The 229,407-nt window shown below is 63.6% G+C and carries 212 protein-coding genes and 1 pseudogene (2 of these 213 cut by a window edge); 116 read left to right on the forward strand and 97 right to left on the reverse strand.

From position 1 onward, the window contains the following. On the reverse strand, positions 1-844 hold the 5' portion of the coding sequence (locus F455_RS20735; protein ID WP_018973601.1) for a zinc-binding metallopeptidase. Its footprint begins 224 nt before the window's first position; 844 of the gene's 1,068 nt are visible here — the first part of the coding sequence; it begins with the start codon at positions 842-844; its stop codon lies beyond the left edge, outside the window. An 84-nt stretch (positions 845-928) separates the two neighbouring features. On the opposite strand from F455_RS20735, the gene F455_RS0112330 reads away from it, so the two are divergent. Beyond that, complete coding sequence (locus F455_RS0112330) at positions 929-1,423, forward strand: hypothetical protein (RefSeq protein ID WP_018973602.1); 495 nt, start codon at positions 929-931, stop codon at positions 1,421-1,423. A 90-nt stretch (positions 1,424-1,513) separates the two neighbouring features. Here the strand turns inward: F455_RS0112330 and F455_RS21600 are convergent, their stop codons facing one another. From F455_RS21600 to F455_RS0112355, 5 genes are all read right to left on the reverse strand, one after another. Beyond that, entirely contained in the window at positions 1,514-2,320 is an 807-nt protein-coding gene (locus F455_RS21600; protein ID WP_245539988.1) for a hypothetical protein, read from the reverse strand. A 41-nt stretch (positions 2,321-2,361) separates the two neighbouring features. After that, positions 2,362-2,898: a hypothetical protein gene (locus tag F455_RS23480; RefSeq protein ID WP_245539989.1), complete on the reverse strand. Its 537-nt coding sequence runs from the start codon at positions 2,896-2,898 to the stop codon at positions 2,362-2,364. Between the two features lie 517 nt (positions 2,899-3,415). After that, positions 3,416-4,408 carry a cyanophycinase gene (locus tag F455_RS20745; RefSeq protein WP_018973604.1) on the reverse strand — a complete coding sequence of 331 codons (993 nt, stop codon included), beginning with the start codon at positions 4,406-4,408 and terminating at the stop codon, positions 3,416-3,418. Positions 4,409-4,580: 172 nt separating this feature from the next. Then, on the reverse strand, positions 4,581-5,252 hold the full coding sequence (locus F455_RS0112350) for a CPBP family intramembrane glutamic endopeptidase (RefSeq protein ID WP_018973605.1): 672 nt from the start codon (positions 5,250-5,252) through the stop codon (positions 4,581-4,583). Further along, positions 5,249-5,893, reverse strand: a complete 645-nt coding sequence (locus tag F455_RS0112355; RefSeq protein ID WP_157578749.1) for a TetR/AcrR family transcriptional regulator — start codon at positions 5,891-5,893, stop codon at positions 5,249-5,251. The genes F455_RS0112350 and F455_RS0112355 overlap by 4 nt, the downstream gene beginning before the upstream one ends. A 177-nt stretch (positions 5,894-6,070) precedes the next feature. Between F455_RS0112355 and F455_RS23360 the strand changes: the two genes are divergently transcribed. Further along, positions 6,071-6,430 carry a hypothetical protein gene (locus F455_RS23360; RefSeq protein ID WP_018973607.1) on the forward strand — a complete coding sequence of 120 codons (360 nt, stop codon included), beginning with the start codon at positions 6,071-6,073 and terminating at the stop codon, positions 6,428-6,430. 102 nt (positions 6,431-6,532) lie between these two features. Here F455_RS23360 and F455_RS0112365 read toward each other — a convergent pair whose 3' ends face one another. After that, positions 6,533-7,333: a DoxX family membrane protein gene (locus tag F455_RS0112365; RefSeq protein WP_018973608.1), complete on the reverse strand. Its 801-nt coding sequence runs from the start codon at positions 7,331-7,333 to the stop codon at positions 6,533-6,535. A gap of 361 nt (positions 7,334-7,694) precedes the next feature. Here F455_RS0112365 and F455_RS0112370 point away from each other — a divergent pair, with 361 nt between their 5' ends. After that, positions 7,695-8,036: a YciI family protein gene (locus F455_RS0112370; RefSeq protein WP_018973609.1), complete on the forward strand. Its 342-nt coding sequence runs from the start codon at positions 7,695-7,697 to the stop codon at positions 8,034-8,036. A 35-nt stretch (positions 8,037-8,071) separates the two neighbouring features. Here the strand turns inward: F455_RS0112370 and F455_RS20755 are convergent, their stop codons facing one another. The 6 genes and pseudogenes from F455_RS20755 to F455_RS0112400 form a co-directional block, all read right to left on the reverse strand. After that, the gene (locus tag F455_RS20755) at positions 8,072-9,814 is read right to left on the reverse strand and encodes a tetratricopeptide repeat protein (protein WP_018973610.1); all 1,743 of its coding nucleotides are present in this window, start codon (positions 9,812-9,814) and stop codon (positions 8,072-8,074) included. Positions 9,815-9,922: 108 nt separating this feature from the next. Further along, entirely contained in the window at positions 9,923-10,969 is a 1,047-nt protein-coding gene (locus F455_RS0112380) for a hypothetical protein (protein ID WP_018973611.1), read from the reverse strand. 247 nt (positions 10,970-11,216) lie between these two features. Further along, positions 11,217-11,840 carry a hypothetical protein gene (locus F455_RS0112385; protein WP_018973612.1) on the reverse strand — a complete coding sequence of 208 codons (624 nt, stop codon included), beginning with the start codon at positions 11,838-11,840 and terminating at the stop codon, positions 11,217-11,219. Between the two features lie 63 nt (positions 11,841-11,903). After that, positions 11,904-12,068, reverse strand: a pseudogene (locus F455_RS20760) (Rid family hydrolase); the annotation flags it as partial. 75 nt (positions 12,069-12,143) lie between these two features. Further along, on the reverse strand, positions 12,144-12,530 hold the full coding sequence (locus tag F455_RS0112395; RefSeq protein WP_018973614.1) for a hypothetical protein: 387 nt from the start codon (positions 12,528-12,530) through the stop codon (positions 12,144-12,146). Between the two features lie 185 nt (positions 12,531-12,715). Further along, complete coding sequence (locus tag F455_RS0112400; protein ID WP_018973615.1) at positions 12,716-13,303, reverse strand: Calx-beta domain-containing protein; 588 nt, start codon at positions 13,301-13,303, stop codon at positions 12,716-12,718. Positions 13,304-13,822: 519 nt separating this feature from the next. Between F455_RS0112400 and F455_RS0112405 the strand changes: the two genes are divergently transcribed. From F455_RS0112405 to F455_RS22955, 3 genes are all read left to right on the forward strand, one after another. Continuing rightward, on the forward strand, positions 13,823-15,889 hold the full coding sequence (locus tag F455_RS0112405; RefSeq protein WP_018973616.1) for an alkaline phosphatase D family protein: 2,067 nt from the start codon (positions 13,823-13,825) through the stop codon (positions 15,887-15,889). A gap of 209 nt (positions 15,890-16,098) precedes the next feature. Further along, entirely contained in the window at positions 16,099-17,814 is a 1,716-nt protein-coding gene (locus F455_RS0112410; protein ID WP_157578751.1) for a hypothetical protein, read from the forward strand. 287 nt (positions 17,815-18,101) lie between these two features. Continuing rightward, positions 18,102-19,598, forward strand: coding sequence for a PKD domain-containing protein (locus F455_RS22955; RefSeq protein ID WP_018973618.1), 1,497 nt, complete (start codon positions 18,102-18,104; stop codon positions 19,596-19,598). A gap of 19 nt (positions 19,599-19,617) precedes the next feature. On the opposite strand, the gene F455_RS0112420 is transcribed toward F455_RS22955, so the two are convergent. Both F455_RS0112420 and F455_RS0112425 read right to left on the reverse strand, forming a co-directional pair. After that, a complete protein-coding gene (locus F455_RS0112420; protein WP_018973619.1) occupies positions 19,618-19,962 on the reverse strand; it encodes a RidA family protein in 345 nt (114 codons plus the stop codon). 56 nt (positions 19,963-20,018) lie between these two features. After that, positions 20,019-21,206, reverse strand: a complete 1,188-nt coding sequence (locus F455_RS0112425; RefSeq protein WP_018973620.1) for a serine hydrolase domain-containing protein — start codon at positions 21,204-21,206, stop codon at positions 20,019-20,021. A 213-nt stretch (positions 21,207-21,419) separates the two neighbouring features. On the opposite strand from F455_RS0112425, the gene F455_RS0112430 reads away from it, so the two are divergent. Further along, positions 21,420-21,902 carry a MarR family winged helix-turn-helix transcriptional regulator gene (locus F455_RS0112430; protein ID WP_026293336.1) on the forward strand — a complete coding sequence of 161 codons (483 nt, stop codon included), beginning with the start codon at positions 21,420-21,422 and terminating at the stop codon, positions 21,900-21,902. Between the two features lie 206 nt (positions 21,903-22,108). After that, entirely contained in the window at positions 22,109-23,668 is a 1,560-nt protein-coding gene (locus F455_RS0112435) for an alpha-N-arabinofuranosidase (RefSeq protein ID WP_018973622.1), read from the forward strand. A 10-nt stretch (positions 23,669-23,678) separates the two neighbouring features. On the opposite strand, the gene F455_RS0112440 is transcribed toward F455_RS0112435, so the two are convergent. After that, positions 23,679-24,107 (reverse strand): YybH family protein, encoded by a 429-nt coding sequence (locus tag F455_RS0112440; RefSeq protein ID WP_169337335.1) that lies wholly within the window; start codon positions 24,105-24,107, stop codon positions 23,679-23,681. Positions 24,108-24,403: 296 nt separating this feature from the next. Between F455_RS0112440 and F455_RS0112445 the strand changes: the two genes are divergently transcribed. Beyond that, the gene (locus F455_RS0112445; RefSeq protein WP_169337336.1) at positions 24,404-27,115 is read left to right on the forward strand and encodes a putative Ig domain-containing protein; all 2,712 of its coding nucleotides are present in this window, start codon (positions 24,404-24,406) and stop codon (positions 27,113-27,115) included. Between the two features lie 109 nt (positions 27,116-27,224). Here F455_RS0112445 and F455_RS0112450 read toward each other — a convergent pair whose 3' ends face one another. The 7 genes from F455_RS0112450 to F455_RS22500 all read right to left on the reverse strand — a co-directional run bounded on the left by F455_RS0112450 (position 27,225) and on the right by F455_RS22500 (position 31,882). After that, positions 27,225-27,581 carry a YciI family protein gene (locus F455_RS0112450; protein ID WP_018973625.1) on the reverse strand — a complete coding sequence of 119 codons (357 nt, stop codon included), beginning with the start codon at positions 27,579-27,581 and terminating at the stop codon, positions 27,225-27,227. A 297-nt stretch (positions 27,582-27,878) separates the two neighbouring features. Next, positions 27,879-28,211, reverse strand: coding sequence for a Hint domain-containing protein (locus F455_RS0112455; RefSeq protein WP_018973626.1), 333 nt, complete (start codon positions 28,209-28,211; stop codon positions 27,879-27,881). Between the two features lie 160 nt (positions 28,212-28,371). Then, positions 28,372-28,662, reverse strand: coding sequence for a HigA family addiction module antitoxin (locus F455_RS0112460; protein WP_018973627.1), 291 nt, complete (start codon positions 28,660-28,662; stop codon positions 28,372-28,374). 1 nt (position 28,663) lies between these two features. Beyond that, positions 28,664-28,945 carry a type II toxin-antitoxin system RelE/ParE family toxin gene (locus F455_RS0112465; protein WP_020684083.1) on the reverse strand — a complete coding sequence of 94 codons (282 nt, stop codon included), beginning with the start codon at positions 28,943-28,945 and terminating at the stop codon, positions 28,664-28,666. A 231-nt stretch (positions 28,946-29,176) separates the two neighbouring features. Further along, complete coding sequence (locus tag F455_RS0112470) at positions 29,177-29,707, reverse strand: hypothetical protein (RefSeq protein WP_018973629.1); 531 nt, start codon at positions 29,705-29,707, stop codon at positions 29,177-29,179. Positions 29,708-29,956: 249 nt separating this feature from the next. Next, positions 29,957-30,757, reverse strand: a complete 801-nt coding sequence (locus F455_RS0112475) for a hypothetical protein (protein WP_157578757.1) — start codon at positions 30,755-30,757, stop codon at positions 29,957-29,959. 393 nt (positions 30,758-31,150) lie between these two features. Beyond that, complete coding sequence (locus tag F455_RS22500) at positions 31,151-31,882, reverse strand: G1 family glutamic endopeptidase (protein ID WP_083918936.1); 732 nt, start codon at positions 31,880-31,882, stop codon at positions 31,151-31,153. Positions 31,883-32,053: 171 nt separating this feature from the next. On the opposite strand from F455_RS22500, the gene F455_RS22505 reads away from it, so the two are divergent. Then, positions 32,054-32,725, forward strand: coding sequence for a transposase (locus tag F455_RS22505; protein ID WP_169337337.1), 672 nt, complete (start codon positions 32,054-32,056; stop codon positions 32,723-32,725). A 68-nt stretch (positions 32,726-32,793) separates the two neighbouring features. Further along, positions 32,794-33,516 carry an rRNA pseudouridine synthase gene (locus F455_RS0112485; RefSeq protein WP_018973632.1) on the forward strand — a complete coding sequence of 241 codons (723 nt, stop codon included), beginning with the start codon at positions 32,794-32,796 and terminating at the stop codon, positions 33,514-33,516. A gap of 40 nt (positions 33,517-33,556) precedes the next feature. Here F455_RS0112485 and F455_RS0112490 read toward each other — a convergent pair whose 3' ends face one another. The 3 genes from F455_RS0112490 to F455_RS0112495 all read right to left on the reverse strand — a co-directional run bounded on the left by F455_RS0112490 (position 33,557) and on the right by F455_RS0112495 (position 36,680). Further along, positions 33,557-34,027 (reverse strand): YehS family protein, encoded by a 471-nt coding sequence (locus F455_RS0112490; RefSeq protein ID WP_018973633.1) that lies wholly within the window; start codon positions 34,025-34,027, stop codon positions 33,557-33,559. 238 nt (positions 34,028-34,265) lie between these two features. Next, on the reverse strand, positions 34,266-35,924 hold the full coding sequence (locus F455_RS22510) for a DUF262 domain-containing protein (RefSeq protein ID WP_083918938.1): 1,659 nt from the start codon (positions 35,922-35,924) through the stop codon (positions 34,266-34,268). A gap of 45 nt (positions 35,925-35,969) precedes the next feature. Beyond that, the gene (locus F455_RS0112495) at positions 35,970-36,680 is read right to left on the reverse strand and encodes a hypothetical protein (protein WP_157578759.1); all 711 of its coding nucleotides are present in this window, start codon (positions 36,678-36,680) and stop codon (positions 35,970-35,972) included. 330 nt (positions 36,681-37,010) lie between these two features. On the opposite strand from F455_RS0112495, the gene F455_RS22960 reads away from it, so the two are divergent. Further along, positions 37,011-37,247 (forward strand): hypothetical protein, encoded by a 237-nt coding sequence (locus F455_RS22960; protein WP_157578761.1) that lies wholly within the window; start codon positions 37,011-37,013, stop codon positions 37,245-37,247. 269 nt (positions 37,248-37,516) lie between these two features. On the opposite strand, the gene F455_RS22515 is transcribed toward F455_RS22960, so the two are convergent. The 6 genes from F455_RS22515 to F455_RS0112520 form a co-directional block, all read right to left on the reverse strand. Then, positions 37,517-38,140 (reverse strand): DUF4276 family protein, encoded by a 624-nt coding sequence (locus F455_RS22515; RefSeq protein ID WP_083918939.1) that lies wholly within the window; start codon positions 38,138-38,140, stop codon positions 37,517-37,519. Between the two features lie 2 nt (positions 38,141-38,142). Beyond that, positions 38,143-39,450, reverse strand: coding sequence for an AAA family ATPase (locus F455_RS22520; RefSeq protein WP_083918940.1), 1,308 nt, complete (start codon positions 39,448-39,450; stop codon positions 38,143-38,145). Between the two features lie 35 nt (positions 39,451-39,485). Continuing rightward, positions 39,486-43,085 (reverse strand): methylmalonyl-CoA mutase family protein, encoded by a 3,600-nt coding sequence (locus F455_RS0112505; protein ID WP_018973637.1) that lies wholly within the window; start codon positions 43,083-43,085, stop codon positions 39,486-39,488. A 60-nt stretch (positions 43,086-43,145) separates the two neighbouring features. Then, positions 43,146-44,477, reverse strand: coding sequence for an aminotransferase class V-fold PLP-dependent enzyme (locus F455_RS0112510; protein WP_018973638.1), 1,332 nt, complete (start codon positions 44,475-44,477; stop codon positions 43,146-43,148). Between the two features lie 105 nt (positions 44,478-44,582). Continuing rightward, complete coding sequence (locus tag F455_RS0112515) at positions 44,583-45,515, reverse strand: alpha/beta hydrolase (protein WP_026293337.1); 933 nt, start codon at positions 45,513-45,515, stop codon at positions 44,583-44,585. An 18-nt stretch (positions 45,516-45,533) separates the two neighbouring features. Beyond that, complete coding sequence (locus tag F455_RS0112520; protein WP_033410024.1) at positions 45,534-46,136, reverse strand: TetR/AcrR family transcriptional regulator; 603 nt, start codon at positions 46,134-46,136, stop codon at positions 45,534-45,536. A gap of 118 nt (positions 46,137-46,254) precedes the next feature. On the opposite strand from F455_RS0112520, the gene F455_RS0112525 reads away from it, so the two are divergent. The 8 genes from F455_RS0112525 to F455_RS0112560 all read left to right on the forward strand — a co-directional run bounded on the left by F455_RS0112525 (position 46,255) and on the right by F455_RS0112560 (position 53,779). After that, on the forward strand, positions 46,255-47,709 hold the full coding sequence (locus tag F455_RS0112525) for an amidohydrolase family protein (protein WP_018973641.1): 1,455 nt from the start codon (positions 46,255-46,257) through the stop codon (positions 47,707-47,709). A gap of 202 nt (positions 47,710-47,911) precedes the next feature. Further along, a complete protein-coding gene (locus tag F455_RS0112530) occupies positions 47,912-49,069 on the forward strand; it encodes an isovaleryl-CoA dehydrogenase (protein ID WP_018973642.1) in 1,158 nt (385 codons plus the stop codon). A 59-nt stretch (positions 49,070-49,128) separates the two neighbouring features. Beyond that, a complete protein-coding gene (locus F455_RS0112535; RefSeq protein ID WP_157578763.1) occupies positions 49,129-49,491 on the forward strand; it encodes a hypothetical protein in 363 nt (120 codons plus the stop codon). A gap of 96 nt (positions 49,492-49,587) precedes the next feature. Then, complete coding sequence (locus tag F455_RS22965; RefSeq protein ID WP_157578765.1) at positions 49,588-49,818, forward strand: hypothetical protein; 231 nt, start codon at positions 49,588-49,590, stop codon at positions 49,816-49,818. Between the two features lie 72 nt (positions 49,819-49,890). Then, on the forward strand, positions 49,891-51,063 hold the full coding sequence (locus tag F455_RS0112545; RefSeq protein ID WP_018973645.1) for a thiolase family protein: 1,173 nt from the start codon (positions 49,891-49,893) through the stop codon (positions 51,061-51,063). A gap of 85 nt (positions 51,064-51,148) precedes the next feature. Further along, positions 51,149-51,490, forward strand: coding sequence for a hypothetical protein (locus F455_RS0112550; RefSeq protein WP_018973646.1), 342 nt, complete (start codon positions 51,149-51,151; stop codon positions 51,488-51,490). A gap of 242 nt (positions 51,491-51,732) precedes the next feature. Continuing rightward, positions 51,733-53,340: a carboxyl transferase domain-containing protein gene (locus tag F455_RS0112555; RefSeq protein WP_018973647.1), complete on the forward strand. Its 1,608-nt coding sequence runs from the start codon at positions 51,733-51,735 to the stop codon at positions 53,338-53,340. A gap of 52 nt (positions 53,341-53,392) precedes the next feature. Continuing rightward, entirely contained in the window at positions 53,393-53,779 is a 387-nt protein-coding gene (locus F455_RS0112560) for a hypothetical protein (RefSeq protein WP_018973648.1), read from the forward strand. Between the two features lie 91 nt (positions 53,780-53,870). Here F455_RS0112560 and F455_RS0112565 read toward each other — a convergent pair whose 3' ends face one another. Both F455_RS0112565 and F455_RS0112570 read right to left on the reverse strand, forming a co-directional pair. Beyond that, a complete protein-coding gene (locus F455_RS0112565) occupies positions 53,871-54,302 on the reverse strand; it encodes a hypothetical protein (RefSeq protein ID WP_026293338.1) in 432 nt (143 codons plus the stop codon). A 133-nt stretch (positions 54,303-54,435) separates the two neighbouring features. Continuing rightward, complete coding sequence (locus tag F455_RS0112570) at positions 54,436-56,208, reverse strand: glucan ABC transporter ATP-binding protein/ permease (RefSeq protein WP_018973650.1); 1,773 nt, start codon at positions 56,206-56,208, stop codon at positions 54,436-54,438. A gap of 369 nt (positions 56,209-56,577) precedes the next feature. Between F455_RS0112570 and F455_RS22085 the strand changes: the two genes are divergently transcribed. The 8 genes from F455_RS22085 (at position 56,578) to F455_RS0112610 (ending at position 64,530) form a co-directional block, all read left to right on the forward strand. After that, on the forward strand, positions 56,578-57,795 hold the full coding sequence (locus tag F455_RS22085) for a hypothetical protein (RefSeq protein WP_157578767.1): 1,218 nt from the start codon (positions 56,578-56,580) through the stop codon (positions 57,793-57,795). Between the two features lie 442 nt (positions 57,796-58,237). After that, complete coding sequence (locus F455_RS0112580; RefSeq protein ID WP_157578769.1) at positions 58,238-59,176, forward strand: hypothetical protein; 939 nt, start codon at positions 58,238-58,240, stop codon at positions 59,174-59,176. A 165-nt stretch (positions 59,177-59,341) separates the two neighbouring features. Next, positions 59,342-60,136, forward strand: a complete 795-nt coding sequence (locus F455_RS0112585) for an enoyl-CoA hydratase-related protein (RefSeq protein ID WP_018973653.1) — start codon at positions 59,342-59,344, stop codon at positions 60,134-60,136. A 4-nt stretch (positions 60,137-60,140) separates the two neighbouring features. Continuing rightward, complete coding sequence (locus F455_RS0112590) at positions 60,141-60,545, forward strand: VOC family protein (RefSeq protein ID WP_018973654.1); 405 nt, start codon at positions 60,141-60,143, stop codon at positions 60,543-60,545. A gap of 41 nt (positions 60,546-60,586) precedes the next feature. Further along, positions 60,587-60,958, forward strand: coding sequence for a GxxExxY protein (locus F455_RS0112595; protein ID WP_211212321.1), 372 nt, complete (start codon positions 60,587-60,589; stop codon positions 60,956-60,958). Positions 60,959-60,986: 28 nt separating this feature from the next. Continuing rightward, positions 60,987-62,996, forward strand: a complete 2,010-nt coding sequence (locus tag F455_RS0112600) for an acetyl/propionyl/methylcrotonyl-CoA carboxylase subunit alpha (RefSeq protein ID WP_018973656.1) — start codon at positions 60,987-60,989, stop codon at positions 62,994-62,996. Further along, positions 62,993-63,643, forward strand: coding sequence for a hypothetical protein (locus F455_RS0112605; protein ID WP_157578771.1), 651 nt, complete (start codon positions 62,993-62,995; stop codon positions 63,641-63,643). Before F455_RS0112600 ends, F455_RS0112605 begins: the two co-directional genes overlap by 4 nt. After that, complete coding sequence (locus F455_RS0112610; protein ID WP_018973658.1) at positions 63,640-64,530, forward strand: hydroxymethylglutaryl-CoA lyase; 891 nt, start codon at positions 63,640-63,642, stop codon at positions 64,528-64,530. Before F455_RS0112605 ends, F455_RS0112610 begins: the two co-directional genes overlap by 4 nt. A gap of 13 nt (positions 64,531-64,543) precedes the next feature. Here the strand turns inward: F455_RS0112610 and F455_RS0112615 are convergent, their stop codons facing one another. Together F455_RS0112615 and F455_RS0112620 are read right to left on the reverse strand one after the other, a co-directional pair. Beyond that, positions 64,544-65,335: an SEL1-like repeat protein gene (locus tag F455_RS0112615; protein WP_157578773.1), complete on the reverse strand. Its 792-nt coding sequence runs from the start codon at positions 65,333-65,335 to the stop codon at positions 64,544-64,546. Between the two features lie 98 nt (positions 65,336-65,433). Beyond that, positions 65,434-66,138 (reverse strand): AraC family transcriptional regulator, encoded by a 705-nt coding sequence (locus F455_RS0112620; protein WP_018973660.1) that lies wholly within the window; start codon positions 66,136-66,138, stop codon positions 65,434-65,436. An 80-nt stretch (positions 66,139-66,218) separates the two neighbouring features. Here F455_RS0112620 and F455_RS0112625 point away from each other — a divergent pair, with 80 nt between their 5' ends. The 14 genes from F455_RS0112625 (at position 66,219) to F455_RS22090 (ending at position 82,048) form a co-directional block, all read left to right on the forward strand. After that, complete coding sequence (locus tag F455_RS0112625; RefSeq protein ID WP_018973661.1) at positions 66,219-67,172, forward strand: 4-hydroxyproline epimerase; 954 nt, start codon at positions 66,219-66,221, stop codon at positions 67,170-67,172. Beyond that, entirely contained in the window at positions 67,169-68,266 is a 1,098-nt protein-coding gene (locus tag F455_RS0112630) for an NAD(P)/FAD-dependent oxidoreductase (RefSeq protein WP_018973662.1), read from the forward strand. The genes F455_RS0112625 and F455_RS0112630 overlap by 4 nt, the downstream gene beginning before the upstream one ends. After that, positions 68,263-68,532, forward strand: coding sequence for a (2Fe-2S)-binding protein (locus F455_RS0112635; protein ID WP_018973663.1), 270 nt, complete (start codon positions 68,263-68,265; stop codon positions 68,530-68,532). The genes F455_RS0112630 and F455_RS0112635 overlap by 4 nt, the downstream gene beginning before the upstream one ends. Further along, entirely contained in the window at positions 68,525-69,805 is a 1,281-nt protein-coding gene (locus tag F455_RS0112640; protein WP_018973664.1) for an NAD(P)/FAD-dependent oxidoreductase, read from the forward strand. The genes F455_RS0112635 and F455_RS0112640 overlap by 8 nt, the downstream gene beginning before the upstream one ends. 31 nt (positions 69,806-69,836) lie before the next feature. Next, positions 69,837-70,742, forward strand: a complete 906-nt coding sequence (locus tag F455_RS0112645) for a dihydrodipicolinate synthase family protein (RefSeq protein ID WP_018973665.1) — start codon at positions 69,837-69,839, stop codon at positions 70,740-70,742. Position 70,743: 1 nt separating this feature from the next. After that, positions 70,744-72,348, forward strand: a complete 1,605-nt coding sequence (locus tag F455_RS0112650; protein WP_018973666.1) for an aldehyde dehydrogenase family protein — start codon at positions 70,744-70,746, stop codon at positions 72,346-72,348. Further along, positions 72,345-73,550, forward strand: a complete 1,206-nt coding sequence (locus F455_RS0112655) for a M24 family metallopeptidase (protein ID WP_018973667.1) — start codon at positions 72,345-72,347, stop codon at positions 73,548-73,550. The genes F455_RS0112650 and F455_RS0112655 overlap by 4 nt, the downstream gene beginning before the upstream one ends. A 175-nt stretch (positions 73,551-73,725) precedes the next feature. Then, positions 73,726-75,144, forward strand: coding sequence for an amino acid permease (locus F455_RS0112660; RefSeq protein ID WP_018973668.1), 1,419 nt, complete (start codon positions 73,726-73,728; stop codon positions 75,142-75,144). Between the two features lie 80 nt (positions 75,145-75,224). Beyond that, on the forward strand, positions 75,225-76,037 hold the full coding sequence (locus F455_RS0112665) for a cyanophycinase (protein WP_018973669.1): 813 nt from the start codon (positions 75,225-75,227) through the stop codon (positions 76,035-76,037). 5 nt (positions 76,038-76,042) lie between these two features. After that, complete coding sequence (locus F455_RS0112670; protein ID WP_033410026.1) at positions 76,043-77,353, forward strand: metal-dependent hydrolase family protein; 1,311 nt, start codon at positions 76,043-76,045, stop codon at positions 77,351-77,353. Next, entirely contained in the window at positions 77,350-77,931 is a 582-nt protein-coding gene (locus F455_RS0112675; protein WP_018973671.1) for an arsinothricin resistance N-acetyltransferase ArsN1 family B, read from the forward strand. Before F455_RS0112670 ends, F455_RS0112675 begins: the two co-directional genes overlap by 4 nt. 103 nt (positions 77,932-78,034) lie before the next feature. After that, positions 78,035-79,834, forward strand: a complete 1,800-nt coding sequence (locus tag F455_RS20780; protein ID WP_018973672.1) for a DUF1800 domain-containing protein — start codon at positions 78,035-78,037, stop codon at positions 79,832-79,834. 7 nt (positions 79,835-79,841) lie between these two features. After that, positions 79,842-81,275, forward strand: coding sequence for a DUF1501 domain-containing protein (locus F455_RS0112685; RefSeq protein WP_018973673.1), 1,434 nt, complete (start codon positions 79,842-79,844; stop codon positions 81,273-81,275). Continuing rightward, positions 81,272-82,048: a cupredoxin domain-containing protein gene (locus F455_RS22090; RefSeq protein WP_018973674.1), complete on the forward strand. Its 777-nt coding sequence runs from the start codon at positions 81,272-81,274 to the stop codon at positions 82,046-82,048. The genes F455_RS0112685 and F455_RS22090 overlap by 4 nt, the downstream gene beginning before the upstream one ends. Positions 82,049-82,120: 72 nt before the next feature. Here F455_RS22090 and F455_RS0112695 read toward each other — a convergent pair whose 3' ends face one another. Both F455_RS0112695 and F455_RS0112700 read right to left on the reverse strand, forming a co-directional pair. Then, positions 82,121-82,597, reverse strand: a complete 477-nt coding sequence (locus F455_RS0112695) for a c-type cytochrome (RefSeq protein ID WP_018973675.1) — start codon at positions 82,595-82,597, stop codon at positions 82,121-82,123. A gap of 185 nt (positions 82,598-82,782) precedes the next feature. Next, a complete protein-coding gene (locus F455_RS0112700) occupies positions 82,783-83,700 on the reverse strand; it encodes a sigma-70 family RNA polymerase sigma factor (RefSeq protein WP_018973676.1) in 918 nt (305 codons plus the stop codon). 216 nt (positions 83,701-83,916) lie between these two features. Here F455_RS0112700 and F455_RS0112705 point away from each other — a divergent pair, with 216 nt between their 5' ends. From F455_RS0112705 to F455_RS0112720, 4 genes are all read left to right on the forward strand, one after another. After that, positions 83,917-84,735, forward strand: a complete 819-nt coding sequence (locus F455_RS0112705; RefSeq protein WP_051084206.1) for an SDR family NAD(P)-dependent oxidoreductase — start codon at positions 83,917-83,919, stop codon at positions 84,733-84,735. 197 nt (positions 84,736-84,932) lie between these two features. After that, the gene (locus F455_RS0112710) at positions 84,933-85,700 is read left to right on the forward strand and encodes an SDR family NAD(P)-dependent oxidoreductase (RefSeq protein WP_018973678.1); all 768 of its coding nucleotides are present in this window, start codon (positions 84,933-84,935) and stop codon (positions 85,698-85,700) included. Between the two features lie 53 nt (positions 85,701-85,753). After that, positions 85,754-86,317 carry an elongation factor P-like protein EfpL gene (gene efpL / locus F455_RS0112715; protein WP_018973679.1) on the forward strand — a complete coding sequence of 188 codons (564 nt, stop codon included), beginning with the start codon at positions 85,754-85,756 and terminating at the stop codon, positions 86,315-86,317. Continuing rightward, complete coding sequence (locus F455_RS0112720) at positions 86,314-86,838, forward strand: GNAT family N-acetyltransferase (RefSeq protein WP_018973680.1); 525 nt, start codon at positions 86,314-86,316, stop codon at positions 86,836-86,838. The genes efpL and F455_RS0112720 overlap by 4 nt, the downstream gene beginning before the upstream one ends. Here the strand turns inward: F455_RS0112720 and F455_RS0112725 are convergent. Continuing rightward, the gene (locus tag F455_RS0112725; protein WP_342662054.1) at positions 86,827-87,291 is read right to left on the reverse strand and encodes an NUDIX hydrolase; all 465 of its coding nucleotides are present in this window, start codon (positions 87,289-87,291) and stop codon (positions 86,827-86,829) included. The genes F455_RS0112720 and F455_RS0112725 overlap by 12 nt on opposite strands. Before the next feature lie 248 nt (positions 87,292-87,539). On the opposite strand from F455_RS0112725, the gene F455_RS0112730 reads away from it, so the two are divergent. The 3 genes from F455_RS0112730 (at position 87,540) to F455_RS0112740 (ending at position 91,008) form a co-directional block, all read left to right on the forward strand. After that, the gene (locus tag F455_RS0112730) at positions 87,540-89,015 is read left to right on the forward strand and encodes an amino acid permease (protein ID WP_018973682.1); all 1,476 of its coding nucleotides are present in this window, start codon (positions 87,540-87,542) and stop codon (positions 89,013-89,015) included. A 105-nt stretch (positions 89,016-89,120) separates the two neighbouring features. After that, positions 89,121-90,578, forward strand: a complete 1,458-nt coding sequence (locus F455_RS0112735; protein ID WP_018973683.1) for an amino acid permease — start codon at positions 89,121-89,123, stop codon at positions 90,576-90,578. A 16-nt stretch (positions 90,579-90,594) separates the two neighbouring features. Then, a complete protein-coding gene (locus F455_RS0112740) occupies positions 90,595-91,008 on the forward strand; it encodes a hypothetical protein (protein WP_018973684.1) in 414 nt (137 codons plus the stop codon). A 36-nt stretch (positions 91,009-91,044) separates the two neighbouring features. Here F455_RS0112740 and F455_RS0112745 read toward each other — a convergent pair whose 3' ends face one another. The 4 genes from F455_RS0112745 to F455_RS22095 form a co-directional block, all read right to left on the reverse strand. Further along, complete coding sequence (locus F455_RS0112745) at positions 91,045-92,529, reverse strand: DNA recombination protein RmuC (protein WP_026293343.1); 1,485 nt, start codon at positions 92,527-92,529, stop codon at positions 91,045-91,047. A 100-nt stretch (positions 92,530-92,629) separates the two neighbouring features. After that, positions 92,630-93,961, reverse strand: coding sequence for a porin (locus F455_RS0112750; protein WP_018973686.1), 1,332 nt, complete (start codon positions 93,959-93,961; stop codon positions 92,630-92,632). 60 nt (positions 93,962-94,021) lie between these two features. Further along, entirely contained in the window at positions 94,022-95,350 is a 1,329-nt protein-coding gene (locus F455_RS0112755) for an MFS transporter (RefSeq protein ID WP_018973687.1), read from the reverse strand. 106 nt (positions 95,351-95,456) lie between these two features. Then, entirely contained in the window at positions 95,457-95,816 is a 360-nt protein-coding gene (locus F455_RS22095; RefSeq protein ID WP_018973688.1) for a hypothetical protein, read from the reverse strand. A 133-nt stretch (positions 95,817-95,949) separates the two neighbouring features. Here F455_RS22095 and F455_RS0112765 point away from each other — a divergent pair, with 133 nt between their 5' ends. The 5 genes from F455_RS0112765 to F455_RS0112785 all read left to right on the forward strand — a co-directional run bounded on the left by F455_RS0112765 (position 95,950) and on the right by F455_RS0112785 (position 99,404). Continuing rightward, positions 95,950-96,579: a methylthioribulose 1-phosphate dehydratase gene (locus tag F455_RS0112765; RefSeq protein WP_018973689.1), complete on the forward strand. Its 630-nt coding sequence runs from the start codon at positions 95,950-95,952 to the stop codon at positions 96,577-96,579. Continuing rightward, the gene (locus F455_RS0112770) at positions 96,576-97,136 is read left to right on the forward strand and encodes a 1,2-dihydroxy-3-keto-5-methylthiopentene dioxygenase (RefSeq protein ID WP_018973690.1); all 561 of its coding nucleotides are present in this window, start codon (positions 96,576-96,578) and stop codon (positions 97,134-97,136) included. The genes F455_RS0112765 and F455_RS0112770 overlap by 4 nt, the downstream gene beginning before the upstream one ends. After that, positions 97,133-97,564: a PH domain-containing protein gene (locus F455_RS22100; protein ID WP_018973691.1), complete on the forward strand. Its 432-nt coding sequence runs from the start codon at positions 97,133-97,135 to the stop codon at positions 97,562-97,564. The genes F455_RS0112770 and F455_RS22100 overlap by 4 nt, the downstream gene beginning before the upstream one ends. Then, positions 97,561-98,241 (forward strand): acireductone synthase, encoded by a 681-nt coding sequence (mtnC, locus tag F455_RS0112780; RefSeq protein WP_018973692.1) that lies wholly within the window; start codon positions 97,561-97,563, stop codon positions 98,239-98,241. Before F455_RS22100 ends, mtnC begins: the two co-directional genes overlap by 4 nt. A 137-nt stretch (positions 98,242-98,378) precedes the next feature. Then, positions 98,379-99,404 carry a C13 family peptidase gene (locus tag F455_RS0112785; protein ID WP_018973693.1) on the forward strand — a complete coding sequence of 342 codons (1,026 nt, stop codon included), beginning with the start codon at positions 98,379-98,381 and terminating at the stop codon, positions 99,402-99,404. Between the two features lie 51 nt (positions 99,405-99,455). Here the strand turns inward: F455_RS0112785 and F455_RS0112790 are convergent, their stop codons facing one another. The 10 genes from F455_RS0112790 to F455_RS20800 all read right to left on the reverse strand — a co-directional run bounded on the left by F455_RS0112790 (position 99,456) and on the right by F455_RS20800 (position 108,469). Continuing rightward, positions 99,456-100,883, reverse strand: coding sequence for a M20/M25/M40 family metallo-hydrolase (locus F455_RS0112790; RefSeq protein WP_211212322.1), 1,428 nt, complete (start codon positions 100,881-100,883; stop codon positions 99,456-99,458). Positions 100,884-100,932: 49 nt separating this feature from the next. Further along, positions 100,933-101,544: a bifunctional phosphoribosyl-AMP cyclohydrolase/phosphoribosyl-ATP diphosphatase HisIE gene (gene hisIE / locus F455_RS0112795; protein WP_018973695.1), complete on the reverse strand. Its 612-nt coding sequence runs from the start codon at positions 101,542-101,544 to the stop codon at positions 100,933-100,935. Next, entirely contained in the window at positions 101,541-102,311 is a 771-nt protein-coding gene (hisF, locus tag F455_RS0112800; RefSeq protein WP_018973696.1) for an imidazole glycerol phosphate synthase subunit HisF, read from the reverse strand. The genes hisIE and hisF overlap by 4 nt, the downstream gene beginning before the upstream one ends. Continuing rightward, positions 102,305-103,030: a 1-(5-phosphoribosyl)-5-[(5-phosphoribosylamino)methylideneamino]imidazole-4-carboxamide isomerase gene (gene hisA / locus F455_RS0112805; protein ID WP_018973697.1), complete on the reverse strand. Its 726-nt coding sequence runs from the start codon at positions 103,028-103,030 to the stop codon at positions 102,305-102,307. The genes hisF and hisA overlap by 7 nt, the downstream gene beginning before the upstream one ends. Positions 103,031-103,032: 2 nt before the next feature. Then, a complete protein-coding gene (gene hisH / locus F455_RS0112810) occupies positions 103,033-103,626 on the reverse strand; it encodes an imidazole glycerol phosphate synthase subunit HisH (protein WP_018973698.1) in 594 nt (197 codons plus the stop codon). After that, on the reverse strand, positions 103,626-104,732 hold the full coding sequence (hisB, locus tag F455_RS0112815; protein ID WP_018973699.1) for a bifunctional histidinol-phosphatase/imidazoleglycerol-phosphate dehydratase HisB: 1,107 nt from the start codon (positions 104,730-104,732) through the stop codon (positions 103,626-103,628). The genes hisH and hisB overlap by 1 nt, the downstream gene beginning before the upstream one ends. Next, complete coding sequence (hisC, locus tag F455_RS0112820; RefSeq protein ID WP_018973700.1) at positions 104,729-105,814, reverse strand: histidinol-phosphate transaminase; 1,086 nt, start codon at positions 105,812-105,814, stop codon at positions 104,729-104,731. Before hisC ends, hisB begins: the two co-directional genes overlap by 4 nt. Beyond that, positions 105,811-107,145, reverse strand: a complete 1,335-nt coding sequence (gene hisD, locus F455_RS0112825) for a histidinol dehydrogenase (protein ID WP_018973701.1) — start codon at positions 107,143-107,145, stop codon at positions 105,811-105,813. The genes hisC and hisD overlap by 4 nt, the downstream gene beginning before the upstream one ends. After that, the gene (gene hisG, locus F455_RS0112830; RefSeq protein WP_018973702.1) at positions 107,142-108,050 is read right to left on the reverse strand and encodes an ATP phosphoribosyltransferase; all 909 of its coding nucleotides are present in this window, start codon (positions 108,048-108,050) and stop codon (positions 107,142-107,144) included. The genes hisD and hisG overlap by 4 nt, the downstream gene beginning before the upstream one ends. A gap of 62 nt (positions 108,051-108,112) precedes the next feature. Then, positions 108,113-108,469: a YerC/YecD family TrpR-related protein gene (locus F455_RS20800; RefSeq protein WP_018973703.1), complete on the reverse strand. Its 357-nt coding sequence runs from the start codon at positions 108,467-108,469 to the stop codon at positions 108,113-108,115. A 239-nt stretch (positions 108,470-108,708) separates the two neighbouring features. On the opposite strand from F455_RS20800, the gene F455_RS0112840 reads away from it, so the two are divergent. Next, on the forward strand, positions 108,709-109,152 hold the full coding sequence (locus tag F455_RS0112840) for a nuclear transport factor 2 family protein (protein ID WP_245539990.1): 444 nt from the start codon (positions 108,709-108,711) through the stop codon (positions 109,150-109,152). Positions 109,153-109,186: 34 nt separating this feature from the next. Here the strand turns inward: F455_RS0112840 and htpX are convergent, their stop codons facing one another. Beyond that, entirely contained in the window at positions 109,187-110,068 is an 882-nt protein-coding gene (gene htpX / locus F455_RS0112845; protein WP_018973705.1) for a protease HtpX, read from the reverse strand. 115 nt (positions 110,069-110,183) lie between these two features. On the opposite strand from htpX, the gene gluQRS reads away from it, so the two are divergent. The 5 genes from gluQRS (at position 110,184) to F455_RS0112870 (ending at position 115,608) form a co-directional block, all read left to right on the forward strand. Continuing rightward, entirely contained in the window at positions 110,184-111,053 is an 870-nt protein-coding gene (gluQRS, locus tag F455_RS20805; RefSeq protein ID WP_018973706.1) for a tRNA glutamyl-Q(34) synthetase GluQRS, read from the forward strand. Positions 111,054-111,129: 76 nt separating this feature from the next. Beyond that, positions 111,130-111,870 (forward strand): acetoacetyl-CoA reductase, encoded by a 741-nt coding sequence (gene phbB, locus F455_RS0112855; protein ID WP_018973707.1) that lies wholly within the window; start codon positions 111,130-111,132, stop codon positions 111,868-111,870. A gap of 256 nt (positions 111,871-112,126) precedes the next feature. Beyond that, complete coding sequence (phaR, locus tag F455_RS0112860) at positions 112,127-112,621, forward strand: polyhydroxyalkanoate synthesis repressor PhaR (RefSeq protein ID WP_033410047.1); 495 nt, start codon at positions 112,127-112,129, stop codon at positions 112,619-112,621. Positions 112,622-112,720: 99 nt separating this feature from the next. Continuing rightward, positions 112,721-113,467: an acetoacetyl-CoA reductase gene (gene phbB, locus F455_RS0112865; RefSeq protein WP_018973709.1), complete on the forward strand. Its 747-nt coding sequence runs from the start codon at positions 112,721-112,723 to the stop codon at positions 113,465-113,467. A gap of 152 nt (positions 113,468-113,619) precedes the next feature. After that, positions 113,620-115,608, forward strand: a complete 1,989-nt coding sequence (locus F455_RS0112870; protein ID WP_157578775.1) for a beta strand repeat-containing protein — start codon at positions 113,620-113,622, stop codon at positions 115,606-115,608. Positions 115,609-115,630: 22 nt separating this feature from the next. Here F455_RS0112870 and F455_RS0112875 read toward each other — a convergent pair whose 3' ends face one another. The 4 genes from F455_RS0112875 to bamJ form a co-directional block, all read right to left on the reverse strand. Then, complete coding sequence (locus F455_RS0112875; RefSeq protein WP_018973711.1) at positions 115,631-116,206, reverse strand: DUF2058 family protein; 576 nt, start codon at positions 116,204-116,206, stop codon at positions 115,631-115,633. 98 nt (positions 116,207-116,304) lie between these two features. Then, entirely contained in the window at positions 116,305-116,535 is a 231-nt protein-coding gene (locus F455_RS0112880; protein WP_018973712.1) for a SlyX family protein, read from the reverse strand. Positions 116,536-116,537: 2 nt separating this feature from the next. Next, positions 116,538-117,896, reverse strand: a complete 1,359-nt coding sequence (locus F455_RS0112885; protein ID WP_018973713.1) for a UDP-glucose dehydrogenase family protein — start codon at positions 117,894-117,896, stop codon at positions 116,538-116,540. A gap of 175 nt (positions 117,897-118,071) precedes the next feature. Next, a complete protein-coding gene (gene bamJ, locus F455_RS0112890; RefSeq protein WP_018973714.1) occupies positions 118,072-118,881 on the reverse strand; it encodes a BamJ family beta-barrel-assembly machinery protein in 810 nt (269 codons plus the stop codon). Positions 118,882-119,261: 380 nt separating this feature from the next. Between bamJ and F455_RS0112895 the strand changes: the two genes are divergently transcribed. From F455_RS0112895 to F455_RS0112915, 5 genes are all read left to right on the forward strand, one after another. Further along, positions 119,262-121,205, forward strand: a complete 1,944-nt coding sequence (locus F455_RS0112895) for an ATP-binding cassette domain-containing protein (protein ID WP_018973715.1) — start codon at positions 119,262-119,264, stop codon at positions 121,203-121,205. A 218-nt stretch (positions 121,206-121,423) separates the two neighbouring features. Further along, positions 121,424-121,897 carry a hypothetical protein gene (locus F455_RS0112900; RefSeq protein ID WP_157578777.1) on the forward strand — a complete coding sequence of 158 codons (474 nt, stop codon included), beginning with the start codon at positions 121,424-121,426 and terminating at the stop codon, positions 121,895-121,897. A 16-nt stretch (positions 121,898-121,913) separates the two neighbouring features. Next, entirely contained in the window at positions 121,914-122,291 is a 378-nt protein-coding gene (locus tag F455_RS0112905; RefSeq protein WP_018973717.1) for a GntR family transcriptional regulator, read from the forward strand. Further along, on the forward strand, positions 122,284-123,162 hold the full coding sequence (locus tag F455_RS0112910; RefSeq protein ID WP_018973718.1) for an ABC transporter ATP-binding protein: 879 nt from the start codon (positions 122,284-122,286) through the stop codon (positions 123,160-123,162). Before F455_RS0112905 ends, F455_RS0112910 begins: the two co-directional genes overlap by 8 nt. Next, complete coding sequence (locus tag F455_RS0112915; RefSeq protein WP_211212323.1) at positions 123,159-124,211, forward strand: hypothetical protein; 1,053 nt, start codon at positions 123,159-123,161, stop codon at positions 124,209-124,211. The genes F455_RS0112910 and F455_RS0112915 overlap by 4 nt, the downstream gene beginning before the upstream one ends. Positions 124,212-124,272: 61 nt before the next feature. On the opposite strand, the gene F455_RS22105 is transcribed toward F455_RS0112915, so the two are convergent. Both F455_RS22105 and F455_RS0112925 read right to left on the reverse strand, forming a co-directional pair. Then, a complete protein-coding gene (locus F455_RS22105) occupies positions 124,273-125,502 on the reverse strand; it encodes a hypothetical protein (RefSeq protein WP_018973720.1) in 1,230 nt (409 codons plus the stop codon). A gap of 135 nt (positions 125,503-125,637) precedes the next feature. Further along, positions 125,638-127,032, reverse strand: coding sequence for a class II fumarate hydratase (locus tag F455_RS0112925; RefSeq protein ID WP_018973721.1), 1,395 nt, complete (start codon positions 127,030-127,032; stop codon positions 125,638-125,640). 143 nt (positions 127,033-127,175) lie between these two features. Here F455_RS0112925 and purB point away from each other — a divergent pair, with 143 nt between their 5' ends. Beyond that, complete coding sequence (gene purB, locus F455_RS0112930) at positions 127,176-128,543, forward strand: adenylosuccinate lyase (protein WP_018973722.1); 1,368 nt, start codon at positions 127,176-127,178, stop codon at positions 128,541-128,543. Between the two features lie 49 nt (positions 128,544-128,592). On the opposite strand, the gene gstA is transcribed toward purB, so the two are convergent. Next, a complete protein-coding gene (gene gstA / locus F455_RS0112935) occupies positions 128,593-129,216 on the reverse strand; it encodes a glutathione transferase GstA (protein WP_026293348.1) in 624 nt (207 codons plus the stop codon). A 169-nt stretch (positions 129,217-129,385) separates the two neighbouring features. Between gstA and F455_RS20815 the strand changes: the two genes are divergently transcribed. The 3 genes from F455_RS20815 to F455_RS0112950 are packed head-to-tail and all read left to right on the forward strand — an operon-like array spanning position 129,386 to position 131,546. After that, positions 129,386-129,793, forward strand: a complete 408-nt coding sequence (locus F455_RS20815) for a winged helix-turn-helix transcriptional regulator (RefSeq protein ID WP_018973724.1) — start codon at positions 129,386-129,388, stop codon at positions 129,791-129,793. Next, entirely contained in the window at positions 129,790-131,004 is a 1,215-nt protein-coding gene (locus tag F455_RS0112945; RefSeq protein WP_018973725.1) for a cupin domain-containing protein, read from the forward strand. Before F455_RS20815 ends, F455_RS0112945 begins: the two co-directional genes overlap by 4 nt. Next, positions 131,001-131,546, forward strand: a complete 546-nt coding sequence (locus F455_RS0112950; RefSeq protein ID WP_018973726.1) for a Smr/MutS family protein — start codon at positions 131,001-131,003, stop codon at positions 131,544-131,546. The genes F455_RS0112945 and F455_RS0112950 overlap by 4 nt, the downstream gene beginning before the upstream one ends. Here the strand turns inward: F455_RS0112950 and F455_RS22970 are convergent. From F455_RS22970 to F455_RS0113000, 10 genes are all read right to left on the reverse strand, one after another. Beyond that, the gene (locus F455_RS22970) at positions 131,539-131,763 is read right to left on the reverse strand and encodes a hypothetical protein (protein WP_157578779.1); all 225 of its coding nucleotides are present in this window, start codon (positions 131,761-131,763) and stop codon (positions 131,539-131,541) included. The genes F455_RS0112950 and F455_RS22970 overlap by 8 nt on opposite strands. Before the next feature lie 117 nt (positions 131,764-131,880). After that, complete coding sequence (gene truD / locus F455_RS0112960; RefSeq protein ID WP_018973728.1) at positions 131,881-132,945, reverse strand: tRNA pseudouridine(13) synthase TruD; 1,065 nt, start codon at positions 132,943-132,945, stop codon at positions 131,881-131,883. Positions 132,946-132,955: 10 nt separating this feature from the next. Continuing rightward, a complete protein-coding gene (gene ispF, locus F455_RS0112965) occupies positions 132,956-133,429 on the reverse strand; it encodes a 2-C-methyl-D-erythritol 2,4-cyclodiphosphate synthase (protein ID WP_018973729.1) in 474 nt (157 codons plus the stop codon). Further along, complete coding sequence (gene ispD, locus F455_RS0112970) at positions 133,429-134,130, reverse strand: 2-C-methyl-D-erythritol 4-phosphate cytidylyltransferase (RefSeq protein WP_033409812.1); 702 nt, start codon at positions 134,128-134,130, stop codon at positions 133,429-133,431. The genes ispF and ispD overlap by 1 nt, the downstream gene beginning before the upstream one ends. Beyond that, positions 134,117-134,458, reverse strand: coding sequence for a cell division protein FtsB (gene ftsB / locus F455_RS0112975; RefSeq protein WP_018973731.1), 342 nt, complete (start codon positions 134,456-134,458; stop codon positions 134,117-134,119). The genes ispD and ftsB overlap by 14 nt, the downstream gene beginning before the upstream one ends. A gap of 12 nt (positions 134,459-134,470) precedes the next feature. Further along, positions 134,471-135,775 carry a phosphopyruvate hydratase gene (gene eno / locus F455_RS0112980; protein ID WP_018973732.1) on the reverse strand — a complete coding sequence of 435 codons (1,305 nt, stop codon included), beginning with the start codon at positions 135,773-135,775 and terminating at the stop codon, positions 134,471-134,473. Between the two features lie 24 nt (positions 135,776-135,799). Next, entirely contained in the window at positions 135,800-136,438 is a 639-nt protein-coding gene (locus F455_RS0112985; protein ID WP_018973733.1) for a LysE family translocator, read from the reverse strand. 4 nt (positions 136,439-136,442) lie between these two features. Then, complete coding sequence (kdsA, locus tag F455_RS0112990; RefSeq protein WP_018973734.1) at positions 136,443-137,273, reverse strand: 3-deoxy-8-phosphooctulonate synthase; 831 nt, start codon at positions 137,271-137,273, stop codon at positions 136,443-136,445. Positions 137,274-137,282: 9 nt separating this feature from the next. Continuing rightward, positions 137,283-137,663 (reverse strand): VOC family protein, encoded by a 381-nt coding sequence (locus tag F455_RS0112995; protein ID WP_018973735.1) that lies wholly within the window; start codon positions 137,661-137,663, stop codon positions 137,283-137,285. Positions 137,664-137,722: 59 nt separating this feature from the next. Next, on the reverse strand, positions 137,723-139,390 hold the full coding sequence (locus F455_RS0113000) for a CTP synthase (RefSeq protein WP_018973736.1): 1,668 nt from the start codon (positions 139,388-139,390) through the stop codon (positions 137,723-137,725). A gap of 237 nt (positions 139,391-139,627) precedes the next feature. Between F455_RS0113000 and wecB the strand changes: the two genes are divergently transcribed. From wecB to F455_RS22110, 4 genes are read left to right on the forward strand one after another with little or no spacing between them, the layout of a single operon-like run. Further along, a complete protein-coding gene (gene wecB / locus F455_RS20820; protein ID WP_169337338.1) occupies positions 139,628-140,752 on the forward strand; it encodes a non-hydrolyzing UDP-N-acetylglucosamine 2-epimerase in 1,125 nt (374 codons plus the stop codon). Positions 140,753-140,755: 3 nt separating this feature from the next. Then, a complete protein-coding gene (locus F455_RS0113010; RefSeq protein WP_018973738.1) occupies positions 140,756-141,874 on the forward strand; it encodes a hypothetical protein in 1,119 nt (372 codons plus the stop codon). An 8-nt stretch (positions 141,875-141,882) separates the two neighbouring features. Beyond that, the gene (locus F455_RS0113015) at positions 141,883-144,090 is read left to right on the forward strand and encodes a glycosyltransferase (RefSeq protein WP_157578781.1); all 2,208 of its coding nucleotides are present in this window, start codon (positions 141,883-141,885) and stop codon (positions 144,088-144,090) included. Next, the gene (locus tag F455_RS22110; RefSeq protein WP_018973740.1) at positions 144,087-144,860 is read left to right on the forward strand and encodes a class I SAM-dependent methyltransferase; all 774 of its coding nucleotides are present in this window, start codon (positions 144,087-144,089) and stop codon (positions 144,858-144,860) included. The genes F455_RS0113015 and F455_RS22110 overlap by 4 nt, the downstream gene beginning before the upstream one ends. Positions 144,861-144,909: 49 nt before the next feature. On the opposite strand, the gene F455_RS22115 is transcribed toward F455_RS22110, so the two are convergent. Continuing rightward, the gene (locus F455_RS22115; RefSeq protein WP_157578783.1) at positions 144,910-145,317 is read right to left on the reverse strand and encodes a hypothetical protein; all 408 of its coding nucleotides are present in this window, start codon (positions 145,315-145,317) and stop codon (positions 144,910-144,912) included. A gap of 164 nt (positions 145,318-145,481) precedes the next feature. Beyond that, the gene (locus F455_RS0113030) at positions 145,482-146,432 is read right to left on the reverse strand and encodes a sulfotransferase family protein (RefSeq protein ID WP_083918942.1); all 951 of its coding nucleotides are present in this window, start codon (positions 146,430-146,432) and stop codon (positions 145,482-145,484) included. A gap of 336 nt (positions 146,433-146,768) precedes the next feature. On the opposite strand from F455_RS0113030, the gene parE reads away from it, so the two are divergent. Next, positions 146,769-148,685: a DNA topoisomerase IV subunit B gene (gene parE / locus F455_RS0113035; RefSeq protein WP_018973743.1), complete on the forward strand. Its 1,917-nt coding sequence runs from the start codon at positions 146,769-146,771 to the stop codon at positions 148,683-148,685. Then, complete coding sequence (locus F455_RS22975; RefSeq protein ID WP_157578785.1) at positions 148,686-149,000, forward strand: hypothetical protein; 315 nt, start codon at positions 148,686-148,688, stop codon at positions 148,998-149,000. It abuts the gene before it with no gap. A gap of 83 nt (positions 149,001-149,083) precedes the next feature. Here F455_RS22975 and hutG read toward each other — a convergent pair whose 3' ends face one another. From hutG to F455_RS0113065, 5 genes are all read right to left on the reverse strand, one after another. Beyond that, on the reverse strand, positions 149,084-149,875 hold the full coding sequence (hutG, locus tag F455_RS0113045) for an N-formylglutamate deformylase (RefSeq protein ID WP_018973745.1): 792 nt from the start codon (positions 149,873-149,875) through the stop codon (positions 149,084-149,086). Then, the gene (locus tag F455_RS22120) at positions 149,872-151,998 is read right to left on the reverse strand and encodes a tetratricopeptide repeat protein (RefSeq protein ID WP_157578787.1); all 2,127 of its coding nucleotides are present in this window, start codon (positions 151,996-151,998) and stop codon (positions 149,872-149,874) included. The genes hutG and F455_RS22120 overlap by 4 nt, the downstream gene beginning before the upstream one ends. Positions 151,999-152,019: 21 nt before the next feature. After that, entirely contained in the window at positions 152,020-153,276 is a 1,257-nt protein-coding gene (locus F455_RS0113055; protein WP_018973747.1) for an NAD(P)/FAD-dependent oxidoreductase, read from the reverse strand. A 31-nt stretch (positions 153,277-153,307) separates the two neighbouring features. Continuing rightward, positions 153,308-155,026, reverse strand: a complete 1,719-nt coding sequence (locus tag F455_RS0113060) for an N-acyl-D-amino-acid deacylase family protein (protein ID WP_018973748.1) — start codon at positions 155,024-155,026, stop codon at positions 153,308-153,310. A 161-nt stretch (positions 155,027-155,187) separates the two neighbouring features. Further along, the gene (locus tag F455_RS0113065) at positions 155,188-155,676 is read right to left on the reverse strand and encodes an FKBP-type peptidyl-prolyl cis-trans isomerase (protein WP_018973749.1); all 489 of its coding nucleotides are present in this window, start codon (positions 155,674-155,676) and stop codon (positions 155,188-155,190) included. A 125-nt stretch (positions 155,677-155,801) separates the two neighbouring features. Between F455_RS0113065 and F455_RS0113070 the strand changes: the two genes are divergently transcribed. After that, positions 155,802-156,299 (forward strand): C40 family peptidase, encoded by a 498-nt coding sequence (locus F455_RS0113070; RefSeq protein WP_018973750.1) that lies wholly within the window; start codon positions 155,802-155,804, stop codon positions 156,297-156,299. Positions 156,300-156,314: 15 nt separating this feature from the next. Here the strand turns inward: F455_RS0113070 and F455_RS0113075 are convergent, their stop codons facing one another. After that, positions 156,315-156,827 (reverse strand): YkvA family protein, encoded by a 513-nt coding sequence (locus F455_RS0113075; protein ID WP_018973751.1) that lies wholly within the window; start codon positions 156,825-156,827, stop codon positions 156,315-156,317. A gap of 126 nt (positions 156,828-156,953) precedes the next feature. Here F455_RS0113075 and F455_RS0113080 point away from each other — a divergent pair, with 126 nt between their 5' ends. From F455_RS0113080 to F455_RS0113090, 3 genes are all read left to right on the forward strand, one after another. Continuing rightward, positions 156,954-157,532 carry a hypothetical protein gene (locus tag F455_RS0113080; RefSeq protein ID WP_033409817.1) on the forward strand — a complete coding sequence of 193 codons (579 nt, stop codon included), beginning with the start codon at positions 156,954-156,956 and terminating at the stop codon, positions 157,530-157,532. A gap of 243 nt (positions 157,533-157,775) precedes the next feature. Then, positions 157,776-159,095: a DEAD/DEAH box helicase gene (locus F455_RS0113085; protein WP_018973753.1), complete on the forward strand. Its 1,320-nt coding sequence runs from the start codon at positions 157,776-157,778 to the stop codon at positions 159,093-159,095. A gap of 204 nt (positions 159,096-159,299) precedes the next feature. Then, positions 159,300-159,833, forward strand: coding sequence for a DUF4124 domain-containing protein (locus F455_RS0113090; protein ID WP_169337339.1), 534 nt, complete (start codon positions 159,300-159,302; stop codon positions 159,831-159,833). A gap of 29 nt (positions 159,834-159,862) precedes the next feature. On the opposite strand, the gene F455_RS0113095 is transcribed toward F455_RS0113090, so the two are convergent. Next, on the reverse strand, positions 159,863-160,471 hold the full coding sequence (locus F455_RS0113095; protein WP_018973755.1) for a class I SAM-dependent DNA methyltransferase: 609 nt from the start codon (positions 160,469-160,471) through the stop codon (positions 159,863-159,865). A gap of 74 nt (positions 160,472-160,545) precedes the next feature. Between F455_RS0113095 and F455_RS20840 the strand changes: the two genes are divergently transcribed. Beyond that, complete coding sequence (locus F455_RS20840) at positions 160,546-160,779, forward strand: hypothetical protein (protein WP_018973756.1); 234 nt, start codon at positions 160,546-160,548, stop codon at positions 160,777-160,779. On the opposite strand, the gene F455_RS0113105 is transcribed toward F455_RS20840, so the two are convergent. The 3 genes from F455_RS0113105 to F455_RS0113115 are packed head-to-tail and all read right to left on the reverse strand — an operon-like array spanning position 160,776 to position 165,510. Then, positions 160,776-161,831, reverse strand: a complete 1,056-nt coding sequence (locus F455_RS0113105) for a 2-oxoacid:ferredoxin oxidoreductase subunit beta (protein WP_018973757.1) — start codon at positions 161,829-161,831, stop codon at positions 160,776-160,778. The genes F455_RS20840 and F455_RS0113105 overlap by 4 nt on opposite strands. Beyond that, positions 161,828-163,681 (reverse strand): 2-oxoacid:acceptor oxidoreductase subunit alpha, encoded by a 1,854-nt coding sequence (locus F455_RS0113110; RefSeq protein ID WP_033410070.1) that lies wholly within the window; start codon positions 163,679-163,681, stop codon positions 161,828-161,830. Before F455_RS0113110 ends, F455_RS0113105 begins: the two co-directional genes overlap by 4 nt. Further along, a complete protein-coding gene (locus F455_RS0113115; RefSeq protein WP_026293350.1) occupies positions 163,678-165,510 on the reverse strand; it encodes an FAD-dependent oxidoreductase in 1,833 nt (610 codons plus the stop codon). Before F455_RS0113115 ends, F455_RS0113110 begins: the two co-directional genes overlap by 4 nt. A gap of 231 nt (positions 165,511-165,741) precedes the next feature. Between F455_RS0113115 and F455_RS0113120 the strand changes: the two genes are divergently transcribed. From F455_RS0113120 to F455_RS0113140, 5 genes are all read left to right on the forward strand, one after another. Next, the gene (locus F455_RS0113120) at positions 165,742-166,992 is read left to right on the forward strand and encodes a polyhydroxyalkanoate depolymerase (RefSeq protein ID WP_018973760.1); all 1,251 of its coding nucleotides are present in this window, start codon (positions 165,742-165,744) and stop codon (positions 166,990-166,992) included. Between the two features lie 284 nt (positions 166,993-167,276). Continuing rightward, on the forward strand, positions 167,277-168,146 hold the full coding sequence (gene tesB / locus F455_RS0113125) for an acyl-CoA thioesterase II (RefSeq protein ID WP_018973761.1): 870 nt from the start codon (positions 167,277-167,279) through the stop codon (positions 168,144-168,146). Between the two features lie 87 nt (positions 168,147-168,233). Beyond that, complete coding sequence (locus F455_RS0113130; protein ID WP_018973762.1) at positions 168,234-168,629, forward strand: putative signal transducing protein; 396 nt, start codon at positions 168,234-168,236, stop codon at positions 168,627-168,629. A 100-nt stretch (positions 168,630-168,729) separates the two neighbouring features. Continuing rightward, positions 168,730-169,407, forward strand: coding sequence for an HAD family hydrolase (locus tag F455_RS0113135; protein ID WP_018973763.1), 678 nt, complete (start codon positions 168,730-168,732; stop codon positions 169,405-169,407). A 134-nt stretch (positions 169,408-169,541) separates the two neighbouring features. Continuing rightward, positions 169,542-170,249, forward strand: coding sequence for an arginyltransferase (locus F455_RS0113140; protein ID WP_018973764.1), 708 nt, complete (start codon positions 169,542-169,544; stop codon positions 170,247-170,249). 1 nt (position 170,250) lies between these two features. Here F455_RS0113140 and F455_RS0113145 read toward each other — a convergent pair whose 3' ends face one another. Then, positions 170,251-170,565: a hypothetical protein gene (locus F455_RS0113145; RefSeq protein ID WP_018973765.1), complete on the reverse strand. Its 315-nt coding sequence runs from the start codon at positions 170,563-170,565 to the stop codon at positions 170,251-170,253. 97 nt (positions 170,566-170,662) lie between these two features. On the opposite strand from F455_RS0113145, the gene F455_RS0113150 reads away from it, so the two are divergent. The 5 genes from F455_RS0113150 to F455_RS20845 all read left to right on the forward strand — a co-directional run bounded on the left by F455_RS0113150 (position 170,663) and on the right by F455_RS20845 (position 174,166). Then, entirely contained in the window at positions 170,663-172,105 is a 1,443-nt protein-coding gene (locus F455_RS0113150) for a transglutaminase-like domain-containing protein (RefSeq protein WP_018973766.1), read from the forward strand. A gap of 150 nt (positions 172,106-172,255) precedes the next feature. Further along, positions 172,256-173,122: an SPFH domain-containing protein gene (locus F455_RS0113155; protein WP_018973767.1), complete on the forward strand. Its 867-nt coding sequence runs from the start codon at positions 172,256-172,258 to the stop codon at positions 173,120-173,122. A gap of 17 nt (positions 173,123-173,139) precedes the next feature. Next, complete coding sequence (locus tag F455_RS0113160; protein ID WP_018973768.1) at positions 173,140-173,391, forward strand: hypothetical protein; 252 nt, start codon at positions 173,140-173,142, stop codon at positions 173,389-173,391. Positions 173,392-173,445: 54 nt separating this feature from the next. After that, positions 173,446-173,643: a type II toxin-antitoxin system antitoxin gene (locus F455_RS0113165; RefSeq protein ID WP_018973769.1), complete on the forward strand. Its 198-nt coding sequence runs from the start codon at positions 173,446-173,448 to the stop codon at positions 173,641-173,643. A gap of 4 nt (positions 173,644-173,647) precedes the next feature. Continuing rightward, positions 173,648-174,166, forward strand: a complete 519-nt coding sequence (locus F455_RS20845; protein ID WP_018973770.1) for a M15 family metallopeptidase — start codon at positions 173,648-173,650, stop codon at positions 174,164-174,166. 54 nt (positions 174,167-174,220) lie between these two features. Here the strand turns inward: F455_RS20845 and F455_RS20850 are convergent, their stop codons facing one another. From F455_RS20850 to F455_RS0113215, 9 genes are all read right to left on the reverse strand, one after another. Next, entirely contained in the window at positions 174,221-177,088 is a 2,868-nt protein-coding gene (locus F455_RS20850) for a penicillin acylase family protein (protein ID WP_083918944.1), read from the reverse strand. A 137-nt stretch (positions 177,089-177,225) separates the two neighbouring features. Further along, positions 177,226-177,597: a DUF423 domain-containing protein gene (locus F455_RS0113180; protein ID WP_018973772.1), complete on the reverse strand. Its 372-nt coding sequence runs from the start codon at positions 177,595-177,597 to the stop codon at positions 177,226-177,228. An 8-nt stretch (positions 177,598-177,605) separates the two neighbouring features. Further along, positions 177,606-178,889, reverse strand: a complete 1,284-nt coding sequence (locus F455_RS0113185; protein ID WP_018973773.1) for a DUF4340 domain-containing protein — start codon at positions 178,887-178,889, stop codon at positions 177,606-177,608. A 180-nt stretch (positions 178,890-179,069) separates the two neighbouring features. Continuing rightward, positions 179,070-180,944 carry a GldG family protein gene (locus F455_RS0113190; protein WP_018973774.1) on the reverse strand — a complete coding sequence of 625 codons (1,875 nt, stop codon included), beginning with the start codon at positions 180,942-180,944 and terminating at the stop codon, positions 179,070-179,072. Between the two features lie 13 nt (positions 180,945-180,957). Continuing rightward, positions 180,958-181,692, reverse strand: coding sequence for an ABC transporter permease subunit (locus F455_RS0113195; RefSeq protein ID WP_018973775.1), 735 nt, complete (start codon positions 181,690-181,692; stop codon positions 180,958-180,960). Next, positions 181,689-182,642, reverse strand: a complete 954-nt coding sequence (locus F455_RS0113200; RefSeq protein WP_018973776.1) for an ABC transporter ATP-binding protein — start codon at positions 182,640-182,642, stop codon at positions 181,689-181,691. Before F455_RS0113200 ends, F455_RS0113195 begins: the two co-directional genes overlap by 4 nt. Positions 182,643-182,877: 235 nt before the next feature. Then, entirely contained in the window at positions 182,878-183,939 is a 1,062-nt protein-coding gene (locus tag F455_RS0113205) for an SRPBCC family protein (protein ID WP_018973777.1), read from the reverse strand. Between the two features lie 248 nt (positions 183,940-184,187). Continuing rightward, positions 184,188-184,838, reverse strand: coding sequence for a response regulator (locus F455_RS0113210; protein ID WP_033410075.1), 651 nt, complete (start codon positions 184,836-184,838; stop codon positions 184,188-184,190). Positions 184,839-184,852: 14 nt separating this feature from the next. Beyond that, entirely contained in the window at positions 184,853-186,013 is a 1,161-nt protein-coding gene (locus F455_RS0113215; RefSeq protein WP_169337340.1) for a sensor histidine kinase, read from the reverse strand. A 229-nt stretch (positions 186,014-186,242) separates the two neighbouring features. Between F455_RS0113215 and F455_RS0113220 the strand changes: the two genes are divergently transcribed. The 8 genes from F455_RS0113220 (at position 186,243) to F455_RS20860 (ending at position 191,611) form a co-directional block, all read left to right on the forward strand. After that, positions 186,243-186,842, forward strand: a complete 600-nt coding sequence (locus F455_RS0113220) for a GNAT family N-acetyltransferase (protein WP_018973780.1) — start codon at positions 186,243-186,245, stop codon at positions 186,840-186,842. Between the two features lie 22 nt (positions 186,843-186,864). After that, entirely contained in the window at positions 186,865-187,650 is a 786-nt protein-coding gene (gene minC / locus F455_RS0113225; RefSeq protein WP_018973781.1) for a septum site-determining protein MinC, read from the forward strand. Between the two features lie 65 nt (positions 187,651-187,715). After that, positions 187,716-188,528 carry a septum site-determining protein MinD gene (gene minD / locus F455_RS0113230; RefSeq protein WP_018973782.1) on the forward strand — a complete coding sequence of 271 codons (813 nt, stop codon included), beginning with the start codon at positions 187,716-187,718 and terminating at the stop codon, positions 188,526-188,528. Positions 188,529-188,530: 2 nt separating this feature from the next. Next, on the forward strand, positions 188,531-188,809 hold the full coding sequence (gene minE, locus F455_RS0113235) for a cell division topological specificity factor MinE (RefSeq protein ID WP_018973783.1): 279 nt from the start codon (positions 188,531-188,533) through the stop codon (positions 188,807-188,809). Further along, the gene (locus F455_RS0113240; protein ID WP_026293353.1) at positions 188,806-189,318 is read left to right on the forward strand and encodes a hypothetical protein; all 513 of its coding nucleotides are present in this window, start codon (positions 188,806-188,808) and stop codon (positions 189,316-189,318) included. The genes minE and F455_RS0113240 overlap by 4 nt, the downstream gene beginning before the upstream one ends. A gap of 97 nt (positions 189,319-189,415) precedes the next feature. Beyond that, on the forward strand, positions 189,416-189,901 hold the full coding sequence (locus tag F455_RS22125; protein ID WP_018973785.1) for a Spy/CpxP family protein refolding chaperone: 486 nt from the start codon (positions 189,416-189,418) through the stop codon (positions 189,899-189,901). Positions 189,902-189,947: 46 nt separating this feature from the next. Further along, on the forward strand, positions 189,948-190,637 hold the full coding sequence (locus F455_RS0113250; protein ID WP_018973786.1) for a response regulator: 690 nt from the start codon (positions 189,948-189,950) through the stop codon (positions 190,635-190,637). 2 nt (positions 190,638-190,639) lie between these two features. After that, positions 190,640-191,611: a sensor histidine kinase gene (locus F455_RS20860; RefSeq protein WP_051084189.1), complete on the forward strand. Its 972-nt coding sequence runs from the start codon at positions 190,640-190,642 to the stop codon at positions 191,609-191,611. Positions 191,612-191,728: 117 nt separating this feature from the next. On the opposite strand, the gene F455_RS0113260 is transcribed toward F455_RS20860, so the two are convergent. Continuing rightward, entirely contained in the window at positions 191,729-192,193 is a 465-nt protein-coding gene (locus F455_RS0113260) for a hypothetical protein (RefSeq protein ID WP_018973787.1), read from the reverse strand. A gap of 141 nt (positions 192,194-192,334) precedes the next feature. On the opposite strand from F455_RS0113260, the gene F455_RS0113265 reads away from it, so the two are divergent. Continuing rightward, positions 192,335-193,288 carry an AraC-like ligand-binding domain-containing protein gene (locus F455_RS0113265; RefSeq protein ID WP_033409823.1) on the forward strand — a complete coding sequence of 318 codons (954 nt, stop codon included), beginning with the start codon at positions 192,335-192,337 and terminating at the stop codon, positions 193,286-193,288. Positions 193,289-193,380: 92 nt separating this feature from the next. Next, a complete protein-coding gene (locus tag F455_RS0113270) occupies positions 193,381-194,007 on the forward strand; it encodes a YbhB/YbcL family Raf kinase inhibitor-like protein (protein ID WP_018973789.1) in 627 nt (208 codons plus the stop codon). A gap of 10 nt (positions 194,008-194,017) precedes the next feature. Here F455_RS0113270 and F455_RS20865 read toward each other — a convergent pair whose 3' ends face one another. Further along, positions 194,018-195,316: a multidrug effflux MFS transporter gene (locus tag F455_RS20865; RefSeq protein ID WP_051084190.1), complete on the reverse strand. Its 1,299-nt coding sequence runs from the start codon at positions 195,314-195,316 to the stop codon at positions 194,018-194,020. A 147-nt stretch (positions 195,317-195,463) separates the two neighbouring features. Beyond that, positions 195,464-209,011, reverse strand: coding sequence for a DUF11 domain-containing protein (locus F455_RS22980; protein WP_157578791.1), 13,548 nt, complete (start codon positions 209,009-209,011; stop codon positions 195,464-195,466). A gap of 1,058 nt (positions 209,012-210,069) precedes the next feature. Here F455_RS22980 and F455_RS0113290 point away from each other — a divergent pair. The 5 genes from F455_RS0113290 to F455_RS20870 all read left to right on the forward strand — a co-directional run bounded on the left by F455_RS0113290 (position 210,070) and on the right by F455_RS20870 (position 214,741). Then, a complete protein-coding gene (locus F455_RS0113290) occupies positions 210,070-210,768 on the forward strand; it encodes a response regulator transcription factor (RefSeq protein WP_083918947.1) in 699 nt (232 codons plus the stop codon). 157 nt (positions 210,769-210,925) lie between these two features. Next, entirely contained in the window at positions 210,926-212,458 is a 1,533-nt protein-coding gene (ppx, locus tag F455_RS0113295) for an exopolyphosphatase (RefSeq protein ID WP_018973794.1), read from the forward strand. A gap of 74 nt (positions 212,459-212,532) precedes the next feature. Continuing rightward, positions 212,533-213,216: a peptidylprolyl isomerase gene (locus tag F455_RS0113300; protein ID WP_018973795.1), complete on the forward strand. Its 684-nt coding sequence runs from the start codon at positions 212,533-212,535 to the stop codon at positions 213,214-213,216. A gap of 77 nt (positions 213,217-213,293) precedes the next feature. After that, a complete protein-coding gene (locus tag F455_RS0113305; RefSeq protein WP_018973796.1) occupies positions 213,294-213,983 on the forward strand; it encodes a UDP-2,3-diacylglucosamine diphosphatase in 690 nt (229 codons plus the stop codon). 95 nt (positions 213,984-214,078) lie between these two features. Next, a complete protein-coding gene (locus tag F455_RS20870; RefSeq protein ID WP_018973797.1) occupies positions 214,079-214,741 on the forward strand; it encodes an SH3 domain-containing protein in 663 nt (220 codons plus the stop codon). Between the two features lie 57 nt (positions 214,742-214,798). Here F455_RS20870 and F455_RS0113315 read toward each other — a convergent pair whose 3' ends face one another. Then, the gene (locus F455_RS0113315; protein ID WP_018973798.1) at positions 214,799-217,501 is read right to left on the reverse strand and encodes a DUF1631 family protein; all 2,703 of its coding nucleotides are present in this window, start codon (positions 217,499-217,501) and stop codon (positions 214,799-214,801) included. A gap of 534 nt (positions 217,502-218,035) precedes the next feature. Between F455_RS0113315 and F455_RS22585 the strand changes: the two genes are divergently transcribed. From F455_RS22585 to F455_RS0113380, 11 genes are all read left to right on the forward strand, one after another. Beyond that, entirely contained in the window at positions 218,036-218,128 is a 93-nt protein-coding gene (locus tag F455_RS22585) for a potassium-transporting ATPase subunit F (protein ID WP_018973800.1), read from the forward strand. Next, positions 218,125-219,930: a potassium-transporting ATPase subunit KdpA gene (kdpA, locus tag F455_RS0113335; RefSeq protein WP_018973801.1), complete on the forward strand. Its 1,806-nt coding sequence runs from the start codon at positions 218,125-218,127 to the stop codon at positions 219,928-219,930. The genes F455_RS22585 and kdpA overlap by 4 nt, the downstream gene beginning before the upstream one ends. Positions 219,931-219,974: 44 nt before the next feature. Then, on the forward strand, positions 219,975-222,041 hold the full coding sequence (gene kdpB / locus F455_RS0113340) for a potassium-transporting ATPase subunit KdpB (protein WP_018973802.1): 2,067 nt from the start codon (positions 219,975-219,977) through the stop codon (positions 222,039-222,041). Between the two features lie 41 nt (positions 222,042-222,082). Continuing rightward, positions 222,083-222,898 (forward strand): TorF family putative porin, encoded by an 816-nt coding sequence (locus F455_RS0113345; protein ID WP_018973803.1) that lies wholly within the window; start codon positions 222,083-222,085, stop codon positions 222,896-222,898. Positions 222,899-223,021: 123 nt separating this feature from the next. After that, positions 223,022-223,594, forward strand: a complete 573-nt coding sequence (gene kdpC, locus F455_RS0113350) for a potassium-transporting ATPase subunit KdpC (protein WP_018973804.1) — start codon at positions 223,022-223,024, stop codon at positions 223,592-223,594. Between the two features lie 13 nt (positions 223,595-223,607). Then, the gene (locus tag F455_RS20875; protein ID WP_018973805.1) at positions 223,608-223,889 is read left to right on the forward strand and encodes a hypothetical protein; all 282 of its coding nucleotides are present in this window, start codon (positions 223,608-223,610) and stop codon (positions 223,887-223,889) included. Further along, positions 223,886-224,023, forward strand: coding sequence for a KUP/HAK/KT family potassium transporter (locus F455_RS23365; protein ID WP_018973806.1), 138 nt, complete (start codon positions 223,886-223,888; stop codon positions 224,021-224,023). The genes F455_RS20875 and F455_RS23365 overlap by 4 nt, the downstream gene beginning before the upstream one ends. A 161-nt stretch (positions 224,024-224,184) precedes the next feature. Then, positions 224,185-224,934, forward strand: coding sequence for a hypothetical protein (locus F455_RS0113365; protein ID WP_169337343.1), 750 nt, complete (start codon positions 224,185-224,187; stop codon positions 224,932-224,934). 49 nt (positions 224,935-224,983) lie between these two features. Then, positions 224,984-226,045, forward strand: coding sequence for a glycosyltransferase family 2 protein (locus tag F455_RS0113370; RefSeq protein ID WP_018973808.1), 1,062 nt, complete (start codon positions 224,984-224,986; stop codon positions 226,043-226,045). A 41-nt stretch (positions 226,046-226,086) separates the two neighbouring features. Beyond that, positions 226,087-228,825: a sensor histidine kinase gene (locus F455_RS0113375; protein ID WP_018973809.1), complete on the forward strand. Its 2,739-nt coding sequence runs from the start codon at positions 226,087-226,089 to the stop codon at positions 228,823-228,825. Further along, positions 228,822-229,407: the 5' portion of a response regulator gene (locus tag F455_RS0113380; protein WP_018973810.1), read on the forward strand. 119 nt of this gene lie beyond the right edge of the window; the window shows 586 of its 705 coding nt (coding positions 1-586); its start codon is at positions 228,822-228,824; its stop codon lies beyond the right edge, outside the window. Before F455_RS0113375 ends, F455_RS0113380 begins: the two co-directional genes overlap by 4 nt.

A 229,407-nucleotide genomic window follows, 5' to 3' on the forward strand; every position in this document is an offset into this window, starting at 1 on the left:
GTTTGGCGACCGGTCGCCGCGTTTCGCCCTGCGCCTTGCCCTCGGCGAACAGGCGGCGCAGGTTGTCGTCGTGGAACTCCGGAAAATCCTCGGCTTCGGCTTGCCGGCGTTTCTTGTAATAGCGATCGAGCGTGCTGCGGATCGCCGATACCTTCCATAACAGTTTGCCGCTCGCGCGCAGCGGCGGCTTGCCGGCGATATCGGCCATCAGCTTGTCGACGAACAGCAGCTTGTCGAGCGCCTTCCATCCCGCATATTTCCTGCGCCAGTCCAGATCGGGCGTCAGCCAGACCGCGAACGTCTCGACGAAATCCTCGTCCGGGTGGTACTGCGCGTAGTAGTAGTCGAGATGGCGCACGTAGCTCTTGCTGTACGGGCGGAAGCGATAGGTATCACCGTACTCTTCGGACGAGTGTCCGAACACGCGCTGCCAGCTACGCTTGCGGTTGAGGTCATAGGCATAGCTCAGCGCATGGCCGCATTCGTGGCGCAGCAGCTTCATGCACGCCGCGTCGGTGTCGCCCTCGGCTTCGAGCATCATCTTGCGCTGCAGCTCGATCAGGCGCGGATGCGCGAGATAGAACGGAATGCCGATGACCGGCTCGCCTTCCGGCGTCAGCCATTCGTCGGCGAGATAGCAGCGTGGCTTGAACGGGATGTTTCTTGCCTCAAGCTCGCGATAGAGCTGCGCAATGCGCGCCTCGAGCCATGTGCCCTCGATGCGCAACGGCAACTCGCACATGCGCAACGCGAGCAGCGCGTCTTCGGGAATCGTCGCAAGGTCGATCTGCGGCTTCGCAACCGCATCGACCCGCACCTTGGCGACGTCCTTAGAGGTGGGCATGAAGAAAGTGTACTCTTACCTGCGTTTTGCTGCGCACCGCGACGGAATCGTGTTGCACCGCTCGCTCAGTCACCGGAGGCCGATTTGAAAACACTGTTCGCCATCCTTCTTGCCGCCGGCGCGATGCAGAGTGCGCCTGCTCTCGCGGAATCTTCCAGGGCAAAGGCGCCGGCGCCTTCTCCCCTGCTCGGCAGTTGGGCCGTCGATATCTCGCGCCTGCCGATGCCGCAGGAAGCACGACCGCAGAGCGTCACGATCACGTTCGCGGATGCGGGCGGCGCGAAATGGAAGGTCAACGTCGACATCGTCGATGCCGGTGGAACGAAGATCAACGCCTACGGGACCTATGCCCTCGACGGCACCGCCGCTCCGGGCCAAGGCAGCACGATCGAGGCCGACACCGGCGCGATCAAGATGCCCGCGCCCAACGTGCTGGTCATGGGGCTTGGCAAAGGCGGCATGCCAGCCTCGACGCGCGTCTACACCGTCGCCGCGGACGGCAGAAGCATGATCGAGACCGCCGTGAGCTTCGACAACGTTCCGGTAATGCGAACCTTCTACTTCACCCGCGTCCGCTGACGGGAGACAGAACGAGCGAACCCGCTTCCGTCTTCTGCCGGCCGCCCGGCGTGCATTGCACCGGCATCGAAGCGGCGCAACGCGCCTCTTTTATAGTGCAGTCCACGCGTAGACGAAAAGGGTGTTGTTGTCGGATGCTCTCCGGTCGTTGCCATCGATGCTGCGGACCGCACCGGCAAAGCGCGTATAAAAAGTGTACTGAACCCCGAGCCTCAAATTGGCAAACGGTTTCGCCCACGAATCGGTCTTGCCGAATGGATTCCAATTGAACTCTGCGATACCCCCATTGGTGGTCGGCCGACCGGTGACCGGATAAAGCAACGCATCGCGACTGCCGTTGTTTGCGAAGCCGCCGAGCGTCACACCCCACGTGTTCTTGTACCAATAGCTCGCGTCGAGATTGAGGGATCGCAGCGTGCTGTGGAGCCGCTCGGCGGAACCTGCTGCGAAGGATGCATCGAGGCGTTCTTGCTCGTGCACGTAGAGGGCCTTGACCGTCACGATATGATCGCCGCTGCCGATATATTGATAACTTGCATCCACTCCGATGTGCTCGAAGCGATCGGCGGGTCCGGGCAGCGACTCCGAATCGCCTGCCGTGTTGGTGCCGACAAGTCCTCGGCGCATCTTGAGGACGACCCCTCCAATCTCGAAGTTGCCGTTTGACACATTCCTCGTGTACGCAATTCGCGCATAAGGGGCGACGCCGGTAACGCGCCCTGAGAAATCCGTATTGATCGTTCTGAGGAAGGCCGGAGAGAGCGAACGGTATCCTCCGGCTTCCGCGTACCAAGCGTCATCCAGTTGCGCATAAGCGCTGGCCCCGATGACCTGACCTGCCATGGCACCGAAAAGAACCGGCGTGGCCGGCGCCGAAGGTGCAAGATCGGGGGACATATACGGGTACTGCCACGCAGGGATGGTGTTGTATACGTCACTCACTCCGGGATTGTTGTTGAGTGATATTCCCCAAACCACTGCATGCGAGCCGATCTGGTTCGAACGCGCATAACGGAGTTCGACGTTGTCCCATCCCACCTTTCCACCGTTCTCGGAATAGGTGGCCTCCCAAGGTGGTCGCTGATGCGTCCGGCCAGAAATGCGGAAGCCTGCTCCAGCTCGACATTGTCATTCCTGTTGAAGCCACTGCCGGGCGATTCGGCTTGCGCCTTCTGCGTATGAGTAAACGTCTCGACCAACATCATCGACAGCGGGATCTTGCGATCGTCACCTGCTTCGAGCGTATAGCCCTGGAGTTTGAACTGCCGCCCGAAAGGAGTCAGCTGAGGACCAAACGCGCCGATATGGCAGGCCACGCACGGCTGATGTGTCTGTCGGGCAAATGCCGGAACGGCATGCGCGGCGGAACAATACAAAGTCAGCCAGACCAAAGCCAGGCAATACAGGGCGAGGTTTGCAGCACTGCGACTACAATTGAGGGGCAATAGAATGCCCGTGGTACGCGCGGTAGCCATACCAGTCTCCTAACTGAGGAGGATTGTTGCTTTCTTGTCGAAGGAGGTCTTGTCGCGTCGTGACTCGAGCGCGATTGCCTTGCGTACTGAAGCGTTCTCCGCAATGGCCGCGGGATAATCCCGGCTCATGCCGTGACGAATTCTGATGCTCAAGACGTCAGTGCGGCATCCTCTTTCGAAAGACACGTTTGTTCTTGGATGTCTATGAATGCCGTCGTCGCGGATGGAGGTTCATTCGCGCCCTGAATTTCCATGCGCCTTCGATCACAAATCGAAGCAAGCAACGCCGGCATGAATGTCGTCACACAACTCCACGTTTCTTGGGAAACGATGCCGCTTGGTATATTTTTCGATCCGCGCGCATTGCCAATTTTGGGTTGGTCGATGCAGCAGGAGGCAGCAACTCCGATCGTCAACCTGCTCATTCGCCAGCACGCCTCGCGCGCGAGCCAAACCATGCAGAGGAAAAGGGATGAAATCCACCCCTTCCCCCTTTGCCCATTTCCGCAAGCCCCGTTTAGTACGCCGACCCACCCGGCTGCGTGGAACTCAGCACTCCGGCCTCGGCGGTCACCGAGTAAGCCGTTCCGCCCACGGCAGCCCAGGTAGCGAGATTGAAGCCGTCGCCGGCAGCAAGGCGCGCGACGTTGATGCCGCGGTAGGTCAGCGGCTGTTTTGCGGCGCATACCTGCGGCAGTCCCGGCGCCTGCAGGAAATAGACATGGCCCGTGCCTACCACGCTCGCGTTGCCGGTAGCAGGCACGAGCAGCGCGGTCATTTCGTCGATGGCGATGCCACGCGGCGTGGTGCTCCAACCGTTGGCGGCCACGCGGCAGAGGAAGGCGATGTCGCGGCCCATGCGGTCGCGCACGCCAAAGTGGGCGTCGCCGATGATGCCTTGCAGCGCGGGCAGCAGGGCGAAATCGCGATCGAAGCTCATGTAGCGATTGAACGGATCGGCCAGGGCCTGGCTGCTGGTCACGCCTTGGCTGGCCTGCGCGGTGTAAACGAACTGGGTGAGCACGTTGAGCCCGGCGCTGGTGCCACCCACCGGCACGCCGTGGGCAATGCGCGCGTTGAGCGCGGCTTGCACCGGCGTGCCCTTCCAGAAATTGATGTAGTCGGACTGGTCGCCGCCGGCAATCCAGATGACTTCCGCCTGATTGATGATCGCCGCGACCGCTGCAAGGTTGGCCGACGCGGCATTGGGGATGATCAGCGTAGCGACGGAATTCGTGTTTGGGCACAGCGCCTGCACATACGGGTTGTAGGCATCGGTACCGGTGGCGCGGATGATCAGGAAATCGCCGTTGCCGCCCATGCTGCACAGCCATTGAAAGGCCTGGTCGACATCCGTACCGCCACCCATCAGCACCGTGCCGGAGGTCGTCGCGGGTGCAACGTCGGCGGCATTGCCGACGCGCGTGTAGGTGTAGGACGGCGCCTTGCCTGCCAGCGCGGGCGAGGACAGGACGAAAGCGGACAAAAACATCAGCAGAGTACGCAGCATGCAGCACCTCATGGTCGGATGTCGGTCATGCCGCAAACGAGCTCGGTGACGCATGGCGACGTCAGCTGCATTGCGGCCAGGAAAGGGCCGGCGTTTCGCCGCCCGAGACCCTAGACGTGCAACTGCCCTTCCGGAGGAAATCGCTCTGCCATCCGCGATCCGAAACGAGCGATCACGCCGAGAACAACGCAACACCATCCACAACTATGTGCGCCACGATGTTCACCCAGAGATTGCGCTTGCAGAAATAGAGCCAGGTGAGCATGGCTCCGCCGAACCCGGCGACGATGAGGTGCGCCCAGCCCCAAGAGCCGACGTGCGCCAGCGCGAACAGCGCAAGCGGCAACAACGCCGCAACGCCCCGGCTGCCGGTCAGCGACAGCAGGCGCTCGATCGGATAGCCGCGGAACAACACCTCCTCCGAGACTCCCGCGCGGACGACGGAAATCGCCAGCCACCACACGGGCGCCGCGGTCAGAGCGCCGACCGCCTGATCTTCGCCGAGATGCAACGCGGGCAAGACGAGCAGATAAAGCACGGCCAGTCCGGCAATGATCGCGGCGGCGAAAGCCGAGCCGAGGAGCAAGTCACGAAAGGGAGGCAGGCGAAAACCGATCGAGGACAGAGCGCGTTTCTCGACGAACACGACGTAGCCTAGTGTCGCGCCAACCAACGCCCAATAGATCGCTTCGTTGCCAAGCATATGCGCCACGTCCTTGGGCTCGTTGTCCCAGGCCGGAAAAGGCAGGCTGCCGACGCCGAGCGTGAGCACAAGTCCGAGGATGCTGGACAACATCGGCTTCGGAATGACTTCGTTTCCTTGCGCCACAGATTGAGCGTTCATGCTTTTCTCTTCTTGTATGTGCGTTCCTCGATGCGCGCAACGCGCGTCCTCGCCTCGTGCTCGCGCCGCAGCAGCGTGATGAAATCGTCGAGTGCGCGCGTCGTACGACGCAAATCTCCCGTGCTCAGCAACTCCATGATCAGACCGTCGAAAACCGCCCCGCATAGCGTCGCCATCGCTGCGCTGCTGATCGATTCGGGCAAACGCGACGCGATGAACTCGATCCAATTCAGCGACGATCGATTCAGATAGCGCTCGTAGGTGCCGGGTACCCGAACCGCAATGAAATGCGCCTCGTACAGAAGACGAAGGTAGGGCAAGTTGCGTTTATCGCTCGCCCAACGCCAACAACGCTTCATCGGCGCCTCGCCCGCGACAAGCGCCTTGGCCGAAGCAACCGTGGCGAGTGATATCCGCAGGCGCTCCTGAACTTCGCCGAGCACCTCCTCGATCAATCCTTCCTTCGAGCCGAAGTGGAAGACCAGCAAGCGCGCGCTGGTCCCGATTCCGGCGGCCAGCGGGCGCAACGACAGGCCGGCAAGCCCGTTCTTCAGCAGATAGTCAATGGCGCGGTCAATCAGTTGGTCTTTGCGATCACTCATGTAACGATCGTTACATGGAACAGTCGTTACAGTCAACACGAGCCGCGAACTTCGCCCGCGCGTTCAGATAAACGCCTCGTCGCTGAACGCGAATCGCGTCGCATCAAATCGGATTGAACCGCGCTCCGACTCAAGGCGATCTACAAGTGTGTAGGCAGCGCGCCTCCGTGCACGCAGCAACGCCGATCACACACATCGTTTTGAGAGGATCAGACTATGAAAAGCTCAACCACAGCCATCGTTTCGGCCTGCCTGCTGGCGGCTACAGGCGCGTTTTCGCTCGCCACTGCGGGTGGAGGCGTGCACAGCATGCCGACGAACGGAACGCGAACGCATCAGACGCCGACCACCACCACGTCGTCCACGGTACGTGGACCGGCCATGACCGGTCAGCCCAAGCAGTCGTGCGGAAGCGCGACGGCACCGAACACGCCAGGCAACGCTGCATCGGCGCCGGGCTCGGCCTTCAATCCGAACGGCAATGCCGGCACCCACTATGCGGGCCAGCAGGCGCAAAACTCAGGCAATACGGCGAGCGTCTCCCAGTACGACGCTGCCTGCTCTCACCAGCCGTAACCTCGGAGCAAGCAAATGGGGTCAGGAGCGGTTTTTCTGGCAGTGGGGTTGATGCCGTTTGATTGCAGTGTTCGGGGGACGGAGATAGTCGACCGCGGTTGATTAGCTCCGCCCCTTTTTTCTTTTTGCCAGCGAGTCCGCAACCACCCAGGCGGCGCCGGTCAGGGCGACGTTGACCGCATTCTCATTCCAGAACCAGTGGTTCGAAGGATCGCCGATCAACATCGGCAGGTGCACCAGCGGCGTGAACGCGGCGAACATCACGGTAAGCAGGATCGCGGCCAGGCGAGCCTGCACTCCCACGAGGATCGCGACACCTGCGGCGATGTGGCACAGCCCGGTCGCATAGCCCCAAAACTCCTGCGTCGGCGGCAGCCATTTCGGCACCAGCGGAGCGGTCAGATCCATGTAGACGAAATGCGCAACGCCGAACACCAGACAGCAAACTCCGAACGCGACCTGGCCCCATCGCGTCAGGCGCGACGCAAGGCCGGCATCGATGTCGGCGCAGTCCGCGTAGACGATCAGTCCGCCCGCCGCGATGGCAAGCTGTATGGCGAGGCTCTCATAAGGTCCGAACTGCGCGTAATGGGCGAGCAGGACGCGGCCGTTCATCACCAGGACGACAACGAGCGCGAAGTACGCGGTGAGCGCCGCGGCGGCCCGAGCCGTGGTCCGTCGCCACTCGACGGCCACTCCCGCGATCAACATGAAGGCCGCAGCGGCATAAGCCAGAGCGGTGCGTTCCGGGAAATCCTTCGGCACCGGCTGGCCCGGATGGAAGTCTCCGAACGCCAGGCACACCGCGCCCAACGCGATCATCCCCAAGCCATAGACGCGCCAGCCGAAAGCGGCTGTCGTGTTTTCCGCGATCAGATTTTTCGACTCGACTCGAATGCTCATCCGTTGCTCCTCTAAACGCGACGCTCGGGAGGCGCAGGCCTGTGAGCATACGGCCCGGATTGGTGCCGCGAGCCGCATGGTAGCTGCGGCTTGCGGCGCAAAAGTTGCATCCCCTGCGCGCTCGCATACCCAACCGAGGTCACTCGACTATGCCGACTGCTACGCGCTTCTCGCCTAGCGCGCATGACACTCTTACCCCAACTGACGCATGCCCAGACTGCAGGCGGGAATTCGAGCGGGACTTCGGATCAGCATGCTTTCGACCGACAATGGCAGCTTCACCGGTTCTCGGTAACTGTCGAACCCAGACCCGCTCGCTCGTCGGAAGAAACGAATGCCTACCTCGCCCAAGGATCCTGCGATGAAAAAATATCTGCTCAGCGTTTGCTATCCCGCCGGCAGCAAGCAGCCCGCACCCGCGGCGCTGCAGAAAATCATGCGCGACGTCGGCGCCGTGCAGCAGGAGATGCAGGCGGCTAGCGCCTGGGTGTTCGGTGGCGGACTCGACGTCCCTAGCACGGCCAAGGTATTGCGCTACAAGGGCGACAAACTCGCGATGACCGACGGACCCTTCATCGAAACCAAGGAGCTGATCGGCGGGATCACGATCGTTCAGGCCCCCGATCTCGATGCCGCGCTTGAATGGGGTCGCAAACTCGCGCTGGCGACGACGACTCCGATCGAAGTGCGCGCTTTTTTCTAGCGGACAAACTGAATCGGCAGCCCAAACTTCGTAACTCAATGCGTGGCGAACGTCGTCGAAGAATCGCCGCGAGCGCGGTCGAGGCGCGCGACGCCAGCCGACGAATGCGCGCGCAGATAGTCCCGGGCATGCGTCACTTCGGCCCGCGATCCATCGGCCGCGGCGGTCTGCTTGACGAGCTGCGTGAAGTAGCCGCTCGCACGCGCGTCGTCGCCGGCGCGTTCTGCCGACAGTCCGGCGCCGTAAAGGCTGCGGAAGCGCGCAGGATAAATCTTCAGTACAGCCTCGTAGGCCGCCAACGCATCGCGCGGGCGTTTCAACTCGAGTAGCAACGCGCCGAGCTGTTCGCGCAGCGGCATCAACGCGCCGGGCGAGACCGGATGCTTGCCGAGCGCGTCCTCGGCGTCCGCGCCCGAAGTGAGCAACGCAACTGCTTGCGCGTCGTGGCCTTCCGCATGCGCCAGCCACGCGTCGGCCGCTTGCGTCTGCACGTCGAGATGGCGGCGGAAGTAGTCGAACTTGATGTCCGTGGTCGCATCGCGCAATGCATGCATGCGCGCGATCGCGATGCGCGCGCCCGCGAGGTCGCCGGTGTGCAGGCGCCCGAGCGCATGGCCGTACTCGAACATCGCCTCGGCGAACGGATACTTCGCCCACTGCACTCGCGCTGGAACGGGTGCATTCGCCGCTTCCTGCCATGCTTCGCGCTCCAACGCATAGCGCGCAGGCACGGCAGCGAGCGAGTACGCAGCGGCAAATTCGAGCGGCGGAAAGGTCTCCTTCACGCTTGTCGCGCGATCGAACACCGCACGCGCCTCGGCGTCGCGGCCTTCCTGCAGGTAGGAGTAGATCAGATAGTCGAGCGCGTGCAGCTCTTCGCTCTCGGTCGCTGTGCGGCCGCGCAGCTTGGCATAGGCGCGCGACGCCTCGGCGGAGGCTGAGTTGCTCGCGGCCGCTTCGTCCCACATGCCCAGCCGGGTGAAAATGTGCGAAGGCATATGCAACGCATGCGGCACCCACGGCGCAATGGCGGCATACGCCTTGGCTGCGGCAAGCGCGCGTTGCGCCTGCGACGGATAATCGTAACTGTGGATGATGTAGTGCGCGATGCCGGGATGTTTCGGGTAGTGCTTCCACAGCCGCTCCAACAATTCGCCGGCTTCCTTCTGGTGCGCGAGCGTCGCATCCGTCGGCGTCGCGTAGCCCACTGCCAGCATCGCGAGGGCGTGGAACACCTGCACCTCGACATCGGTCGGATAATGCTCGCGCAGCGCGCGCATCGATGCTTCGTATGCGACCACGCGCGCAGCCGTGCCGACGGGCCCATGGCACGACTGCCCAACCGGCACGGCAGACGTCGTGTCCGGCGTCGCATAGTAGGTACGGATGGCCTCGATGAAACCCCGCTCGCGCGGCGTCGCTTTCAGGCTGGACGCCTGCTCGGCGGCCGCCTTGCCGGCGGCGAATTCGTCGGGCAACGGCGGCGTCCAGATCGGATGCCACCAGGTCTGCGCGATGCCCCATTGCGCCATCGCGCAGGTCGGATCGCGCTCGGCGATCGCGGTGAAAATGCGCCGCGCTTCCTCGTAGAAAAACGAATGCAGCAGCGCGACGGCGCGATTGAAGTCCGCTTGCACTGATGCGTTGCAGGATATCGGGAACGTGACGGCACCGGCGGAGCGCAAGTCGCCCGGCGCGGGCGCGTCCGCGGCCGCCGGCGATTGCGGCAGGAGCCAACCAACGCAAATCAGCAAGACCAGCCAATGACACCGCGACATGGCGCTACTCCCCATCACGCAATGATTCCCCGGCGCTAGGATACTGGAAAGCAAGAGAGCGATGACGGTTGCGCCAACGGGTTCGCAAAAGCGTCGAACCGCAACCGATCAGGAATCCATCAATCTCTCGATGTGGCTAAGCCTCAACCGTTGCATTTTGTCGAACGAGCGCTCGTCACGGTAGAAACCCACGCCCCTGTCGTAGGCGTCCAGCATTTCTCTCGGCGCAAGCGCCCTGACTTTGTCCGCTAGCGCACTCATGTCCCAGTCATCGTCGGAAACATTGATGATCCACGGCTTGCCAATGAATTCCTTTTTTGGCGACGCCAAAGTCAAGGCTCCGGCCGTCAGCCCTTCCAAGGCGGAAATGTCGGATTTGCACTCGTTGCCATTGATGTCATGCATCGGCTTCAAGAAACACAGCGCACCCGCGGTCCGTATGAACTTCATGTACTGAGTCAACTCGAGCCCGCGCACATTTCTGATGTTGTTTCCAGTCAGCCCGCTATCCACGCCGAGGCAGGTGAAATTGACCTTGGCGAAATTCCGCATCATGTCGAAGCTGCGTTTGTGGGTGGCATCCCCGCGCCAAAGAAAATGGGGCTTCTCTTCCTTGATCTTTTTCTCAAAATAGTCCGCCGTCAAGGCAGGAAAGCTTTGAAATCCGGGAACCATGGTGTTGTGCACGACGTGGATTTTGCTTTCGAATCGCGCGTCGTAGTTGCCACCCAAGGCATTCTGGATCGCCCTCAGGAAAGTCGCGCGCAAATGATCCGTGCTTACCGTTATCAGATCGGCGCCAACGAGCTGATCGATCAGGCTCTGCCGTACTGAAGTCAGGACGGCGTAGTACGGATCATCCTTCTCCACGAAGAAAAAATCATCGTCGTAGTCGACCCAGATTTTTTTGCCGTTGGCCTTCGCTTGCGCCAGAAAATTGGTCGTTTGCGGATCGGCCGCCCGTGCAGAAAAAATTACATCGGTATCCAGAACGTCCCCGGGGGCCAGGGCACTTATCGTTGAAAATCGCGATGTACCGCTTGCTGCGCCACTGTTGTAGGAAACCTTGACCTCTGGCAGAAGGCGCAGAGGCAACAGACCTCTATAGAATGTCGAGGCATTACTGATATTGCCGATGTAGTATACTTTTACCATTGCAACCGATTTCCTCGCCTGATTGGCGCGAACTCCCAGCTAATCAAATTTTCATCGCGCGCGCAGCCTGCCGCACACGGCGCGCAAAGCATCATCGCTTGCACGAAGTGCGGCAGCAACCAGTGGCGCGTCGAGAGATGGCGATCTGATCGGTCACGGGTCGAAATACGATCGGGGCGGCACACCCGCCAGCGGCGTCGGCGCCGTCGTCCTCGATGTCACCGTCACCAGCCCGCTTTACCCGAAGTCATTCCGACTTCGTGACCGCAACGTCTTCGTGTTTGGCCGTTTCGGCACGGCTCTTTGAAAACGGAGCCAACGAACGCCACCGTTCGCGTGAGTCGAGCTCAACGATGCGGCCACCGAAACCGGTTTCGTAGCGTGCAAGATTGAGTCCGGCCAGGTATGCAAGGTAGGCAACGACAAACCAGACAACCGGGCTACGTCCCTTGTCCGGCCACCAGGCGAACCAGGTCGCCGCATCGACCAGCGTGGTTACTTGGCCGGCGATCTTTTGCTTGATGAGCTCGCCGATGCCCTTGTGCAACATGTCCAGCACCACCGAAGGGTGCATAAGGGTAGTGACGAAGCCGCTCACTTCGATGTAGATCAGTGTCCACGCCGCGGCGACACCATAGAAACCACCGCCGAACTTCATCCATTTCGCGTGCATCACGCTGTCCGAATGTTCTTTGGATTCCTTCTCCGCTTTTCGGATCGTCTTGAGACTTGCGTCTATCGATTTTTGGTCCGCGTTTCGCGCGAGCTCGCCGCGGCTGTACAGCCGATAAAACAGCAACCAGCTCAACGCCGCCACGGGCAAGCCAAGCTCGAGGGTGGCATATAGAAGCTCGGACAACATCGGCGACATGCGAGTCCTGTGAGATGAAGCGGCTCGTGAGTCTACTCTGTCTTTTCAAGCGTGCTGACGCCTCACGCGCGAACGCGTGATCCGCATCTTGTCGCTGCCCGCCTGCGCGAGCAAGGCATCGATTGCAGCCAGCACTTCGCGTGTCTGCCCTTCGATGTCGAGACTCGTGTCCTCCGGCACCTGCCCGGCCAGATAGACGATGCCGTTGTGGACGCTGGCCTCGGACATGCGCGGGCTTCCATGCAATGGATCATGGGGTTCTGTGATTGCTGTGCGCAACGACTACGCGCCGACACCCGCGCTTCAGTCGAGGCGCAACCAGCTCAGGAACAGGTGTTGCTCGCGGTCTTCGGTCCGATGACCCTCGCGCCCATCGATCACCTTGCCCCATGCGATACGCCTGCCGTCGCCGCGCGCGCTGTCCACTCCGACATGTTCCCCTTGCGGGATGGCAAAGTCGGTGACAAGCACCATGGTGCCGTCATCCTTCACAACTACCAGTGCGGGCTTGGAGACGGTGTTGTTCGTCGCCCAGCCCGAGCTGATGTGAACCTGCACTTCCTGCGGCGGCAGGCTGCTGCGATTGTCCAACCGCCAGTCGGCGGTTTTCTCGAGCAACGACCTCAGGTGCGGATCGCTCCAGTCGACAGGACCGACCGGCGTGTCCGAGCGTGCCTTGTAGTGGCTCATACTCCCTCCTCGTTGGACGGAACGCGAACGCACGTGTGCACTGTCATGGACCGACCGCTAGCGGCTACGGTAACCATCCAAGTGCATATTGTGTGATGAAGATAACAGAAATCCCGCCTAGTGGCGGGATTTTGTGATCCATGACACCAAACTGAGGTCAGGGTCCAAACCGGGTTGGAGCCGATTTAGGAACGTCTACTCGGGCCTCGGTTTGAAGCCCTCGCCGTCAGTGCAAGCAAAGCTGCAAGCAACACGCTCGCGATGCCACCCAGCGTGGGCGCAGTCACGGCTGCGGCCGGCGGCGCGGCGTCGTTGTCGGTAATGACGACCGCTTCGCTCGGCAGGATCCCCAAGGCCAGTCCTTGCGGATTGCTCAGCGCAACATAGAAAGACTCATCGCCCTCGTGAATCGCGTCGTCAATAATGGGAACCGTGATCGTTCGCGGCGTGAGGTCTCCGTCGCCCCAGGACAAGGTGCCGGCAGTTGTGGTGTAGTCGCCCGGCGCCATCGCGGTGAAGTTGGAGGTCGAATAGTCGACCGATGCGATGCCGCCACCGACTCCCTGCCTCAGTACGGTCAGATTCACCGTCCCGGCAGACTCGTTCACCGTCACCGAGGTTGCGCTGAAATTGGCTGCATCGCCCGGAGTGGCAACTACCAACGGCGAATTCGCCAAGCCGGCAACGAGGAAAACTGCGCTCCACGCAGCGCCGCGAGCGCCGGCAAAGTCACGACTCGGATTCACGAGGGTGGTAAAACGGATGGCGGTCATGTTCTCCTCTGCGGTATCCCGACTTTGTCAAAGCGACGAGCGTTGAATACTACCCCGAACTCGTCGAAAAACGAGATGCCTCACCGGTAGTAGTCTTGTGTGAAATCGTTCGCACTGCGGTATCGAAAGGTGAACGGCCAGAGTGGATTGCCGCTCGTGGTTCGATGCGCGAAGCGTACCTGTGCTGGGCCTGCCGAAGCAGCGCCACGAACGGAAAAATTCGAACGAAACCATCACGAAAACGAGTTACTTCGTGATCTGGCGATGGTCCGGGCACAGGCGACCACATCACAACGTCGGGTTGCGAACGATTTCCCAATGCGCATCCGCCGTCTGTCTCCACACGGTCAGGAAACGTCCCGGCGTTGATTGAAGCTTTCCCTCGGCAGTCTTCCATAACCATCTTTCATGACCGCCCCGCGCAGGCAGTCATCCATGACTCTTGCCACGGGCAACTCGACAAAATTTTCCTCACGCTATGGTTTGGGCTTATCCCATCGTTCAAGCCGGAGTGCGAACATGACGCAACTCTCTCGTCGTCGCTTTCTCGCCAGCGCCGCGGCGCTCGGCACCATCGCCGTCTGGAGCCGCGCGATCGCCGCGCCTTCGCGAACGAAATGGCGCGAGCATCGCGAGTCGTTTCGCGAAGGAGTCGCCTCGGGCGATCCGACCTTCGACAGCGTGATGCTGTGGACGCGCTACACGACGAACGCCGCCCAGCCCGCTTCGCTCGATCTCGAAGTGGCCGAAGACGCCGATTTCACCCACGTCGTCGCGGTCAAAAAAACCACCGTCGCAGCCGACGCGGACTGGACCTGCCGCGTGCTCGTCGGCGGCCTCAAACCCGCGCGCGAGTACTGGTATCGCTTCACCGATGCCAGCGGTAACGGCAGCCGCATCGGCCGCACGCTGACCGCGCCCGCGCTGGATGATGCGCGCCCCGTGCGCTTCGCGTTCGTTTCGTGCCAGAACGCGAATCTCGGCCCGCAGACGGCCTACCGGCGCATGATCTACGACGACCAGCATGCGGCACCCGACGAGCGCCTGGGTTTCGTCCTGCATCTCGGCGACTTCATTTACGAACTCGTCTGGTATCCGGAAGACCGGCCGCAAGGCTATTACGATCGCCGCATTCGTGAGCTCGTACGCTACGAGCACGGCGAAAAACATGCCGACTTCCATATTCCGACGACGGTCGACGACTATCGCGCGGTCTATCGCGCGTACCTCGCCGATCCCGATCTGCAGGATGCACGCGCCTACTTTCCGTTCGTGGCCATGTGGGACAACCACGAGTTCAGCTGGCTCGGCTGGCAGAGCCTGCAAATATTCGACGGCAAGACGCTGCCACGGCAAACGCGCAAAGTCGCCGCGATGCAGGCGTGGTTCGAATACCAGCCCGCACGCGTGAAGAAGCCGAACCCGTCGCTCGAACGTTTCGCCGCGCCGCACGTCGTCGATGCGCCGATCAATCGCTTCGACGAAAACGGCATGGGCCAGGAGCCGAACAATCTCGCAGCGCTCGCCAGCCTCACCGGCTATCGCGCGCTGCGCTGGGGCCGTCATGTCGACCTCATCGTCACCGACCAGCGCAGCTATCGTTCGGAGGATCCGACCGGCGACGATCGCGCGGATGTTTTCTCGAGCAAGGATTTTCCGAATCTGCTGCCGCAGGAAATGCAGGAAATTCTCGATGCCGGCCGCACGGCTAACGGCGGCAAGCCGCCCGCGACAATTCGCTTCGGCGACAAGGATGTCGCGAACTATCGCAAAGACAAACCCGCACAAACGATCCTCGGCGCCACGCAGAAAAAATGGTTCCTCGATCGACTCAAGACATCGAACGCGACGTGGAAAATCTGGGGCAACACGACCGGCACGCTCGACTGGCGCGCCGATCCGCAGAACCTCCCGGCAGGCCTCACCAAGCCCTGGCCCGGCGCAGGCTACGCCGGTTTCGGCGGCGGCGATCACGGCAGTGCGTATGTCGAGCGAGCGCAGATCTACGACTTCGTCGCGCGTGAGGGCATCACCGGATTCGCCACGGTCGCGGGCGATCGCCACAGTTTCTGGGCCGGACTTGCCGCCAAGGCGTTGCCGCCGCAGAAATTCGAACCGGTGGGCATCGCGTTCGTCACGGGATCGATCTCGGCGCCCGGACTCGTCGAATCTCTGGAGCACAAGTTTCCGAAAGACCACCCGCTGCGCCCGCTATTCGTTGCCGATCGCGGCGGCCCCAAACCGGAGCCCGCGGTCAACATGCTGCTGCGGCACGGCGTGCGCAGTTGCCTTGAATATTCGAAAAGCGGCGATATCGGCAAAGCGCGCGCGCTATCGAATCCGGACAATGCTCCGCATCTGCGCTTCATCGACATGGGCGGGCATGGCTACACCGTCGTGCGCGCGAGCGCAGACGCATTCGAGACCGAATTCGTCTGCATCCAGCGACCTGTCGAAAGCAGCACTGCAGCAGATGGCGGTGCGCTCGTCTATCGCGTCAAACACCACGCACCGCTGTGGAAAAAAGGCAAAGCGCCGCAACTGGAGCAGCACATCATCGAAGGCGATCCGAAACTTTCGATCTGAAACCAAGGAAGGGGGCACTACGCTGACCCCGGTTTCGGTCCCGCGCATTGTGCGCAGTACGTCACAGTTTAAGTGAGCAGGTCGCAGTAGCTTTGCCCAGAGTTGCGGCGCACGCAACACGGGGGGCAGCATTCGCGCAAAGCCAATAACTTCACTCGCGACACGGTGACGTGCCGCGAGCGTCGGGTTGTGCATGGCGGACGCACCATTTGCTGTCCCGCGATCGCAAATCCATCAGGGGAAACTACATGAACCCGAAAATGCCATCGAGGGATAACAGCTACCATCCGTCCTCGAATGTCGAAGATAGCTCCAATAGTCCGTTCCCACTCGGGGCTGCACCGGGTATCGATATACTTAGAAAAATCGGCAACGCCTTTGGGTTCCTTGGCCTTGCGGCCTGGGCCCTGCTCCTCGCGCAACCTGCCGTCGCGCAGCGAGTTGTCGTGCAGCAGGCGACGGCGAATAACCCTCAGTCGCTGCAGGCTGCACAGTCGTTCCGCGACAATTTTTCCGCCCTGCTCGACAACTATAACGCTGTGTTCAAGCTACAGGGCAATACACTGCGCCAGGAACAGGTCGCGCAAGCCCAGGCAGCCATGCAGAAGGTGTCCCCGGCAGATCTTGCCTACGTGTTCTCCCGAGGCTCTCTGCCCGACCTCGCGCCGGCGGTATCCGCCATGCAGCGGGTTGCTGCAGCACAACTCGCGGCGAATAACACAGCCCACACCAGTTCGACGACGCTTTCACTTGCGCCGGGGGCGCAACCCGGCACAAAGAGCGTTTCTTCGGTGCCGTTCCCGGACCCTTCGACATCGGTCATCGACGACTGCAGCGAATCCAATACGCCGCACGGCGCTCAGCTTACCTACGACGCACTAATCTCCGCGCAGGAGACCTCCAGCATCCTGGCGGCGGCGGCGTGGGTGTGCAACGAAGATATCCTGGGTGAGAACGGGTCGGCCGTGTGCATCCCGTTTGCTATCGCTAACGACATCGCGCAATCGTTGTTCGCGGCGCGCAATTTCTGCTCCGGTCTTGACCAATCCGCAATGGTCGCCGGCAACTCCAGCCGTCTGGACCATATCCATACCGACCTCAGCAACGACCTGACGACTCTCCAAGGCAATATCACCACGGCAACCACGACGATCACGACCAACGACAACAGCAACAAGACGGCGATCGTCACAAACGACAACACCAATACGACTTCGATCATCGCGAGCATCGGAGCTGGCTCGACGACAGTGGTGAACAATGCCAACGCAAACACCACGCAGATCATCAAGAACGACAACGCCAACACCACGACGATCACGACCAACAACAACAACAACAAGACGGCGATCGTCGCAAACGACAACGCCAACACCACGAAGATCACGACCAACGACAACAACAACAAGACGGCGATCGTCACAAACGACAACGCCAACACCGCGACGATCACGACCAACGATAACAACAACAAGACGGCGATCGTCACAAACGACAACACCAATACGACTTCGATCATCGCGAGCATCGGAGCGGGCACGACGACAGTGGTGAACAATGCCAACGCAAACACCACGCAGATCATCAACAACGACAACGCCAACACCGCGACGATCGCGGCCAAGGTCGACGCCGACATGAGCAACCTGCGCGACCTCACGTTGCGGACGTGGATCGAACTCGCGCTCGCGGCCAACCAGGGCTACGACGTGGTCTCGCTCCAGGTACCGCAGGCGTTCGGCGGGCATCTGGAACTCGTTCGGACCATCACCACACAGGTCATCGCGAGCGTCCAGGCGTCCGGCGGCAAGATAGGCAATGCGCAGTCACAATTGGCGGCAGGAGACGCAGCCCTGGCCGCGCACCAGTATCAGACCGCCTTCAAGAACTACAAGCATGCCTATCGCTCGGTAAGCGGCAACTAGTAGTTGGACATTTGGCCCCTCCTGCGCGGGGGGCCTGGTGTCGGGCGGTCAGCACGGCTTGCGTGGCTCGCAACAACACCCGCGAACGCAATGCTTGCACGCCTGACAACGCATCAGGTCTCCTGCAATCTTTGTTCTTGTTTGTGAGAACGTGGGCAAACCTCAGACTCTGACCCGGGTTGCACTGGTTTCGCACCCGCGAAAAGGCGGTTGAATTTCCTATACCATTGTGGCGTTCGTCGCTGTCGGTTGCCGTCATCCGAACCAGCAATGAGGGGACACACGCCATGCGCAAGTTGTTCGTCCTGATTGTGCTTACCCTCCTCAGCCTCGCCTTCGCGACCTCGGGCTGGGGCGCCGCCTTCACCTTCAGTACGGGGCTTCCGGACGGGCGCATGGCGACCGGCTCGCAACCGAGCGGGGTAAGCGTTGTGGAGAGCGAGTCGGCCGACGACTTTGTCCTCACATCGCAAACGACGATCACCCAGGCGAGCTTTTACGGCCTGCTGCCGACGACACCCACGGTGTCGTACGTTGGCGTCGAAATCTATCGCGTCTTTCCGCAGGACTCGACGAACCCGCCGTCGGGGAACGTGCCGACCCGTGCCAACTCGCCTTCGGACGTCGCGTTCGATAGCCGTGACAGCACGACCGGGAATCTCACGTTCTCCACCTCAGCGCTGGGGGCGTTTACGGTCGCGAACACCGTCGTGGCCGGCGGCATCCACAAGGTGCCGAACCAGACCACCGGCGGCAGCGGCGGCGCATCCGGCAACGAATACCGCTTCGACGTCACCTTCACGACGCCGATTGTGCTGCCAGCCGGGCACTACTTCTTCGTGCCGCAGGTTGCGTTGAGCAGCGGCAGCTTCCTGTGGCTCTCCTCGCCCAAGCCGATCCCCGTATCAGCCACACCGTTCAGCAACGATCTGCAAAGCTGGACGCGCGACGCCAATCTTGCCCCCGACTGGCTTCGCGTCGGCACCGACATCGTCGGCGGCACGACGCCACCGACATTCAACGCCGCCTTTTCGCTCAGCGGCACGTCGGTCACGTTGATCGCCGTGACGCCTGCGAACATCACGGCGCAGGAAGGCGTCAGCTTCAACGGTCCGGTCGCGAGCTTCACCGACAGCGACTCATCCCAAAGTAGCGTTGCGAATTTTTCCGCGACGATCGCATGGGGCGATGGCACGACGAGCGCGGGCACGATCACATCGGGCGCGACCTTCGGCGTGACCGGAACGCATACTTATGCCGACGAGGGCAACTTCACCGTCACCATCACGGTGACGGACTCCGCAAACCAGACCGGAAGCGCGACCGGCAGCGCGACCGGCAGCGCGACTGTCGGCGAAACCGACGCGCTCAGCGGCACGCCGCTCACGATCAACACGACCCAGTTCGCTCCTTTCTCGGGCGCGGTCGCGAACTTTTCCGATACGAACACGGGCAACCCGGCGAGCGACTTCGTCGCGACGATCAATTGGGGGGATGGCAACACGACGGCGGGAACGGTCAGCGGCAGCGGCGGTGCGTTCGTCGTCAGCGGCAGCCACACGTATGTCAGCGCCGGTACTTTCCCGGTAACGGTAACCCTGAGCGATGATGCGCCCGGCACGGCGACGGCCACGGTGATGAGCACCGCGACGGTTGCGAGCGCGCCACTGCGCGAGGCTCCGATGCTTCGCGGGTTCGAACTGCTCGCCCTGACCATCGCGCTCGGTGCGTGGGGATCGCTGCTGTTACGGAGCCGCCTCGTGATCCGGAAATCGCGGAGCTGACGATCCCGTCACCGCAGGTTTAGATCGCCGCAGTGACGACGATCTCGACCTTCCATTCCGGCCTCGCAAGTCTTGCTTCGACTGTCGCGCGCGCGGGCGCGTTGCCGGGCACGACCCACGCATCCCAAGCGCGGTTCATGCCGGCGAAATCCGCGATGTCGGCGAGAAAAATCTGCGCACGCAGAATGCGCGTCTTATCGCTGCCTGCCTGCGCGAGCAAGGCATCGATCGCGGCCAGCACTTCGCGCGTCTGCCCTTCGATGTCGAGACTCGTATCCTCCGGCACCTGCCCGGCCAGATAGACGATACCGTTGTGGATGCTGGCCTCGGACATGCGCGGACCGGCGTCGATGCGTTGGATCATGGGATTCCTGTCGTTCGTTGCGTTGAGTGGACTGCACTGACCAAGTATTTGAAAGTCTACCCTGACCCCGGTTTCGTACTCCCCAGCAATCGACTGGCGATGTTCTTTATCACGGCCTTGCTTTCCGGGGTTACCGATGCGTTGGTAAAGACCACAGCGGCGCTGCGTTTCTCGGGGTTCATATAGACCGCCGTGAACACGCCAGGGTCTCCGCCCCAATGCTCCGGTCGCGTGATGCCATCCAATTTCGCGGCCATCCAGCCGAGACCTTGTCCGGTCAACCAATCAGGCAATCCTTTCGGCGTGTGCATTTCCAGCATCTGACGTTGCGTGGTTTCATCGAGGATGCGGTGGCCAGCGGCCGAACCGCCATTGGCGCAGGCCGCAACGAACTGGGTGAAGTCCGCTACGGAGGATCGCAGCATGCCTACCGACCAATCCGGAAAACCGACCGGCGGAACCGGTTGGAGCTTGCCGTCCACCATGTCGTAAGGCGTGGCGCGCAGCGCTTCGGGAGTATCGCGGATCGTCCAACTCGTGTGCCTCATGCGCAACGGCGCAAATATCTGCTTGCGCGTCTGCTCGCGCATATCCTCGCCGCCGATCCGGCTCGCCAGATAGCCGAGCAGCGCGTAGCTCAGATTGCTGTAGCTCCAGGTCGTGCCTGGCGATTCGCTCGAAAAGCACGCCCGGGAGGTACAGTATTGCTGGCCGGGAAGCAGAAAACTCTTCAGGAAATCACCGATAGGTTGCGTCGCATCGGTTCCGCTCTGGCGAGAATCGTGCTTGTAGTACTCCTCGTCCGAAATGCTCGAAACGTGCATCAACAGGTGGCGGAATGTGATTGGAACGTCCGCATGGCTGGGATTCGCCAGTGTGAAATCCAAGTGCGGCGCGACCGGATCATCCAACCGAATCCGTTGCTGTTCGACCAATCGCATCACCATCGTCGCCGTCACGATCTTCGTCAGTGAAGCGATATGGAACATCGTATCGGTCGAGACCGGGCGGCGTGTCTGCACATCCGCGAACCCGTAGCCTCGTACCCAGCGTGCAACGCCGTTTTCGGCGAAACCTGCGGCCAACCCTGGGATGTTGGCTTTTTTCATTTCTCGCAGAATGAAGCTGTCCATGCTTTCTATCTGGGGTGCGCGGCCAAAGCACGCGCCCGCTGCCGTGGCGGCGAGGCCAGCAATCAGAAACTTGCGTCGTTGCGGATTCACATCCCACTCGCTGGTGCGCATTATTTTTGTCATGCCCGGATAGAAGAAAGCTTGAGTCTGTTAGAATAATATGTAGGCACCTACATATATGCAATAGGACAGAAGTCACCCTTGCCCTGAAAGCCACGTCGGGGAAAATTCTCCTGAGAATCGGCCGAGACCTACAATGCGCAAGATCCAAGATCCACTCAGTCACGGCCTTGCATGCAGGCACGCGGAGGGAAGTCGTTTTCCATGAAAGACCACGTGCGAAAATATGGACCGGCCGCGATTGGCGGGCGCTTGCGCCGATTGTCTGAAAGCATCGATGAAGATGCCCGTCGGATTTACGCCGAGTTCGGTGTGTCTTTCGAGCAGCGCTGGGTAGGAGTGTTGTACGAACTGGTGCAAGACGGCCCTTTGAGCGTCGGCGAGCTAGCGGCGCGATTGGGGATCACTCATGTCTCGGTCAGCCAGACGCGCCAGTCCCTGGAGCGCGCGGGCATCATCACCGCCGAAGTCGATTCGTCCGACGCCCGGCGACGCCAATTGAAGCTGACAGTCAGCGGAGCCAAGCTCGTTCGCCAACTCAAGCCGCTGTGGCAAGCGCTTGATCGAGCCGCCGTCGAGCTGAACAACGAAGCGCAGGATGTCATCTCCGCCTTGGACCGCCTCGACGACGCTCTGGCTCGTCGATCTCAATTCGATCGCATCCGCGACCAGCTCAAGCAGACGTAAACCGCGAGGTCAGAGTCGACTCTACCGAAAATTCCTGCGCACGGCTGCGCTTGGCAAATATCGGACACATCTGCGATTCGAGATACTTCGTGCCGTTTCCTGCAATCGCGGACAGAGGCTATGGCACTCTGATTCCATTTAATATGATTAATCCTATGATATAAAAACGCTCCACAGACCTCCGATTCCGGGACTCTACTGGCGCCATGAAAAACTTTGTTCGGTTTGCCGCGGTTCTGTTTTGGGCACTGGCGGTTGGCGCCGCGAAAACCGCATTCGCGGCCGGTGCCACCGAAGCGCAAATGGTGGTGCATGTCGATCAGCCGGGGCCGGTGATCCACCGCGAAGTCTATGGCCAGTTTGCCGAACAGCTCGGCCGCGGCATCGACGAAGGCATCTGGGTCGGCGTCGACTCGCCGATCCCGAATATTCGCGGCTACCGCAAAGATGTCGTCGAGGCGCTCAAAGCGATCCACGTGCCGGTCGTTCGCTGGCCCGGCGGATGCTATGCCGACGAATATCACTGGCGCGACGGTATCGGACCGCGCGCTCAGCGGCCGGTACGACCGAATCAGTCCTGGGGCGGCGAAGACCGCAACGTGTTCGGCACGCACGAGTTCATGGATTTCGCCGAGCTGATCGGCGCAGAAACCTACATCGGCATGAACGTCGGCAGCGGGTCAGCGCGCGAAATGGCCGACTGGCTCGAATACGTGACCGCGAACGGAAAATCGAGTCTGGCGCTCGAACGCAAAGCGAACGGTCGCGACAAGCCGTGGAAGCTCGACTATGTCGGCGTCGGCAACGAGGCCTGGGGATGCGGCGGGCACATGCGTCCCACCTACTACGCCGATCTCTATCGCCAGTTCGCGACTTTCGTTCGATCGTCCTCGGGCACTGCCCTCTCCCGGGTCGCCAGCGGCGCCAACGCGGACGATGTCGCCTGGACGGAAGGCGTGTTGTCGGTGGCTGCGGAGCTCATCGACGTGTACAGCGTGCACTACTACACGCTGCCGAGCGGCGAATGGAAGCACAAGGGTTCGGCCACGGCATTCGGCGAAGCCGACTGGATCGCGACGCTGCGCAACGCCCTGCGCATGGACGCGATCATCAACATGCACGCCGCGATACTGGACAAATACGATCCGGCCAAGCGCATCGTGCTCGCCGTCGACGAATGGGGCACCTGGTACGACAGCGAACCGGGCCAGTCGCCGCTGTATCAGCAGAACAGCCTGCGCGACGCATTGACCGCGGCCGTCACCCTGAACATCTTCCACGCCCATGCCGATCGCGTGCGCCTGGCCAACATCGCGCAAATGGTCAACGTTCTGCAGTCGATGATACTGACCGAGCGCGAGAAGATGATGCTGACTCCCACCTATCACGTGTTCGACTTGTACAAGGTTTTCCAGGATGCCGCCTCGTTGCCGTTCGAGCTGCAGGCGCCCGACTACGCGCTCGGCGCGGTGAAAGTGCCGGGGTTGCATGCCTCCGCGGCACGCGACGCGAGCGGCGGCGTGCAGATCGCCCTCGTCAATCTCAATCCCAATCAGGCCGCGGAGCTCAAGCTGCAACTGAAGGGATTCGCGCCGAAGCAGGTCAGCGGCCGGCTGCTGACCGCGGCCGAGATCACCTCGGTGAATACCTTCGACAAAGGCGGCACGGTGCGCCCTTCGACGTACTCGGGTGCCTCCCTGCAAAGTCAGGGAACTGTGCGCGCGACCCTGCCCGCAAAATCGGTCGTCGTGCTCGATCTCAAGTGAGACTGGTCGATCACAAGGTCAGGTTGCGAATGATTTCCCAATGCGCATCCGAGGTCTGTCTCCACACGGTCAGGAAATGTCCCGAGGTTGATTGAAGTTTTCCGTCGGCGGTCTTCCACTTCAGCGCGCTGTGGCCCCACTCGTAGATCAGGGCACCGGCCAGCTGCAAGCCGTCGTCGTCGAGTGAGCCGTCCACCAACGTCGTCCCGCGGGCCATTTTCTCGGCAGCGAATTTTTCGATTTCCTCGCGGCCCGTGAGCACGCGTCCGTCGCGGGCGACAAAGATGGCATCGCGTGCATAGGCCATGGTCGCTCGATGCGCATCGCCGGCGCGCATTGCGACAACCCAATCTGCATTGACCGACAGGATGGTGTGCCTAGCGCCGGCGAGAACCGCGTCCTCGTTCGACATCTGTGCATGGCCATCGATCGAAGCCATCAGCAGCGATGCAGCAAGGAATACGACCGCGCATCGCGCGAGGCGAGGAAAACTATGGATTGCGGCGGTCATCATTTCGGAACCTTCTCACAATAAGCGCAAATGCGTTTTGCATTCATTGTGGAGATTGCCTCAGGCCGGTCGATCAAGGATTTCGTACTCTGACCAAGGTTTCGAGCGATTGCCACGCATCGCGGATAGAGCGGGAAAGAGGCGGTTGAATTTCCTGTGCCCGGATGCAGTGACCTGTTATGGTGCAGCGCAAGCCCGTCCAGACGGCGGCACAGGGGATCACGATGAATATTCGCGCAACGCGGCTTGCCCGCGCGGCCTGGCTCGGCTGTTTGCTTGCACTGCTGGTGTTGTTGCCGCTGGCGGCATTCGCGCAGAGCGTGGGCAGCGCAATCCCCTCAGCGGAAGGCGGCAGCCGGGTGATGGCGGTGGCGGCGGGCTTGCGCCACAGCTGCGCCGTGAAGGCGAACGGCAGCGTGGCGTGCTGGGGCCGGACCATTGAGGGTCAGGCTCCGCAAACCCAGGACGATGCGAATTACGGATTACTGGCGGGCCCCTATATCTCAATCGCGGCGGGCGATGCTCATACTTGCGCGCTGAGGACGGACGGCGACCTGGTGTGCTGGGGGAAGGGTGCCCCGCACGCGGGACAGACGATCGCGGGCCCCTTCGTATCGGTCTCGGCGAGCGGATACCATATTGCCGCGCTGAGGGCGGACGGCAGCGTGGCAGTCTGGGGGGATTCACCCCCCCAAGCGGTGCTTGCTGGCCCCTATGTCTCGGTCTCGGCGGGCTCGCTCCACACCTGCGCGCTGAAGGCGGACGGCGACCTGATGTGCTGGGGGCGAGGTGCTGACGCGGGACCGCCGATCGCGGGCCCCTTTGTATCGGTCTCGGCGGGCTTGCACCACACCTGCGCGCTGAAGGCGGATGGCCGCATGGTGTGCTGGGGCGCCTACTCCAATTGGTTCGACGAGGCTCCGCAGTATCCGGGAGAAAAGAACTACGAACTTCTTGCTGGCCCCTATGTCTCGATCGCGACGGGCGCGGATGCCACCTGCGGTCTGAAGGCGGACGGCAGTGCGTGGTGTTTTGGCCGCGGCCACATGATCGCCCACGCTTACCGGTTTCCCCCAACTACGGCATCTGCCGGCCCCTTTGTCTCGATCGCGATAGGCTTCTACCACACCTGCCTGGCGAGGGCGAATGGCAGCGTCGCCTGCTGGGGAGCAGGCGCGCATGATGACCTCTATTTTTATGACGTCCGCCAATCCAGACCGCCGGAGGAGCTAAATGGAACAGTGGGCGTGCTGGGTTTCGGCCAAATCGCTGCCGGCAATGCGCATGCCTGCCAGGTCAGACCGGACGGCACGCTGGGCTGCTGGGGGCAGAACAACTACGGTGACGGTGCCTTGTTTGGCGCCGCCACGCCGCCCGGCGGCGGCACCTTCACTTCAGTGGTGGCGGGCGACAGCCACAGTTGCGCACTGGATACGAACAGCAAGGTCACCTGCTGGGGCCGCAACGGCATGGAGAACACGGCGCTTCCGATGATCGCAAACGAACGGTTCCGGCAACTGGCGCCCGGCCCGGACGGGGCGATCTGCGCCCTGTCTATCAGTACCTCCCTTGACTTCTGTGCCAGGAGAACGGTCGGCTACGTCCACACCAACCTTCAATTCCAGAACATCACACATACAAAGGACATCGCTGGCTCCCCGGAGCTCTGCGGAGTCTCGCTTAGCCATTTCGGTTATGGGTATTGCAACAGTGGATTTATTGTCGGCCATTGGCAGCGCCTGGAATCCGGTCTGAACCACCAGTGCGGCTTGCGCGACAACGGCACCATCGAATGCTGGGGCGACAACGCCTTCGGCCAGATCAACGCGGCCAGCGGCACCTTCCGCGCCTTCAGCGTGGGCTGGAACCACGCCTGCGCGATCCGCGGCAACGGCACGCTGGCCTGTTGGGGCAGCAACGTGGACGGCCAGACCGAATCGCCCAGCGGCGCCTTCGTCCAGGTCAGCGCCGGCAATACCTTCACCTGCGCGATCCGCGACAACGGCACCCGCACGTGCTGGGGCAGCGATGCGCAGGGCCAAGCCCCACGCCTGGTACTGAGCCCCGGCACGCTGCCTTCGGGGGTGACCGGCAGCGCGTATGCCGGCGCGCAGTTCAGTGTGGCCGATGGCACTGGCCCGTATGTACCCGTGGCCCCAACGGGTTACGCGCTGGTCGCAGGCGCACTGCCTTCGGGCCTGAGCCTGAGCGCGGCCGGTGTCCTCAGCGGCACGCCGACCGCCGCCGGCACCCACACCTTCAGCGTGGAAGCCAAAGACGGCAACGGCTTCACCGCCAGCCGCGAGTACAGCATCACCGTCGCCGACGATACCGGCCCGGTGATCAACTACACCCTCACCAGCGTTCCTCCGGGCAACAATGGTTGGTATCGAGGCGACGTGACCATCGAGTGGAGCGTCGTCGACGTCGACAGCGCGATCACCAGCCGCACCGGCTGCAGCCCCATCACGTTGAACAGCGATACCGCAGGCGCGACCTTTACCTGCACCGCCGCCAGCGCCGGCGGCACCAGCAGCATGACCACGACGACTCTCAAGCGCGATGCGACCGCGCCGACCTTTACCCCGAGCGTGCACGCGCCGCTGTTGCGTGGCCACAGCTACCACGCCAGCCCGAACGCCAGCGATGCCACCTCCGGCATCGCCAACGCGAGCTGCGACCCGTTGGACACCAGCACCCTCGGCACCAAGAGCACCACGTGCAGCGCAAGCGACAACGCCGGCAACAGCAAGACCCTGCCGCTGAGCTACACGGTGACTACGACGTGCGTCAACGACGGTTACAGCGGCAACCAGCTGACTTGGTGTCGGAACATCTGCGAGATGGGTTACACCGGTGACACGCTCAATAAGTGGCTGCATCGCTGGACCGAGCACTACCACAACCTGCCGTATTGCCGGCTGGAAATGCCCTGACAGCGGATCGCGACGTTGATGCGTATGAAGCACCGCAACTGGAGCAGCACGTCGTCGAAGGCGATCCGAAACTTTCGATCTGAAATAATCCGAAGAAAGGCAGGCAGCCTTATTCTGCCGGCTGTGGTTTGAACCGGCGCACTTCCTGCGGCCAACCGCAGGCCACGGCGAGCTTGCCGGCCCACATCCGGGCCGCCTGCTCGTCGACCACGTCGATCACCGTGAATCCGCCCAGGTACTGCGGCGTGTCGACATACCGCCCCTCGGTGAACGTCAGCGTGCCGCTGGTGGCATCGGCGCTGAAGGCGGCATCGACGTCCTCCTCCAGCCCGCCGGCAAACACGTAAACGCCCGTCGCTTTCATCTCGCGCACGACCGCCATCGCCAACGGTCCACGCGAGCGGAACCACGCTTCGGAATGATCGCCGACCCATTGCTGGTTGAAGTAGATCAGGTACTCGCTCATGCCATTGCCTCGTCTGCGCAGCCCCATGGCCGCCATCATCTCCCGACGAACGAACACGAGGTGGTTCGACACGGCAAACAAACGGTGTCGGCGAACCGACACGAACACGAAATGAGGTCAGGTCACACGAAACGGCGAAACGCGGTCAGGTTCGCATGCCGGCCTGCCGGAGTCGGCGGCATCCACGGGCCGGTTGGCTGAATCTGCGGTGTCGACAACCTGGTTGGCGGTTCCGAGGATTGCTATCGCACGGAAACCCGGGTCAAGGACGGCGCTCTCTACTCTACCTTGCGCACATCAACCCGCCGGCTTGATGATCCAGCAAGCCTTGGTGACTTCGGACGATCCCGGCTCGCTGAAGTCCGCCATGATCCGGTACGAAGCGCCGCCACCGACGCGGCTCAACACGCGGCTCCAGCCCTTCTTGCCCACGACCTCGTTGTATGACCAAACGCGATCGTCGACCTGCAGCTGACCGATGGTGACGTTGCCGCGAGATTCGGTGGAGACCACGGTGTTGTCCGCGAAGCCCGACTTGCAGACGCCGTAGCCCTCACCGTTGTTCGCATGAGCCGACGCCGCTGCAACGCTGAATGCGGCCAGCACGGCCACGAATTTTTCCGTGCGCATCCTGGGTTCCCTTTTTGCCCACGGTGGAACCGCGAGGCACTACCGATGAACGGCGGAAAATAGCCGACAACCGGTAGTGATGCAAGGGAGTGATGGATTGTCAGGGTCGGCGTTATCGATTTTGTTCGATCAGAAAAGTCGACGCTGACCCCGGTTTTCGTTAGGCCGCTAAGCGATCGATATTCTCGATTTTTCGCCCAATCGCGCGTCTCGCCTCTTCCAAATCATAGTCCGTTTGCAGCCCCAGCCAAAACCGCTCGCTGGTACCGAAAACGCGGGCAATGCGTACGGCGGTATCCGCGCTGATGCCACGCTTGCCGAGCACGATTTCGTTGATGCGGCGCGGCGGCACGCCGGCCGCGCGGGCAAGTGCGTTCTGGCTGATTTCCATCGGAAGAAGGAATTCCTCCAGCAGCACCTCGCCGGGATGAATATTGGGCAGTGTTTTCATGTCAGTGATAGTCCAGAATTTCGACACCATGCGCGTCGCCGTCTTGCCAACGAAAGCAAATGCGCCACTGGTCATTGATGCGTATGCTGTGCTGACCTTTGCGGTCGCCTTTGAGCGCCTCCAGACGATTCGCCGGCGGAATCCTGAGATCGTCGAGACTGGATGCGTTGTTGAGCATACGCAGCTTGCGACGCGCAACCTTCTGAATGTCGCCTGGAAGGCGCCGGGAGGGTGTGCCCTCCCAAATCTTTTCGGCTTCCTTGTCGGCGAAGTCTCGAATCACGAGCCGACTATAACGGAACTCGTTATATAACGCAACCCGTTATACGATCGGGTGGCGTTTCCAAGCATCGTGTATCCGCTGACCATAACAGCAGTAGCCAGGAAACCAGGGGCCGCGAAACGCGTTCTGGAAAAATCGACTCTGACCGGCGGAGGCAAGTACAAACAAACAATTACTCGGCCATCTTTCTTCGCGAGAATTGATCTGCCGTTTGCATTTTTTGGGATGATCTCAGTGCCACCCTCGGCGGCCGTTGAAATTCCCCTGACCCACATTGATGGACAGGCCCAGGCCGCCGGTGGGGTGATCGCAACTGCCGAGATTTTTCGAGAGCCGGACACTGCCGGTCTGGTAGTTGCCGCTAACGTGGTTGCCGGCAACGACGCCCATGCCGACGCTGCCATGGACCTGCGGCTGCGCGTAGGTCGCGTCGTCGCATGCCGGCTTGCCTGAGTCCGCGACATCCACGGGCCGGTTGGCGGAATCTGCGGCGTCGACAATCTGGTTGGCGGTTGCATCGTAGTGCGTGTCCGGCGGTGCCGAGTTTGCAGACGACGGCTGGACCGTCGCTGCTGCCGGTGCCGGGACAGCGGCCGTCGAAGTCGCCTTGGCGCTGCGCGCGGGCGCGGTGGTTGCGTCCGTTTGCGACGATACGCTGTCGCGCGGCAGAGTCAGGTTCAGCGGTTGCGGTGCCGATTGCGCCCACGCCGACGTCGCCAAGACGCTGGCGACGAGAAGGATGAAGTTGCTTTTGCGTGGCATGTCGCCTCCGGAATACGTTAACCGCACACGTTGCTTGGCCGACTCTACCGGATCGAGAGTTAACCAGCGCCAAAGGTAGCCGGGTCACTTCAGAGCTGGCCAACTGACCTTGAAGCCGTGAACACGGCCGCCGAAGAACCGGACGGTTTTTCGGAATTCCCGATTCGTTGCGATGGTCGAGGCTGTTCTGACCAACTATTGGAAAGGCTACTCTGACCCAGATTCGAGGCCACCTTTCCCGCGGCTTCCCTACTCTGCCCCCTGTTTCATCGCCGCTCGGCGCCACGCGATATCACGTTGCTCTGCACTGACGGTCTCTTCCCGATTGGACTTGAGAAACGCGATCCAAGATGCGCCGAGAACGCGCTGGCCGGTGAGCGCAAAGCGCGCGGTAAACACTTGGGAAAGTATGAGCGCCTTGCCGGCGTAGTAGGCCGCCGGGTACAGCAGCACGCCGATTGCGAAAGCAGAACCCACTCGACGCACCAACCACTCAGGCACGTTCGAGCCAGGCACGAAATAGAGCGCGAGGCCGAAGAGCACGGCGATTGCGCAAGGGATGGTCAGGAACGCAAGAAAGAACCACGTTCCGGCGTCGCTCGCCATCGCGTTCAGCCGCGCCGCCTGGATGCGTACGTCGCCGCGGAAGAAGTGCAAGTCGGCCGCGTTCTGAATGACGAGGGCTGCGACGGGGATTAGCACCACCGCGCGGAACGACGATCCGGACACCACGGCGATCGTTTTCTCCAGGCCAAGCCCAGCGATTGCCAATACGATCATGATGGCGGCAAAAATCGCTATGAGAAGCCATGCTCGCGCAGCGAACAACTTCACCGCCTGCGTGGGATCGTCATTTTCCCCGAACACACGGGCCAAGCTGCTCAGCACCAGCAAACGCACCAACTCGAGCGGCCCGAGCATGACGAAACACCAAGCCCATTCGTCGATCTTGGCCCAAGGTATCCACACCAGCCAAGCGACAAATGGAACCTGCAAGGCCAACGACAACAACAGGCCTGGCCAGTCGGTGCGAATAGGTCCTTGCTGCATCACGCCCCCTGGTCACAGCGGTGTACGCCGATGGAGGATGCCTCGCCGTCCAATATGGGTAAAGTCGACTCTGACTCCGGTTTGCAGAGTCAGGGATCTTCTCCAACTGGGAAAGTTTACTCTGACCCCGGTTTCCGCCCCATTTCCATAATCTGACACCGCTGCGCCGCTCGACACCGAAGCCAGCGGCCTGATAGTGCTGACCCAGGATGACCGCGTGTGGCGCCGGCTTACAAGACGGCGATGAGATCGAGCAGGAATTCGTGGAGCGGCGACATTGCGCCTTACGGTCTGCGCAAACTCAACCGAAAGAAAAGGGGTCAAGCTCATTTAAGGACTATGCGAAATGAACCTGACCCTTTTTTCTGTTTTTTTTGGTCGACCCTTTTTTGGTCACCGCTGAATGTGGGGCTGATAATAATAGTCCGTAAAACTATCGCCACTGATCGGCCCCGGGGACGCAATCGTTTGGTATCCCCCAAGAACGTATACCCAGTCGTAAACTAAAGTCGCGCCTGTCGTCGAACCACAATTTATGGGAGTGTTTAAGGACGACGCCCAGCACATGTTCTCAAAGGTCACAGACCCGAAGTTAGGCAGAGCGCCGCTTGATTGAGATTCGACTATCCATTCTGCGGATGCACTTGGCGCTGGTACACCGTTAAGAACAATTGCGGGTGGGAATTCTCCTGTAGTGTAGTTGAATGCGCCAAATTGGACCTGGCCGTTGGAAAATGTCACCACTGCAGCAACAAAGTCCCCAGGATGAACGGAGATCGGAATTTGGGTTTCGGCGACACCTGAGTAACCAGAAACGCTTGAGAAAATTTCATACCAAAAGTAGTACGACGCGATTCCAGTAGATGAAACCTTCTGCGCCGTACCGGCTTGAATGAGTGTACCCGTACCAGTGCCGCCGAGGCCAACCCATGTGGAAGATGCGTATCCCGTGGTTGAATATCCAGGCGTTGGGGTCCTAACCGATGGCACCGTCCATCCTGCCTGAACGAACTGCGCTGCACTGTTTACAATGTAGCCGGACCAGGCAGGGTCGGAAATTTGAGCAAAGGCTGAGCTACTGAAAATAGCAATCAAATAAGAAAAATTGCGAATGATGACTCTCATATCAAGATCCTTTCATTAGGCAAGAGAGGAGAATTCAACTTTGGGAGCGCAGCACTAACCATGCTGAAGTAATTCGATGTGATGCCGTTAGCCGTTGCACCGCCACCAACTAAAGCTATCCTTAGTCTTGCAATCTAATTATTTGTAACTATTTGTATGCGGGCAGTACGGATGACCGTATCAGGTTTAGGCAGTGCGTATTGTGATAAGCGCCAAAATTGTGGTCCGCCAAAAAAACCAGATTCGATTTTCGGCAATGTCCTACGTAGGCAAGCGCCACGGTCCGACATCAGCGCCGAAATAGGCAACGCATGCTATGCGCAGCCTTCCACAAGCGCGCACAGATGGCCGCCTCCCCGCATCGACTTACCGGACATCGCACGGCATATCGTTCAGCGCGGCAACGACAGCCAAGCTTGTTTCGCGCAGGACAATGACTATGGCGCTTATCTACTGGAACTCGGCGAAGCCGCACTCAAGCACAGTTGCGAAATACACGCCGACGTGCAGATGATCCATCACGCGCATCTGCTGGCTACGCCTGCCGAGCGAGGCGCACTGTCGCGCATGACGCAGGCGATCAGTCGCCGTTATGTCGGACGCTCCAATGCGCGCCATCGCAGCACCGGCGCCTCGTGCGAAGGCCTATACAAGGCTTCGCTGGTCGGCGACGTACGTTACGCGTCGGCCTGCTACCGTTACATCGAACTCAATCCAGCGCGCGCGTCGATGGCCGCACTGCTTTCCGACTACCGCTGGTCCAGCCATGCCCCAATGCACAGGGCATACGAAAAGCTCCAAGAATCGCTATATCCGCTCGACCCTCAGGAAAGTCTACTCTGACCCCGGTTTCCGACCCCCGTCTCCCGGACCGGTACACTGGCTGCCCAGGACCCACGTAGCGCCGACCGATGACCAAACCGATTCGACTGTCCAAACACCTCGCCGACCTGGTCCATTGCTCACGCAGCGAGGCCGAGCAGTACATCAAAGGCGGCTGGGTTTCGGTCGACGGGCGCGTGGTCGAGGACCCGGCGCATCCGGTGTCGGGCGAAACGGTCACGCTCGATGCCGCCGCACGGCTCGAGGCCGTCGAGCCGGCCACGTTCCTGCTGCACAAGCCTGCCGGCTTCGACGCGTTCCACGGCCCCAGGCCCGCGGCAGAACTGATCCAGGCCGCCACGCGCTGGCCTGACGATCCTTCCGGCGTGCGCCTGCTCCAGCGCCATTTCCATAATCTGACACCGCTGGTGCCGCTCGACACCGAAGCCAGCGGCCTGATGGTGCTGACCCAGGATGGCCGCGTGTGGCGCCGGCTTACCGAAGACGGCGATGAGATCGAGCACGAATACGTGGTCGAGGTGAGCGGCGAGATTGCGCCTTATGGTCTGCGCAAACTCAACCACGGGCTGCATTACGGCGGCCGTGCACTGGCGCCGTGCAAGGTCAGCTGGCAGAACGAGGTCCGCCTGCGCTTCGCGATCAAGGGTGCGCAAGGCGGCCAACTGCGCGACATGTGCGCGCAGGTTGGCCTCGACGTGGTGGCGATCCGGCGCATCCGCATCGGCAGGATCGCGCTGGCCAAGATGCCCGTCGGCAGCTGGCGCTGCCTGCCCGTCGGCGAACGCTTCTGAGGCGCGCGTCAGCTAAGCGCGCGACTGACATCGGCCGGATCTACCCGCCACGCACGCGCAGCGTCAGTCCCTTGAGGAAATTGCGCAGCATCTGGTCGCCGCATTGGCGGAAGTTCTTTTGGCCGACTTGTCGAAACAGCGCCGACAGCTCCGGCTTGGACACAGGAAATCCCGCATCCACGAACACCTGGTGCATGTCCACGTCCTTGAGCTCGAACGCCACCCGCAGCTTCTTCAGCACCACATTGTTGCTGATGCGCTTTTCCACCGGTCGCGGCGGCAGGCTGTCATCGCGTCCGCGAAGGTGGACGATCAGTCCGTCGAGAAAATGCGCCAGCACCGCGTCGCTACAGGCGAGGTAACCGGGCTCATCTTCCTTGCGCAGGAAACCACGCACATCGTCGCGTTCGACGACGAACGACGAATCGGCCAGACGCGCGATCTCGACCACTTTGGGCTCGCTCAGGTCGAGCATGTAACGGATGCTGCGCAGGACGTCGTTGTTGATCATCGATCCAACATGCGGTCAGGGAATGTTGCGAGTTTAACGCACCGAGAAAGGGCCGGCAGAAACACGGAGCCGGTGGCCATCTACGCCCATGAGTTCCGCCGTGATTGGAAAGGGCACTCTGACCTCTGTTTTGAACTGGCCTTAAAGACCGCGAATACGACAGCGGAGAGTCCCCCTCGCCGACGATCGCGGAGAATGAAGCCGGCCCTTTTTTTCGCAATCAAAAGGATACAAGAAGCTATCCGATAAGTGACTGTCCATCACAAAGCTTTAAGACAACCCCTAATGTAGCTTCTGCTCTGGCTTTGAGGAACTTGTCATAGTCATCCGAGACCAGCGAGTTGTAAGGAATTAGATGACTCTCAATTCTGCGCACGATTTCTGCCTCTCCAAGCGAGCTAGCTGCCGATCTCTCCTGAATATATTTTGAAGGAGCTTTTGCAGCCATCGTCCGATTTGTGCGCCAAGTAACCAAGGCACAATTCAACGCACGGTAGATTTTTGAACTTTGCACACCAATATTGCTTAACCATGCATCCGGATAAAGATGGTGGTACTCGCGATTCGCTAGCCTCAGCCTATCAACGGGGTGGCCATCAGCAAAATCAATACCTCCCGTCCTCAATGACACCGCGAGAACAGCCCTTGCTAAACGCTCCTTCGTCTTCGGCCAGCCAGCTTCAACCAGCTGTTCAGCGGTTGGCAATCGAAATTCAGAATCATCAAAAATTCTGGGCTCCACATCCTTACCAGCAAGCAATTCGCTGATCTCCCGATAGTCCACCAATGCCCTGGTAGCCGACGTGCGCTCATAACGCTCGGTAAAGAAAGCCCGCCACAAATATTTTCGAAGAATCGTCCTCGCTTCACCTTCCTCATCGAGGCCACTGGGCGCGTTCGCCCATAGAGCCGCTAGCGGGTACAGTACAACTTCAGTCGGCAGACGCGTACCGTCGAAGACTTTTTCATCCTCAAGAAATTGGAGCGCTCGCGCTATTCCTCGCTTCACCGATGGCCATTTTTCAATGAATCCCGAAATGAATTCTCGCTTTCGAAAGCTGCTTTCTGTTGGGGTCCAGCCAGACAACAGGGCACTCACCGAAAGCACTAGTCTTTCAGGCGCTATGTAGTTCCTGACGGTAGGTGCTTCCGCCTCCAACTCGGATACCAAGTCGTGCAGCGATAGCTTACTGGCAGATTCAATCTGCGCGACTGCTATATCGAAGACCGTGAGCGGAGTCGCAGACGTATTCATCCGCACAAATACATCCAACGCGGTATCTGGATCAGTATCAATTGGAAGGTGGAGATAGGGAATGTTGTATGTCTGAAACTTCAACCGCAGCGCGTTGATTGCACTTTGAAGTTTCATGGCTGCTTGGAAATCCTGATCGCAGACTTCCAAAATCCAATTCTGCGCTTGGTGTTCAGCATCTGGCCGCATCAATCGCAACGGAATTAACCGCTTTTCCCAAACCTTGTTAGCACTGTCGGGCCACAAAGGATGGCGCTTTCCTTCCTTTTCCCATCTTCCCCAACTTACGATGCTATTTCCCACATCACTATCATCGAAACTGACAAAATATGAACGATCAGGGTAGTTATCGTGTAAAGCACGCCACAAAGCAGTTAGTCGCTGCTGACCATCAAGCAGATGCTCATTGATATTTTCTCCGTCTTCTGGAGCCGACGCGACTGGACGCCACTCAAAAGGCTGATCCTTGCCGACTTCAAGAACTAGAACAGCGCCAGCTGGAAGCCCTCTCAATACGCTGTTCAGCAAGGACTCCACCTGAGACCATCCCCAAGCTTCGAATCGCTGGAATCTTGGTAACACCACCTGCCTCGATCTAACGCGAGTGAACCAGTCAGGCAGCGATCGGTTTCGTGCTTCCATTGAAATTGCCCCTGTCAAATTTTGCCAAATGAACGCGTAGTTCTGTTAATTGTCCGGCTCTTTGGCGAGAGGCATAGCGGCCACCTTCAGCTTCTCCAAAAATCCGTATGCGGACGCATCTAACGCTCGCAGCGCGGCGCTATAAGCGTTAAGCGCATCCACTTGGTTCCGACGCTCGCCTTCAACCCCTTCGCCTGTTGCAGTTCCGTCCCGTCGCATAATGAGCCACGACGCTGCCAGCGCGATCTTTCCGATACTCTTGATGCAATCGCCGTATTCTTTTTCCAGCTTTTCAATGGATGCAGAAAATTCGTTTTGAAAATGAATTTGCAGAGAAGCACAGCCCTGCGAAAGCGCTCCTAGCACTTGACCAGGGAATTTCCCTTCATCTGCCTGCACCCTCAAAATACGAAGCTCATTCATCGCAGCAGGTATTGAAGCGGCTGCTCTTTCGAGCGCATCTAGTTTCCTTTGCGTTACCTCTTTTCGGATCGATTCGGTCCGTTCAAACGAATTCCTTTGCCTAGCCAACTCCAAAGTTCTCTGGGCAGCAACGCGTTCGCGCTTCCTAGAAAAATAGTCCGTCACCACTACTACCAATAGGGCGATCACCACGCCAGGCAACGACGTAATCGCGGTTGTCCAAAACTGACCCCACAGGCCGGCGTTTTGCCCATCCTTACCTGTAATGTACACGTAAGTCGGCGCCATAACAGCGGACGCGCCAGTTCTTGTATCTTGAATCTTCTCTTCCACGGTGCTCCACCAAAAGAAACGTCTACTAGACTATCCAACCAGATGATTCAATCCCATGCCTCTTTTTTGGTCATCGTTAAGGGAGAGTCTGATCTGGCGCCAGGGAAGCGAAGCTTTCGATCGAAAGACCATCCAAGAAAGGAGTCAGACTGCCCGAGGACTATCCGCTTTTCGGCGCAAACCGTCGCAGATCGAAAAAGTCCACTCTGCCCTGGTTTCCTCGATCCGGTCTCGTTTTTGGTTTGAATTACTCCGACCCCAGTTTTGCCGCCGGCAGACCCCGGTTTCGGAAAAGTCTACTCTGACCCCGGTTTCCAAATTGGCGGGAAAATGAACCTGATCACTTTTTCGAAAAATCTGGCCCAAAAAAAAGCCGACCAGTTGGTCGGCTTTTCTTCATGCTGGGCGCATTGTCTCGCTGGCGTGTTTGATTACGATCTTGCCAATTTTCGACTTCAATCTAGTTACACGTTCTGCCGCGACATTGAAAATGTAATTGCACTGCTTCATAAAGATGTCTCCTTTCATGTATTTACTAGCGATTTCTGCAGCGAAAAAGGACTCTAAGTCGTTCAGTCCGAATTTCGCGCAGGCTAAAAATACGCCGAAACGAGCAACTACACCCGCGCCTTCCCATAGGAAGAAGTTAACGCAATATTAACATACGGATGAGCCGAAATCAATACCTGAATCGAGAATGTGCTGGACTAGACAGGTTATCCCTCTGTGCCCTTCCGCCGAAATCCAAAGCATTCTGACCCCGTTTCTCCATGTGTTTTCGTTGACTAACTCGGTTAAGTAAACTTGCCCTCTTTCCTCGAAGGGCCAGAGGCCTACTAGACCCCGGTTTTCCGCCCCGGCCCCGGTTTCAGGTTTTGTGGCTTCATTTCAATAACTTTCAATAGTCGTCTGAAGGAACGCGAGTTAGCTGCAACAACAGAGGGATTTACAACTTTGCATATTTCAATCGCATCTTTCCGCTTACTGTACTCATCTTTCACGCAGTTATTGAGCAAATTCCTAGCATTAACATTATCTGCCCCACTCGCTTTAACTCGTTCGATCAGTCGATCAGCAATCTTATAGCGCTTCCCATGCTTCTCTCTGAGAGAGCCAAGATCTGCCACTAGCCAATTCTCAAAAGCACGATTCTTTACAACAACTGTGACGTTTGAGTAGCCGTTCGTTGAGAACGTCTCTTCAATAGTTTTAGCCCAGACGCCTGGGCAGCCGTTTCGATCTTCGTAATCAAGTAAAACTATTCGCCTTTCACAACCGCGCTGCTCACAAATTGACAACCGACTCTTCGCTGCTTGAAATATTTGTCCGGGTGGTGCGTAGGGCTGCATATCAGCGTACAGAATACTAGAGAACTGTATACCCGCAATATCAATCCTACTTAACAGCTCTCTTAAAGCGACGACCTCAGCCTGGCCGTCGGCGATGATTCCGATCTTCATGCTCAACCTGCGCCTGTGGGAACAGCCTCAGGAACGACACCCGACTCCAGGTAGTCAAAGAGGCGGAACTTTCCAGCTTCCCAGTCCGCCTCCAACATGGGGTCAAAACTGACCAATGGAAGAATCGCCGTTTCTCCAGATTTTTTGTACACAACCCAAACTTCGTTTGGGTTGGCGATATTCACCACTATCGGAGAATGTGTAGTGACAATTACGAGCTTGTCGAAAGAAAGCTTGCGGAGCTGCTTAACAACCTCGCGAATAATCCAAGGGTGCAATGAATTCTCAGGCTCTTCTAACACCAAAGCTGATATTCGAGGATCGAAGCACGCCACAAGCATAGCAAGTGCGCGGATGGTTCCGTCCGACACTTCCTCCGCACTCCAAGGACGCCCTACCCCAGATTCTTTGAAAAATAAGCCCAGCGTTCGGGTATGAAGGTAACTGACCGTCACATCACTAAGTTCAGGGACTATCTCTTTCATTGCCCGGAGAATCGATCGCCATTCTTTCGGGCATTTCGACTGAAGCCAATCCACGACAGCTGGTAAATTCTCACCTCGCGTCGAAAGCGTCGGATTGGGTGTTGGAACACCTGCGTGACGTGAAGCATCCGGTGAAACTTGAAAAATAGAAAGTCTATTTAACCACGCCGTGAATCTTCGAATGACTTTAGGCCGTATGAGGGGAAATGTGAACAGCAATTCTGTTTGCGATAAAACGAAATCTGCTGATTGCTCTTTGCTCCAGGCTTGGGCGTTGTAAAAAACCGAACTAGCCAGGATTGAATTTAGATCACCCCTTAACGCTACCCGCCCCTCCACATCCCTCTCGATGTTCAACCACTCATAGCTCGCCGACTCCAAAAGCTCCTGCTGCAACGGCTGCTTTATGAGCTCCAGCTTTTCGTTGACAATTTTGAAATCGCTGCGAATTCCTTCTCCAGCTGTTTTTATGCTAAATTCGTGTCTAAAAAGAACGACAAACTTTCTCTCCGGCCGATTACGTCGCACATTAACTGAGGCATAGATTAAATCTGACTCATCGAATTCCGCAGATAGCTCGATTCTCATCGAAATTGCAGACTTAGATCGTCGTTGCTTTATGTGTGCGATATTTTCATAGCCGCCTTTCCGCGTTACCGCGTGCTCTAACCCATGAGAATAGGCAATTGCAATAAAATCCAATGCATCTGCAAAGTTTGATTTTCCCGACCCATTCCGACCAACAAAAATCGAAAACGAGCTCGGCGCAAGATCGATATCTCGCAAAGATTTATAATTTTTTATTGAGATCCGCTGCAAATGCATTATAGATACCTCGAGCAGAGAGTAGATTAGCTCCGTTACATATTCCGCCGATACTCCCCACCCACATCGTACAGGGCATGACTGATCTGCCCCTCTGAGTTGTACTTCACCGCCTCCATCAACTGCGCAAACACATTCTCGCGATCCCGCGCGGCCTGCTGTAGGCGTTTCAAGCTTTCCGGCGCGAGCGCATTGCGGTTCGCGCGATAAGCTTCGACGTTGGCAATCTGCTGCCCCTTCTCTTCTTCGGTCGAGCGGATCAGCTCGATCGTCGTGGTGATGTCGCCGCCGTGCTCCTTCGGCAGGAAGGTGTTCACGCCGATCAGCGGCAGGCTGCCGTCGTGCTTCTTGTGCTCGTAGTACATCGACTCTTCCTGGATCTTGCCGCGCTGATACATGGTGTCCATCGCGCCGAGCACGCCGCCGCGTTCGCTGATCGCTTCGAACTCCTTGTAGACGGCTTCTTCGACGATGTCGGTGAGCTTGTCGATGATGAAGCTGCCCTGCCACGGGTTCTCGCAGAAGTTCAGGCCCAGCTCGCGGTTGATGATGAGCTGGATGGCGACGGCGCGGCGCACGGATTCCTCGGTCGGCGTGGTGATCGCTTCGTCGTAGGCGTTGGTGTGCAGGCTGTTGCAGTTGTCGAACAGCGCGTACAGCGCTTGCAGCGTGGTGCGGATGTCGTTGAACTGGATTTCCTGCGCGTGCAGCGAGCGGCCGGAGGTCTGGATGTGGTACTTCATCATCTGGCTGCGCTCGTTGGCGCCGTAGCGCTCGCGCATGGCGCGCGCCCAGATGCGCCGCGCCACGCGGCCGATGACGCTGTATTCCGGGTCCATGCCGTTGGAGAAGAAGAACGACAGGTTCGGCGCGAAGTCGTCGATGCGCATACCGCGCGCGAGGTAATACTCGACGATGGTGAAACCGTTCGACAGCGTGAAAGCGAGCTGCGAGATCGGGTTCGCGCCGGCCTCGGCGATGTGGTAGCCCGAGATCGACACCGAGTAGAAGTTGCGCACCTTGTGGTCGACGAAGTACTGCTGGATGTCGCCCATCATGCGCAGGGCGAATTCGGTCGAGAAGATGCAGGTGTTCTGCGCCTGGTCTTCTTTCAAGATGTCGGCCTGCACGGTGCCGCGCACGGCGGCCACGGTTTCCGCCTTGAGGCGCGCGTAGGTCTCGGCGTCGACGAGTTGGTCGCCGGTGACGCCTAGCAAACCCAAACCCAGGCCGTTGTTTCCGGCAGGCAGATCACCCGAATAGACCGGACGTTTCCTGCCTGCGTAGAGTTTGTCGATTTTTGCCTGCGCTTCCTTCCAGCGCAGCTCGTCGGCCTTGAGGTATTTCTCCACGGCCTGATCGATCGCGGTGTTCATGAACATCGCGAGGATGATCGGCGCCGGGCCGTTGATCGTCATCGACACCGACGTGCTCGGCGCGGACAGGTCGAAGCCGGAGTACAGCTTCTTCATGTCGTCGAGCGTGGGGATGTTGACGCCCGAGTTGCCGATCTTGCCGTAGATGTCGGGGCGCGGATGCGGGTCTTCGCCGTAGAGCGTGACCGAGTCGAACGCGGTGGAGAGGCGCGTCGCCTTCTGCCCCTGCGAGAGATAGTGGAAGCGGCGATTGGTGCGTTCGGGCGTGCCCTCGCCCGCAAACATGCGCAGCGGGTCTTCGCCGGTGCGCCGGTACGGATAGATGCCGCCCGTGTACGGATACGCGCCCGGCAGGTTTTCCTTCATCAGGAAGGTGACGAGTTCGCCCCAGCTCTTGTAGGTGGGCGCGGCGATCTTCGGCACCTTCTGGTGCGAGAGCGACTCGATGTAGTTGTTGCCGTCGACCGGCTTGCCGCGCACGAGGTAGGTGTAGTGCTCGTCGGTGATCGACTTCAGCCGCGCCGGCCATTCGCGCAGCAGGTTGAGCGCGTCGTTGCTGAGTTGCTTGACCGCGTCGTTGTAGTGCTGGCGCAGCGGCAGCAGCACCTCATCGGCGCGCGTGCCCTTCTCGCCGTGCGCAATCGGCGCCGGTGAGAGCGGCTCCGGCGCATGCGCTGTCGCCATGTTCTTGGCCAGCGGAAAGCTGAGGCCGTCGTCGTCGAATCCTGCTGACGCGACGCGCAGCAGCGAGTCGTCGTACAGCTCCAGCGCCTTCGGCAGGCGCTGGTCGCCGAGTTCGCGCAGCGCGATCCACAGCGCCTGCGCGCGGTCGACGATTTCCGCCTGGCGGCCGATCTGTGCATTGATGCCGCGGCCGCCTTCGGCGATTTCGGCGAGGTAACGCACGCGTGCGCCGGGAATCAGCACGGTGGCGCGCGGTTCCTTGATCGTCGTGTCGAGTTGCGGATCGAAGTCGCTGTGCTTGGAGGCGATGCCCGGCAGCTTCTCGCGCAGCAGGCGGCACAGGTTGACGAACATCCAGGTCACGCCCGGGTCGTTGAACTGGCTGGCGATGGTCGGATAGACCGGCACCTGTTCGTCCTTGAGCGTGAACGCGGTACGGTTGCGCTTCCACTGCTTGCGCACGTCGCGCAGCGCGTCTTCGGCGCCGCGCTTGTCGTATTTGTTGAGCACGACGAGTTCGGCGAAGTCGAGCATGTCGATCTTCTCGAGCTGGCTCGCAGCGCCGTAGTCGCTGGTCATCACGTAGATCGGAAAATCGACGAGATCGACGATCTCCGAATCGGACTGGCCGATGCCCGCGGTCTCGACGATGACAAGGTCGTAGCCCTGCCCTTTCAGAAACGCGACGCTGTCCTTGAGCACGGCGCTCGTCGCCGCGTGCTGGCGGCGCGTGGCCATCGAGCGCATGAACACGCGCTTGGAGCGCAGCGAGTTCATGCGGATGCGATCGCCGAGCAACGCGCCGCCCGAGCGGCGCCGCGTCGGATCGACCGCGAGCACGGCGATGCGCATTTCGGGGAACGCGTGCAGGAAACGCAGCACGAGTTCGTCGACCGCGCTCGACTTGCCGGCGCCACCGGTGCCGGTGATGCCGATGACCGGCGTCTTGCCGCCGGCGAGCTGCCATTCCTTGCGCAGGCGCGCGAGTTCGGCTTCGTCGTGGCGGCCTTCCTCGATCGCGGTCATCGCGTGGCCGACGGCGATCTCGTCGTCGATCGCAACCTTGGCCTGCACGGCCGCATGCTTCTGCTCCTCGGCGCCGAGGCGCGCGTCCGCGGCCTTGCGCGCGCGCGCGACGACATCCTCGATCATCTGCACGAGGCCCAAATGCATGCCGTCGTTCGGATGGTAGATGCGCTCGACGCCGTAGGCCTGCAGCTCGGCGATTTCCTCGGGCGTGATCGTGCCGCCGCCGCCGCCGAACACGCGGATATGCGCGGCGCCCTTCTCGCGCAGCATGTCGACCATGTACTTGAAGTATTCGACGTGGCCGCCTTGGTAACTCGACAGCGCGATCGCGTCGGCGTCTTCCTGCAGTGCCGCACGCACGACGTCTTCGACGCTGCGGTTGTGGCCAAGGTGGATGACTTCCGCGCCCTGCGCCTGGATCAGGCGGCGCATGATGTTGATCGCGGCATCGTGGCCGTCGAACAGGCTCGCGGCGGTGACGAAGCGCAGCGGCGCCGCATCCGTCGAGGCAACGCGAGCGGGAATGGACTGGGCAGTAGTGCTCATGGCGTCACGCTGGATAAACGGGACGCCAATTGTACGCCGAGCCGCAGCGGCAGATAGCGGCTAACCGGCGATGGCACGCACCGCGGCGACGGCTTGGTCGACTTGTTCCGGAGTGTTCATGAGCCCGGCCGAGAGACGTGCATAACTCTTGGCATACGGACTTTCGCTGGCAATGATCTTGCGCTCGAGCAGGCGTTTGACGGTCTCGCCCGGCTTTTGTCCGGCGACCTCGAAGCAGTTGATTCCGGCGGACAGCGATGCATCGCGCGGCGTGATCAAGCGCACCTTCTTGATGCTCGACAGCCCGTCCTTGCAACGGCCATTGAGCTCGGCGACACGTTGTGCGATGCGCGCGCGGCCGATCTGCTGATGCATGCGGAATGCCGTGCCCATCGCCCATTGGTGCTCGTAGGCAAGGAACCCTCCCGGCGACACGCGCGCGGCAACGGTCGGACCGCGCACCGGCCGCTGCTCGGTCCAGGCTTCATAGACCTCCAGGTCCGAAAACGAAGGGATCAGCGGACGCAGCCGCGCCCAGTTCTGCGCGCGCGCCCAGACGATGCCGGTACCGCGTGGCGCGAACATCCACTTGTGCGTGCCGGCGCAGAAAAAATCGGCACCGAGATCGGCGATCGTCGCATCGACAGCGCCGATGCCATGCACACCGTCTACCACCAAAACCATGCGCTCCTTCTCATCGCGCTTGCTGTTGATTTCGCCGACCGCGTCGGCAATCTGGCGTACGGGCAGGCGAATGCCGGTCGCCGAATGCACCCAGGTGATACCGAGCACGCGCGTTTTCGGGCCGATGCCCTCGCGTACGCGCGAAACGATCGCCTCCGCGCTGGCTCTCGCCGCGTCGTCGAACAGCGTGATCTTGCGCACCGAAGCGCCGTTGCGCTCGGTCGACAAGCGAATCGCTTCATGGTGCACCACGTGATCGTGGGTAGTCACGAGCACTTCGTCGCCGGATTTCAACGGCAGACCGTGGTAGACCAGAGCAAGACCGGTGGTCGTATTCGGCGTCAGCGCAATCTCGTCGGGCTTGCCGCCGAGGTAGGCGGCGATGTCGACGCGCACTTTTTCCTGCAGATTCTGCGCTTCGGATTCGAACATGCCGTGCTCGACGGTCAGAAACGGATTCGCGTCGAGCGCATTGCGGAAGCTTTCGATCGCCTCGCGCACCACCTGCGGATGCGAGGCGATGTAGAAGCCGGAGAAATGCAGATACTCCGGCGTCAGGCGAAACTGGCGGCGAATCTGGTTCCAGTCTTTGAGCGCCGGCATCGGCGCGGAACGCGCCTCGACTTCGGCGAGCAGGCTGCGAGGCAAAACGGCAGCGCCCAGCAGGGCACCGTTTGCGGCGATGAATTCCCGGCGTGACAACGTCATGCGACTCCCCCGAGGCGATGCGATGTGGCGACCAGCTTACACCCGCGGAGCGGCGCGCGGCGAGTTCCGCTCCGCCGTGCGCCGGCAACACCTTCAGCAATGCGGTCAGACGACGCCGTACGGCAGATTCGGCGACGACACCACGCGTTCGCCGACCGTTTCGCCGCGCGCGAAACGCAGCGCCGCCTCGATCACTTCGGCGTCGTCGACGATACGGTTATGGCCGAGTCCGTTCGTGGTCAGCATGCGCGCGCCGGGCCAGTGGCGCGCGTAGCACTCGCCTTCTTCCCACGGCACTTCGCGATCGCCGAGATCGTGCACGATCAAAGCGGGCTGGCCGAGCGCGGCGAGATGGCGGAACGCCTGCATGTCGCGCGGATGTACACCGGTGCGCTGCTCGCACCATTCGTAGAACGGCTCGCGCAGGCCGGAACCAAGGTGCATGAAGCGGAAGAAGCGATCGGCCGCGGCGATCATGTCGGCCGGCGGCGCGATCAGCACGAGGCGATCGGCATGCCAGGTTTCGTCGAGCGCCATGCACACGGCCGCGCCGCCGAACGAATGCGCGACCGCGAGCGCCGCGTTGCCGAAATGGCGGCCGACGGCCTGCACCGTGTCGGCGAATTCGGGCAGCGTGCTCAGGTCGCCACTGCTGTTGCCGTGGCCGGGTTGGTCGAACGTGATGACCGCGTAGCCGAGCGCGCGCAAGTGCGAAACCCAGGGCTGGAAGCGCAGGCCGAAGCTCGACCAGCCGTGCACGAGCAGCGCATACGGCTGCGTCGCCGGATCGCCCCAGACGTAGGTCGCGATCGTGCGGCCGCCGCTGCGCAACGACATGCGTTGCATCTCCGCATCGAATTGCGCGGCGCGCGCGCGACTGCGGCTGCTCGCGAACGGCGTGGCGAACAGGCGTGCCGCACGTCTAGCGGTACGCCGCGGTGCGATCACGCCGCCGATCGCAAAGCCGGCGCGCAACGCGCCCAAAGTCAGAATATTACGAACGATCGTGCTATTTTTTGACGAAGCTGCGGTTGCCATGGTTGACCTCCAAGGATCTCAGCGGGAATAGGCGGTAATCAGGCGCTCGAGCGCGCGATCGGCTTGCGCGCGCGCCTGTTTCGGATCGAACAGGCGCGTGTCCTGATGCAGGGCGAGCGTGATGCCGAGTATTTCGAACGCGAACTGGCGCGTGTCCGTGTCCGCACGCAGTTCGCGCATGTCGACGGCGAGTGAGATCGCCCGTGCGGTCACGCTGCGCCATTGATCCATGAACGCGACGACGCGGTCGCGCTGCGGTCCGGGGCGTGCGTCGTATTCGTTGACCGAAGCCAGCAGCGGGCAGCCGTAGCGGTTTTCGCGTACCCAGTCGAACCAGCCGTGCGCGATCGCGCGTAGCCGCGGCAGACCGCGCTTCTTGCGCAGTGCCGGCATGAACACGCGCTCGCCGAAGCGCTGCGCGCCGAAATCGAGCACGGCGAGTTGCAACTCCTCGCGTGAACCGAAGTGCGCGAACACGCCGCTCTTGGACATCTTCGCCGCCGTGGCGAGTTCACCGATCGACAGGCCTTCGAGGCCTTTGCGCGAAGCGATGGCATAGGCGCGATCGAGGATCATCTCGCGCGTCGCGTTGCCCTTGTCGGTGGTGGCGGCTACTACCATGACCAGAAAATAGCACGATCGTTCGTTCTTTTCAAGGACCATGGCGATCCGCTTCGCTTGAAATGCACACGCCTGCCGCGCGACAGTGCCCGCGCAAAGACCTGACGAGAACCGATCGATGAGCAAGCCCTTCCGCATCGCCGCCGCCGCGTTGTTCGCGCTGGCTTCGCCCGCGTTCGCCGCGAACCCGCAGGCCGACGTGATCGTTCGCCATGCGACTGTCGTCGACGTCGAGCATGCGCGCACCGTCGCCGACCAGGCCGTGGTCCTGCGCGGCGGCGACATCGCCGCGGTCGGTGGCGACGCCGAGATCGCGCGCAACTGGCAAGCTGCGAACACGATCGATGCGAAGAACCGCTATCTGATCCCGGGACTATGGGACATGCACGTACATTTCGGCGGCGGCCCCGAGCTCATCGAAGAAAACAAGGCACTGCTGCCGCTGTACATCGCCCACGGCATCACCACGATCCGCGACTGCTCGGGCGACCTGCCCGAGCAAGTGCTCGCCTGGCGCGACGAGATCGCCAAGGGCAGTCTGTTCGGCCCGCACCTGTTCACCTCGGGCGCGAAAATCGAAGGCATCAAGCCGGTTTGGAAGGGCACGATCGAAGTCGGCAGCGAGAAAGAGGTCGATGCGGCGCTTGCGCGCCTGCGCGACAAGGACCATGTCGACTTCGTCAAGATCACCGACAGCACGCTCGACCCGAAGCTGTTCCTCTACGCCGTGGCAAAAGCCAAGCGCCTGGGCCTACGCACCTCGGGCCACATCCCGATGGCGGACACGGTCGCGCAGGCGGTCGATGCAGGCTTGAGCTCGATCGAGCATATCGACTACGCCTACAAGGCCGGCGTCAAGAACGAGGCCGCGATCGCGGCCGATTTCGGCGCGGGCCGTATCGATCGCGCCGAAGCGAACCGCCGCCTCGACGCCGGCTTCGATGAAGCGACCGCGATGGCTGCCTATCGCACGTTCGCGGCGAAAAACGTGTACGTCACGCCGACCCTCAACGGCGGCCGCATCCTCGCCTTCCTCGATGAGGACACGCACGCCAACGATCCTTACCTCGCCTACATCGGTCCGAAGCTGCGCAAGACTTACGACTGGCGCATCGAACGCGCAGCCAAGGCGGATGCCGCGGGCATCGCCGCGCGCCACGCACATTACGAGCGCGAAGCGGCGGTGCTGCCGATGCTGCAGAAGGCCGGCGTGACGATCATGGCCGGCACCGACGCCGGCTTCCTCAACTCGTTCAACTATCCGGGCATCGGCCTGCACGACGAATTGTCGCTTTACGTCAAGAACGGCATGACCCCCGCGCAGGCACTGGCCTCGGCCACGCGCGCCGGCCCCGCCTGGTTCGGCAAACTCGATCGTTTCGGCGGCGTAGCCAAGGGCGAGGCGGCCGATCTCGTGCTGCTCGAACGCAACCCGCTGCAGGACATCGACGCGACGCGCAGCATCGATACGGTGATCCTCGGCGGCCGCGTCTATGATCGCAAGGCGCTCGACGGCATCCTCGACGAGACGCGCAAAAAAGTCGCCGACTGGAACGCCACAACAGCGCACTGAAAGCGGAGAGTGATCAAGTTTGAATTTTCTTTTCCGTTCGTGGTGAGGTATCGAACGGTAATCTGCGCGGGCCGTTCACCCTTCGATACCTCAGGGCGAACGGATTCTGATTTCAACTTGGACCACTACCCAGCAACGCGCCGTGCCCCGGCCCGAGCCGCTGCGTTATCATTGCAGGCCCGATCGCTGAAGGATCACGTCCATGCGCCCGTTCCCGCTCGGAGAAGAGCTCGACCTGCTGCGCGACACCGTCGCAGCGTTCGCGGACAAGGAAATCGCGCCGCGCGCCAACGCGATCGATCACGACAACGTGTTCCCGCCCGACCTGTGGAAGAAGCTCGGCGAGATGGGCCTGCTCGGCATCACCGTGCCGACCGAGTACGGCGGCTCGGGCATGGGCTATCTCGCCCACCTCGTCGCGATGGAGGAAATCTCGCGCGCCTCGGGTTCGATCGGCCTGTCCTACGGCGCGCATTCGAACCTCTGCGTCAACAACATCCTGCACAACGCGAGCGAAGCGCAGAAGCAGAAATACCTGCCCAAGCTGTGCAGCGGCGAGTTCGTCGGCGCACTGGCGATGAGCGAACCGGGCGCGGGCTCGGACGTGGTCGGCTCGATGACCTGCCGTGCCGAGCAGAAGGGCGACGTGTGGATCGCGAATGGTTCCAAGATGTGGATCACCAACGGCCCCGACGCCGATGTGCTGCTGGTCTATATGCGCACCGCGCACCGCCCGGCCGGCTCGCGCTGCATGACCGCCTTCCTCGTCGAGAAAGGCATGAAGGGGTTCTCCACCGCGCAGAAGCTCGACAAGCTCGGCATGCGCGGCTCGAACACCTGCGAACTCGTGTTCGACAACTGCGAGATTCCCGATGCGAACCGCGTCGGCGAGATCAACGAAGGCGTGCGCGTGCTCATGAGCGGCCTCGATACTGAGCGCCTCGTGCTCTCGGGCGGCCCGATCGGATTGATGCAGGCCGCGCTCGACATCGCCCTGCCCTACGTGCGCGAGCGCAAGCAGTTCAACGCGCCGATCGGCACGTTCGGCATCATGCAGGCGAAGATCGCCGACATGTATACCTTGCTGCAGTCGTCGCGCGCGTATGCCTACCTGGTCGCGCAGGAGTTCGACGCCAACCGCAAGTCGCGCATCGATCCGGCCTCGTGCCTGCTCAACGCCTCGCAGAACGCGGTCAAGGTCGCGCTCGAAGCGATCCAGGCGCTCGGCGGCAACGGTTACATCAACGAATACCCGACCGGCCGCATCCTGCGCGACGCCAAGCTCTACGAGATCGGCGCGGGCACGAACGAGATCCGGCGCATGCTGATCGGGCGCGAGCTGTTCCACGGCAAGTCATGACTGACGCAGGCCGCGGCGAATCGAGACTGTTCGCGCAGCTACGCGAACTGCATGCCGCGATGGACCTGGCCAAAGTGTCATACATGTTGATTGGCGGATTCGCCGTCAATATCCACGGCTATGTCCGGGCAACGCACGATCTGGACATCATGGTGCTCGCTGGGGACTCCGATCTTTTGCACGACACGTTGTGCAGGCTCGGATATTCCGCCATCGACCGACGCGCGGACCTTGCCTGCTACTTCCGCGGCAACGACAGGCTCGACATCTTGTATGCGCGCCGCCCGGTCAGCCAGCGCCTGCTCACGCAGGCGGCATATGCGGACTTGAATGGACTGAGCGTACCCACCATCTCGGCTGAGGCCTGCTCGGCCTCAAGATTCAGGCGTTCTCCGACGATCCACGCCGCATTCGCGATCTGACCGACATGATGGAATTGGTGAAGGTCAATCGTGCGACACTGGATCTCGATGAGGTTCGCGACTACTTCCGGCTTTTCGACAGCGAGTCCATACTCGATGACATCCTCAAATCCACTGACTGAACTGGCGCTGCGCTGCCTGCGCAAAGCGCCAGTTCGCGACACCACCACACTGGATGCGGCGGCACGTCATGATCTTGGGCGAGTTCGCGCCATGTCTGCTGCGCAAAGGGCCGCGCAGCTCAATGAAATAATGCTCATGGCGGAAATCTGTGGTCTTCCTGCCCAAACCCGCACTCTGGCGTCGGGCAATGACTTCCGACTTTAGTTCCAATTGCCGCACTGCGGCAATGAGCCGATAATTGCGCCATCCACCCTTTCTGCAAACAAGGAAATCGCCATGTCAGACATCGTCATCGTCGGTGCCAAGCGCACCGCCATCGGCTCCATGCTCGGCCAGTTCACGGGCGTGCCGACACCCACGCTCGGCGCGACGGCGATCAAGGCCGCGCTCGACGAGTCCGGCGTGCCGGCGGCCGACATCTCCGAAGTCATCATGGGCTGCGTGCTGCCGGCCAACCTCGGCCAGGCGCCCGCGCGCCAGGCTTCGCTCGCCGCGGGCCTGCCGAAATCGGCCGGCTGCACGACGATCAACAAGGTCTGCGGCTCGGGCATGAAGGCGATCATGCTCGCCAACGACCTGATCAAGGCCGGCTCGGCGACGGTCGTCGTCGCCGGTGGCATGGAATCGATGACCAACGCGCCGCACATGGTCGCCGCGCGCACCGGTCTGCGCTACGGCGATGCCAAGCTCGTCGACCACATGGCCTGGGACGGATTGACCAATCCCTACGACGGCAAGTCGATGGGCGTGTTCGCCGAGGCCACCGCGGCCAAGTACGGCTTCACGCGCGAAGCGCAGGACGCGTACACGATCGAATCGGTCAAGCGCGCGCAGGCCGCGATCGCTTCGGGCGCGTTCAAGGACGAAATCGTGCCGGTCAAGGTCGCGACGAAGAAGGGCGAGGTCGAGTTCGCCGTCGACGAGCAGCCGGGCAAGTCCGACGTCAGCAAGATCCCGACCCTCAAGGGCGCGTTCGCGAAGGACGGCACGGTAACCGCGGCGAGCTCGTCGAGCATTTCCGACGGCGCCGCCGCGACCGTGCTGATGAGCGCGGACGAGGCGAAAAAGCGCGGGGTCAAGCCGATCGCGCGCATCGCCGCCCACGCGACCAATGCGCACGAGCCGGAATGGTTCACCACCGCGCCGGTCGGTGCGATCCAGAAGGTGCTCGACAAGGCCGGCTGGAAGGTCGGTGATGTCGACCTGTTCGAGGTCAACGAGGCGTTCGCGGTCGTCGCGATGGCACCGATGAAGGACCTCGGCGTGGCGCACGAGAAGCTCAACGTCAACGGCGGTGCCTGCGCGCTCGGCCACCCGATCGGCGCCTCGGGCGCGCGCCTTGTCGTCACCCTGCTGCATGCACTCAAGGCACGCGGCGGCAAGAAGGGCGTCGCCGCGCTGTGCATCGGCGGCGGCGAAGCGACCGCAATCGCGGTCGAACTGGTTTAAGCTAGGGGAAATACCGCCCGGCTGTCGCTCGCACGGCAGCCGGGCACTTCGTTGCACGTCCAACCAACCACATGGGAGAGGGAGCATGAAGATCAAAGCCATCATTGCAGTTCTGGCGCTTGCCGTTACGTTGACCGCTTGCGATGACTCCAAGCAGAAAGCCGAGCAGGCCGCCGCGCAGGCCAAGGCTGCTGCCGACAAGGCGGCTGCGGATGCCAAGGCCGCCGCCGACAAGGCAGCTGCGGAAGCCAAGGCTGCCGCCGACAAGGTCGCCGCCGATGCCAAGGCCGCCGCCGACGCCACCGCGGCTCAGGTGTCCAGCGCTGCGGCTGCGACGAGCCAGGCCGCAGGCCAGGCCGCCGACGCTGCCAAGGACGCTGCCGCCAAGGCCAAGGAAGCCGCCGAGAAGAAGACCAACGGACACTGAGTTCCGGTCCCATCGACGCAAAACCGGCCGCCTCAGTGCGGCCGGTTTTGTTTAAGCTACAACCTATCTCAAAACTACTGCGCTCGACCCGATTCAAACCAAAATCGGGCGCGCCGGCGGTGCTCGGAATCCTCATTTACTATTTGTAAACTCCGGTTCCTGCGCTCCGGCGACGAACGAACTGCCTTCGCTCGCTACGTTTTGAGATAGGTTCTAGACCTAATTGTCCGCAGAGCACCTCCATGCCCGTCATCGAATCGCAGATCGACCCGCGCAGCGAAGAATTCCAGACCAACGCCAAGCAGCTGCGCGGTCTCGTCGACGATCTGAAAACGCAGCTCGCGCAGGCCGCACTCGGCGGCGGCGAGAAGGCGCGCACCAAGCACACCGAGCGCGGCAAGCTGCTTGCGCGCGAACGCATCCGCGCGCTGCTCGACCCGGGTTCGCCGTTCCTCGAATTCTCGCCGCTCGCCGCGCACGGCATGTACGACGGCGCGGCGCCGTGCGCGGGCGTGATTGCCGGCATCGGCCGCGTGCACGGCAACGAGGTCGTCGTCGTCGCCAACGACGCGACGGTCAAGGGCGGCACGTATTTCCCGATGACGGTGAAAAAACATCTGCGTGCGCAGGAAATTGCGCTCGAGAATCGCCTGCCCTGCATCTACCTCGTCGATTCGGGCGGCGCGTTCCTGCCGATGCAGGACGAGGTGTTTCCCGACAAGGAGCACTTCGGCCGCATCTTCTACAACCAGGCCCGGCTGAGCGCACTCAATATTCCGCAGATCGCGGTCGTCATGGGCTCGTGCACCGCCGGCGGCGCCTACGTGCCGGCGATGAGCGACGAGACCATCATCGTCAAGGAACAAGGCACGATCTTCCTCGGCGGTCCGCCACTCGTGAAAGCCGCGACCGGCGAAGTCGTCGACGCCGAATCGCTCGGCGGCGCCGATGTGCACACCTCGATTTCCGGCGTCGCCGATCATTTTGCCGAGAACGACCAGCACGCGCTCGCGATCGCGCGCGACATCGTCGCCAACCTGAATCGGACGAAGAAACTGCCGGTCGCGATCCAGGCGCCGGCCGAACCGAAATACGCGACCGAGGAAATCTACGGTTGCGTGCCGACCGATACGCGCAAGCCGTTCGACATCCGCGAGATCATCGCGCGCATCGTCGACGGCTCGGAATTCCACGAATTCAAGGCGCGTTACGGCAAGACCCTGGTTTGCGGATTTGGCCACCTATACGGCTATCCGGTCGGCATCGTCGCCAACAACGGCATCCTGTTTCCGGAGTCCGCGCTCAAGGGCGCGCACTTCATCGAGCTGTGCAACCAGCGCGATATTCCGCTCGTGTTCCTGCAGAACATCACCGGCTTCATGGTCGGCAAGAAATACGAGCAGGCCGGCATCGCCAAGGACGGCGCAAAGATGGTCACCGCGGTCGCCTGCTCGCACGTGCCGAAGTTCACCGTCATCATCGGCGGCAGTTTCGGCGCTGGCAACTACGCGATGTGCGGTCGCGGCTACCAGCCGCGATTCCTGTGGATGTGGCCGAACGCACGCATCAGCGTGATGGGCGGCGAGCAGGCAGCCAGCGTGCTCGCGACCGTGCGCCGCGACGGCATCGAAGCAAACGGCAAGACCTGGGCGAAAGAAGACGAAGACGCATTCAAGGCACCGATCCGCGAGCAGTACGAACGCCAAGGTCATCCCTACTACGCCTCGGCGCGTCTCTGGGACGACGGCGTGATCGACCCGGCCGACACGCGCCGCGTACTCGGCCTGGCGATTTCCGCAAGCTTCAACGCGCCGATCGAGAAACAGCGCTTCGGTGTGTTCCGGATGTAGCGTATCGTTCGCCAGCTGTATCGTGCATCGCAACGTCCAAACGAGGGGACATATGAGTTTCGATCGCAAATATCTGATCTGCGCGCTCGGTTACGTCGTGCTGGGAATGGGTGTCGGCGTTTACATGGGCGCGTCGGGGAATCATGGGCAACTCATCGCTCACGCGCATATCCTGCTGGTCGGTTTCGTCGTGTCATTCATCTACGCGATCATTCACAAGCTGTGGCTCGAACGGCCCGGCAAAGCGATCGCGCAGACGCAGTTCGTGCTGCATCAGGTCGCGGCCGTCGTCATGTTCACGGGACTGCTGCTGCTTTACGGCAGGGTCGTCGCGGAGACCACGATCGGCCCGATTCTCGGCGCGTCTTCGATCGGCGTCCTGGCGGCAGCCGTGCTGATGATCTACATGGTGCTGAAGTCAGGCGCGCTGAAGTCCTGAGCCTCCGGCGCGCGGCGCTGGTGTCGACATGTTTCGCGGTGCCGGCGTGCAATGCGCCGGCGTCCAGAGGCAGCGCGAACTGCCTGAATAGTCAGTGCGCGGGCGGCTTGTCGATTTCCGCAACGCGGCTGTCGCGGTCGAACACGACGCGACCGCCGGATTCGTCCGGGTAGTACCAGACCTCGCCGAACACGCCGGTGGTCGTGCGTCCTGGCGCGCCGAGCAGGCGGCGCACTTCGCTCCAGCTCATGCCCTGCTTGATCTGCGCCCACTTGGTCGGATCGCCCCAGATCGGCGGCGGCGTGGGTGCACCCGGCTGGGCCACGTGCGGCACGACGGATACTGCCGGCGCCGCGGGCGGCTTTGCGGCGAGCGCATTGAGTTTCGCCTCGAGCTCGGCGACATGCTGCTCGAGCGCTTTGACACGTGCATCGAGCGCCGCCTCGCTGGCCTTGTCGGCCAGGGCGAAACTGGGGGCAACCATCAGGGCAAGCGATGCGATCAAGGCGAGACGGGAAGGCATACGGATACCGGCATGGGAACTGGGCAATAACCTACCACGCGCGCTGCCGTTTCGTTGTACTCCTTTGGTCCGAGGCTAGACGTGTGTCATCCGCTTCACACCCCGATGCCGGCTGATCGCTCCGAGGAATTCCTCAGCCGGTCAGCTCGATATCCGCCTCCTCCAACACCGCGTCAGGCACGAACTCGCCGCCGCGGTCGAGTTCGGCGAACAGGCCGCCGAGGCGCACGAGTTCGTCGTACTTGCCCCTCTCGACCAGCTCGCCGTTCTTGAGTACGAGAATGACGTCGGCGTTGCGTACGGTGGTCAGGCGATGGGCGATGACGAAGGTCGTGCGGCCCTGGGTCAGCGCGCCGAGCGCACGCTGGATGCGCGCCTCGGTGGCGTTGTCGAGCGCGCTCGTCGCCTCGTCGAGGATCAGGATCGGCGAATCCTTGAGCATCGCGCGCGCGATCGACAGGCGCTGGCGCTCGCCGCCGGATAGCGAGCGACCGCGCTCGGCGACGAGGGTCGAATAGCCCTCCGGCTTGACGATGACGAAATGATGCGCTTCGGCCGCGATCGCGGCCGCCTCGATTTCCGCCTCGGTCGCATCGGGCTTACCGATGCGCAGGTTGTCGGCGATCGAACGGTAGAACAGGCCCGGGTCCTGGAACACGACGGCGATGTGCTCGCGCAAGCTGTGCAGGCTGACCTCGCGGATGTCGATGCCGTCGATCGTGATGCGGCCCGCGCTCGGATCGTAGGCGCGGTAGAGCAGGCTCAGCGCCGTGGTCTTGCCCGCACCGGTGGGACCGACGATGGCCGCAGTTGCGCCCGCGGGCACCCTGAAATTCAGATGCTTGAGCGCCGGATGCGACACCTCGTAGCCGAACGAGACGTCGTGGAACTCGACTTCGCCGCGCACGTCCTGCGGCAGGTCGGGCGCGCCCGGCTTTTCGTGCAGCACCTCCTGCGTATCGAGCACGGCGAAGAAATCGCGCAGCGAGTGGGTCTGGAAGAACAGGCTGGAAATGAAGCCGGCGAACTGCTCGAGACGGCCGATCAACTGCATCGAGAAACCGACGAAGGTGACGATCGCGCCGACCGTGACCTCACCCTTGCCGTTGAGCTGCGCGCCGAGCGCGAACATGGCGACGATCGTGATCGTGCTCATCGCGCGATTGGCAACCGACAGCCAGGCCCAGCCGCGCAACACGGGATACTGCGCGGTCAGCACCTTCTTCACCATGCTCTTGATCTCGGCGACCTCGGCCGAGATGCGCGAGAAGCTCTGCACGACCATGACGTTGCCGAACACGTCGCCGACGCGCTCGGAGATCTCGTGGTGCAGTTCCTCGACCTCGCCCTGCGCCTTGTGCGTGCGCCGTACCGCGATCGCGTTGAACACGGCGAAGCTCGTCATCAGGCCGATCATGAGCAACGCAAGCTTCCAGTTCATTTTGATCGCGAGCGGGATCATGACGAAGATCGACAGCAGCGTGGTCAGATGATCGCGGAAGAAATTGAGCCAGATCTGGAACAGGTTGCTCGAGCCCGAATGCATGATGCGCAACAGACGCCCGGTGTGGTGCTGGCCATGGAACGACAACGGCAGCGCGATCGAATGCTCGAAAAACTGGGTGATGACGGCCAGGCGCCGACGGTGTGCGAGGCGGTCTGAATGGAGCGAAACGAGCACGCTGGCGACGACGCCGGCGAAACCGACGCCGGCCCAGGCGCCGATGAATTGCCACGCGTCGCGATGATCCTTCGCGGTCAGCGCATCGACCACACGGCCGAATAGCCAGGGCTCGAGGAAGAACACGCCCGCGAGGGCAAGGTTGGCGACGGCCAGCGTGATCGCCAGCCATTTTTCCGGCGCGAGCAGCGCGAGCACGCGCAGGTAAATTCGAAGGATGGACATCTTGCTCCAGCTGAATAAAACGAACGGTAACGCTCCGGCCTACCCTGGGGTGCCGCAGCCGCGTCGGGCTAGCTTACCTATCGAGAGCAGTGGTTGCAGCCGCGAATTGAATCCGAAGGCAGCTCCGGCCTCTACGTTCCACTTCGTAGCAACAACATCCCGTAAATACGTGATGTGATTCAGATTTTTTGGAATATTTAACATATGTACGTGTATTTCGACCGTACCACTTGACGGCAGGGGCTCCGCCTTGAGGGGTCCGGGTCGAACCGAATCATGACCGCGGGCGCGGGGAATCAAGCAGCAGATGAAGCAAACGCGGACATGGGGAGATGTCCATATGACTTTCACATCCTTTTGGAGCGAGGCATGAAGAAGGCAACACTAGTTACGGCGTGCATTGTGGGCGTTGCGATGATGGGACTGACCGCGCAGGCGTTCGCGGCGCAGGCCAATCAAACTCATTTCGTTGTACACCAGACCGAAGGCAGTCTGCTGCAATTGGGCGATGCGTTGGTCGCCAACGGCCAAGGTCAGGCGGAGCTATATCGCGGCGGTGAAAAGATTGCCACCATCCAGGATCCGAACGACATCATCGCCGAGGCGTCCTCGCCTTCACGTCCGCTATACGTGACCGACCAGGACGGCGCAATTGTCCGCGGTGATCTGCGCGACTTCGAGGGTGCTCTCTATCTGAGCCACAGCGCTCCGATCGTGCCCTTCTATCGCAGCGACAAGCCGCGGGTTCCGCTCGCCGGCGCCGGCAACGATCATTCCGTCGGCACGGATTCGCAAGAGCCCATCGATCCGTCGAGCCCCCATTTCAACCAATGCAATCCTAGCCGCCCAACGGTGCGCGCTTGCTACGGCTACGGCGGCCCGCTGACCCTCAAGGGCGGCAATGTGATGGTCACCCCGACCATCCAGGCGGTGTTCTGGGGCAATTGGTCGCAAACCGATCCGATCATCACCGGCATGGACTCGTTCTTCAACGGCTGGAGCGGAAGCGGCATCGCCAATGCGTCAAACGAGTACAACGGCGCCACCAACGGCTACGTGACCGGCAATTCCACCTACGTCGGCCACACCTTCGATACGTCCTCGACCGGCAACTCGACGCCGAGCAGCTCGACGATGGTTTCGAAAGCCTGCAGCCTGACCGGCAACAATCCGAACTCGAACGCGATCTACACCTACATCACCTCCAACTGGCCGGGCGGCCAGGCCTGCGGCTTCCACACCTGGGGCACGTGCAGCAACGGTGCGCAAGTCCAGGTCGCCTGGATCGGCAATTTCACCGGCACCACGGGCTGCGGTCCGGGAGCCAGCTCCGGCAACGCGCAAGGACTGGCGGATATCGCATCGGTGGTCTCGCACGAAGTCTCCGAAGCCACGACCGATCCGCGCGGCACGGGCTGGACCGACAACGGCGGTTACGAAAACGGCGACAAGTGCGAATGGGTCTACGCACCGATGACTCTTGCCAACGGCGCCAACTTCAGCCTGCAGCGCGAATGGTCCAACGCGTTGTATGCCGCCGGCACGGGATATGCCAATTACTTCGGCCAGAAAGGCTGCAAGCAGTAATCTTCCCGGCTCTGCCAACCTCAAGTCCCCGGCCAGTCCGGGGACGTCGGTGAACCAATGCAACATTTTTGAAAGACTTAACCCGGTAACCGTTACGAATTCACTACCGCACGAAGTTCGAGGGAGATTTTGGTCAGGCGCATGCGCGGTGTATCGGGCCGAGGTGGGGACCTCGCGCGCTTTATTCGGCATTCGACGAATTTCGGGAAAATCTTCGCATAGCGAGGTTTATCCGCGAGCTGGGAGTAGCTCGCCTGCAGCGGCGCCGATCGGCGTTCGATGAAGCGGAATCGGTAAAAACTGGCCCTGAACTAACGGCGGCACGAACAACCCTGACGGGGTTGTGCTGACTCTTTCCACTACTTTTGGAGTATGTATGCAAGCAAAGAAGAAACTGGGCGTGCGTCCCGCGGTTCTCGCTGCGTCCATGATCAGCCTTTTGATGTCCCCGGTGATATCGACCGTTGCTGCCCCGAGTGCGACTGCCGAACAATTGCATGCTTGGCACGATTCTCTGAAGAATTTCCCACCGGTCTCCGAAGGTTGTTTCCAGGCGGATTATCCGAGCCTGGCCTGGCAGCAAGTGGCGTGCGGCGAAACGCCGACTTATCGCTCCAATCCGAAGTATCGCGGTGCGGACACGGTCGGCAACGGCTATGACTACTCCGCAACGACCTCTCATCTCACCCAGTCGGCCACCGGCAGCTTCCCGAGCGAAGCCGGCGGCGGCTCGGGCGGCTACACGCTGCAGCTCAACACCAATTTCGGCAATGGACCGACGGCGTTCTGTTCGGCCTTGGGATATTCGAGCTGCCAGACCTGGGAGCAGTTCATCTACTCGTCGAACTATCCGGGCAATGCCGGCACCGGCGTCAGCGGTCCGCAGGCGTTTATCCAGAACTGGATGTTCATTCCTGCCCACAAGCGTTGCCCGTCGGGTTGGAACGGCTACAAGACCAGTTCCTATAACGGCTGCTACAAGAACAGCAAGGGCATCGCTGCGCCTGCAGTCGGACTGTCCGGCTTGTCGGGTGGTTCTCTGTCTGGCTCGGCCTCGACGAGCGGTCTCGACACGGTGACCTTCACCTACGGCGGCACGGCCTACGCCGTCAGCCAGAGCGGCAGCACGCTCGACATCGGCGCGACCTGGAACAACTCCGAGTTCAACGTCGTCGGCAACGGCGGCGGCTCGGCTGCCACGTTCAATTCGGGATCCTCGCTCACGGTGAAAGTGGCGACCAACGACGGCACCACGAACGCGCCGACGTGCACCGGCCCGACCAACGGCGGCACGACCGGCGAGACCAACAACCTGAACCTCGGCGCCTGCGTCGCGGCAGGTGGAACTTCGCCGTACATCCAGTTCACCGAATCGAACTGATTCACGCTTGAGCTGAAAAAAGCTGCGCCGATCGCGGAAACGCGGTCGGCGCTTTTTTTTTGCCCATTCGCCATAGCCGGCCGACGCGGAGCGGACGACCGCGACAGCCCTCCGGGCGACCCGCTATCATGCGCATCCCGCTTTCGCTGACGGTGTGTCGCGCGCATGTCCGGATCGTTACAGATTTCGATCGAGGGGCGCACCGCGCGCATCACGCTCGATCGCCCACAGACGCACAACGCCTTCGACGACGAGCTGATCGGCGAACTCACCGCCGAACTCGAAAAGCTCGCAAGCGATAACTCACTGCGCGCGCTCGTGCTTACCGGTGCCGGCGCCTCGTTCTCGGCCGGCGCCAATGCGAACTGGATGAAGCGCATGGCGACGGCGAGCGAAGCGGAAAATCGCGCCGACTCCGAGCGTCTCGCCGCGCTGATGCGTACATTGAATTTCTTCCCGAAGCCGACCGTCGCCCGCGTCAACGGCGCAGCGATGGGTGGCGGCGTCGGCCTGGTCGCCTGTTGCGACATCGCGATCGCCGCCGACATGGCGAAGTTCGCACTGAGCGAGGTCAAGCTCGGCCTCGTGCCGGCGGTGATCTCGCCGTATGTCATCGCCGCGATCGGCGCGCGCCAGGCGCGACGCCTGTTCGTCAGTGCGGAAGTGATCGACGCGCATGAAGCATTGCGCATCGATCTCGTGCATCGCGTCGTCGCGGCGGACAAGCTCGACGAAGCGATCGCACGCGAACTCGACCTGCTTGCCAAGGGCGCACCAAACGCACAACGCGAAGCGAAGCAGCTCGCATTGCGCATGGCTGGCGCGACGCCCGAACACGCGACGCAGATCGATAAGGACAATGCCGCGCTGATCGCGCGCCTGCGCATAGGCGCGGAAGGTCAAGCCGGCCTCGGTGCATTTCTCGACAAGCAAACGCCTCCGTGGCTCAAGCAGGAGTAGCCTCGTGTCCCTTCGCAACCGTTTCGACCATATCGGCTTCACCGTTTCCGATATCGCACGCAGCAAGGCGTTCTACGCCGGCGCGCTCGCGCCACTCGGCATCGGCCTGGTCATGGAGGTCACGCCGGAAATGACCGGCGGCCACGCGCACGTAGGCTACGGCCACGACGGCAACCCGTACTTCTGGATCGGCAACGGCGACGGCGCGTTGCGCGGCAAGCTGCATGTCGCCTTCGCCGCAGCGAACCGCGCGACGGTCGACGCGTTCTACGCGGCGGCCATCGCCGCCGGCGGCATCGACAACGGCGCGCCAGGCCTGCGCCCGCACTATCACGCCAACTACTACGGCGCGTTCGTGCTCGACCCCGACGGCCACAACATCGAAGCGTGTTGCCATCTGTCGGAGTGACGATTCTTAACGCGGATAAGAGCGGATTGATCGAGGCAGACTTGACCGAACAGGTTATTGGAGTGTTTTACTCCGTCTACAACGAGCTCCAGCACGGGTTCGTCGAAGGCGTCTATGAAAACGCATTGGCGTTTGCGTTGCGCGAAGAAGGGCTATATGTGGAGCAGCAGGCGCCCCTGTCCGTTTCGTTTCGCGGTCGCATCGTCGGCGAGTTTCGAGCGGATCTTGTCGTGGAAAAACGTTTGCTGATCGAACTGAAAGTGGCCTCGAAGATCAACGATGCGCATGAAGCGCAACTGTTGAACTATCTCAAGACGACGGGGCTTCATGTGGGCCTGTTGTTGAACTTTGGCCCCACAGCTCAAGTAAGGCGCCGAATCTTCGACTCAAAAAATCCGCTCTTATCCGAGTAAATCCGCTCTTATCCGCGTTAAGTAAATTATGTTCAACAAAATCCTCATAGCCAACCGCGGCGAGATCGCATGCCGCATCATCCGCACCGCGCGGCGCCTCGGCATTCAGACCGTCGCGGTGTACTCGGAAGCCGACGCGACCGCGCAGCATGTTCGCCAGGCCGACTTCGCCTACCCTATCGGCGGCCCGCGGCCGGCGGATTCGTATCTGCGCGGCGATGCGATCATCGAGGTCGCGAAGAAATCGGGCGCGCAGGCAATCCATCCCGGCTACGGCTTCCTGTCCGAGAATGCCGACTTCGCCGAGGCCTGTGAACAAGCCGGCATCGTGTTCATCGGTCCTTCCGCCGGTTCGATGCGCAAGATGGGCTCGAAGGCCGGCGCCAAAGAGTTGATGTCGGGACACGGCGTGCCCGTGGTGCCGGGCTACACCGGCGAAGACCAGGATGCTGTGCTGCTCGCGCGCGAAGCGCAGCGCATCGGTTTTCCGTTGATGATCAAAGCCGCCTACGGCGGCGGCGGCAAAGGCATGCGCATCGTGCGCGCGGCCGACGAATTCGCCGCGAATCTCGAATCCTGCCAGCGCGAAGCGAAGAGCGCGTTCGGCCGCGACCGCGTGTTGCTCGAACGCTACGTCGAAACGCCGCGCCATATCGAATTCCAGATCTTCGGCGATACGCACGGCAACGCGATCCATTTGAACGAGCGCGAATGCTCGGCGCAGCGCCGCTACCAGAAAGTGCTCGAGGAAACGCCCTCTCCGTTCCTCACCCCCGAGCTGCGCGCGAAGATGGGCGACGCCGCGATCAAAGCCGCGCGCGCGCTCGACTACGTCAACGCCGGCACGGTCGAATTCATCGTCGGTCCGCAGGGCGATTTCTATTTCATGGAGATCAACACGCGCCTGCAGGTCGAGCATCCGGTCACCGAGATGGTGCTGCATCTCGACCTTGTCGAACTGCAATTGCGCGTCGCCGCGGGCGAGGCATTGCCGGCTTCGCTTCTGCGCAACAAATCGGTGCCGCAGGATGGCCACGCGATCGAGCTGCGCCTCTACGCCGAAGATCCTGCGCGGGGATTTTTGCCCGGCTCGGGCAGGCTGCAGCGGCTGCAACTGCCCGCTCCGAATGCGCATGTGCGCATCGACTCGGGCGTGATCGAAGGTGACACGGTGACGATCTTCTACGACCCGATGATCGCCAAGCTGATCGTCTGGGACCGCGATCGCCCGTCGGCGTTGCAGCGCATGCGCGAGGCGATCGCCCAATGCGCGGTGACCGGACCGAAGTCGAACATCGATTTCCTCGAGCGCCTCGTGCGCCATCCCGCGGTGATCGAAGGCCGCATCGACACGGGCTACCTCGACCGCCACCTCGCCGAATTCCTGCCGGCCGACGCCGCGCCCGATCAGGCGATGCTGTTTGCCGCGGCGACCGCGGTGTTGCTGGCCGAGGAAGCGTCCACACCGCAACTTGCACGCGCCAGCGGCGATCCGTACTCGCCCTGGGCACGCGCCGACGCCTGGCGCATCGGCCACTCGGGCAAGCGCATCGTCTGCTTCGCGCACGACGGCGAGCGCATCGAAGTCGACGCGCACGGCGCAAACGGCAGCTACGAATTGAACATCGGCGAGACACGCTGCAAGGTCGCCAATGCGCGTTTCGCCGACGGCTTCCTCAACGCCGAGCTCGACGGCGAAGCGCGCCGCTGGCGCAGCGAGGTCGACGCCGACGGCGTGCTGCTGCATGACGGCGAACGCCGCGCCTGGCTCACCCGCGTCGCCGCATTCGCCTATGCGAAATCGGCGCAGACCAGCGGCGACCGCATCGTCGCGCCGATGCCCGGCCGCATCGTGTTGGTCAAGACCAAGAAAGGTGACCGTGTTACTGAAGGCCAGGAATTGATCGTGATGGAAGCGATGAAGATGGAAATCACGCTCAAGGCGCCACGCGCGGTGAAGATCGCGATCGTGAGTGCGAAAGTCGGTGAGTTCGTCGAGGCCGACGCGGTGCTCGCGCACTTCGAGGCGGAAGAATGAGGCTCGCGGCGGCAATGTTATGCCTTGCTGCCGTGAGTGGTTGCGTCGATACCGTGTTCGAATCACTGCCCGGCAAGCACATCAGCCCGTGCGATCCGCGCTTTGTCGGCACATGGCGACTGCTGAACCAGGAAAAAGACCGCAAGGCTGATGAGAATTTGTTTCTCGTGGTCGACCCCGGCTGCAAGACCTTGCATTTGTTCGAGAACGGCAAGGACGATACTGACACCGACGCCAAGACTCATCTGGCGTTTGCATCGGTCGGCGCGAAATCCATCCTCACGGTCAAGTTTGACGACGAACAATCGCATACCGACGGCGTGGACTGGTCGAATGGCTATCACTATTTTCTCTACGACATGCGCAACGGCGAGATCCGTCTGCGTCCGACTGACGACGCTGCAGTCGCGCATTTCATCATCGATGGCAAACTTCAGGGCCGCACGGAGAAGATTTCGAAGATGCCGGGCGGGCGACGCTCCGGCGATGGCATGATGCTGCACAGTTACGTTGCCGGCGATTCCGAAGCCATGGCCAAAGCCGTCGAGCTTCGCGGTGTGTTCGCCGCTACCCCCTACTTCACCTTGAAACCCGCCAGCGATGCCGAAATATCGGCATCAGCCAAACCCCTGCCAACATCGAAATGACCACGCCCAGCCAAGTCCGCATCGTCGAAGTCGGCCCGCGCGACGGCTTGCAGAACGAGAAAGCCATTGTGCCGACGCCGACGAAGATCGAACTGATCGACCGGCTTTCGGCGACCGGCCTGCAAACGATCGAAGCGACGAGTTTCGTCAGCCCGAAATGGGTGCCGCAGCTGGCCGACGCGGCCGAGGTCTACACCGGCATTCAGAAGAAGCCCGGCCTGCGCTACCCGGTACTCGTGCCGAACCTGCAGGGCTATGCACGCGCCCGCGAAGTCGGGGTCGACGAAATCGCCGTGTTCACCGCGGCGAGCGAAGCGTTCAATCGCAAAAACATCAACGCCTCGATCGCCGAATCGCTCGAGCGCTTCGCGCCCGTGATCGAGCGTGCGAAAGCCGACGCCGTCGCTGTGCGCGGCTACGTCTCGACCGTGCTCGGCTGCCCTTACCAGGGCGAAGTGCCGTTGGCCGACGTCGTGCGCGTGGCCAAGGCGCTGCATGCGATGGGCTGCTACGAGATCTCGCTCGGCGACACGATCGGCATCGGCACGCCGGCGAAGGCGCGCGCGATGCTCGCCGCGGTCTCTGCCGAAGTGCCGATGTCCGCGCTCGCAATCCATTTCCACGACACGCGCGGACAGGCGCTCGCCAACATCCTCGCCTGCCTCGAACTCGGCGTCGGCGTGATCGACTCGGCCGTCTCCGGCGTCGGCGGCTGTCCCTACGCGCGCGGTGCGAGCGGCAATGTCGCCAGCGAAGACGTGGTCTACATGCTGCACGGCATGGGCATCGCCACGGGCATCGATCTCGACAAGCTCATCGAGACCGGACGATGGCTCAGCGCGCAGCTCGCGCGCGACAACGGCAGCAAGGTCGGCAAAGCCGCCTGAGAGACGGCTGCCTCTACGGTTTCTTTTCCGCCGTCGGTGCGGGCTGGCTGCCGTTGGAGACGCCTACCGGCTGGCCAACGTCCACCGCGCCGAATTGTGTGTGGACGAAATCGCTGAACTGATCCTTCACCGCACTGATGAATTTCGCCGCGTTGACCGTGCGCGTGACGCCCTCGGTGCGCCCGCCTTGCAGCGCGCCGGTGTTCGCGTCGAAAACCGGGTTCGCCATCTGATCGCCGCCGCCCCCGCCGAAACTGCCGTAGGTGATCGTCGTGTACTCGGGCGGCCCGTTAAGCGAGCCCTTGTCGCGGATGAGCTGATCATTGAATTTCTTGCCCGCGCGGTCGAGCGTGACTTTGTCGTCATAGTCGACCTTGAGTTGCTTCCAAATCTCTCCGGCGGCGGCACGCTGCTCGGCGTTCAGGCTGGCATAGGCTTCGCCGACCGCCTTGTCGACGTCGGGCGTATGCGTTTGCGCGGCGATACCGAGCCACGCGGTGCCCCGAATCTTGTCGGCCGGCACGCCTTCGGCGCCGTGCAGATAAAGCATGCCGACATCGAACTGGGCGATCTTGTTACCCCAGTAGCTCGCCTTCTCGTACATCTCGAGCGCTTGGCGGAAATTCTTTCGCTTCACCGCATCCTGCGCGCGTTGTTCGTAGTACTTGCCCGGCAGATATTTGATCGTGATCGAGGGATCGCTGGCGAACGAATTCTCGGCGGATTCGGCGGCGCGCACAGGTGCGGCAAGAAGAGCAGATGCGAGTAGCGCTGCGCCAGCGAGGCGGGAAGCAGAATGAAGCACGTCGATCTCTCCTCGAACGGGGCCGATTCAAAAGACAATACCGGCGCGGGTTCGTTCCCTGCCGCACGCATGCATCGGGTTCGCGATTCCAATGATCGCTACGCGCGCGCCAGCTTGCGATACGCACGCGGTGTCATGCCGACCGTCGCCTTGAACTGACGCGCGAACGCGCTCTGGTCGGCAAAGCCGCAGGCGTGACCGATTTCGGCGATGCCGTCCGCGCCGGAGAGCAGGCGCATCGCCGCCTCGATGCGCATGCGCGTCAGCGCCTGCTGCGGCGTGATCTGGAACACATTGCGGAAATGCCGTTCGAGCTGGGCCAGCGACACGCCGGCCAATTCGGCCAACTTCGCCATGCGCACATTGTCCGCATAGTGGCACTGCAGATGATCGATCACGCGGCGCAGGCGGTCGTAGGTCGGATGACGGCCGTCCGGCTGGCCGAGGTCGCGCGAGATGCCGACCAGGCCGCGCACCTTGCCTCGCACACGCAACGGATGCTTGCGCGTCAGGCACCAGCCCGGCGCACGATTCGGGAAGATGTGCACTTCGAGCTGATCCTCGATCGTCTCGCCGGCGAGCACGCGCCGATCCTGCGCCGCGTAGGAGCCCCCCATGTGCGTGGGAAACAAGTCTGCCACGCCGCGCCCGATCACCTGCGCGCGATTCTTCAGGCCGAGCCGGCGCACGAGGGTCAGGTTCGCGTGCGTGTAGCGCCCGGCCGCGTCCTTGACGAAGAACACGACGTCGGGGAGTGCGTCGAACAGGCTTTCCAACTCGGTGGCGGGAATGGCAATCGTCACGTGAAAATTGTGCCGAATTCCGCATCGAAACGCAGCAAGTCTTTCTAGACTGCGCAACGAGGCGCAGCGAAGATGCCGACATGCATAAGATAGAGATCATCGATTCGCACACCGGCGGCGAACCTACGCGAGTTGTCGTTGCCGGCTTTCCCGATCTTGGCAGCGGTCCGTTGGCCGAACGCCGCGAGCGCTTCCGCCGCGAATTCGACCGCTGGCGCAGCGCGATCGCCTGCGAGCCGCGCGGCTCCGACACGATGGTCGGTGCGCTGTTGTTGCCGGCCGTCGACCCGAAGGCCTGCACCGGCGTGATCTTCTTCAACAACGTCGGCACTCTCGGCATGTGCGGGCACGGCAGCATCGGCGTGATCCGCACCCTCGCCCACCTCGGTCGCATTGCGCCGGGCCTGCATAGGCTGGAAACGCCGGTCGGCATGGTCGGCGCGGAGCTGCACGCCGACGGCCGCGTATCGATAGCCAACGTCGAAAGCTATCGCCTCGCGACGAACGTGCGCGTCGATGTCCCCGGTTTCGGCGCGGTGACCGGCGACATCGCCTGGGGCGGCAACTGGTTCTTCATCACCAAGGATTCGCCGGTGCCTTTGGACTTCGCGCGTGTGCGCGAACTGACTGCGTATACCGAGAACGTGCGCCTCGCGCTGCAAGCAAACCACATCACCGGCGCGGACGGCGCCGAGATCGACCACATCGAGATCAACGCCGTCTCGCTCACACCCGGCGTCGATGCGCGCAACTTCGTGCTCTGCCCGGGCCTCGCCTACGACCGCAGTCCCTGCGGCACCGGCACGAGCGCGAAGATCGCCTGCCTCGCCGCCGACGGCAAGCTCGCCCCCGGTGCGACGTGGCGACAGGAAAGCATCCTCGGCAGCGTGTTCGATGCAACGTATGCCCTCGGCGCGCGAGGTGTGCTGCCGCGCATCACCGGCAGCGCGCACGTGACGTCGCAGGGCGCGCTGTTCATCGATCCCGCCGACCCGTTCGCCTGGGGCATCGGCGCCGAAGCCGGGCGCGCGTGAACACGTTCGACCTGATCGTCGTCGGCGCCGGCATCGTCGGCGCGGCCTGCGCGGACCTCGCCGCGGCGGAGGGCCTGCGCGTCGCAATCGTCGAACCCGGCCCCGTCGGCGGCGGCGCCACCGCGGCGTCGATGGGCCATCTCGTCGTAATGGACGACGACCCGGCCGAACTCGCACTGTCGCGCCATTCGCAGCAGATGTGGGAAGCCTATGCGCAACTGCCCGAAGCCGAATTCAGCCGCTGCGGCACGCTGTGGGTCGCGCGCGACGAACGAGAGTACGCGGGCATCGCGGCGAAGATCGCACGCCTCGCGCAGGCTGGCGTCGTTGCCGAAGCGGTCGATGCGAAGGCACTGTATGAACTCGAACCCGAACTCGCCCGCGGCCTCGCCGGCGGCATGCTCGTCGCCGCGGAAGCCGTGGTCTATCCGCCGCGCGTCGCCGAGTTTCTCGTCAAGCGCGCGACCACGCGCAACACTCAGCTGCATCTCGGTCGCCGCGTACACGCGCTGAGCGGCGACGGCGTCGTGCTGGATGGCGGCACGCGCCTGAGCGGCCCCGTGCTCGTCGCCACGGGCTGCGCCCTGCCCGAGTTGCTGCCGATGCTGCCGCTGCGCGCGCGCAAAGGCCATCTCGTCATCACCGATCGCTATCCGGCATTCGTGCGCCATCAACTGCTCGAACTCGGTTACGCCGACAGTGCGCACGGCAACGCGCCCACCTCGGTCGCGTTCAATGTGCAGCCGCGTCCGACCGGGCAAGTGCTGATCGGCTCGTCGCGCGAATTCGACTCTTCGAGCGAGGTCTCGATGACCATCGTGCGGCGCATGCTCGAGCGCGCGTTCGCCTTCCTACCGCGCCTGTGCGATCTGCAGGCCTTGCGCATCTGGACCGGCTTGCGCCCGACCACGCCGGACGGCCGCCCCTACCTCGGCGCGGTGCCCGGGCTGCGCGATGTCTGGGTTGCCGCGGGCCACGAAGGACTCGGCATAACGACGGCGCTTGCCAGCGCACACCTTGTCATCGATCAGCTGCTCGGGCGTCGCAGTGCGATCGATCCGGCTCCCTACCTGCCGTCGCGAGTGCGCGCATGAATACAACGGCGAAGCCCGTGTGTCTGCACGTCGACGGCGTGGCGGTCGAAGCACCGGTCGGCGCCAGCGTCGCTGCGGCGATCGCCCAGGTCACGCTGCGCTTCGGTCGCCGACCCGGCGGCGGTGCGCGTGCGCCGCTGTGCGGCATGGGTGTGTGCTTTGAATGTCGCGTGCGCATCGACGGCATCGATCATCAGCGCGCCTGCATGACGATCGTACGCGAAGGCATGCGCGTGGAAACCGCGATGGAGCCGGCGCATGGCTGAGCACTACGATGTGCTCGTCGTCGGCGCAGGTCCGGCCGGACTCGCCGCTGCAGACGCGGCTGCAGGCCACGGCGCACGCGTCGGTCTGCTCGATGCGCAGGCGACGCTGGGCGGCCAGGTCTGGCGCCGCGATGTGCGCGCCGAGGCACCGCGCATGGCCCGACACGCATTCCATGCCGTCGAGCGCCGCACGAATATTGCGCGCTTCACGCAGACGCAGATCGTTGCCGCGACGGACAAAGAACTTCTGGTCGAACAAGCGGCACAGGCGCGCACCCTGCGTTACGACAAGCTCGTGCTTGCCTGCGGCGCACGCGAACTGCTGCTGCCGTTTCCGGGCTGGACTCTGCCCGGCGTGTTCGGCGCCGGCGGCGCGCAGGCGCTGATCAAGCAAGGCTGGCCGATTGCCGGCAAGCGCGTCGTCATCGCCGGTTCCGGGCCTCTACTGCTCGCGGTCGCGGCGACGCTGCGCAAGCACGGCGCCAGCATCGCCGCGATCTGCGAACAGGCGTCCGCGAAACAACTGGCCGCGTTCGCCGGCGCGCTCTGGCGCTGGCCGCAGAAAGCCGCGCAAGCGCTCGTCTTGCGTGCCACGCTTACCGGCGTGCCCTACCACGCGGCTGCGTTCGTGCGCGCGGCGCACGGTGATGCGCGGTTGCGCAGCGTGGAAGTGCAGATCGGGGAAAATTTAGTACGCATCGAATGCGACCATCTCGCCGTCGGCTACGGCCTCGTGCCGAACGTCGAACTCGCGCAACTGCTCGGGTGCGCGCTGACCCGCAACGGCTCGCATCCGCACGTCGAAGTCGACGACGATCAGCGCACGAGCATCGCCAACGTCTACGCCGCCGGCGAAGTCTGCGGCATCGGTGGGCGCGACAGCGCGCGCATCGAAGGCGCGATCGCGGGACATGCCGCGGTCGGCGCGACGCAGGCCGCGCAGGCATTACGGTCCGCGCAGCGCCACGCGCGCCGCTTTTCCGCATTGCTCGAAACCCGTTTCACACTCGACGCGCGCATCCGCGAGCTGGCGACGGACGACACGATTGTCTGCCGCTGCGAAGATGTCACCTGGTCCGCGCTGCGCGATTTCGGCGACGCACGTGCGGCCAAGCTGCAGACCCGCTGCGGCATGGGCGCCTGCCAGGGCCGCATCTGCGGCACGGCGCTGGCCGAGCTCGGCCGCTTCCCACGCGGCGGTCCGCGCCCGCCGATCTTTCCCGCACGGCTGGCAACGCTGGCCGAGGCCGATTTCGCTTCAACCCCGAACTAATTCTTTTACGATTCGACTAGGAGACCTTCGCATGAGCAACCCTTCGATCTGGCGCGGTGTGATCACCGCAATCACCACGCCATTCACCGCCGACGGCCAAGTCGACCACGCCTTCATCGCCGAACACGCGCGTTGGCTGATCGATTCCGGCTGCACCGGCATCGTTCCTCTCGGCTCGCTCGGCGAAGCGGCGACGCTGGGGTTCGATGAGAAGCTCGCGATCCTGCGCACGCTGGTCGCGGCGCTCGGCGAGCGCGCGCCGGTGATTCCGGGCATCGCCGCGCTGTCCACCGCCGAAGCCGTGCGCCTCGCGCGCGAGGCGAAAGCGATCGGCTGTCGCGGTCTCATGGTGCTGCCGCCCTATGTCTATTCGACCGACTGGTGCGAGATGGGCGCGCATCTGCGCGCGGTGATCGAAGCGACCGACTTGCCGTGCATGATCTACAACAACCCGATCGCCTACAAAACCGATTTCTCGCCCGCGCAGATCGCCGAGCTCGCGCAGCAATATCCGAACGTGCAGGCGGTGAAGGAATCCTCGGGCGACGTGCGCCGCTTCGCCGCGATCAAGAGTCTGCTCGGCGATCGACTCGAACTTCTGGTCGGCATGGACGATGCGATCGTCGAAGGCATCGCGATGGGCGCCACCGGCTGGATCGCCGGCCTGGTCAATGCCTATCCGCGCGAATCGGTGAAACTGTTCGAGCTCGCGCGCGACGGTGGATCGAAAGCTGCAGCCGAGCTCTACGCGTGGTTCTTGCCGCTGCTGCGCCTCGACACCGTGCCGAAGTTCGTGCAACTGATCAAGCTCGTGCAGGAGAAGGTCGGCAGGGGCAATGAGCGCGTACGCGCTCCGCGACTCGTGCTCGAAGGCGCCGAGCGCAGCGCAGCACTCGCGGTGATCGACCACGCCATCGCGACTCGACCACAGTTGTGACATGAACGCCTTCGAATCCGTGCTGATCGGCGGAACCTGGCGCGCTTCGCAGGACGCGCGCGCGAGCTTTCGCGCCTTCGACCCGACCTCGGGCGAGGAGATCGGCCCCCAGTTCCCGCTCAGCGGCGCCGCCGACATCGAGGCCGCGCTCGCTGCGGCGAGCGAAGCCGCCATCGCGCTCGCGGCTTGCGCGCCGGAGCGTATCGCCGGGTTTCTCGACGCCTACGCCGCGGCGATCGAAGCCGACGCGGAAACGCTGGTCAACCTCGCCCACGCGGAAACCGCGCTGCCGCGTGAGCCGCGCCTGGCCAAGGTCGAGCTGCCGCGCACGACGAACCAGTTGCGTCAGGCCGCACAGGCCGTGCGCACGAGCTCGTGGACGCAGCCGACGATCGACACGCACGCCGGTCTGCGCTCGCATTTTGCGCCGCTGACGAAACCCGTGGTCGTGTTCGGGCCGAACAACTTTCCGTTCGCGTTCAACGCCGTTGCCGGCAGCGATTTCGCCAGCGCGATCGCCGCGCAAAATCCGGTGATCGCGAAAGCCCATCCCGCGCATCCGGCGACGAGCAGACGCCTGGCCTACCTGGCTCATCTCGCCGTACTTGACGCCGGATTGCCCGCGGCGAGCGTGCAGATGCTGTACGACTTCGATTACACGCTCGGCGCCGGGATCGCCGGCGACGCACGCGTCGGCGCGATCGGGTTCACCGGCAGCCGCGCGGGTGGACTCGCGCTCAAGGCCGCAGCCGATGCAGCCGGCGTACCGATCTATGCGGAGATGTCGAGCGTCAACCCGGTGTTCCTGCTGCCCGGCGCGCTAGCCGAGCGTGGCGCCGAGCTGGCCCAGGAATTCTTCGCCTCGTGCACGCTCGGCAGCGGCCAGTTCTGCACCAACCCGGGCGTCATGGTCGTTCCGCAGGGTGCGCACGGCGACGCCTTCGTCGCCGCAGCGAGCCGGCTGTTCACCGATGCGCCCGCGAGCGTGCTGTTCTCGCAGCACGTGCGCAACCAGTTCCGCCGCGGACTGGCGGCACTCGTGGATGCGGGCGCTCAAGTGCTCGCGCACGGCAGGGACAGCGCCGAAGCGGGGTATCGCCAGGCTCCGGCCCTGCTCGGCGTCGATGCGCGCCAATTTCTCGCCGCCACACAGGCGTTGATGACCGAGGTGTTCGGCCCAGCCAGCCTGATCGTGCGCGCAAGCGGCATTGCGGAGATGGTCGCGATCGCGCGTGCCCTCGACGGCAACCTCACCGGCACATTGTATACAAGTAAACAAGATCGCATCGACGACGACGCGGCGACGGAAATCGCCCGTGCGCTGCGCCCGCGCATCGGCCGCCTGATCGGCAACAAGATGCCGACCGGCGTCGCGGTTAGCGCGGCGATGAACCACGGTGGCCCCTATCCGGCGACGAGCCATTCCGGTTTCACCGCAGTCGGCATGCCGACCGCGATCCGCCGCTTCGCGGCGTTGCACAGTTACGATCAGGTACCGCCCCGGTTGCTGCCGGAAGATCTGCGCGATGCGAATCCGCGCGGCTTTCAGCGCCTGGTCGACGGCGTCTGGACGACTGCCAACGTCGCCGCGGGGGAAACCTCGTGAGCGCACAGATCGGACATCTGACCGACGCCGATGCCGAAACCCGGCTCGCGCCATGGGCGCGGCTGGCCACGCCGATCGCGCGCACCGAGTACGAGGCACGCATCGAGCAAGCGCGTGCGCTGCTGCGCGAGCATGGCAGCGATGCGCTGCTGATCACCGCCGGCGCGTCGCTGCGCTACTTCTGCGGTGTGGCCTGGGGAGCAAGCGAGCGCCTTGTCGCGCTGTTGATCACGCCGGCCGGCGAGCCGATCGCGATCTGCCCCGGCTTCGAGGTGGCGACGCTGCAGCACGTGCTTGCGATTCCGGCGCAGCTGCGGCTCTGGGAGGAGCACGAGAATCCCTACACTCTCGTCGCAGCAGCAATGACCGAGCGCGGTGCGCGCTCGCTCGCGCTCGATCCGGCAGCGCCATTCTTCGCCTATGCCGGCCTGCGCGGCGTGCTCGGCACCGGCGCGATCGTCGATGCGCAGGCGATCGTCGACGGCTGCCGCGCGCGCAAGTCGCCGGCCGAGCTCGCGTTGATGCAGCAGGCCTGCGACATGACCCTGCAGGTGCACCGACTCGCCGCCGGCATCGTGTACGAGGGCATCACCACCACACAGCTGAAATACTTCATCGACCGCGCCCATCGCCGCCTCGGCGCGGACAACGGCTCGACCTTCTGCATCGTGCAATTCGGCGAAGCAACCGCGCATCCGCACGGCATCCCCGGCGAGCAGCGCCTGGGCGAGAACGAACTCGTGTTGATCGACACCGGTTGCAGCGTGCAGGGCTACAACTCCGACATCACGCGTACCTACATCTATGGCAGGCCTTCAGCGGAACACGCGCGCATCTGGGAACTCGAACGCGCCGCGCAAGCCGCGGCATTCGCCGCCGTGCGCCCCGGCGTTTCGGGCGAGGCGGTTGACGCCACCGCACGCAGCGTGCTCGCCGGCAGCGGACTCGGACCCGACTATCGCCTGCCCGGCATGCCGCACCGCACCGGCCACGGCTGCGGGCTGTCGGTGCACGAAGCGCCCTACGTCGTGCGCGGCAACACCACGCCGCTGGCACAGGGCAACTGCTGCAGCAATGAGCCGATGATCGTCGTACCAGGCAAATTCGGCGTGCGCCTCGAGGACCACTTCCACGTGACCGAAGACGGCGCCGCGTGGTTCACTCCACCGTCGCCCGCTATAGACCAACCGTTCGCCGACTGATTCGGCGCACCTCGAAAAACCTACTACGCTCGATAATTTGCGCGCCGGCGGTGCTCGGAATCCTCATGTACTCGACTGTACACTCCGGTTCCTGCGCTCCGGCGACGCGCAAATTCTCTTCGCTCGCTACGGTTTTTCGAGGCGCGCCAATCCATAGACTGAGGAGCGCAGCCGCATGACGATTCTCGCCGCACTGTTCCGCCGCAAATCGGTCGCCATGCTCCAGGCCGAAGCCGCACAGCGTGGCGAACTGCGTCGCGTGCTCGGCCTGTGGCAGCTCACCGCGATCGGCCTCGGCGGCATCATCGGCGTCGGCATCTTCGTGCTGACCGGCACGGTCGCGGCGACGCAGGCCGGGCCGGCCGTGGTGCTGTCGTTCCTGATCGCCGGCATCGCCAGCGCCGCTGCGGCGCTGTGCTACGCGGAGTTCGCCGGGCTGATTCCTGTTTCCGGCAGCGCCTACACTTACGGCTACGCCGTGCTTGGCGAATTCGCCGGCTGGATCATCGGCTGGGATCTGCTGCTCGAATACGCATTGATCGCCGCGGTCGTCGCCGTCGGCTGGTCGGGCTACGTGCAAGCGCTGCTCGAGACATTCCATGTGCCGTTGCCGGTGTGGGCGCAGGGCGCCTGGGGCAGCGCGCCGGGGCGACTGTTCAACCTGCCCGCCGTGCTGATCTCGCTCGCGATCACCGCCCTGCTCGCCGCGCGCATGGAATGGGGCGCGCGCTTCAACACGCTGATCGTCGCGATCAAGATCGGCGCGGCCGCGCTGATCGTGATCGCCGGCGCCGCCTTTGTTGATCCGGCGCGCTGGCATCCGTTCATGCCGTTCGGCATGCATGGCGTCGTCACCGGCGCGGCGATCGTGTTCTTCGCCGTGTTCGGCTACGACATGCTTACGACCGCAGCCGAGGAAGCGAAGAACCCGCAGCGCGACCTGCCACGCGCGGTAGTGTTGTCTCTGGCGATCGCGATGACGCTGTATTTCGCGATCTGCCTCGTGCTCACCGGCATCGTGCCTTACACGAGCTTGAACAACGACGCGCCGGTCGCGCATGCGTTCACTGCGATCGGGCTGCCGCAGGTGATGATCGCGATCTCGCTCGCCTCGATCTGCGGCATCACCAGCGTGATCTTCGCCAACCTGCTCGCCGGCGCGCGCATCTGGTTCGCGTTGTCGCGCGACGGACTCCTGCCCGGCTGGTTCGCCGCCGTGCATCCGCGCTGGCGCACGCCGCATCGCACGACAATATTGCTCGGCCTGGTCACGGCAGTCGCGGCCGGCCTGTTCCCGCTCGACGAGCTGGCCAAGCTCGTCAATATCGGCGTGCTCGGCGCGTTCATCGTGATCTGCAGCGCGGTCGCCGTACTGCGCTGGCGCCAGCCCAACCTGCAGCGTCCATTCCGTACGCCATTCGTGCCGCTCGTGCCGATCATCGGCATCGGCTTCTCGTGCTGGCTGATCTGGGGCCTGCCGTACACGACCTACCTGCGTTTTCTCGCCTGGCTCGTACTCGGATGCGTCGTGTACTTCGGTTATGGCCTGCGCCACAGCCGACTCGCCGCGGCAGATGAAGATGCCCGGCACTAGCGACACGAAAGAGCGCCTGCGACCAACTTGTCTTTTCTTCGCGGCTATAATCGAATCCTTACCAGCGCGAAGGAAACGCCTTGCCCGCTCGCCTCGCTCCAGACCAGTCCCGCGGTTATCTGATTCCGATCGGCACGCAGGCGCGGCCTGACGGCTATACCGAAATCTTCCGGCGCATGCTCGCCATGTTCAGCCAGCGGCCGCAGATCGTCGTCATCAGTGCGCAGACTGCGGGCGACGCGGCTGCGGACGACATCGAGGCCGCGCTGCTCACGCTCGGCGCGGGGCAGGTGCACCGGCTCGCGCTGACCAACCGCAGCGACAGTGACCATCCGGCCGCCTTGGTGCTGCTCGAACGCGCCGACCTTGTCGTGCTCAGCGCCGATAATCCATTGCGCCTGTCGACCCTGCTCGGCGGCACCCAGCTCGCGCGCATGCTGCGCCGGCGCAATGCGGACGGCGTCGCCGTCGCCGGCATCGGCCCGGGCGCGGCGATCCTCGCCGAGCACATGCTCGCCGGCGGCGCGCACGGACCGACGCCGCGCATGGGCAGCGTCACGCTGGCGCCGGGGCTCGGCCTGTCGAACCGCCTCGTCATCGACCAGGGCGGCGCTGGCGCGGACCGGCTTGGCCGCCTGCTCGCCGCACTCGCGCTCAATCCGTTCGCGCTCGGCATCGGCATCGATCCGGACACGGCCGCGTTCATCGGCCCCGACAACGTGGTCGACATCGTCGGCCACGGCGGCATCACCGTCGTCGATCCGTCCGATGTCGGCCATTCCAACGTCGCCGAGGCGGGACCTGCCGGGCCGATCAGCATCACCAACCTGCGCGTGCATGTGCTCGTGCACGGCTCGCGCTACGATCTGGACTTCCGCCGCTCGATCAGTTGAACGCGATGCGTACCCTGCTTGCCGTTTGTGCTCTGCTCTGTGCCTGCGCGTCGGCGCAAGCTGCGACCACACTGCTGCGCCCCGCCCGCGTCTGGACCGGCAACGCCAGCGAGGCCGCGCATTCCGGTTGGGTCGTGCTCGTCGACGGCGAGCGCATCGTCGCCGCCGGACCGGCCGAGTCGATCAAGGCGCCGGCCGAGGCGAAGATCGTCGACCTACCCGACACGACGCTGCTGCCGGGCCTGATCGATCTGCATGCGCACCTGTTCCTGCATCCGTACAACGAGGTGAACTGGAACGATCAGGTGCTCAAGGAGCCGCCCGCGTATCGCACCCTGCTCGCCGCGCAGCACGCGCGCGACACGCTGCTCGCGGGCTTCACCACGCTGCGCGATCTCGGTACCGAGGGTGCGGGCTACGCCGACGTCTCGCTGCAACGCGCGATCGACGAGGGATTGATTCCCGGCCCGCGTTACTTCGTCGCCACGCGCGCGATCGTCGCGACCGCATCGTATGGCCCGGGACCGCGCGGCTTCCGCCCCGACATCGACCTGCCGACCGGCGCGCAGGAAATCAGCGGCATCGACGCCGGCATTGCCGCGGTGCGCGAACAGGCCGGTCACGGCGCCGACTGGATCAAGATCTACGCCGACTACCGCATCGGCCCCGGCGGCGAGGCGCGGCCTGCGTTCACCGAGGCGGAACTCAAGGCAATGATCGATGCCGCGCACCTGTCCGGCCGGCCGGTCGCGGTACATGCGACCAGCGATGCGGGCGTGCGCATGGCCGTGCTCGCCGGCGTCGACACGATCGAGCACGGCGACGAGGCGAGCGCCGACACGTTCAAGTTGATGCAGCAGCGCGGCGTCGCTTATCTACCGACGCTGACCGCGGTCGAGGCGATCGCGCAGTATGCGTCCGCCTCGGACGCATACAATCAAGCACGGATTGAAAAGTATGAGGCGGGCAAGACGCCGCCGTCGAAGCGCATGCAGGAATCGGCCAACGCATTCCGCACCGCATTGAAGGTCGGCGTGAAGATCGGCTGCGGCAGCGATGTCGGCGTGTTCGCCCACGGCACGAACTGGCGCGAGCTCGAATGGATGGTCAAGCTCGGCATGACCCCAACGCAGGCCCTGCTCGCCGCAACGAGCGTCGATGCGGCGATCCTGCGCAAGCAGAACGAATTCGGCCGCATCACGCCCGGACTGCGTGCCGATCTCGTCGCCGTGGCGGGCGATCCGACGCAAGCAATCGAAGCAGTCAGGCACGTGACCTTCGTGATGAAGGACGGCAAGGTTTACCGCGCGCCATGAACACCGGAGTGACGCTGCGCGTGGCCAGCGCGGCCGATGCCGCTGCGATCCGCGACATCTACGCGCCGCACGTCGAACACGCGGCCGTTTCGTTCGAGACCGAAGTGCCGAGTGTCGCGGCGATGGCCGCGCGCATCGCGAAACTGTTGCCGACGCATCCGTGGCTCGTCGCCGTGGTCGACGATCGCGTGGCAGGCTACGCGTACGCCGGCCCGCATCGCGAGCGCGCCGCGTATCGCTGGTCGGTTGAAGTCACCGCCTACGTGCATGCGCAGTTTCACGGGCGCGGCATCGGCAAGCGTCTCTACGCCGCGCTACGTGCCGTGCTGCAAGCGCAGAACTATGTCAACGCATACGGCATCATCACGCTGCCGAACGCGGCCAGCATCGCGCTGCACGAAGCCTGCGGCTTTCACCGTTGCGCGCTGTTCCGCCACGCCGGCTACAAGTTCGGGGCCTGGCACGATGTCGTTTGGTGGCAGTCGCAGATCGGCGAGCCAGCGTCCGTTCCGGCCGAACCGATCGCCTTCGCCCAACTCGACGGCGAGACCATCGCACAGGCGCTGATCGCAGGCTGAGTTGATCGCTGCGCGAACCGTGTCAACCATCATCGTGCGGCAGCGTTGCTTGGGTTAAGCTCGGCTCGGGGGATCCGGTGCAAACTTCTTTGGGGAGTTGTCCATGCAGCCGTCTTCGCCTCGCAGATTTTCGTTCCGGTGCGGAATAATCGGCGCCTCCGGCCTGGGCAAACCTATTGTTGCCGCCGCCGCGCTGCTCTGCGCCGGCATTGCGCAAGCCGCGAACACGCCGCCGCGATTTCCGCTGCCCCGGCAGACGCGCGATCCGATCCGCCTCGCTCCGCCGCTGGTTCAAGACGTGCCGGCAGACGACGCACAGGCCGCCCGCTTCCTGACCATGGCCACGTTCGGCCCGACGCCCGCCGCGATTGCCGAACTGCGCCAGCTCGGCTACCACGCCTGGATCGTCAAACAGTTCGCCATGCCGGCCACGCCGATGCGGCCCTACGTCGAATCGCTGGACAAGGCGGTGCAGAATCCGGGCCAGAACGACCGCATGGAAGCATGGTTCAACAATGCGATCACCGCGCCGGACCAGTTGCGCCAGCGCGTCGCCTGGGCGCTGTCGCAGATCATGGTCGTCTCCGACCAGTTCGCCGGGTTGAACCAGGACCCGATCGCGCTGGCCGAGTACGACGACATGCTCGCGCGCGACGTCGGCGGCTGGACCGATGCCAACGGCATCTCGCACGCAGCGACGTTCTCCAACCTGATTTACGACGTGACGCTGAGCCCGGCGATGTCGAAGATGCTCACCTACCTGCGCAACCAGAAAGGCGACAGCAGCAAGGGCACCTCGCCTGACGAGAACTACGCGCGCGAGGTGATGCAGTTGTTCACGATCGGCCTGATCCTGCTCAACCCGGACGGCTCGCAGAAGCTCGACGCCAACGGTCAGCCGATCCCGACCTACCCGCAGGCAGCGGTCTCGGCCTACGCGCGCATCTTCACCGGCTGGAGCTACTCGACCGGTTTCAACTCCAACCCGCTGAACTACCAGAACTGGTCGGTGGCCGAGTATCAGCCACTGGTCTGCTACGACGCCTATCACGACTTCGGCGCGAAGACGCTGATCAGTTATAGCGGCAACTACGGCACGAATTCCGACGCGCTCGGCGTCCCCGCGAACAATTCCTGTGCTGCCGACCTGCAGCAGGGTCTGGCGATTCTGGTCAATCATCCGAACACCGCGCCGTTCATCTCGAAACAGCTGATCCAGCGCCTGGTCACGAGCAATCCGACACCCGCCTACGTCAGCCGCGTCAGCGCGGTGTTCGGCAGCAGCGGCGGCGACCTGAGCAAGGTCGTCACGGCGATCCTCACCGACAGCGAGGCGCTCAGCGGAACGTTGCCCGCGCAGTACGCGGCGAGCTACACCTTCGGCAAGGCGCGCGAGCCTTTGCTCAAGCTGACCGCGTTGTGGCGCTACTATCACGCCGCAGCGTCGGTCGGCCTGTACACCTTCAACAATCCGCAGAGCGGCTACGCCGAGCGACCGCTCGGGGCTTCGTCGGTATTCAATTTTTATTCGCCGTTCTACGCGCCACCGGGCGAGATCGCCGACAGCGGCCTGGTCGCTCCGGAGTTCCAGATCATCAACGAGTCGACGGTCGCATCGAGCGCCAATGACCTCACCGCGCGCAGCAATGCCTACGTCGGCAACAGCGGCAACAAGCCGGAGACGATCGCGATCGACCTGTCCTCACTGACCGCGATCGCCAACGACGCGAACGCGATGGCCGAGCAGATCAATCACGACCTGCTGTACGGCCGCATGAGCGCGGCGATGAAGGCCAGCCTGGTCAAGATGATCAACGCGATTCCCGCAACGAGCGCGGTCACGCGCGCACAGGCGGCGCTGCAGCTGACCCTGATCTCCCCCGAATTCGCGATCCAGAAGTGAGCGCGCCATGAGCTATTCATTCAATCCCTCGCGCCGCCTGTTCCTGCGCGATGCCGTCTGCTCGAGCCTCGCCGCGGCCACGAGCGGCGCATTGATGACCCAGTTCGGCCTGGTCAATTCCGCGCTCGCGGCACCGTTCTGCGGCAGCTACGGCGACGTCAACGACTACAAGGCGCTGATCTGCCTGTTCCTGCTCGGCGGCAACGACTCATGGAACATGCTGATCCCGAGCGATGCGACGCGCTACGCGACCTACAGCGTCTCGCGCAGCGGCGCCGCACCGACCGGCATGGCGATCGCGCAGAACACGCTGCTGCCGATCAACGTGCTCAACGCGGGCGCCGGCGAGAGCTACGGCCTGCATCCGAATCTGCCGGAGCTGCAACGCGTGTTCAACAACAGCAACGGCGCGTTCGTCGTCAACGTCGGCACCGCCGTGCAACCGATCGTCAAGACGCAGTACCTGAAACCGGGCTACCCGCTGCCACCGCAGTTGTTCTCGCACGCCGACCAGCAGGCACAGTGGCAGTACGGCCAGCCCAAACAGAACGGCACGACCGGCTGGGGCGGCCTCGTCGCCGACCGCCTGCACGTGCTCAACGCCGGCGCGACGATTCCGATGTCGATCTCGCTGAGCGGCCAGAACCGATTCCAAGCCGGCGCATCGGTGCAGCCGTACTCGATCTCGTCGAACGGCCCGACCAGCCTCGCCGGCTACACCGGCAGCACGGGTCCGGCGCGGATCACTGCGCTTGCGGAGATGCTTGCCGAAACCTATGCCGACCCCTTGTCGCGCGCGTACACGGGCAAGGTCGGCAATGCGCTCGACTACTACAACACGATGACCGCCGCGCTCGCGCAGGCGCCCGCGCTGACGACGGTGTTTCCGGCGAACAACCCGATCGCCGCGGCGCTCGCCGAAGTGGCCAAGGTCATCTCGATGCGCGGCATGCTCAACGCGAAGCGGCAGATTTTCTTCATCGGCTACGGCAGCTTCGACACGCATGCGAACCAGCTCAACGACCAGCCCAAACTGCTGACCACCGTCTCGCAGGCGCTCGGTGCGTTCTACGATTGCACGGTCAACGACCTGAAGATTCCGCAGTCGATCACGACGTTCACGCTGTCGGAATTCGCGCGCACGCTCAATTCGAACGGCGACGGCACCGATCACGCCTGGGCCGGCAATCAGTTCGTGATGGGCGGCGCGGTGAAAGGACAGAAGCTCTACGGCGCGAACGCGGCGAGCGGGCACCTGTTCCCCGACCAGACGCTCAACGGGCCCGATTGCCTCAGCCGCGGCCAGATGATTCCCGCGGTCTCGAGTGATCAGTACTCGGCGACGCTCGCGAGCTGGCTCGGCGTGCAGGATTGCGACATCGCGACGATCTTTCCCTACGTCGGCAACTTCGCGACGAAGAACCTGGGTTTCCTGTCATGACGACGCATCGTTCCCCACTCGCTGCCCTCCTCTTCGTGTTCGCCGGAATTTTCAGCGCGCCCGTCGTCGCCAGCGATCACCAGGTCAGCGTCGGCGGCAGCAACGATGCGTTTTCGCCGTCGACCCTGACGATCAACGCGGGCGACACGGTCACGTTCTCCGAAGTGTCGGGGTCGCACAACGTCGTCTCCGACACGACGGGGCTATTCCGCTGCGCAAACGGCTGCGACGGCGACGGCAAGGGCGGCAACGGCAATGTCGCCGACAACAACTGGAGCGTGACGATCAGCTTTCCGACCGCGGGCACGTTCGGCTACTACTGCGAGGCGCACGGCGCCCCCGGCGTGGGCATGCATGGCACGGTCCGCGTCAACGCGGTCGCCTTCGCCATCACGCCGGGTATCACCGGCCTCTGGTACAACAAGAACCAATCCGGCCAAGGCTTCGACGTGCAAGTGCTCGGCAACGGCAGCATCGTTGCGATCTGGTACGTGTTCGACAACGCCGGCAATACTCTGTGGCTGTTCGGCCAGGGCAGCTACAGCGGCGGCATGGCGACGCTGGACGTCTACACTTCGACCGGCGGCCTGTTTCCGCCAGCCTTCGATCCGGCGACGGTCGCACGCAACAAATACAAATGGGGCACGTTCACGCTGAGTTTCAGCGACTGCAACACCGGCACCGCCTCGTGGGTGCCGCTCGTCCCGGGCTATACGAGCGGCTCGATGCCGATCACGCGATTGAGCGGCGTCGGCGGACTGGCCTGTCCCTAGGCCAGACCTCACACGCACTTTCCGTTACCAGGAATTTTCCACGGCGAATCTCGGCTTCCTGTCCTGACCGCCCTACGGAAGGAACTGCACGACAGACCCTGACGTGGGCTGACCCGGCGGAACATAGGCCGGCGCGGCGGTGCCAGCCGGGCCGAGCGTTTTTACGAACGCGTAGATCGCCTTCAGGTCCTCGTCGTTCATCGCGCGCACGTTGAACCACGGCATCGGCGGACGCGGCTGCATCGTGCGCGCGTGCGTGAGCCACTGCTGCTCGCTCAAGCCGTTCAACAGCAGGCGCAGGTTGGTCGCATAGGTCGTGCCCCACGGGCCCTTCCAGCCGAGCGCGTCGCCCGTGAGCCACAGCTTCTCGTCGACCTGGCCGGCTTGCGGGGCGTAGCCGGGCGTGTGGCAATCGTTGCAGCCGCTGGTGCGGACGAGGTAGCGGCCGCGCTGCGCCTGCGGCGACATGGCAGTGGTTTCCGCGGCGGTCGCCGCGAAGCTCGCAGCGGCCAGCACCACGGCCGCGAGCAGGGATGTCTTGAACTTCATCGGGATTTCCTCTTGTCTCGATTACCGAAAAACGGTCGAACCGATCGTTCGACTCGGCATAGTTAGCGGAACAGGAGGAAATTCGGCTCATCGAAGCGCCGCGCCCCCGGCAGGGCGCGTGGAACGTGCGCCGCATCGCAGCGAGCCCATGACGGCGGCAAGCCTCCGGGGAGAAGGAATGCGCTTCAGGCCAGCGTCGCGAACTCGGCACCTTCGACCGCGTAGCGTGCGTAGCGGAAATCGCGAATACCGACGAGACGATCGCCATCCCAGCTCAACAACACGAAATAGATAGGCGCTCCCGCGGTATCGTGCGGATCGAAGGCGAGCGCCGCGGGCCGGCCGTCGACGCTGCCAAGCACGAAACGCCAATCCGCGAGCCGTTCGTACTGGCCGTAGTAGGTGCCGACTTGCGTGCGTCCGCTCAGGCGCGTCCTCGCGACGAGATCGAGGCGCACCTCGTCGGCGAGCATCGCGCGCAACGCATCGAAGTCGCGCGCATTGAAGCGGTCGATGTAGGCCGCGATCAGCGCCTGTTCGCGCTTCGACGGGGCCACGACGCGAGTCGGCTCCGCTTCGAGGGAAAGCTCGCGCAGGCGCGCGCGTCCACGATGCAGCGCCGCCTTCACCGAGGCGATCGTTGCGTCGTCGAGCACACCGGCGATCTCCTCGATCGAGTGACCGAGCACGTCTTTGAGGATCACGCAGCTGCGCTGCGATGCCGGCAATCGCATGAAGGTGCGCAGGCTCGTTTCGACGGCCATATGTTCGTCCTCGATCGCAACGGAGGTGGCCAGCATCGCAACGTCTTCGTCGGAATGAACGGCTTCGCGCCGCGCGCGCTGGCGCAGATGATCGAGCGCGGCGTTGTGGGCGATGCGGAACATCCAGGCGTCGGCATCGTCGATCGCGCCGGCGCCGGGCAATGCTTCGAGCGCCTTGGCCAGCGCCTCCTGCAGCACATCCTCGCCGTCGACGACCGATCCGGTCATGCGTGCGCAGTAGCGATGCAGCCTCGGCCGGAGCGCGGCGATCAGGCGATCGAACGCCGCAGCATCCAGAGGCTGCACGGCGGGCACCGCGTCCGATCGCGTCGATGTCATGCGTGCCAGGTGTCGCGAGTGTGAAGGGAGTGGCGTTGCACGGGATTCCTCATCATTTTCGCAAATGCATTGTGCGCGTTCTCTCCAGGAGACGTTGCCGAGTGGGCAAAGGATTCGCCATTGCCGAAATTTTTCGCAACCGGCCGGATCGTTCTCGCCCGCGCATTCGTCCCCGAATGCGTACCACCAACTCCCACCGGATACGAGGAACGCAACATGCCTTCGCCTGCTGAAAAACCCATTGCCAATCCCGACACCAACCCGATCGAACCATTGCACGAGCTTTCCGGCAAGACAGCGATGATCGTCGGCGCCAGTCGCGGTATCGGCCGCGGCATCGCCCTGGCCTTTGCCGGAGCCGGCGCGCGCGTCATCGCCGTGTCGCGTTCGAGCACGGAGTTTGCCGAAGCCGGCGCAAACACTGGCGAGATCAGGCAGGAAATCGCGGACGCCGGCGACGCCGGGCTGCCCGCGTTGCTGCTCGATCGCCACGACCCGGACGTCGTCGTCCTCGTCGCCGGCGCGATCCCGCCCATGCTTCCGCTGCAGCAACAGAGTTGGGAGGCATTCTCGGCCAACTGGCAGGCAGACGTGCGCATCGCCTTCCACTGGCTGCGCGAGATCCTGCTGAAACCGTTGCGCCCCGGCAGCCGCGTGGTCGTCTTCAGCAGCGGTGCCGCGCTCGGCGGCTCGCCGCTCAGCGGCGGCTACGCCGGCGCCAAGGCGATGCAGCGTTTCCTCGCGGCCTACGCACAGAACGAGGCTGTGCGCGGCGGACTGGACATCACTTTCACCGCGGTGCTGCCGCGGTTCTCGCCGCAGACCGGTGTCGGCAAGGTGGCAGTGCAGGCCTACGCGGCGCGTGCCGGCCAGTCGGTCGAGGCATTCCTGCAGTCGTTCGTGCAATCCTCCGGCCCGCTGCTCAGCCCACAAATCGCCGGCGCCGCCTTGCTGCAACTGGCGACACTGGATGCCGCCGATTTCGCGCCGGCCTACCTGCTGACCGGTGCCGGTCTGCAGAAGCTGCCTAATTGATCGGACTAGAACCTATCTCAAACGTAGCGAGCGAAGGCAGTTCGCGCGTCGCCGGAGCACAGGAACCGGAGTTTACTGGTAGTAAATGAGGATTCCGAGCACCGCCGGCGCGCGAAATGTCGAGCACAGTAGTTTTGAGATAGGTTCTTGAAGCCTTGCTACAATCCGCGCCCCTATCCGCCTCAGGACGCGCGCTCATGCAACTCGATCAGGTCAAGGCCATCGTCACCGGCGGCGCATCCGGGCTTGGTTTCGGTGTTGCCAAACATCTCGTCGCGCATGGCGCGAAGGTCGCGCTGTTCGACGTCAGCTCGGAGAAAGGCGCGCAGGCCGTCGCCGCACTCGGCACGAACACGCGCTACTTCAACACCGACGTGAGCAACGAGGAGCAGGTCGCGGCGAACGCCAAGGCTGCACAGGAATGGCTCGGCGGCCTCAACACCGCGATCAACTGCGCCGGCATCCTCGGCGCCGGCCGCGCACTCGGCAAGGAAGGCCCGATGCCGCTGAAGACATTCGCGACGACGGTGACGGTCAACCTGATCGGCAGCTTCAACGTGGCCAAGGCCGCCGCCGACCTGATCCAGCACAACGCGCCCGGCGAGGATGGCGAGCGCGGCGTGATCGTCAACACCGCATCGATTGCCGCGTTCGAAGGCCAGATCGGCCAGGCCGCGTATTCGGCGTCGAAAGGCGGCGTGGTCGGCATGACCTTGCCGCTCGCGCGCGAGTTCGCGCGCATCGGCGTGCGCGTGATGACCGTCGCGCCGGGCGTGTTCCATACGCCGATGGTCGAGGGCATGCCGGAAAATGTATACAATTCGCTTTGTGCGCAGGTGCCCTATCCGTCGCGCCTCGGCACGGCGGAAGAATTCGCCGACGCGGTCGCGTTCATCCTGCAGAACCGCTACATGAACGGCAGCGTGATCCGCCTCGATGGCGCAATTCGCCTCGCCCCGAAGTGACTGTTCTTCCCTTCTCCGATCGGGAGAAGCTCTATTTCCCCGCTGGAATTTAAATGAAAGCCTTCGAAGTCAAACGCGGCAACGTCGTCGAGTACAACGGCAAGGTCTGGCAGATACGCGAAATCGAGCGCAGCGCGCCGCAAGGACGCGGTGGCAACGTCACCTTCCGCTTCGTCATGTACTCGGTGCCGGGTGCGCAGAAGCTCGACATCTCGCTGCGCGCCGACGATGACCTCAAGGAAACCGAACTCGTGCGTCGCGCGGCGAATTTCTCGTACAAGGATGGCGATGCGTTCGTGTTCATGGACAACGAGGACTACACCCAGTACACGCTCGATGCGGTGACGGTCGGCGACGCGGCCGGCTACATCGTCGAAGGCGTGGAGGGCTACTACATCCAGTTGATCGACGACGCACCGATCGGCCTGCAGGTGCCGGCAACGGTGACGCTGCAGGTGGTCGACACCGCTCCGGAACTGAAGGGCGCCTCGGCAACCAAGCGCTCGAAGCCGGCCAAGTTGAACACTGGCATCGAGATCCAGGTACCCGAATACATCACCAACGGCGAAGCGGTGCTGGTTAACACGACGACCGGGGAATTCTCGGGCCGCGCGTGACCGCGACGCAGGTCCGCCGCGCGAGCGCCGCCGATGCCGCCACGCTGGCGGCACTGGCCGAACGCACTTTTCGCGACACGTTCACCGAGGTCAACACGCCGGAGAACATGGCGGCGCATGCTGCGGCGTCCTACGGCATCGACAAACAGCGCGAGGAAATCGAATCCGATCGAATCCGCACGCTGCTCGTGGAACTCGACGGCGTCGTCGCAGGCTACGCGCAGCTGCGCAACGGCCACCACCCCGACTGCGTGAGTGCGGAAAACGCCATTGAACTCTGGCGTTTCTACATCGATCGCAGCGGGATCGGACGCGGCCTGGCGCAGCGTCTGATGCAAGCCGTCGTTGCCGAAGCCGCCGAATGGAACGGCCGCGCGCTCTGGCTCGGCGTCTGGGAGCACAACCCGCGCGCGATTGCGTTCTACCGCAAATGCGGCTTCGTCGAGGTCGGCGCGCACGTGTTCCGTCTCGGCGACGATGCGCAGACCGATCTGATCATGCAGCGCGAGCTAGCGCGCTAGCCATTTGCGCGCCATGCGGCGCAGCGATTCATCGGCGGTTTCGTCCGCCGCGAGTGCCGCGATGTCGCACCAGGCCAGTGCATGCGATTCGTCGCTGACGACGAACGCTTCGCCTGCGGTCGCGCGCACGACGTAGCGCACATCGTAATGCCAGTGCGCAGCTTCGCTGCCGCGCGCGGGAATTTCGTGTCGATCCAGGTCGAAGATCTCCGCTTCGGCGACGAGCCCGGACAGGCCCGATTCCTCCTCCGCCTCGCGCAGCGCGACGCGCGCGAGATCGACGTCGCCGTCGGCATGGCCGCCGAGCTGCAGCCAGCGATCAAGCTTGCGATGGTGGGTCAGCAGCACGCGCGTGCCACCGCCATCGACAAGCCAGGCCGAGCCGGTCAAGTGACCGAAGCGAAGACTGCGCTCGGCCGCGTCAGCCCGAGTCGCGACGAAATCGCTGAACAAGGAAATGACTTCGTGTTCCGCCTGATAGCGCGAGGCATAGCGCGCGAACGCGGCCAGCCAGTCATGCTGCCAGGATTGCAGGGAATGCGCGGATTCGTCGATGGCCTTGTGCGTCACAGCTTGCCCGATGCGGAGGGGTCGCGTATTTTACCGGGACAAGTTCGGGCCTGCGGGACCCGGGTAAACTCAAAGACGGCCGCAGTCGTTGCCGCGAGCCGCCACCACACCACCAGATCTGGGGATACATAATGGTTTTCTGGCGCGTCAAGCCGCTCGACAAGATCCTCGAAACAGCAGAAAAGAAATCGCTCAAGCGCCAGCTCGGCCCCATCCAATTGACCCTGCTCGGCATCGGCGCCGTGATCGGCACCGGTATCTTCGTGCTGACCGCCGAGGCCGGACAGAAAGCCGGCCCGGGCATGATGCTCGCCTTCGTCATCGCGGCGATCGTCTGCGGCCTCGCCGCGCTGGCCTACGCCGAACTGGCCTCGATGTTGCCGGTTTCGGGCTCGGCCTACACCTACAGCTACGGCGTATTCGGCGAATTGGTCGCCTGGGTCGTCGGCTGGGCGCTGGGGCTGGAGTACGGCATCGGCGCTGCCGTGGTCTGCGTCGGCTGGTCGGGCTACATGAACGGCCTGCTCGCGGCGAACGGTTACGGCCTGCCCGAAGCGCTGCGCACGGGGCTCTATGCGGGCGGGTCATTCAACCTGCTCGCCTTCCTCATCGGCCTGGCGGTCACCGTACTGCTCGTCATCGGCACCTCGAAGAGCGCACGCGTCAACGCGGTGCTCGTCGCGATCAAGATCGTCGCGCTGACCGTATTCATCTTCCTCGCCGTGCCGGCGGTGAAGAGCAGCAACTTCGAACCGTTCCTGCCCGGTGGCTGGGGCAGCCCACTCGGCGGCGTCGGCGTGCTCGGCGCGGCGGCGTCGATCTTCTTCGCTTACGTCGGCTTCGATGCGGTCTCCACCGCGGCCGAGGAAACGAAAAATCCGAATCGCAACATCCCGATCGGCCTGATCGGTTCGCTGACCGTCTGCACGATTTTCTACCTGCTGGTCGGCTACGGTGCCGCAGGCTCAGTCGGCGCGCAGCCGATACTCGGAGCGAATGGCATGCCGCTCGACCCGGGCACACCGGAAATGATGGCCGCCTGTGCGAACTCGCAGGCCCTGGTCTGCAGCCGCGAGCCGCTCGCACACGTGCTGCGTCTGCTTGGCTACGTGCGCATCGGCGACCTGATCGGCATCGCCGCCATCCTCGCTCTGCCGTCGGTCATTCTGATGATGATGTTCGGCCAGACCCGCATCTTCTTCACCATGTCGCGCGACGGCCTGCTGCCTGAAGTGCTGTCCAGAGTGCATCCGAAATTTTTCACGCCGCACGTGATCACGATCCTGACCGGCATCGTCGTTTCGCTCAGCGGCGCGCTGTTCCCGGTCGGCAAGCTCGCCGACACCTCGAATTCCGGCACCCTGCTCGCGTTCGCGATGGTCTCGCTCGGCGTGTTGATCTTGCGCAAACAACAGCCCGATCGCCCGCGGCCGTTCCGCACGCCGATCGCCTGGTTCGTCTGCCCGCTCGCCGTGGTCGGCTGCCTGCTGCTGTTCGTCAACCTGAGCATGACCGCGAAGCTGGTCTTCGCCGTCTGGGCGATAGTCGGTCTGATCCTGTATTCGACCTATGGCTACAAGCGCAGCCAGCTCGCCAACGGCAACTGACGGCGTGCCGCATTGAAAACGTTCGCAGCGCACGCAACTTAGCCGGAACCCGCCGACCGAAGGCCGACGTTATCGCGTCGGCCTTTGTTTTTTGAGAATACGCAAATGCTCAAGCAACTCCTGCGCACCAAGCACCCGCTCGCAGTCAACAACGAGGCCGGCGAAATCGAACTGCGCCGCACGCTCGGCCCCTGGGGCCTGACCGCGATCGGCATCGGCGCGGTAATCGGCGGCGGTATCTTCGTCATCACCGGCAACGCCGCGGCGGAACACGCGGGTCCGGCGATCATGCTTTCGTTCGTGCTCGCGGCAATCTGCTGCACGTTCTGCGCGCTGTGCTACGCCGAGTTCGCGGCGATGGTGCCGGTATCGGGCTCGGCATATTCGTATACCTACGCCACGCTCGGCGAAGGCGCTGCCTGGTTCATCGGCTGGATGCTGATTCTCGAGTACGGCGTCTCCGCCTCCGCGGTCGCGTCGAGCTGGACCGGCTATTTCGTCAGCCTGCTCAGCCACGTCGGCATCCATCTGCCCGACGCGCTGATCAACGCGCCGCTCGACGCGCATCTGAAGCCGACCGGCGCGGTCGTCAACTTGCCTGCGATCGGCATCGTCGCCGTGTTGACCGGCATCTGCTACGTCGGTATCAAGGAATCCGCCGGCGTCAACTCCGCGATGGTCGCGCTCAAGATCATCCTCATCGTGCTCGTCATCTTCGCCGGCTGGAGCTATGTCGACACGAGTCTGTGGACGCCATTCATCCCCGAGAACACCGGCCCGCACCAGTACGGCTGGTCGGGTGTGCTGCGCGGCGCGTCGATGGTGTTCTTCGCCTACATCGGCTTCGAGGCGACCAGTGTCGCCGCACAGGAATCGCTCAATCCCAAGCGCGACCTGCCGATCGGCATGCTCGCCTCGCTCGCGATCTGCACCGTGCTTTACATCGCGATGGCAGCCGTGCTCACCGGCCTGATGCCGTACACGCAGCTCGGCACGAGCGAACCCGTCGTTACCGCGGTCGCCAGTCACCCGCAGCTCGCCTGGCTGCGCTGGATCGTCGAGATCGGCGCACTGATCGGCCTGTCGAGCGTGATCCTGTGCATGTGCATCGGCCAGCCGCGCATCTTCATGATCATGGCCAACGACGGCCTGCTGCCGCCGGTATTCACGCGCATCCACCCGAAATACCGCACGCCGCACATCAACACGCTGATCACGGGCGCTGGTATCGCGCTGCTCGCCGGTGTGTTCCCGCTCGACATCCTCGGCGACCTCACCTCGATCGGCACGCTGATCAGCTTCGCCGCGGTCTGTGCCGGCGTTTGGATCCTGCGCATCGCGCATCCGGAAATTCCACGCCCGTTCCGCATCCGCTACGCACCGCTGATCTGCTTCCTCGGCATCGCTTCCTGCTTCGCCCTGCTTTCCACGTTCAGCGGCTACAACTGGTGGCTGACCTTCATCTGGACGTTCGCGGGATTCGGACTGTATTTCGCCTACGGCTATCGCAAGAGCAAACTGCATCGCGAAAGCGTTGCAACGGCGGCCACTGCATCGACCTAGCTATACCGGGATCGCAATGCCATTCAGCGTTCGGCTTCCGCAGCTGCCGAAGCATATCTGGTGGTTGCTCGCTCTGTATTGCTGCGCAAGCTTCATGCACTTCGCGCACAACGCGGAATACATTGCGTTCTATCCCAACATGCCGCGTTGGATCACGCGCGAGAACGTCTACTGGGCGTGGCTCACGATCACTGTTCCTGGAATTGCGGCGTTGGCCGCAGCGTCGTTTGGATGGCGCGCAATCGCGGCGCTTCTGCTCATCGTCTATGCGAGCTTCGGCCTGGACGGATTGGGGCACTACGCACTGGCACTGTGCTCCCAGCACACGCTGGCGATGAATTTCAGCATCTGGCTTGAAGTGCTTGCCGGCGTGGTGCTGGCGATCTGTGCGGCGAATCATTTGCGCAAAATAGCAGTCGCGCAACGTTGACGTTCCTGCGCGGGCGAGCCGATGCGTCGCTCGATCCTAACTGTCCAGCCTGCCCTGCACCTCGTCGAGCTGGGCACGCTCGACCTGCACTTCCGGCAGCGCCTTGCTCGTACGCGCGCCCAGTTCGCGCAGTTTCTCAACCTGGCCGATCAAGTTGCCGCGGCCCGTTTCAAGCTTGCCGGACGCAGATGATAACGCGTTGCGCGCAGCATCGAGCTTGCTCTTCGCTTCGTTCAGATCTTCGATGAAGCCGACGAACTTGTCGTAGAGCTTGCCGGCGCGGTCGGCGATCTCGACGACGTTGCGGTTGCGGTCATCATTGCGCCACAGACTCGCCACGGTCTGCAGGGTGGCGAGCAAGGTCGAAGTGGTGACGATGACGACTTGCTTCTCGAGCGCGAACGCGTGCAGGCCTTCGTCGCGGTGCACGGCTTCGATGTAGGCGGCCTCGACCGGAACGAACATGAGCACGAATTCGAGCGAGTTGACGCCGGGAAGGTCGCTGTAGCGCTTGTCGGCGAGTTCCTTGACGTGGCTGCGCAAGGACGCAAGATGCGCGCCGAGCTGGGTGTCGCGCTCGGCATCGTCGGCCGCGGCGCAGTAGCGCTCGTACGCGGTCAGCGACACCTTCGCATCGACGACGATGTCGCGCCCTTCGGGCAGGCGCACGATCACGTCCGGCCGCGCGCGGCCACCGGCTTCGTTCTGGAACGTCGCCTGCGTTTCGTACTGTCTGCCCCGCTGCAGGCCGGACGCTTCGAGCAGGCGTTCGAGCACGAGTTCGCCCCAGGCACCCTGGGTCTTGCTCTCGCGCGTGAGCGCACGCGTGAGGTTGCGCGCGTCCTCGTCGATACGCTGGTTGAGGCTCTTCAGCGCATCGATTTCGGCCTTGAGCAACTGGCGCTCGCGGCTTTCCTTGTCGTAGACCTCGCCGACCTGCTTCTTGAATCCGTCCAGTTGCTCGCGCAGCGGCGTGAGCAGACTGCCAAGCTGGCTCTGGTTCTGTTCGGCGAATTTCCTGCTTTTTTCTTCGAGCAGATCGCCAGCGAGCGCCTTGAACTGGTCGCTGAGGTTTTCGCGCACGCGTTCCAGCAGCGCGATCTTCTCAGCTGCGGCCTGATGCTGTTCCTGCGCGCGCGTGGCGGTTTCGGTGATGCGCTGTTCGGCGCGCTGCGTCGCCTCGCGCCATTTCTGCGCTTCGGCGCGCGCGGCGGAAAGCTCGGTGTCGAGCTGGCTCAAACGTTCCAGGCGCCCGGCAAGATTCGCGCGCTCGTTGCCGAGCACGAACAGCGTCTTGCGCTGTTCGGCCAGTTCGTTCGAAACGACGGCGTGCTCGCCCCGCAATCGCTGCACGTCGTCGAGTGCCGCGTCGCGCTCGGAGGCAAGCTGGGCGACTTCCGCATCGCGACTTGCGCGCCCGGAGCCATGCGCACGCGTGCGCACGCGTGCCCACGCGATCAGTGCGCCGAGCGCGAACGCACTCAGCGCGATCAGGCCCCACAGGGCATAGTCGTTCGGCATCGGCGACATCGTCGTCCATCACAATCCGGTGGGATGCGATTGTGACAGCGCCGCGTCTCAGTTGGCGAGACCGAGCGAAGCGGATGCCTTGTCCGAGCCGTCAGAACTGGAAGCGCAAGCCGATCATCGGATCGATCGTCGAACTGTGCAGATAACCCGAGGCGAGGCCATCCGCGACGCGGGAGAACATCGCGCCGGCGTAGGCGTCGAAGCGTTTGGCAAAGCGCCAATCCAGACGCACGGAATAGGCATCGAGCTCGCCGCTGCAAGTCGCTTCGCTGCGATCGTGGCAGGGCTTGGCACCATATGCATTCTGGTCGTAGTGATAATAGGCGCCGGTGATGTCCAGGTCCTTGGTGATCAGGTACTTCACTCCCGCCCAACTCACATCGAGCTTCTTGGTGTGTGGGAAAGCGGTGTTGTTGACCACGGCAAAGAGGTAACCGCCGAGTCCGACGAAACCCACCTTGAGCGGTTCGGACGGATTGTCGAACTCGATGTGTTCATACCCCGCCACCACCTTGAACGGACCGTGTGTGCAGCTGCCATCCAGCGTCCACGAAGTGTTGTCGGACACCGTGGCGGCAAGCGAGCCCACCGGCAATGTTTTTGCCTGCGCCGTGCTCAACGCCGCCGCGGAAACGCCCTGATCCTTGGACGCATAAACCACGTCGACCGAGAACTCCTTCCAGTCCAGGCCAAGGTTCGCCTGCCACGCCTCGCCCTGGCTGCCGTGGCCGCCATCGAAATGGTACAGGGCGGCCACGCGAAACATGTCGTGCTTCCAGTTGTACTTGAGCGAATTGTCGTAGCGCGAATCCTGGGTGTAACCGCCGCCGGCGGTCGTCCCGGACAGGCCGATGACCGAGAACGCGTACGATTGGTTCATCGGATCGTAACGCCCGATGTTGTCGATCAGCACGCTGTTGTGCCGGCCCGCGGTCAGGGTTCCCAGGTCGTTGGAACTCAGACCGAGAAATGCGGGACCGTTGAACAACTGCCCCGCACGCGAGGAGTCGCCTGCCGAGCGCTGATTGGTCAGCGCACGGCCGTTGTTGTAGGCCAACGACGCCGGGCCGTCGGACAACTTGCCATTCTGCGGATTGAAGCCGATCTCCGCGTTGAACACGAAAGCCAACGAATCGTTGAGCGCCTCCTTGCCGCGCACGGCGATCTTCGATTGCGACAGGCCGTTAGGCCCGAGGGTGGTGATCGATTTGTTGCTGTTTTTCGCGATCAGGTAGGCCATGCCAACGCCCCAATCGGGCGTGCGCGGCACGCCATGGGTTTGATGGACGAGGCCGATGTCGTAGGTGCCGTACAGCGTGATGCCGTGCCAGGTCAATTCGTCGTCCGCAGCAAAAGCAGGCAGGGAAAAACTCGCAACGGCCAGTGCAGTGGCAGCGCATATGAGCTGTTTCTTGCTGTTCATGCGATTTCCTCCTGGGGCCAAGTGAGGCAGTCGTGCATTGCGGGGTTCTGCCCTCGCAGATCACGATTCTTCGATGAGCGACGTCTTCTTCGTATCGGGCAGAAAGGCGTAGACCAGCAACGAGCAGGCGATGCAGGCAGTGACATACCAGTAGAAGCCACTCTCGTGGCCGCTTTGCTTGAACCACAGCGCCACGGTTTCGGCGCTGCCACCGAACATCGCGACGGCCAGCGCATACGGCAGGCCCACGCCGAGAGCGCGAATCTCGACCGGAAACAGTTCCGCCTTCACCACCGCGTTGATCGCGGTGTAGCCGCTGACCACGAGCAGCATCAACATGATCAGCGCGAACGCAGCGTACGGGTCTTTCGTCGCCTGCAGCGTGGTCAACACGGGCACAGTCAGCAGCACGCCGAGCACGCCGAACGCGATCAGGATCGGGCGCCGGCCGATGTAGTCGGAGAGGCCGCCGATGACCGGCTGCAACAGCATGTAGCCGAACAGCGTCGCCGCGTTGACCAGTGTCGCGGTTTCCTTGGACAAACCGACGCTGAGCACGAGGAACTTCGACATGTAGGTCGTGTAGGTGTAGAACGCGAGCGTGCCGCCCATGGTCAGGCCGATCACGATCAGCGCAGCGCGCCAGTGTTTGATCAGCAGGCCAAGCGAACCCTCGTTGCGTTTCACCTCGGGTTTGCCTTGGCTGCTGGTGAAGGCTGCGGTCTCGGCCATGTTGCGGCGCAGATACAAGGCAACGAGTGCGATTCCCGCGCCGATCGCGAACGGAATACGCCAGCCCCAGGCCTTGAGCTGGTCCTCGGTGAGCACCCACTGCTGCAGCACGATCAGCACGGCCAGCGCAGTCAATTGTCCGGCGATCAGGGTGACGTAGAGGAAGCTCGACCAAAAACCGCGGCGCTTGCTCGTTGCCATCTCCGACAGGTAGGTCGCCGAGCTGCCGTACTCGCCGCCGAGGCTCAGGCCCTGCAGCAGGCGCGCGAGCACGAGCACGATCGGCGCGGCCACGCCAATGCTCGCGTAAGTCGGGCACACGGCGATCAACAGCGAACCCGCACACATGAGCACGATCGAGCGCATCAGCGAGGCGCGCCGGCCGTGACGGTCGGCATAGCGGCCGAAGTACCAGCCGCCGATCGGACGCATCAGGAAGCCGACTGCGAACACCGCCGCCGCACTAAGCGCCTGCGCCACCGCATCGCCCTGCGGGAAGAACGACTTGGCGAAATAGAGCGAGAACGAGGTGTAGACGTACCAGTCGTAGTATTCGACGAGGTTGCCGATCGAACCGCCGACTATCGACTTGAGCCGCTGCAACGCCGACAACGCTGGCGCCGATCCCGCGGGAACCTCAACTGCGGCTGCATTCATCCGGCCTCCTCCCAGGCTAAGACGTGGTCCGAATCTAGTCGCTGGCGCCGCGGCGATCAATACGCAACCGCAGCACGAGCTTCGATGCAGCCGCGCGCAATGTGCCTCAGTGCATGGTGCCGCTGCCGCCTGTGCCGAAGTTCGGCGTGATCTCGGTTGGCAGGGGCGCAACCGTCGTCGCCTCGACGGGCTTGTATAGCAGCGACTGATGCAACCACAGCGAGGTCAGATGCACGCGATGCTCGTGCGGCAGCGCGAAGGCGAGCCAGCCCATTCCGGGATGGCGCAGCATGAACAGCACGCCGTTCGGCAGCGGCGAGGTATGCCATGAAGGATTCACGATCGCTTCGGCCTGCGGCGGAGGTTGCGACGGCGGCGCCGGCTCCAGCGTCGCGCGTCGCACTGCCGCATGCGCGATCAACTCGTCGAGCTCGGCTGCGGACAGATTGGAAATATCGATATTCACGTTGCCTCCACTTCAAGACTGCGATTCCGCTCGCAAGCGTAACGCTTCCTGCACCGCCCGGACATGTGTTTGCCGCAGTCATCCGCTATAGTTTCTGTCCAATACAAGCACAGAAAATCCACGGAGCGTCAGTTTGAGCTACACCGCGCAACAATTCGCCGAACGCGCCGAGGCCATCGCCAAAGCCGGACGCAAGCTCGGCGCGCTCGGCCTGACCCCGGCGACGAGCAGCAATTTCTCGATGCGCCTCGACGCCGACCATCTCGCGATCACGATCTCGGGTCGCGACAAGGGCGCGCTGACCGCGGACGACATCATGGTCGTCGATCGCGATGGCAAGGCGGTCGGCACTGCGGCACGGCCGTCCGCAGAAACGCTGTTGCATACGCAGATTTATGCGCGCTTCCCCGAGGCGAATGCCGTGCTGCACACGCATTCGCGCACGCAGACCGTCGCTTCGCGCCTGTATTCGAAGGAAGGGGTGATCCGCTTCGAGGGTTACGAATTGCAGAAGGCGATCGCCGGCCACACCACGCACGAGTCGCAGCTGGACCTGCCGGTATTTCCGAATACGCAGCAGATGCCCGAGCTCGTCGCCAAGGTGGACACTTGGATTGACGCGGGCAAGCCGCTATATGGTTACCTGATCGACGGCCACGGCATCTACACCTGGGGCCGCGACATGGCCGAAACCGAACGCCATATCGAGGCATTCGAGTTCCTGCTCAATTGCGAGCTGGATTTGAGGAGATTGAGACAATGAGCGAACTGCGCATCTATTCCGAAACCGACGGCAGCAAGCCGCTGGGTACATACGCCAAGCACGCCGACATCGCGCGCGAGCTCGGCAAGGTCGGCGTGCGCTTCGAGCAGTGGGAAGCGTCCAAGCCGGTCGCGCCGGGAGCGAGCCAGGACGAAGTCATTGCCGCCTATCGCGCCGACATCGAACGCCTGCAGCGCGAGGAAGGCTACCAGGCCGTCGACGTGATCAGCCTCAATCCCGATCATCCCGACCGCGCCGCGCTGCGCGCGAAGTTCCTCAACGAGCACACGCATTCGGAGGACGAAGTGCGCTTCTTCGTCGCCGGCCGCGGCCAGTTCACCTTGCACATCGACGCCAAGGTCTACGAAGTGCTGTGCATGCAGGGTGACCTGATCGGCGTGCCCGACGGCACACGCCACTGGTTCGACATGAGCGAGGCGCCCTACTTCATCGCCATTCGCCTGTTCACGAACAAGGAAGGCTGGGTTGCCAATTTTACCGGCAGCGACATCGCGGAAAAATTCCCGCGCCTCGCCGCGCAGCCGCTCGCCGCATGAGCTACATCCTGGAATCGCTCGCACCGGGCGAAACCGTCGTCGCACGCTTCCATCTGCACTGGACGGCGAAGGGGCGGCTGATCCTCGGCATCGTACTGATCCCGCTCGTCATCGGCATCTTCATAACGATCTACGAGTGGCTGCGCCTGCGCGGCATCGAACTCGGGGTCACCACGGCGCGCGTCGTGCACAAGACCGGTATCGTTGGCCGCGAGACCGAGGAAGTGCGCCTCAGCGCGATCGAAACGGTCGATCTCGAACAGAGCACCTGGGGACGCCTGCTCGGTTTCGGCAACGTGCGCGTCACCGGCCGCGGCGAAAGCAGTGTGCTGTTCGATCGGGTCGCCGATCCGGTCGGGGTCAAGCGCGCGATCGAGACTGCCTACTCGGCACATGTCGAGCACGCAAAGGACCCATCGAACCGATGATCCGCGCCATCGTCACCGATATCGAAGGCACCACGAGTTCGATCGACTTCGTCAAGGACGTGCTGTTCCCGTATGCGCGCGAGAAGCTGCCCGCGTTCGTTGAAACACACGCCGACCAGCCCGAGGTGCAGCACTGGCTGCACGAGGCCGCGCGCGAAGCGGGACTCGTCTCCGCAAGCCGCCAGGAAATCATCGACCTGCTGACGCGCTGGATCGACGAGGACCGCAAGGCGACGCCGCTCAAGGCGTTGCAGGGCCTGATCTGGGCGGACGGCTACGCCAGCGGCGAATTCAAAGGACACGTCTATCCCGAGGTCGCGGAAAATCTGCAAAAGTGGAAAAAGCAAGGAATCCACTTGTACGTTTATTCGTCGGGCTCGGTTGCGGCGCAGAAGCTGCTGTTCGGCCACAGCGAGGCCGGCGACCTGACGCCGCTGTTTTCCGGCTACTTCGATACCGAGGTCGGTGGCAAGCGCGAGGTCGATTCCTACCGGCGCATCGCTGCGGCGATCGGGATTCCGGCCGGCCAGATCCTGTTCCTATCCGACATCGTCCAGGAACTCGATGCCGCCGCTGCGGCCGGACTGCAGACCGTCCAACTGCTGCGCCCGACCACGGACGCGACTGCAAACCAGCATGAACAAGTCGGTGATTTCAACGAAATTTCAGTCGGTTAGCCTGTTTCTCGAGGCACGCCAATCGCATCAGACCGAAATCGTCGCGGCGCCGGATGAACGAAAATTCATGCGCTGCAGTGCAGCGTGAAATTTGTTAAAATATCGCTATTGCACCATTTTGCAGCGTCAATCCGGCCTTGATCCGCACGACCGCCCGCCTGCTCCTTGCCTTCGTCCTCGCCTTCACCGTGGGCGCAAGCGTTGGCGTGGCCGGCCTGGGCACGCACCAGCCCGACGCATCCGCGGCGGCGAAGGCAGCGGCCGAAAACGATGACAGCGCCGACCAACCCATCGTCTGGCCGGCCAACGTCGGCTCGCCCGAACAGGTTCTGTATGCGCAGTCGCAGCGCATGCAGGACGCGATCGACAAGCTCGCTCCGCGCGCGCCCGGCAAGGCCAATCTCTATCTGATTTCCTTTGCCGGCGACGGCGAGGAAAACGTATTTCGCAACGAAGTCGAATACGCCGAGAAGCTTTTTTCCGAGCGCTTCGACGCCAAGGGCCACGTGCTGACCCTGATCAACAATCCGGGCACGCTCGATCGCCGCCCGATCGCGAGCTTGTCCAATCTCGAACTCGCCATCGATGCGCTCGGCAAGAAACTCGACCCGATGGATGACGTGCTGATGGTGTTCATCACCACGCACGGTTCGCGCGCGCACGAGTTGTACGTCAGCCTCGATCCGCTGCCGCTCGACCAGATCGTGCCCGAGGACCTGGCCGACGTGTTTTCCGAATCGCCGATCAAGCACCGCGTGTTCGTCATTTCGGCTTGCTACTCGGGCGGCTTCGTCGATGCGCTCAAGGGCGACAGCACGATGGTCATCACTGCAGCGCGCGGCGACCGCGCTTCGTTCGGCTGCGGCACGAGCTCCGACATCACCGATTTCGGCCGTGCCTTCCTCGTCGACGCGCTCAATCGCACCGCATCGTTCACCGATGCGTTCGCCGATGCGAAGAAGGAAATCGACGCCTGGGAAACGCGCGACGAGCAGACGCATTCGCTGCCGCAGATCGCGACCACGCCCGCGATCGAAGCCGCGCTGAAGAAGTGGCGCGACGGGTTCAAGCCGGGCGCGGCGGTGCCGTTCCGCGCCCCCGTGCGCGAACACGTAATACCGTTCAAGCCGCGTACGGACAGGCCTGCGCACGACACTCCGTGATCCGCTCAGCGCGCTGCAATCGCCGATCGTGTGCCGCATTTGTGCAGCGCGCTACTGACTGGTCAGCGCCTTCAGATAGCGGTGGTAGAACTCGGCGGAATTGTCGAAGGCCTTGATACCAAGCCGCTCGTCACGCCCGTGCATGCGCACGTCGTCGCGGTCGATCGCCGCAGCGTTGAAGCCATAGGTTGGAATGCCGGCTGCCATCGTATACACGCTGTCCGATGCGCCCGTGGCCATGTCGACGACGATCGGCACTCCCGGCCACATCTTGCCCACCACCGCAGTCAGCGCGTCGAATACGTCTTTGCGCGGTGGTGGTGGCGGCAGCGCCTTGCGATCCGAACCGACATCGAGGCGCTGGTCGGTGACCGGATCGATTGCGCGCACGCGCAACTTCGGCTCGTCGAAAATTTTGACCAGATCGCGACGTACTTCTTCCGGGGAATGACCCGGCAGGATGCGGCAGTTGACGATGGCGGTCGCTCGCTGCGGCAGCGCATTGTTCGCATGCCCGCCGTCAAGGCGCGTCGCCACGCAGGTCGTGTGCAGCACCGAGTTGTAGCGCGCATCGCGGCTCAGGCGCGCGATCGCCTCGGCATCCGGTGGCGTTGCCAGCACCGCCTTGATGTCGTTCGCGCGCTGGCCGTCCTCGATCTTCTGCATATGTTCGAGCCAGGCGCGCGTAACCGCGTTCAACTCGAACGGAAACGAGGCTTTGCCGAGCCGCGACAAGGCACTCGACAGGACATAGACCGGATTGTCCGGCGTCGGCAACGACGAATGCCCACCCTTGTCGGTCGCTTCGAGTTCGTAGTCGGAATAGAGTTTCTCGGTCGCATCGACGTTGAGCACGACCGGCTTGCCGGCATCCGAATCGAGGCCGCCCGAGTCGGGATTGAGCGCAAACTCCGCATCGACGAGATCGCGATGGTTCTTCAGCAACCATTCGACGCCGTTGTCAGTGCCGCCCTCCTCGTCCGCAGTCAGCGCGAGGATGATATCGCGGTTCGGTACGAAGCCTTCCTTCTTCATGCGCAGCAGCGCGGCGACAGCGACCGCGTCGGAATTCTTCATGTCCTGCGTGCCGCGACCGTAGAAATAGCCGTCTTTCTCGTTAAACTTGAACGGGTCCATCGTCCAGTCGGAGCGAACCGCTTCGACCACGTCGAGATGACCGATGATCAGCATCGGCTTGTGCTTGCCGCTGCCGTGCAGGCGCGCGACGAGGTTGCCGCGCTTCGGATTCGTGCCTACCAGGACTTGCGCATCCTTGGCCGCGAAACCCGCGTCGAGAAAGCGCTTCTGCATCGCTTTGGCCGCGTCGGTCGTGCTGCCGACCGAGTCGGTCGTATTGATCTCGATCAGTTGCTTGAAAATTTCGCGCGCGAGCGGGTCGGGCGGAGTCGCGGCGTGGGCAGCATTGATCGCGAACGCAACGGACAGGGCGAGCAGGATCTTGAGCATGGCGGCTTTCACGACGTGGAAAGTCCGAATCATGCCATAGCCGCGCACGCGACAGGCAGCACTACTTGTGCCGCGCCCGCAGTTCCTCGACCACGTCGGCGAATTCGACGCCGCGCGCGCGCAGCAGCACGAGCAGGTGAAAAATCAGATCGGCCGATTCGCTGCGCAACGCGGCCTCGTCCTGTGCGACCGCAGCCAGCGCGGTCTCCACGCCCTCCTCGCCGACCTTCTGCGCAATGTGGCGAATACCGCCTTCGAACAGCTTGGTCGTATAGCTGCCAGCGGGCCGTTCGCGTTCGCGTTGCGCGACGAGCGCGTCGAGTTCGGCGAGGAACGCGAGCGGCGGTTCCGCGCCGTCGCCGAAGCAGCTTTGCGTACCCTTGTGGCAGGTCGGCCCGATCGGCTCGGCCTGGATCAGGATCGTGTCGTTATCGCAGTCGCCGCGCAGCGACTTCAGCAACAGAAAATGGCCTGAAGTTTCGCCCTTGGTCCACAGGCGTTGCTTGCTGCGGCTGAAGAACGTCACCTTTCCGGTTTGCTGCGTCTGCGCGAGCGCGTCGGCATTCATGTATCCAAGCATGAGCACGGCGCCGCTGCGCCAGTGCTGTACGACCGCAGGCAGCAACCCGTCGCCTTTCGCCCAATCGAGTTGCTTTGTATCCAAATCACTCATGGCCGTACCGGTATGTCTTCTTCACGCAGGAAAGTCTTCAGCCGAGGAATCGCGATCGCGCCCGAGTGGAACACGCTCGCGGCGAGTGCGCCATCGACGTCGGCATCGCGGAACACATCACGAAAATGCTCGACCATACCGGCGCCGCCCGAGGCGATCAGCGGCACCTTGCACAGCGTGCGAACGGCACGCAGTTGTTCGATGTCGTAGCCATGGCGCACACCATCCGAGCCCATGCAGTTGAGCACGATTTCACCGGCGCCACGTACCTGGACCTCTTCAACCCAAGATAAGGTCCCGCGCGCAAGCGCACGGGTTTTCGTCGGATCGCCCGTGTACTGGCGCACGCGCCATTCGCCGTCGTCATCGCGCAGCGAATCGACGCCGACGACCACACACTGCACACCAAACGCATCGGCCAGCTCGTCGACCAACTCGGGGCGCTCGAGCGCGGGCGAATTGACCGAGACCTTGTCCGCACCCGCATGCAGCACCGCGCGCGCATCGTCAACGCTGCGGATACCGCCGGCGACGCAGAACGGAATGTCGATCACGCGCGCCACGCGCGCGACCCAATCGCGATCGACCGAGCGGCCCTGCGGGCTCGCGGTGATGTCGTAAAACACAAGCTCGTCCGCGCCCTCGTCGCGATAGCGCTGTGCCAAGTCGACGATGTCGCCCATCTCGACGTGGTCGCGAAAGCGCACGCCCTTGACGACCTTGCCGTCCTTCACGTCAAGACAGGGAATGATTCTGCGGGTCAGCATGAGAATGCCTCCGCGAGGGTGAGCTTGCCTTCGAGCAGACTGCGCCCGAGCACGACGCCGCCGACGTCCTGCGTACGCAACGCCTGCACGTCGGCAAGATCGCGTACGCCGCCCGAGGCGATCAGCGAGAGCTGCGGCGCGATACGCTGTACGTGCTTGTAAAGGTCGAGGTTCGGTCCGGACAGCATGCCGTCGCGGCTGATGTCGGTACACAGCAAATGCTTGGCGCCCGCGTTCGCGTAGCGTGGCGCAAGCTCGTCGAGCGTGGCGCCTTCGCTCTGCGTCCAGCCCGCACTCGGCAGGCGCCAGACGCCATTCTCGTTACGCGTATCCAGCGCGATGCAGAGCCGATCCTCACCGTAGCGGGAAATCCACTTTTCCACTTTTTCCGGCTCGCGTACCGCAACACTGCCGACGACGACACGCGCCACGCCGGCATCGAGCAGGCGCTGCACGTCGTCCTCGCTGCGCACGCCGCCGCCCGCTTGCACCGCGAGACGCTCGGCCGCAGCGATCTTCTCGATCACGCGCAGGTTCTCGAACGCGCCGGACTTGGCCCCGTCAAGGTCAACAAGATGCAGCCACGTCGCACCGGCGTCGGCGTAATCGGCAGCAAGCGCGCAGGCGTCGAACTCGTAGCGCGTTTCCTGCGCATAGTCGCCCTGCTTGAGGCGCACGACGCGGCCGGCGCGCAGATCGATGGCTGGAATGATTTGCATGGTCACAACTTGATGAAATTTTCGAGCAGCCTGGCGCCGACCGCTGCCGAGCGTTCGGGATGAAATTGCGCTCCGTAGAAGTTGCCCCGCTGCACGACGGCCGAAAACGCGCCGCCGTAATCGTAGCTCGCCAAAGTGTAGTCGCCGACGGACGCGGCGTAGCTGTGCACGAAGTATGCGAAAGCGCCAGCATCGATGCCAGCCAGCAGCGGGCTCGCCCTTTGTATCTGCAGCGAATTCCAGCCCATGTGCGGCACGCGCAGCGCATCGCTCTTGGCAAAGAGCTGCAGGCTGGCAGGAATCAACCCGAGGCAAGGCGTATCGCTTTCCTCGGAATGCTCGAACAGAAGCTGCATGCCGAGACACACGCCGAGCACGGGCTGGGTCAGGCCGCGCACGACATCGACCAGGCCGGTCTCGCGCAGACGCTGCATGCCGGGTGCGGCCGCACCGACGCCAGGAAGAATCACGTGCGTCGCCGCACGGATTTCATCCGCGTTGCTCGACAGCGGGGCATCGACGCCGAGACGCTGCAGCGCATAGCGGACCGAGCCGATATTGGTGCCGCCGGCGTCGATCAACACGACGTTTGCCATCACAAGGCTCCCTTCGTGCTCGGCAGCTCGGAGCCCTCGCGACGCAGTGCGATGCGCAGCGCACGCGCGACCGACTTGAAACAGGCTTCGACCATGTGATGCGCGTTGTCGCCGCGCACGGCGAGATGCAGATTCGCACCGAGCGTGTCGCAGAGCGAACGGAAGAAATGCGGCACGAGCTCGGTCGGTATGTCGCCGACACGGTCGCGCGGAAAGCTGCCATCGAAAACGAAATATGCACGCCCCGAGAGGTCGATCGCGGCGCGCGCAATCGTCTCGTCCATCGGCAACGTGATATCGACGATCGCGACGCCCTGGGGCGTCTCCGCCGCAGCGCCGTAGCGGCCGACGCCGCGCTTGTCGCCGAGTGCCTGGCGCAGCGCAGAACCAAGCGCCAGAGCGCAGTCCTCGATCGTGTGATGCTCATCGATATGCGTGTCGCCGTCACAGGAGAGTTCCAACGCAAAGCCGCCATGCTTGCCGATCTGTTCGAGCATGTGATCGAAGAAGCCGAGTCCGGTATGCACCTTCGGCTCGGCCGGGCGATCAAGATCAACCTGCACCGCGATGCGCGTTTCCTTCGTGTTGCGTTGAACCGATGCGCGCCGCGGCGCGTCGCACAGCTCGTGTGCGATCGCATTCCAGTCCCATTCGCCCGTGTCGAGGCGGAAGCTGCGGATGCCCAGGTTCGCGGCGAACTGTGCGTCGGTCTCGCGGTCGCCAACCATTGCGGATTGCGCGCGGCTCCAGCCGTCATCGGCCAGCCAGTGACGCACGAGCCCCGTGCCGGGCTTGCGCGTGTCGCGACCTTCGTGAGCGAAGCTCGGATCGATCAGGACTTCGTGGAAGCGAATGCCTTGCGATGCGAAGATACGCATCATCAGTTCGTGCGGACCATCAAACGTGTGCTGCGGAAAGCTGTCGGTGCCGAGACCGTCCTGATTGGTGATCATCACCAGTTCGTAGCCGGCCGCGACGATGCGCGACAGTGCCGGAATGACGTTGTCGGCGAGCGCGAGTTTCTCGAACGAATCGATCTGATAATCGGCCGGCTCGACGATCAAGGTGCCGTCGCGGTCGACGAAAAGCAGCTTACGTCCGCTCATGCCGCCACCTCCTGCAGACCGAGCGCGCCGAGGACGGCCGTGTTTTCCTGCGGCGAGCCGATCGTGATGCGCAGGCAGCCGGCCAGCCCGGGATAGCGGCCGACGTCGCGCACGATGATGCCGAGCGCGAGCAGGGCCTTATAGGTTTTCTGCGCATCCGCGAAGCGCACGCAGAGGAAATTCGCCGACGAGGGGTGGACCGCGAGCACGCCAGCCGCGGCCGGCAGCGAACGCGACAGCCGCCCGCGTTCGCTCAGCAGGACGGCGATGCGTTCCTGCGCCTGCGCGACGCCCTGCGGCGACAGCGCGGCAAGCGCGGCATCCACGCACAACGCAGGAATCGGATACGGCGCCTGGATCCGCCGCAGCAGCGCGACGATTTCGGCATGCGCGATCAGCGTGCCGACACGCGCACCGGCAAGCGCATGGGCTTTTGACAGTGTGCGCAGCACGGCGACGTTCGCGTGCGTGCCGAGCAGGCTCGTTGCACTCATTGCACCGTCGGCGAATTCGAGATAGGCCTCGTCGACCACGACCAGCGCACGATCGCGCAGCGCGGTTGCCAGGCGTTCGATCGTGGCGAGTGGCACGAGCGCGCCGGTCGGATTGTTCGGCGTGCAGACGAAGACGAGCTTGGTCGAGTCGGTGATTCGCGCGAGCATGGCGTCGACATCGACGCTGAAATCCGCGGCCAGCGGTGTCTCGATCACGGCGGCGCCCTGCGTGCGCGCGGCGACGGCGTACATGCCGAACGTCGGCGGCGAGATCGCGATCGTGTCGCGACCCTCGTGACAGAACGCGCGCACGAGCAGGTCGATCGCCTCGTCGCTGCCGCGCCCGACGAGAATCTGCTCGACGGCAACGTCGTAAAGTTCGGCCAGCCGGGTGCGCAGTGCCTTCGGCTGCGGATCGGGATAGCGATTCAGCTCCGAATCGCCGCTGCCTGCCGGAGCCCAGGGCGATTCGTTCGCGTTGAGCATGATCGTCGCCTGCCCCGCTTCCATGCGCGCCGACGAGTACGCCTGCATGGCCAGAATTTCCGGCCGCGCGCGCTCGAGCAATTTCGAGATCGAGGCACTCATCGCTTCGCCTCCAGATCGGCCAGGCGCAACGTGACGGCACGCTCGTGCGCGTTCAGGCGCTCCGCGCGCGCCAGCGTCGCCGCGGAGGGTCCGATCGCGCGCAGGCCGTCGGCAGACAATTCCTGCACGGTGATCTGCTTGACGAAGCTCGCGACCGACACGCCGCTCCACGCGCGCGCGTAGCCGTAGGTCGGCAGCACATGATTGGTGCCGCTGCAGTAGTCGCCCACTGCCTCTGGCGACCACGGACCGAGAAAGACCGAGCCGGCATTTTCCACTTTTGACAAAAGTGTACGTGGCTCGCGAACGTTGAGAATCAGGTGCTCAGGCGCATAGTCGTTGCTGATCGCAACGGCCTCGGCGAGCGAAGTGACGCGAATCAGGCGGCTTTTCGCCAGCGCGACGCGGGCGATGTCGGCGCGCGGCAATTGGGCGAGCTGGCGTGTCAACGCCGTCCGCACCGATTCGAGTACTGTGTGATCGTCGGCCAGCAACAGTACCTGCGAATCGGGCCCATGTTCGGCCTGCGACAGCAGATCGGCGGCGACGAATTCGGGATTCGCCGAAGCATCGGCGATGACCAGCACTTCGGACGGCCCTGCCGGCATATCGATCGCCGGACCGTCGGCGAGTGCCGCTACCTGGCGCTTCGCTTCAGTGACGTAAGAATTTCCCGGCCCGAACAGCTTGTCGCAGGCGGGCACCGACTCGGTGCCGAAGGCCATCGCCGCGATCGCCTGCGCGCCGCCGAGTTTGAACACCTGGCGGATGCCGCACAGCGCGGCGACGTACAGCACCGCCGCGTCGGCGCGCCCGTCCTTGCCGGCCGGCGTACACAGAACCACCTGCGGATTCTTCGCGATCTGCGCCGGCACGCCGAGCATCAGCGCAGTCGACGGCAGCGGCGCGCTGCCCGCGGGCACGTACAGGCCCACGCGCGCGATCGGCCGCGTCACGCGTTCGCAGACCACACCCGGTGCGGTCTCGATCGCCACGGTCTGCGGTGCGGCGGCACGATGGAATATTTCGATGCGTTCCTTCGCCTCGGCGATCGCCTGCTTCAGCACCGGGTCGAGGCCGGCTTCGGCTTCGGCAAATTCGGCGTCGCTAACCGCGAACGTCGCGAGCTCGCAGCCGTCGTAGCGGCGCGTCAGCGCGCGCAGGCTCGCATCGCCGTCGGCGCGCACCTGATCGAGGATGCGCGCCACTGCGGCGTCCAGTTCCTCACCGCGCTCCTGCACGGGGCGGCGCAACGATGCGCGGCGTGTGCCTGCATCGAGCGTCGCCCATTCGAGAATCGGCAGTTCCATATTTTCCCGCTGCGCGTTCATGCCAGGATCTTCTCGACGGGAAGCACGAGCAGTTGGCTTGCACCGGCACGCTTCATGTCTTCGAGATGCGTCCAGGTCACCGCGCCGTAGCACACGGCCTGCAGCGCGACCCGATCGGGACTGCCTTCGATCGGCAGCAGCGTCGGCGTTTGCGCATTCGGCAAAATGGCGCGGATCGTCTCGATAGCGCTGCGCGCCGCGTGCAGCATCACGAGCTTGGACTCGCGCACCTGGATCACGCCGTCGATGCGACGCAGCAGCAGTTCGCGCAGATCGCCGCGCTCATCAAGCGGCACTTCTTCAGGACCGGCGATGACGGCTTCGCTGTCGAGCAGGACGACCGCTTCCTTGAGCTGATTCGCCGTGAGCGTCGCGCCACTGGAGACAAGATCGCAGATCAGGTCGGCCGTGCCGAGGCGCGGCGCGATCTCGACCGAGCCGGCGAGGAACACGACCTTTGCTGCGACGCCGTTGCGCGCGAGCCAGTCAGCCAGCAGCGCCGGATACGAAGTGGCGATGCGCAGACCCTGCAGCTGCTGCGGATTTTCGTACTCCATTTCCTGCGGTAGCGCGATCGACAGACGGCAGCGGCTCGTGTTGAGCGGGCGCAATTCGACGCCAGGCGCGGCTTCGCCGTTCGCGCGCGCCACCAGCGCCTGCTCGGCGAGCACGTTGCGCCCGACGATGCCGAGGTCGGCCACGCCCTGTGCGATCAGGCCGGGAATGTCGTCGTCGCGAACGAGCAAGAGGTCGATCGGCATGCTCTCGCCGAAGCAGAACAGCTTGTCTCTGCTTTGGCGGAACTTGAGGCCGCAGCGCGCGAGCAAGTCCTGGGACACATCGGCCATGCGTCCGGACTTCTGGATCGCGATGCGCAGGCGATCGCGGGTTTTCGTCGTGGTCATCGTTTCTGCATTCTTTTGGCGAGAAGGAAAAGATGGGCGGGCCTCCTGCCCGCCCGTCCCACTCAAACGGATTTCTTCGCGGCCGCCGCAGGCCTGCCGCGCTTGCGCAGCGAGGGCACCGCGCGATGCTCGATCGCGGCGCGATAGCCGCCGCTGCCTTCGGCGAGGAAGCGCGCGACGCGGCCGATCGTCGTCACGCTGACGCCGGTGCGATCGTGGATCTCGCGATAGGCCACGCCTTCAAGCAGGTACGGCACCACGCGCCAGCGATCGATCAGCGCCTCCAGTTCCGACGGAGTGCAGAGGTCGCGCAGGAACGAGCGCATTTCGGCGACGCCGCGCATGGCAAGCAGCGCATGACAGAGGTTGTCCTCAGCCGATTCCTTCGTGGTTTCCGGATCGATCTGTTTGCGTTTCATGCCTGAATACTAGCAGATCGAAACTCTCAAATCAATGTAATAATGCATTAATACATAATTTCGGATATTCGCGGAATTCTTCACGTCTTGATGGACGCGATGTCGCTGATTCCACTGACGAGTAACGCAGCGCAGTGCTGGCAATCGCGATCGGCTGCGGCGCTTTTTCGTTGCGTTTGCATGCATGTCGTTACGGTGTCGTCGCGCATGGTCGCGGATCTTGCGATACGATCCGGCGCATGACTTCCCCAACCGCCACCTCGGCAATGGAACCCGATCTCACCACGGCCGCGGAGCATTTGGCCGCACGGGAAGAACTGCGTCGGCGCGAGCCGGTGTTCCACCATCCCGAATTCGGTACGACGCGCGCCGACTTCGAACGCATGACAGACGAGGCGTTCTGGGAGGTCGGCGCCTCGGGCCGGCGCTATTCGCGCGAGTACGTTCTAGCCGTGCTCGAGGAGCGCGGGCGCAGTCCGACCGATGAGAAATGGGAAGTGCGCGACTTCCATTGCGCCGAAATCGCCGCCGGCAACTATCTCGTCACCTACACGCTGCGGCAGGAAGAGCGCCTGACGCGCCGCGCATCAATCTGGCGCAGGACAGCTGCTGGATGGAAGATCGTCTTCCATCAAGGCACGGTCGTTGCCGATTCGAGTCCTGCGCCGGCACCCTGCGCTTGACGCGCTAAACAGCCTTTCCGCCACTGGGCTAGGTTCAGCCTTTCTGCAGCGCCGCGATGCGTTCTGCGATCGGCGGATGGCTCATGAACAGACGCGCGATGCCGCTGTCGCCGGCGATGCCGAAGGCCACGAGTGCCTTCGGCAAGCCCGTATCGCCGTGATCGCCAGACAGCGTGCGCAGGGCCGAAATCATGTTTGCGCGGCCGCCAAGCTGCGCGCCGCCCGCATCGGCGCGGAATTCACGCCAGCGCGAGAACCACATGACGATCATCGTCGCGAGCACGCCGAGCACCAGCTGTAGCACCATCGTGATGACGAAGTAGCCGATGCCGTAGCCGCCTTCACGGTCGCGGTTGCCCGAGATCGCGTTGTCGATGACGCTGCCGAGCACGCGCGCGAGGAACATGACGAAGGTGTTGACCACGCCCTGGATCAATGCCAGCGTCACCATGTCGCCGTTGGCGACGTGGCTGATCTCGTGGCCGAGCACGGCCGAGACCTCGTCACGGTTCATGCTCTGCAACAGACCGGTCGATACGGCAACAAGCGCGTGATTTTTGCTTGCACCGGTGGCGAAGGCGTTCATCTCGGGCGCCTCGTACACGGCGATCTCGGGCATGCCGATGCCCGCGTTCTTCGCATGCTGCGCGACCGTGTTGAACAGCCATTGTTCGCTCGCGTTGCGCGGCTGATCGATCACCTGCGCACCGACCGACATCTTCGCCATCGTCTTCGACAGCAACAGCGAGATCAGCGAACCGCCGATGCCGAACAATGCGCAGAACACGAGCATGCCGGCGAGGTTGATGCCGCTATGCGCGTAGGCCCAGCGATCGAGGCCGAAGATCGAGGCGACCACGCTCAACACGAGCATGATGGCGAGGTTGGTCAACAGGAACAGAACGATGCGCAGCATAAGATCCCTACCCGGATAGAAATTCCCGCACGCGTGGCGCAGGCGTAATGGAGTTTTTGGGTAAACTGACTGCGTTTTCAAGCATGCGCCTGATGCGGCCAGCCTACCATTCAGCATGAGCTATCGCGGTCGCTTCGCCCCTTCGCCTACCGGCCCGCTACATTTCGGCTCGCTCGTGGCGGCCGTCGGCAGCTGGTTGCGGGCACGATCGCAACACGGCGCATGGCTCGTCCGCATGGAAGACCTCGATCCGCAGCGGGAGGTTCCCGGAGCGGCCGAAGATATCCTGGCCACGCTGGCGGCGTTCGGCATGGAATCCGACGAGCCGGTGGTTTGGCAAAGTCGGCGCGAAGAAGCCTATGACGCGGCGTTCGCGCACTTGCGCGAACACGTGTTTCCCTGTTGGTGCAGTCGCAATGATCTCGCAGCTGCCGAAGGCATGCATCGCGGCGCCTGCATCGCCACAGTGGATTCCACGCGTGCGCCGGCCTGGCGCCTGCGCGTGAACGATCGCAGCGTCGGCTTTGTCGATTTACTGCAGGGCGAGCATGTGCAGAATCTATTGCGCGACGTCAGCGACTTCGTCGTGCGCCGCGTCGAAGGTGGCTACGCCTACCAGCTTGCCGTGGTTGTCGACGATGCCGAGGCCGGCATCACCGAGGTCGTGCGTGGCGCCGACTTGCTCGACTCGACGCCGCGACAGATCTACCTGCAACAACTGCTCGGCGTACCGACGCCGGGCTATCTGCACTTGCCGCTCGTGCTCGACTGCACCGGCGCGAAACTGTCGAAGTCCGAGGCTGCGCTGCCGATCGATCGCGACGATCCGATACCCGCCCTGCGTACGGCACTCGATTTCCTCGGCCTGCGCCACGCAGCGCGAGCGTCCGCGCCCAATCCGGCGGCGCTGCTCGCCGCCGCCGTGCAGCATTTCGACCTCACGGCAATACGCACAAAGTCCGATAGGTTTCCTGCCTTGGACTGACATACCGAGCGTGTACAATCGAGAAAAATATTCCGTCGGCTGAGCCCAGCCGTCGCACAACCGGAGGGAGCAAGTCATGACGTCTCGCGTAGCACTCGTTACAGGCGGCACCGGCGGCATCGGCACGGCCATCGTCAAGCGCCTCGCGGCGATGGGACACAAGGTCGCCACCAACTACCGCGACGAAGCCAAGGCCAAGGCCTGGGCAGACAAGCTCAAGTCCGAAGGCGTCGATGTGCTGCTGGTCAAGGGCGACGTGTCCGACACTGCTTCTTCCGAGGCGATGATCAAGGAAATCGAGTCCAAGCTCGGGCCGATCGACATCCTGATCAACAACGCCGGCATCACCCGCGACACCACCTTCCACAAGATGAGCGCGATGCAGTGGCAGGAGGTGATCAACACCAACCTCAACTCGGTGTTCAACGTCACCCGTCCCGTGATCGAAGGCATGCGCAACCGCAAGTGGGGACGCATCATCCAGATCAGTTCGATCAACGGCCAGAAAGGCCAGTACGGCCAGGCCAACTACGCTGCGGCCAAGGCCGGCATGCACGGCTTCACGATCTCGCTCGCGCAGGAGAACGCCAAGTTCGGCATCACGGTCAATACGGTCTCGCCGGGCTATGTCGCCACCGAGATGGTCATGGCCGTGCCCGAGGACGTGCGCAACAAGATCGCCGCGCAGATCCCGGTCGGCCGCCTCGGCGAGCCGGAGGAAATCGCCTACGCGATCGAGTTCTTCGTCAAGGATGAGGCCAAATGGATCACCGGCGCCAATCTCGCCATCAACGGCGGGCAATACATGGGTTGGTAGCAGATTTGTTTTTCGGCTGATCCGCGCGTGCTGGTTGCGTGCGCGAACGGCGCAAGCCGACCGCTGAGGGGCGGCTGTAGAGATCCTAATGATGGCTTCGCCGGACGTGTCACCCGGCGAAGCATGGGCGCCGATCGAGGCTGCCCAGCGGGGGGGACCGTACCGGCCCATCGGCCCCGACGGTTGCCCGCTCCAGCCCGCCATGCTGCGCAGCATTACACTGGTGCACCGCGGCACAATCTGCTACTTTTGCGGCATGGCACAAACCCGCATTATCAAAAAATATCCGAATCGCCGCCTCTACGATACGGAGATCTCGAGCTACATCACGCTCGAAGAAGTCCGCCAGCTCGTGCTCGACGGCGATGCTTTCGAAGTCCGCGACGCCAAGACCGGCGAAGACCTGACCCGCACCGTATTGCTGCAGATCATCGCCGAGCACGAGGGCCACGGGCAGCCGATGTTCACCACCCAGCTGCTGTCGCAGGTGATCCGCTTCTACGGCGATTCGATGCAGGGCTTCATGGGCAGTTATCTGGAAAAGAGTCTGCAGATCTTCCTCGATCAGCAGGGCAAGTTTCGCAGCCAGCTCAACAACATCCTCGGGCAGACGCCCTGGTCCATGCTCAACGACATGACCGAGCGCAACCTCGACCTGTGGAAGTCGGTGCAGGACAACTTCCTCAAGTCCGCCGCATCCGCCGCACAGGCGCAGCAGGCAGGTGCGCCCAAAAAGGACGGCAAGCCCTGATACGGCGCACTGCCGCATCCGTTCCCGCTGCGCAGCATGTGCTGCGCAGCACGAAGACCAGCCCATCCTCGCGATGGGATTTTTTTTGATGAGGCAAGAATGAAGAAACGCATCGCACTGGTTACCGGCGGCATCGGCGGCCTCGGCACCGAAATCTGCAAGCATCTCGCCGATGCCGGTTGCATTGCGGTTGCCGCCGACCTGGGTAGCCGGCCCGAACGCCTTGCCGAGTTCCAGGACGAGATCAAGGACTACGCCGGCAAGATCTTCTTCGAACCATTCAACGTGGCCGATTTCGATTCTTGCGCCGCGCTGATCAAGCAAGTCGAGGCGACGCATGGTCCGATCGATATCCTCGTCAATGCCGCTGGCATCACCCGCGACACGACGCTGCGCAAGATGTCGCCGCAGCAATGGGTCGATGTGCTCAAGATCAACCTCGACGGCGTGTTCAACATGTGCCGCAACGTCGTCGATAGCATGAGCGATCGCGGCTTCGGCCGCATCGTCAATATCTCCTCGGTCAATGGGCAGACCGGCCAATTCGGCCAGACCAACTATTCCGCGGCCAAGGCCGGCATGCACGGCTTCACCATGGCCCTCGCACGCGAAGTTGCGCGCAAGGGCGTGACCGTCAACAGCGTCTCGCCGGGCTACTGCAACACCTCGATGGTGCGCGCGATCCCCGAAAACGTGCGCAGCCAGATCGTCGCGAGCATCCCGGTCGGCCGTCTCGGCGAACCTTCCGAAATTGCGCGCGTCGTCGCATTTCTCGCGGCCGACGAATCGGGTTTCATCACCGGCGCGAACATCCCGGTGAACGGCGGCTATTTCATCGACTTCTGATGCTGTCGGCGCGGTGACTTTCAGCCTGCATCCGAATTAGAATCGGCGAACAGTTGCAATCAAGGCAATACCTGACGTCAACGCGCGGAATGCGCAAAGGGGACGTGGTGCCGAACTCGTTCAAGAGCGCAGGAAAGTCGACGCGATCGCTGATGTCGTTGTGTGTCTGCCTGATGCTGCTGGCGATGCCAGTGGTGTCCGCAGCCACGGTGATCACGGCATTTCCACAAAGCGTCACCGTCGCGGAGGGGACGACGTTCAACAGCATCGACGATGGCCCGGTCGCGATCTTCGAGGACGACAATCCCGCGGCGACAGCGGCCGATTTCACCGCGACGATCGATTGGGGAGATGGCTCCCCGACCACGACCGGCGCGATCGCCGTCAACGAGCCACAGTTCTCGGTGCTCGGCACGCATACCTACGCGGACGAAGGCACGTTCACGGTCACCGTGACGATCAACGATGTCTCGCCGGGCACGGGAACAGCAACGGTCTCGACCACGATGACGGTCACCGAAGCCGACGTCCTTTCCGGAACACCGCGGACGTTTTCCGGCGCACCCGGCACTTCATTCTCCGCTACCGTGGCGATGTTCACCGATACTTTGACGACCAACACGGCCAGCGATTTCACCGCCACGATCAATTGGGGCGACGCGACGATCAGTGCGGGAGCGGTGAGCGGCAGCGCCGGCTCGTTTCGGGTCATCGGCACGCACACCTATGCGGCTCCCGGAATTTTTTCGGTCGTCGTGACTCTGAACGACGATGCGCCCGGCACAGCGACCGCCCAGGTCACGAGCACGGCCATCGTCAGCAATACTCTGACCGCGGCTGCGCTCGACATCTCGCCGACGGAGCACGCCGCGTTCAACGGCAACGTCGCCACATTTACGGACAGCGACACGTCAAGAACGGCGGCATCCTTCATCGCTTCGGTGACCTGGGGCGACGGTACGACTTCTTCAGGCACGGTTGCCGGGAGCAACGGCGCGTTCACCGTCAGCGGACAACACACCTACGCGGACGAAGGTAGCTTTGCGCTGAGCGTCACGGTTGCCGAAACTGCCCCGGGCATCGCGACATCTACGGCAACTGCCACGGCCACCGTGAAGGAAGCGGACGTGCTGTCGGGAACGCCGGTCACATTTTCTGCGACCGCAGGCAGTTCATTCAGCGGCACGGTCGCGCATTTCGCCGATACCGATACGGTCAACGTGGCTGGCGACTTCGTCGCGACGATCAATTGGGGCGATGGCACGACGACTCCCGGAACCGTGAGCGGCGGTGCCGGCGCGTTCCTGGTCAGCGGCACGCATACCTACGTGAGTTCGGGCAATTTTTCCGTCGGCGTCACGCTGAGCGACGATGCACCCGGCACGGCTACGGCGACTGTAACCAGCTCCGCAAACGTCAATAGCACGTTGGTTGCGACAGCAAGCAATCTATCGGCAACGGAACACACCGCCTTCAGCGGCACGGTAGCGAGCTTCACGGACAGCGACATCACCAAAACGACGGCGTCCTTCACCGCCTCGATCAACTGGGGAGATGGCACGACCACGTCGGGCACGATTGCCGGCAGCGCCGGCTCATTCACGGTCGCCGGCCAGCATACGTATGCGGATGAAGGCAGCTTCCCACTGAGCGTCACCGTCACCGAGAACGCGCCCGGCACGGCGACGTCCACAGCGAGCGCAACCGCAACCGTCAATGAAGCAGACGTGCTGACAGGAACGTCAGTCGTTTTTTCGGCAACACAGTGGAGCCCGTTCAGCGGTACGGTCGCTCGCTTCACCGACACCGACACAGTCAGTACCGCCGCCGATTTCGTCGCGACGATCGATTGGGGCGACGGGACGACGTCGGCAGGAGTCGTAAGCGGCGGATCCGGCGCATTCCTGGTCAGCGGCACGCATACCTATGCCAGCCATCAGACCTTCACCGTCATCGTGACTCTGGCCGATGACGCACCGGGTACAGCCACGGCCACCACGACCAGCACTGCCAATGTCGCCGCGCCAGCACCTGCCGTTCCCGCGCCATTGCTGGGCCGATACGCCTTGATCTTGCTTGCGTTCGTGCTTGCTGGCGCAGGCCTGCGACTGATTCGCGGCGCTGGGCGACGCGTCGTGTGACCGATGGATTGACCTGCCGGGCCTACCAGACCAGGTCAGCCGGCACGTCATCCTCGGACGGAGCGTTCGGATCGCAGAGCAGGACCAGCGCGTGTTCATCGATCGCCTGGGCCTGCAGCGCGATTTCGCGCGCTACGAGCAGATAGCGACCCGCGAGCTGAGCGACGCCGAGTTCGCCGCGGTTGAGTTCGGCGAGCTGCGCCGACGTGCAGTAAACGCGGCGGATCTTGTTGCCATGCGGGAAATGGCGCGGCATTTCGGCATCGGCCGAATTGAGCGCCTTGTCGGCGAGCAACTGCGCGAGCTTTTGCTTGCGTTCGCGCTTCTCTTTCGCATCCTGCTCGGCTTTGCGCTGCGCAGCCTCGCGCTCTTCCTTTTCCTGCTTGGCACGCAAGCCGTACAAGTGAGCGAGATTCGGTTCACGCGCAGCGTTTTGCACCTGCGCCGGCGGGTCGCGTCGGGGCGGTCCGCCAGACATCGGACGATTCTGGCGTTTTTCGGCCTGCCGCGGTTTTTCGCGCACGGGCGGCGGTGCCTCAGCCTTGATCTTCTTGACCAGACCGGATTTCAGCAGTTGATCGCGGAGCGATTCGGACATAAACAAATTCGAACAGATCTTACCGAGGCCCGGATTTTATTTGAAAAATGCGGCCAAGGATGGCCGCTTTTCGACTTGCGTTCAAGAACGACCACCAGCTAATAGTGTGGAGGCGGAGGCTCGTCGCGCGCGTCATGTCCCGCGGTCTGCATGCCCGCCAGTTCGCTGCGCAGGCGTTCGAGCGCACGCGCCATTTCCGCAATCGTACGATCTTGCGACGCCACCGTCGTGTCCAGACTTTGCACGGTACTGTCGAGAAAGGACAGACGCACTTCCAGCTCGGTCAGGCGTTGTTCGATCGACCCCGGATTTGTGTCGCTTGCGCTCATGTTCAATTCGTCGCCTTGGGCCTTCCGCCCTGCAGGCTGCGTCCGCGCCCGATGCCATAGTACGCAATGCCGGCCGCCTCCACCGCCGCCGGCTCGTAGATGTTGCGCCCATCGAAGATCGCCGGCGTCGCGAGCTTCGCCTTGATCTGCCCGAAATCCGGACTCCAGAACGCCTTCCACTCGGTGACAATGACGAGTGCGTCCGCACCGTCGAGCGCCGCATCGGCATCCTCACACAGAACCAGATCCTCGCGTTCGCCATAGATGCGTCGTGCTTCCTCGCGCGCCTCCGGATCGTAGGCACGCACCTTCGCGCCCGCATTCCACAATTGCTCGAGCAGGCGCCGGCTCGATGCCTCGCGCATGTCGTCGGTGTTCGGCTTGAACGCGAGACCCCAGACGGCGATCGTCCGGCCCTTCGGCGCGCCACCGAAGTGGCGCTCGATCAGCTCGTAGAGCTTTTCCTTCTGCGCATCGTTGACCGCCTCGACCATGCCGAGCAGGCGTGCCTCGTAGCCGTGGCTGCGCGCCGTGCGCTCGAGCGCGCGCACGTCCTTGGGAAAACACGAGCCGCCGTAGCCTGCGCCCGGATAGATGAACGAGTAGCCGATGCGCGGATCCGAACCGATGCCGTGGCGCACCAGCTCGATGTCGGCACCGACGCGTTCGGCGATGTTCGCCATTTCGTTCATGAAGCTGATCTTGGTCGCGAGCATCGCGTTCGCCGCGTACTTGGTCAGCTCGGCCGAGCGCACGTCCATTAGCACGATGCGCTCGTGGTTGCGGTTGAACGGCGCGTACAGCACCTTCATCTGCTCGATCGCGCGCGCGCTGTTCGAGCCAATCACGATGCGATCGGGGCGCATGCAGTCCTTGACCGCATCACCTTCTTTGAGGAATTCGGGGTTGGAGACGACGTCGAAGGCGACATCGACTTTGCGTGCGGCAAGTTCACCCGCAATCGCCTCGCGCACGCGGTCGGCCGTGCCGACCGGCACGGTGGACTTGTTGACGATCACCGCCGGCCGTTCCAGGTGCTTGCCGATCGTGCGCGCGACCGTGAGCACGTGCGAAAGATCGGCACTGCCGTCCTCGTCGGGCGGCGTGCCGACGGCAATGAAGATGACCGAACCGTGCGCGATCGACGCCGCGGCGTCGGTGGTGAAGCGCAGACGCTTCTTCGCCCGGTTCGCAGCGACAAGATCCTCGAGGCCCGGCTCGAAGATCGGAATCTCGCCGGCATCGAGGCGCGCCACTTTGGCCGCGTCGATATCCACGCAGACGACTTCGTTGCCCACCTCGGCCATGCATGCGCCGGTAACCAGACCGACATAGCCGGTGCCGAATATGCTGATTTTCATCTGTGGAATTGTAACGGGTCGCTATGTGAGGTGTGACCATGTAGCCACAAAAACTTCAGCGAGAGGTGCTTTGACGCCACGCCGGCAACGGCTCGAAGTGTGGCACATGAATGTCGGACACAAAAAAAGCGCGGATCGCTCCGCGCTTTTTTCGAATGCAAGTTGCAGCGCGAGGTTACTGCTTCGCAGCGGCGGGTTTATCCACCGGCTGCGGCGTCTTGTCACCCGCGGCTGCCGGCGGTTCGATGCTGAGCAGCGTGACTTCGAACACCAGCGTCGCATTCGGACCGATCGGACCCGGGCCGTTCTCGCCGTAAGCAAGCTTGGACGGCACGTAGAACTTGTACTTCGACCCGGTCGACATCAGCTGCACGCCTTCAGTCCAGCCCGGGATCACGCCGTTGAGCGGGAACGTCGCCGGACCACCGTGGTCGGCCGACGCGTCGAACTTGGTGCCGTCGATCTTGGTGCCGAGGTACTCGACCTTGACCGTATCGGTGGCCTTCGGCTTCGCACCGGTGCCTTCCTTGATCACCTCGTACTGCAGGCCCGAGGCGGTGGTCTTCACGCCCGCCTTGGCTTTGTTCTTGGCAAGGAACGCATCGCCATCGGCCTGGTTTTTCTTCGCTTCCTCGGCACGCTTGGCCATGGCCGCGGCCTGATGCTTCTGCATGAACTCCTGGTTGACCTGGTTGAGCTCCTCCGGAGTCAGCTTCGGCTTGACGCCCTTGAGGCTTTCCTGCAGCGCTGCGACGAGCGCGGCCTGGTCGACTTCGTCCTTGATCTGCGAAAGATTCTCACCGACTTTGGTGCCTACGAGATAGCCGAATTTTTCCTTCTCGCTCTTGAACTTGGCGTCGATCGCCTTGTTGGCGACCGGAGCCGCCGGTGCTGCGGCCGGGGCCTGCGCAAACGAAGCGCTGGCGACGGACATCGCGGCAGCCACGGCCGTGGCGGTCAGGGTCTTGCGCAAAAACTGGGTCATGTATGCTCCTGGTAACTCGAAAGAACGTTCGGTAGGCGATCCGCACGCGGATCCGAAATGCCATGCGCTCATCGCGCCGGCGCGAAAAGGCTGCGTATTGTGCGGCTCCCATCCCGCGAAGGCAAATCAACCGCACTGTTCGACTCGGGTGTCCGGCAGTGGTTCCGCAGTGGCGAAGTTCCGTTCAGGTTCGAGTCGCCTGCGCTCTTCGCAAGGCCTGCACAAGCCCACCCCCAAGCTTGGCAGACCGCGCCGAGTTCAACGTAAGGTCGACTCGGCCACGATGAATCAAACACTTGCATGCTCGATGCACGCTGGGCCATCCATGGCCCGCGAAAACTCTGCATCCGCGCAGAGTTTCCTTCGGGTAAAATGCGCGCATGCTGCGTTTCGACGACCTCGCGCTGCGGCGCGGCCCCCTGCTTTTGTTCCAATCCATGACCCTGCAACTGCACGCCGGCTGGCGTGTGGGTATCAGCGGGCGCAACGGTGCGGGCAAATCGAGCCTGCTGGCGCTGGTCGCCGGCGACCTGCAACCCGACGCCGGTCATTTCGAGCGGCCGAAGAACTGGACCCTGGCTTGGGTCAAGCAGGAAGTCGAAGCACTGGACGTCAGCGCGCTCGACTACGTACTCGACGGCGACACCGAGTTCCGTCAGATCGAACGCGATCTCGTCGTCGCGGAGGCCGAGCACGACGGCATGCGCCTGGCACACCTGCACGAACGCCTACTTGCGATCGACGGCTATTCTGCACATGCGCGCGCGGGCGCACTGCTGCACGGCCTCGGCTTTGCCGCCGGTGCGGAGACGCGCAATGTGCGCGATTTCTCCGGCGGCTGGCGCATGCGCCTCAACCTCGCCCAGGCACTGATGTGCCGTTCGGACCTGCTCCTGCTCGACGAGCCGACCAACCACCTCGATCTCGACGCGGTGATCTGGCTCGAAGGCTGGTTGAAAAAGTATACCGGCACTCTGCTCGTGATCTCGCACGACCGCGAATTCCTCGATGCCGTCGCCACACACATGCTCAGCATCGCCGAGCAGCGCGTGGAACTGTTCGCCGGCAATCTGACCGGCTACGAGCGCAAGCGCAGCGAGCGTTTGGCCCAGCAGCAGTCGATGTACGAGAAGCAGCAGCGCGAGCGCGCTCACCTGCAGAAGTTCGTCGACCGTTTCCGCGCGCAGGCGACCAAGGCGCGCCAGGCGCAATCGCGCATCAAGGCGCTCGAACGCATGGTCGACATCGCGCCGATCCGCGCGGCGTCGACGATACGCTTCGAGTTTCGCCAGCCCGCAGCGATGCCCGACCCGCTGCTGCGTCTCGACGAGGCCGCGGCAGGCTACGGCGAGCGCCGCGTGCTCGAGCGGATCAAATTCAACCTCGTGCCCGGCGATCGCGTCGCCCTGCTCGGCGCAAACGGCGCAGGCAAATCGACCTTGATCAAGCTGCTCGCCGGGCAACTCGCCCCAATGGGCGGTGAAATGATCGCCGCGCGCGATCTCAAGATCGGCTACTTCGCCCAGCACCAGCTCGAACAGCTTCATGCGACGTCGACCGCGGTCGAGCATCTGCTCGAACTCGACCCCGCGCTCGGCGAACGCGGCGCGCGCGATTTCCTCGGCGGCTTCGGCTTCCAGGGCGACCGCGCGCTCGAACCGGTCGCGCCGTTCTCGGGTGGCGAGAAGGCACGGCTATGCCTAGCGCTGACCGTCTACCAGAAACCGAACCTGCTGCTGCTCGACGAGCCGACCAACCATCTCGACCTCGACATGCGTGAAGCGCTGACCGAGGCGCTCAATGACTACGAAGGTGCGCTCGTCCTCGTCTCCCACGACCGCGCGCTGATCCGTACCTGCTGCACCACCTTGCTGCACGTCGGCGGCGGCCGTGTCGCCGACTACGACGGCGATCTCGACGACTATGCGCGCATCGTGATGCGAGCGAACGCGGAAGATGCCGTCGGTACCGAGGCTCCCGCCGCGTCGGGCAAGAGCAAGAAAGAGCAACGCCGCGAACGCGCCGACGCGCGGACGAAAGCCGCGCCCGCGGTGGATTCCGCCGTCGAGGGCCGTGAGCGCGTCGCGCTGCAGCGATCGCTGCGCAAGAAGCTCGCCGACCTCGAAAAGCGCATGGCCGCACTCGAAGCGGACAAACGCGCGCTCGACGCCAAGCTGGCCGATCCCGCGTTCTATGCTAAAGCGTCGACTACGCAGATGCTCGAACTGAGCCAGCAATCGAATGCCCTGGCGAGCGAGATCGGCGCGACGGAAGAAGCTTGGTTGGCTGCTCAGCACGAGCTTGAGCAAGCCGAAACGGCCTGAGCCGCGCGCAAATTCGCCCTGAAGTTGCTGCCAGCCGGCCCTGCGGTAGCGCTCTTTCGCGCCGGCGAATTATTTTTCTCCAATAAAATCAATAAGTAATTCGCCTTCTCGTTTCGCGACGAAGTTTTTTATCAATGTTTATTGACATCTCGTGGTTTAGTGTTATAGTTACATACAACACCACTTCATCGACTCACAGAGTCACCACGGAGATGATCATGAACACGTCCACCCCAATTATCCGGCTCGGCTTGCTCGCGCTTACGGGCGCGGTCATCCTCGGTGCGGCAACCCTGCATTCGAGTCCTGCTCCGGTCGCTGCCCACGCCACTTCCATGTTGCCCGTCGTCAGCCTCGGCACGGTGACGGTGCGTCCCGATGCCGCCGACCTGGCCGTTGCTTCCGCCGCCGCAGTGCTTCCCGTGCTGCCCACCGTCCATGTGACCGCCAGCGAAGAGGAAATTCTTGCCGCGCGCATCGACCCCAGCGATCGCATCCAGATCCTGTCGACGATCGTCGTGCAGCCCGGAGCCGAAGAAGTTGCCGCAGCGATGCGCGCCACTGCCGTGGCCCAAGTCGGCGACGACGAAGAACGCAGTTTCCTCGTGCGCGCGGTCGCCGAGCCCCACCGCCTGCGACTGGACATGCCCTACTATTCCTTCGGCAAGGTTTTGACCCGCAACGGCAAGTGAGAGCACGGCCATCGCCATGAGCGTAACCTGGAACGACAATGCCCCGATCTATCGCCAACTGCGCGATCGAGTCGTGGCAATGATCCTAGACGGCGTACTCAAGCACGGCGACGCGTTGCCGTCGGTGCGTCAGGTCGCGGCGGATTTTCAGCTCAACCCGATCACCGTGTCCAAGGCATATCAGGAGCTGGTCGACGACAATCTCGTCGAAAAGCGCCGCGGCCTCGGCATGTACGTCGCCGAAGGCGCGCGCGAAGCCCTGTTGCGCAGCGAACGCGAACGCTTCCTGCGCGAGGAATGGCCAATACTGCGTGATCGCCTGAACCGCCTCGGCCTGGATCTTTCCACCCTGCTCGACACCGCGAAGAACACGAACGGCACCTCGCATGAATGACGTCAGCGCCACCACGACCAATATCGTCCGCGCGCGCGGCTTGGCCAAGCGCTACGGCAGCACCGTCGCACTCGACCGCGTCGATTTCGACATCGCCGCAGGGCGAATAGTAGGCCTGATCGGCCCGAACGGCGCGGGCAAGACGACCGCACTGAAGGCGATCCTCGGCCTCGCCGAATTCGAGGGCGAGCTCTCGGTGCTCGGCCTCGACCCGCGCACCCAGCGCACGCAACTGATGCAACAGGTCTGCTTCATCGCCGATGTCGCCGTGCTGCCGCGCTGGCTGCGCGTGTCCGAAGCGGTCGACTTCGTCGCCGGCGTGCACCCGCGCTTCTCACGCGAGAAATGCCTGGCCTTCCTCGCCCGCACCAAACTGCAACCGACGCAGCGCGTGCGTGAGTTGTCCAAGGGCATGATTGTGCAGTTGCATCTGGCTCTGGTCATGGCGATCGACGCCAAGCTGCTTGTGCTCGACGAGCCCACCCTGGGCCTCGACATCCTCTACCGCAAGGAGTTTTACCAGAACCTGCTCAACGATTACTTCGACGAGCAGAAAACGATCCTGGTGACGACCCACCAAGTCGAAGAAATCGAGCATATCCTCACCGACTTGATCTTCATCAAGGATGGCCGGCTCATCGTCAACGCGAGCATGGACCAGATCGGCGAGCGCTATGCCGAGGTCATGGTCGGGCCGGACAAGGTTGAAGCGGCACGCGCGCTCAAGCCGCTCAACGAACGCGGCATCTTCGGCAAGACCGTGTTCCTGTTCGACGGCGTACCGCAGGCGCAACTCGCCCAGCTCGGCGAACTGCACAAGCCGAGCGTCGCCGACCTGTTCGTGGCGACGATGAAGGGGACCTACGCATGAACGCGCCGTCTGAAATCAGGCAAGCCGCAATGACCAAATCGAATCCGATGCAAACCTTCCTCTGGCTGCTCAAGCGCGAATACTGGGAACACCGCGGCGGATTCTTCTGGGCGCCGCTGATCGCCGGCGGCGTGGTGATCGCCATCGCCCTGCTCAGCCTGGTCGTCGCCGAAGCCACGGCCGCGCGGCACGGCATCAACCTGGGCGGCATGAACCTCGACACGATCGCGCACAACATGACCGCCGACCAGATCGCGCAGTTCAACGCAGGCCTGACCGTGGGCCTGATGGCCCTGTCGATCCCGATCATGATCACGCTGTCCTTCGTCGTATTTTTCTACCTGCTCGGCGCGCTCTACGATGACCGCCGCGACCGCAGCGTGCTGTTCTGGAAGTCGCTGCCAGTTTCAGATCTCGACACGGTACTGTCCAAGGTCGTCGCCGCCGTGCTTGTTGCACCGGCGCTCGCGATCGCTGCGACGATAGTTCTGCATCTCGCTTTTCTGATTCTGGTCAGCGCCTATGCCGGCCTGCACAGCGTCAATCCGCTGCCACTGTTGTGGAACCCGGCGCCGCTGCTGGCGATGTGGACCAAGCTGATTCTGCTGATTCCGCTCAACGCACTGTGGGCTCTGCCGACGGTCGGCTGGCTGCTGCTCTGCTCGGCATTCGCGCGGTCCAAGCCGTTCCTGTGGGCGGTGGCCGTACCGGTCGCGTTCGGCGCGGTCATGGGTTTCACCCACCTGCTCCAGCAACTCTCGATTCCGAGTGCGTGGTACTGGAAGAACATCGTCGGCCGTATCCTGTTCGGCGTCGTTCCCGGCGGCTGGTTCGATATCGGCGGCAACGGTGGGATCAGGGCGCTGTCCACAGGCGACAATGTCAACATCGCCCTCGACCGCTTCGATTTGGTGAACTCGCTGTTGAGCTGGAACCGCATCCTGGGCGCACTGGCCTCGCCCGAATTGTGGATCGGTGTCGCGGCCGGCGTCGCCCTGATCGTCGCGGCGATAGCGTTCCGCCGCCACCGCGTCGAGACCTCGGTCTGACGCGAGCAGTCGCGAAACGCGGCGCATCGCGCGCCGCGTCGTTCGATTCAAATCGCCGAACTCAGAGTTTCTCGCTGACGATCCGGTAAGCGTCGCCGCTCTTGATCAAGCCCGACTGGTTCAAGTCGATCTCGCCCTCGAGCCAATAGCGATCAAAACCGAGGTCGGTGCGGCGGAACACGACCGCATGACTGCGGTAGATGTAGAACAGATCGCCGTAGCGCAGATCGCCCGGCCCAATGCTCGCCGCGATGACCTTCGCATCGTTGAAATGCCGCTCCATGTCGCTGCGTACCTTCGCTGCCGGCACATGCGCGGTGAACATCTTCGGCTCGCTGTGCATCGCGCGCAGACTGGGATTGGACACCTCGCGTATTGCCTCGTCGACGCGATAGCGGTCGGCGGAAGTCTTCGATAGTTCGGCGCGATCGAGGTTGAGCTCGCCCTCGACCCAGAACAACTCGACGCGATTGCGGTCGCGCCGCACGACCGCGCGCACGGGACCGCGGATGAAGATTTCATCACCTTTACGCAACTGCACCGGACCGATCGCCCCAACCGCCGGGCGGCCAAGATTGAACTGGTTTTCGAACGCGTGCTTGATCGCCGCCGTATCGGCGACGGGCGCCGTGTGTCCGACCTGCGCTGCCTTCGCCGACGGCGCGGGCGAAATCGTGGCGACTGCGGTCGTGGGAGCAGGCGCGGGCGCTGCAGGCGCCGACGACACAGGCTTCTCGGCGGCGGGAGGGCTGGGCAACGGCGCGGCGGCGGCCGGCGCGGGCGCAGGCTTTGCAAGTGCCACCTGGGGCGGCTCCGCGCTCTTCACGGGTGTCGACTCCCCCGCCGGCGGCGATTCGGCTGCGGCGGGTTCCGCGGCAACAGCAGCAGGACGGGTCTCGGCACGCGGTGCCGTCTTTGCGGGCGCTGCTGGCGCAGCCGGTTCGACCGCAGGGGCCGGCTTCGCGGCCACCGCCGCTTCGGGCTTTGCCGCCTTGTCGACGTCGACGATGCGCACCAGCACGTTCTCGAAAAACGCGTCGCTGGTCTTCACCTGTACGCCCGGGGCTGCCGCTCGAATCTTGCCGGCCGCCTTCGCCTGCCAGTATGGCGGCGTCGTCACGACGATGGTCTTGCCGCTTGCCGCGGCCTGGCGCGCGATCTCCGCCAGTTTGGCGTCAGCTGCACCCGACTCGAAATCCTTGCCGTCGATAGCCAAGTCCTGCGCATGCAGTGACACCGACGCGAGCACGCACATCACTCCGAAAACGAAAAACTGCTTGGACCACAACATCTTCTCTGCCCCTGTGTAAAAGAAATACGGCAGCGAAAAGCTGCCGCGTCGCTGGCCGCTTGATACGTTCGTGTCCCCGCCAGCGCAAGGGCCCGACGCGAAATCTGTGACGCAGCGAACAAACTACGTCACATTTTAGCCGCCGGACGAGCCGCCGTGCACGCCGCCACGCGTCAAAGCGGCCGGATCGAGCAGTTTTTCCAGTTCCGCCTTCGACAAGCCGGTGGTTTCGAGCGCGACATCGAGAATCGGTCGGCCCTCCTTGTAGGCACGCTTAGCCGCGGCAGCGCCTGCCTCGTAGCCGATCACCGGATTCAATGCGGTGACAAGGATGGGATTGCGTGCGAGTGCCTCGCCGACGCGATCGCGGCGCACCTTGAACCCCGCAATCGCACGATCGGCGAGCAGGCGTGATGCGTTGGCGAGAATTTCTATACTTTGCAACAAATTGTACGCGATCACCGGCAGCATCACGTTGAGCTGGAAGTTGCCGCTCGCGCCGGCGACAGCGATCGTCGCGTCGTTGCCGATCACCTGCGCCGCGACCATCGCCGTAGCTTCGGGGATCACCGGGTTGACCTTGCCCGGCATGATCGAGGAACCCGGCTGCAGCGCCGGCAACTCGATCTCGCCGATGCCCGCGAGCGGCCCCGAGTTCATCCAGCGCAGGTCGTTCGCGATTTTGGTCAGCGATACGGCCAGCGTCTTGAGCTGGCCGGACAGTTCGACCGCGGCATCCTGCGAAGACATGCCCTCGAAGAAATTCTTCGTCGAAACGAAACGTACGCCAGTCGCGCGGCTGAGTTCCTTGCAGATGCCCGGGCCGAGCCTGGCGTCGGCATTGACGCCGGTGCCGACCGCCGTGCCGCCCTGCGCCAGCGCGCGCACGCGCTCGAGCGCGCTTTCTATGCGCGCGATGTTCGAGACAATCTGCGCCGACCAACCGGACAACTCCTGGCCGAAAGTCACCGGCATGGCGTCCATCAGATGCGTGCGGCCGGTCTTGACGACCTTGTTCAACTCCTTCGCGCGACGATCTATCGTCTTGCGTAGATGCTTGAGCGCTGGCAGCAGCTTATCGCTCACCGACAATGCCGCGCTGACGTGAATCGCGGTCGGAATCACGTCGTTCGATGACTGGCCCATGTTGACGTCGTCATTCGGATGGACCTTCAGGCTCGCGGACGAAGCCAGATGCGCGATGACCTCGTTCGCATTCATGTTCGACGAGGTCGCCGAGCCGGTCTGGAACACGTCGATTGGGAACTGCGCGTCGAACTCGCCCATGGCGACTCGTTCGGCCGCCTTGGCGATCGCCTTCGCCTTGGCTTTCGACAGATGGCCGAGACCGCCGTTGACCCGCGCCGCCGCCGCCTTGATCAGGCCGAGCGCACGGATGAACTCGCGCGGCATGCGCAGGCCGGAGATCGGAAAATTGTCGACCGCGCGCTGCGTTTGCGCGCCGTACAAAGCCTCGGCAGGCACCTTGAGCTCGCCCATGCTGTCGTGTTCGATGCGGAAGTCGGCCATATCGTTCTTCACTGACTGCGATAGACCTGGGAGTTTGCGCCCGCGTGGAACGAAATCAAGATAAATGCAGTCATTTCGGCTTTTTGCCGAAATGACGGGTTGGCTGTTGGTATCATTTGCGCCCCCAAAAGCACCACCCGCCCATGACCCATTCGACCCTCACCGCCCTGTCGCCGCTCGACGGCCGCTATGCCGCCAAGGTCGAGGCCTTGCGCCCGATTTTCAGTGAGTACGGCTTGATGCAGCGCCGCGTCCTCGTCGAGGTGCGCTGGCTCGAGGCATTGGCCGACGCGGAAGCGATCGTCGAAGTCGCGCCGTTCTCCGCGGCGGCGCGGGCGAAATTGCGCGCGATTGCCGACGCGTTTGCCACGATCGACGGCGACAAGGTCAAGGAAATCGAACGCACGACCAACCACGACGTCAAGGCGATCGAGTACTTCATCAAGCAGCGCATCGGTGACGATGCGGAACTGGCGAAAGCCAAGGAGTTCGTCCATTTCGCCTGCACCAGCGAGGACATCAACAACCTCGCCTACGCGCTGATGCTGCGCGACGCACGCGATGGCGTACTGCTGCCCGCGCTCGACGGCGCAATCGCCAGGCTGCGCGAACTCGCACACACGAATGCCGCGCTGCCGATGCTGTCGCGTACGCACGGCCAGACCGCTACGCCGACCACGCTCGGCAAGGAACTCGCCAATGTTATCGCGCGCCTCGAACGCCAGCGCAAGCAGATCGCGAACGTGGAAATCCTCGGCAAGATCAACGGCGCGGTCGGCAATTACAACGCGCATGCGATCAGTTATCCCGAGGTCGACTGGCCGGCGCTGGCGCAACGCTTCGTCGAATCGCTCGGCCTCGTGTTCAATCCCTACACGACGCAGATCGAGCCGCACGATTTCGTCGCCGAGTTGAGCGACGCAGTGCGCCGTGCGAACGTGATCCTCATCGACCTGTGCCGGGACGTCTGGGCCTACATCTCACTCGGCTATTTCAAGCAGGCGCTCAAGGCCGGCGAAGTCGGCTCGTCGACAATGCCGCACAAGGTCAATCCGATCGACTTCGAGAACGCGGAAGGCAACTTCGGCGTCGCCAACGCGCTGTTCGGCCATTTCGCCGAGAAGTTGCCGATCTCGCGCTGGCAGCGCGACCTGACCGATTCGACCGTGCTGCGCACGCTCGGCACCGCCTTCGGCCACACCCAGATCGCACTCGACTCGCTGATGCGCGGCTTGGGCAAACTCAATGTCGATCCTGCGCGCCTCGCCGCCGATCTCGACGCGAACTGGGAAGTGCTCGCCGAAGCCGTGCAGACCGTGATGCGCCGCCACGGCCTGCCTGAGCCGTATGAGCAACTCAAGGCACTCACGCGCGGCCAGGGCATCACGCGCGAATCGATGCGCGCATTCATCGCCGGTCTCGCCCTGCCCGATGCGGACAAACAGCGCCTGCTGGCGCTGACACCGGCGGGCTACATCGGTGCGGCCGAGTCACTCGCCAAAAATATTTGATCAGTAAGGAAACGTGGCCGGACGATGGTGATCGTCCGGCCAGCGGACATCAGGCTGCTGCCTGGTGCTTGATCAGACCTTCCTCGGCCATCGCCGCCTGCACGGCCGGACGTTCGTGGACGCGTTTCTGGAACGCCTGCAGCGCAGGGAACTCGGACAGATCGAATTTGATCGCCGCGGCCCATCTCGTGACTACGAAAAGATACGCGTCGGCCGCACTGAACTTGTCGCCGAGCAACCAATTCTGTTTGGCGAGAATGTTCTCGACGAATTGGTAGCGCTTGCGCAGGTAAGCTTCGCGTTCGGCAAGCGTTTCCTTCGGCGTGTCCGGCTTGAAGAACGGACTATAGGTCTTGTGGATCTCGGAATTGATATAACCGAGCATTTCCTGCAGCCGTGAACGCGCCAGCGTGCCGTTCGGAGGTGCGATGCCGCTCTCCGGCTTTTGATCGGCCAGGTACTGCACGATCGCCGGTCCTTCGGTGAGCACTTCGCCGCTGTCGAGCTCGAGCGCCGGCACATAGCCCTTCGGGTTGATCGCGAGGTAGTCGCGGCCGGTTTCGGTCTGCTTCGTCTTGGTGTCGACTTTTTCGATCTTCAGCGGCAGGCCGATTTCATGCGCGACGATGTGCGGGGAAAGCGAGCAAACGCCGGGGGAATAATACAGTTTCATGATGACTTTCTCCTTCATGGGAAACGACTCGCACCCAAGCCGCGCGGCCGTCGCGGCGGGGAGGCAGTATCGTACCTATACCAAGTTACTGTTGGATACCATCTAACCCGGTGTAACTGATAAAATGTGGTATCCCGCGAGTAACTTGCAAACCAACGAGTAACCATCCATGGGCCTGCCGCTGCGCAAAAGCAAAGTCGATCCGCCGCCGAGTTGTCCGCTGACAAGAAGCCTGCTGCTGCTGCGCGGCGCCTGGGCGCCGAACGTGATCTGGGCGCTCTCGGGCGAGCCGCGCCGCTTCGGCGAATTGCGCCATGACATTCCGATGATTTCCGCGCGCGTGCTCTCCGCGCGCCTGCGCGAACTCGAGACGCGCGGCCTGGTCTCGCGCCACCTGCTCGACACTTCGCCACCGTCGGCCGAGTACACGCTGACGGAACTGGGCCGCGAAGTCATGCCCGCGATCAAGGCGTTGATCGCGGTTGGCCACAAGCTGCCCGATGTCGATGGACGCGCGCGCAACAACGTACGCAAAGCGGTCACTACGGCCTCGCCCCCAGCGCGAATCGCGGCATGAAGCCAAGCACGGGAAAGCACCCCGGGGCACCGGCGATCGAAGTCCGTGCAAGGCCAGGCCAGCCGCTCGGCATGTCGCCGCGCCAGTTCCTGCGTGACTACTGGCAAAAGCAGCCGCTGCTGATTCGCGGCATGTTTCACGAAGGCGTCAACGCCGTGGCGCCGGATGATCTCGCCGGCCTCGCCTGCGCGGAGGCCGCACTTTCGCGCATCGTCTTGCGCGACGAAAAGCACAATCGCTGGACGTTGCGCAACGGCCCGTTCCGTGAACGCGACTTCGCCCGTCTGCCGAAGACGCGCTGGACCCTGCTCGTGCAGGACGTCGACAAGTGGGACATGGACGTAGCCGCCCTGCTCGACCGCTTCGCCTTCCTGCCGTCGTGGCGCATCGATGATGTGATGGTGAGCTACGCTACCGATGGCGGCGGCGTCGGTCCGCATGTCGACCAGTACGACGTCTTTCTCGTGCAAGGCATAGGCTACCGCCGCTGGAGCATCGATGCGCAGCCGCGTGCGTTCTCGCCTGCGGAGTTCCGCGACGACAGCGAACTGAAACTGCTGCGCGAATTCTCGCCCACGCACGATTGGCTGCTCGATCCTGGCGATGCCTTGTATTTGCCGCCTGGCGTCGCCCATGACGGCGTCGCACTCGGCGAATGCACAACCTATTCGATCGGCATGCGCGCGCCGTCGCGTGCGGAACTGCTGTTCGACTTCGCCGAGTTTCTCGCCGAGCCATTGACCGAAAACGATCGCTACGTCGATCCCGACCTCGTTCCTGCGCAAGACAGCGGCGAAATCGACGAGGCGGCGCTGGCGCGGGTGCGCCAGGCGTTGCCGCATTTTGCCAACGTGGAAAAAACGACATTGGCGCGCTGGTTCGGCTCCTTCATCACCCGTTATCGCAGTGCGCAGATCGTGGCCACGCCGGGTCGCGAGATCGGCCTGGCCGAGCTGCAGCGGCGGCTGTCGAAGTCCAACGTCCTGCGCAATCCGTTCAGCCGTTTCGCCTGGCGCCGCGACGGACGCGAGGCCGAGTTGTTCGCCGCCGGCGCGGCGCTGCGCTGCCCGACGGGACTGGCTCGACTGCTCGTCGCCGAGCGCGAGATCGACGGGAATGCGTTGGCCGGATTGACGACCACCCCGCAGGCTCTGGCGACGCTCAAGGCTCTGTTCGATGCCGGGTATCTGCAACTTATCCGCCGGCGATGACGAAGCGGCGCGCGCCCACGGTCAGCAGCGACGACCACGATCTGTTCGTGCAGTCGATCGGCAGCGTGCGCCCGATCCGCCAGCTCGTTGTCGAGAACCACAGGCCGCGACCGCCACCCGAGCCGATGCAGTCGCGCCTCGATGAGGCGCGCGTGCCGGGCGAATTGATCGATTCGGACATCGATCCCGCACTGATGGAAGTCGGCGAGGAATTGAGCTACCTCAAGGACGGCCACTCGCCGCTGCTGCTGCGCAAGCTCAAGCGTGGCCAGTTCAGTGTCGCCGACGAGATCGACCTGCACCAGATGACCCAGGCCGTGGCGCGCGAGGCGATCGCGCAGTTCCTCACCGAGAGCCGGCGCGAACGCCGCCTCTGCGTGAAGATCATCCACGGCAAGGGATTGCGCTCGCGCAACGAAGGGCCCGTGCTCAAGCGCCTGGTCGACGGCCTGCTGCGTCGCCGCTCCGAAGTGCTCGCTTTCGCCTCGGCGAAAGCGAATCAGGGCGGCACGGGTGCCGTGATCGTATTGTTGGCTAGTTGACCGAGCTTGCGGAATCCAGGTTCTTCGGCTTCTGTGGAAGATTGATCCACATTATCCGCGCACCCTTGGTTTCCGCCCACTGATTGACGGCGATCACTTTGCCCATGTCGACATCGGTTCTGACTTCGTAATTCGCCTGCTGGGTGCCACCCATCGATGCGCATCCGCCCAGAGCCAAGGACATGCCCGCAACAAAAAGCACTATCGAACGCTTCATGGCAACCTCCAAAGGAACCTGCCAATGCGGCCAGCGACCGCTTGCCGCTGAGTTCACTATAGGCGAACGCGCAAGATTTGCATGTGCCGAAAGTGCTTGCTTACCCAGAAGTGCGACCTAGACAGCCGTTTCTGGACCTTCGCGTTCCGAAGTCGGCGCGCCGACCGAGGCCGCCGTCCAAGCGCAGATTTCGCGCAATACCGTGGTGGCATAGGCGCCGGCCGGCAGCGAAAACGCCAGTTCCAGGTCACGATCGGTCGACCAGTTCACCGAAAAATCCCCCGGCCGCAAGGCCAGCGCGCGGCGTTCCTGGTTGAGGCCGTTCGCCTCAAGCCCGGCCGCCAGCGGTGCATACTGGGCGACGACGACGCTTTCGATCTGCGCAACCTCCTCGACGCTGCGCAGCGCACCCTTGCCCCAGAGCGGCCCGGTCAGGCCGATATCGCCATCGCCGAAACGGCGAAGCAGCTCGTCGCCGAGTGGCTCCGGCCCGAAGACGCTGTGCGTGCCTGCGAGCATCCACACCTCGCCGGCCAGCGGCGTGCGCCAGTTGCCGGCTTCGACGCGCGCGGCAAGCACCGCGTTGAACAGGTGCGAACGCGCCGCGGACAACAGCAGGCTGCGCTCATGCCGCTGTACTCTCCGACCCTCGAACATTCGCAATGCGCGTTCGACGTTGGCGCCGCCGCGACCGAAGCGTTGTTCGCCGAAATAGTTCGGCACACCCTGTTCCACAATGGCTGCGATTCGGACTTCGACCGCGCCGCGATCGCCGGCAACACCGCGCAGGACGATCCGGAAATGGTTGCCCTTGAGCGCGCCGCGTTTGAGCTTGCGGCTGTGGCGCCGGGCGTCGAGGACGCGAAACTCCTCGTGCTGCAGCGCTCTCCAGTCGGGGTCGGGTTTGCCCGCCAGGTGCAGCGAAAAGGTCTGTCGCGTGACCGCATGGCGGTCTTTCAATCCCGCGTAGCTCACGGCATCGGGAGCGATGCCCGCATACTTCGCCAGCTCGCGCGCGACGAAATCGGTGTTCGCACCGCGCTTCTCCACACGCAGGAACACGTGCTCGCCGGCACCGTCGGCAGCGAAACCCAGGTCTTCGTCGACGAAAAAATCCTCGGGGACCGTGCGCAGCGTGCCGGTCAGCGGCGGACCGCCGTGGGCGTAGGGGAGTTCGGCCATGCTGTGTCCTTTAGCGCGGCACGAGCAGGACCACGGCGAACGCCGCAATGCCCTCGCCGCGCCCGGTGAAGCCGAGCTTCTCGCTCGTCGTCGCCTTGATCCCGATCTGGCCTGCACCCGCGCCGAGATCGACGGCGAGGTGCTCGCGCATAGCCTGCGCGTGCGCTGCAACCTTCGGCCGCTCGCAGACAATCGTGATATCGGCGTTGCCCAAGGTGTAGCCGTGCTCGTGCATCAGTTCGGCGCAACGGCGCAGGAACACGCGGCTGTCGGCGCCGCGCCAGCGTTCCTCGGACGGCGGAAAATGCATGCCGATGTCGCCGAGCGCGAGAGCGCCGAGGATGGCATCGCAGAGTGCGTGGATCGCCACGTCGCCGTCCGAGTGCGCGACCACGCCCTGTGTATGCGCGATACGCACGCCGCCGAGGACGATATGGTCGCCCGGACCGAATGCATGGACGTCGAGACCTTGACCGATGCGCATCAGCGTTCCCTCCCGAGCAGGAATTCCGCCAGCATCATATCTGCCGGCGTCGTCACCTTGATATTGCTTTCGGCGCCCTCGACCAGCAGCGGTTTGAATCCTTTCCGTTCCATTGCCATTGCCTCGTCGGTAACGGCGATGCCGGCCGCGCCTGCCGACTCGAGTGCCGCGACGAGTTCGCCGTGGCGGAACAGCTGCGGCGTCAGCGCGCGCCAGCGCGCCTCGCGCGGCTCGGTCGCGACCGCGCGGCTGTCCGCATCTGCGCGTTTGAGAGTATCGCGCAACGGCGCGGCAAGCAGCGCGCCACCCGCGGCGATACCGAGTTCGATCAGGCGCGTGATGTCATCCTCGCGCACGCAGGGCCGTGCCGCATCGTGCACGAGTATAAAATTATCCTTTTCCACTTTATCGACCAGCGCGCGCAGGCCGGCCAGCACGGAATCGGCGCGTTCGCCGCCACCGAGGCAGCTCAACACCGGTTTGCCGCGCAGCGAAGAGAGGTCTGGCCAATGCGGATCATCCACGGCCAACGCGACCATGAGGCCGGCGATGCGCGGATGCGCGGCAAGCCGCTCCAGCGTATGCAACAACAGCGGCTTGCCCGCGAGCGGCAGGTATTGCTTCGGCACCCCGCCGCCGAAACGCGAGCCGCGGCCGGCCGCCGGCACCACGCACCAGAGCGCGGCGTCAATGCTGGGCATCGCGGCTCTTATCGGCGCCGGCCTTGTCCGTCCCGACCTTGGCTTCGCCGGGCGCCGGTTCGACCACCTGGTAGAAGATTTCGTCGGGCTTGATCAGGCCGAGTTCGGTGCGCGCGCGTTCCTCGATCGCGTCCTTGCCGTTGCGCAGATCCTCGACGTCGGCTTTCAGCTGATCATTGCGCTGCTGCAGTTTCGCGTTCTCGGCCTTCTGCTCGGCGATCTGCGCCTGCAGGCGTGCGATCTCGCGAAAGCCCCATTCGCCGGCCCACAGCTTCACGCCGAGGGCCAGCAACAGCGCCAGCAGGATCAGGGCAACCCAACGCAGCACGCCGAGTGCCCGTCAGACGAGGCCGGGCAGGTTCGGGAACGCGTTGCGTCCGGCGTACTTCGCCGCCGCGCCGAGCGCTCCTTCGATGCGCAGCAACTGATTGTACTTGGCCACGCGATCGGAGCGGCACAACGAGCCGGTCTTGATCTGCGTCGCCGTCGTCGCCACCGCGATGTCGGCGATCGTCACATCTTCCGTCTCGCCCGAACGATGCGAAACGATCGCGGCGTAATTCGCCTTGTGCGCCATCGCGATCGCCTCAAGCGTTTCGCTAAGCGTGCCGATCTGATTGACCTTGATCAGGATCGCGTTGGCGATGCCCTTCTCGATGCCTTCGCGGAAGATCGCCGGATTGGTCACGAACAGATCGTCGCCGACCAGCTGCACCTTCTTGCCGAGCTTGTCGGTCAGCGCCTTCCAGCCGTCCCAGTCGCCTTCGGCCATGCCGTCCTCGATCGTTATGATCGGATACTTCGCTACCCACCCAGCATAGAACTCGACCAGTTCCGCCGAGGAGAATTTCTTGCCCTCGCCTTCGAGGTGATAGGCGCCGTCCTTGAAGAACTCGGACGAGGCGACGTCGAGGCCGAGATAGACATCCTTGCCCGCTTTGTAGCCGGTCTTGCCGATCGCCTCGAGGATCGTCTCAATCGCCTGTTCGTTCGACTTGAGATCCGGCGCGAAACCGCCTTCGTCGCCAACCGCAGTGTTGAGGCCCTTGCCGTTCAACACGCTTTTGAGCGCATGGAAGATTTCCGTGCCGGCGCGCAGCGCCTCGGAGAAGTTCGGCAGGCCGACCGGCAACACCATGAACTCCTGCATGTCGACGTTGTTGTCGGCATGCGCGCCGCCGTTGACGATGTTCATCATCGGCACCGGCAGATGCAGCGGCGCACCGGCCGCAAGCGAAGTATTGATGTACTGCCACAACGGCTGCTTCTTCGATGCCGCGGCCGCATGCGCGTTCGCGAGCGACACGCCGAGCAGCGCGTTCGCGCCGAGCTTGCCCTTGTTGTTCGTGCCGTCGAGCGCGATCAACTTCGCATCGAGCCCTTTCTGGTCGTTCGCGTCGAAGCCTTTCAGCGCGGAAGCGATCGTCGTGTTGACGTTGGCGACTGCGTTCTTCACGCCCTTGCCGAGATAACGCGCTTTGTCGCCATCGCGTAGTTCGACCGCTTCGCGCGAACCGGTAGAGGCGCCACTGGGCACCGCCGCGCGACCGACCGAACCATCGGCCAGGGTCACTTCCGCTTCAAGCGTGGGATTGCCGCGCGAGTCGAGAATTTCGCGGGCGAGAATTTGGGCAATTTGCGTCATTTTTCTATCTCTGGTCGATGGCGGTCAATGCTGTTTGGCGAAGGCGAGCTTGATGCCCATGCCGATGAATATCGAGCCGACGGCGCGGTTGAACCACGTCGTCATTGTTGAATTGGCCTTGATCTTCGTGCTGATCACGGCCCCCGACAAGGCAAGAAAGTTCGCCCACAGCATACCGTTGAAGTTGAACACGGTGCCAAGAAAGAGGAAAGCAAGCGGCTTGCTCGCCGCGTCCTGCGCGATGAACTGCGGCACGAAAGCGAGAAAGAACAGCGCGACTTTCGGATTCAGTGCGTTGGTCAGAAAGCCCTGCACGAATATTTTGCGCAGCGGCAGCGCCGACATCGGCTTAGCATCGCTCGACACTGGCGCGGCTTTCGGAACACGTAACGTGACGAAACCCAGATACAGCAGATACGCCGCACCCACAAGTTTGACCGCGGTGAACGCGGCAGCTGACGTGGCGAGAATCGCTGACAAGCCGAACGCCGCAGCGAAGATATGCACGAACGTACCCACGCCGATGCCGAGTGCGGCGGCGACTCCAGCTCGCCAGCCCTGGCTCGTGCTGCGGCCAAGGATTAGGAACGTGTCCGGCCCCGGCGCGATGTTCAGCAGAAGGCCGGAGACGATGAACAGGGCCAAGTCGTGCGTTCCGAACATCGCCCTACCCCAGCGCCATCGTTGCCTGCTTCTTCGCGACGCGATCGAGTTCGAGCAGGATTTCGAGCAGAGCTTCCATCTTTCCGAGCGGCCACGCATTTGGCCCATCGCTGAGCGCTTTGTCGGGATCGGGATGCGTTTCCATGAATACGCCGGCGACGCCGACCGCAACGGCTGCACGCGCAAGCACGGGCACGAACTCGCGCTGGCCACCTGACTTGCCGCCGAGGCCACCGGGCAACTGCACTGAATGCGTCGCGTCGAACACGACCGGGCAGCCAGTCTCGCGCATCACCGCGAGGCTGCGCGGATCGGAGACGAGGTTGTTGTAGCCGAAACTCACGCCGCGCTCGCAGACCATGATGTCGTCGTTGCCGACCGCCTTGGCCTTGTCGACGACGTTCTGCATATCCCACGGCGCAAGGAACTGGCCTTTCTTGATGTTGACCGGCCGGCCCGAACGCGCGACGTTCTGGATGAAATCGGTCTGGCGGCAGAGGAACGCGGGTGTTTGCAGTACATCGACGACGGCGGCCACTTCGTGCATCGGCGTGTATTCGTGCACGTCGGTCAGCACAGGCACGCCGATCTGGCGCTTGACCTCGGCTAGGATGCGCAGCCCCTCTTCCATGCCGGGACCGCGGAAGCTCGTGCTCGAGGTGCGGTTGGCTTTGTCGAAACTCGACTTGAAGATGAAGGGAATGCCGAGCCGGCCGGTGATGTCCTTGAGCGTTCCGGCCGTATCGATCTGCAGCTGCATCGACTCGACCACGCAAGGGCCGGCTATCAGGAACAGCGGCTTGTCGGCGCCGACTTCGAAACCACAGAGTTTCATAGGATCAGATCAGTCCCAACGGTTGGCATGTTGCGAGAAAAACGGACGCTGCACGCGCACGACGCAGAAGCGCTGCCCGGTCGGGGCCTGCATTACAGTCCAACGCTCCAGGCGTTTGTATACCGTGGCGCCGAGCTTCTCCAGGCGCGCGACTTCCGCGGCAATGTCGTCGGTCTCAATGTCGAGGTGCGCGCGGCTATCGTGGTCCACGCGCTGGATCTGCACCATCGGCTCGGCCGCCGGAGTGGCTAGCTGGCGGTAGTTGCCGCGACTGCCGGCATGATCGAGGTCGACCGGGAAGCCCAGCGCGCCGGCCCAGAACGTCGCGGCCTCGTCGACATCGGAGGTCCTGCAATCGATCTGGATGGAGCAAAGACGCGAGTGATGCATGTTCGGTGTTCTGCGATATCGGGCCGCCGACGATGCGCAGGCGGCAGGCGAAAATGGCATCAGGCCGTGGCCACCTGCGCCAGCTTCGGCGCCTCACGCACCGCCTTCTGCTCGCGCGCGGCACGGATGAAGCCATAGAACAGCGGATGGCCATCGCGCGGCGTCGAGGTGAATTCGGGATGGAACTGGCCGGCGACGAACCACGGATGTTTCTGCGGCGACAGTTCGATCATCTCGACGAGTTCCTCGTCCATCGACACGCCGGAGATGACGAGGCCGAGGTCGGCGAACTTCTGCCGGTAGTTGTTGTTGAATTCGTAGCGGTGGCGATGGCGCTCGCGGATTACCTCGTGGCCGTACATCTCGCGCGCGAGCGTGCCGGGCTTGAGCCGCGATTCCTGCGCGCCGAGGCGCATCGTGCCGCCGAGGTCGGACTCCTCGCTGCGATGCTCGATTTCGCCGCTGGACTTGGTCCATTCGGTGATCAGCGCGATGACCGGATCGGCGGCGAGGCGATCGTTCTCGCTCGAATTCGCCGCGGGCAGATCCGCGATATGGCGCGCAAAGTCGACCACGGCCGCGTGCATGCCGTAGCAGATGCCGAAGTACGGAATCTTGTTCTCGCGCGCGAACTGCGCTGCGGCGATCTTGCCTTCGAAGCCGCGCTTGCCGAAACCGCCGGGCACGAGGATGCCGTCGACGTTGCGCAGCATCTCGGCGCCGTGCGCTTCGATCTCCTCGGATTCGACCCAGCGCAGGTTGACCTGGGTGGCCTGCTTGAGGCCGCCGTGGCGCAGCGCTTCGCCGAGCGACTTGTACGCGTCCTTGTGCTCGACGTACTTGCCGATGATCGCGATGTCGACCTGATGCTTGGGATGCTTGACCTCCTCGACCACCTTGTCCCACTCGGCCAGATTCACCGGCTTCGCATCGAGCTTGAGATGGGCGACGGCGAGATCGTCGAGGCCTTGCTTGTGTAGCCAGGCCGGGATCGCGTAGATCGTGTCGAGATCGATCGCGCTGATGACGGCCTTTTCCGGCACGTTGGTGAACAGCGCGATCTTGCGCCGCTCGCTGTCGGGCAGCGGTTCCTCGCAGCGGCACAGCAGTACGTCGGGCTGGATGCCGAGCGCGCGCAGTTCCTTGACCGAGTGTTGCGTGGGCTTGGTCTTGATCTCGCCGGCGGCCTTGATGTACGGCACCAGGGTCAGGTGCATGAACATGACCTTGTCCGCGCCATGCTCGATGCGGATCTGGCGGATCGCCTCGAGGAAAGGCTGCGATTCGATGTCGCCGACCGTGCCGCCGATTTCTACGAGGGCGACGTCGAAACCGCGCGTCGCCTCGAAGATCGAATGCTTGATTTCGTCGGTGATGTGCGGGATCACCTGCACGGTCGCGCCGAGATAGTCGCCACGGCGTTCCTTGCGGATCACGCTCTCGTAGATCTTGCCGGTGGTGATCGAGTTCTTGCCGGTCAGGCGCGTGCGTACGAAACGCTCGTAGTGACCGAGGTCGAGGTCGGTTTCGGCACCGTCGTCGGTGACGTAGACCTCGCCGTGCTGAAACGGGCTCATCGTGCCCGGATCGACGTTGATGTAGGGATCGAGCTTCATCATCGTCACGCGCAAGCCGCGCGCTTCGAGGATGGCCGCGAGCGAGGCCGACGCAATGCCCTTGCCTAGCGAGGACACCACGCCACCGGTAACGAAAATCAGGGGAGTCATGACGCAGCAGTTTCCGGTGCTGGTAAAGCGATAGTTTACTCCGCTTCGCTGGGTCGGGCGAGGCTGGTGTTCGGTACAGACGTCGATCCGTACGAAAAAAAATCGCCTAAACCGCTAGCAGCCTTAAGTTTTTCGTCCCATTTCGGTGTAATAATATGTAATCAAAATGTGCAGCGCGCCTCAGGGGGCTCAGTGGGAATTCTTGACCGGATTCGCGGACCGCGAATCGCACTGGTGGTGGGCACTCGTCCGGAGTGCCTGAAACTCGCCAGCGTCACGAAGGCCTTGCGCTTGCACGACGGTACCGCATCCCTGCTGATCAACAGCGGCCAGCATCGAGCGATGGTCGAGCGCACCCTCGCCCAGCACGACCTCGCTACCGAGATAAGCGCAGCGCAATGCGAAAGCGGATCGCTCTCTGCCACGCTGCGGCGTCTGCGCATCGTGATTCGCACTTGCCTGCGCGACGCCACGGCAACGATGGCCGTAGCCCAGGGCGACACCACGACAGCCTACGCGACCGCACTTGCCGCGCGCGACCTCGGCCTGCCGCTCGCCCACGTCGAAGCGGGACTGCGCACCAATCACCCGCTGCGCCCGTTTCCCGAAGAACATTTCCGCCGCCGCATCGCGCGCCTTGCCGACCTGCACTTCGCACCGAGCGCAAGCGCCGAGCGCAACCTGCGCGTCGAGGGCATCGCTCCGTCGCGCATCCATCGCGCCGGTCAGACTTCGATCGATCTGCTGCGCGATACCGTGGAGAACCCCTGCGCAGAGTCCAAGCTGCCGGCCCTGCCGGCCACGCCACATCTGATCGTGCTGACCCTGCACCGGCGCGAGAATTACGGCCGCGGCCTCGACGTGGTCTGCGCCGCGGTGCTCGACCTGCTCGCCGCACGGCCCGATGTCGGCGTGGTCTGCCCAGTACACCCGAATCCCGCCGTCGGTGCGCGCATCCGCCAGCACCTGTCCGCCCATCCGCGCATCGTGCTGACCGAACCGCTCGACTTCCGCCCATTCATCACCCTGCTCGCGCGCGCCACGCTCGCGATCACCGACTCGGGCGGCATCCAGGAGGAGGCGCCGTATCTCGGCACGCCGATCCTGATCGCGCGCGAGAACACCGAGCGGCCGGAAAGCCTCGCGCTCGGCAGCGCCAGTCTCGTTGCGGTCGATGCGTCCAGCATCGTCGCCGCGGCGTGCCAGCTGCTTGACGCAGCAAGGCCGAGCGCGCTGCCGTTCGATCCGTCGTCGCCGTACGGCGACGGCCGTGCCGGCACGCGCATCGCCGAACACCTCGTCGCCTTTCACCAGGGAATCGTCATGGACGGCACTCCCGCACTGCTTCCCCTTACCGCATAGCCGATGAACCCGCACACCACTGTTGCCTCGCCCGCCGTGGGCGAAGCTCTGATGCATCCCGAATCCGCAAACGACATCGCCGCGCGCCTGCGCGCCTGGCTGCTGCATGGTCCGGCGCAATTGCGCGCCGGCGACCAGGCCGGCGGCGTCGCCGGCACAATCGGCGCCGACGGCAAGCCGCTCTACGTCTACGCCGAAATCACCGGTTACTACTTGAGCTGGCTCGCCGACATTGCCGGCGGTGACGACGATGCACAGGTGCGCGTATGCGCGCAGCGGGCACTCGACTGGACGACGCGCCATTTCTCCACGCCGGGCCAGATGCCATCGACACGCATCCATCTCGCCGCGAGCGAGCCCGACTGGCGCAACGACGCCGCGTTCTTCTTTGATCTCGCCATGCTGTTGCGCGGCATCGATGCCGCTGCCGAGGCTAGCATCATCGAGTCCGCGGACCCGCTGCGCCGCGCCTTGCACGAACACCTGCTGCAGTTCGTGCACGAAGGGGCATTGCTGCCCGCGATCCAGCTGCGCGGCACGCAGCCGCTGCCGCAACGCTGGTCGACGCTCGGCGGTCCATTCCTGGTCAAGGCCTCCTCACGCGTCGCCTGGAGCGAACGCCACGCCGCACTGCCCGAAGCACTCGCGTTCGCCTGCACGAGCGAAAGCGAACGCTGGGCCATGCAGGCGGCCGACATCGATCTCGGCATGCTGCATCCGACGCTGTATTTCGCCGAAGGCCTGCTGCTCTCGCGCCCCGATCGCGCCGACGCGGTCGCGCAACTGCTGCGCCGTTGTCTCGCCACCGTCCGCGCCGACGGCGCGCTGCCCGAGACGGCCAGCGAAGCGGACGGCAAGGTGCGCAACGACATCCTCGCGCAAGCCTTGCGCGTCGGCCTGCTGCTGCGCGAATTCGATGCCGCGCTGGCACCAGCCGAGGCCGAGCTGGACAGTCTCGCTGCCACCCTGATATCGCGCGTGGCGGCCCGCGACTCGCTGCCGTTCAACGCCGACGCCGCGGCACAGGCCAACGTATGGGGCACGATGTTCGCCGAGCAGGCGCTGCGCTGGTACGCAAACCGCGCTGGCAGCGCGCGGCCTAGCGCGGCGGCACTCGTTTGAACGCCACCGTGAGCGATGCCCCCCGCCGCATTTCGCCGCTCGCGCGTGCGCTGTTCCTGCTGCGCTTCCTGCCGCTGTACGCCGCAATGGCGTTGGCCGACTGGCTTGCGCCGAAACTGCCGCGGCGCTGGCCACAACCGCGTCGTGAACGAAAGACCGCGCAAGGCATCAGCGTGATCGTCCCCGAGCGCGGCACGCCGGGCACGCTCGCGATCACGCTCGATGCGCTCGCCGCCGCCTGCGCGAAAATCGACGAGCCGGTACAGATCCTCATCGTCGTCAATGGCGCGAATCCGGTGGCGTACACCGACCTGCGCCAGCGCCATGTGGATTTCGAATGGGAGTTCCACGAAAAACCGCTCGGCTACGACGGCGCGATCGCCGCTGGCCTCGCCAAGGCACGGCATCCGTGGACCTACCTGCTCAACAGCGACATGCGCCTCGCTGCGGATGCGCTCGCCGAGCTGTTGCCGTATCGCCAGCCGCAGGTGTTCGCCGTCACCTCGCAGATCTTCTTCGAGGACGCGAGCCGGCGACGCGAGGAAACCGGCTGGTCCGATTTCCATCCGCATCACGACAAGCCCATCGTCTACGAACGCACGCCGGAATCAGGCACGCTCGCGCGCGGCAACCTCTATCCGGGCGGCGGCTCCTCGTTGTGCCGCACTGCGCAACTGCGCCGCTACGTCGCCGACGCGCACGAGTACCACCCGTTCTACTGGGAAGACGCCGACTTCGGCCTGCGCGCCTGGAACGAAGGCTGGGAAGTGCTGTTCTGCCCGACCTCGCATTGCTGGCACGGACATCGCGGCACGGTGAACCGCTTCTACGAGCAGGACGAAATCGAACGCGTGATCGCGCGCAATGCGCAGTGGTTCGATATGCGCCATGCGTGGACGCAGGTGTCGCCGATCGAACACATCCGTCGCATCGCCGCGCGTACGCCGGAACACTGGCGCGAATTCGCCGGCGGCGCGCGCGCCTGGCGTACGTTCCGGGTGCGGCTGCGTGCCGGCCGCACCCGCGCGATGGGCCTGCGTTACGACAGGATCACGCTGGACAACTACTACGGCGCACAACCGAATTCCGCTACACGGCCGCGTGTGCTGCTGGTGACCCCGTTCGCCTTGTTCCCACCGGCGCACGGCGGCGCGCGACGCATCGCCGAACTCGTCACGCGACTGGCCGGCAAGGTCGACTTCATCCTGCTGAGCGACGAACGCTCGCTGTATTCGCTCGCCTCCGAACCGTGGCTCAAGCTCGTGCGCGCAACGCACCTGATCGAAGGCCGCGGCGACCGCCCGACCGATGTGCCGCTGACGCTTGCCGAGCGCATGCAGCGCCATGCCTGGCCGGAAATGCGGCGCAAGCTCGAGCAGATGATCGCGCTGTACGACCCCAACGTCGTGCAGGTGGAATTCATGGAACTCGCACTGCTCGCCGACCGGCGCAAAGGCCGTGCGCGCTGGCTGCTGGCATTGCACGATGTCTATCTCGCGGGCGATCGCAGTTCAGGCGACGCGGCGCAGATCACCGCGCTGCAACGGTTCGACGCGATCAGCGCCTGTTCGAACGAAGACATCGCCTTGCTGCCGAATGCGAACGCCCATCTGATCGGCAACGGCGCTATCGATCGCCGCCCGGGTGCCGTAGCGTCGCCACAGACGCCGCCGCGACTGTTGTTCATGGGCCCGTTTCGCTACACGCAGAATCGCGAAGGCATCCTCGCCTTCCTCGACCAGGCGTGGCCGGCGCTGAAACGGCAATTCCCCAATCTGCGCCTGACCATCCTCGGCGGCGCCGAATCCAAAGCCATCGCCGAGGGCGATGCGCGTCTGACCCAGGATGGCGTCGATCTCGTCTCGGCCTTCGTCGATCCGACACCTTATCTCGCCGAATGCACCGTGAGCATCAATCCGCAGTACGACATCCGCGGTTCGTCGATCAAGCTGATCGAGTCGCTGCTCGCGCGGCGCGTGTGCGTAAGCACGGCGGCAGGTGCACGCGGCTTCGCGCGCGAAGGGCTGCAAGGCCTCGTCACCGCCGACGACGTCGCCGGAATGGCTGCGCCGATTTCTGCGCTGCTCGCCGATGCCGGGCATCGGCACTACATCGAGAACGCCGACGATGCGAAGCTCGATACGCATACCTGGGATGCGGTCGCGCAACAACAGTTCACGCTGTACCAGCAACTGCAAGGCAATCGGCAGGCATGAGCGCGAACCACGGTTCGACTCGGCCCTGGTCCTACGACGCAATCGCTGACGTCTATGCGACCGACATGGGCCAGAGCATGCCGTTCGACGACGTCGGCTGGTACCGCGCACTGTGCCTGCGCGAAGGCGGCCGCGCACTCGAACTCGGCTGCGGCACCGGGCGCATCCTGATCGAACTGCTGCGCGCCGGCGTCGACGTCATCGGTGCGGATCGCTCGCTGCCGATGCTGATGCGTCTGCGCCATGACGCGACGGAGCATGCTTTGTCGCCCAACGTCCTGCAGATGGACATCGCCGCACCGGGGTTGTCCGCGCGATTCCGCGCCGTGCTGCTGCCGTATTCGCTGATCACCTATCTGCGCGATCCGGCAGTGGCGCAGCATTGCGTCGGCGCGCTCGCCGCGCTACTCGAACCGGATGGCTGCCTCGTACTCGACGCGTTCGTGCCGCAGCAGGTAACGAGCTTCGCCGACTTCCGCCGCGATTACCGGCGCGTGCACGAAGGCGGTTTCCTCGAACGCCACAAGCGCATCACCGCGAACACCGACGGCACCAATCGCATCGAGCGCCGCTACACGCTGCTCGATGCAAACGACCGCGTGATATCGGAATTCGAGACCGACGAGACGATACGCCCCTACTCCGCCAACGATCTCTGCCGACTCGCCCAATCAGCAAATCTCGTCGTCGAATCCGTCACTCACGACTACAACACGACCGCAGATACACTTTCCCGCTTCGCCACGCTGCTGGCGAGAAAACCTGCGTAGCTGCGCATTTCCACGAAAACCACGCGCTCGGGAGCGCAGGCAACGTCTGCTAGTGACCGTGATGAGTCTTCGTGCTCGTCGTCGCGGCGGTGGAGGTAGCAGTGGAACTGACGCCGCCGGTCCCAAGCACGGAGTTTGATGCAGCGTTGCCGTGCGAGCCGTTTACCGCGTTGAGGACATGGACGTTTGCATGGGCGGGACCCTGGGATTTCGAACGCGCGACGTCGCGGACTTGGGGGCCGACCTTCTCGCCACTGAGTTTGGCGTCGTGCGCTGCCGCCGAAATTGCTGCGCCGTGCGTGTTCGAATTGGTCGCGTGTCCCATGCTCATCGCCGAGTGCCCGAGACTACCCATACTGTGGCCGCCACCGAAGCCGCCACCGCCGTGGCCACCTGCGGCAAACGCCGGCAAAGCGAACACAGCACCAAAAACAAGAGAAAGAAGAGATTTACGCATGAGAGTACTCCCTAGCAGAATTGGGCAATGCGGACTCCCTGACGCAGGAACGACCCTACGCTTCGCTGCCTGTCTCTTCTCTGAACTTCTTCACATCGTCATGCCTGGCGCGCGCGTCACAAATATAGGCACAGCGATCTCGCCTGTTGCGAGATGCGTAAGTGTCAGGCCGTATGCGCCATCGGCGGTTGAACGGCAGCTTCGGTCCTGTGCGTTGCCATGTTCCAGCCGCTGCGCATGCAGGCGGCACGCACTTTCTCGAGTTCGCACAAGATCGAATCCGGCGACGGCATCGCGGGCAGGTCCGTTACGTCGACAAGGCCTTGACTCTCGCAACGTTGCAGTAACCAATCGAACAGTCGTTGTTGATTCTCGTCGAGCCGCGCGTGCGGGCTGGGCTTGCTGCGATCGAGCCGGCCATCGAGCACGCCACGCAGCCTCTTTGCATTGAATGCGGATAACCCTGCGACGCCGAGTTCGCTCAATCCACCACGTAGGCGCCGATATTCCGATTCACCGTCGCGAAGCATTCGCGCATACGAGACGAACAAGACCCGCTTGCCGGCAAGGGCGGACAGCGCGCTCTGCATATACTTCTGCCAGAGCGCCAGGAGAAAATCCGTCGTGAACGAATTCGGGAAAGCCGCCATCAACGAGGCCGCGACTTTGCGCGGGTCGCGGACAACGACGACATGCGCGGGCGCCTCGACGAACTCGCTCCATACCGGCAGCAACAGGCAAAGCCGCGGGTCCTTGATCACGAGCGTCGATCCCGCATGTGCCATCCTGCCGACAATTTCGCGCAAACCAGCGGCAAGAGCACGCCGCCTTTCCTCATCAATGTGCTTGATCGCGAAATTCGCTACCGTCGCCCAGGCGAATCCGTTGGCCTGAAGGAAGCGATTGTGCTCAGCGACGATGTCGGCACGTTCCCAGAACCCGGTTGGGTTAATGCTCGGATGGGGAGGCACCAGTTCCTGGTCGTCGCCGACGAACGCACCCATCCGATTGATCGCATGTGCCAATACCGAAGTTCCAGAGCGATGCATACCGATGACGAAAATGACCTTCGGCTCTGACAACGAGGGTTCGCGTGCTGGTAGAAGGTCCGTCATTCTGCGCTCGGGGTAATGAAAGGATCGGCGATCACCGCGCCTCCTCAATCCAGAGCTATCGCGAACGATGGCTGGATTCCCCCTTTGAATCGCGCTGCAACGTGTTCAACGGGAATAGTATTGTTACGTTGACAAGGAATCGCGAAAATTTGGTGAAATTGGCGTAAAGCTTTGTTAGCGCCCGATCGCGAAGAGGCGGCATCTCAATCCCTGCACCGCGCTTGATCGAGAATGGGACAACCGCCACACTTCGCGGCTAATTTCTGCGCTCCTCCCTGAGCGCACCGGCATCCATGCCGGACTTCCCAACAAAAGCATGGACACAACAGTCTCCCAATGAGCAGCAGATACAACGCAGCGGACATTGAAGTCCTTTCCGGCCTCGACCCGGTCAAGCGCCGACCGGGTATGTACACCGATACCTCGCGGCCGAACCATCTCGCCCAGGAGGTCATCGACAATTCGGTCGACGAGGCGGTCAACGGCCACGCAACCACGATCGAAGTGACCGTGCACGCGGACGGCTCGGTCGAAGTCGGCGACGACGGCCGCGGCATGCCGGTCGATATCCATCCCGACGAAGGTCGACCCGGCGTCGAGGTGATCCTGACCAAGCTGCACGCGGGCGGCAAGTTCTCCGGCAAGAACTACAAGTTTTCCGGCGGCCTGCACGGCGTCGGCGTGTCGGTGGTCAACGCGCTGTCGCAACGCGTCGAAGTCGCGATCCGCCGCGACGGCCAGGTCTACCGCATGAATTTCAAGGACGGCGATCGCGCGAGCAATCTGTCCGTCGTCGGCAGCGTGCCGAAGAAGCAGACCGGCACGACGCTGCGCTTCTGGCCCGACCCGAAATACTTCGACTCGCCGAAGATCAGCCTGCCGAAACTCAAGCACGTGCTGCGCGCGAAAGCGGTGCTCTGCGCCGGGCTCAGCGTGCGCTTCACGGACGAAGCCAGCGGCGAGAAGGAGGAGTGGCACTACGAGGATGGCCTCTCCGACTATCTCAAGTCGATGCTCGGCGCGAACGACTATCTGCCATCCGATCTTTATCAGGTCTCGCTCAAGCGCGACAAGCACGAGGTCGATTTCGCCCTCGCGTGGCTGCCCGAAGGCGAGCTGACGCAAGAGAGCTACGTCAACCTGATTCCGACCGCGCAAGGCGGCACCCACGTTAACGGCCTACGCACCGGCCTGACCGACGCGCTGCGCGAGTTCTGCGACATTCGGAATTTGCTGCCGCGCGGCGTCAAGCTCGCGCCCGAGGACGTCTGGGACCGTCTCTGCTTCGTGCTCTCGCTGAAAATGGAGGAGCCGCAGTTCTCCGGCCAGACCAAGGAGCGCCTGTCCTCGCGCGACGCCGCCGGCTATGTCGAGAACGCCGCACACGACGGCTTCTCGCTGTATCTCAACCAGCACACCGACATCGGCGAGAAGATCGCCCAGCTCGCGATCGAGCGCGCAGCACTGCGGCTCAAGGCCGAAAAGCAGATCGTGCGCAAGAAGATCACGCAAGGTCCCGCCCTGCCCGGCAAGCTCGCTGATTGCGCGTCGAGCGACCTGTCGCGCACCGAGCTGTTCCTTGTCGAAGGCGACTCCGCCGGCGGCAGCGCCAAGCAGGCGCGCGACAAGGATTTCCAGGCGATCCTGCCGCTGCGCGGAAAAATCCTGAACACTTGGGAAGTCGAATCGGGACAAGTGCTGTCCTCGCAGGAAGTGCACGACCTCGCCGTCGCGATCGGCTGCGATCCGGGCAAGGACGACATCTCCGGCCTGCGCTATGGCAAGGTCGTCATCCTCGCCGATGCGGATTCCGACGGACTGCACATCGCGACGTTGTTGTCTGCGTTATTCGTGCGTCACTTCCCCAAACTCGTGCGCGAAGGCCACGTCTTCGTCGCGATGCCGCCGCTGTTCCGCGTCGACGTCGGCAAGCAGGTGTTCTACTGCCTCGACGAGGCCGAGCGCGACGCGATGCTCGAGAAGATCCAGCGCGAGAAGATCAAGGGCGCGGTCAACGTCACCCGCTTCAAGGGCCTCGGCGAAATGAACCCGAGCCAGTTGCGCGAATCGACGATCGATCCCGACACGCGCCGCCTCGTGCAGCTCACCGTCGGCCTCGCCGCCGACGGCAGCGCGATCGAGGGTGACGACGGCACAAGCAAGATCATGGACATGCTGCTGGCGAAGAAGCGCGCAGCGGATAGGAAGGAGTGGTTAGAGACGAAGGGCGATTTGGCATCGTTAGAAGTCTAAATGGCGTTAACCTACAAAATGCAGAACTTCACCATCGACTGGATGGCCCCTTGGCAAGCTATTACAGCTGGCCAACAAGCTCTGGCAATTCAACGTCGGCTAGAACATGAAATAACACCAGCTCACCGGCTCTTTGACAAAGGCGCCACAGCCATTGGTCTTCGAAGAGATAACGATGATGTTGTAGCCGTTCTTAGTAATGGAGCATTCGTCAATGTCCATCTCGTCTGGGGAAGTGAACCAGAACCCTTCCCTGATAGGTATCCAGATTGGTTTGCGTACGGCACAATTGAAAGCTTCATCACAGCTATGTGACAAGACGCCAACGAGTACAACGCGTAGGCTGAGCTGATAGGCCCAGCACTCCCGCGCCCCCTCGTTCGGCTTCGCAGCCCAGTCTAAAAATGCTTGTTTGCCAATGCCGCTTCGAGCAGCTTGCAAATCAGCGCCTGCGTCGGCGCGGCGAGGTCGGCGCGGTACTCGAACGAGTCCTCGTCCATGTAGTTGAGCTGCGCGAGTTCGAGCTGCACGGCCTGCACACCGCCTGCGAGATCAGCATAGCGGCGCGTGATGTAGCCACCCTTGAAGCGGCCGTTGACGACGAAAGTATATTTTTTCTGGCTCGCCAGCACGCCTTCAAGGCGACGCTGCAAATCCGGCGAACAGCTCGCGCCACCTGCGGTGCCGAGATTGAAATCCGGCAGTTGCCCGTCGAATAGGAACGGCACGACCGCGCGGATCGAATGCCCTTCCCAGAGCACGACGCGGCCACGCGCAGAACGGATTCGCGCGATCTCCGCAGCAAGCGCGGCGTGATACGGGCGCCAGTAGCGTTCGACGCGCTGCGCGACTTCCTTGGGCGATGGCTCCTGCCCCGGTAGATAGACCGGCTCGCCGGAAAACCGCACGATCGGGCACAGCCCCGTCGTATTCTGCCCCGGATACAGCGAAACATCGTCGGGCGGCCGGTTGAGATCGACGACATAACGCGAATACTTCGGCACGAGCATCGACGCGCCGAGTTCGCGCGCGAACGCGTACAGGCGCGAGACGTGCCAGTCGGTATCGGGCACCCGCTGCGCCTCGGGCGCGAGACGCGCAGCAATATCGTCGGGCAATACTATGCCGTCATGCGGGAGCGAAATGAGCAGCGGGGCCGTACCGCGATGCAGGGTGTAGGTCTCGGTCATTCCGATTTTCCCGGTTCCAAATCACCGCGGCACCATAGCTGCCACGCTTCGCGCAATGCGACGCTCAACTCGCACGCGTGACGATGCGCGTCGCAAAGCTTCTCGCGTACGCGCTCGCGCAGCGTCGCGCGCAACTCACTCCTGCGCACGGCGTCGTTCGCCAGATCGAGCACGCGCCGCACGTAGTCGTCGGCATTTTCGGCGATCAGGTCGTCGAGTCTAAGCGACGCCAGCAGACTGGCAGTCTGGCGGCTGACCATCGTCTCGCCGATTTGAGTGACGACCGGCACGCCCATCCACAGCGCATCAAGACTCGTCGCGCAACCCGAGAACGGAAACGGATCGAGGGCGATGTCGGCGTCTGCATAGTCGAGAAGCGCCTGCGCGTGCGAGCCGTAGCCGTGCAGCTCGAGTTGCTGCGCGGCGATGCCGTGCTTGGCGCAGCGCGCGAGAAAGTGTGCGTGCTGGTCGGCGATGTCGAACGCGCGTGCCTTGAGGCGCAACACGCTGCCCGGCACGCTTTCGAGGATGCGCGACCAGGCCGCGAGCACGGCGTCGTTGAGTTTATTGACACGGTTGAAGCTGGCGAAGCGCAACGGGATCGCGCCGCGCGGCACGGCGGGAGGTGCATCCAGTGGTGGCGACCAGCACAGTCGCCCGGACGGCAGCGTCAGCACGCGCTCGCTGTAGCGATGCGCGAGCGACGGCGGACTCAACGACGCGTCGCTGATCAGCACATCGATCGCATCGGTTCCAGTGCTGTGGAAATAGTCGAGCCAGGTCGCCTGCACTGGCGCGGGCCTCGACGCCAGCGCGCGCAGGCGGTTGCCGGGACTGTGCCCGCTCAGCTCAACGAGCACGTCGATGCGATCGCGTCGAATCAGCTCGCACAGCGCTTCATCGTCGAGTTCGTCGATGCGTCGCCATTCATCGGCGGCGACGCGAAGACCCGCCGTGGTCGCGTCGACGACGGCCCCGGAGTCGTACAGGATGTGGACGGCCTCGGCGCGATCGAATTTTTCCAGCGCGGGCAGGAAGAAATCGGCGACGAGACCCGAGAAGAATCGCGGTGACAGCCAGCCGATGCGCAGCGGACGATCGGGATCCGCATGCAGTTCGTGCGCCGAAAGGCGCGGCGCAGTCCGTAACATGTGCCGCTTTGCCCAGGCGCGGTGCGCGTCGGCGATGCCATCGGCGGACTGGGCGGGGTCGTACTGCATCGCGATCAGCAAGGCGCTGCCGGCGATGGCGTCGTCGGGCACAATTTCGGCGATGCGCCGGTATTCCGCGACGGCGTCGGCGGCTTCGCCGCGTTCGGCGAAGACACCGGCGCGCAGCATGCGTGCGGCACGATGCCATGGCGCGCCTTGCAGCACGGTATCGACAGCGGCGAGTGCGGCGTCGGTGCCACCCTGCTGTTCGAGCAGTCCCGCTGCGCCGTAAGCGCGTTCGATCTCGTGACGCCGGCGCACTTCCTCGTCGTGCGGCAACTCTCGGCGCAGTTGCGACAACACGACGAACGCGGGTCCGGCCTGTCCGTACCGAACCATGCGCATCGCCACGTCGAGCGTAGACTGACGCATTCCGGCAAGTGCGGGCAGCGGCGAGCGCAAGCGCTGGGCGATGCCGGCAAACTGCTGCGAAGCAGTCGCCGCGGATAGCCACTCGAGCAAGGCACGCGTATGTTGAGGACGCAGGGCACTCGCATGCGCGAACGCGGATGCGGCGCCAGCGGCGGCGCCCTGCGCCTGCAAGGCTAGGCCAAGATTGAACCAGGCGCCGAACGCATTCGGGTCCGCTTTAGCCGCGTCGCGTGCGTCGCTCTCCGCCGCGGCGAGGTCCCCGCAGGCAAGATGCACCGAGGCGCGGTTGGCGAGCACTGCGGCTGCCTGCGCCGCGTCGGCCGCGGCGACGGCGCGATCGAGCAGGTCGCGAGCCCTCGCCGCATCGCCACGCTGGTGGTGCAGCGTGCCGAGCATGTGCAGCGCATCGACCTGCGCAGCATCGATCTGCAATACGCGGACGTAAGCCTCCTCGGCGGCGACGAAATCGCCGCGACGATGTGCGGCCAGCCCCTGCTTGAGCAGGCTTCGCACAGCAACGTTGGAACTGGTAACTGTCATGTCTGCGAACACCGCCGCGAACTAGAGACCGAACCTCGCCGGTGAGAATGTCGCCGGGTCGAGCGCCGTCTCTCCGCCGGCAAACAACTGCGCGACCAGTTCCCCCGTCGCCGCCGACATGGTAACGCCGAGCATGCTATGGCCGGTCGCGAGCATCAGGTTTTTCCACTTCGCCGCGCGGCCGATGATCGGCAAGTCGTCCCAGGTCATCGGTCGCCAGCCGTACCACTCCTCGACGACGTCGGGGCCCTCCGCTTCCACGAGATACTCCGCGGCGCCGCGTCGGATCGCCTCGAGCCGGGTGCGATTGAGCGAGGTATCGTAGCCGGCGAATTCCATCGTGCTACCGAGGCGATAGCCCGATCCCCAAATCGACACGCAGATGCTGCGTTCCTTCAGCGTCAACGGAATGCGCGGCGCGCGCATCGGCCGCGTGTAGGTGATCGAATAGCCCTTGCCCGGCTGGATCGGGATGCGCAGATCAAGCTGCCTGCCGAGTTTCGGCGACCATGCTCCGAGCGCAAAAACGACATCGTCGGCCTGGTATTCGCCTCGGTCCGTAATGACGGCGTCGATGCGGTCGCGATCGCGGCGGAAGCCGGTGATCGTCGTCGATTCGTGTATTTCTGCGCCGAGTGCGCGCACCACGCGCGCCAGTTCCGCCGCGTAGCGATCCGGACGCAGCCGCGTATCGCCAGGATTCCAGTAGCCGCCGATGATGCTGTCGTTCAACATCGGCTCCAGTTCATGGCAGCGCGCGGCATCGACTCTTTGCATGACGATGCCGCATGCGGCCAGCGTATCCGGCAGGCGAGCGGCCTCGTCGAACGTGGCTTCGTCGCGATGGACGTAGAGCGTGCCGCTTTCCTCGTATTCGCATGCGAGGCTCTCGGCGCGGACCAGTTCACCGAGCAGCGCGCGCGAGCGCAACAGCAGCGGGCCTTTCGCGCGCGCGAGCCGATGATAGTCGGCCCAGTTGCAGCGCCGAGCGAACTGCAGCATCCACTCGAACAGCTCGAAGTCGAGCCGCGGCGCGATACGAAACGGGGCGTCGGGCGTCAGCATCCATTTCAGCGCCTTGCCGACCATGCCCGGCTGCGACAACGGCGGCGCATGGCTCGGCGTGATCGTGCCGCAATTGCCGTGCGAGGAACCGCTCGCGAGCGTGTTCTGCTCGAGAATCGTTACGCCGCGTCCCGCCTTGAGCAGGTAATAGGCGCAGGCAAGGCCGATGATGCCGCCGCCCAGAATCAACACGTCCTTTTTCGGTGCAGTCATTGGAAAGGGGCGTTCGAGCAAGTGTCCAATTTCAGCGAGCCGACGTGGTCCAGCCGGTCCAGCCCGGTCCGCGCACGAACACGCCGGGCTTGGCCCCCGTATGTTCGCCGTCCTGGAGCACCTGCACGCCGTTGACGAACACGTCGCGCATGCCGGTCGCGTACTGCTGCGGCTTATCGAACGTGGCATGGTCGGAAATCATCATTGGATCGAAGATGACGATGTCGGCGTAGTCGCCGGCTTTCAGTTCGCCGCGGTCGCGCAGCTTCAGGTTCTTCGCCGGCAGCGAGGTCAGCCGCCGGATCGCATCGGGCAGCGTGGCGACCTGTTCCTCGCGCACATATTTGCCGAGCACCCGCGCGAAGTTGCCGTAGGCGCGCGGATGCGGCTGCGACTTGAGGAAATCGCCCTCGGGTGCCTCCGAGCCTTCGTCAGATCCGAACGCCATCCACGGCAGCGCGACGGCCTGCTTCACGTTATCCTCGGACATAAGGAAATACACCGTGCCGACGCGGCTGCCGTCCTCGATGACCAGGTCGATCGCGGTTTCGGCCGGCGTCTTGCCGCGCAGCTTGGCGACTTCGGCCAGCGTTTTGCCGGTCAGCGGCTTGAGCTTCGGATTCTTGAACGCGACGAGCAGGACATTCTCGGGCTTGCCTGCGGCGAGCAGCAGGTTTTCCCATTTGTCGGTTGGCGTATTCATTTCGCGGATCACGCGCTGGCGTGTCTTCGCGTCCTTGAGCCGCTTGATCCACTCGTCGAGGCCACCTTCCTGAACCCACGGCGGCATCGATGCGTCGAGGCCGGTCGCGCCCGCGGTGTAGGTGTACATGTTCGCGGAAATATCGAGGCCGTGCCCGCGCGCGTGCTCGATCATCGCGATTGCCTGCACTTGCTTGGCCCAGTTGTCGCGGCCCGCGGCCTTGAAGTGATAGACCTCGCCGTGCACGTGCGCCGCGCTCGCAATGCGGATCAATTCATCAAGACTTTCGAGCAAGCGCGGACCCTCGCTGCGCATGTGCGAGATGTAGCCGCCGCCGAATTCACCGGCGGCTTTCGTGATCGCGATCAACTCATCGGTCTTCGCATAGAACGCTGGCGCGTAGATCAGCGACGAGCCAACGCCGAGCGCGCCTTCGCGCATCGCCGCGCGCGTCAGCTCCTGCATGTTGGCCAGCTCCTGCGCGTTCGGCGCGCGATCGGCATAGGCGACCTCGTGGATGCGCAGCGTGGTCGCGCCGACGAACGAGGCGATGTTCGGCGTGATGCCTTTCGCGACGAGCGCTTCCATGCCTTCGCCGAAGCCGCTCCAGGTGACCGGATGCTTGAGATCGCCCTGCAGCTTCTCCGTTTCCTCGCGCATCTTTGGCGTCAACGGGCCGAGCGACTCGCCTTCGCCGAACACTTCGAGGGTCACACCTTGCTTGATGTCCGACATCGAGCGACCATCGTGGAACAGCGCATCGCCTGCCCAGGAGAGCATGTTGATGAAGCCCGGCGCGACCGCGAGCCCCTTCGCATCGACTTCCTGTTTCGCATGAGCTTGCGACAAATCGCCGACGGTCGCGACGCGCTGGCCACGCACGCCGACATCGGCAGATATCGGCGCGGCACCGCTGCCGTCATAGACGGTGCCATGGCGGATGATCAGATCGTAGTCGGCGGTCTGCGGTTTGGGCGCAGGCGTTTGCGTCTGGCAGGCGCTGAGAAGAAAGGCGAAAACAGCAATCAAGCCGATGGCGCGCGACATGGTTTTCTCCGCAAGACGGCGAATCGGGAAATCGTCATTCCGGGCCGCCGAAGGCGGAGCCCCGAATCCAGTTCTTGCGTCGCCGAGGCGAAGATCAAGAACTGGATTAGCAGCCCTGCGGCTGTTGAAAGCCCCGCCGGCGCGGGAATGACGAACCAAAGCTAGTGATGATGTCCGCCTTCACCGTGCACATGCCCGTGTTCGATCTCCTCGGGCGTCGCGTCGCGCACGTCGGTGATCTCGACGTCGAACTTCAGCGTCTTGCCAGCCATCGGGTGATTCAGATCCACGTCGACCACGCTTGAACCGACCTTGAGGACGACGACCTGGCGGTAGCCGCCGCCCTGCACGCTGAGCACGGTCGCATCGCCCGGCTTAAGATGATCGGCATCGCGGAAATACTTCTTCGGCACACGCTGGGTGAAGTCTTCGCGGCGCTCGCCGTAGCCCTGCTCGGGCGGCACGCTCACGTCGAACTTGTCGCCCGGCTCGTGGCCGTCCATCGCCTGCTCGAGGCCCGGGATGATCTGGCCGTGGCCGAACAGAATCGTCAACGGCTCGGCGCGGTCATGCGAGGAATCGACCTTCGCGCCCGTCTCGTCGGTGAGGTGGTAGTGGAAGGTCACGACCTTGTTTTTTTCCGCCTTCATCAGGGTTCCTCGAATGGAATCGTCGGTTGCAAAGTGCGCGATTATACAGCCCGGCTGAACGCCTGTTCGGCCCGTCGGTGCAAACGATTGACAACCCCTCGTGTTTTGCCCGAACGTGCGCTGCGATGCGCTGCCTTCGCTCTCTCTCGCTGGTATTCGCGATCACGCTGCTCGCGGCCTGTTCGGGCCCGCGCACGCGACCGCAGCGCGAGCCCCTGCCGCCATCGGCGCCGCGCGGGATCGCCCAGCCGAACGACATCCTGTTCCGCGCGATCGGTCTCGTCGGTACGCCATACCACTGGGGCGGCAACACGCCGCAGAGCGGCTTCGATTGCTCGGGACTCGTCGTTTACGTGTTTCGCGAAATCGCCGGGGTCAGCCTTCCGCGCACGACCCAGGACATGTACGCGCTCGACCTCGCCGACGTGCGCCGCGACCGTCTGCAGGGCGGCGACCTGGTCTTCTTCAACACCTCCGGGCGCGATATCAGCCATGTCGGCATCTACGTCGGCCAGGACCGCTTCGTCCACGCGCCGAACGAAGGTGGCACAGTGCGCCTGGATTATCTGAGCAACGTCTACTGGAACCAGCACTACAGCGGCGCGCGACGCGTGCGCCTCTAGAACCCGTCTTCAAACTTACGCGGCGCGCCTGCTTTTGCCGAGCCTTGCGCGCAGCGCATCACGCTTACGCGCGAGGCTCACCGCATACTCTTGTCGTGTCGTAGGCGGCGCGGCGGCGAGTTCCTCGCGGAATTTGCAGAAATCGGCGTAGGCACGCAACACGGACGCGAGTTTGCGCAACAGCAGTTCGAGCATGATCGCATCGTCGAGCAGGCCGATCACTTCGATGTCATCGGGGATCAGGTCTTCGGGGTCGCTGAAATAGACCAGCGCCTCGAGCACGTCGACGCGGCTCTGCGCGGGCAGCGCCCAGGCCTCGTCCTCGAGCATCGTGATCAGGCGCTGGACGCCGGCGATGCGCTTGCGCACGTAGGTCGGCGCCGTGGCCAGCGGCGCCGAATCGAGCGCCTGCTTCGCCGCCTCGAGGATGTCCGCCTCGTCGGCTTCCTGGGCGACGTGGCGCGAGCGCTGCAGCGCCTGCTGAAAGCGAGCGAGGTCCTTCGGTTCGATTTCGATGGTGATGCGCATGGCGCTGCGGATTATTCCACGACTGCGCGCCGCCGGGACGCAATTGGCCACCCCGTATCCGCGGGAAGTGGCCATTGCGACGGCGAAGCGCGGTTTCGATGATGGCGCAGCGACCGGAGATCGATCATGCATCCTTCACGTTGGTGGCTTCCGCTGTTGGTTCTGCTAAGTTCCACAAACGCGCCCTGTCAGGCCGCCGCCGGCACCGCGCCGGCAAACGCGACCGCCGATGTTGCGCATGACGGCCAGCGCGACTTCGACTGGGAAATCGGCAGCTGGAAAACCCAGCTCAAACGCCGGCTGCGTCCGCTGACCGGCTCGAACGAATGGGTCGAGTATTCCGGCACGACGACGGTGCGCAAGGTCTGGGACGGAAACGCGAACCTGGTCGAACTCGACGTCAAGGGCCCGGCCGGCCGCATCGAAGGCCTGTCGCTGCGCCTGTACAACCCCGAATCGCGCCAGTGGAGCCTGAATTTCGCCAATCGCGCGATGGGTGCGCTGGTTGCGCCGACGATCGGCGAATTCAAGAACGGCCGCGGCGAGTTCTACAACTCGGACACGCTCAACGGCCGCGCGATCCTGGTGCGCTTCGTCATGTCGGACATCAGCGCCGACTCGGCGCGCTTCGAACAGTCTTTCTCCGCGGATGGCGGCAAGACTTGGGAATCGAACTGGATCGCCATCGATACCCGGCTCAAGTAGTCGTTGCGGCAAATTGGCCGCTCAGGTATACTTCGCGCGTTGCGTCGCTTCTCTTTCCGTTTCGGACTCACTCGAGTCCGCATCCTCCGGCTACGACGCCCCGCGGTACACGCTTGGATTTCCTGATGGGACTCCGGCCGACCGCCCTGCCCACGGCGCGGCTTATCGGAAACGCTGAGGAATTTTTATCGGTCCGCATTGCGGGCCGTTCGCGCTTGTGCGCGATTTTATTGGAACTGAACCATGTCATTCGAAACCCTGGGCCTTTCGCCCAACATCCTGCGCGCGCTTGTCGAGCAAGGCTACGACACGCCCACGCCGATCCAAGAGGCCGCCATTCCGCTCGTGCTCGAAGGCCGCGACCTGCTCGCCGGCGCGCAGACCGGCACCGGCAAGACCGCCGCGTTCACGCTGCCGCTGCTGCAGCGTCTGTTCGCCGATGCCGCACCGGTCAGCGGCAAGCGCCGTCCGCGCGTGCTCATCCTCACGCCGACACGCGAACTCGCCGCGCAGATCCACGAGAACGTGCGCGCCTACGCCAAGCACCTGCGCGTGTTCGCAACGACCATCTTCGGCGGCGTCGGCATGCAGCCGCAGATCGACGCGCTGCGCCGTGGCGTCGACATCGTCATCGCCACGCCGGGCCGCCTGATCGACCATCTCGAACGCCGCACGGTCGACGTCTCGGGCATCGAGATCCTCGTCCTCGACGAGGCCGACCGCATGCTCGACATGGGCTTCCTGCCGCAGATGAAGCGCGTGTTGAATGCGCTGCCGAAGCAGAACCGCCAGACCCTGCTGTTCTCGGCCACGTTCGCCGACCAGATCAAGTCGCTTGCGCGCGAGTTCATGCGCGATCCGGCCGAAGTGCAGATCGCCGCGCGCAACAGCGTCGTCGCGACGGTGACGCATCGCGTGCATCCGGTCGACGCGTCGCGCAAGCGCGACCTGCTGCTGGAGCTGCTGAGCAAAGATAGCCGCCGGCAGACGCTCGTCTTCGGCCGCACCAAGCACGGCGCCGACAAGCTGGCCAAGTTCCTCGACGAGCGCGGCCTGCGCACCGCGGCGATCCACGGTAACAAGAGCCAGGGCGCGCGCACGCGCGCGCTCGCCGATTTCAAGAACGGCAAGATCACCGTGCTCGTCGCCACCGACATCGCCGCGCGCGGTATCGACATCGACCAGCTGCCTCTCGTGATCAACTTCGACCTGCCGATGGTCGCCGAGGACTACGTGCACCGCATCGGCCGCACTGGCCGCGCCGGCGCGGAAGGCCTCGCCGTCTCGCTCGTCTCGCATGACGAAGCGCGCCTGTTGCGCGACATCCGCCGCCTGCTCAAGCAGGACATCGCGATCGAAAACGTGGAAGGTTTCGAGCCGAGTTCGCCGCTGCGCCTCGACGGCAACGGCGGTGGCCAGCCAAAGCAGAACGCGCCGGCACGCAAGCCGAACCACGCCCGCCGCCCGCACGCGCAGGCGCCGAACGGCCAGCACGCGAAGCCGCACGCTGCGGCGAACAAGCAGCGCAACTGGCGCGGTGGACGCGACGCACGCAAGGCCTGATTCGTCACCGCGGGCACGACATTCCCGCAGCTGAGAAGGCTGGGCCGAAAAGCCCGGCCTTTTTCATTCATGAGCAGTGCAATGGCGCGCCAGTCATCGTCATCGTCGACTAGTTCACCAAGCCAAGCTTGCCGAGCCGAACGCGCATTGAACCCGTCCGTTGGCCGCAGTACGATGCTTGCAAAGGCCTCGCGGGGTAGAGAAATGAGCAAAATCGCTCTGTCTTTGATACTCGGTCTTGCCTCGGCATTCGTTCAGGCTCAAACGATCTACAAATGCGCTGGCAGCAACGGCTCGGTCATTTACGCGCAAAGCCCATGCGGCAAGGATGCGCGAATAGTGATGCAGGCCCATCCTGCGAGCGCAAAATCGTCGAATGACGATGACAGTGAATCCCCGTCGCCAACTCACAAGCCAGACCCCAATATCCAGGCCATCAGCGATTCCGTCGATGATTCGAACTGCCGACGGGGCGCGCAGCGTCTCAACGTGGCACCGCCTACGGAGCAGATCGAACAAGCGAATCGGCAGATAGCCGACCTTAGTTCTCGCGTCTATGCGAACGGATACGCAGCCGACCAGCAAACTGCGGATGAAATCTATTCGCTAAGGCAAGTCATTTCTTCCGAGCAAGCGCGCAACGAAGTCCTCGCCGCCGAGTCAAAGAAAAGAATGGACGACGCTCTCGCCGAGTGCGACAGAAAGAAAGCAGAGCGCGAGGTGCGGGCGAAAAGATAGCGCCCGCGCCCCGGCATGCCGAACCGGACTTAGGTATTGCGTGTCGGCGCTTCCAACGCGGCAACGGACGCCATGAGCTTCGGCCCGAGATAGCAATGCGACCCACAAGCCGTCAGTCCGGCCTGCGTAAACGTGGACAAGTACCATTTCGGCGAGCGCGCGATGAAGCCGTGTTTGTCGCCATCGAGCGCGTCTTTCGAGGTGAACAGTTCGAGGAAGGCGACGCCGGCAAGCATGTCGGCGATGCCAGCGAGGCCGCGGCGCAATTCGGCCGACGGCAGGTAATGGATGACGTCCGAGCAGACGATCAGGTCGTAGTCGTCGCCGAAGCGCAGTTCGGCGAGCTGTCCAAAACCGACGAGGCGCAGGTTGCGTGCGCGGCCGTAGCGCGCGATCGCGTACTCGCTCGAATCGATGCCGATATAGTCGATGCGCGGACGCAGCTTCTTCAGCGGCGCGCGCCACGTGCCCTCGCCGCAACCGACATCGAGCACGTTGCGCACGCGCCGACCGAGGTAGTACTCGGCGACGGAAATCGCCAGTGCCGCCTTGCGCTCGAGCAGCGCGGGCGAGTTCACCGCGTGCTGCGAATGACGATACCAACGGTCGAAATAGGCGCGATCGTAAATTTTCTTCATGGCTCTCGTTCAGGTGGAAGTTCGGCAAGTAGGTGCATGGTAGCCGTGTCGAACTTTCGCACGGGAACAGTGTCATGCCACGCGGAGACAAGTCCGCCTACACGGCGAAGCAAAAGCGCCAGGCGCGGGCAATCGAAGAAGGCTACGAGTCGAAGGGCCTGTCCGAAGATGTTGCCGCATCGCGCGCATGGGCGACGGTAAACAAGCTTTCCGGCGGCGGCAAGCTTTCCGGTTCGGGTCGCAAGGTCAGCAGATCGGCGCGCAAGAAAGGCACGCGGCCATCTAAACTCAAAACCAGCAAGCGTTAGCGTAGCGAGTTGTTGATCTTCGCCAGCGTCTCCGCACCCGGGTTCAGCTCCTGCGCGCCGAGCCGATTGATCGGCACCTCGGTCGTATTGAAGTGCTCGTGCAGGTCGTGCGCATCGGGATCGACGTAGAGCAAGCCGGTGACGACTTCGCCCTTGGCCTGGGCGGCATGTACGTAGTTCATCGCCTTGACCCGATCGTGCGCGTTGAAGTCGGCGCTGAGCTTGCGCAGGCGCACGATGCTGCCGTCGTGCTGGGTGACGTCGACGATCTCGCCTTCGGCATAGTCGACGGTGATTTCGGCGCGCACGTCGATGAAATCGAGCCGGTTCACCGCCTCGTTGTGCTCGCGCACGTACTCGTAGCTCTTAGTGCTGCCCGCGTGATTGTTGAACGCGACGCATGGACTGATCACGTCGATGAAGGCCGCACCCTTGTGCGTGATCGCGCCCTTGATCAGCGGTACGAGTTGCTTCTTGTCGCCGGAGAACCCGCGCGCGACGTAGGTAGCGCCGAGCTGCATCGCGAGGCCGACCAGATCGAGCGGGCTGTCGCTGTTGACCACGCCCTTCTTCGACTTCGAGCCCTGGTCCGCGGTCGCCGAGAACTGACCCTTGGTCAGACCGTAGACGCCGTTGTTCTCAACGATGTAGACCATGTTGACGCCGCGCCGGATCGCGTGCACGAACTGGCCGATGCCGATCGAGGCCGAGTCGCCGTCGCCCGACACGCCGAGATAAAGTAAATCGCGGTTGGCGAGGTTCGCGCCGGTCAGCACCGAGGGCATGCGCCCATGCACGGTGTTGAAGCCGTGCGACTGGCCGAGGAAATAGTCCGGCGTCTTCGAACTGCAGCCGATGCCGCTGAGCTTGGCGACGCGATGCGGCTCGATGTCGAGTTCCCAGCAGGCCTGGATGATAGCCGCCGAGATCGAGTCGTGGCCGCAGCCGGCGCACAAGGTCGAAATCTTGCCCTCGTAGTCGCGGCGCCTGAAGCCGATCGCGTTGCAGGCCAGCGTCGGATGGTGCAGTTTGGGTTTGGCGATGTAGGTCACGCCGCATTCTCCTTCGCCTTGGCGGGCTGCATCTGCGCCGCAATCGCGCCGGCGATGAATCGCGCCGTGATCGGCGTGCCGTCGTAGTGCAGGATCGCGACAAGCCGCGCCGGGTCGATGCCGAATTCGTTGATCAGCAGCGTGCGCAACTGACCGTCGCGGTTCTGCTCGACGACGAAGACGCGCTCATGCTGGCGGATGAATTCGCCGACACTGTCGGGAAATGGGAATGCGCGTACGCGCAACGTGTCGAGGACGAGACTCTGCTTGCCGAGCAACTCGATCGCCTCGCTCATCGATGGGCTGGTCGAGCCGTAGTAGATGACACCATCATGCGCCTCGCCACCGGTGCCGCGCAGAATCGGCTGTGGCACGAGCGATTTCGCCGTGTCCCATTTCCGCAGCAAGCGCTCCATGTTGTAGACGTAATCCGGCCCGCGCTCGGAATAGCGCGCGTACGGATCGCGCGAGGTGCCGCGCGTGAAGTAGGCGCCGCGTTCGGCGTGCGTGCCGGGATAAGTGCGATACGGAATGCCGTCGCCGTCGACGTCTTTGTAGCGGCCGAAATCCTTGCCGGCCTCGAGCTCGGCCGCAGTCATCACCTTGCCGCGGTCGTAGTCGCGCGCATCGTTCCATGCGAACGGCGCGGTCAGGCGCTGGTTCATGCCGATGTCGAGATCAGTGAGCACGAAGATCGGCGTCTGCAGGCGATCGGCGAGATCGAACGCCTGCGCCGAGAATTCGAAGCACTCGTGCGGATCCTCGGGCAGCAGCAGCACATGTTTGGTGTCGCCATGCGAGGCGTAGGCACAGGCGAGCACATCGGACTGCTGCGTGCGCGTCGGCATGCCGGTCGAAGGACCGCCGCGCTGCACGTCGATGATCGTCACCGGGATTTCGGCGAAATACGCGAGGCCGATGAATTCGTTCATCAGCGAGATGCCCGGCCCCGCGGTCGTCGTGAACGCGCGCGCGCCGTTCCAGCCCGCGCCGACGCACATGCCGATCGAGGCGATCTCGTCCTCGGCTTGCACGATGGCGAAGCGATTGCGCCCCGTTTCAGGATCGACGCGGTACTTCATGCAGTACTTCTGGAACGCCTCGGCGAGCGAAGATGACGGCGTGATCGGATACCACGCGCAGACCGTCGCGCCGCCGTAGACACAGCCGAGCGCGGCGGCGACGTTGCCGTCGACGAAGATCTTGTCGCCGACATTGTCCGCGCGCTGCACGTGCAGGCCGATCGGATCGAGGTGCTGTGCGGCGTATTCGCGGCCCAGCTCCAACGCCTGCACGTTCGAGTCGAGCAGTTTCTCCTTGCCCTTGTACTGCTCGGCGAACAGGCGCTTGATCTCGCGCGCGTCGATGTCAAGCAGAATCGACAACGCCCCGAGATACATGATGTTCTTGAACAACTGGCGCTGGCGCGCATCGGCGTAGGTGCGATTGCAGATCGCCGTGAGCGGCATGCCGATGACGTGGATATCGTCGCGGAACTTCGATGCCGGCAGCGGCCGCGTCGAGTCGTAGAACAGATAGCCCCCCGGCTCGATCTCCTTCAGGTCCGCATCCCAGGTCTGCGGATTCATCGCAACCATCAAGTCCACGCCGCCGCGCCGGCCGAGCCAGCCGCGCTCGCTGATGCGCACCTCGTACCAGGTTGGCAGGCCCTGGATGTTCGACGGGAAGATGTTGCGCGGACTGACCGGCACGCCCATGCGCAGGATCGCACGCGCGAACAGCTCGTTCGCCGAGGCCGAGCCGGAGCCGTTGACGTTGGCAAATTTGACGACGAAGTCGTTGGTGGCTTCGATGCGCGGGTGCGGCTTGGTTTCGACTTGCGCGTTCATGCCGCCGTCCTTTGCGCCGTGCGCTTGTGGCAACCGGGACCGGCCTGCGTCGTTTCGAGCAGGAACTTGCGCATGTCCCAGGCGCCGGTCGGGCAGCGTTCGGCGCAGAGGCCGCAGTGCAGGCACACGTCTTCGTCCTTGACCATCACCCGGCCCGTCTTCAGCGCATCGGACACGTACAGCGACTGCACGAGGTTCAAGGCCGGCGCGGTCAGGTGCGTGCGCAACTCGGCCTCGTCGTCGTTCTGGGTGAAGCTGATGCAATCCATCGGGCAGATGTCGACGCAGGCGTCACATTCAATGCATGCATCCTTGGTGAACACGGTCTGCACGTCGCAGTTGAGGCAACGCTGCGCCTCATGAAACGCCATGCTCGCATCGAAGCCGAGCTCGACTTCCACTTTTATACTTTTGAGCGTCGCTTCCTTGTCACGCCACGGCACGGCATAGCGCTGGTCGTTGGAAATGTCGTTGTCGTAGCTCCACTCGTGGATGCCCATCTTCTGCGAGATCAGGCTGACCCCGGGTTCGGGGCGCTCATGGATATTTTCGCCGCCGAGCATCTTGTCGATCGACACGGCCGCTTCGTGTCCGTGGGCCACGGCCCAGATGATGTTCTTCGGTCCAAATGCCGCATCGCCGCCGAAGAAAACGTTCGGCAAGGTCGACTGCATCGTCGCCTTGTCGACGTTGGGCAGGCCCCATTCGTCGAAGGCGATGCCGAGATCGCGTTCGATCCACGGAAACGCGTTTTCCTGGCCGACTGCGATCAACACCTCGTCGCACTCGAAGAATGCGTCAGGCTCGCCGGTCGGCACGAGCTGGCGGCGGCCTTTTGCATCGCGCTCGGCACGCACCTTCTCGAAGGTCATGCCGATCAGCTTGCCGTCGCGATGCTCGAAGCTCTTCGGCACGAGATAATTGAGGATCGGGATGCCTTCGTGCATCGCATCCTCTTTCTCCCACGGCGAGGCTTTCATTTCCTCGAAGCCCGAGCGCACGATCACCTTCACGTCCTCGCCGCCGAGCCGGCGCGAGGAGCGGCAGCAGTCCATCGCCGTATTGCCGCCGCCGAGCACGATCACGCGCTTGCCGATGCTCTTGATGTGTTCGAAGTAGACGGACGCAAGCCAGTCGAGGCCGATGTGGATGTTCGCCGCGGCTTCCTTGCGCCCCGGCAAGTCGAGATCACGCCCACGCGGCGCACCGCTGCCGACGAAGATCGCATCGTAGCTCTGCGCGAGCAGCTCGCGCATCGAATCGATGCGCGTCCCGCCGCGGAATTCAACGCCGAGGTCGAGCACGAAGCCCACTTCTTCGTCGATCACTTCCTCGGGAAGACGAAAGCGCGGCACCTGCGTGCGCATGAAGCCGCCGCCCTTGTGCTCGGCCTCGAACACGGTGACGTGATAGCCGAGCGGCGCGAGATCGCGCGCGACCGTCAGCGCCGACGGCCCCGCGCCAACGCAGGCAATGCGCCTGCCGTTCTTTTTCGCCGCCGGCTTCGGCATGCGCGCGCGCACCGCGTCGTGATCCTTGTTGTCCGCGGCGACGCGCTTCAGGCGACAGATCGCGACCGGCTCGGGCTTGCCTTCATTGTTCTCTTCGACGCGTCCGCGCCGGCATGCCGGCTCGCAGGGCCGATCGCAAGTGCGGCCGAGGATTCCAGGGAAGACGTTCGATTTCCAATTGACCAGATAGGCATCGTCGTGCCGGCCCGCGGCGATCAGTCGGATGTACTCGGGGACCGGGGTATGGGCCGGACAGGCCCACTGGCAATCGACGACTTTGTGGAAATAGTCGGGTACGCGAATATCAGTCGCTTTCACCAACACCCTCCGCGATGCGGTCTTGATCCGGTCGGGGTCCGGCATGCCGCTTGATCTGCAGTCTACTCTCGCGCGATGAAACTAGGCAAAACACGGTGCCCCATTAATACATCTTCACGCGACGGAGCTCACAATTTGTTGCGGCGCAACGTAATGCCGACTAGCATAGGGAAACCCTGCCTCGTGCAGAGTTTCTCTGGATAATTTTCTGCGCATCGGGATCTCCAACCCATGACGATGTTTTTGTATCAACTGCACGAATTCAATCGCGCCCTGCTCAATCCGCTCGTGACTTTTTCCGAGAGCAGTGCGCGCATGTTTTCCTCGAAGGAAAGCTGGCTGTCGAAGTTGCCCGGCGCGACTCGCGCGGCGGCGAACTACGAACTGCTCTACCGCCTCGGCAAGGACTACGAAAAGCCCGCGTTCAACATCCACTCGGTGCAGGCGCATGGCAATGCCGTGCCCATCGTCGAGCAGGTCGCGCTGGCCAAGCCGTTCTGCAATCTCGTCCGGTTCAAGCGCTACAGCGACGAAATCGCCACGCTGCAGGAGCTGAAGAAGGACCCTCCGGTGCTCGTCGTCGCACCGCTGTCCGGCCATCACTCCACCCTGCTGCGCGACACCGTGCGCACGCTGCTGCAGGACCATAAGGTCTACATCACCGACTGGGTCGACGCGCGCATGGTGCCGACCGAGGCCGGCCCGTTCCATCTCGATGACTACGTCGCCTACATCCAGGAATTCATTCGCCACATTGGCGCGAAAGACCTGCACGTGATCTCGGTGTGCCAGCCGACCGTACCGGTGCTTGCGGCGATTTCGCTGATGGCATCCGCCGGTGAGGTCACGCCGCGCACGATGACGATGATGGGCGGCCCGATCGACACGCGCCGCAGCCCGACCAAGGTCAACGACCTCGCCACCACGCAGCCGATCGAATGGTTCGAGTCAAACGTGATCAACCCGGTGCCGCCGAACTATCCGGGCAAGGGCCGCAAGGTCTATCCGGGCTTCCTGCAGCATGCGGGCTTCGTTGCGATGAATCCGAGCCGACATTTCTCCTCGCACTGGGATTTCTACCAGGACCTGCTGCGCGGCGACCTCGACGACGCCGATGCGCATCGCGAGTTCTACAACGAATACAACGCCGTGCTCGACATGCCGGCCGAGTATTACCTCGACACGGTGCGTACGGTGTTCCAGCAGCACGCGCTGCCGTGCGGTACGTGGAAGGTCAAGGGCAAGCTGGTAAAGCCCGCCGACATCAAACGCACCGCGCTGTTCTCGATCGAAGGCGAACTCGACGACATCTCCGGCCTCGGCCAGACCGAGGCAGCGCACGATCTCTGCAAGGGCATCCGCGCCGCTGACCGCAAGCACCTCACCGTGAAAGGCGCCGGCCACTACGGCATCTTCTCCGGCCGGCGTTGGCGCGAGAGCGTCTATCCCGAGGTACGCGCGTTCATCCGCAAGTACGCGTAGAACCTATCTCAAACTACTGCGCTCGACTCGATCCCATCTAAGATCGGGCGCGCCGGCGCTGCTCGGACTGCGGAGGCAGGATGCCGAAGCGAACATTCGCGCAGCGAATGGCCCGCAGGGTGAGCCGCGGATGCGGCGAGTCATCCTCACACACTTCTGTTTATGCTCTGCGCTCCGGCGACACGCGAACTGTCTTCGCTCGCTACGTTTGAGATAGGTTCTAGACACAGCTGCGCGTCGCGCGGCTACGGTAGAATGCGGGTTCGCAACAACACGGAACGCGCATGACCAACCCCGTCGTCGCCGAGCTGGTCGAACTGCTCGGCCTGGAACGCCTGGAAGACAACCTGTTCCGCGGCCAGAGCCGCGACATCGGCACGCGCTACGTGTTCGGCGGCCAGGTGCTCGGGCAGGCCCTGTCGGCAGCGCAGCAGACGGTCGAGGATCATCGCGGTGCGCATTCGCTGCATGCCTACTTCCTGCGCGCCGGTGACATCGGCGCGCCGATCGTCTACAACGTAGAGCGTACACGCGACGGGCGCAGTTTTTCCACGCGCCGCGTGATCGCGATCCAGCATGGCGAGCAGATCTTCAACTGCACGGTCTCGTTCCAGATCGAAGAGCCCGGCTTCGAGCATCAGATGGCGATGCCGAACGTGCCGCAGGCAGACGCGCTGCCATCGCGCAAGGTCCTCTCGCCCGACGAACTCGAGAAGCTGCCGCCGAAGCTGCAACGCTGGCTCGGCAGCAAGGGACCGTTCGAACTACGCTACGTCGAGCCGCGCGACGAATTCAATCCGGGCAAGCTCGATCCGGTGCAGCACATCTGGTTCCGCCTCGTCGACCGCATCGGCGACTCGCCCACGCTGCATCGCGCGATGGTCGCCTACGCCTCTGATTTCAACCTGATCGGCTCTGCGATGCTGCCGCACGGCATTTCCTGGCTGACCGGCAAGGTCCAGCTCGCCAGCCTCGACCATGCGATGTGGTTTCATCGCCCGTTCCGCGCCGACGAGTGGCTGCTCTACTCGCTCGACAGCCCGACCGCGCAGGGCGCACGCGGGCTCGCGCGCGGGCAGATCTTCTCCGCCGACGGCCGCCTCGTCGCCTCCACGGCACAGGAAGGCATGATGCGATTGGCGGAGGGCAAGTAAATGACGAGATCGACAAACGATCATCCTTGATCGCAAGATCAACAAACGGTCATCCTGACCGGGCTTCTCAACGAACATCAGACCATCATGAGGCAGATTTACACATCCGGGCGCAACGAGAACGTCGATCGCGTCGTCGCGCTGCTGCGCGAAGCCGGCATCGAGACCTCAGTGACGAACCGCAGCAACTACAAGGGCCACGACTACAAGGGGCCGAGCTACTCGTCGAAATCCGGCCGCGACGACTGGGCGCAGGTGTGGGTCGTGCACTCGGATGACCAGACGCGCGCACGCGCGCTGCTGCGTGAAGTCGGCATTGAACCACCGACACGCTATGCCGAGGAACTGGAAGCGTCGCGCGGCAAGGAGCGCACGCCCGAACAGCGTCGATCGCGCTTCGTCTGGAACATGCGCACTCTGCTGCTGGCAGCGATCGTGCTGCTGCTGATAGTCAACTGGCTCGGCATCATCAAGATTTTTTAGGAACCGGTTATTTTTGCGATCGCCCTTGATCGCGAGAATCAAAAAAGCGGTTATCCATGGCCGCACTTCTCAATAAAATCTTTCCTCAGGATTTGTTCCCGTGAACCGACCCAAGACCCCCTTCCTGTTCGACCTCGACGGCACCCTGATCGACAGCGTCTACCAGCACGTGCTCGCCTGGAAGACCTCGCTCGATGCGGAAGACATCAATATTCCGGTCTGGAGCATCCATCGCAAGATCGGCATGTCCGGCGGCCTGTTCACCAATATCCTGCTGCGCGAAACCGGACTCGACGCCACGCCCGAGCGCCTCGAACGCCTGCGCCGTAATCATGCCGCCGCGTACAAGGAACTCTCCGGCAGCGTGCGTCCGCTGCCCGGCGCGCGCGAGCTGCTCGACTACCTCACCGAACAGGGCAATCCCTGGGCGATCGCGACCAGCGGACGCATGGAAACCGCCGGGTCCAATCTCGCTGCGCTCGGCATCGACCCGGCCAAGGTGACCGTGGTCACGCGCGACCAGGTCAAGTACGCCAAGCCCGACCCGGACTTGTTCCTGACTGCAGCCGAGCGCCTCGGCGTCGACATCCGCGATTCGCTCGTGCTCGGCGACAGCATCTGGGACATGATCGCGGCCAAGCGCGCGCGCGGCCTTGGCGTCGGCCTGCTCTCGGGCGGCTACGGCGAGGACGAACTGAGCAAGGCCGGTGCGTTCCGCGTCTATGCCGACCCGGCTGACCTGCTGCTGCACATCGACGAGGTTGCGGCACGGGCTTAACGCATCGTGTTTGGCTCACCCGACGCGGATCGATAGGGATTCGCCTTCAGCCCGGCTCCCGGTCATTCCTTGCTTGCTGGGGCGCGTGATCGCACCCCTACAACGCCGCGGATGGGGGGATGTAAACTATCCCCATGAAGTCGGAAACCGTCCGCCTGTTTCAGACCTTGCCGCACCCGTGCGGCTACTTCGCCGAGCGGACGGCGCAGAACCTCGTCATCGATCCTTCCGCACCGCACCTGCCGCGTATGTACGCGCACGCGCTGACGCGCGGCTATCGCCGCGCTGGCGGCCATGTCTACCATCCGCAATGCCCACAGTGCCGCGCTTGCGTGCCGGCGCGCATCGCGGTCGCGCAGTTCGAACCCGACCGCAGCCAGCGGCGCAATCTCAAGCGCAACGCCGACCTTGCGCTGAGCATCGAGCCTGCGCGCTACAGCCACGAATACTTCAGCCTATACCGGCGCTATCTCGATGCGCGCCACGCGGGCGGCGGCATGGACAACCCCGATCCGCAGGACTTCAGCCGCTTCCTCTACACCGCCTGGAGCCCGACCTCGTTCATCGAGCTGCGCGACGCCGGCGGCGAGCTATGCGCCGTGGCGGTCACCGACATCACCGCGACCGGAATGTCGGCCGTGTATACTTTTTACGACCCAGCCTTCGAGGCGCGCGGACTCGGCACCCACGCTATCCTGCGCCAGATCGAACTCGCGCGCGAACGCGGCCTGCCGCACCTCTACCTCGGCTACTGGATCGAGGGCCACCCGAAGATGGACTACAAGACGCGCTTCCAGCCGCTGGAATTGCTGACGTCCGAAGGCTGGAAAACTTCCGCTTAGATCAATCCTGCGCTGCGGGTACTGCTGGCACCACCATCTTCTTGCGCAGCCCGAATCCGAAATCGTGATCGCTGTGCAGCGAGACGACAAGACGGATGAACGCGTGCGGCAGCATGAGCTCCGCTTCGACCGCCCTGCCTTCGCCGTCGCGGCCCTGCACGGTCAAGGTAAAGAATGGCCCTGCCGGATCGATTTCCGAGCAGACGATGTGCGGTCCGACCGCGGGTACGTCGGTAAGGTAAGGCTTGATCACTGCGCCAAGCGTGTCGATCGCCTGCGGAAACAGGAATACAGCGAAACTGGTTGCATCGTTCATGCGGTTACCATTCGTTCAATTCGGTCGAGTATAGCGAAAGCGCGACGCGGGATTTCCCCTCTAGTATTCTCGACACTTCTTCCTTCGCGACGCCTTCATGCTGCGCTTTCTCTGTTTCCTCGCCTTACTCCCGCTTGCCACCGCCACGCATTCCGCCGCGGTCGACGACACCTGGATGAGCGTGCTGCTCGACGGCCGCAAGATCGGCAGCATGCACACCACGCGCAGTATTGACGGCGAGCGCGTGCGCACGACGCAGGCAATGCAGATCGAGCTCGAGCGCTCCGGCCTCAAGGTGGCACTGAGCACGAGCGAGAGCGACGAGGAGACGCGCGAAGGCAAGCCGCTGCGCTTCGAATCGCGCACGAAAATCTCCGGCATCGAAAACGTGCAGACCGGCGTGATCGGCGCAGACGGCAAGCTCGAGGTGACGACCGAAGTCGGCGGCGCCAAGCAGGTGCGCACGCAGGTTTGGCCGCAGGGCGCGCTGCTCGCCGAAGGCCTGCGCCTGATCGAGGAAAGGCACGGACTTACGCCCGGCACGCGCTACAAGACACTTGCATTCCAGGCCGAGAATCTCGAGGCGGTCGAGGTCGACTCGCGCGTCGGCGCGCGCGAGACGATAGACCTGCCCGACGGCAAGCGCGAACTCGTGCGCATCGAACAGACGATCGCGCTCGGCGACGCACCGACGAAAACGGTGTCGTGGGTCGAGGCCGATTCCAGCGTGCGCAAACTGCTCGTGCCGATGATGGGCTACGAGTTGACCATGCTCGCCTGCTCGAAAGCCTGCGCGACCGCGCCGAACCAGGCATCCGACATCCTCGTCGGCACGATGCTTGCCGCGCCGCGCGCGTTGACCGCCGACGAGCGGGCCAAGGGCATGCGCATCATCGTCAGCGCGACCGACACGAGTGGCGACGCGCTCAAGTTCGCGACGACCGACGAGCAGCAGTTCTCCGCCGCGGCCGGCGGCAAGGTCGAGCTGCGCGTCGCGCCGGCGTCCTCCACGGGGACATCGCGCGAAGGCAAGCCGACCGCTGTCGACACGCAGCCGAACGACTGGTTGCAAAGCGCCGCACCCGAAATCGTCAAGCTCGCGCATGACGGCGCGGGCGCAGCGAAGACGCCGGCCGCGCAGATGCAGAACCTCGAGGACTTCGTGCGCCGCTTCATCCGTACCAAGGACCTCAGCGTCGGCTACGCCTCCGCGCTCGAAGTGGCGAAAAATCCGGAGGGCGACTGTACCGAACACGCCGTGCTGCTTGCCGCGCTTGGCCGCGCGCTCGGCATTCCGACGCGCGTCGTCGACGGACTCGTCTACATCGACCACTACGCGGGCAAGAACAACGTCTTCGTGCCGCACGCCTGGGCGCAAGCCTGGGTCGACGGACGCTGGCGCAGCTACGACGCCGCGCTGCAGGGCTTCGACGCCGGACACGTCGCACTGTCTACCGGCAGCGGCGATCCGTGGCGGTTCTATGCGGGTTTCAGCACGCTCGGACGCGTGCGCGTGGAGGCGGTCGAGCCGCTGCCCTGACAGCCGACGCCCTCCAACGAAATTCCTAAAAGCACCGCTACTCTCTGTTTCTAAAGAAAATTACCGCCATTTCTCTGGCGGCTTTCAATCCATGTCTTGAAAATTTGATATCTTTTTGATATCGTATTTTCAATCACTGGAGAAGCCACCATGAACGAACGTTCCGTTTCCGCGCCGTCCGGTATACCCGCCCTGATCGGCCTGGTCGTGCTGTTGATCGCCGATATCGCCTGGCTGATTTACGGCATCCAGAATAGGGCTCCTTGGGGCATCGTCGTCGCGATCCTGGCCGGGATCGTCCTGCTGGTCAGTCTTGGCGGCTTCTTCACCGTCGCGCCGAACGAGGGCAAGGTGCTGCAGTTCTTCGGCAAGTACGTCGGCACGGTGCGCGACGCCGGGCCGCGCTGGGCGAACCCGTTTTACAGCAAGACCGGTGTGTCGTTGCGCGTGCGCAATTTCGAATCATCCAAGCTCAAGGTCAATGATCTCGACGGCAATCCGATCGAGATCGCTGCGGTCGTGGTCTGGCAAGTTGTCGACACCGCCGAGGCGCTGTTCCAGGTCAACGACTACGAAGACTTCGTGCACATCCAGAGCGAATCCGCGTTGCGCACGATGGCGACGAGCTACCCCTACGATTCGCACGACACAGGCGCGCTGTCGCTGCGCAGCCACGGCGTTGAAATCTCCGATCACCTGCAGAAGGAAATCCAGGATCGTCTCGCCAGTGCCGGCATGAAAGTGGTCGAAGCGCGCATCACCCATCTCGCCTTCGCGCCTGAGATCGCGCAGGCGATGCTGCAGCGCCAGCAGGCGAGCGCGATCATTGCTGCGCGCACGCGCATCGTCGAAGGCGCGGTGACGATGGTCGAGATGGCGCTCGATCAATTGTCCAAGCGCGACATCGTCCAGCTCGACGAGGAGCGCAAGGCGGCGATGGTGTCGAACCTGCTCGTCGTGCTCTGCGGCGAACGCGGCACGCAGCCGATCGTCAATACCGGCACGCTGTACAACTGATCCCGCGGAGAAGAGCGATGGACGCACGGCAACGCGAATTCTGGTTCCCCGCCAAGCGCTACGGCTGGGGTTGGGGCCTGCCGGTCGCTTGGCAAGGATGGGCAGTCCTAACCGCGTACGCCGCCCTGCTCGCTGCCGGCGCCATGCTGTTGTTGCCGGAACGGCGCGCCCTGTTCATAGCGCACGCCGCGGTCGTCACTGTGTTGCTGGTCCTGGTCTGCTGGCTCAAGGGCGAGAAGCCGCGCTGGCGTTGGGGCGACAAAGGCTGATGCGCTCCATACCTGAAAAAATATTCGAATGCCGGCTTCGCCGGCATAGCCTCCATGCCGGCCGCTGACAAGAAAGCCTATCCGCTGCGCATCAACGCCGACGTACTCGACGCCGTGCAGCGTTGGGCCGACGACGAACTGCGCAGCGTCAACGCGCAGATCGAATACGTGTTGCGCGACGCACTGCGCAAGGCGGGGCGGATCAAGGCACAATCCGCGCATGAACCGCCCGCGCCCGACTCCGCAAATTGATCCCGTGGCTCTCGCCCATTCCCTCGGCGTGCCGCGCGATTACGGCCGCGTGCGTGGCCTGCGCCGCGTACGCGAACCGGCGCAGCTGGCAACCATCGGTCGGGATACGCAGGGGCGCGAGCAATACCTCGCCCCGCGCGCTGCGCGCGCGTGGGCACGCATGCGCGAGGCGGCGATGCACGACAGTGTGGAACTCGAAATCGTCTCGGCGTTCCGCGGCATCGAGTACCAGCTCGGCATCGTTCGGCGCAAGCTCGAACGCGGGCAATCGATGGACGAGATCCTGCGCGTCAGCGCCGCGCCGGGCTACAGCGAGCATCACACGGGACGCGCGCTCGACATCACGACGCCGGGGTACACGGCGCTTGAAGAGGAATTCGAGCGCTCGCCTGCATTCGCCTGGCTGCGCAAAAATGCAAAGTTATACAAATTCTCGCTGAGCTATCCACGCGGCAATCGCCACGGCATCGCTTACGAGCCGTGGCATTGGTGCTGGCACGAGAAATCCCCGAGACCGCGATGAATGCATGGGCGCGATGAATCGCGCCCATGCACAACGTCGGCGTTTACGGCTTGATCACGGATTGCCCACGGTCAACGGATGATATTGCCCGGTCAACCAGAGCGGCAGCTGGTCCACGTAGTTCGGACTGCCGAGCACGGCACTGTTGCCGCCGGGGATCACTTCGAACGCATTGATCGGCAGCGACATCTCGCCGACGAAGCGGCGGCCCGGCGCGGTATCACCGCTGAACATGAAATCGTTGACGCCGCTGACGCGCAGCGCATGGCCGCCCGGATTGACCGTTTCCCAACCGCTGTCGCGAGCCAGGCCGGGCAGGTTCGCCGAGAGATCGGTGAACGGATACGGGCTGCCGGCACCCGGCACATTGAACGGTCCGCCGAGCGGATGCGCGAGCACGAAACGGTGCAGCAGGCCCCAATGATAGTCGGCGGGATTCGTCGAGTTGTTGAACGCGGCCGCGAACGCGTTGCTTGATGCCTGCGTCAGCGCGTCCTTGAGGCTCTTGAGGAGCACGTAGTCGCGCGCCGACGCCGCATCGGGCGCGCCGCTGACAGCGAAGAAATTCACGCCTGAAGCTCCCTTGCCGCCGAGCACCGGGAACGCATCGAGCAGGAATTTCACGCTGGTCCAAGCATCGTCGTCGGCAGGCAGGTAGCTGCCGAGACCGAGGCCAGTCAAGGTCTTGTCCTCGATATTCTTGATCGCGTTGCTGCGCCACAAGTAGTACAGCGTCGCCGCAACATCTGCGTTCTTGCCGTAGGTCGCGGGGAGAAACACACCAGGCGGAAGCGCAATGGTGTCGATGGAGCTGGGGCTGTCGTAACCTTGCGCCAATCCGGTCGGCGTAGCGAGATTCCATCCCTGCAGATAGCTCATCGCCTGGACGACCCCGCTGTCGTTCGCGAGTGCGCTGAGTTGGCTCCATGCACTCCCCTGCGCGTTCGTGTACGCGGCCAGCAGATACGGCAACACCAGTTCTGCATCGGCGGGCTGCCGATTGAGCTGCACGGTTTTGATGTTGTCCGGCGTGATCTTTCTGCCCTGGGCGATCATCGCCGACAGCAGCTTGCTGATGCGCGTGACGCGGTACACGCTGTAGTTGTAGTTGAGATAGTAGATGCCGCCGCCGGGGCGCTGCATCGCTAGCGGGTTGTTGCCCGCAAGGATGCCGATCGGGTCGTTGTTGCCGTTGGCGAAGAAGCCCGAGGCCGGGTTGATCACATGCGGCATTTCCGCCGCCGGCATGATCTCGAACGGCGTCGCCTGGTTCGGTTGCGGATGCTGCACCGGCAACCAGTCGTGATGCAGCTTGCCGGAGCCGTCGCGGATCAGCCACGGCGGGATGCCGCCGCCGGGCGCGCCTTCCTGCAGATCCTGGCGGATCGGATTCTCCGCACTGGTGAAGTAGGCGATGTTGCCTGCGGTATCGGCATAGGCGAAGTTCTGCGAGCCGAAGTCGAAGTAGGTCAGCGCGTTCTGGAAATCGGCGAGGTTGTTCGCGCGATTGATCTTCTTGAACGCCTTCAGCTCCATCGTCGGACCGAAGCCGGTGTAGGCGATCGACAGGCCGCTGCTGCCGTCGATCTGCACGATCGGTCCGTTGTTCCGGCGCGGCACGATGACCGTCACGCCGCCGTTGGTCGGGCCGATCGAATCGTCGCGCACGAGGTTGTCGGTCACGCCCGCCTGCATCTTGTTCACGTAGTAACTCTGGAACTGCCAGATCACCGGCTCGGCCTGGCCGTTGTGCACGATCGCGGTCGGCAGACCGACGGCGTTGAGCTGCAGCGTTTCCTGGAAGAAGTCGGTCACGTCCATCGGGTTGACGGTCGTGCCCCAGCAGACGTTCGTCGTACAGCCTTGGATGATGCCCGGCGCGCCCGGCACGCTGACGCCGCTCGCGTTGAGCGGCTGCGTATAGGCCGGATCGTTCGAGGTGATGTGCATCTCCATGAAGATCGGCGGCAATGCGAGCGTGAGATGCGGGTCGTTGGCAAGGATCGGCTTGCCCGACTCGGTGACGCTACCCGACACGGCGAACTCGTTGCTGCCCTCGCGATCGGCACGCGAACGCAGGGTCGGCGCGATCAGCGGATGATTTGCGACCTTGTCGAGCCAGCTCTGCGCGAGTTTCACGGTCTGCGCGGAAATCAGCTGTGGCTGGCTCGCCGGCGTTTGCACCGTTGCCTGTAGCGCGGCGGCGGGTGCGCCGCTGCCCACGCTCGCGGCGCCCGGCGTGAAACCGGGAATCGTCACGGTCGAATCGGGCGGTGCGAAGCGATGCGTGTCGCCGAAGTACAACGCGACCGGATCGACCTTGGCCGCGGCCGCGGCCTTCTGGTACGCGGCGAAATTGATCGTGTTCGATACCTTGGACGAGTCGAATGAGAGCTGATAAGCGAGCCCCTTGCCGACGCTGATCGTGTCGATCGGCAGCCACGGCTCCGCCTGGCTCAGGCTCAACGCGTGGTATTCGGGCGGGAGCGACGGCGTCGTCTTCAGCCAGTAATTGACGCCGTTCGCATAGGCCTGCAGCCAGCCGCGCGTGTCGTCGTCCATCGCCTGCCAGGTCGCCAGCGCGGCGCGACGCAGGCCGAGCGTGCGCGACTGGATGTCGTTGGCGAGTGCGGGCTGGCCGACGAGTTCGGCCAGCGTGCCGCTGACCGCGCGGCGGTTGAAGTCCATTTCGAAGAAACGTGCCTTCGCCTGTGCGTAACCCTGCAGGAAGGCGGCGTCGTTGTCGGTCGCCGCGGTGATCGTCGGCATGCCGAGCGCATCGTAGACAAGGGTGCCCGGCGCGGACATGCCGGGCGCGCTGATCGTGTCGGCCAGCGCGGCCGTGCTGCAAAATCCCAATGTGGAAAAAGCAAGAAGTATAGGGCGCGCGCAGAGGGCGCGCCGGACACGTGAGGTCGACATGATTCCCTCCTGTTGAGAACGCTTGCGGATATCGAAACGAGCGTTTGAACCGGAGTATGCGCTTCGCCGATTGCAGCGAAAAGCGGCGCGGGTGAATTTCGATTTTGCGCCGCAACAAATCGCCGACGCAGGCCGACTCAGTCGGAACGCGCGCGCAGGCAGGCCATCGCCGCAGCGAGCCAGCCTGCGATCAGCGCAATGCCGCCGAGCGGCGTAACCACGCCGACGAATTTCGACGCGCCGAGGGCAAGTGCATAGAGGCTGCCACTGAACAAGACGGTGCCGAGAGCGAAGGCATACGCGCTGGCGCGGCGCCAACGCGTTGCGGGCAGCGACGCGAGCGCCAGCGCGAACAGCGCGAGCGCGTGCCAGAACTGGTACTCCACCGCGGTATGCCAGAGGCGCAGCGCCGCTTCGTCGAGCGTGCCGCGCAAGGCGTGCGCACCGAACGCGCCGAGCATGACAGCGAGGGCACCGAGGACCGCGCCGCCAGCGGCGAAAGCGCGCATGCCGAGAGCTAGGGCTTGATCGCCGGAGTCGAACCCGGCGTCGGCAGGATGGGCGGCGCAGGCTTGCTGCCTTTCACGCCCGCTTGCTTGGTCTGCAGCGGCTTGAGCAGTTCGTCGATGTTCTTGTGGAAGTTCTGAAACGCGTACTGCGGGACAGTGTAGGTCCAGCCCTGCAGTTTCCTGTTCAGATCCTGAGCGGCCTTGTTGGCTGCCGCGATGCGCTCGGCGCGGTCCTTCGCCGGATCGACGAGCGAAGCCGGTTTCGCCACGTCGGCTTCCGCCTTCGCAATCGCCGCGTCATCGCCCTTGGCCTCGACGACCTTGAGCTTGGCCGCGGCAACGGCGGTTTCGTAGGCAGCCTTGTCGCCGGCCTGCGCGCTGGCGATGCCGGCATCGAGTTGCTTCGCGTCAGTGGATGCGGCGAATTGCACACGCGCCTTGCCGTCCGTTTCCCACGCGGTCACTTCGACGACGCGACCATCGAAACCGAGATAGCGTGCTTTGAAAGGTTTCTCTGGCGCAGGCGCATCCTTGGCCACGGCCACGTCGTCGGCACGCAAGTTCGACAGGCCCGAGCCCATGCCGTTGGCGACGAAATCCGAAACCGGCTCCCTGCCCTTGGGCAGGTCGGCGATCCTGAAGTTGCCGTCGGCCGGCTGTTCCTTGTAGACGCGCAACGTTTTGCCGTCGGCACCGGTCAGCGTGACCTCCTTGACCTTCGCCGCATCGACGTCGATCAAGTCCTTGCGGATCCACGCGGCCGGATCCTTTTCCGCGAGCAGCGTGCCGCTCGCGAGCAGGCTCTGTGCTTCGCCCTCGCGACGCACGAACGTACCGCCGCCGCCCTGGCCGTTGTAGAGGCCGACGATCAGCTTCGGCAAGCCCTGCAAACCGCCGAGCGCGACAAGCACGCTCTGCGCCTTCGGGTCGATCGGATCCTCGACGCCAAGCTCGGCGTAGCGCTTCGGGCTGGCGGTCTTCGTGTCGAGCACCTTCGCATCTGCAAGCCGGTACAGATACTCGCGCAGCTTGCCGATGTCGGCTGGATAACCGGAACGCTCGACGACCTGCCAACCTTCGCCGCTGCGCTTGAGCGTAACCAGCGCCTTGCCGCCCGCGCCGCTCAGCGCGAACGTATCGACCTTGTTGAGCTCCTCGCGCAGGCCAGGCAGCAACGGCTTGTCCTTCGTCGAGTCCTCGCTGATCGGTGCGTTGGCCGAGTTGATCCAGATCGCGGCGCCAAGCGCGATCGTGGCGGCGGCGGCAAGTGCGGACAAGGTTTTTGTGTTCATTTCCAACGGGTCCTTCAATGTCTTCGGCTCGGCTTCGCCTCGCCGGTTGTTGCTAGCTCGCGCATCCGACGCTCGCCAAGCAACCCGTCCCTACGCTCCTGCTACGGACACTCGACGTCGCGCGATGCGCTTTACCACGCCCTACGCGGGGTCCGCGCCGTTCGGCCACGCTCCTGCGCCTCAACGCATCGCGCGTGCGCGGCGCCTCGCCCAGGCGAATCCCAGAGCAAACAAAGTGATCAGCAGCGGCATCAGCCCGATGTTGACGAGCTTCAGGCGCGTGCCCAGTGCCTCGATGCGGTCGTCGAGGCTGCGCCGCACTTGGCGCAATTCCTTGCGGATCGCGATCTTCTGGTCCTGGAAATTCGTCAGTTCGGCCTTCTGCTCGGGCGAGAGGATCATCTCGTTCTCCTTGCTCTTGCCGCTCTGCAGCTCGGTGAGCTTGCGCTCGGTATCAGACAGGCGCTGCTGCAATTCGCGCTCCTTGCCGCGGAAGCTTTCTTCGGCGGCGCGGCGCATGTTGTCGACCGTGGTGAAAGGACGCTGCGAGGTCGCGCGGCCGCGGATCGAGATCAGGTCGGAGGAGCCGCCGAGATTGTCGACCGCGTTGACGATGAAGTCACCGTTGTTGGCGAACGCATTCATGACCTGCTGGCCGAAGAACTGCTGCACCTGCACCCACAAGCGGTTGCTGAGAATGTCGGTATCGGCAACCAGGATGATCTCGCCGCCATCCTTGGATTCGGCCAGATGGTCCGCCGCTTTGCGCTCGGGAAACGCCGTGGCGAACTTGCCCTCGAGGCGACCGGCAACGACAAACGGCTGCGCACCGTCGGGCTTGTAGTCGACGAGCAACTGGCTCGGGTCGGTCATGAACTTCACGCGATCCGCCGCCACGGTCATCGCATCGGCGCTGGTCTGGATCAGCGGCGTCAGCTTGTTCTTCGAGTCCTTGGCGAGTTGGAAGAAGCCGGCGGTCGATACGTTGATGCTCTGCAACTGCGCCGTGGTGATGTCGGTCGGATTGAGATCGCGCTGATTGAAACCGAGGATCGCCGGATGGCGGATCGGCTGGCCCTGCGCCGAGGACACCTGCAGCGCGTGTTCGCGGTCGAGCACGATCTTCTTCGCGTCGTAGTCGACGCCCCAGGCCTTGAACAGCTTCGGCAGGTCCGAGGAACGGTCGGCCATCATCGCCGCCTGCGGATTGTTCGGATCCGCGCCCGAATCATCACTCTCGGCGAGCGGATCGACGAAGACGAGCAGATGGCCGCCGCGCAGCACGAACTGGTCGATCGCGTATTGCGCATCGTCGCTCAGGTTCTTCGGCTGCACGACGACGAGCACGTTGATGTCCTTGTCGATCGATTTGACCGACGCTGCGGTGAGCGTGCGCACCTCGAACATCTGCTCGAGCTGGGACTGGATCGCCCAGGGCTGGCGCATCTGCCGTGTCTGCGCGTCGAAACCGGCGCCCATCGGCAAGCCCGAAATCAGCCCCACCGCCGGCTTCTTCGCCATCGACAGCTCGTGGATCATCTTGGCGACGTCGTACTCGAGGAAAGTCTCCTTGTTCGGATTCGCGATCGGCATGACCGACTTGCCGTTGGTCGAGTTCGTCCCGACGATGCCGAGAAAGAGGTTGCTGCTGCCCTGTCCCCATGGCAGCGCCTGCAGGCCGAGCGTGGTCGCGCGGTCCTCGTCCTCGGAAAACGGCAGCGGATCGACCGTCGTCACGCGCAGCTTGCCGCCGGCGCGCGCAGCCATCTCGGCGAGCATCTCGCGCACGCGCGGCGCATAGTTGCGCAGCGCGGCGGCATCGGGATTCGCACTTTCCGCCGCGGCCTTGTCCGAGAAGTACAAGGTCAGATTGACCGGCTCCTCGATCGAGGAAAGGATGTTTTTGGTACCTTGCGACAAGGTATACAAATGATTCTGGGTCAGGTCGAGGCGCGCGCCGCGGAACAATGTGTTGCTGACCAGGATCACGGCGACGAACAGCACGGCGAGCACGGCCAAGGCACCGATCGTGAGAAGTTTCTTGTTCGATTTCATCGTCGGCCCCGGCTCAGTCGGCTTTCTTCAGATCGATCACGACCGCGCTCGCATACAGCCAGAACGCGATTGTCAGACCGAAGTAAACAAGGTCGCGCAGGTCGATCACGCCCTTGGCGATCGCGGCGAAATGAGTGAGGAAGCTCAGGCCGGAAATCGCATCGACCAGCCCTTGCGGCGCCCACGCGCTGAAAAAGTTCAGCACCAACGGGAAGCCCGCGAGCAGGAATAGGAAGCAGACGACCACAGTCAGAATGAACGCGACGACCTGGTTGCGCGTGCACGCCGAAATGCACGAGCCGATCGCGAGGAATGCACCGGCCATGAGGAAGCTGCCGAGATAGCTCGCGAAGATCACGCCGTTGTCGGGCGAGCCGAGATAGTTGACCGTGATCCAGATCGGGAACGTCAGCGCGAGCGCGATGCCGATGAATGCCCACGCCGCAAGAAATTTCCCGACCACCGCTTGCCACATCGTGATCGGCAAGGTCAGCAGCAGCTCGATCGTGCCGCTCTTGCGCTCTTCCGACCACAGGCGCATGCCGACCGCCGGCACGAGGAACAGGTACAGCCATGGATGGAAGTTGAAGAACGGCAGCAGATCGGCCTGGCCGCGCTCGTAGAAGTTGCCGATGTAGAACGTGAACGCGCCGGCCAGCAGCAGAAAGATCACGATGAACACGTAGGCCACGGGCGTCGCGAAATAGCTCGCGAGTTCGCGCTTGAACACGGTGACGATGTTGCTCATGCGCGTGCCTCCTCGGCCAGGTCTTCGCCGAGATCGCCATGCGTGATCGTGCGGAACACCTCGTCCATGCGTCCGGATTCGAGCTGCAATTCGCTGACCGGGATGCCCTGCTCCTTCAGCAGCTCGCTGATCGGAGCAAAGATCTGCCGGCCTGGCTTGGGGATCGCGGTCAGGCGGCGCGTGATCGTGTCGTACTCGACCGCGGCGACGTCGGCAACGCGCGAGAGCACGTCCTTCGCGCCCGCGAGGTTCGTCGTCGTCAGCGACACGGCCTGGTGGTAGCGCGAACGCGCCTCGAGTTCCGCCGGCGTCGCATCGGCAAGAATTTTTCCGCGCGCGATGATCACGGCGCGCGTGCACACCGCCTGCACTTCCTCGAGGATGTGGGTGGAGACGACGATGGTCTTGTCCTTGGCCATCGCATTGATCAGGTTGCGCACTTCGAACTTCTGGTTCGGATCGAGGCCGTCGGTCGGCTCGTCGAGGATCAGCACGGCCGGATCGTGGACGATCGCCTGGGCCAGGCCGACGCGGCGCTTGAAACCCTTCGACAGGGTCTCGATCGACTGTTCGAGCACGTTGTGCAGGTGCAGGCGCTCGATCACCTCTTCGACGCGCTGTGCGCGCTTGTCGCCGCGCAGGCCGCGCGCCTCGGCGACGAAATGCAGGAACTGGCGCGGGGTCATCTCGCCGTAGCTCGGCGCGCCTTCGGGCAGGTAGCCCGTCACGCGCTTGGCCGCGAGTGCGTCGTCGACGACATCGTGGCCGCAGACGCTGGCACTGCCCGAAGTCGGACTGAGGAAGCCGGCGATCATCTTCATCGTCGTCGACTTGCCGGCGCCGTTGGGGCCGAGAAAGCCGAGCACTTGGCCGGGCTCGACCTTGAAGGTGATGCCGTCGACCGCGTTGAGGTCGCCGTAACGTTTGCTCAATTGCCGGGTTTCGATCATGCGCGAGTCCCTGGTGGTAAGTTTTCCCAAAACTAGGGCTGCACAATCCCTGGGGTTGGCAGCCCGCACCGAGCCCGGCGTGAATTCGGGTTCGGCTACGCAGCCGGAGCGTACACGGCCGCGAGTCAAATACCGCGCCGTCGCGAAAAAGTTCCGCGTGCGATGAAGCTGCGATCGCGGAAACGAAACGGCGCGGACAAGGGTTCGCCTTGTCCGCGCCGCGTTGTCGTGCCGCTTACTGCTGCACCGTAACCGGCAGCGAGACCGTGAACGACTGGTTGTCTTCGGCCGCGTTCGCGTCGGTCGTGGTCAATTCGTCGTAGAAACGTCCCGGACCGGTGCCGCTGTCGTCGAATCCGTAACCGTGGGTCGATGCGTAGGCCTTGAGCAGCAGGCGCGTCAGCGGCAATTGCGCAGGCGAGCCGGTGAACGAGGCGGTCAGCACCTTGCCGGCATAGGTCGTGCCGACCTTGACCGGATCAGCCGGGGTGATGCCATCGGTCTTCTCGACCGGCACGGCGATGTCGAACTCGTAGTTCTCGTCGCCCCAATTCGAGGTGACCGTGATGCGCGGACCAGTCTGGGCGAGCTTGTCCTTCTTGATTTCGGCGTTGATCGCGGTCAGCGCCTTGTCGGTCGCATCGGCGACTTCGTCGAGCGAACGCTTGGCCTGGGTGGAAACATAGAGGATCGGGCGCGCGGTCACGTCCTTGAGCTCGAACGTCGTGTCCTTGTAGTCGACGTTCGGCACGGTCGCCAGATACTTTTCGAGATCATCCAGATGCAGTTGCACCAGCGTCGCCGGCTCGCCGCCGACATACAGGCCGCTGTAGCGCGCGAGCAAGTCCCAGCCGTATTCGACGTCGTAGCCGAGCGTGACCTTGACCGTCTTGCCGTTCTCGGCCTGATCGAGGTCCCAGGTGAGCGTCTTGCCTTCGCCCTTCCAGTTGTTGTCGACCGCCCAGCGCACCTGCTTGTCCTGCACCGGGTCGGGAATGACGGTGAACGCACCATTGCCGAGCTTGGCATCGGCGGAACCGGTCCAGTTGAGTTTGGCGCCCGAGCCGCTCTCCGGCCCCTGGAAATCGAAGCGTACCTTTGAATCGAACGCACGCAGCGGCGACGGCCACGAGGGATAGGTACGGTAGCCGTTCAGCACATCGTAAATCTGACGCACCGGTGCGGAATACACCTTCGCCTTGTCGATATGCCGATGGTTCGGCAACGCAATCGCGAAGACTACCGCGAGGATAGCGACGATGATGAGGGCAACGAAAATCTCAAGCAGACGAATCATCCTATCTCTCTCCAGAATTGGAACCGGCAGGCCACGTCAAGTCCCCGCCGCGGCCGCACGACAAGAGCCCGGACACACACAGTTCTCGAGATCAGGAGCTTTCCCAACCGCCTGCGTCCAGCCCGGGCACCGCCCGAATGTTACTTGCAAATTCCAGCAATGGCTACGGCGACTGCAACAAATCCCTGCAAGGACCGGGAAAGACGCTGGATCAGCGCGAAAAGCGGCTTCAAAAAAATTTTGAATGCCTAGACGATACCGATTTCGAACGCCTTGAGCACGGCGCGGGTACGGTCGCGCACGCCGAGTTTGGAGAGGATGTTGGAGACGTGGTTCTTCACCGTGCCTTCGGCCACGGTCAGCGAGTTGGCGATTTCCTTGTTGCTGTAGCCGCCGGCCATCAGGCGCAGGATTTCGGTTTCACGATCGGTCAGCGGATCGGGGCGTTCGAGGCTGACGAACTCGTTGTGCATGCGCTCCAGGCCCGAGAGCAGGCGCTGGGTGACGACCGGGGCGACCAGCGAGCCGCCGTCGGCGACGGTCTTGACCGCGTCGACGAGCTGTTCGAGCGAGACATCCTTGAGCAGATAACCGCGCGCGCCAGCCTTGAGTCCCGCGAGCACGAGCTGGTCGTCGTCGAACGTGGTCAGGATGATCGTCGGCGGCAGTTCGTTCTTCGCCGCGAGCGCATTGAGCACGTCGAGCCCGGACATGCCCGGCATGCGCATGTCGAGCAGGACGACGTCCGGCTTGGCCTGCGGGATGATGGTCACCGCCTGCGCGCCGTCGCCGGCCTCGGCAACGACAGCGATATCGTCGGAAAGCTCGAGCAGCGAGCGGATGCCCTGGCGTACCAGGGTCTGGTCGTCGACCAGGCATACCCCGATCTTGCCCGGCATCGTCTTGTTCGTGGTCATCGCGCGGCCTCCAGTGGCAGCCACGCGTCCAGCGCGAAGCCGCGGTCGAGATGGGTATCGATATTCAGGCGTCCGCCTACCTGGGCCAGGCGCTCGCGCATGCCGGTCAGGCCGTTGCCCTGCTTGAATCCGGCGGCGCCGCGGCCGTCGTCACGCGCATGGATCGCCAATTCGTTGTTTTCCGTACGCTCGCAGCGTAGCCACAGGTTGCTCGCGCCGGCGTGCTTGACCGTGTTGGTGATGATTTCCTGCGCGCAGCGCAATAGCACCTGCGCGCGCTGCGGATCGTCCACGGCGAAGCGCGCCGGCAGGTCGAGATGGATGGTCAGGCCCGGCACGCCGTCAACCAGCGTGCGCAGCGCGGCCGAGAGGTCGATCGTGTCGCCCTCGCGCAGCTGGCTGACCACTTCGCGTACGTCGGACAGAAGCAGCTTGGCCACGGTCTGCGCCTGGCGCACGTGCTCTTGCGCCGCGCCGTGGACGAGATGGCTGGCGACTTCGAGGTTGAGGCTCAGTGCGGTCAGGTGATGGCCGACGAGGTCGTGCAGCTCGCGCGAGATGCGCATGCGCTCGCTCATGCGGCTCGATTCGGTCAGCAGCGTGCGCGTCGCGCGCAGTTCGGAGTTGAGGCGGCGCAATTCCTCGCGCGAATCGGCCTGCTGCTTGGCGACGAGCGAGCTGACGAAGGCGACGCAGGAAAAACCCACGTACATGGCGCACTGCAGAAAGGCTTCGAACCAGGAAAACTTGTACTCCGGATCGATCAGGTGAACGTACAGCGGCGCCATCGAGAAATTCTGCAGCACGAGCCAGATTACGCCAAGCTCAACGGGCAGCAGCCAAGGCAGAATGACGGCGATCACCATGAGCAGCATCGACGCGAGCGAGGGCGAGGCGAAATAGCCGACGGCCATCGCCATTGCGTACAGCAGCAGCAACATCGGCAGGCGCGACAGCCATGAACGCCGTGCGCCCATGTTCCCGGTCGCCAGCCAGTAGGCGACACCGAATACGGCGTAGGCGGTGATCCAGCCGATGCGGTTGCCGACCACGATCGGACCGTTGCCGACGAGCAGGATCGGAATACCCACACTGACGTAGGTGACGAGACCGGCGTAGCGGAGCAGGCGGACGTGATTGAAGAAGGAGACCTTCATGCCTGCATCATAAGACGCCATCGTGCGCTGGCAACATGCAACAAGTCATATTTGCACAAAAGCGGCAACCGCGGCGCCGTCACCCGGTCCAGCCGACGGCGGCGGATTTTGTTAGACACCCTTAACGAAAAAGCCCGCACCGCGTCATGGCCCAAGCCAGCGACACATGCAATAATGCGCCCCGTCGAGCGCGCCCTAGACGCGCGCCACGCCCACGGAGCACCTCCGCATGAGCATCACCATACGCGACGTTCGCGAGCACGAGCTGGATTCGATCCTCGCGCTCAATAACGCCGCCGGTTCCACGATCCTGCCGCTGGACGCGATCGGCGTGCGCAAGTTTTACGACGAAGCTGCCTATTTTCGCGTCGCCGAAGCCGAGGATCATCTCGCCGGTTTCCTCATCGGCCTGCGCGAGAACGCCGACTACGCCAGCGACAACTTCCTCTGGTTCCGCGAACATTATCCGCAGTTTCTCTATATCGACCGCATCGTCATCGCGCGCCCGTACCGCGGCCTCGGCCTTGGCCGCATCTTCTACGCCGACGTGACCAGCTTCGCCGAAGTGCGCGTGCCGCTGCTCGCCTGCGAGGTGTTCCTCGAACCACGCGACGACGTCGCCGTGCTGTTCCATGGCACCTATGGTTTCCGCGAAGTCGGCCAGCAGAACATGGCCAGCGTGTCGCGCCATGTGTCGCTGCTCGCGAAGGAATTGTGCAGCTTCGAGTTCGTGCGGCAGAAATATCTCGACGCCGGCGGCCTGCCGAATCAACCCTGGCTTGCCGAACGCACGCACGGCATCCTCGCGCCGCAAGCGCGCATCGCCTGACATCACGGAAGCCCCCAATTCAATGCGAGCGACGATAGCGGCCGCGGAGCCCATCCTCGAACTGAAATTCGGCCAGGTCGGCATCGCCAACCTGCGCCTCAACCTCAACGACCCCGCCGCGCTGCGCGATGAGATCGAGCAGAAAGTTGCCGCCGCGCCGCAGTTGTTCGCACGCGCGCCGGTCATCCTCGACTTGAGCCGCCTACCGCAGTTGCCCGACGCCGCCGAGGCACAGGCGCTGCTCGATGCGATCCGCGCGGGCGGCATGCTGCCGGTCGGCCTGTCCTACAGCACGACCGAAAACGAGTTGCTCGCGAAGGAACTCGGCGTGCCGCTGCTGGCGAAATTCCGCGCGGTGTACGAGAAACAGAATGCGGACGAGGCCGTCGCCAGCATCGCGCCCGCCCCGGCGCCGAGCCGGCCGAAAGCCGTGCCCAAAGCCGAGGCGGAACCCGCGCGCGCGCCGGCCGCGACGGTGTCGGGCCAGCGTCACGACAAGGCCGTGCGCTCGGGCCAGCAGGTCTACGCGCGCGGACGCGACCTGATCGTCAACGCGATGGTCGGCAACGGCGCCGAGGTGATCGCGGACGGCTCGATCCACATCTACGGCCGCCTGTCCGGTCGCGCGCTCGCCGGCGCGCAGGGCGATGCCTCGGCGCGCATCTATTGCATGGATTTCCAGGCCGAGCTGATCTCGATCGCCGGCCGCTACCGCGTGTTCGAAGACCTGCCGAAGGAACTGCGCGGCAAGCCCGTGCAGGCCTGGCTCGACGGAGAGAAATTGCTGATCGAGGCATTGGTGCCTTAGCCACGGCAAATCGGAAAAAGTGTAAATTTGCAGTTCTAGCTTTATATAAAAATGGAGATTCTAAGTTGACCGAAAATATCGTGGTGACATCCGGCAAGGGCGGCGTCGGCAAGACGACGACAAGCGCCTCCATCGCGGTGGGCCTGGCCAAGCGCGGCAAGAAGGTCGCGGTGATCGATTTCGACGTCGGCCTGCGCAACCTCGATCTGATCATGGGCTGCGAGCGTCGCGTGGTCTACGACTTCGTCAACGTCATCCACAACGAGTGCACGCTCAAACAGGCGCTGATCAAGGACAAGCGCTACGAAACCCTGTACGTGCTCGCGGCCTCGCAAACGCGCGACAAGGACGCGCTGACCCAGGACGGCGTGCAGCGCGTGCTCGAGGAACTCGCCGCGGACGGCTTCGATTTCGTCGTCTGTGATTCGCCGGCCGGCATCGAGAAAGGCGCATTCCTCGCCATGTACTTCGCCGATCGCGCGATCGTCGTGGTCAACCCGGAAGTCTCTTCGGTGCGCGACTCGGACCGCATCCTCGGCCTGCTCTCGTCGAAGACGCGCCGTGCCGAAGCCGGCAACAGCAAGGTGCAGGAACATCTGCTGCTCACGCGCTACAACCCCTCGCGCGTCGCCACCGGCGACATGATGAGCATCAGCGATGTCGAGGAAATCCTCGGCATCAAGGTCGTCGGCGTCATCCCGGAATCGGAAGGCGTGCTCGCCGCATCGAACTCGGGCGTGCCGGTGATCCTCGACGAAGCCTCCAGCGCCGGCCAGGCCTACGACGACGCCGTCGCCCGCTTGCTCGGCGACGAGCGTGCGTTGCGCTTCACCGAAGCACCGAAGAAGGGCTTCTTCTCGCGCGTGTTCGGAGGCTGAACATGGGCATCTTCGATTTCCTGCGCAAGGGCCCGCAGAACACCGCCTCGGTGGCCAAGAATCGCCTGACGATCCTGATCCAGGAAGAACGCGACCGCAGCGGCCGCGGCGCACCCGACTATCTGCCGATGCTGCGGCGCGAGCTGCTTGAAGTGATCCGCAAGTTCGTCAACGTCGACGCCAACGCGGTCGACGTGAAGACGCACAAGGACGGCGACCACGACGTGCTCGAACTGTCGATCGCGCTGCCTGACAAGGCAACCGCGGCGGGCAGTGCCTGAAACAGCAAGGTCTTGGTGCGGCTCGCTTGCTGACACTGGCCGACATTGACTGGAACGACGCTGCCGCGCTGCTCGAACGCCACGGCCTCGCGCTCAAACGCATTGTCGACGGCGTAGCGATTCCCGGCAGCTACTGGGGCGAACCCGAAGCCGGCGTGATCGGCACCGCCGTCTACGCGCGCGGCGACACGCCGGTGCATTCGCTGCTGCACGAAGCCAGCCACCTCATCGTCGCTCCGGCCGAGCGCCGCGCAGCCATCCACACCGATGCCTCCGATTCGCAGGCCGAGGAGGACGCAACTTGCTACCTGCAGATCGTGCTCGCGGACGAATTGCCCGGCGTCGGCAGCGCGCGTTGCATGGACGACATGGATGCCTGGGGCTACACGTTTCGCCTCGGCTCCACGCGTGCCTGGTTCGAGCGCGATGCCGAAGACGCGCGCGCGTGGCTGGCCGCGCGCGGCCTGCTCCAAGTCGCGCGTGGGTCGCAGTCCGGCGAGGTTGCCTGATCACTTCACACTACTTTACACAAGCTACAAATTCCGCTGACGCATGCTCCGCAGACTGCACCGTGGGAATCGTCCCACCATGCATCGGAGATACGCCATGACCATTTTCACCTCTGTTTCACGCAAAGCCCTGCTCGCACTTGCACTGATTGGCAGCATCGCCGTCGGCGCGGGCGCACTCGCTCATTCGCCCGGCGGCGCGCACGCAATGCCGGCAGGCGCCGATGGCGCGCAAGGCATCGTCGCCCACGTCAACGGCATGCTGGAGTACGTCTACACTGAAGCCGGCGCAACCGACGCGCAGAAGACCCAGCTCGCCGCGATCACGCAGCAGGCGCAAACCGACCTTGCCCAGATACAGAACCAGGGCGGAGACGGGCACGCGCGCATCTTCGGTCTGCTCACCCAGCCGACCATCGATCGCAGCGCGGTCGAGGCCGAGTATGCGGCGCACATGAAGGTTCACGAACAGGTGTCCAAGCGCACTCTGCAGTTCCTGCTCGACGTGGCCGAAGCACTGACGCCGGCACAGCGCAAGACACTGGCTGACCATGCCGCGCAACACGCGGCGCACGCGGGCTGAAAACCGCCGCTTGCGCTTCGGCCCGGCAATATCCACAGTGACGCGCATGGCCGAACGCATCCTGTTGGTCGAAGACGACGCCCGCCTCGCCGAGATGCTGTCGGAGTATCTCGGCGGGGCCGGCTTTCGCGTAGTGCACGTGGGCTTCGGCGCAGCGGCACTCGAACGGCTGGCTGCCGAGCCCTGCGACGCCGTGGTGCTCGATCTGATGCTGCCGGACATGGACGGCCTCGACGTCTGCCGGCAATTGCGCACGAAATCCGACGCACCCGTACTCATGCTCACCGCGCGCGGCGACGCGACCGACCGCATCGTCGGCCTCGAACTCGGCGCCGACGACTACCTGCCGAAGCCGTTCGCGCCGCGCGAACTGCTCGCGCGCCTGCGCGCGATCCTGCGCCGGCGCGGCAACGGCACGTCGAGCGAGGCGCCGCTGTGCTTCGGCCGCCTCGAGATCGATCGTGCGGCGCGCACGCTGCGCATCGATGGCGCCGAACGCATGATCACTTCCTACCAGTTCGCCCTGCTCGTCGCGCTTGCCGAAAACGCCGGGCGCGTGCTCTCGCGCGACACCCTGATGGACCTCGTCAAGGGCGAGGCACTCGAAGCGTTCGACCGCTCGATCGACGTGCACGTTTCGCGCATTCGCGCCGCGATCGAGGACGATGCCAAGCATCCGCGCCGCATCATCACCGTGCGCGGCGCGGGTTATGTGTTCGCCAAGGCCCAGGAATGATGATGTCGCATCTGCATACGCGTTTCTTCCTCACCCTGCTCGGCAGCCTCGCCGCATTCGCGCTCGGCGGGATTGCCTTCATGCACATCGACGACGGCAGCCGCGTCGTCCACGTGGTCCACAGTTTCATCATCTTTCCCGCGCTCGCGCTGTGCATCGGCATCGCCACCTACCCGCTGACGCGTCGCCTTCTGCGCCGCCTGGAACGTCTCGAACAGGCAGTCGATGCGTTGGGTGCAGGCGATTTGTCCGCGCGTGTCGCGGTCGAAGGCAAGGACGAAGTCGCGCGGCTCGCGCAGAGTTTCAATCGCGCTGCTGGCCGCATCGAGGACCTCGTCGTCGCGCACAAGCGCCTGCTGGCCAATGCCTCGCACGAACTGCGCACGCCGCTCGCGCGCGTGCGCCTCGCGGTCGAGCTGATGGGCGAGTCCGCCGACCCGAAGCGCAAGGCTGGGCTGGACGGTGACATCGCCGAGCTCGACCAGCTCATCGACGAGATCCTGCTCGCCAGCCGCCTCGATGCAGTCGCCAGCCCCGATACCGACGAAGAAGTCGATCTGCTCGCGCTGGCCGCGGAAGAATGCGCACGCTACCGCGACGTGCGCCTCGACGGCGTGAGGGCCGTGCGGCGCGGTGACCCGCGACTGCTGCGGCGGCTGCTGCGCAACCTGCTCGACAATGCGCAACGTCACGGCGCGGCGCCGATCGAAGTGCGCCTGATGCGCTGCGGCGACACCGCCGAAATCGTCGTTGCCGACCACGGCCCGGTCATCCCCGACAACCAGGCGGCACACCTGTTCGAACCGTTTTACCGTCGCAATGCGAGCGGGCAAGTCTCCGGCGCCGGCCTGGGACTCAGCCTCGTCCGCCAGATTGCGCGGCGCCATGGCGGCGAAGCGCACTATAGGGCTACGGCGGCAGGCAACTGCTTCGTCGTAACTCTGCCATTGGACGTACCCGTGCTTTCGGCGTGATGTTCCTTTTCACCGGAACGCATCCACGCGCAGTCGAGCTCATTCGACACCATCACGAGAACCCGCTCAAACCAGTCCGCAACGCTGTTGTCGACAGTGGGCGGACGTCACAGCGGATCAATTCGCCGGCACACGATCGAAAGTCGACCGCAGCACGAGCATGGCGCCACGACCAAACCCATAGCTCGTCGTCAGCAAGCTGGCGAAGAGATAGGTCTGGTTGAGGGTCGCCACAAATCCCGATGCGTGCGGCCCCTGGGTGGCCGGGTCGAGTGAGGGGAAAACGGCCATGAGCAGAAACAGGCTCGAGTTGGTAAACGCACCGACCACCATCGCCCAGCGCACATGCCATGGAAGCGGCACCTTCGCCGCATAGAAGCCGAGGATCAGCGCGCTCATCAGCAGAAAATCGATATGCGCCTGCAATAGTCGATGGAAGTTGCCGGAAAAAATATCGCCAAGCAACGGCACGTGATTGAACAAACCGACCATGCACCAGGCGAGGATCAAGGCGGCGGTAATCCACAAGGTCGCGCCGCGCAGCAGAACGACATTGCCGGCGTGAGTGGAGCTGGACTGCATGAACTGTCTCCGTTTCGAGTCATTCCGCCGGCAGCGCGCCGGACCCTATGTGTCGTTCTATGATCGCGCCTGTACGAGCGCTGTGAATGCTCTCAACGGAGGTGGAACTTGACTGCACCGGCGGTGACTCTGCCTTCCCCTATGCCTGTTCGTGCACCAGCCACGTATCTGTCGACGGTGGACATCTCACCATCTCGCCGCCACGATTGGCTGCGCGAAGTGATCGGCCGCGAATACGCTGACGTCGAGATCGAACCTCCCGCCGATAGCGAGTTGTTCAACGAGATGTGCATTACGCCATGGCGGGACTTGCAGCTTTCCGCAATCCGCTCGAATGCGCTCGCCCTCGAACGGCTGTCGCGCGAACCCCGCCGCATCGCTCAGGACGCCTACTTCGCCGTGATTCTGCTCGATGGCGAATATCGCCTGCGTCAGGATGGGCGCGAAGCATTCCTGCGTCCCGGCGACCTGAGCCTGTACGATGCCGCACGCCCGCACCGCATCGATTGTCCGCGACCGTTCCGCAAGCTGATCGTGTCGATCCCTCGCGCGCTGCTCAGTGAACGCCTTGCCGGCGTCGAACATTGCACGGCCCGGCGCATCGCGGGCGATGCAGGCATCGGCGCCATCGCTGCGAATTTCATCCGCCACTGCACTGCTGAGGTGGAGACTCTGGCATCGAACGATGCCATCGCTTTGTCCGGGCATGCGCTCGATCTCCTCGCACGCGCGATCGCAACGACACGTCCGGGAACCTGCAGCCTGAGTCGCGCGCGACAGTCCTCGCTTGCAGCGACAAAGGCCATCGTCGAGCGGCGCCTCTGCGATCCGTTGCTGGATGCAGGAGCAATCGCAACCGGTGCCGGCCTTTCGACTCGCTACATCAACGAACTGTTCGCCGCCGAAGGGACCTCGCTGATGCGCCATGTCTGGGAACGCCGTCTTCAGAAAAGCATGGACCGACTGCTCTCCGGCGAGCCATGCAGTCTGGCCGAACTCGCCTGGCGTTGCGGCTTTGCCGATCCGGCGCATTTCAGTCGCGCTTTCAAATGCCGCTTCGGCGCGCCGCCGCGCGAATTCCGCAAGTCGCGCTGAGCACCCCGCCGAGCAACCGGCGCGGCGATGCAGGCCGCACTTGCTTGCCGCGTTATCATGTCCGTCAACTGATTCTCTCAAACCGAAGCCCCATGAAACTGACCAGCTACAGCTTTGTCGATGGCGCGAATATCCCTGCTGAATTCGCTTTTTGCGCGATCGATCCGAACACCCACGTCGCGCTGAGCGCGAACCGCAATCCGCATCTGGCATGGACCGACGCGCCGGCCGGCACGAAATCGTTCGCTGTGATCTGCCACGACCCCGACGTGCCGAGCCGTGGCGACGACGTCAACCAGGAAGGCCGCGAAGTGCCGGCGTCGCTGCCGCGCGTGGACTTCTTCCACTGGCTGCTATGGGACATTCCTGCTTCCGTGCACGAGATCGCCGCGGGCAGTCACAGCGACGGCGTCAGCGCGCGCGGCAAGAGTGGCCCCGCAGCGCCGCAGGGGTGGCACCACGGCATCAACGACTACACCGGGTGGTTTGCAGGCGATGCCGACATGGGCGGCACGTACTACGGCTACGACGGCCCCTGCCCGCCATGGAACGATGCGCTCGTCCATCGCTACGTGTTTACCGTCTACGCAGTCGATGTGGCGAAGCTGGACATCGTCGGCGAACCGACCGGGGCGAATCTGCGTGCGGCGCTGCAAGGACGCGTGCTCGCCGAGTCCAGCATCAGCGCCAGCTACACGCTCAATCCGCGCCTGGTGTAGGACGCGGCTTTCAATCCGCGCTCGTCCCCGCCGCCGCGATCACTGCGGCGTCGCCGTCGATCTTCTCGGGAATGCGCTTGGCGACGCGGCGATACCAGCGCCAGCCGATCAGGCCGATCAGATAGAACGCGCTCGATGTGATCGCGAGGCTGAGCGCGGAATGCGCGACCAGCGGACCGAGCACGCCGGCAAGCAGCGCGCTGAAAGTGAGCATGAGGAAAGCCTGCACCGAAGAAGCACCACCGCGGTATTGCGGGAAGCGGTCGAGCACGAGCAGGTTGAGCGCGGGCGCGACGAGGTTGACGCCGATCGCACCGATTGCAACCGGCAGCACCGTCCACGGCACGCGCGCTGGCTGCACGGCGAACGCGATGACGAGGTTGAGCAACGAAGCGCCGAGCATGACGGCGTAGCCGGCGCCGACGAGCGTGCGCACCGGCACGCGTCCGGCCAGGCGGCCAGTCAGCAGCGCGCCAAGCATCAGGCCGCTGATCGCCGGCACGAACAGCCAAGGGAACTGGTTCTGGTCGAGGCGGAGAATGCCGAGCACGAGCGCGGGCGCGTTGGCGATGTAGACGAAGAATCCGGCCGAATTGAAGGTCAACACCAGCGCCAGCGCGGCGAACTGGCGGTCGCTGACGATGCCGCGATAATTCGAGAACAGCGTGCGCGGCAGGAACGCGACGCGGCGTTCACGCGCATGCGTTTCCGGCAGCACCGCAAGGCACAGGCCGATCAAGGCGAGGGTGAACAACGCCAGCGCCCAGAACAGCGCGTGCCAGCCGACGAGCCAATCCGGCGGCGTAGCCAGCGGACTGCCGTCCCAGGCGACAAGCCAGGCGCCAACCACAGGCGCCAGCGCGGGCGCGAGGCCGAAGATCAGGCTGATCTGCGCCATGAGCTTCTGCGCAGAAGGTCCGGCAAAGCAGTCGCGTACGATCGCGCGGCCGACGATCATGCCGATGCCCGCGCTCGCACCCTGCAGCGAGCGAAACACGAGCAGCGCGTGCATCGACGGCGCAAGCGCGCAGCCGATCGTGCCGGCGAGGAACACGACGAGGCCGCCGAGGATGACCGTGCGCCTGCCCCACGCATCCGACATCGCGCCGACGAACAACGACAGCGCCGCGTAGGCGAACAGGTAGACGCTGATCGTTTGCTGCATTACGACCGGGCCCGCGCCGAAACGCCGCTCGATCTCCGGGAACGCCGGAAAGATCGCATCGATGCAGAACGGACCGAGCATCGCCAACGCCGCAAGCAGGCCCGCGAGCAACGCGCGATGCGGAACCGGGGGAGAAGAACTCATCAAGAAAAGACGTGCACGGCGCACGATGGGCTCAACAAGCCCGGCATCATACGCGTAAACACCAGCGATCGTCTTCGACGTTCGAAGCGATTGCGCCGAACGTTCCGGTCCGTCGGGAACGTTCGGCGCGCCATTGATTTCGGGTCGCTATTTCCGTTGCCGCAGTCCGCGTATGGCTTGATAGGCAAGCATCACCGTCATTAGCCACAACATCCAGCGCGCATCGATCGGCGCCGCCACCGGCGGTATCGTCGGCGTGTATTGCGCACTGCCCTGCACCGACTGCGCACAGGCCGTCACGTTCGTCGTGTTGTTCTGCGTATCCCAACACGCCGAGGCCGTGTTCGTCACCGCCAACGGACCGTTGACGAAGCGCGCCTGGAATGCAATCGACAATCGATTCGGCCCCGACGCGGCATTGGCAACACCGTAGTCAGACTGCATCAGTGCGTCCACCACGATGCGGTTGTTCGCCGCATCGAACGTACAGTTGCTGATCGTCGAGCCACCGAACGTCGTGCAGGTCAGCGTGCCGCTGACGAAGGTCATGTTCGCCGGCATCGGATCGCGGATCTCCAGGTTCTGTGCCGCCAGGTTCTGATTGTTGTCGACCACGATCGACCACAACAGCGTCTGCGCATTCACCACCGTCGCCGCCTTGGTGATGAACGGCGGATCGAACGCATTCGGCGGTGAACTCGTCGTCGTGCCCGTGCATGGCGGCGCGGTGTTGCCCGGACTGCACAGGCCACCTGACGGCGGGGTGACACTCACCGTGTTGGTCACCGTGCCCGCCGGCGTCGCACTGACCGTGGCCGTGATCGTGTAGACCACGCGGCCGCCGGCCGGCAAGGTTGCGATCGTTTCGTTCAACGCACCGCTGTTCGGACCGGCGCCGTTCGGACACACCGCCCCGCCCGTCGCTGCGCAAGTCGTCGAATACGCCGTCAGGCCGCTCGCGATCGGATCGGACACCTGCGTGTTGTCCGCCGCGATGCTGCCAGTATTGGCCACTGTCACCGTGTAGACGATCGTGCCGCCCGGGATCAGGCTCGGTGTGTTCGCCGTCTTCGTCACGCTGACTTGCGGCACCGGCGGCACAGTCACCGAGCTCGCGCAGGGTGGCGGCGTGTTGTTCGGCGTGCACAGGCCACCGTTCGGCGGCGTTGCGGTCGCCGTATTCGTCACGGTCGATGGCGGGGTCGCAATCACGGTTGCCGTCACCGTGTACGTCACCGTGCTACCCGCGGGGAACGTGGCGAGCATTTCGTTCAAGTCACCCGTGCCGCTCGCGTTCGGACAGACCGCACCGCCACTCGCCGCACACGTCCACGTTTGGCTGGCAATGCCGGTTGGGGCCGGATCGGACACTGTCGTCCCGGCCGCACTCACACTGCCCGTGTTGCTCGCCACGATCGTGTAGACGATCTGGCCATTCGGTGTCAGCGTCGTTGCCGGCGTGCTCTTCTGCACGCTCACCTGCGGCACCGGCGGTACCGTCACGATGCTGTCGCACGGTGGCGCGGTGTTCCCCGGCGTACACACCCCTCCGGGCGGCGGCGTCGCCGTCGCCGTGTTCGTCACGTGAGCCGGTGGATTCGCGCTTACTGTCGCTGTCACCGTGTACGTCACCATGCCACCCGCCGGAAACGTCGCTAGGGTTTCGTTCAAGCTACCGCTACCCGACGCGCTCGGACACACCGCACCGCCCGTCGCATTGCATGTCCAGATCTGGCTCGCGATGCCTGCCGGGATCGGATCGGTCACTGCCGTGCCCGACGCATCGACCGTGCCGGTGTTGCCCACCACGATCGTATAGACGATCGTGGCATTCGGCGTCAGCGTCGTCGCGGTCGTGCTCTTCTGGATGCTCACCTGCGGCACCGGCGGCACGGTCACTGTGCTGTTGCACGGCGGTTGCATGTTGCCCGGGGTGCACACCCCTCCGGTCGGCGGCGTCGCCATCGCGGTATTCGTCACGTGCGCCGGCGGCGTCGCGCTCACCGTCGCCGTCACCGTATACGTCACTCCGCCACCCGCCGGGAATGTCGCCAGCGTTTCGTTCAGCGCACCGTTGCCGCTGGCGTTCGGACACACCGCGCCACCGGAGGCGCTGCATGTCCAGGCCTGGCTCGCGATACCGGTCGGGATAGGATCCGACACGACTGAGCCAGACGCACTCACGCTGCCGGTGTTGCTCGCCACGATCGTGTACACGATCGTGGCGTTCGGCGTCAGTGTCGTCGCCGGCGTGCTCTTGGCGATGCTCACCTGCGGCACCGGCGCACCGATCACCGTCGCGCTGCACGGCGGCGCCGTGTTCCCCGGCGTGCACACGCCTCCGCTCGGCGGCGTGGTCGTGGCCGTGTTGATCACCTGCGCCGGTGGGTTCGCACTCACCGTCGCCGTCACCGTGTACGTCACCACATTGCCCGGATCGAAGGTGATCAGGGTTTCGTTCAACGCGCCGCTGCCACTGGCGTTCGGACATACTCCGCCGCCGCTCGCGCTGCAGGTCCAGGTCTGGCTCGCGATGCCGGCCGGAATCGGATCAGACACGACCGTGGTATCCGCATCGATCGAACCGGTGTTGGTCACCACGATCGTATAGATCACCGTGCCGCCCGGGATCAGCACCGACGTGTTGGCCGTCTTGGTGATGCCGACCTGTGGTACCGGCGGCACGATCACCGTGCTGTTGCACGGCGGCGGCGTGTTGTTCGGTTCGCATACGCCGCCGGTCGGCGGTGTTGCCGTTGCGGTGTTCGTCACGTGCGCGGGTGGGGCCTCACTCACAGTGGCGGTCACTGTATAGGTCAGCGTACTGCCCGCCGGGAAGGTCGCCAGCGTTTCGTTCAACGTGCCACTGCCGCTCGCGTTCGGACACGCGGCGCCGCCCGCGGCGCTGCAGGTCCAAGTCTGGCTGTCGATACCGGTTGGGATCGGATCGGACAAGACCGTACCTGCCGCGTCGACTGCACCGGTGTTGCTGGCCACGATCGTGTACACGATTTGACCGCTCGGCGTCAGTGTCGTCGCCAGCGTGCTCTTGGCGATACTCACCTGCGGCACGGGCGGCACGATGACGGTACTGCCGCACGGCGGTGCCGTGTTCCCCGGCGTGCACACCCCTCCATTCGGCGGCGTCGCCGTCGCCGTGTTCGTCACGTGTGCCGGCGGGTTAGCAGCCACCGTCGCCGTCACCGTGTAGGTCACCGTGCTACCTGCAGGGAATGTCGCCAGCGTTTCGTTCAACGCACCGTTGCCGCTCGCATTCGGACACGCGGCACCGCCCGTAGCGCCGCACGTCCACGTCTGGCCGGCGAGGCCGGTCGCGATCGGATCGGCTATGACCGTACCCGCCGCATCGACGGCGCCCGTGTTGTTGACGACGATCGTGTAGACGATCTGGCCGCCCGGCGTCAGCGTCGTCGTCGGCGTGCTCTTCTGGATACTCACTTGCGGGAACGGCGGCACGACCACGATGCTGTTGCAAGGCGGTGTCGTGTTGCCCGGCGTGCACAACCCTCCGCTCGGCGGTATCACCGTTGCCGTGTTCGTCACATGCGCCGGCGGGTTGGCGCTCACCGTCGCGGTCACCGTGTAGGTCACCGAACTGCCTGCCGGGAAGATCGCCAGCGTTTCGTTGAGCGCACCGCTGCCGCTTGGGTTCGGACATGCCGCCCCGCCGGTCGCCACGCTGCAGATCCATGTCTGGCTGGCAATGCCGGTCGGGGGCGGATCGGACACGACTGTGCCCGCGGCATCCACCGACCCGGTGTTGCTCGCCACGATGGTGTACACAATCGTGCCGCCCGGCGTCAGCGTTGTAGTGTTCGCCGTCTTGGCGACGCTTACCTGCGGCACCGGCGGCACAGTCACGATGCTCTCGCATGGAGGCGCGGTGTTGCTCGGCGTGCATACACCTCCGCTCGGCGGCATTGCCGTCGCCGTGTTCGTCACGTGTGCCGGCGGATTCGCGCTCACTGTCGCGGTCACCGTGTAAGTCACCGAACTGCTCGCCGGGAATGTCGCCAAGGTTTCGTTCAAATTGCCGCTGCCCGAAGCGTTTGGACAGACGGCGCCACCGCTCGCCGCGCAGGCCCAGGTCTGGCTCGCGATGCCGGCGGGGATCGGATCGGACACTATGGTGCCCGCGGCGCTCACCGTGCCGGTGTTGCTCGCTACGATCGTGTACACAATCGTGCCGCCCGGCGTCAGCGTCGTTGCCGGTGTGCTCTTCTGAATGCTCACTTGCGGTACCGGCGGCACGATCACGATGCTGCCGCACGGCGGCGCCGTGTTGCCCGGCGTGCATACGCCTCCGGGCGGCGGTGTCGCCGTCGCTGTGTTCGTCACCTGTGCCGGCGGATTCGCGCTCACGGTTGCCGTCACCGTGTAGGTCACCGTGCTGCCGGCCGGAAACGTCGCCAGCGTTTCGTTCAAATTGCCGCTACCCGACGCGTTCGGACATGCTGCACCGCTGCTGGCTGCACACGTCCATGTCTGGCTGGCAATGCCGGTCGGGATCGGGTCGGCGACAACCGTGCCCGCGGCGTTCACCACACCGGTGTTGCTCGCCACGATCGTGTAGACGATCGTGCCGCCCGGTGTCAGCGTCGTTGCCGGTGTGCTCTTCTGGATGCTCACCTGCGGCACCGGCGGCACGACCACGATGCTGTTGCACGGCGGCGTGGTATTGCCCGGAGTGCACACGCCTCCCGGCGGCGGATTTACGCTCGCTGTGTTCGTCACGTGTGCCGGCGGATTCGCGCTCACCGTTGCGGTCACCGTGTAGGTCACCGTGCTTCCGGCAGGGAACGTTGCCAGCGTCTCGTTCAAGTTGCCGCTGCCCGAGGCGTTCTGGCACGTCGCACCACCGCTCGCCGCGCACGTCCAGCTCTGGCTCGCGATGCCGGTTGGGATCGGATCGGACACCACGGCTCCTGCCGCGTCGACCGTGCCTGTGTTGCTCGCCACGATCGTGTAGACGATCTGCCCACCCGGCGTCAGCGTCGTCGCCGGCGTGCTCTTCTGGATGCTGACCTGCGGCACCGGCGGCACCGTCACGATGCTGTTGCAGGGCGGCGGCGTGTTGTTCGGCGTGCACACGCCTCCCGACGGCGGCGTTGCCGTCGCCGTGTTCGTCACGTGCGCCGGCGGATTCGCACTCACCGTTGCCGTCACCGTATAGGTCACGGAACTGCCCGCCGGGAACGTCGCCAGCGTCTCGTTCAAGCTGCCGGTGCCACTCGCGTTCGGGCACGCCGCACCGCCGGTGGCGTTGCACGTCCAGGCCTGGCTTGCAATGCCGGCCGGAATCGGATCGGACACCACCGTGCCCGCGGCATCGACCGTGCCGGTGTTGCTCGCCACGATCGTGTAGACGATCTGATCACCCGGCGTCAGCGTTGTCGCCGGTGTGCTCTTCTGGATGCTCACCTGCGGCACCGGCGGCACCGTCACGATGCTGTTGCAAGGTGGCGGCGTGTTGGTGGGCGTGCATACGCCTCCCGACGGCGGCGACGCCGTGGCCGTATTTGTCACATGCGCCGGCGGGTTCGCACTCACCGTCGCGGTCAAGGTGTAGGTCACCGAGCTGCCCGCCGGGAATGTGGCCAACGTTTCGTTCAACGCACCGCTGCCGCTCGCGTTCGGGCATGAGGCACCGCCGCTGGCGCTGCATGTCCAGCTCTGACTGGCAATGCCGGTCGGAATCGGATCGGCGACGAGCGTACCCGCAGCATCGACCGTGCCGGTGTTGCTCGCTGCGATCGTGTAGACAATCTGGCCGCCCGGCGTCAGCGTCGTTGCCGGCGTGCTCTTCTGGATATTCACCTGCGGCACCGGCGGCACCGTCACGATGCTGTCGCAGGGCGGCGGCGTGTTGTTCGGCATGCACACGCCTCCCGTCGGCGGCGTCGCTGTGGCCGTATTCGTCACGTGCGCCGGCGGGTTCGCAGTCACCGTCGCCGTCACCGAGTACGTCACCGAGCTACCCGCCGGGAACGTCGTCAGCGTTTCGTTCAGACTGCCGGCACCGATCGCATTCGGGCACACCGCGCCGCCGCTTGCCGCACACGTCCATGTCTGGCTGGCAATGCCGGCCGGAATCGGATCGGACACCACCGTGCCCACCGCGTCGACCGTACCGGTGTTGCTCGCAACGATCGTGTAGACGATCGTGCCGCCCGGCGTCAGCGTCGTCGTCGGGGTGCTCTTCTGGATGCTGACCTGCGGCACCGGCGGTACCGTCACGATGCTGTTGCATGGCGGCGGCGTGTTGTTCGGCGTGCACAGGCCCCCCGTCGGCGGTGTCGCCGTGGCCGTATTCGTCACGCGCGCCGGCGGATTCGCACTCACCGTCGCCGTGACCGTGTACGTCGTCGCGCTGCTCGCCGGGAAGGTCGCCAGCGTTTCGTTCAACGCACCTGTGCCGCTCGCGTTCGGACACACGGCGCCACCGGCCGCACTACAGGTCCAGGCTTGGCTGGCGATTCCGGCCGGAATCGGATCGGACACCACCGTGCCTGCCGCACTCACGCTGCCGGTATTGCTCGCCACGATCGTGTAGACAATCGTGCCTCCCGGCGTCAGCGTCGTCGCCGGCGTGGTCTTGACGATGCTCACCTGCGGCGCCGGCGACAAGATCACCGTGCTGCCGCACGGCGGCGCCGTGTTGCTCGGTGTGCATACGCCGCCCGTCGGGGGCGTCGCCGTCGCCGTATTCGTCACCGTGGCTGGTGGGTTCGCGCTCACCGTTGCCGTGACGGTGTAGGTCACCGTAGCTCCGGCAGGGAACGTCGCCAGCGTTTCGTTCAACGCACCCGTGCCGCTCGCGTTCGGACACGCCGCACCGCCGCTTGCCGCACAACTCCAGCCTTGGCTTGCGATGCCGGTCGGGATCGGATCGGCGACGACCGTACCCGGCGCACTCACCGTGCCGGTGTTGCTAACGACGATGGTGTAGACCACCGTGCCGCCCGGCGTCAGCGTGCTGACGTTCGCCGTTTTTGCGATGCCGATTTGCGGCACCGGAGGCACCGTCACGATACTGTCGCACGGCGGCGGCTTGTTCCCCGGAGTGCACAGGCTTCCTGCAGGCGGCACCAAGGTCGCCGTGTTCGTCACCTGCGCGGGCGGTGCTCCGCTCACCGTCGCCGTAACCGTGTACGTCACCGTGCTGCCGCCCGGGAACGCCGCCAGCGTTTCGCTCAGTCCGCCGCTGCCCGACGCGTTCGGACACGCCGCGCCGCCGCTCGCCGCGCACGTCCACGTCTGGCTCGCGATGCCGGTCGGAATCGGATCGGACACGACCGTGCCCGCCGCACTCACCGAACCGGTGTTGCTCGCTACAATCGTGTAGACAATCGTGCCACCGGGCGTCAGCGTCGTCGCCGGCGTACTCTTCTGGATGCTCACCTGCGGCACCGGCGGCACCGTCACGATGCTGTTGCACGGCGGCGGCGTGTTGTTCGGCGTGCACAGGCTGCCGCCCGGCGGCGTCGCCGTGGCGGTGTTGGTCACCTGCGCCGGCGGCGTCGCGCTTACCGTCGCCGTCACTGTGTAGGTCACCGAGCTGCCGGCCGGGAACGTCGCCAGCGTTTCGCTCAGCGCGCCGCTGCCGCTCGCGTTCGGACACGCTGCGCCGCCCGCCGCACTGCACGTCCACGCCTGACTCGCAATGCCGGTCGGGATCGGATCAGACACCACCGTGCCCGGCGCATCCACCGAGCCGGTATTGCTGGCGACGATCGTGTAGACAATCGTGCCGCCCGGCGTCAGCGTCGTCGCCGGCGTGCTCTTCTGGATGCTTACCTGCGGCGTCGGCGTGACAATGGCCGTACAGGCGCCAGACGGGCAATTCGACGGATCCGGAGTGACCACGGTATTTGTCATCGAAGCCGGCGGATTGGGATTCGCCGTCACCGTGTATTTGATCGTCGCCGTCGCGCCCGCCGCCAGCGGACCGCTCCACGACAACACCGGCGCTGCGTAGGAGGCCGTGCCGGCCGAAGCGCTCAGGTTGTCGCTGTAGGCCGCGCCGGCGAGCACATTGGTGAGATCGTCGGTGAACGAAGCCGGCGCTGCCGCCGAGTACGGCATCGTGCCGTTGTTCGTCACCGTAATCGTATACGTCAGCCCTCCGCCCGGTTGGATGACCGGCGCCGAAGAAGTCTTAGCGAATTTCAGCGTGCACTGCGCCGCCGTCGGCGCCGCAGTAAACGACGTGGAGCCGCTTGAGGTGCCGCCCGGACCATCCGTCAAACTGCCCGCCGTGGTCACGACGCTGGCCACATCATTTACCGGCGCGGTGGTCAGACAGGACACCGGCGGCACTACCGTCTGGTAGCACATCTGCATCGGATCGCCTGTCCACGACAGGGCGGCGGAGGCCGCATTGACTGCCGCCGTATTGGTCACGCCGGTCAAAGTGACTGACGCGCCCAATGATGTGTAGTTACCCGAAACGGCCAGCGAGGAAATATCTAGCGTGGTACCGCTCATTACGACGTTGACGAAGCCCGGCACCGGATTGCCGTTGATGTCGTACAGAGTGACGGTGGTCGATGCGTACTCGGAACCGGTCAACCCGACCAAGGTCAGCTTGTCCCAATTCGACACGTGCGTCCCGCCGTCGCAGTAGAACGACGTCGGCGTCGTCTTCGTGACCGTGGTCGAAGCGCTGACGCACGGGCCCCCGGTGCTTGCGTTGAACACGACGATCTGCGCGCCGTCGCCGTTGTCCGCCATGCATCCGGGCAGATTGGCCAGCGGGCGCACGGTATAGCTCCTCAGGTCTGCCGGGCCGCGGGTCGGCGAGGCGATGCCCGGACCGCTGGTACCGCATTCCGGCACCAAGCCCGTGCCGACGCGCAGGGCAAAGTCGTAACACAGAGTCGTCACGCTGCCATAAGTTGTGTAGTACTTGGTGCCGATCAGCACGCCTGTGCCGAAACCGAAGCTCCCGGGGCCAAAGCCGTATTGCGTCGCGCTCCAAGGATTTGCGATCGGCGTGTTCGAGGTGCTGAAGCAGACCGAGTTGTAGACCGCGCAAGCGCCCAGCACGGTGCCGGTCGACGAAACGACCGGAAACACTTCGCTGGGGTTCGGCCCACTCTGCACGGGCCCCGTGTACTGCGCCGTGGCAATGGTCGGCGTCGCACCCGAGATGTTGTAACCGAACAGATAGTTGTTGTTGTTCCACGAATAGGTGAAATACACATAGTTGCCATACGTGCCGAACTCGGCGAAGTAACCTGAATAGGACGTGGCCGTCTCGGCGCCCGTTCCAGCATTGACTACGCCGCAAGATGCCCCGTTTGCGCCGACGGTCGGATCGAAACAAACCAGACTGCCGTTGATATCGGCGTAGTAATACCTGCCGTTGGCAGCTTGAATGCCATCACCGGCGATGCCGAGGGCACCACTCCCCAGCGCGACGGTGTCAAGCTGGATAAAGCCGCAGCTCACGAGGCTGGTCAGGTTGAGGCACTGCAGGCCAACCGGATAGACACCGCCGACGGCGGCCGACATATGCACCGGCCAATACAGTTTGCCGTTGTAGATGAACGAGCCGTTGACTCCAGATGTGGTGCTTTGCCCTGCGCCACCCGTACCGAGCGGGGTCCCCGCAACCGGGCTTACGTAGGTCGAATACGCCGGCCAGCCAGGGCAGACCGTGTTGCCCAGGGTCGCGCAGAAGACCACCGTTGCGCTGTTGTTGTGATGGAACACGGTGTAGATGTTGTTGCCAAAACCCTCTACCGAATAACCGTCGCCACCCGGCGTATTGAACGTCAGCGTGCTCGCCAGGAACGGCGGCGCCAGCGCCGAAGTGCCGCTGTTCACGCCAGCGACGCGATTGCTGCCCGTCGTCAGCGCGCCCACGCCGTTCACTCCGGCCGGTGGCGTGCCCGTCGTCCAGGTGCCGCCGCTGTTGGTCGTGTACTGCATCGACAGGGATGGCGGTACCTTGAGCGAACCGGGGACGTAGATCTGTCCGTTGGTGATCAGGTCAGTGATATTGACCGTCGCGTTCGAGCCCGTGTTGTTAGAGTAATTCACCACCCACTGGATCGTATCGCCCGGCACCGCGGTGCCAGTCGTGCTCGTGCGCGAATCTGAGGTCGAGCTGTTGACGAGATTCTTTGCGTTCTTGAACAGCGTCGACACGCCGATCGAAGCGTTCGTCAACGTGCAGGAAATCGCCGCACCGTTTACCGGGGTGATCGTCGCCGATCCGCTGAACGCACCGCTCGGCAAGCCGGTCTGCACGTTGTTCAAATCGGTACAAGAAATATTCGAGCTGTACTTCGACAACGGCGTCGAACCGGAGATCGATTCGGTCAAATAATAAGTGGTGCCCGCGATGGCGGTGTAAGTGCCTGTCGTGCCCGTTCCTGCGGTGACCGTCGAGCCGGTGCCCGTCGTGGTGGAATTGGCGGTCGAATTCACCACGGTGCCGCTCGCGCTACCGGTGTGGATTGCGACGGTGAATTGATCGCTCGCCGCGAATCGATTGCCCGCCAACGCTTTCTTCAACGAAATCGTCGGCGCAGTCACCACGATTCCCGCGACATCGCTTGGACTCAGTGCCGGCCCGGTCGGCGGCGTCACCGATGCGACCGCGGTATTGATCAGCGTTCCCGCGGCCGATGCCGTCGTCGTACACGTTTGCGTCTGCGACACACTTGGCGCGAGCGAGCCAACCGTGAAATTGCACGAAGGCGCAATGGCATCGGTCACCGAAATACCGGACAACGCGCCCGTGCCCAAATTGGTGATCACGATCTTGTACGGAATCGTGTCGCCTAGGTTGTACTGCTGATAGTCGGCCGAAGTATTCGCGTCGTGATAATCCGCAGGATTCGCCGGATTGCCACCTTTAACCAACACGTACTTGACGATGCCGAGCGCGTAACAATTGCCGATCGTCGTCGTTGCCGACGAAAGCATCGGCAATGCGGTGTGACCGGTAATGGAGTTGGCCGAATTGACCAGCAGTTGTCCGGGCTTGTTGTCCGTCGGCGCCGGCGCGGTGCAGCTCGTTCCCGCCGGCGTGGTAAACGCGATGCGAATGGTTTGCGAGGCACCGGGTGCGAGCGCAGGCCCGATCACGCGGATCGCGGTCGGCGCAGCCGGCTTGGTCGTCGTCCAACCGACTGTGTTACCGGCGATGCTGCCCGGCGTGCCGCCGTTGGACGCGGCGCGCGGATCGTTGCTCAGCGTCGACGGATTGGCGGTGGTGTAATACACCGTCGCTCCGGTCGCGGTCACCGTGCCGATCGTGTACGTCCCACTGATGTTCGTGCCGCGCCCGTCACTGGCGTACGGCAGGATATCGATCGTATCGGTATACGGATTCGATACCGGGTCTTGCGAATTGATCGTCAGATCCCACGCCGACGAATCGCCGTAGAAAGACAGCAGACTCGACTCTACCGATTTGTCGAACGTGGTCGCGCCGTTGTTCGGCACCGTCACGCTGGCGGTTGCTTGTTTTGCGGAGGCTGGGCGGTTGTCTCCGGTAACATCAACCTCCGCCGTGTTGGTGAGAACCGTGCCGGGCGCGATCGCGCTGTTCGCCGCGGTCTGCGCCTTGTAGGTGATCGGCTGCGGCGTGTTCGCCGGCACGTTCGTGAACGTGTAGGTGAGGATCTGCTGCCCCGAGCCGTTGGTTGAAAGCGCCGGCACCGGCGTTCCCGATCCGGCGACGTAGGTCATACCGACCGGCAGGGTGTCGGTGACGGTGAAAGTCTGCGCCGGCGGGCTGGCCGTAGCGAGATCCGCCTCCGCACTGAGCGTGAAGGTCACCGGCACGCCCGGCTGAGCCGACTGGGTCGACGCTGTCTTGGTGATGACGCCATTCGGGCCCTGGATGCGCATCGCATCGCGCTGACCGTTGGTATTCGGACCGTAGGTGCTGCCGGGAATGGTCGCATAGACGGTGTTGTTGGCACTGATGTTGACGTAGTTGTTCAGTGTCGGCCAGCCCGGGAACACGGTCGAAACGTTGTAAGGGGCGTTGAAGGCGCCCACGGTCCACGACTCGGCTCCCACGGGCGCCGTTGTCGGGACGTAACCCCATACCCGCAGCGTGTGATGGAATTGTTTGTCCACCGCCGGGTTCCAGGTCATCTTCACGGCGGTGACACCGGCGGGCAGGCTCACGATGCACAGGTCGTCCGAGTAAGCCGGCGAAATCGACACGGTCTGGCTGGCGCAGGCTGCGGGAAGCGGTGCGGCGATCCATGGGCTTCCGGCGACGCCGACCGGCTCGCCGCAGGTCTCAGTCTTCGTATTGATCGCATCGGTGCGGTACCACAGATGCCCGGTCGTCATATTGGTATAGGACGCGCCGTCGACGCCGACGAAGTCCGCCCATCTCGGGACGAACGCGGCCGGGTTCTGCACCATGCTGCAGGAGCCAGCGATGTCGGCGCCGCCCGCGCCGGTGTAGGCGGACCAGGTCACACTGTCGGCATTGCTGGCTAACGGCTGGTTATAGATCGTGTAAGGGCCGGGATTGGTCGACGTCCCCGCTGCCGGCCAGGGAAGGGTCAGGTTCTGCGCCGCGCCCGGCGCGGCCCACAGATTGGCGTCCCACGGCGAGCGGCCGACAGTCGGGCCGCCCGCCCAACTGATCGCGAACACGCCCGGAAGAATGAGGGTCGTGGTCGAGGAGTCGTTGGAAGTATTGGTCTCGGGCTGAGTAACGCTGTCAATGAAGGTGAACGTGCTCGGCGTCGCTGTGAAGCTCACGCCGGTGCTGGCCGTGATCTGGCTGGTGTAGCTAAAGATAAGCTGCCCTGCGGCGACGAAGTTCGTCGTCGACGGGATCGCCTGGTAGAGACTGTCAACTGTAGGGACGTGCTGCAGGGAGTAGTCCAGGCCGCTCAATGTGACCGTATAGTGCGTGCCGCTGCCACTGATCGAACAGGTCGGGAAGTTCGTCCTATTGGGGAAGCTCGAGGCGGAGTGTGGAATCCCCGGGAATTGCGCAGAGTCGTCGACCGCCGCGCAGCCTTCCCACTGAAGGCCCGGCAACTGGCCGGCGACGGATACTGCGATATCCACCGTGAATGTGTACGTCGCCGGACCCGGAACGCTGCCCGCAGTCATCGAAACACCGTAGTCGACCACCACGTACGGGCGATTGCCGCCGCTGCGACTGGTGATGGTGTTTTGCTGGTAATTCTGATTTGGCGCGCCGAGTATCAGATCCATGCCGTGGCTGCCGGTGATCGTGAGACCCGGCGTGGTTACCGATGGCGTTGGAGCCGCGGCGGAGTCCGAAGTGGCGCTTCCCGATACCGACAACGTCGATCCCACCGTGCCGTTGGCCTTAAGCGGTGCCTGGATGACGGTCGCCGTGCCTTCATTGATCGTGCCGAGGTTGCACACCAGCTGGGTGCCGTTGGCGCTGATCGCCGACACCGGAGTCACACCGGTCGTCTTGCACATCGAGGGGATACTTGAAAATGCCCCGTTGGCGGCGATCAACGTGACACGTACGTTATTCACAGGGTCGTTCGCCTGCGGATTGTTCGCGTCATTTGTGCTGACATGCCACTCGGCCGTCACCGTGCCGCCGTAGGGCGCCGTTGCCGGTGATCCCAGCCAATTCGTCGTGATCTCATGAGTGGCGGATGTCGCCGCCGACGCCGCTGGCGCAATTGCGAATGCCCCCAAGATTCCGACTGCAGTGGTCAGATGCAGAAACAGACGAGCTAATCGACTCTTTGCGCCTACGGGCTTCGGAACAAGGGCAAAGCGGTAGTTTGTGTGAGGGACTCCGGACACAGACATCGACATAGCTCCCTGTTGTTACTTGACGGGTGAACTCGCGAGGCGCGAAAGCGCGTAAGCACGCGTATCGATCTCGGCGCACGACGATTCGGTCCCGGCGATACCGATTCGCCGGAAAGACCCTTGTGCTTCATGAGACGTCGACCAACTAGAGCGGATGCGCGCGTCCGCTGAGCGAAATCGGCAAGCGATAGCGCGTTCTGCAAACGCGGCTCGGTTAGCAGGTTCGTTTGAAATGAAAAGCGAAAAAATCGATCGCGCACCCGAGCGGCGCGACGAAGTCATCCATTGGTCTGCTCTGCTTTCCGCTTCGCCGTCGATCGATCGCAGCGGCCACGCAAACTCACTCGCCATACCTAGCAGCATGCCTCACCCCGGTGCCTGAGTTTTGTCGCGAAACAAGATCAGAATCCGTCTGATCGCGATCGGCGCTCATCACGCAATATTGGAGATCGGCCGCAAGACACTACCTGCGACGAAGATCGCCCACCCTTGAAATTGCGTGAGGAATTGTGCGAACGCGTTAGTGCGTTGGCCGGAAGGTAACGAATCAGCAAGGCAGATTCATTCACCAATTCTCACCGATTCTCACATCGTCAAATCAACGGCATCGAAGATCGAAATTCGCAGCATGAAGAAAAGTTCATGTTGTTCGATGCGATGACGCCGTGCGCGGAGAAACGAGCACTGATACTGATTCGATGAGCGATATGAAAAAATGAATATATCGATCAGATTTCCTTGGTGCACAAAGGAATTCGACGTATTGCAAAGGCGATCTGCGTGCACGCGCGGCGCGCATCGCAAAAAAAAACGTCGACAACCATCATCCTTCCGACTTATAACGATTGATACAAATGTGACCGCTATCACTCCGAAAAAAATTTCGGAGCCTGCACAATTCGCGGTTGCCGTGATTCGTTCCAATGTGATCGATTGTCGTGTCTTTTAAAGTTGCTGTGCTAGAAAATGATTCCTCTTCGCTCACCGACACAGTTACCCCCGGACTGACTTCGCTTGGATTCGATGCCGAAGGTTTCGGCACGGCAAACGAGCTGTACCGGAGGATGCTCGCCAAATCGTTCGACGCGATCGTTGTCGATATCGCCGTACCTGACGAGAATGGATTTGAGGTTGCGCACTATCTGCGCGCCCATTCCCGACTCGCCATCGTCGCTGTGGGCAAGTCACGTCTCAGCGAAGCGGACAAAATGAAGGTGCAAGCGGACGCCTGGCTGACCAAACCGATCGACATCGACGTGCTCGGCGCCGTCCTCTCCGATCTGCACAAGCGCAAGCTGTCAGGCGGTCTCGCGCGGACTACGGCGAAGAGATGGCGAGTCGATCCGACCGACTGGAAACTGTATGCGCCGGACGGACGCAACATCACGCTTAGTCTGTCCGAACGGTTGGTCATGCAGCGGCTGCTGGTCGCGCCCGGCGAGGTGGTCGCACGCGACGAGCTGATCACCGTGCTCACCGACAGCGCCTACGACTTCGATCCCCATCGCCTGGAAATGCTCGTCCATCGCCTGCGCCGCAAAGTCAGCAATACGCTCCTTCTTTCCCTGCCGTTGCGCACCGTGCGCGGCATCGGCTACACGATGCTGACTTCGGCTGGAGATTCCGCTCATCTCTGAAGACCGTTCGGCACGGCTTCCATCCCTCGTTTGCCTTGCCCTGCGCCCCCGCGCGGTGCTCGTCGCTTCGGCAAAAAGTAAGGACTGTCATATTTCGCTTGCGTTGCATGGTTAGGATTTGCGATCGTCTGTATCGAAGCATCGGGAAGTCCACGTCGTGAGCAACGTTCGCAACCAGAAGATCAGCAACGGCGAGCTGCTCGCCGCCGTCGACATGGGCTCGAACAGCTTCCATCTCGTCGTCGCGCGCTACGAGCACGGCGAGTTGCGCGTGATCGATCGCCTGCGCGACAGCGTGCGCATGGCCGCCGGCCTGCGCGCCGACGGCAGCCTCGACGACACGCGTCGCGATCGCGCCCTTGCCTGCCTCGCGCGCTTCGGCCAGCGCCTGTCGGGCCTGCCGCCCGAGCGCGTGCGCGCGGTGGCGACGAACACGGTGCGCCGCCTCGCCGTGCCGGGTACCTTCCTGGTTCCCGCCGAAGACGCGCTCGGCCATGCGATCGAAGTCGTCTCCGGCCGTGAGGAAGCGCGCCTGATCTATCTTGGCGTCGCCCACGGCATCCCCGAATCGTCCGAACGCCGCCTGGTCATCGACATCGGCGGCGGCAGCACCGAGTTCATCATCGGCCAGCGCTTCGAAGCGCTGGAGAAGGAAAGCCTGCAGATGGGCTGCGTCGCGAGCACGATGCGCTTTTTTGACGACGGCAAGCTCAGCACCAAGCGCTGGCAGCGCGCGCAGGACGAAATCGCAGTCGAACTGCAGCAGTTCGCCGCCGACTACCGCGCGCACGGCTGGAGCGAGACGATAGGATCGAGCGGCACCGCGAAGGCGATCGGCAACGTCGCCCAAGCCTGCGGTTGGAGCGACACCGGCATCTCGCGTACCGCGCTGGAGAAGATCCGCGACGCCCTGCTCGATGCCGGCAGCATCGACAAGATCCGCCTGCCCGGTCTCGCCGAAGACCGCGTCGGCGTGTTCGCCGGCGGTGTCGCCATCCTCGAGGCCGCGTTCGCTGCGCTCGACATCCGCCAGATGCGCGTCTGCGAAACCGCCATGCGCGAAGGCCTGCTCTACGACATGGTCGGCCGTGCCGAGCATCGCGATCCGCGCACCGCGAGCATCGCTGCGCTGGCCCATCGTTACGGCGTCGACCGTGCCCACGCAGCGCGCGTCGAAGCGACCGCCCATGCCCTGTTCGATTCGATCGCGCAGGACTGGCAGCTCGGTCGCGACGAACGCGACTGGCTGGCTTGGGCCGCACACATCCATGAGATCGGCCTGGCGATCGCTCACAGCCAGCACCACGTGCACGGTGCGTACATCGTCGAGAACTCCGACCTCGCCGGTTTCGCCCGCCACGAACAGATCGTGCTCGCGATCATCCTGCGCTGCCACCGGCGCAAGCCCGACCAGAGCATCATCGACATCGCCCCCGAACGCCTGCGCCGCTCGACTGCGCGCATTACTGCCCTGCTGCGCCTTGCGGTGCTGCTGCAACGGGCGCGTAAACCCGAGCCGCTACCCCAGCTCACGCTCAAGCTCGACGACAAGACCCTGCAGTTGCGCCTGCCCGAAGCATGGCTCGACGCGCATCCGCTGACGCGCACCGACCTCGACCAGGAGCGCGACTATCTCAAGCACCTCGACATCAAGCTGCAAGTGAAGACCGGCGAAAAACTCGCGGCATGAGTCCACACGTTTGCGACTGTGCGCACCTCCGCCGTGCCGCTATCATGTCGCACTTTCGCACTCGGAGTTCCTGCATGACCCGCCATCTCCTCCTCAGCCTTGCCTTGTTCGCCGCCGCTCCGCTGGCGCTTGCCCAGGCGCCGTCCAAACCGGCCGCCCAGCCCGCCGCGAAAGCCGTCACGACAAAACCGGCCACCACCGCTCCGGCGAACAAGCCCGCTGCACCTGGGCCCGCAGTGGCAGTGTCATCAGCCAGCAAGGCCGTGCTGCACACGAGTCTGGGCGACATCACGATCGAGCTCAACGCCGAGAAGGCGCCGAAGTCGGTCGAGAATTTCGTCCAGTACGCGAAGGAAGGTTTCTACAACGGCACCGTGTTCCATCGCGTGATCCCCGGCTTCATGGTCCAGGGCGGCGGCTACGCCAAGGACCTGCAGGAGAAGAAGACGCGCGCGCCGATTCGCAACGAGGCGAACAACGGCCTGTCCAACCTCAAGTACAGCGTGTCGATGGCACGCACGCCTGATCCGCACTCGGCGCGCGCGCAGTTCTTCATCAACCTCGTCGACAACAAACGCCTCGACTATACGAGCGACGCGAGCCCGGCCACTTGGGGTTATGCCGTGTTCGGCAAGGTCGTCAAGGGCAGCGAGATCGTGGACAAGATCGCCGCGATCCCGACCGGCGCCGCCGGCCCGTTTTCCAGCGACGTACCGACGACGGCCGTCACGATCGACAAGGTTGACCTGCTGCCTTGACGAACCATGCCTCTCTCCCTCGCGTGGGAGGGGCGTGATCGCCGCGCCGCGCGCGGCGACGTCAGCTGATGCGATCCATGGCAACCCTGCTCATTTCCGATCTGCACCTCGATCCGCAACGTCCGCGGATCATGGATTTGTTCGCCGACCTGCTCGCCGGCGAAGCGCGCCGCGCCGATGCGCTCTACATTCTTGGCGACCTGTTCGATAGTTGGATCGGCGACGACGACGATGCCGCGCTGGCCACGCAGGTCGCCCAAGCCACGCGTGCGCTGCGCGATTCCGGCGTGCCGATCTGGTTCATGCACGGCAACCGCGACTTCCTGCTCGGTGCGGATTACGCTGCGCGCGCCGGCATGAGCCTGCTCGCCGATCCGAGCGTGGTCGAACTCGGCGGCGAGCGCGTGCTGCTGATGCATGGCGACACCTTGTGTACCGACGACACCGAATACCTTAAATTCCGCGCGCTCGTACGTGACCCGCGCTGGCAAGCGCAGTTTCTCGCCAAACCGCTGGCCGAGCGCCGCGCCTTTGCTGCGCAGGCGCGCGGTGAAAGCCAAAAGCACACATCGGCGGCGAGGCCTGAGATCATGGATGTCAACCAGGAAGCGGTCGTCGCAGCGATGCGCGCGCACGGCGTGCGCAGGCTGATCCACGGCCATACGCACCGGCCGGCCACGCACCGGTTCCAGCTGGACGGCCATGCCGCCGAACGCGTGGTGCTCGGCGACTGGTACGAACAGGACAGCGTGCTGCGTTTGAGCTAGGCAGTAGCTTCGGCAAGTTGCGCTTCGCGAACCTGGACACGATTCCCCGCGGAAAAACCGTTACCATGGCCGCTGGAGACCTGCGGGAGATTCGCATGCGATTCGTGACCAGTCTGCTGTTGTCTGCGTTGCTGCTCTGCCTCTCCCCGACCGTCTTCGCCGCAGACGGCTACGTCAGCGCGGACGTCAATCTGCGCGCCGGACCGGGCACGGACTATCCGGCCATTACCGTGGTACCGAAATGGAGCGGCCTGCAGGTGCAGGGCTGTGTCGATGGCTATTCGTGGTGTGACGTGCAAGTCGGCTCCGACCGCGGCTGGATTTACGCCCAGTATCTGGAGTTCGCGCGCGCCGGCGGCGAACCGGTCTATATCAACGACAACGGTCCACAGCTAGGCATTCCCGTCATCACGTTCACGCTGGGCACGTACTGGGACAGCTACTACCGGACGCGGCCCTGGTATCGCCAGCGCAGCTACTGGGCTAGCCGCCCGGCGCCGATCTATCGTCCGTTGCCGTCGCGCCCGCCATGGACACGACCACCGCAGCGGCCGCCGATCAGCCGCCCGCCGCCGCGGCCACGACCGCCGATTGGTTCGGGACCGGGCGGCAGGCCGCCGGTCACCAATCCGCCACCGCGGCCGGGCCCGGGTGGCCGACCGCAACCTGGTTCGGGCAACCGGCCCGGGCGCCCCGGCGACTCGAACAGCGGCCGCCCGCCGCGCCCGCAGACGCGTCCTGCACAGCAAGACGGTTAAGCGACAGCAACCATCGCGGCGCCGACATCGGCGCCGCTCGTCGTGCTGAATTGGATTTCAGGAAAGCGCGGAAGCTACGCTGCTGCGCAATTTCTGGAACATGGACTGCAGGGACCGGTCGAACAGCGACTCGCGCGGAACGATCACGGCAAGCTCGCGATCGAGAAGATCGTCCAGATCGGTCCGGCTTTCTTCGCGCCACAGCGTACCGTCGGTCTTGACCAGGATCGTGCGCCCGGTAAACGCGCCGATCCATGAAACCTTGCCACGACCCGCCCGGCTGGGTTTCGCATCTGCGGAATCCTGCGCGCCCGCCGCGTCGACCTCATCCCTGAATCCGATCCAGTCACCCACCTTCCAACGTGGGGGCGTCGACTTGGTCAAGATCGGCTTGATCCTGAATGTGGATACGCGCGCGTCCGCGACAGACGTTTCCGACGCGGATACCTTGTCCACCTCCGAGGCCGTCTCGTTTACCTGAGCGGCCACTTCGTCCGAACGCGGTTGCATACGGGGCGCAGCAATCAGCCCCTCGAGCCAGTTCCAGCGGAACGCGGGATCAACCTTGATGCGGCCGATGCGGACTTCCGCCCAGTGCCGGAACGTGGCGATCCAGCGCTCGCGTGCTTCGGCCGGCGCCGGCCCTTCCCCGAGCACGCCTTTCCAAGCGCGTTCGATATCCGCCCAATCCTGCTCCAGGCTCGCCCGTGCCTTTGCATCAGGCACCGCGGAGAGCAAGCCGACGACCGCGTCGAGTTGGCGGTCCAGCCACATGGCTTCATAGGAGCGTTTGCCGTGTGCTTCGCAAATCCGGACCTGGTGGTTTACCCAGAGAATCGACAAGGCGTGGCGCAAACCTTCGGGAACCGACTTCCCTTCGAGCCGCTCGCGCATACGCGCGGTGGTTGCGAGACGGATCTGATGCAGATGCGAGTGCAGTTCGGCGGAGTCCGCCGCGGACGCAGCCTGCGTGCGCTCCGGCTGCGCCGTTTCCTCCGACAGTTCCTCCGACAGTTCTTCGGCCGGAGCAGGCGGCTCGGCGCTCGCCAGGGCAGCAACTTGATCGCGCTCACGTTCAGCCGCGCGTGCGTCGAGCATGTCCGACCAGGCGCGAAACTGGGTCCGCTCGCGCTCGAAGAAGGCACGGGTGACATCATGGTTCTTGACGATGCGTCCTACCAGGGAATGCATCCTCAGCATCTTCTCGGCCAGCATCGGGCTGTCCGGCGTGCACCCTTTTCCGACCTCGGCCAGCCGATCCATCAGCGCACGCGCCGGGTGGTCGGCATCCGAAAACATTTCCGCGTCGATCAGGGCCAGACGCAGATAGGGCAATTGCAGGCGCGACAACAACGCTTGGACCGCGGCAGGCAAGGCATCGTCCTTCTGGATGAAGCCGAACATCATCGCAACCATGTCGATGACGTCCTCATGCTCGCCAAGCGGGATGTTGCGCTCCTCCGCCTGCCCTGTCGGAGCAGAAGATCTGCCCGGATGCAATCGACTGCCCAGGTTCCGGCGCAGCTCGAGCTTGAGCCTTTCGGGATCCCAGTGTTCTTCATCGGCATCGCCCACCCAGGAGGTCGGCAACGTAGGCGGCGGCAAGGAGGCGAGCACTTCCATCAGGGTTTCCAGCCCCAATGCCTGTGTCGCAGATTGCGCGACGTCGGCACCCCAGGCTGCGCCATCCAGCGCACCGTCGCTGGGAGCGGCGTGATGGCCGCCCGCATAGGCGCGTGAAGCGGCATAGCGCGCGAGGCGCCGGTGTTCGAGCAATGCGCGCACCGAGGCGGTCAGGCGAGCCTGCTCGACCGTCTCCGGCGGCAAATCCTGCAACGACGTGTATACCGAGCCGGCGTGGACGCCGCCACGGTTCAAGCCGGCAAATTGCGCGGCCGCGGCATGCGCACCTGCATCGAGCCCCGGCACGGTCTCGAGCCACGCGCGCTCTTCGCTGGTGATATGTTGATGTGCGTTTGCGCCGGGAGGCGGTGTCGGATGCATGGGTGCGGATCGGCGCTGCACCGGCGAAGACCAGTTCCAGTTTGGTGCGACGCCGCCCTGCACGAGCAAGCGGTTGAGCTCCTGACAAGCGACGCCCGCCATGCTCACAACAATGCGGTCGAACAGCTTCAACACGACCAGTGCTACTTCGACCGGAAGATCCGGCGATTCATCCAAGGACTTGGCGAAGGTCCGCACCAGCACGGCAGGCGCTGCGGGAACCTCCTCGGCCTGCGCCTCAACACCACTGCGCAGGACCGACAAGCGGTGGAGCAGCGGCGGCAGTTCCATCCGACATAGGGATGCACCCCTGGCGACGGCGCTTTCCACGGCGAGATTGCGCTCGAGCGTCACTTCGTCCACGAGGCTCAATCCCGCGAATCCTCCACCCACCGTCATGCCACCGGCGGCGACCAGGCGCGGTCGAAACGCGCCCGGCGCCTGCGGACGCAGGCTATTCCAGCCGTCGGCGAGATTATCGAACCAGGTCTGGGTGAGGACATCGCGATTCTTGCGCAGGATCCGCATGCCCTCGAAAAACTGCTGGGACGAGGATTCGGAGCGGTCGAACAGCGTGTCGTCGAGCTTTTCGAAGAGCTGGGCGGCAAGGGGGCGAAGCAAGTCGATCTGAGCATTGCTCAGGCGACTCCACCAATCCTGCCTCTGGACGGCGTCGCCGCTGTGCTTGGAGTCGTCGTCGAACTTCCCGTGCGGTTTCGCGGGAGGGGTGTTGTATGGAGGGACTGGCGACGCCATGGCGGTACTTCCCCTAGGGATCCCCGCCTTGCCCCCCAAAGCCCGGCGATGATCTGAAAACGAACGGCCACCGAATGTTAAGGAAAAGGGAAATTTCCGTTCGTGACGGACTTCTCTTTTATTTCAATCACAAACGCGCGATTCCTCACAGTCCGATAACCGTCCGCAACGTGCGCACGCCATGTTTCAACCCGGTTGCGGATTCGATGCGCCGCCGTTTTGCCTGACGGCGATGCCGCGACGGGCCGGCCGCCGATTTTTACCCGGTCTTTACGCGATCTGGACGATTTCCTACGCCTTCCTTATGCGCGCAAACCTAGAGTGGCGACCCCTAGATCGATAGGTCCACGAGGGTTGCCGCTATGGATGTTTGGTATCTGCTGCTGTTGATCGCGCTGATCGGCTCGACAGCCGCCTTCCTGCGCCTCTGCACGCGGCTGGAGGACAAGCCGTGATCGTCTTCTTTGTCGTCGCCACCATGGCGCTCACCCTGGCCGGCCTCTACGTCGCCCTGTGCAAGACGGGAGCGAAGTGATGAGCGCCCTGTATTGGTTTGCCGCCGCGATTGCGTTCGGACTGAGCCTCTATCTGACCATTGCCCTGCTCAAACCGGAGTGGTTCGAATGACCGCAAATGCCTGGCTGCAGATCGGCCTCTATCTGGCCGTCCTGCTCCTTACCGTCAAGCCGCTCGGCACCTACATGGCCGCAGTGTTTTCCGACGCCCCCAATCGGGTGACACGCCTCGGCGCGCCGATCGAGCGTCTCCTCTATCGGCTCTGCGGCGTGCGCGCCGACGAGGACATGAGCTGGAAACGCTACGCCGTCGCCATGCTCGTGTTCAACGTGCTCGGTCTACTCGCCGTCTATCTCTTGCAACGTGTGCAGCAGTGGCTGCCGCTCAACCCGCAGCATTTCGACGCGGTCAGCGCCGACTCCGCGATGAACACCGCGATCAGCTTCGCCACGAACACCAACTGGCAGGGTTACGGCGGCGAGTCGACGATGAGCTATCTGACCCAGATGCTCGGTCTCGCCGTGCAGAACTTCCTCTCTGCGGCGACCGGCATCGCCGTGCTGATCGCGCTGATCCGCGGCTTCGTGCGCAAGACGACGCAGGGCATCGGCAATTTCTGGGTCGATATGACGCGCAGCACGCTCTACGTGTTGCTGCCGCTGTCGCTCGTACTCGCTTTGGTACTCGTCGCGCAAGGCGTGCCGCAGAACTTCAAACCCTACGAAACCGTGCCGCTCGTGCAGGCGACGACGGCGACCGAAACGGTCAAGGACGCCGACGGCAATGCGCAGAAAGATGCCGCTGGCAAGGACGTGACCAAAGAATCGCAAGTCACCGAACAATCGCTGCCACTCGGCCCAGCCGCATCGCAGATTGCGATCAAGCAGCTCGGTACGAACGGCGGCGGCTACTACAACGCGAACTCGGCGCACCCGTACGAGAACCCGACGCCGCTGTCGAACTTTCTCGAAGTGCTCTCGATCCTGCTGCTGCCGGCCGCGCTCTGCTACACCTTCGGCGCGATGGTCGGTGACCGCCGCCAGGGTTGGGCGCTGCTCGCGACGATGTTCGTGATCTTCGTGCCCCTGCTGATCGGCTGCGCGCTGGCCGAACAGGCCGGCAATCCCGCACTCACTGGCTTGAACCTCGACCAGAACGCCACGGTGCTGCAAGCCGGCGGCAACATGGAAGGCAAGGAAACGCGCTTCGGCATCGTCAATTCGGCGATCTGGGCGACGGCGACCACGGCCGCGTCGAATGGCTCGGTCAATGCAACGCACGATTCGTTCACCCCACTTGGCGGTCTTGTGCCGATGTGGCTGATCCAGCTCGGCGAAGTGATCTTCGGCGGTGTCGGTTCGGGCCTGTACGGCATGCTTGCGTTCGCCGTGGTCGCGGTGTTCATCGCCGGTCTGATGGTCGGACGCACGCCGGAATATCTGGGCAAGAAAATCGAAGCCTACGAGATGAAGATGGCGAGTCTCGTCGTGCTGATTCCGTGTGCACTCGTCGTCGTCGGCACGGCGATCGCCGTGCTCGCGCCAGCGGGTGTCGCCGGCATCGCCAACCCGGGCATCCACGGTTTCAGTGAAGTTCTCTACGCACTGTCTTCTGCGTCGAACAACAACGGCAGCGCGTTCGGCGGATTGTCGGCTAACACACCATTCTGGAACGTATTGCTCGGCATCTGCATGTTCCTCGCACGTTTTCCGCTTGCGATCGGCATGCTCGCGATCGCGGGCTCGCTTGCGGCGAAAAAGCACGTACCGCAATCCGCCGGCACGCTGCCGACACACACACCTCTGTTCGTCGTGCTGCTGGCGAGCACGGTAATCGTGATCGGCGCGCTGACCTTCCTGCCCGCGCTTGCGCTCGGACCGATCGCAGAGCAGCTCGTCGCAATCGGCCACTGATTCGTTGCCGGCGAACAATTTCGCAAACCCAATTGCAGGCATCTATGAGCACCATTCAAACCAGCGCGCTAGACACGCGCCTTCTGCTTCCCGCCATCGGCGATGCGTTTCGCAAGCTCTCGCCGCGCGCGCAATTCCGCAATCCGGTGATGTTCGTTGTCTTCGTCTGCAGCATCCTGACCACACTGCTGTGGCTGCAGGCCCTGCACGGCGACGGCGAAGCGCCGGCCGGCTTCATCCTCGGCGTCGCGCTGTGGCTGTGGTTCACCTTGCTTTTCGCGAATTTCGCCGAAGCGATCGCCGAAGGTCGCGGCAAGGCGCAGGCCGCGTCGCTGCGCGGCGCGCGCAAGGATGTCGTCGCGAACAAGATTCCTTCGCTCGACCGGCGCGATGCGATCACCGTCGGCGCCGCGCATGATCTGCGCAAGGACGACCTCGTCATCATCAAGGCCGGTGAGTTCATCCCCGGCGACGGCGAGATTGTCGAAGGCGCGGCGACCGTGGACGAAAGCGCCGTCACTGGCGAATCGGCGCCCGTGATCCGCGAATCGGGCGGCGACCGCAGTTCAGTCACCGGCGGCACACGTGTGCTGTCGGATTGGATCATCGTGCGCATCACGAGCAATCCCGGCGAGAGCTTCCTCGACCGCATGATCGCGATGGTCGAAGGCGCGAGCCGGCGCAAGACGCCGAACGAGATCGCACTGACCATTCTGCTCGCCAAGTTTTCGCTGATCTTCCTGCTCGCCTGCGCGACCCTCTTGCCCTACTCGCTCTATGCCGTGAAGAGCGCCGGGCACGGCGAGCCGGTGACCATCACCGTGCTCGTCGCTTTGCTTGTTTGTTTGATTCCGACGACGATCGGCGGCCTGCTCTCGGCGATCGGTATCGCCGGCATGGATCGCATGATCCAGGCCAATGTCATCGCCATGTCCGGCCGCGCGGTCGAAGCCGCCGGCGACGTCGACGTGCTCCTGCTCGACAAGACCGGCACGATCACGCTCGGCAACCGTCAGGCGGTTGCATTCCATGCGGCGCCCGACGTAGACGACAACGCGTTGGCCAACGCCGCGCAACTCGCCTCGCTCGCCGACGAAACACCGGAAGGCCGCAGCATCGTCGTGCTCGCCAAGGAAAAATTCGGCCTGCGCGAACGCGAGGTTGGAGGCAGCGGCGTCGTCTTCGTGCCGTTCACCGCGCAGACGCGCATGAGCGGCGTGGACATTGGCGGCCAGCACATTCGCAAGGGCGCGCTCGACGCGGTGAAGAAGTACATCGAATCGCAAGGCGGCCAATTGCCTGTCGCGGTCGTGCGCGTGGCTGAGGACATCGCACGCAAGGGCGGCACGCCGCTCGTCGTCGCCGAAAACGAACAGGCGCTCGGCGTGATCGAACTCAAGGACATCGTCAAGGGCGGCATCCGCGAGCGCTTCGCCGAACTGCGCCGCATGGGCATCAAGACGATCATGATCACCGGCGACAACCCGCTGACCGCCGCGTCGATCGCCGCCGAAGCCGGCGTCGACGACTATCTGGCCGAAGCGACACCCGAAGCCAAGCTCCAGCTGATCCGCAATATCCAGGCCGAAGGCCGCCTCGTCGCCATGTGCGGCGACGGCACCAACGATGCGCCCGCACTCGCGCAGGCCGACGTGGCCGTAGCGATGAACAGCGGCACGCAGGCCGCGAAAGAAGCCGGCAACATGGTCGACCTCGACTCGAACCCGACCAAGCTGATCGAGGTCGTCGAGATCGGCAAGCAGTTGTTGATCACGCGCGGTGCGCTGACCACGTTCTCGATCGCGAACGACGTGGCCAAGTATTTCGCGATCATTCCGGCCGCGTTCGCCTCGACCTATCCGGCGCTCAACACGCTCAACATCATGCATCTGGCGACGCCGCAGAGCGCGATCCTCTCGGCGGTGATCTTCAACGCGCTGATTATCATCTTCCTGATCCCGCTCGCACTGAAAGGCGTGCGCTACCGCGCGGTCGGCGCGGGTGAGCTGCTGCGCCGCAATCTGCTCGTCTACGGTGTGACCGGCCTGATCGTGCCGTTCGTCGGCATCAAGCTCATCGACATGCTGCTGGTCGCTCTGGGCCTGGCCTGAAATCTTTTGTTGCATCAAACCCTCCTCGCTCAAGAAAGTTCATGAACAAAAAATATACCTTTGCAATTCTTGCTTTTGCCGCAACCGCTGCGCACGCCCAATCGGACGCAAGTCAGGAAACGCCGCCATATACCGTCACAGGCAACGTTGCCGTAACCAGCGACTACATGTTCCGCGGGCTGACTCAAACTTGGGGCGGACCTGCCGTTCAGGGCGGCTTCGACCTTGCTCTCGCCAATGGCTTCGCCGCGGGCACCTGGGCGTCGAGCGTCAGCGACAAGACTTATCCCGGCGCCGCGCTCGAGCTTGATCTGTATGCAAGCTATGGCACGCAGATCAACGACGACTGGTCGTGGCGCGTCGGTCTGTACGGCTATGTCTATCCGCACGGCAACCTTGACGACGCCGGTTTGCGCTCGCGCTCGTTCAATACGCTCGAAGCCAATGCCGCACTGGCCTACAAGTGGCTGACGCTGAAATACTCGCATGCGCTGACCGACTACTTCGGCATCGATACCGAGCAGGGCTATCGCGGCGACTCCAAAGGTGCCAGCTACGTGCAGCTCGATGCCGCCATCCCGCTCAACACGGAGTGGAGCCTCGCTCTGCATGCCGGCCATACGCGCATCGGCACGCGCCTCGCGGTTCCGTACGCGAACGGCGCCGACGATCCCGACTACAGCGACTACGGCGCGTCTGTGAAGTACCAGTTCTCGACGCACTGGAACGCGAGCCTCGGAGCCACCTACGCCAGCAACAAGGCGTTCTACGGCACCACGTCAAGCTTCCGCGACGCTACCGACACGCGCGACGTCGGTGGCACCCGCGGCTTCGCACAACTGCAAGGAACTTTTTGACGTCTTATCGTCATTGCCCGGCCGCTCCGGCCCTTGTCCAAAACGACGACAAGGGCCGGGCTTCCTCCGAGGTCCCACGACCAAGAGGGCCGAGAGGACGATGAAAACCGAGGAAACAAAGCCATGTTGAAAATCATTCGCCAAGCTCTGCTGATCTTGTTGTTCCTGACCGTCCTCACCGGCGTTGCCTATCCGCTCGCGGTCACGGGACTCGCGCAGATCCTCTTCCCGAGCCAGGCCAACGGCAGCCTGATCGAGCACGACGGCAAGGCGCTCGGATCGAGCCTGATTGGCCAGCCCTTCGCCGACCCGAAATATTTTTGGAGCCGGCCTTCGGCAACGACACCGTTCGCGAACAACTCGACCTCGTCGACGGGCTCGAACCTCGGCCCCACCAATTCGGCGCTGACCGATGCGGTCAAGCAGCGCATCGATGCCCTGCACGCCGCCGATCCTGGCAACGACGCGCCGACACCGGTCGATCTGGTCACCGCATCGGGCTCGGGCCTCGATCCGGAAATCTCGCCGGCGGCAGCACAATACCAACTCGCACGCGTGGCCCGCGTGCGCGGGCGTACGCAAGCGGACGTCGCCAAACTCGTCGCCGAAGCCACCGAAGGCCGTCAGTTCGGCATCCTCGGCGAGCCGCGCGTCAACGTCCTGCGTTTGAACCTGTTGCTCGACGGCAAACTCTGACGGAGTCACGGCCATGCACGCACTGCAAGTTCTCGGTGCGCTCGCGGTCGTTGCCGCATTCGCCAGTTGCGCGTTCGACGACGGCTCGCGGCGCTGGGCAGTTGTTTCTCTCGTCGCCTGCGTCCTCGGTACGCTCATCGAATTCGCGCTGGGCGCATGGCCGCTCGGCCTCGCGGCCTGTGCCCTCAGCATCGTCGCCGGCCGTCGCGGATGGCAACGAATGAACCCGCAGCGCGCCAACAAGCAAGCGCCGGCCGACAAGTATCCGTCGCGGGATCCGCATCCGCGCGCATGACTCTTCGCGTCGCACTTCCCGGCCTCGCCCTCGCCACGCTCGGCGTCGTCTTCGGTGACATCGCGACGAGTCCGCTCTACACATTGCAGGAGGCATTCGGCGCGCACGACGTCGCGGCGACGCCCGAAAACTGAAGCCTCGGGCCAAGCTCCATCGTGCCGAACGAAATCGAGCGCCAAGACCCATGCCTTTCTGGGCCGCCAGAGAGGCCGATCCTTGTCTTAAGAATGCGAAGCAGTGAACATTGCAAATTCACAATAGCCGTTTATGATCACACTATCCTCGGGGGCCGACTGTGAAAACATTACGAAGCGCATTGCTTACGCTCGTTTTCGTGTGTGTTGCGCCGCCAGCGTTCGCCCAACTCGCAATACCTTCTGGCGGCTCGCTGACACTCAACGGCGGCAGCCTTAATCTCGCCGGCACGGATGCGCAGATCGGCGGATTCCTCTCCCTCGGTGGCGGCCAACTAGACAACGCGGGCAGCATCGACATTCTCGCAAGCGGCACATTCGACGCCGGCAGTGGCCAGCTGATGTTGTCCGGCAATTGGTCGGACGCCGGCAGTTTCCTCGCCGGTACCAGCAGCGTCGATTTCATCGACGGCTCGACTTCTTCCTCGCAAGTCCTCGGCAACACGACTTTCGCCAACCTGAGCTTGGTCAGCGCGACCGGCAAGAACTACATCTTCGGTGCCGGCAGCACGCAGACGATCGCCGGCCTGCTGACGATAGCCGGCACGGCAGCGCAGCCGATCCAGTTCCGCAGCTCGGCTGCAGGTCAAGCCGCCAATATCAACCTGCTTGCCGGCGGCTCGCAAAGCATCGTCCACGTCGGCGTGTCCGATGTGCACGCCACGGGTCAGCATCTCGCCCCAAGCCTGAGCAACGAAGGCGGCAGCGGCAATGCGACCGGCTGGTTCGCCGCGATCGTCGCACAGACCGCAGTCCCTGCCGTTGCGCTTTCACCGATCGGCTTGCTGCTGTTCGCGTTTGCCCTGCTCGCCGTCGTTTGGCACTCTCGCCGGTATCGATTCAACAGCTAGTCTTCCGGACAGTTCGCGCTAATCTCTCGGCATGCGTATTTGCCTATCGATGATCGTCAAAAACGAAGCGCCCGTGATCGAGCGCTGCCTGGCCTCGGTGCGCCCGTATGTGCACGCCTGGGCGATCGCCGACACCGGATCAAGCGACGGCACCCAGGACCTGATCCGCCGCGCGATGGCCGGTCTGCCCGGCGAGCTGATCGAACGGCCTTGGGTGGATTTCGCGACCAACCGCAACGAGGCGCTGGCGCTGGCGCAAAAACACGGCGATTACGCGCTGATCATCGATGCGGATGAGGTGCTCGAAGCCGACAAAGGTTTTGCCTACCCGAAACTCGGCGCGCCCGGCTACATGCTCGAACTCATCTACGGCGATACGCGCTATCGCCGCGTCGCGATGCCGCGGCTCGGTCTCGACTGGGTCTGGCGCGGCGTGCTGCACGAAGCGCTCAACTCGGCGCATGCGATGCAGGCGCAGTATCTGCCCGGGCTGCGCATCCGCGTGCATACCGACGGGGCGCGCAGCCAGCTGACGCAACGCGAAAAATTCACTCGCGACGCCGAGGTGCTGCGCCGCGCGCTCAAGGACGAACCCGACAACGCGCGTTACGCGTTCTACCTGGCCCAGAGCCTGCGCGACGCCGGCGACACCGCCGAGTCGATTACCGCCTATGAAGCGCGCGTTGCGATGGGCGGTTGGGTCGAAGAGGTATACTTTTCCAAGCTGCAGATCGCGGTGCTCAAGGAACGTCTTGGCGCCGCGCCCGCCGAGATCGCTCTCGCCTATCTCGATGCCTATGACTACCGTTCGACGCGCGCCGAAGCGCCGTGCGAATTCGCGCGCTGGAACCGGCTCAATCGCCGCTTTGCGGTGGCACGCGATTTCGCCCGCATCGCCATGAACACGAAGTTGCCGAACGATGTGCTGTTCATCGACCGTCCGGTCTACGACTGGCGCGCGAAAGACGAACTCGCGGTCGCGCTGTACTGGTGCGGCGAGCGTGAGGAAAGCGCACGCCTTTGCCGCCAACTGCTCGCCAACGAACGTCTGCCGGCAACACAGCGCGAGCGCATAGCCAAAAACCTCGATTTCGCGCTCGGCAAGGCCTGATCGCTTTGCATCCCGCGCGCCCACGCGTGCGAGAATGAAGCATGTCCGCAAACCTGCCCGAGCGTCGCTCGCCTGATCAACGCGTCGATCCTGACGAACTTCTCGCGCGCATGCGCCGCGAGGAGGCGCGCGCGCGGCGCGGACGACTGAAGATCTTTTTCGGTGCAGCGCCCGGAGTCGGCAAGAGTTACGCGATGCTCGAGGCCGCGCGCAAGCTCGCGGCCGAGCACGTCGATATCGTCGTCGGCTATGTCGAACTGCATGGCCGCGCCGAAACCGAAAAACTGCTCGAAGGGCTGGAAGTTCTGCCGCCGCAACGTCTCGACCATCGTGGAGTGACGCTCACCGAGTTCGATGTCGACGCCGCGCTCAAGCGCCATCCGCGCGTCGTCTGCGTCGATGAGCTCGCGCACAGCAACCATGCGGGCGCGCGCCATCCGAAGCGTTGGATGGACGTCGAGGAACTGCTCGTTGCCGGCATCGACGTCTACACGACGGTCAACGTGCAGCACATCGAGAGCCTCAACGACGTGGTCGCGCAGATCACCGGCGTTCACGTACGCGAAACCGTGCCCGACCGCGTGTTCGACGCCGCCGACGAGGTCGAACTCGTCGACCTGCCGCCCGACGAACTGCTGCAGCGCCTACGCGAAGGCAAGGTCTATGCGAGCGAAAAGACCGGCCAGGCGTTGACCTCGTTCTTCCGCAAGGGCAACCTGATCGCGCTGCGCGAACTCGCGCTACGCACCACGGCCGACCGCGTCGACGCCGCACTGCGCGCCTACCGCGAGGACCATGCGATCGTCGAGACCTGGGCCGCAGGCGAGCGCGTGCTCGTCTGCATCGGTCCCGATCCGCTGTCCGAACGCGTGGTGCGCGCCGCGCGTCGGCTCGCGACCGCGCTGCATGCCGGCTGGATCGCCGTCTACGTCGAGACACCCGCGCTGACGCGATTGCCGCGTGCGGCACGCGATCGCGTTCTTGCGAATCTGAAACTGGCCGAGACGCTCGGCGCGGAAACGGCAAACCTGTCCGGCGAATCGGTCGCGGGCGAACTGATCGCCTACGCGCGCCGGCGCAATGTCAGCAAGATCATCCTCGGCAAGCCGAGCCGCCCGCGCTGGCACGACCGGCTGCGGCCCTCGCTCGTCGACGAGATCGCGCGGCAAAGCGGCGCGATCGACGTCTACGTGATCTCCGGCGAGGCGGGCGAGCAGACCACGCAGCCGCGGCGCATGCCGCGACGCACGAGCCCGTGGCAGGCGTATGCGCGCAGCGCCGCCGTCGTTGTCGCGATCACACTGCTCTGCGAACTGCTGTATGCCTACGTCGAACTGACCAACCTGGTCATGCTCTACCTGCTCGGCACCGTCTATGTCGCCGCGCGCATCGGTCGCGGGCCGTCGGCGCTCGTCGCTGTGCTCAGCGTCTGTTTGTTCGATTTCCTGTTCGTGCCGCCGATCTACTCGTTCGCCGTGTCCGACGCGCAGTACCTGATCACGTTCGGGGTGATGCTGGCGACCGGCCTCGTCATCAGCCACTTCGCGGCGCGCGGCAAGCGCCAGGCCGCGGTCGCGCGCGCGCGCGAGCGGCGCACGAACGAGCTCTACGCGTTGAGCCGCGAGCTGGCGCAGTCGCGCAAAGTTGACGAACTCGGCCGCATCGTGATCCGTCACATCCTCGCCGACATCGACGGCGAGGCGGCGGTGTTGCTGCCCGATGCGCATGGCCATCTGCTCGATCCGGCGCACTTCTGCACACGCGGCGCCGCGACGGCGAATGCAACGCGCTACCCCGTTCCCGGCAACGATCTCGGCATCGCGCAGTGGGCCTACGACCACCGCCAGAAGGCCGGGCGCAACACCGACACGCTGGCGAGCGCCGACGCGATCTACCTGCCGCTCAACGCGCTCAAGCGCTGTATCGGCGTGATCGGGCTGCGGCCTGCGGACCCATCCCGACTCGATGCGCCGGAGCAGATGCAGTTGATCGAATCGTTCGTCAACCAGGCTGCAGTCGCGATGGAGCGCGTGCAGCTTGCCGAAACGGCGCAGGCCGCCGGCGTCGAGATCGAATCGGAAAAAATGCGCAACGCGCTGCTGTCCTCGATCTCGCACGACTTCCGCACCCCGCTCGCGAGCATCATCGGCGCGACCTCCACGCTGCTCGACGAATCGCCTGGAGGCATCGACGCGGCCCAACGCAAGACCCTGCTCGGCGCGGTGTTCGACGAGGCCAATCGCCTGCACCGCCTCGTCGACAACCTGCTCGACCTGACTCGGCTCACCGCGGGCAAGCTCGCACTCAAGCGCCAGTGGGTGCCGCTCGAGGAAATCGTCGGCGCCGTGCTGCACCGCCTGCACGCCGCGCTGGCCGGCCGCAAGATCAGCGTCGACATACCCGCCGATCTGCCGCTGCTGCACGTCGACGAAGTGATGCTCGGGCAACTGCTGTTCAACCTCGTCGACAACGCGCAAAAGTACACTCCGGCCGGCAGCGCGATCGAAATCGCCGCATCGGTGCAGCGCGGCGAGATCGTCGTCAGCGTGCGCGACCACGGCCCCGGCGTGCCGGCCGGCGAGGAAGAGCGCGTGTTCGACAAATTCCAACGCGGTCATGCGGAAGGCGCGCAGAGCGGATTCGGCCTCGGCCTCAGCATCGCCAAGGCGATCGTCGAGGCGCACGGCGGCGAGATCCGCGCACGCAACTATTCCACCGACCACGGCGGCGGCGCCGAATTCCGCTTCAGTTTGCCGCTCGCCGCGCAGCCGCCGGCATGAACGCCAACGGACCACGCGCGACCGTGCTCGTGATCGAGGACGATCCGCAGATCGCGCGCTTTCTCGCCACCGCGCTCGACGCGCACGGCTATGCGCTGCACGTTGCCGCAAACGGCCACGATGGCCTGCGCGAGGCGGCGCTGCGCCAGCCCGACATCGTCATCGTCGATCTCGGCCTACCCGACATCTCCGGCCTCGAAGTGATCACGCGCCTGCGCGAGTGGTTCACACGATCGATCATCGTGCTCTCGGCGCGCAACCGGGAGACCGACAAGGTCGGCGCGCTCGACCTCGGCGCGGACGATTACCTGACCAAGCCGTTCGGCATCGGCGAACTGCTCGCGCGCCTGCGCGTGGCCGAACGCCATCGCGCGAAGAACGACAATGCCGACCCCGAAGCGCGCATCGAAGCGGGCGACCTCGTCATCGACCTCGCCGCGCGCCGCGTGCAGCGCGACGGTGCCGACGTGCACCTCACCCCGATCGAATACCGCTTGCTCGCCGCGCTGGCGCGCCACCGCGGCAAGGTGCTCACCCACCGCCAATTGCTGACCGAAGTCTGGGGTGCCGCCCACGTCGAAT

It is taken from the genome of Rudaea cellulosilytica DSM 22992 (genome assembly GCF_000378125.1).
GTDB classification, from domain to species: domain Bacteria; phylum Pseudomonadota; class Gammaproteobacteria; order Xanthomonadales; family Rhodanobacteraceae; genus Rudaea; species Rudaea cellulosilytica.

Excerpts from the sequence above, each read along its gene's own strand:
- F455_RS0112605 (WP_157578771.1), top strand. The coding sequence starts at position 62,993 with ATGAGGCTCGCGGCGGCAATGTTATGCCTTGCTGCCGTGAGTGGTTGC.
- ispF (WP_018973729.1), bottom strand. The coding sequence starts at position 133,429 with ATGCGCATCGGTCAAGGTCTCGACGTCCATGCATTCGGTCCGGGCGAC.
- F455_RS0113090 (WP_169337339.1), top strand. The coding sequence starts at position 159,300 with ATGAGCAAAATCGCTCTGTCTTTGATACTCGGTCTTGCCTCGGCATTC.
- F455_RS23365 (WP_018973806.1), top strand. The coding sequence starts at position 223,886 with ATGACTCTTCGCGTCGCACTTCCCGGCCTCGCCCTCGCCACGCTCGGC.
- F455_RS0112530 (WP_018973642.1), top strand. The coding sequence starts at position 47,912 with ATGCGCCCGTTCCCGCTCGGAGAAGAGCTCGACCTGCTGCGCGACACC.
- F455_RS0112365 (WP_018973608.1), bottom strand. The coding sequence starts at position 7,333 with ATGAGCATTCGAGTCGAGTCGAAAAATCTGATCGCGGAAAACACGACA.
- F455_RS0112450 (WP_018973625.1), bottom strand. The coding sequence starts at position 27,581 with ATGAGCGAGTACCTGATCTACTTCAACCAGCAATGGGTCGGCGATCAT.
- F455_RS0112370 (WP_018973609.1), top strand. The coding sequence starts at position 7,695 with ATGAAAAAATATCTGCTCAGCGTTTGCTATCCCGCCGGCAGCAAGCAG.
- F455_RS0112550 (WP_018973646.1), top strand. The coding sequence starts at position 51,149 with ATGAAGATCAAAGCCATCATTGCAGTTCTGGCGCTTGCCGTTACGTTG.
- F455_RS20800 (WP_018973703.1), bottom strand. The coding sequence starts at position 108,469 with ATGAAACGCAAACAGATCGATCCGGAAACCACGAAGGAATCGGCTGAG.
- F455_RS0113205 (WP_018973777.1), bottom strand. The coding sequence starts at position 183,939 with ATGATTCGTCTGCTTGAGATTTTCGTTGCCCTCATCATCGTCGCTATC.
- F455_RS22585 (WP_018973800.1), top strand. The coding sequence starts at position 218,036 with ATGAGCGCCCTGTATTGGTTTGCCGCCGCGATTGCGTTCGGACTGAGC.
- hisB (WP_018973699.1), bottom strand. The coding sequence starts at position 104,732 with ATGAGCGGACGTAAGCTGCTTTTCGTCGACCGCGACGGCACCTTGATC.
- F455_RS0113140 (WP_018973764.1), top strand. The coding sequence starts at position 169,542 with ATGAAGTCGGAAACCGTCCGCCTGTTTCAGACCTTGCCGCACCCGTGC.
- tesB (WP_018973761.1), top strand. The coding sequence starts at position 167,277 with ATGACCAACCCCGTCGTCGCCGAGCTGGTCGAACTGCTCGGCCTGGAA.
- F455_RS0112580 (WP_157578769.1), top strand. The coding sequence starts at position 58,238 with ATGTCCCCGGTGATATCGACCGTTGCTGCCCCGAGTGCGACTGCCGAA.
- F455_RS0112625 (WP_018973661.1), top strand. The coding sequence starts at position 66,219 with ATGCATAAGATAGAGATCATCGATTCGCACACCGGCGGCGAACCTACG.
- F455_RS20860 (WP_051084189.1), top strand. The coding sequence starts at position 190,640 with ATGTCGCATCTGCATACGCGTTTCTTCCTCACCCTGCTCGGCAGCCTC.
- F455_RS0113155 (WP_018973767.1), top strand. The coding sequence starts at position 172,256 with ATGAACGAACGTTCCGTTTCCGCGCCGTCCGGTATACCCGCCCTGATC.
- F455_RS0113145 (WP_018973765.1), bottom strand. The coding sequence starts at position 170,565 with ATGAACGATGCAACCAGTTTCGCTGTATTCCTGTTTCCGCAGGCGATC.
- F455_RS0112395 (WP_018973614.1), bottom strand. The coding sequence starts at position 12,530 with ATGAGCCACTACAAGGCACGCTCGGACACGCCGGTCGGTCCTGTCGAC.
- F455_RS22970 (WP_157578779.1), bottom strand. The coding sequence starts at position 131,763 with ATGAAGCGTTCGATAGTGCTTTTTGTTGCGGGCATGTCCTTGGCTCTG.
- F455_RS0113060 (WP_018973748.1), bottom strand. The coding sequence starts at position 155,026 with ATGTCGCGCGCCATCGGCTTGATTGCTGTTTTCGCCTTTCTTCTCAGC.
- efpL (WP_018973679.1), top strand. The coding sequence starts at position 85,754 with ATGAAAGCCTTCGAAGTCAAACGCGGCAACGTCGTCGAGTACAACGGC.
- F455_RS22515 (WP_083918939.1), bottom strand. The coding sequence starts at position 38,140 with ATGAAGATCGGAATCATCGCCGACGGCCAGGCTGAGGTCGTCGCTTTA.
- F455_RS0112640 (WP_018973664.1), top strand. The coding sequence starts at position 68,525 with ATGGCTGAGCACTACGATGTGCTCGTCGTCGGCGCAGGTCCGGCCGGA.
- kdpC (WP_018973804.1), top strand. The coding sequence starts at position 223,022 with ATGTTGAAAATCATTCGCCAAGCTCTGCTGATCTTGTTGTTCCTGACC.
- F455_RS0113260 (WP_018973787.1), bottom strand. The coding sequence starts at position 192,193 with ATGCAGTCCAGCTCCACTCACGCCGGCAATGTCGTTCTGCTGCGCGGC.
- F455_RS0112535 (WP_157578763.1), top strand. The coding sequence starts at position 49,129 with ATGGACCTGGCCAAAGTGTCATACATGTTGATTGGCGGATTCGCCGTC.
- F455_RS22510 (WP_083918938.1), bottom strand. The coding sequence starts at position 35,924 with ATGGAAGCACGAAACCGATCGCTGCCTGACTGGTTCACTCGCGTTAGA.
- minE (WP_018973783.1), top strand. The coding sequence starts at position 188,531 with ATGGGCATCTTCGATTTCCTGCGCAAGGGCCCGCAGAACACCGCCTCG.
- F455_RS0113250 (WP_018973786.1), top strand. The coding sequence starts at position 189,948 with ATGGCCGAACGCATCCTGTTGGTCGAAGACGACGCCCGCCTCGCCGAG.
- parE (WP_018973743.1), top strand. The coding sequence starts at position 146,769 with ATGAGCAGCAGATACAACGCAGCGGACATTGAAGTCCTTTCCGGCCTC.
- F455_RS0112945 (WP_018973725.1), top strand. The coding sequence starts at position 129,790 with ATGAAGCCAAGCACGGGAAAGCACCCCGGGGCACCGGCGATCGAAGTC.
- mtnC (WP_018973692.1), top strand. The coding sequence starts at position 97,561 with ATGATCCGCGCCATCGTCACCGATATCGAAGGCACCACGAGTTCGATC.
- F455_RS0113345 (WP_018973803.1), top strand. The coding sequence starts at position 222,083 with ATGAACAAAAAATATACCTTTGCAATTCTTGCTTTTGCCGCAACCGCT.
- gluQRS (WP_018973706.1), top strand. The coding sequence starts at position 110,184 with ATGAGCTATCGCGGTCGCTTCGCCCCTTCGCCTACCGGCCCGCTACAT.
- F455_RS22115 (WP_157578783.1), bottom strand. The coding sequence starts at position 145,317 with ATGCGTAAATCTCTTCTTTCTCTTGTTTTTGGTGCTGTGTTCGCTTTG.
- F455_RS0112645 (WP_018973665.1), top strand. The coding sequence starts at position 69,837 with ATGAGCAACCCTTCGATCTGGCGCGGTGTGATCACCGCAATCACCACG.
- F455_RS0112750 (WP_018973686.1), bottom strand. The coding sequence starts at position 93,961 with ATGAACAGCAAGAAACAGCTCATATGCGCTGCCACTGCACTGGCCGTT.
- F455_RS0112585 (WP_018973653.1), top strand. The coding sequence starts at position 59,342 with ATGTCCGGATCGTTACAGATTTCGATCGAGGGGCGCACCGCGCGCATC.
- F455_RS0112435 (WP_018973622.1), top strand. The coding sequence starts at position 22,109 with ATGAAAAACTTTGTTCGGTTTGCCGCGGTTCTGTTTTGGGCACTGGCG.
- F455_RS0112460 (WP_018973627.1), bottom strand. The coding sequence starts at position 28,662 with ATGAAAACACTGCCCAATATTCATCCCGGCGAGGTGCTGCTGGAGGAA.
- F455_RS0113070 (WP_018973750.1), top strand. The coding sequence starts at position 155,802 with ATGCGCTGCCTTCGCTCTCTCTCGCTGGTATTCGCGATCACGCTGCTC.
- F455_RS0112675 (WP_018973671.1), top strand. The coding sequence starts at position 77,350 with ATGAACACCGGAGTGACGCTGCGCGTGGCCAGCGCGGCCGATGCCGCT.
- F455_RS0113030 (WP_083918942.1), bottom strand. The coding sequence starts at position 146,432 with ATGACGGACCTTCTACCAGCACGCGAACCCTCGTTGTCAGAGCCGAAG.
- F455_RS0113065 (WP_018973749.1), bottom strand. The coding sequence starts at position 155,676 with ATGAAGGCGGAAAAAAACAAGGTCGTGACCTTCCACTACCACCTCACC.
- gstA (WP_026293348.1), bottom strand. The coding sequence starts at position 129,216 with ATGAAACTGTATTATTCCCCCGGCGTTTGCTCGCTTTCCCCGCACATC.
- F455_RS0112610 (WP_018973658.1), top strand. The coding sequence starts at position 63,640 with ATGACCACGCCCAGCCAAGTCCGCATCGTCGAAGTCGGCCCGCGCGAC.
- F455_RS0112515 (WP_026293337.1), bottom strand. The coding sequence starts at position 45,515 with ATGGCAACCGCAGCTTCGTCAAAAAATAGCACGATCGTTCGTAATATT.
- F455_RS0112470 (WP_018973629.1), bottom strand. The coding sequence starts at position 29,707 with ATGCCACGCAAAAGCAACTTCATCCTTCTCGTCGCCAGCGTCTTGGCG.
- F455_RS0112400 (WP_018973615.1), bottom strand. The coding sequence starts at position 13,303 with ATGACCGCCATCCGTTTTACCACCCTCGTGAATCCGAGTCGTGACTTT.
- F455_RS0113215 (WP_169337340.1), bottom strand. The coding sequence starts at position 186,013 with ATGAAGGTCTCCTTCTTCAATCACGTCCGCCTGCTCCGCTACGCCGGT.
- F455_RS0113160 (WP_018973768.1), top strand. The coding sequence starts at position 173,140 with ATGGACGCACGGCAACGCGAATTCTGGTTCCCCGCCAAGCGCTACGGC.
- F455_RS0112475 (WP_157578757.1), bottom strand. The coding sequence starts at position 30,757 with ATGCAGCAAGGACCTATTCGCACCGACTGGCCAGGCCTGTTGTTGTCG.
- F455_RS23360 (WP_018973607.1), top strand. The coding sequence starts at position 6,071 with ATGAAAAGCTCAACCACAGCCATCGTTTCGGCCTGCCTGCTGGCGGCT.
- F455_RS22955 (WP_018973618.1), top strand. The coding sequence starts at position 18,102 with ATGCGCAAGTTGTTCGTCCTGATTGTGCTTACCCTCCTCAGCCTCGCC.
- F455_RS20870 (WP_018973797.1), top strand. The coding sequence starts at position 214,079 with ATGCGATTCGTGACCAGTCTGCTGTTGTCTGCGTTGCTGCTCTGCCTC.
- F455_RS0113220 (WP_018973780.1), top strand. The coding sequence starts at position 186,243 with ATGAGCATCACCATACGCGACGTTCGCGAGCACGAGCTGGATTCGATC.
- F455_RS0113150 (WP_018973766.1), top strand. The coding sequence starts at position 170,663 with ATGCTGCGCTTTCTCTGTTTCCTCGCCTTACTCCCGCTTGCCACCGCC.
- F455_RS0112455 (WP_018973626.1), bottom strand. The coding sequence starts at position 28,211 with ATGCGCACGGAAAAATTCGTGGCCGTGCTGGCCGCATTCAGCGTTGCA.
- F455_RS0112925 (WP_018973721.1), bottom strand. The coding sequence starts at position 127,032 with ATGGCCGACTTCCGCATCGAACACGACAGCATGGGCGAGCTCAAGGTG.
- F455_RS0112525 (WP_018973641.1), top strand. The coding sequence starts at position 46,255 with ATGAGCAAGCCCTTCCGCATCGCCGCCGCCGCGTTGTTCGCGCTGGCT.
- F455_RS0113075 (WP_018973751.1), bottom strand. The coding sequence starts at position 156,827 with ATGCGCATCACCATCGAAATCGAACCGAAGGACCTCGCTCGCTTTCAG.
- F455_RS20815 (WP_018973724.1), top strand. The coding sequence starts at position 129,386 with ATGGGCCTGCCGCTGCGCAAAAGCAAAGTCGATCCGCCGCCGAGTTGT.
- F455_RS0112405 (WP_018973616.1), top strand. The coding sequence starts at position 13,823 with ATGACGCAACTCTCTCGTCGTCGCTTTCTCGCCAGCGCCGCGGCGCTC.
- F455_RS0112735 (WP_018973683.1), top strand. The coding sequence starts at position 89,121 with ATGCTCAAGCAACTCCTGCGCACCAAGCACCCGCTCGCAGTCAACAAC.
- F455_RS0112700 (WP_018973676.1), bottom strand. The coding sequence starts at position 83,700 with ATGACATCGACGCGATCGGACGCGGTGCCCGCCGTGCAGCCTCTGGAT.
- F455_RS0113265 (WP_033409823.1), top strand. The coding sequence starts at position 192,335 with ATGCCTGTTCGTGCACCAGCCACGTATCTGTCGACGGTGGACATCTCA.
- F455_RS0112910 (WP_018973718.1), top strand. The coding sequence starts at position 122,284 with ATGAATGACGTCAGCGCCACCACGACCAATATCGTCCGCGCGCGCGGC.
- F455_RS0113055 (WP_018973747.1), bottom strand. The coding sequence starts at position 153,276 with ATGACTGCACCGAAAAAGGACGTGTTGATTCTGGGCGGCGGCATCATC.
- F455_RS0113370 (WP_018973808.1), top strand. The coding sequence starts at position 224,984 with ATGATCGTCAAAAACGAAGCGCCCGTGATCGAGCGCTGCCTGGCCTCG.
- F455_RS0112520 (WP_033410024.1), bottom strand. The coding sequence starts at position 46,136 with ATGGTAGTAGCCGCCACCACCGACAAGGGCAACGCGACGCGCGAGATG.
- F455_RS0112705 (WP_051084206.1), top strand. The coding sequence starts at position 83,917 with ATGCCTTCGCCTGCTGAAAAACCCATTGCCAATCCCGACACCAACCCG.
- F455_RS0113095 (WP_018973755.1), bottom strand. The coding sequence starts at position 160,471 with ATGAAGAAAATTTACGATCGCGCCTATTTCGACCGTTGGTATCGTCAT.
- F455_RS0112380 (WP_018973611.1), bottom strand. The coding sequence starts at position 10,969 with ATGGTAAAAGTATACTACATCGGCAATATCAGTAATGCCTCGACATTC.
- F455_RS20850 (WP_083918944.1), bottom strand. The coding sequence starts at position 177,088 with ATGTCGACCTCACGTGTCCGGCGCGCCCTCTGCGCGCGCCCTATACTT.
- F455_RS0113315 (WP_018973798.1), bottom strand. The coding sequence starts at position 217,501 with ATGGCGTCGCCAGTCCCTCCATACAACACCCCTCCCGCGAAACCGCAC.
- F455_RS0112685 (WP_018973673.1), top strand. The coding sequence starts at position 79,842 with ATGAGCTATTCATTCAATCCCTCGCGCCGCCTGTTCCTGCGCGATGCC.
- F455_RS0112745 (WP_026293343.1), bottom strand. The coding sequence starts at position 92,529 with ATGCCGAACGACTATGCCCTGTGGGGCCTGATCGCGCTGAGTGCGTTC.
- F455_RS0113305 (WP_018973796.1), top strand. The coding sequence starts at position 213,294 with ATGGCAACCCTGCTCATTTCCGATCTGCACCTCGATCCGCAACGTCCG.
- F455_RS0112440 (WP_169337335.1), bottom strand. The coding sequence starts at position 24,107 with ATGGCTTCGATCGATGGCCATGCACAGATGTCGAACGAGGACGCGGTT.
- F455_RS0112510 (WP_018973638.1), bottom strand. The coding sequence starts at position 44,477 with ATGACGTTGTCACGCCGGGAATTCATCGCCGCAAACGGTGCCCTGCTG.
- F455_RS0113185 (WP_018973773.1), bottom strand. The coding sequence starts at position 178,889 with ATGAACACAAAAACCTTGTCCGCACTTGCCGCCGCCGCCACGATCGCG.
- F455_RS22105 (WP_018973720.1), bottom strand. The coding sequence starts at position 125,502 with ATGTTGTGGTCCAAGCAGTTTTTCGTTTTCGGAGTGATGTGCGTGCTC.
- F455_RS0112950 (WP_018973726.1), top strand. The coding sequence starts at position 131,001 with ATGACGAAGCGGCGCGCGCCCACGGTCAGCAGCGACGACCACGATCTG.
- ispD (WP_033409812.1), bottom strand. The coding sequence starts at position 134,130 with ATGCCCAGCATTGACGCCGCGCTCTGGTGCGTGGTGCCGGCGGCCGGC.
- kdpB (WP_018973802.1), top strand. The coding sequence starts at position 219,975 with ATGAGCACCATTCAAACCAGCGCGCTAGACACGCGCCTTCTGCTTCCC.
- F455_RS22125 (WP_018973785.1), top strand. The coding sequence starts at position 189,416 with ATGACCATTTTCACCTCTGTTTCACGCAAAGCCCTGCTCGCACTTGCA.
- F455_RS0113000 (WP_018973736.1), bottom strand. The coding sequence starts at position 139,390 with ATGACTCCCCTGATTTTCGTTACCGGTGGCGTGGTGTCCTCGCTAGGC.
- hisA (WP_018973697.1), bottom strand. The coding sequence starts at position 103,030 with ATGCAAATCATTCCAGCCATCGATCTGCGCGCCGGCCGCGTCGTGCGC.
- F455_RS22085 (WP_157578767.1), top strand. The coding sequence starts at position 56,578 with ATGAAGAAGGCAACACTAGTTACGGCGTGCATTGTGGGCGTTGCGATG.
- F455_RS22090 (WP_018973674.1), top strand. The coding sequence starts at position 81,272 with ATGACGACGCATCGTTCCCCACTCGCTGCCCTCCTCTTCGTGTTCGCC.
- F455_RS0113210 (WP_033410075.1), bottom strand. The coding sequence starts at position 184,838 with ATGCCGGGCAAGATCGGGGTATGCCTGGTCGACGACCAGACCCTGGTA.
- F455_RS22960 (WP_157578761.1), top strand. The coding sequence starts at position 37,011 with ATGAACCTGATCACTTTTTCGAAAAATCTGGCCCAAAAAAAAGCCGAC.
- F455_RS0113195 (WP_018973775.1), bottom strand. The coding sequence starts at position 181,692 with ATGAGCAACATCGTCACCGTGTTCAAGCGCGAACTCGCGAGCTATTTC.
- phbB (WP_018973709.1), top strand. The coding sequence starts at position 112,721 with ATGAAGAAACGCATCGCACTGGTTACCGGCGGCATCGGCGGCCTCGGC.
- F455_RS23480 (WP_245539989.1), bottom strand. The coding sequence starts at position 2,898 with ATGGCTACCGCGCGTACCACGGGCATTCTATTGCCCCTCAATTGTAGT.
- eno (WP_018973732.1), bottom strand. The coding sequence starts at position 135,775 with ATGACGCAAATTGCCCAAATTCTCGCCCGCGAAATTCTCGACTCGCGC.
- F455_RS20780 (WP_018973672.1), top strand. The coding sequence starts at position 78,035 with ATGCAGCCGTCTTCGCCTCGCAGATTTTCGTTCCGGTGCGGAATAATC.
- F455_RS0112895 (WP_018973715.1), top strand. The coding sequence starts at position 119,262 with ATGCTGCGTTTCGACGACCTCGCGCTGCGGCGCGGCCCCCTGCTTTTG.
- hisH (WP_018973698.1), bottom strand. The coding sequence starts at position 103,626 with ATGGCAAACGTCGTGTTGATCGACGCCGGCGGCACCAATATCGGCTCG.
- F455_RS22505 (WP_169337337.1), top strand. The coding sequence starts at position 32,054 with ATGACCGTATCAGGTTTAGGCAGTGCGTATTGTGATAAGCGCCAAAAT.
- F455_RS0112915 (WP_211212323.1), top strand. The coding sequence starts at position 123,159 with ATGAACGCGCCGTCTGAAATCAGGCAAGCCGCAATGACCAAATCGAAT.
- hisC (WP_018973700.1), bottom strand. The coding sequence starts at position 105,814 with ATGAGTGCCTCGATCTCGAAATTGCTCGAGCGCGCGCGGCCGGAAATT.
- F455_RS20745 (WP_018973604.1), bottom strand. The coding sequence starts at position 4,408 with ATGCTGCGTACTCTGCTGATGTTTTTGTCCGCTTTCGTCCTGTCCTCG.
- F455_RS0112880 (WP_018973712.1), bottom strand. The coding sequence starts at position 116,535 with ATGAGCGCAAGCGACACAAATCCGGGGTCGATCGAACAACGCCTGACC.
- htpX (WP_018973705.1), bottom strand. The coding sequence starts at position 110,068 with ATGCTGCGCATCGTTCTGTTCCTGTTGACCAACCTCGCCATCATGCTC.
- F455_RS22520 (WP_083918940.1), bottom strand. The coding sequence starts at position 39,450 with ATGCATTTGCAGCGGATCTCAATAAAAAATTATAAATCTTTGCGAGAT.
- F455_RS20755 (WP_018973610.1), bottom strand. The coding sequence starts at position 9,814 with ATGTCGCGGTGTCATTGGCTGGTCTTGCTGATTTGCGTTGGTTGGCTC.
- hisD (WP_018973701.1), bottom strand. The coding sequence starts at position 107,145 with ATGAACGCGCAGCGGGAAAATATGGAACTGCCGATTCTCGAATGGGCG.
- F455_RS0112870 (WP_157578775.1), top strand. The coding sequence starts at position 113,620 with ATGTCGTTGTGTGTCTGCCTGATGCTGCTGGCGATGCCAGTGGTGTCC.
- F455_RS22975 (WP_157578785.1), top strand. The coding sequence starts at position 148,686 with ATGGCGTTAACCTACAAAATGCAGAACTTCACCATCGACTGGATGGCC.
- F455_RS0112730 (WP_018973682.1), top strand. The coding sequence starts at position 87,540 with ATGGTTTTCTGGCGCGTCAAGCCGCTCGACAAGATCCTCGAAACAGCA.
- F455_RS0113270 (WP_018973789.1), top strand. The coding sequence starts at position 193,381 with ATGAAACTGACCAGCTACAGCTTTGTCGATGGCGCGAATATCCCTGCT.
- F455_RS0113375 (WP_018973809.1), top strand. The coding sequence starts at position 226,087 with ATGTCCGCAAACCTGCCCGAGCGTCGCTCGCCTGATCAACGCGTCGAT.
- F455_RS0112660 (WP_018973668.1), top strand. The coding sequence starts at position 73,726 with ATGACGATTCTCGCCGCACTGTTCCGCCGCAAATCGGTCGCCATGCTC.
- F455_RS20840 (WP_018973756.1), top strand. The coding sequence starts at position 160,546 with ATGCCACGCGGAGACAAGTCCGCCTACACGGCGAAGCAAAAGCGCCAG.
- F455_RS0113130 (WP_018973762.1), top strand. The coding sequence starts at position 168,234 with ATGAGGCAGATTTACACATCCGGGCGCAACGAGAACGTCGATCGCGTC.
- F455_RS21600 (WP_245539988.1), bottom strand. The coding sequence starts at position 2,320 with ATGTCCCCCGATCTTGCACCTTCGGCGCCGGCCACGCCGGTTCTTTTC.
- F455_RS0112545 (WP_018973645.1), top strand. The coding sequence starts at position 49,891 with ATGTCAGACATCGTCATCGTCGGTGCCAAGCGCACCGCCATCGGCTCC.
- F455_RS0113165 (WP_018973769.1), top strand. The coding sequence starts at position 173,446 with ATGCCGGCCGCTGACAAGAAAGCCTATCCGCTGCGCATCAACGCCGAC.
- F455_RS20875 (WP_018973805.1), top strand. The coding sequence starts at position 223,608 with ATGCACGCACTGCAAGTTCTCGGTGCGCTCGCGGTCGTTGCCGCATTC.
- purB (WP_018973722.1), top strand. The coding sequence starts at position 127,176 with ATGACCCATTCGACCCTCACCGCCCTGTCGCCGCTCGACGGCCGCTAT.
- F455_RS0112600 (WP_018973656.1), top strand. The coding sequence starts at position 60,987 with ATGTTCAACAAAATCCTCATAGCCAACCGCGGCGAGATCGCATGCCGC.
- kdpA (WP_018973801.1), top strand. The coding sequence starts at position 218,125 with ATGACCGCAAATGCCTGGCTGCAGATCGGCCTCTATCTGGCCGTCCTG.
- F455_RS0112490 (WP_018973633.1), bottom strand. The coding sequence starts at position 34,027 with ATGATCAACAACGACGTCCTGCGCAGCATCCGTTACATGCTCGACCTG.
- F455_RS22500 (WP_083918936.1), bottom strand. The coding sequence starts at position 31,882 with ATGAGAGTCATCATTCGCAATTTTTCTTATTTGATTGCTATTTTCAGT.
- F455_RS0112385 (WP_018973612.1), bottom strand. The coding sequence starts at position 11,840 with ATGTCGCCGATGTTGTCCGAGCTTCTATATGCCACCCTCGAGCTTGGC.
- F455_RS0112875 (WP_018973711.1), bottom strand. The coding sequence starts at position 116,206 with ATGTCCGAATCGCTCCGCGATCAACTGCTGAAATCCGGTCTGGTCAAG.
- F455_RS0112420 (WP_018973619.1), bottom strand. The coding sequence starts at position 19,962 with ATGATCCAACGCATCGACGCCGGTCCGCGCATGTCCGAGGCCAGCATC.
- F455_RS0112885 (WP_018973713.1), bottom strand. The coding sequence starts at position 117,896 with ATGAAAATCAGCATATTCGGCACCGGCTATGTCGGTCTGGTTACCGGC.
- F455_RS0112695 (WP_018973675.1), bottom strand. The coding sequence starts at position 82,597 with ATGAAGTTCAAGACATCCCTGCTCGCGGCCGTGGTGCTGGCCGCTGCG.
- phbB (WP_018973707.1), top strand. The coding sequence starts at position 111,130 with ATGACGTCTCGCGTAGCACTCGTTACAGGCGGCACCGGCGGCATCGGC.
- F455_RS0112905 (WP_018973717.1), top strand. The coding sequence starts at position 121,914 with ATGAGCGTAACCTGGAACGACAATGCCCCGATCTATCGCCAACTGCGC.
- bamJ (WP_018973714.1), bottom strand. The coding sequence starts at position 118,881 with ATGACCCAGTTTTTGCGCAAGACCCTGACCGCCACGGCCGTGGCTGCC.
- F455_RS0112350 (WP_018973605.1), bottom strand. The coding sequence starts at position 5,252 with ATGAACGCTCAATCTGTGGCGCAAGGAAACGAAGTCATTCCGAAGCCG.
- hisF (WP_018973696.1), bottom strand. The coding sequence starts at position 102,311 with ATGCTGACCCGCAGAATCATTCCCTGTCTTGACGTGAAGGACGGCAAG.
- F455_RS0112430 (WP_026293336.1), top strand. The coding sequence starts at position 21,420 with ATGAAAGACCACGTGCGAAAATATGGACCGGCCGCGATTGGCGGGCGC.
- F455_RS0112650 (WP_018973666.1), top strand. The coding sequence starts at position 70,744 with ATGAACGCCTTCGAATCCGTGCTGATCGGCGGAACCTGGCGCGCTTCG.
- F455_RS0112425 (WP_018973620.1), bottom strand. The coding sequence starts at position 21,206 with ATGCGCACCAGCGAGTGGGATGTGAATCCGCAACGACGCAAGTTTCTG.
- F455_RS0113180 (WP_018973772.1), bottom strand. The coding sequence starts at position 177,597 with ATGCGCGCTTTCGCCGCTGGCGGCGCGGTCCTCGGTGCCCTCGCTGTC.
- F455_RS0112565 (WP_026293338.1), bottom strand. The coding sequence starts at position 54,302 with ATGCCTTCCCGTCTCGCCTTGATCGCATCGCTTGCCCTGATGGTTGCC.
- F455_RS0112445 (WP_169337336.1), top strand. The coding sequence starts at position 24,404 with ATGAATATTCGCGCAACGCGGCTTGCCCGCGCGGCCTGGCTCGGCTGT.
- F455_RS0113080 (WP_033409817.1), top strand. The coding sequence starts at position 156,954 with ATGCATCCTTCACGTTGGTGGCTTCCGCTGTTGGTTCTGCTAAGTTCC.
- kdsA (WP_018973734.1), bottom strand. The coding sequence starts at position 137,273 with ATGAAACTCTGTGGTTTCGAAGTCGGCGCCGACAAGCCGCTGTTCCTG.
- F455_RS0112755 (WP_018973687.1), bottom strand. The coding sequence starts at position 95,350 with ATGAATGCAGCCGCAGTTGAGGTTCCCGCGGGATCGGCGCCAGCGTTG.
- F455_RS0113200 (WP_018973776.1), bottom strand. The coding sequence starts at position 182,642 with ATGATCGAAACCCGGCAATTGAGCAAACGTTACGGCGACCTCAACGCG.
- F455_RS20865 (WP_051084190.1), bottom strand. The coding sequence starts at position 195,316 with ATGAGTTCTTCTCCCCCGGTTCCGCATCGCGCGTTGCTCGCGGGCCTG.
- hutG (WP_018973745.1), bottom strand. The coding sequence starts at position 149,875 with ATGACCGAGACCTACACCCTGCATCGCGGTACGGCCCCGCTGCTCATT.
- F455_RS22120 (WP_157578787.1), bottom strand. The coding sequence starts at position 151,998 with ATGACAGTTACCAGTTCCAACGTTGCTGTGCGAAGCCTGCTCAAGCAG.
- F455_RS0112505 (WP_018973637.1), bottom strand. The coding sequence starts at position 43,085 with ATGAGCACTACTGCCCAGTCCATTCCCGCTCGCGTTGCCTCGACGGAT.
- F455_RS0112555 (WP_018973647.1), top strand. The coding sequence starts at position 51,733 with ATGCCCGTCATCGAATCGCAGATCGACCCGCGCAGCGAAGAATTCCAG.
- F455_RS0112560 (WP_018973648.1), top strand. The coding sequence starts at position 53,393 with ATGAGTTTCGATCGCAAATATCTGATCTGCGCGCTCGGTTACGTCGTG.
- F455_RS0112770 (WP_018973690.1), top strand. The coding sequence starts at position 96,576 with ATGAGCGAACTGCGCATCTATTCCGAAACCGACGGCAGCAAGCCGCTG.
- F455_RS0113190 (WP_018973774.1), bottom strand. The coding sequence starts at position 180,944 with ATGAAATCGAACAAGAAACTTCTCACGATCGGTGCCTTGGCCGTGCTC.
- F455_RS0113085 (WP_018973753.1), top strand. The coding sequence starts at position 157,776 with ATGTCATTCGAAACCCTGGGCCTTTCGCCCAACATCCTGCGCGCGCTT.
- F455_RS0113300 (WP_018973795.1), top strand. The coding sequence starts at position 212,533 with ATGACCCGCCATCTCCTCCTCAGCCTTGCCTTGTTCGCCGCCGCTCCG.
- F455_RS0113110 (WP_033410070.1), bottom strand. The coding sequence starts at position 163,681 with ATGAACGCGCAAGTCGAAACCAAGCCGCACCCGCGCATCGAAGCCACC.
- F455_RS0113010 (WP_018973738.1), top strand. The coding sequence starts at position 140,756 with ATGAACCCGCACACCACTGTTGCCTCGCCCGCCGTGGGCGAAGCTCTG.
- F455_RS0112740 (WP_018973684.1), top strand. The coding sequence starts at position 90,595 with ATGCCATTCAGCGTTCGGCTTCCGCAGCTGCCGAAGCATATCTGGTGG.
- F455_RS0112900 (WP_157578777.1), top strand. The coding sequence starts at position 121,424 with ATGAACACGTCCACCCCAATTATCCGGCTCGGCTTGCTCGCGCTTACG.
- hisIE (WP_018973695.1), bottom strand. The coding sequence starts at position 101,544 with ATGAGTGATTTGGATACAAAGCAACTCGATTGGGCGAAAGGCGACGGG.
- minC (WP_018973781.1), top strand. The coding sequence starts at position 186,865 with ATGCGAGCGACGATAGCGGCCGCGGAGCCCATCCTCGAACTGAAATTC.
- phaR (WP_033410047.1), top strand. The coding sequence starts at position 112,127 with ATGGCACAAACCCGCATTATCAAAAAATATCCGAATCGCCGCCTCTAC.
- F455_RS0112995 (WP_018973735.1), bottom strand. The coding sequence starts at position 137,663 with ATGCATCACTCGCGTCTTTGCTCCATCCAGATCGATTGCAGGACCTCC.
- F455_RS22100 (WP_018973691.1), top strand. The coding sequence starts at position 97,133 with ATGAGCTACATCCTGGAATCGCTCGCACCGGGCGAAACCGTCGTCGCA.
- F455_RS0113120 (WP_018973760.1), top strand. The coding sequence starts at position 165,742 with ATGACGATGTTTTTGTATCAACTGCACGAATTCAATCGCGCCCTGCTC.
- F455_RS0112985 (WP_018973733.1), bottom strand. The coding sequence starts at position 136,438 with ATGTTCGGAACGCACGACTTGGCCCTGTTCATCGTCTCCGGCCTTCTG.
- F455_RS0112485 (WP_018973632.1), top strand. The coding sequence starts at position 32,794 with ATGACCAAACCGATTCGACTGTCCAAACACCTCGCCGACCTGGTCCAT.
- F455_RS0112840 (WP_245539990.1), top strand. The coding sequence starts at position 108,709 with ATGACTTCCCCAACCGCCACCTCGGCAATGGAACCCGATCTCACCACG.
- F455_RS0112710 (WP_018973678.1), top strand. The coding sequence starts at position 84,933 with ATGCAACTCGATCAGGTCAAGGCCATCGTCACCGGCGGCGCATCCGGG.
- truD (WP_018973728.1), bottom strand. The coding sequence starts at position 132,945 with ATGGCCGAACTCCCCTACGCCCACGGCGGTCCGCCGCTGACCGGCACG.
- F455_RS0112635 (WP_018973663.1), top strand. The coding sequence starts at position 68,263 with ATGAATACAACGGCGAAGCCCGTGTGTCTGCACGTCGACGGCGTGGCG.
- hisG (WP_018973702.1), bottom strand. The coding sequence starts at position 108,050 with ATGACCACGACGAAAACCCGCGATCGCCTGCGCATCGCGATCCAGAAG.
- F455_RS0112570 (WP_018973650.1), bottom strand. The coding sequence starts at position 56,208 with ATGTCCATCCTTCGAATTTACCTGCGCGTGCTCGCGCTGCTCGCGCCG.
- F455_RS0112670 (WP_033410026.1), top strand. The coding sequence starts at position 76,043 with ATGCGTACCCTGCTTGCCGTTTGTGCTCTGCTCTGTGCCTGCGCGTCG.
- F455_RS22965 (WP_157578765.1), top strand. The coding sequence starts at position 49,588 with ATGACATCCTCAAATCCACTGACTGAACTGGCGCTGCGCTGCCTGCGC.
- F455_RS22110 (WP_018973740.1), top strand. The coding sequence starts at position 144,087 with ATGAGCGCGAACCACGGTTCGACTCGGCCCTGGTCCTACGACGCAATC.